General features: G+C 41.1%; 133 protein-coding genes. 56 read left to right on the top strand and 77 right to left on the bottom strand.

All coding sequences use genetic code 11. The annotated features are described in order from the left end of the window. From WC743_RS15015 to WC743_RS15035, 5 genes are all read right to left on the bottom strand, one after another. Positions 1–833 (bottom strand): hypothetical protein (locus tag WC743_RS15015; protein WP_373013052.1); only part of this gene is annotated, 833 nt, incomplete at its 3' end. 28 nt (positions 834–861) lie between these two features. Then, positions 862–2,634, bottom strand: a complete 1,773-nt coding sequence (locus WC743_RS15020; protein ID WP_373013053.1) for a SusD/RagB family nutrient-binding outer membrane lipoprotein — start codon at positions 2,632–2,634, stop codon at positions 862–864. A 6-nt stretch (positions 2,635–2,640) separates the two neighbouring features. Further along, positions 2,641–5,898 carry a SusC/RagA family TonB-linked outer membrane protein gene (locus WC743_RS15025; RefSeq protein ID WP_373013055.1) on the bottom strand — a complete coding sequence of 1,086 codons (3,258 nt, stop codon included), beginning with the start codon at positions 5,896–5,898 and terminating at the stop codon, positions 2,641–2,643. Between the two features lie 467 nt (positions 5,899–6,365). Further along, complete coding sequence (locus WC743_RS15030) at positions 6,366–8,831, bottom strand: glycoside hydrolase N-terminal domain-containing protein (RefSeq protein ID WP_373013057.1); 2,466 nt, start codon at positions 8,829–8,831, stop codon at positions 6,366–6,368. A gap of 255 nt (positions 8,832–9,086) precedes the next feature. Then, on the bottom strand, positions 9,087–11,654 hold the full coding sequence (locus tag WC743_RS15035) for a galactose oxidase (RefSeq protein ID WP_373013059.1): 2,568 nt from the start codon (positions 11,652–11,654) through the stop codon (positions 9,087–9,089). Between the two features lie 578 nt (positions 11,655–12,232). Here WC743_RS15035 and WC743_RS15040 point away from each other — a divergent pair. The 13 genes from WC743_RS15040 (at position 12,233) to WC743_RS15100 (ending at position 30,299) form a co-directional block, all read left to right on the top strand. Beyond that, positions 12,233–14,497 (top strand): GH92 family glycosyl hydrolase, encoded by a 2,265-nt coding sequence (locus tag WC743_RS15040; RefSeq protein ID WP_373013061.1) that lies wholly within the window; start codon positions 12,233–12,235, stop codon positions 14,495–14,497. A 50-nt stretch (positions 14,498–14,547) separates the two neighbouring features. Next, a complete protein-coding gene (locus WC743_RS15045) occupies positions 14,548–16,188 on the top strand; it encodes an RICIN domain-containing protein (RefSeq protein WP_373013063.1) in 1,641 nt (546 codons plus the stop codon). Between the two features lie 43 nt (positions 16,189–16,231). Then, positions 16,232–19,462: a glycoside hydrolase family 2 TIM barrel-domain containing protein gene (locus tag WC743_RS15050; protein ID WP_373013065.1), complete on the top strand. Its 3,231-nt coding sequence runs from the start codon at positions 16,232–16,234 to the stop codon at positions 19,460–19,462. 281 nt (positions 19,463–19,743) lie between these two features. After that, positions 19,744–23,364: a glycoside hydrolase family 2 protein gene (locus WC743_RS15055; protein ID WP_373013066.1), complete on the top strand. Its 3,621-nt coding sequence runs from the start codon at positions 19,744–19,746 to the stop codon at positions 23,362–23,364. After that, positions 23,361–23,495: a hypothetical protein gene (locus tag WC743_RS15060; RefSeq protein WP_373013068.1), complete on the top strand. Its 135-nt coding sequence runs from the start codon at positions 23,361–23,363 to the stop codon at positions 23,493–23,495. Before WC743_RS15055 ends, WC743_RS15060 begins: the two co-directional genes overlap by 4 nt. A gap of 115 nt (positions 23,496–23,610) precedes the next feature. Next, the gene (locus tag WC743_RS15065; protein ID WP_373013070.1) at positions 23,611–23,775 is read left to right on the top strand and encodes a hypothetical protein; all 165 of its coding nucleotides are present in this window, start codon (positions 23,611–23,613) and stop codon (positions 23,773–23,775) included. A gap of 221 nt (positions 23,776–23,996) precedes the next feature. Further along, positions 23,997–24,350, top strand: a complete 354-nt coding sequence (locus tag WC743_RS15070; protein WP_373013072.1) for an S-adenosylmethionine decarboxylase family protein — start codon at positions 23,997–23,999, stop codon at positions 24,348–24,350. A gap of 1 nt (position 24,351) precedes the next feature. After that, positions 24,352–25,668: a DUF4178 domain-containing protein gene (locus WC743_RS15075; protein ID WP_373013073.1), complete on the top strand. Its 1,317-nt coding sequence runs from the start codon at positions 24,352–24,354 to the stop codon at positions 25,666–25,668. Next, on the top strand, positions 25,665–25,841 hold the full coding sequence (locus WC743_RS15080; RefSeq protein ID WP_373013074.1) for a hypothetical protein: 177 nt from the start codon (positions 25,665–25,667) through the stop codon (positions 25,839–25,841). The genes WC743_RS15075 and WC743_RS15080 overlap by 4 nt, the downstream gene beginning before the upstream one ends. Positions 25,842–25,852: 11 nt before the next feature. After that, entirely contained in the window at positions 25,853–26,077 is a 225-nt protein-coding gene (locus WC743_RS15085) for a DUF350 domain-containing protein (RefSeq protein ID WP_373013076.1), read from the top strand. Positions 26,078–26,079: 2 nt separating this feature from the next. Next, positions 26,080–27,588, top strand: coding sequence for a polyamine aminopropyltransferase (locus tag WC743_RS15090; protein ID WP_373013078.1), 1,509 nt, complete (start codon positions 26,080–26,082; stop codon positions 27,586–27,588). Then, positions 27,566–29,248 carry an FAD-dependent oxidoreductase gene (locus tag WC743_RS15095; RefSeq protein WP_373013080.1) on the top strand — a complete coding sequence of 561 codons (1,683 nt, stop codon included), beginning with the start codon at positions 27,566–27,568 and terminating at the stop codon, positions 29,246–29,248. The genes WC743_RS15090 and WC743_RS15095 overlap by 23 nt, the downstream gene beginning before the upstream one ends. Beyond that, positions 29,226–30,299 carry a hypothetical protein gene (locus WC743_RS15100; RefSeq protein ID WP_373013082.1) on the top strand — a complete coding sequence of 358 codons (1,074 nt, stop codon included), beginning with the start codon at positions 29,226–29,228 and terminating at the stop codon, positions 30,297–30,299. Before WC743_RS15095 ends, WC743_RS15100 begins: the two co-directional genes overlap by 23 nt. Positions 30,300–30,565: 266 nt before the next feature. Here the strand turns inward: WC743_RS15100 and WC743_RS15105 are convergent, their stop codons facing one another. Both WC743_RS15105 and WC743_RS15110 read right to left on the bottom strand, forming a co-directional pair. After that, on the bottom strand, positions 30,566–32,533 hold the full coding sequence (locus WC743_RS15105; RefSeq protein ID WP_373013084.1) for an alpha-L-arabinofuranosidase C-terminal domain-containing protein: 1,968 nt from the start codon (positions 32,531–32,533) through the stop codon (positions 30,566–30,568). Between the two features lie 87 nt (positions 32,534–32,620). Further along, positions 32,621–33,793, bottom strand: coding sequence for an aldose epimerase family protein (locus WC743_RS15110; protein ID WP_373013086.1), 1,173 nt, complete (start codon positions 33,791–33,793; stop codon positions 32,621–32,623). Between the two features lie 240 nt (positions 33,794–34,033). On the opposite strand from WC743_RS15110, the gene WC743_RS15115 reads away from it, so the two are divergent. Then, the gene (locus WC743_RS15115) at positions 34,034–34,741 is read left to right on the top strand and encodes an NUDIX domain-containing protein (protein ID WP_373013088.1); all 708 of its coding nucleotides are present in this window, start codon (positions 34,034–34,036) and stop codon (positions 34,739–34,741) included. 67 nt (positions 34,742–34,808) lie between these two features. On the opposite strand, the gene WC743_RS15120 is transcribed toward WC743_RS15115, so the two are convergent. The 17 genes from WC743_RS15120 to WC743_RS15200 all read right to left on the bottom strand — a co-directional run bounded on the left by WC743_RS15120 (position 34,809) and on the right by WC743_RS15200 (position 66,848). Next, positions 34,809–36,515 carry a sodium/solute symporter gene (locus WC743_RS15120; protein ID WP_373013090.1) on the bottom strand — a complete coding sequence of 569 codons (1,707 nt, stop codon included), beginning with the start codon at positions 36,513–36,515 and terminating at the stop codon, positions 34,809–34,811. Positions 36,516–36,596: 81 nt separating this feature from the next. Continuing rightward, the gene (gene araA / locus WC743_RS15125; protein WP_373013092.1) at positions 36,597–38,087 is read right to left on the bottom strand and encodes an L-arabinose isomerase; all 1,491 of its coding nucleotides are present in this window, start codon (positions 38,085–38,087) and stop codon (positions 36,597–36,599) included. 50 nt (positions 38,088–38,137) lie between these two features. Further along, the gene (locus tag WC743_RS15130) at positions 38,138–39,502 is read right to left on the bottom strand and encodes a glycoside hydrolase family 27 protein (protein WP_373013094.1); all 1,365 of its coding nucleotides are present in this window, start codon (positions 39,500–39,502) and stop codon (positions 38,138–38,140) included. Positions 39,503–39,504: 2 nt separating this feature from the next. After that, positions 39,505–40,203, bottom strand: coding sequence for an L-ribulose-5-phosphate 4-epimerase (locus tag WC743_RS15135; protein ID WP_373013096.1), 699 nt, complete (start codon positions 40,201–40,203; stop codon positions 39,505–39,507). Position 40,204: 1 nt separating this feature from the next. Then, the gene (locus tag WC743_RS15140) at positions 40,205–41,908 is read right to left on the bottom strand and encodes a ribulokinase (protein WP_373013098.1); all 1,704 of its coding nucleotides are present in this window, start codon (positions 41,906–41,908) and stop codon (positions 40,205–40,207) included. 340 nt (positions 41,909–42,248) lie between these two features. Further along, positions 42,249–42,902, bottom strand: coding sequence for an HAD family hydrolase (locus tag WC743_RS15145; protein WP_373013100.1), 654 nt, complete (start codon positions 42,900–42,902; stop codon positions 42,249–42,251). A gap of 99 nt (positions 42,903–43,001) precedes the next feature. Continuing rightward, on the bottom strand, positions 43,002–45,194 hold the full coding sequence (locus WC743_RS15150) for a family 43 glycosylhydrolase (protein WP_373013102.1): 2,193 nt from the start codon (positions 45,192–45,194) through the stop codon (positions 43,002–43,004). A 21-nt stretch (positions 45,195–45,215) separates the two neighbouring features. Further along, positions 45,216–46,535 (bottom strand): vanadium-dependent haloperoxidase, encoded by a 1,320-nt coding sequence (locus WC743_RS15155; protein WP_373013104.1) that lies wholly within the window; start codon positions 46,533–46,535, stop codon positions 45,216–45,218. 6 nt (positions 46,536–46,541) lie between these two features. Then, positions 46,542–49,892 (bottom strand): VCBS repeat-containing protein, encoded by a 3,351-nt coding sequence (locus WC743_RS15160; RefSeq protein ID WP_373013105.1) that lies wholly within the window; start codon positions 49,890–49,892, stop codon positions 46,542–46,544. 6 nt (positions 49,893–49,898) lie between these two features. Continuing rightward, positions 49,899–51,719 carry a beta-galactosidase family protein gene (locus WC743_RS15165; protein ID WP_373013107.1) on the bottom strand — a complete coding sequence of 607 codons (1,821 nt, stop codon included), beginning with the start codon at positions 51,717–51,719 and terminating at the stop codon, positions 49,899–49,901. Positions 51,720–51,758: 39 nt separating this feature from the next. Then, positions 51,759–54,188, bottom strand: coding sequence for a sugar-binding domain-containing protein (locus WC743_RS15170; RefSeq protein WP_373013109.1), 2,430 nt, complete (start codon positions 54,186–54,188; stop codon positions 51,759–51,761). Positions 54,189–54,212: 24 nt separating this feature from the next. Next, positions 54,213–55,712 (bottom strand): RICIN domain-containing protein, encoded by a 1,500-nt coding sequence (locus WC743_RS15175; protein ID WP_373013111.1) that lies wholly within the window; start codon positions 55,710–55,712, stop codon positions 54,213–54,215. A gap of 69 nt (positions 55,713–55,781) precedes the next feature. Beyond that, a complete protein-coding gene (locus WC743_RS15180; RefSeq protein ID WP_373013113.1) occupies positions 55,782–57,482 on the bottom strand; it encodes a RagB/SusD family nutrient uptake outer membrane protein in 1,701 nt (566 codons plus the stop codon). A 10-nt stretch (positions 57,483–57,492) separates the two neighbouring features. Continuing rightward, a complete protein-coding gene (locus tag WC743_RS15185) occupies positions 57,493–60,675 on the bottom strand; it encodes a SusC/RagA family TonB-linked outer membrane protein (RefSeq protein ID WP_373013115.1) in 3,183 nt (1,060 codons plus the stop codon). Between the two features lie 381 nt (positions 60,676–61,056). Continuing rightward, positions 61,057–65,109 carry a two-component regulator propeller domain-containing protein gene (locus WC743_RS15190; RefSeq protein WP_373013117.1) on the bottom strand — a complete coding sequence of 1,351 codons (4,053 nt, stop codon included), beginning with the start codon at positions 65,107–65,109 and terminating at the stop codon, positions 61,057–61,059. Between the two features lie 675 nt (positions 65,110–65,784). Beyond that, the gene (locus tag WC743_RS15195; protein ID WP_373013119.1) at positions 65,785–66,216 is read right to left on the bottom strand and encodes a hypothetical protein; all 432 of its coding nucleotides are present in this window, start codon (positions 66,214–66,216) and stop codon (positions 65,785–65,787) included. Positions 66,217–66,566: 350 nt separating this feature from the next. Next, positions 66,567–66,848: an ATP-dependent Clp protease adaptor ClpS gene (locus tag WC743_RS15200; RefSeq protein ID WP_373013120.1), complete on the bottom strand. Its 282-nt coding sequence runs from the start codon at positions 66,846–66,848 to the stop codon at positions 66,567–66,569. Positions 66,849–66,959: 111 nt separating this feature from the next. On the opposite strand from WC743_RS15200, the gene WC743_RS15205 reads away from it, so the two are divergent. Then, positions 66,960–67,820: a hypothetical protein gene (locus WC743_RS15205; RefSeq protein ID WP_373013122.1), complete on the top strand. Its 861-nt coding sequence runs from the start codon at positions 66,960–66,962 to the stop codon at positions 67,818–67,820. Positions 67,821–67,891: 71 nt separating this feature from the next. On the opposite strand, the gene WC743_RS15210 is transcribed toward WC743_RS15205, so the two are convergent. After that, a complete protein-coding gene (locus WC743_RS15210) occupies positions 67,892–70,345 on the bottom strand; it encodes a carboxypeptidase regulatory-like domain-containing protein (RefSeq protein ID WP_373013123.1) in 2,454 nt (817 codons plus the stop codon). A gap of 70 nt (positions 70,346–70,415) precedes the next feature. Continuing rightward, positions 70,416–70,952, bottom strand: coding sequence for a dCTP deaminase (gene dcd, locus WC743_RS15215; RefSeq protein ID WP_373013125.1), 537 nt, complete (start codon positions 70,950–70,952; stop codon positions 70,416–70,418). A gap of 441 nt (positions 70,953–71,393) precedes the next feature. Here dcd and WC743_RS15220 point away from each other — a divergent pair, with 441 nt between their 5' ends. From WC743_RS15220 to WC743_RS15230, 3 genes are read left to right on the top strand one after another with little or no spacing between them, the layout of a single operon-like run. Continuing rightward, positions 71,394–72,032 (top strand): 4'-phosphopantetheinyl transferase superfamily protein, encoded by a 639-nt coding sequence (locus WC743_RS15220; RefSeq protein ID WP_373013127.1) that lies wholly within the window; start codon positions 71,394–71,396, stop codon positions 72,030–72,032. 2 nt (positions 72,033–72,034) lie between these two features. Further along, positions 72,035–72,769: a lipoyl(octanoyl) transferase LipB gene (gene lipB, locus WC743_RS15225; RefSeq protein ID WP_373013129.1), complete on the top strand. Its 735-nt coding sequence runs from the start codon at positions 72,035–72,037 to the stop codon at positions 72,767–72,769. Positions 72,770–72,828: 59 nt separating this feature from the next. Then, positions 72,829–73,458: an SGNH/GDSL hydrolase family protein gene (locus WC743_RS15230; protein ID WP_373013131.1), complete on the top strand. Its 630-nt coding sequence runs from the start codon at positions 72,829–72,831 to the stop codon at positions 73,456–73,458. A 279-nt stretch (positions 73,459–73,737) separates the two neighbouring features. On the opposite strand, the gene WC743_RS15235 is transcribed toward WC743_RS15230, so the two are convergent. After that, on the bottom strand, positions 73,738–75,039 hold the full coding sequence (locus WC743_RS15235) for an aminotransferase class V-fold PLP-dependent enzyme (protein ID WP_373013133.1): 1,302 nt from the start codon (positions 75,037–75,039) through the stop codon (positions 73,738–73,740). Between the two features lie 181 nt (positions 75,040–75,220). Here WC743_RS15235 and WC743_RS15240 point away from each other — a divergent pair, with 181 nt between their 5' ends. From WC743_RS15240 to WC743_RS15250, 3 genes are read left to right on the top strand one after another with little or no spacing between them, the layout of a single operon-like run. Continuing rightward, positions 75,221–76,681, top strand: a complete 1,461-nt coding sequence (locus WC743_RS15240) for an MBOAT family protein (RefSeq protein WP_373013135.1) — start codon at positions 75,221–75,223, stop codon at positions 76,679–76,681. Position 76,682: 1 nt separating this feature from the next. Continuing rightward, on the top strand, positions 76,683–77,627 hold the full coding sequence (locus WC743_RS15245; protein ID WP_373013137.1) for a hypothetical protein: 945 nt from the start codon (positions 76,683–76,685) through the stop codon (positions 77,625–77,627). Between the two features lies 1 nt (position 77,628). Next, positions 77,629–77,991, top strand: coding sequence for a DUF488 domain-containing protein (locus tag WC743_RS15250; protein ID WP_373013139.1), 363 nt, complete (start codon positions 77,629–77,631; stop codon positions 77,989–77,991). Here the strand turns inward: WC743_RS15250 and WC743_RS15255 are convergent. The 9 genes from WC743_RS15255 to WC743_RS15295 all read right to left on the bottom strand — a co-directional run bounded on the left by WC743_RS15255 (position 77,988) and on the right by WC743_RS15295 (position 88,374). Further along, entirely contained in the window at positions 77,988–79,415 is a 1,428-nt protein-coding gene (locus WC743_RS15255) for an L-serine ammonia-lyase (protein WP_373013141.1), read from the bottom strand. The two genes, WC743_RS15250 and WC743_RS15255, sit on opposite strands and share 4 nt — an antisense overlap. A gap of 129 nt (positions 79,416–79,544) precedes the next feature. Then, complete coding sequence (locus WC743_RS15260) at positions 79,545–80,330, bottom strand: mechanosensitive ion channel family protein (RefSeq protein WP_373013143.1); 786 nt, start codon at positions 80,328–80,330, stop codon at positions 79,545–79,547. A 347-nt stretch (positions 80,331–80,677) separates the two neighbouring features. Beyond that, positions 80,678–82,315, bottom strand: coding sequence for a chaperonin GroEL (gene groL, locus WC743_RS15265; protein ID WP_373013302.1), 1,638 nt, complete (start codon positions 82,313–82,315; stop codon positions 80,678–80,680). 125 nt (positions 82,316–82,440) lie between these two features. Further along, positions 82,441–82,734: a co-chaperone GroES gene (groES, locus tag WC743_RS15270; RefSeq protein WP_373013145.1), complete on the bottom strand. Its 294-nt coding sequence runs from the start codon at positions 82,732–82,734 to the stop codon at positions 82,441–82,443. A 237-nt stretch (positions 82,735–82,971) separates the two neighbouring features. Beyond that, the gene (gene secG / locus WC743_RS15275) at positions 82,972–83,322 is read right to left on the bottom strand and encodes a preprotein translocase subunit SecG (protein ID WP_373013147.1); all 351 of its coding nucleotides are present in this window, start codon (positions 83,320–83,322) and stop codon (positions 82,972–82,974) included. An 11-nt stretch (positions 83,323–83,333) separates the two neighbouring features. Next, positions 83,334–84,983, bottom strand: coding sequence for a hypothetical protein (locus WC743_RS15280; RefSeq protein ID WP_373013149.1), 1,650 nt, complete (start codon positions 84,981–84,983; stop codon positions 83,334–83,336). Between the two features lie 21 nt (positions 84,984–85,004). Continuing rightward, positions 85,005–85,532, bottom strand: a complete 528-nt coding sequence (locus tag WC743_RS15285; protein ID WP_373013151.1) for an LptE family protein — start codon at positions 85,530–85,532, stop codon at positions 85,005–85,007. 6 nt (positions 85,533–85,538) lie between these two features. Further along, positions 85,539–86,783 carry a sigma-54 interaction domain-containing protein gene (locus WC743_RS15290; protein WP_373013153.1) on the bottom strand — a complete coding sequence of 415 codons (1,245 nt, stop codon included), beginning with the start codon at positions 86,781–86,783 and terminating at the stop codon, positions 85,539–85,541. Between the two features lie 91 nt (positions 86,784–86,874). After that, positions 86,875–88,374 carry a MiaB/RimO family radical SAM methylthiotransferase gene (locus WC743_RS15295; protein ID WP_373013155.1) on the bottom strand — a complete coding sequence of 500 codons (1,500 nt, stop codon included), beginning with the start codon at positions 88,372–88,374 and terminating at the stop codon, positions 86,875–86,877. 174 nt (positions 88,375–88,548) lie between these two features. Between WC743_RS15295 and WC743_RS15300 the strand changes: the two genes are divergently transcribed. After that, entirely contained in the window at positions 88,549–90,384 is a 1,836-nt protein-coding gene (locus WC743_RS15300) for a hypothetical protein (protein WP_373013157.1), read from the top strand. A gap of 4 nt (positions 90,385–90,388) precedes the next feature. Here WC743_RS15300 and sprA read toward each other — a convergent pair whose 3' ends face one another. The 14 genes from sprA to WC743_RS15370 form a co-directional block, all read right to left on the bottom strand. After that, entirely contained in the window at positions 90,389–97,570 is a 7,182-nt protein-coding gene (gene sprA, locus WC743_RS15305) for a cell surface protein SprA (RefSeq protein WP_373013159.1), read from the bottom strand. A 21-nt stretch (positions 97,571–97,591) separates the two neighbouring features. Further along, entirely contained in the window at positions 97,592–98,176 is a 585-nt protein-coding gene (gene ruvA / locus WC743_RS15310) for a Holliday junction branch migration protein RuvA (protein ID WP_373013161.1), read from the bottom strand. A 2-nt stretch (positions 98,177–98,178) separates the two neighbouring features. Next, positions 98,179–100,485, bottom strand: coding sequence for an NADP-dependent malic enzyme (locus tag WC743_RS15315; protein ID WP_373013163.1), 2,307 nt, complete (start codon positions 100,483–100,485; stop codon positions 98,179–98,181). 120 nt (positions 100,486–100,605) lie between these two features. Continuing rightward, positions 100,606–101,871: a transglycosylase SLT domain-containing protein gene (locus WC743_RS15320; protein ID WP_373013165.1), complete on the bottom strand. Its 1,266-nt coding sequence runs from the start codon at positions 101,869–101,871 to the stop codon at positions 100,606–100,608. A 58-nt stretch (positions 101,872–101,929) separates the two neighbouring features. Continuing rightward, complete coding sequence (gene gatA / locus WC743_RS15325) at positions 101,930–103,357, bottom strand: Asp-tRNA(Asn)/Glu-tRNA(Gln) amidotransferase subunit GatA (RefSeq protein ID WP_373013167.1); 1,428 nt, start codon at positions 103,355–103,357, stop codon at positions 101,930–101,932. 102 nt (positions 103,358–103,459) lie between these two features. Continuing rightward, a complete protein-coding gene (gene tatA, locus WC743_RS15330) occupies positions 103,460–103,645 on the bottom strand; it encodes a twin-arginine translocase TatA/TatE family subunit (protein WP_373013169.1) in 186 nt (61 codons plus the stop codon). 37 nt (positions 103,646–103,682) lie between these two features. Then, positions 103,683–104,144, bottom strand: a complete 462-nt coding sequence (locus WC743_RS15335; protein WP_373013171.1) for a twin-arginine translocase TatA/TatE family subunit — start codon at positions 104,142–104,144, stop codon at positions 103,683–103,685. A 53-nt stretch (positions 104,145–104,197) separates the two neighbouring features. Next, complete coding sequence (locus tag WC743_RS15340) at positions 104,198–105,493, bottom strand: murein hydrolase activator EnvC (protein ID WP_373013173.1); 1,296 nt, start codon at positions 105,491–105,493, stop codon at positions 104,198–104,200. A 19-nt stretch (positions 105,494–105,512) separates the two neighbouring features. Next, entirely contained in the window at positions 105,513–106,307 is a 795-nt protein-coding gene (locus tag WC743_RS15345; protein ID WP_373013175.1) for a DUF4292 domain-containing protein, read from the bottom strand. Then, positions 106,285–108,021: a tetratricopeptide repeat protein gene (locus WC743_RS15350; RefSeq protein ID WP_373013177.1), complete on the bottom strand. Its 1,737-nt coding sequence runs from the start codon at positions 108,019–108,021 to the stop codon at positions 106,285–106,287. Before WC743_RS15350 ends, WC743_RS15345 begins: the two co-directional genes overlap by 23 nt. Before the next feature lie 8 nt (positions 108,022–108,029). Further along, the gene (gene dut / locus WC743_RS15355) at positions 108,030–108,464 is read right to left on the bottom strand and encodes a dUTP diphosphatase (RefSeq protein ID WP_373013179.1); all 435 of its coding nucleotides are present in this window, start codon (positions 108,462–108,464) and stop codon (positions 108,030–108,032) included. Further along, the gene (locus WC743_RS15360) at positions 108,461–109,963 is read right to left on the bottom strand and encodes a lipopolysaccharide biosynthesis protein (RefSeq protein ID WP_373013181.1); all 1,503 of its coding nucleotides are present in this window, start codon (positions 109,961–109,963) and stop codon (positions 108,461–108,463) included. The genes dut and WC743_RS15360 overlap by 4 nt, the downstream gene beginning before the upstream one ends. 20 nt (positions 109,964–109,983) lie before the next feature. After that, positions 109,984–110,262: an acylphosphatase gene (locus WC743_RS15365; RefSeq protein WP_373013183.1), complete on the bottom strand. Its 279-nt coding sequence runs from the start codon at positions 110,260–110,262 to the stop codon at positions 109,984–109,986. A 61-nt stretch (positions 110,263–110,323) separates the two neighbouring features. Next, on the bottom strand, positions 110,324–111,496 hold the full coding sequence (locus WC743_RS15370; protein WP_373013184.1) for an amidohydrolase family protein: 1,173 nt from the start codon (positions 111,494–111,496) through the stop codon (positions 110,324–110,326). Positions 111,497–111,645: 149 nt separating this feature from the next. Here WC743_RS15370 and rlmN point away from each other — a divergent pair, with 149 nt between their 5' ends. Both rlmN and WC743_RS15380 read left to right on the top strand, forming a co-directional pair. Next, on the top strand, positions 111,646–112,719 hold the full coding sequence (gene rlmN, locus WC743_RS15375) for a 23S rRNA (adenine(2503)-C(2))-methyltransferase RlmN (protein WP_373013186.1): 1,074 nt from the start codon (positions 111,646–111,648) through the stop codon (positions 112,717–112,719). 21 nt (positions 112,720–112,740) lie between these two features. Then, positions 112,741–113,436 (top strand): ComF family protein, encoded by a 696-nt coding sequence (locus WC743_RS15380; protein ID WP_373013188.1) that lies wholly within the window; start codon positions 112,741–112,743, stop codon positions 113,434–113,436. A 107-nt stretch (positions 113,437–113,543) separates the two neighbouring features. On the opposite strand, the gene WC743_RS15385 is transcribed toward WC743_RS15380, so the two are convergent. The 3 genes from WC743_RS15385 to WC743_RS15395 form a co-directional block, all read right to left on the bottom strand. Next, positions 113,544–116,672 carry a PAS domain S-box protein gene (locus WC743_RS15385; RefSeq protein ID WP_373013190.1) on the bottom strand — a complete coding sequence of 1,043 codons (3,129 nt, stop codon included), beginning with the start codon at positions 116,670–116,672 and terminating at the stop codon, positions 113,544–113,546. Positions 116,673–116,674: 2 nt separating this feature from the next. Further along, entirely contained in the window at positions 116,675–117,961 is a 1,287-nt protein-coding gene (gene glyA, locus WC743_RS15390) for a serine hydroxymethyltransferase (RefSeq protein WP_373013192.1), read from the bottom strand. Positions 117,962–118,082: 121 nt separating this feature from the next. Next, the gene (locus WC743_RS15395) at positions 118,083–118,859 is read right to left on the bottom strand and encodes a ScpA family protein (protein WP_373013194.1); all 777 of its coding nucleotides are present in this window, start codon (positions 118,857–118,859) and stop codon (positions 118,083–118,085) included. A gap of 101 nt (positions 118,860–118,960) precedes the next feature. Between WC743_RS15395 and dxs the strand changes: the two genes are divergently transcribed. Further along, a complete protein-coding gene (gene dxs / locus WC743_RS15400) occupies positions 118,961–120,889 on the top strand; it encodes a 1-deoxy-D-xylulose-5-phosphate synthase (protein WP_373013196.1) in 1,929 nt (642 codons plus the stop codon). An 85-nt stretch (positions 120,890–120,974) separates the two neighbouring features. Here the strand turns inward: dxs and WC743_RS15405 are convergent, their stop codons facing one another. Beyond that, entirely contained in the window at positions 120,975–123,782 is a 2,808-nt protein-coding gene (locus tag WC743_RS15405; protein WP_373013198.1) for a hypothetical protein, read from the bottom strand. Positions 123,783–123,932: 150 nt separating this feature from the next. Beyond that, complete coding sequence (locus tag WC743_RS15410) at positions 123,933–125,510, bottom strand: M20/M25/M40 family metallo-hydrolase (RefSeq protein WP_373013199.1); 1,578 nt, start codon at positions 125,508–125,510, stop codon at positions 123,933–123,935. A 113-nt stretch (positions 125,511–125,623) separates the two neighbouring features. Here WC743_RS15410 and WC743_RS15415 point away from each other — a divergent pair, with 113 nt between their 5' ends. From WC743_RS15415 to WC743_RS15425, 3 genes are read left to right on the top strand one after another with little or no spacing between them, the layout of a single operon-like run. Further along, positions 125,624–125,836, top strand: a complete 213-nt coding sequence (locus WC743_RS15415; RefSeq protein WP_373013201.1) for a hypothetical protein — start codon at positions 125,624–125,626, stop codon at positions 125,834–125,836. Beyond that, positions 125,829–126,284: a DUF6036 family nucleotidyltransferase gene (locus tag WC743_RS15420; protein WP_373013203.1), complete on the top strand. Its 456-nt coding sequence runs from the start codon at positions 125,829–125,831 to the stop codon at positions 126,282–126,284. Before WC743_RS15415 ends, WC743_RS15420 begins: the two co-directional genes overlap by 8 nt. A gap of 2 nt (positions 126,285–126,286) precedes the next feature. After that, on the top strand, positions 126,287–126,652 hold the full coding sequence (locus WC743_RS15425; RefSeq protein ID WP_373013205.1) for a bleomycin resistance protein: 366 nt from the start codon (positions 126,287–126,289) through the stop codon (positions 126,650–126,652). 76 nt (positions 126,653–126,728) lie between these two features. Here the strand turns inward: WC743_RS15425 and WC743_RS15430 are convergent, their stop codons facing one another. From WC743_RS15430 to WC743_RS15440, 3 genes are all read right to left on the bottom strand, one after another. Beyond that, entirely contained in the window at positions 126,729–127,307 is a 579-nt protein-coding gene (locus WC743_RS15430; protein WP_373013207.1) for a hypothetical protein, read from the bottom strand. A 269-nt stretch (positions 127,308–127,576) separates the two neighbouring features. Further along, positions 127,577–128,269, bottom strand: a complete 693-nt coding sequence (locus WC743_RS15435; protein WP_373013209.1) for a response regulator transcription factor — start codon at positions 128,267–128,269, stop codon at positions 127,577–127,579. 130 nt (positions 128,270–128,399) lie between these two features. Next, a complete protein-coding gene (locus tag WC743_RS15440; protein ID WP_373013211.1) occupies positions 128,400–130,217 on the bottom strand; it encodes a sensor histidine kinase in 1,818 nt (605 codons plus the stop codon). Positions 130,218–130,353: 136 nt separating this feature from the next. Between WC743_RS15440 and WC743_RS15445 the strand changes: the two genes are divergently transcribed. Then, complete coding sequence (locus WC743_RS15445) at positions 130,354–131,265, top strand: T9SS type A sorting domain-containing protein (protein WP_373013213.1); 912 nt, start codon at positions 130,354–130,356, stop codon at positions 131,263–131,265. 132 nt (positions 131,266–131,397) lie between these two features. On the opposite strand, the gene WC743_RS15450 is transcribed toward WC743_RS15445, so the two are convergent. Then, positions 131,398–131,760 carry a DUF3127 domain-containing protein gene (locus WC743_RS15450; protein WP_373013215.1) on the bottom strand — a complete coding sequence of 121 codons (363 nt, stop codon included), beginning with the start codon at positions 131,758–131,760 and terminating at the stop codon, positions 131,398–131,400. Positions 131,761–131,842: 82 nt separating this feature from the next. Here WC743_RS15450 and WC743_RS15455 point away from each other — a divergent pair, with 82 nt between their 5' ends. The 10 genes from WC743_RS15455 to WC743_RS15500 all read left to right on the top strand — a co-directional run bounded on the left by WC743_RS15455 (position 131,843) and on the right by WC743_RS15500 (position 140,269). Further along, positions 131,843–133,021: a class I SAM-dependent RNA methyltransferase gene (locus WC743_RS15455; protein ID WP_373013217.1), complete on the top strand. Its 1,179-nt coding sequence runs from the start codon at positions 131,843–131,845 to the stop codon at positions 133,019–133,021. After that, entirely contained in the window at positions 133,018–133,512 is a 495-nt protein-coding gene (locus WC743_RS15460; protein WP_373013219.1) for a hypothetical protein, read from the top strand. Before WC743_RS15455 ends, WC743_RS15460 begins: the two co-directional genes overlap by 4 nt. A 213-nt stretch (positions 133,513–133,725) precedes the next feature. Beyond that, positions 133,726–133,965: a helix-turn-helix domain-containing protein gene (locus tag WC743_RS15465; RefSeq protein WP_373013221.1), complete on the top strand. Its 240-nt coding sequence runs from the start codon at positions 133,726–133,728 to the stop codon at positions 133,963–133,965. 43 nt (positions 133,966–134,008) lie between these two features. Beyond that, positions 134,009–134,662 (top strand): HD domain-containing protein, encoded by a 654-nt coding sequence (locus WC743_RS15470; RefSeq protein ID WP_373013223.1) that lies wholly within the window; start codon positions 134,009–134,011, stop codon positions 134,660–134,662. 49 nt (positions 134,663–134,711) lie between these two features. Continuing rightward, complete coding sequence (locus WC743_RS15475; protein ID WP_373013225.1) at positions 134,712–136,022, top strand: carbohydrate porin; 1,311 nt, start codon at positions 134,712–134,714, stop codon at positions 136,020–136,022. 70 nt (positions 136,023–136,092) lie between these two features. Beyond that, entirely contained in the window at positions 136,093–136,626 is a 534-nt protein-coding gene (locus WC743_RS15480; protein ID WP_373013227.1) for a YceI family protein, read from the top strand. A 96-nt stretch (positions 136,627–136,722) separates the two neighbouring features. Next, positions 136,723–137,787, top strand: coding sequence for a sensor histidine kinase (locus tag WC743_RS15485; protein ID WP_373013229.1), 1,065 nt, complete (start codon positions 136,723–136,725; stop codon positions 137,785–137,787). A gap of 48 nt (positions 137,788–137,835) precedes the next feature. Beyond that, positions 137,836–138,486 carry a DUF47 domain-containing protein gene (locus WC743_RS15490; RefSeq protein WP_373013231.1) on the top strand — a complete coding sequence of 217 codons (651 nt, stop codon included), beginning with the start codon at positions 137,836–137,838 and terminating at the stop codon, positions 138,484–138,486. Positions 138,487–138,510: 24 nt separating this feature from the next. Continuing rightward, entirely contained in the window at positions 138,511–139,518 is a 1,008-nt protein-coding gene (locus WC743_RS15495) for an anion permease (RefSeq protein ID WP_373013233.1), read from the top strand. A gap of 28 nt (positions 139,519–139,546) precedes the next feature. Continuing rightward, positions 139,547–140,269: a DUF4197 domain-containing protein gene (locus WC743_RS15500; protein ID WP_373013235.1), complete on the top strand. Its 723-nt coding sequence runs from the start codon at positions 139,547–139,549 to the stop codon at positions 140,267–140,269. A 239-nt stretch (positions 140,270–140,508) separates the two neighbouring features. On the opposite strand, the gene WC743_RS15505 is transcribed toward WC743_RS15500, so the two are convergent. Further along, positions 140,509–141,798, bottom strand: a complete 1,290-nt coding sequence (locus WC743_RS15505) for a carboxypeptidase-like regulatory domain-containing protein (RefSeq protein ID WP_373013237.1) — start codon at positions 141,796–141,798, stop codon at positions 140,509–140,511. Further along, entirely contained in the window at positions 141,788–142,360 is a 573-nt protein-coding gene (locus WC743_RS15510; protein ID WP_373013239.1) for an RNA polymerase sigma factor, read from the bottom strand. Before WC743_RS15510 ends, WC743_RS15505 begins: the two co-directional genes overlap by 11 nt. Positions 142,361–142,444: 84 nt before the next feature. On the opposite strand from WC743_RS15510, the gene WC743_RS15515 reads away from it, so the two are divergent. Further along, positions 142,445–144,397 carry a von Willebrand factor type A domain-containing protein gene (locus WC743_RS15515; RefSeq protein ID WP_373013241.1) on the top strand — a complete coding sequence of 651 codons (1,953 nt, stop codon included), beginning with the start codon at positions 142,445–142,447 and terminating at the stop codon, positions 144,395–144,397. Positions 144,398–144,662: 265 nt separating this feature from the next. On the opposite strand, the gene WC743_RS15520 is transcribed toward WC743_RS15515, so the two are convergent. Further along, positions 144,663–145,355 (bottom strand): SMUG2 DNA glycosylase family protein, encoded by a 693-nt coding sequence (locus tag WC743_RS15520; protein WP_373013243.1) that lies wholly within the window; start codon positions 145,353–145,355, stop codon positions 144,663–144,665. 13 nt (positions 145,356–145,368) lie between these two features. Further along, complete coding sequence (locus tag WC743_RS15525; protein WP_373013245.1) at positions 145,369–146,136, bottom strand: zinc-dependent peptidase; 768 nt, start codon at positions 146,134–146,136, stop codon at positions 145,369–145,371. A gap of 31 nt (positions 146,137–146,167) precedes the next feature. On the opposite strand from WC743_RS15525, the gene WC743_RS15530 reads away from it, so the two are divergent. Beyond that, positions 146,168–146,809, top strand: a complete 642-nt coding sequence (locus WC743_RS15530; RefSeq protein ID WP_373013247.1) for a hypothetical protein — start codon at positions 146,168–146,170, stop codon at positions 146,807–146,809. 169 nt (positions 146,810–146,978) lie between these two features. Here WC743_RS15530 and WC743_RS15535 read toward each other — a convergent pair whose 3' ends face one another. Both WC743_RS15535 and pdhA read right to left on the bottom strand, forming a co-directional pair. Next, complete coding sequence (locus WC743_RS15535; protein ID WP_373013249.1) at positions 146,979–148,658, bottom strand: 2-oxo acid dehydrogenase subunit E2; 1,680 nt, start codon at positions 148,656–148,658, stop codon at positions 146,979–146,981. Between the two features lie 45 nt (positions 148,659–148,703). After that, positions 148,704–149,699 carry a pyruvate dehydrogenase (acetyl-transferring) E1 component subunit alpha gene (pdhA, locus tag WC743_RS15540; protein WP_373013251.1) on the bottom strand — a complete coding sequence of 332 codons (996 nt, stop codon included), beginning with the start codon at positions 149,697–149,699 and terminating at the stop codon, positions 148,704–148,706. Between the two features lie 687 nt (positions 149,700–150,386). Here pdhA and WC743_RS15545 point away from each other — a divergent pair. Then, the gene (locus tag WC743_RS15545; protein WP_373013253.1) at positions 150,387–150,965 is read left to right on the top strand and encodes a C40 family peptidase; all 579 of its coding nucleotides are present in this window, start codon (positions 150,387–150,389) and stop codon (positions 150,963–150,965) included. Between the two features lie 181 nt (positions 150,966–151,146). Here the strand turns inward: WC743_RS15545 and WC743_RS15550 are convergent, their stop codons facing one another. Further along, positions 151,147–151,332, bottom strand: coding sequence for a hypothetical protein (locus tag WC743_RS15550; RefSeq protein ID WP_373013255.1), 186 nt, complete (start codon positions 151,330–151,332; stop codon positions 151,147–151,149). 301 nt (positions 151,333–151,633) lie between these two features. On the opposite strand from WC743_RS15550, the gene WC743_RS15555 reads away from it, so the two are divergent. After that, the gene (locus WC743_RS15555; RefSeq protein WP_373013257.1) at positions 151,634–152,086 is read left to right on the top strand and encodes a 3-oxoacyl-ACP synthase; all 453 of its coding nucleotides are present in this window, start codon (positions 151,634–151,636) and stop codon (positions 152,084–152,086) included. 143 nt (positions 152,087–152,229) lie between these two features. After that, positions 152,230–152,628 (top strand): RNA recognition motif domain-containing protein, encoded by a 399-nt coding sequence (locus tag WC743_RS15560; RefSeq protein ID WP_373013259.1) that lies wholly within the window; start codon positions 152,230–152,232, stop codon positions 152,626–152,628. 463 nt (positions 152,629–153,091) lie between these two features. Here WC743_RS15560 and WC743_RS15565 read toward each other — a convergent pair whose 3' ends face one another. After that, a complete protein-coding gene (locus WC743_RS15565) occupies positions 153,092–153,823 on the bottom strand; it encodes a DUF3667 domain-containing protein (protein ID WP_373013261.1) in 732 nt (243 codons plus the stop codon). 149 nt (positions 153,824–153,972) lie between these two features. Between WC743_RS15565 and WC743_RS15570 the strand changes: the two genes are divergently transcribed. From WC743_RS15570 to WC743_RS15585, 4 genes are all read left to right on the top strand, one after another. After that, the gene (locus tag WC743_RS15570) at positions 153,973–154,734 is read left to right on the top strand and encodes a response regulator transcription factor (RefSeq protein ID WP_373013263.1); all 762 of its coding nucleotides are present in this window, start codon (positions 153,973–153,975) and stop codon (positions 154,732–154,734) included. Positions 154,735–155,004: 270 nt separating this feature from the next. Then, positions 155,005–155,568 (top strand): ribosome recycling factor, encoded by a 564-nt coding sequence (frr, locus tag WC743_RS15575; RefSeq protein WP_373013265.1) that lies wholly within the window; start codon positions 155,005–155,007, stop codon positions 155,566–155,568. Between the two features lie 312 nt (positions 155,569–155,880). After that, positions 155,881–156,825: a GNAT family N-acetyltransferase gene (locus WC743_RS15580; protein ID WP_373013267.1), complete on the top strand. Its 945-nt coding sequence runs from the start codon at positions 155,881–155,883 to the stop codon at positions 156,823–156,825. A 221-nt stretch (positions 156,826–157,046) separates the two neighbouring features. Further along, positions 157,047–158,801 (top strand): ABC transporter ATP-binding protein, encoded by a 1,755-nt coding sequence (locus WC743_RS15585; RefSeq protein ID WP_373013269.1) that lies wholly within the window; start codon positions 157,047–157,049, stop codon positions 158,799–158,801. 107 nt (positions 158,802–158,908) lie between these two features. On the opposite strand, the gene pyrH is transcribed toward WC743_RS15585, so the two are convergent. The 8 genes from pyrH to WC743_RS15625 all read right to left on the bottom strand — a co-directional run bounded on the left by pyrH (position 158,909) and on the right by WC743_RS15625 (position 165,575). Continuing rightward, on the bottom strand, positions 158,909–159,613 hold the full coding sequence (gene pyrH, locus WC743_RS15590; protein WP_373013270.1) for a UMP kinase: 705 nt from the start codon (positions 159,611–159,613) through the stop codon (positions 158,909–158,911). A 50-nt stretch (positions 159,614–159,663) separates the two neighbouring features. Next, positions 159,664–160,785: an N-acetylglucosamine-6-phosphate deacetylase gene (gene nagA / locus WC743_RS15595; RefSeq protein ID WP_373013272.1), complete on the bottom strand. Its 1,122-nt coding sequence runs from the start codon at positions 160,783–160,785 to the stop codon at positions 159,664–159,666. 171 nt (positions 160,786–160,956) lie between these two features. Continuing rightward, on the bottom strand, positions 160,957–161,808 hold the full coding sequence (gene tsf, locus WC743_RS15600) for a translation elongation factor Ts (RefSeq protein ID WP_373013274.1): 852 nt from the start codon (positions 161,806–161,808) through the stop codon (positions 160,957–160,959). A 91-nt stretch (positions 161,809–161,899) separates the two neighbouring features. Then, complete coding sequence (gene rpsB / locus WC743_RS15605; RefSeq protein ID WP_373013276.1) at positions 161,900–162,760, bottom strand: 30S ribosomal protein S2; 861 nt, start codon at positions 162,758–162,760, stop codon at positions 161,900–161,902. 19 nt (positions 162,761–162,779) lie between these two features. Then, positions 162,780–163,166: a 30S ribosomal protein S9 gene (rpsI, locus tag WC743_RS15610; protein ID WP_129878188.1), complete on the bottom strand. Its 387-nt coding sequence runs from the start codon at positions 163,164–163,166 to the stop codon at positions 162,780–162,782. Between the two features lie 20 nt (positions 163,167–163,186). After that, positions 163,187–163,624 carry a 50S ribosomal protein L13 gene (gene rplM, locus WC743_RS15615; protein WP_067062091.1) on the bottom strand — a complete coding sequence of 146 codons (438 nt, stop codon included), beginning with the start codon at positions 163,622–163,624 and terminating at the stop codon, positions 163,187–163,189. Between the two features lie 353 nt (positions 163,625–163,977). After that, positions 163,978–164,535: a hypothetical protein gene (locus WC743_RS15620; RefSeq protein WP_373013278.1), complete on the bottom strand. Its 558-nt coding sequence runs from the start codon at positions 164,533–164,535 to the stop codon at positions 163,978–163,980. 20 nt (positions 164,536–164,555) lie between these two features. Beyond that, entirely contained in the window at positions 164,556–165,575 is a 1,020-nt protein-coding gene (locus WC743_RS15625; protein WP_373013280.1) for an aldo/keto reductase, read from the bottom strand. Between the two features lie 117 nt (positions 165,576–165,692). Between WC743_RS15625 and WC743_RS15630 the strand changes: the two genes are divergently transcribed. Next, complete coding sequence (locus WC743_RS15630; RefSeq protein WP_373013282.1) at positions 165,693–166,019, top strand: hypothetical protein; 327 nt, start codon at positions 165,693–165,695, stop codon at positions 166,017–166,019. 57 nt (positions 166,020–166,076) lie between these two features. Then, positions 166,077–167,681, top strand: a complete 1,605-nt coding sequence (locus WC743_RS15635) for a mechanosensitive ion channel family protein (RefSeq protein ID WP_373013284.1) — start codon at positions 166,077–166,079, stop codon at positions 167,679–167,681. Between the two features lie 144 nt (positions 167,682–167,825). Here the strand turns inward: WC743_RS15635 and WC743_RS15640 are convergent, their stop codons facing one another. Beyond that, a complete protein-coding gene (locus WC743_RS15640; protein WP_373013286.1) occupies positions 167,826–168,806 on the bottom strand; it encodes an acyl-ACP desaturase in 981 nt (326 codons plus the stop codon). A 747-nt stretch (positions 168,807–169,553) separates the two neighbouring features. Here WC743_RS15640 and WC743_RS15645 point away from each other — a divergent pair. Genes WC743_RS15645 through WC743_RS15660 form a run of 4 tightly spaced genes read left to right on the top strand, consistent with a single transcriptional unit; the run spans position 169,554 to position 176,449 of the window. Then, entirely contained in the window at positions 169,554–170,900 is a 1,347-nt protein-coding gene (locus WC743_RS15645) for a sensor histidine kinase (RefSeq protein WP_373013288.1), read from the top strand. 15 nt (positions 170,901–170,915) lie between these two features. Next, the gene (locus WC743_RS15650; protein WP_373013290.1) at positions 170,916–173,003 is read left to right on the top strand and encodes a cellulose biosynthesis cyclic di-GMP-binding regulatory protein BcsB; all 2,088 of its coding nucleotides are present in this window, start codon (positions 170,916–170,918) and stop codon (positions 173,001–173,003) included. 42 nt (positions 173,004–173,045) lie between these two features. Then, positions 173,046–174,890 (top strand): glycosyltransferase, encoded by a 1,845-nt coding sequence (locus WC743_RS15655; protein WP_373013292.1) that lies wholly within the window; start codon positions 173,046–173,048, stop codon positions 174,888–174,890. Beyond that, on the top strand, positions 174,887–176,449 hold the full coding sequence (locus WC743_RS15660; protein ID WP_373013294.1) for a hypothetical protein: 1,563 nt from the start codon (positions 174,887–174,889) through the stop codon (positions 176,447–176,449). The genes WC743_RS15655 and WC743_RS15660 overlap by 4 nt, the downstream gene beginning before the upstream one ends. A 269-nt stretch (positions 176,450–176,718) precedes the next feature. Here the strand turns inward: WC743_RS15660 and WC743_RS15665 are convergent, their stop codons facing one another. Next, positions 176,719–176,952, bottom strand: a complete 234-nt coding sequence (locus tag WC743_RS15665; RefSeq protein WP_373013296.1) for a hypothetical protein — start codon at positions 176,950–176,952, stop codon at positions 176,719–176,721. 465 nt (positions 176,953–177,417) lie between these two features. Here WC743_RS15665 and WC743_RS15670 point away from each other — a divergent pair, with 465 nt between their 5' ends. Next, a complete protein-coding gene (locus tag WC743_RS15670) occupies positions 177,418–177,609 on the top strand; it encodes a hypothetical protein (RefSeq protein ID WP_373013298.1) in 192 nt (63 codons plus the stop codon). 50 nt (positions 177,610–177,659) lie between these two features. Beyond that, positions 177,660–178,025: a hypothetical protein gene (locus WC743_RS15675; protein WP_373013300.1), complete on the top strand. Its 366-nt coding sequence runs from the start codon at positions 177,660–177,662 to the stop codon at positions 178,023–178,025. Positions 178,026–178,393: the final 368 nt, after the last annotated feature.

Raw genomic sequence — 178,393 nt, forward strand, 5'->3', positions numbered from 1 at the left:
TGATAAAAACGATCGATATCGCCGGCATAATCGCCCATGTTGGCCTCATACATGGCATCTGTACAGTTTTGAAAACGATAATAAAAACGCTGTGGCGGCGACCATCTGCTTTGCATCCCGACAATGTAAAGATCAAATCCTAAAGCCAATAGATTGGTACGCAGCTGTTTGTACAAAGCTACATTATCATTAGAATTAAGATCCTGGGCGTTGTTGATAATGATCAGATACTTACCATTTACTTTTTGATAATTAGCTTTAGTCATCCAGTAAGACAGGCGCTTAAAATCATTATAAAACCCCAGTAGTTTGGTTGCATTGGTTTCCAGCGTGCCTGTGGCACTTGTAGGGTTAATGCCTAATGTACCGGTACTTAAGTTATAGGAAATAGCAAAATTCATTTTTGATGAATTGGCAGCATTCAAAAAGCTAACAATGGTATTAGAATCCGCCTTAAAATTGTTATTATCCATGGTTGGCGAGCGCAACGAAAATATAAAATAATCAATTTTAGCGGTAGCGGCCTGGTCTACATGCTGGTTCATAATAGCCGGTGCGGGCGTACTTGTAGCTGATGCATTCATTCCTAAAACTGGTATGCCAGTGAAATAAGAATATGGACCCGGGCCACCTGCTACAGGCTTTTGGGGGGTAACGCCATTGAATGAACCAAACTGATAGTAAAAGGCACCTACCAAATAATTTTTAGCTGCCGGTACATCAGGGATGGTATAGTTAATAAATACATCATCAACACTAGGATCATTCTTTTTACATGAGTACAGGCTTGCTGCTATTAAAAACGCAAGGCCGTATATATATTTCATTTTCATGTCTTCTATTTTAAGCTCAGTTAATCAATTAATAAGAATTTATGATTTTTAAATCAGTAGCAACACCAACGCCCTGGGAAACAATACCGGCCTGTGCATCCTGAATAGTATTGCCATACCATCGTTGTACAAAAGATATATCATAGTAAGCTGGTACTTTACTCCAGTCTATTGGTGTATATGCCGGTTCAAAGCTCAACCTTGTAGCCTGCAAGTCCTTACCGCCCAATAATTTTAAACCTGTGGCATAACCCTGTGGGTTATTGGTAATTTCTGACTGCGGATAAATAAAGCGATCCGGAAGATTTTGAAACGGCCCCAAGGGAAGACCAGTACCTGGCGTAAGGTGCGGAGGCAAAACCAGGTTTTGAGTACGGCGCTGTAACAACCAGGCTTCAAAACCACCGTCATCATAATAATTGAGCCATTGCTGTATCCATATTTTTTTAAAGTTATCAGCCGGAATGCTTGTGCTTATAGACGGGCCCAGATCATAATTAAAGCCCTGCCCCGCCGTATTCCATTTAATTCCATTTTGCGCCTCATAAGCGTTTGCTTGAACCTGGCTCAAACCCCAGAAAGCGAAATTGGCGTTAATTCCTGCGTAGTAATACTGATCTGCCGGTTGCGTGCCGCCATAACCCCGTAAAGCTGCTTCGGCTTTCATAAAGCAAACTTCAGCATAAGTCATGATGTAAAATGGGCGGGTTGCCGTGTATAAAACCGGCTGTAGTGTGCTGTAGTTTTGATTTGCTACAGAGGCACCGGCAAAGGGACCGTCATTACCCGTGTGAGTAGCAGTTTGGAAACTCCAGTTTGACAGATATTGAGCAGATTTTGGCTGCCCCAGGTGCGGTATTGGGTAGCTTACAATATAATGTTTTGCATCTAAAGTGCTGGTTAGGGTATCAGTTATTGCAAACGGCTTAACAGCCTTCACAAAATAAGCGCCTAAACGCGGATCTTTATATGAGCGGAAATAAGTAAAAACATAATCGCTCATGGTTGGAATGCTTCCTCCGGAAACAGTATAAGATGTACTTTGTATAACAGACACATTATACTGCGACTGGCTGCCTGATGCCGTACCGTAATTAAATTTCGGGGCATCCGCATCAGAGGTAAGCAAAGCGCTTTCGTTTGCCATTACGTCCTTAATATTTGTTGCCGCCAGATCTGGCAGGTTTTTTTGCACTGTAAGCGCAATACGCAGCCTCAACGAGTTAGCAAATTTTATCCATTTACTCATATCGCCACCGTAAATAGGATCCTGGGTAAACTTATCGCCACCAGTAGTTTTTATAGCCGCGGCATCAGCCTTTAACCGGCTAAGTAAGTCGGTATATATGCTGTTCTCGTCATCATAAGGCACAAAGGAATTGGTTAAATCGCCCATATGCGAGTAAGGGCATGGGCCATAAGTACCAACTAAAAATGCATAAACATAGCATTCCCATATATCTGTTATGGCCATTGTGTTGGCATATGCCGGATTGTTTTTGAACAGTTTTTTTAATTGTGTAGTATTGCCCAGTACGTTAACGTACATCTTGTTCCAGTTGTCATCAGCACCCTGATTATAACGGCCTTGTGCCTGAATCAGGTGGCCGTACTCCCAAAGGTTTTGAATATTGGTAAGTGCAAAACGGTTAAGGGTTGTATAAAACACTCCTGGCAAAACGTTAGCCGGCTCAGTTGAGGCAAATGATGAAGGGTTAGTATTTAATTCAGTGAAATTTTTTGTGCAGGATACTGTTGTCGCAACAAGCAGCACCACCATATATTTTATTAACTTTTTCATAATTTTTTACAATGAAACTTTAAAATCGATACCATACGTTGCATATGGCAATGAGCCACCTTGTTCAAGTCCCTGGCCGTTACCTGAAAAAGCAGCGGATTCAGGATCAATGCCCCTTGGAGTCTTCTGGAAAATAGTCCAGATGTTGCGGCCAACCAGTGATAGGGATGCGCTTTTAAACACAGTTTTTCTTAACATACTGGCCGGAAGTGCATAACCCACTATCACCTGCGATAATTTCACATATGATGCATCAAATGTATAATAACTAGAAAGGTGACTGCTTTGCTGCCAGTAGAGCTGCGGCGAAATATATTTGGTATTTGGCCTCGTTAAATCGGCGATGTAGTTACCATTGGCATCCACCAATAAAGTTTTACCATCCGGCGCAAGCTTTGGATAATAACCAGAGTAGATGGAACCCTTAACACGGCCTGCATCGGGATAGGGCAGGTTAAAATTGTTAGTTATGCCTAATCGTTCATTATCACTTTCGCCCAATACACCATCGCTGTACAGCCATTCCTGACGGCCGCCAAGCGTGGCAGTTGAGTTACCGGAAACATAATAACGGAAACCAGTACCCGAGAACATAGAACCGCCTATGCGGCTTGTTACAAGAAAGTTAAAACTGAAGGTTTTATACCGAAATGTAGAGCCGAGAGAAGTAAGCGCCCGCGGCGAAGCATAACCCAGTATGGGTACGTATACAGTTGGGTGGTTACTGGTATAATATAAAAAACCCGTTGTAGGATTAACCAACGCATGCCCGTCTGACGAATAATCCTGATCCTCTCCACGCAATACACCCAGCGGCTTACCTACCTCGGCATAGTTGCTTGCTGTAACAGCACCGGCAAGTTTTACTTGAGTAATGCCGGGCGCCAGCTCTAATACCTTGTTCCTGTTTACCGAGAAATTCCATATGGCATCCCAACTAAAATTACGGGTTTTGATAGCCGTACCTGTTAAGGTTACTTCCAAACCTTTGTTTTGAACCGAACCGCCATTTATAAACTGGTTATTGAAACCATAGGCAACCGGCGCACTGCCTGATAATAACTGGTTGGTAGTTTTATCTTTATAAACGTCGGCTGTTAAACTTAAACGCTCATTTAAAAAGTGCAATTCAATACCCAACTCAACTGACGTTTTTTGTTCCGGCTTCAGGTTGCTGTTTTTCAGTGTATTAGTATCAAATGTTACATAGCTTACGCCATTTATAGCACCGCCATATAAGAATTGGTTATACAGGTTGTAGGGGCTGGTATCATTCCCCACCCGTGCATAAGAAGCACGTAATTTACCATAGCTTAAAAAACCCCTGGGTATATTTTTCCATAGCTCGGTAAACACAAAGCTACCACCTACCGAAGGATAAAAAAATGACGCGTTTTGCGGAGGCAGTGTGGACGACCAATCGTTACGGGCGGTAAGATCAACGTAAATAAAATCCTTATAACCTACGCTGGCAGTGGCATATAATGATTGTGTTTGTGAACGTATAAATGCTTCGTTGGCCGTGGCATTTGTTCCATTATTGGCAAGGCTTCTTACATCATGCACCAGCAACTGGTTAGTGCCGGCACTGGTATTATAATAATTGGTGTTGCGCAATTCGCCACCAGCGTTAGCAACAATAGAAAAATCACTAATGCGTTTGTTATACATTAATAATCCCTGTGAATTCCAAACGCGGTTATTTTGCTGAAATTCATTATAAGAGCCGTTTAAGTTTGATAATGAACCTTTTTGTATAAAAGTATAACGGTTGCCCCACAGCAGGTTAGCCGCTTCCTGTGCCCTGAACTGTAATCCATCGGCCAGTTTAAAAGTAGCCGTTACACCGCCAATAATAGTATTATGGGTGTCCTGATTGCCGTTTTCATTGATATCCCAGTATGGGTTTTCTATACCACCGCTGCCGCCGCCGTTAAACGCATTTCCTGCGGCATCTTTCCATGGGATAAGGCTGGTTAGGGGTATACTAACTACGGCATTATTAAAGTAATTATAGGGGTTGGCGTTGTCCTCGTTACGATAAGTACGGTTAGTAACATTTTCCTGTATATACTGCACACGGGCTTCAATCTTCATAAACGGCGCAAAGTTTTTACTCCCGTTGAATGTGAAGTTATTTTTGGCTACCAGGTTCTGTTTAGCAATAATATCGGTAGCATCCGTACGGCCGTAAGAAAAACGTATAGATGATTTATCATCAGCCTGGCTTATTGAAATGTTTTGCGATGATGTACCGCCAACCTGAAAAAGCGATTGAAGTGAATTACCCTGCGGCAGATATTGTAATACCTGGCCGCTAACGCTTAAATAAGGCTGACCTAACATAGGCCCGCCATAACTTCGGCCGCCGCCTGAGCCCGACTGTATAACACCCTGCCCCAGTGTGCCAACCAGGTTACCGCTTAACCGTATATTGCCACCCTCGCCATATACATTTTGTATATCCGGGTATTGCAATACGCGTGATGCCATGTAATTACCATTGTATGATATGCCTAAACCGGCATTCTTTTTACCTTTTTTGGTTGTTACCAAAATAGCGCCGTTAGCCGCTTTTGATCCATAGATAGCTGCAGCGTTAGGACCTTTTAACACTTCAATGCTTTCAATATCATCGGGGTTTAAGTCGGCAGCATTGTTACCATAGTCAAGATTGCCTACCTGCCCGTTTGAGTCATTGTTATCAATAGGAATACCATCAACCACCCATAAAGGCTGATTGTTGCCGGTAATAGAGCCCGCACCGCGCAGCTGTACCTTGGTAGAGCCGGTTGGCTGCCCGCTGGTAACCAGTTGCAAACCTGCTACTTTACCATCAAGGAGATCAGTAATATTTGAAGCACGGGCCTCCGTCATTTCATTAACATTAACGCTTTGTACGGAATTTGTAAGCGATGCTTTGGTTCTGTTGATGTTTAAACCGGTAACCACTACTTCGGTCAAATCCTTTGCGGCCGGATCCAATTTTACATCAACGGTTGTTTTTCCAGTGATATCAATTTCCTTGGTTGCAAAGCTGATAAATGAAACTACCAGGGTACTCCCGGTTGCCGCGCCGAGATTAATTGTAAACGTGCCATCCTGACTGGCAGCTGTGCGTGGCGTCGCATTTTTCAGGGCTATTGTCGCACCGGGTAAAGGATTGCCTTTTTCGTCGACAACCTTTCCTTTAATTATGCGGTTCTGCGCGTAACTGTTACAGGCAAACCACATAAAGAATAACAATAATAAAAGTTTCCTCATGTTATAAGTTTAATTGGTTTAAAAAAAATTGGTTACTTTGGTTTTATAATTGATCTCAAATTACGCATCAGCTTATTAATAAATAGTTAATAAAATCTTAATAGCAGCCTTTAAAAAGCCTTTTTATTGGGGATTAAGCATTTTTCACCATTTTATATTTCGCTTTGGCAAAAACTGACAATATTTAATTGAAAAAGGCAAATATTGCCGATATGCTTTATGTTTCTGCTGACCTATGAACCGGTCCTTGTTAACGCTATTGACTTATAATGACAAAATATTAGCTAATTCTTACCGATAATAGCGTACTTAAACAATATTGTAATTATTTGGAACCGGCATTGGCCTTAAATGGTGAAAGACGTTGGGCGCTTTCGCGGAATTTTAAATATCTGTTTGCTATAGCTGCGAGTATCCGGATAAATTAAGTTATACAGTGCATTATTTTTTCAATTTGGTTTGAGAGACTAGTAAATCAACGTGTATACTTTCCCGGGATCTGTGGGCAGATCATAAAGCTGTGTTTCTTTTAGCGTAACCACTTTAAGCCTGGCTTTTTCTGATATAATTGGTTTCGGCGTTTGCTCAATTTTATAAAAAGGGTTGCTGTTATCACCTCGGGCTAAGGGTAATTGGGTGCCGTTCTTAAGCTTTAGGGTGTTCGGAACACGCAAACGGCAATTACCACCCAGCCGGGATTTAATCTGCACTTCTTTTAATTTGCCGTCCTTCCACTGCATATTTACAATTTCAAATCCACCAAGTGCCTTTAAGCCACTAACACTTCCATTTGGCCAGGCATCAGGCAGTGCAGGTAACAGGTTAATGTCACCGTCATGGCTTTGCAGCAGCATCTCGGTTATACCAGCCGTGCAGCCAAAGTTACCGTCTATCTGAAATGGCGGGTGCGCATCAAACATATTAGGATAAGTACCACCACCGTTATTACTCCCCCCTTTATTTAAGCCGGTTGGCGTTAACTGATTTTGAATAAGCTTATAAGCATGATTACCATCCAACAATCTTGCCCATAAGTTTACCTTCCAACCCATTGACCAACCGGTTGATACGTCACTTCTGTATATTAACGAAGTACGCGCGGCATCCAATAATTCGGGCGTACGATAAGGCGAAATTTGATTGCCGGGATACAAACCGAAAAGATGCGAGACATGCCGGTTTTTATCCATCGGGGTATCCAAATCATGCAGCCACTCCTGTAGTTGGCTATACTGGCCAATGTGCATCGGCGGTAAACGCTTCCTGGCCTCAGCTAACTGTTTTGCGAATTCCGGATCAACGTTCAAAACTTTGGCGGCATTTATCACGTTTGAAAAAAGTTCAAAAGCCAGTTGGTTATCCATAGTTATGCCCGCATCAATAGATGCGCCCTGGTAGGCGGCGGGGCCATTTTCAGGCGACAATGAAGGTGAAATAACCAGCCATTTATGCTCTGGTTCTTCTATTAAAAAATCAAGGTAAAATTGTGCGGCCCCTCTCAAAGCAGGGTATACAGATTTTAAATAGGCTGCATCTCCGTTATACAAATACCTGTCCCATAGATGGCGGCTCAACCATGCCCCACCTGACGGCCACATACCTGAATAAACCCCGTCAACCGGGCCTGTAATACGCCACAGATCCGTATTATGATGCGCCACCCAGCCGCCTGCGCCATACATTTTTTTGGCCGTTTCCTGGCCCGTTACCGCCAGTTCTTTTACCATTTGAATTAACGGCTCATGCATTTCGGCCAAATTAGTTTCTTCTGCCGGCCAGTAGTTCATTTCGGTATTAATATTGATGGTATATTTACTTCCCCAGGGTGGTGCTTGTTTATCATTCCAGATTCCCTGCAAATTAGCGGGTTGCCCACCCGGTTGTGATGAGGAGATCAATAAATATCTGCCAAACTGAAAATACAAAGCGGCCAATTGGGGGTCATTCCCAGTCGCAAAATCCCTGATGCGTATGTTGGTAGGTTTTTTAATAGAATCTGTTGTACCCAAATTCAATTTTACCCTGTTAAAATATTTCTGGTAGCCCGCAATATGCGCAGCCAAAAGCTGTGGATAAGTTTTTGACATCGCCTTCTGCAGGAAAGCAGCCGCGCGTTTCCCCTCATTTGCGCTTACATCATTATAATTAACAAAATTTGTGGCGATGGAAATATAAAGGATAACTGAATTGGAACCGCTTACACTTATAGTTGAATCTGACAACAGTATTTTGCCGCCATCGGGCCTTATTTTTATCAGCGATTTAAATCTGATCTTACTTTTTACACCGTCCTTATCGCCGCTAATCCCCGAAAGCACCAACTCATCCTTTCCTTTTATGGTGACTGATGCCCGCTGTGTGCTCGACATGGATGCGGTAAAAGCAATATTCCCTGGTTTATCTGCTGTAAAACGCATCACAATCACCTGGTCAGGTATGGAGGTAAAGGCCTCCCTTTTAAACTTAACACCATTAGCGGTGTAAGTGGTGGTAGTTATCGCACGCTCAATATCCAGCTCTCTGTAATAGTCAGTAACCTGATCATGCCCTGTAAAGGCAAGAAACAAGTTACCTACAGGCTGAAACTGCATGCCATTAATTTTATTGGATTTTATTTTTTCCGTGGCCAAAATCGCGGCCTCTTTATTTTTTCCTTCAAATATTAATCTGCGTACTTCCGGCAAAGCGGCCAGTGCTGTTTCGCTGTCATTACGATTTGGCGCGCCGCTCCATACGGTAGCTTCATTTAATTTGATACATTCCCGGCCTGGGTTGCCATACACCATTGCAGCCAGCCGGCCATTTCCTATTGGCAAGGCCTCTTCCCACACATTGCCTGCGGGTTTGTTATACCATAGCTTTAAGGGGCCAACCTGGGCAAAAGACGACAGGCTAAAACAAAGAACCGTACCAAACAAAAAAACTCTTCTCATAAAAAAAGACGTTAACGGTTTACAAATAAATAATATTAATTGGAATGTACTGTTAAGCCATACCCTGTACTCTTAAATATAAAATCAATAATTGGCGCCGGGTTAGGAAAGTTGCTAACTGATGCTTTTCCATTACAGGTTCGAAACAGATGCAAATAAATTATCAGACACTAATAAATAATTAATAAAGTACTAATTCGTCTCCCTAAAAGAAAAATTGTTTTAAGATGCCTTGCGAATGTACTTACAGACACCTTAAACTAATACCGCGTGAAAATCTTTTTTAAATTCTTCGCCATAGATTATCCTGTATTCCTTTATAAAACTTTCAAAGGTGTTTTTTGCCAGTGAATGCTTGCCTAATGCCGAGAGGGCTTTGCATTTGATGACCATGGCTTCTTCATTAACCGGATCAAAATGGAATATAAAATTGGACAGTTCCACTAAAAACTTAAAATCGTTTGGAGCTTGGGAATTGGCAAAGTGCAGGTAGGTATCAATTATTTCATTTGATGTTTCAGATTTGAATGTATCTAACCATTCATACTCAATATTTGAGAGGAAATTGCCACGCTGAGTGATTTCAGAAAGACATTTTATTTTTTGAATATCCAGTTCTTTCTTATCATTTATAATATTCAGATAATTATGATAATCAACGTAAGTATGCTGGTAATCAATATCAAATTTCCAATAACCAGTATCATTTGATAAGTGACAATGGTCCATTTTATCAAGGAGGGCTTTTAATTTGGCAATATTTACTGAACGATTGTTGCGCGCACTTTTAACTGATTTATCATACCATAATATTTCGTTCAACTTCTCAGAACTCAGCCCCCGCCCCCACCTGATGGTGTACAACAGAATTACCAAAAACAGTTCTTTAATAAGCGGCGTAAAATGCTTAGTAATATCTGCACCCTCTGCATCAAAAACCTGTAAATCGCCAAATAACAGAATAGCATTTTTAAACTCATTGGCATGATTAAACTCAGAGATCTCACTTTTCACAACTTTAACATGTTCCGTAACGGTATTTGATGGATTAGTTGGTTGCAAAGGATTAGTTTCAGCACTTTTTTTCGAAGTGCCTTTTCTTCGGCTTACATAAAATAAAAATAGCAGAGTGATGGCCGCAAACGCCCCTCCTAAATACCAGGCCCTGTTGTTCTTCACCTCATGTGCTATTTCGGGTCCTCCGTATGGCGGGCTCAATAGGGTGTAGATATTAATTTTCGTCTGGTTATTTTCGGAACGCAGCAGTGTTACGGCTATAAACCGTTTGCTAACCGGACAATAATACAGATCGGCAAAGGAGTGCGTGTCATGAAAGAGATAAGGTATAGCGCTACCCACCATTTCATATGAGGGTTTGGTTAACGAGCCTTTAATGAGTTGCAAAGTTGAATTGTATTTATGCTGCGGAAAGATAAGCCCGTAATACGTCTTCGTTTTATCATCAATGACTAAGGAATTGGCAAGCGCAAAATCTTCACCTTTTACCTTTAAGACAAATAGTTTTTTAAAGGCCCCATCCTTAACAGTAAAACGCATCATATCATAAATATTCTGCGGATTAAGAATTTGCAGGCCGCTACTGTTACCGTAACCTCCCAGAATATAAGCAGTATCGCCCTTTGAGGTAGCACCTAACGCCGATAAATAACGCGGCATGAAAAAATCCCCTTTAACGTTAACAGTGTCCCAGGTGGCGGTGTTTAAATGATACCTCTGAATTTTATTTTTATAAACAAGATGCCCATAGCCGCCCAGGAAATAAAGGGACGAATCTACCAAAGAAAAAAACTTGTTTAAATGCCAGTAATCAGTAATAGGGCCGACTTTGAATTTCTTATCCCAATTGTGTGTTTGAAAATTGTATTTAGTTGCAAATTTTTGATCTACAAAAAAACTATATAGCCGATGGTCAAAAGGATTAAAAATCGATTGGTTTCCCTGGTTCAGATCAAGTTTATTATAGCTGGTATTTTTCCATAAAGCCTCTTTAAACGAATAGTTATGCAACGAATCACTGGCAATGACATACAATTGCTCCTGAAGCGGGTCGAAAGCGATGCCGGCCACGCCGTTTACTGTTATGCTTTGCACCGATTGCCAATCGCGATGCATAGCAGTAACCCAAACCGGATTTACTACAGCAGCATCATTCTGGTTAACCACTTCATGAGCGGTCAAACCGCTTTCCTCGCTCAACGGCCAATTATATTTCAATTTACTGTTCTCTTTAATAAGAATATTTCTCAGCTTCATTGGAGGGATATCAGTGGATTGAAACTGTCTGTAATTGTTTGTGCCGAACAATATCTTATAGCAGCTATTTTTTTTTAAATGCAGGCCGCTCTCAACAAACATTGTTTTACCATTGTAAAACAAAATTCGGTCATGGTCAAAATCAAACTTAACGCGTATATTATTCCAACTATTAAATAGTTGATCACGCTCAATATCAAAACTGATTTTTGAAAACCGTTCGCCTATAATTACATTAAAATGTTTAAATTTCGTTTGAGCGTCATAAACTAAATCAATATTGCGTTTATCATCCTCAATAATCCTGACTATATATCCAAAATAGGTTTTCCGGTTAACGATAAAGGAAAGGTCGAACGAAATATCAAAATTATCATTAAAACATAAGGTTTTTCCGGGGCTCAGATCCAGGCCGGTCCTTTTATCCTGATAAACTTCATGACTCGCAAATGCCAACCCATAGGACTGCCCTAAACTATCGTAATTAAATACGATGAATGTAAAAAAAAAGCAAGCAATAGTTTTAAAAATTCGGCGACCCAATTTCATTATGTTTATCATCGACCCTACCCAAACTTATAACGTTAAGTTTTTATTCGGTTCTTTATGCTGTACTGGTTTATAATAGCTGCAAATTATGGATTTATGTTAACCCGATATGCAAATCAAAATTAAGACGATTATTAACATTTTCAATACTTTGCTGTGAATTACATTTTTTATACTTCACAGTAAGATTATTTAAAATACTCACACCTAATTTGTCGCTTCAATAAACGCAAACAAATAAAACAAATGTTATAACGGTTCGCAGTTGCGCTAAAATTTCAAGCGAATTGGTTTAGTCCGGCATTTTGGGGCGTAAAAGAAATCTCCGCGCGGCACCTTGCCTGCTTTACCAGATAATCATAAATAATGGTCAACGAGAAAATTCATAAGGCAGTAAAAAACATTTTTGTCAATCTGATATCTTCAAGACGTTGATTAGAAGAGTTAATTGCTAAAAATATAAATGAGTCACGCTAATTTTACAAATTAGTTGGCTTTATCGTACCGTATTAAGTAGTTATTAATCTTTTGTTAATAATCTGCCGCTACACTTGTAGCAAACCGGATACGAATCAATTATGAATTTCATTTGTCGCAAAAAAGCAAAAGGCAATATTGTATACATTTCTACTTTATTATTAATAAGCGTTGTTAAACTGGTTAATGCACAAAGCAAACCCTCTAATGCTTTAACATCCTATGTTGATCCGTACATTGGTGCTGCCGGCCATGGCCATGTTTTTGTTGGTGCCAGTGTCCCTTTCGGCGGCGTGCAACTGGGGCCTGAGAATTTTTACAAAGGCTGGGACTGGTGTTCAGGGTATAATTATGGCGATAGTGTATTGATCGGTTTTTCGCATACACACTTAAGCGGCACGGGTATCGGCGATCTGTCAGATATATTAATAATGCCCTATACCGGCGGCATTCAATTGGATAAAGGTAAAGAAACGGTCCCAGGCAGTGGTTATGCCTCCCATTATTCGCATAAAAATGAAAAAGTACGGCCGGGTTATTATGCTGTTAAACTTGATGCTTCGGGCATCAGGGTAGAGCTAACTGCTACTGAGCGCGTCGGTTTTCACCAATATCATTTCCCGGTAGGCAAGGAGGGGCATGTTATTATTGATCTTAAAGAAGGTATCAATGATAAAAGTACAGAAACCTACCTTAAACAAACTGATAAATATACACTGGAAGGCTATCGTTTTTCAAAAGGCTGGGCCAAAAATCAATGGCTATTTTTTACAATCAAGTCATCAGAACCGCTAATGCAGTTTGGAGTTTATGATGATAGTAAATTACTGGAAGGCACAACCGGCAAAGGAACTAATATAAAAGGGGTGATCAGTTTTAAAAATGCTCCCACAACGCTTAAGTTAAAAGTTGGCATTTCACCGGTAAGTTGCAAAGGAGCCCTGGCTAATATTAATGCTGAGATTACTGACTGGAATTTTCAGAAAGTAGTGCATGATGCTGACGCAAAATGGAATAAGGAATTGGCAAAAATCGTTATCGCCACAAAAAGCCAAACCAATAAAAGGATATTTTATACCTCGCTGTATCACACCATGATAGATCCGGCTTTATTTAATGACCATAATGGCGACTATCGTGGTGCCGATAAGATTGTTTATACCAAGGCAGCTTTTAATAATTATACAATATTCTCGTTATGGGATACCTATCGCGCCGAGAATCCGCTTTTTACTATAACTCAACCAAAACGAACCAGTGATATGATCAATACCATGCTGGCCATTTATCAGCAGCAGGGTAAACTACCTATCTGGCACCTTATGGGCAATGAAACCGGCACTATGGTTGGTATCAGCAGTTTACAGGTAGTTGCCGAGGCATATTTAAAAGGCATAAAAGGTTTTGAAGCGGCTAAAGCCTATGAAGCGGTAAAGAACACCGCGATGTCTGATTCGCTGGGGGTAATGTATGTAAAAAACTTTCAGCCAATACCTACTGATAAGCAAACCCGCCCTGTAGCCAGGGGCCTGGAATATGCGATTGGCGATGGCAGTATTGCACTGATGGCTAAAGCGATGGGTAAAACAGAAGATTACGAATATTTTAAAAAACGGGGTGAAAATTATAAGTTATATTTTGATCCTACAGATCAGTTTTTTAAAGGCAAACTTTCTGATGGCAATTGGACACCTGGATTTGCCCCGCTTAAAAGTAAAAATAACCTTTATGCAGAGGGTAATGCCTGGCAATACCTTTGGCTGGTGCCCCAGGATGTGCCCGGCCTGATTTCTATTTTAGGGGGCGATAGGGAATTTAATAAACGATTAGACCAATTTTTTAATTTGAAGTATACGGAAGAAGGCGGACTCTCCGATCTGACGGGCTTAATAGGCCAGTATGCCCATGGTAATGAACCGAGCCATCACATTGCATATCTATACACTTATAGTGGCCAGCCCTGGAAAACGGCTGAAAAGGTACGATATATTTTGAAAGATTTTTATTTGGATAACCCTAATGGTATTATTGGTAATGAAGATTGCGGACAAATGTCAGCCTGGTACATATTTTCATCGCTTGGGTTTTATCCTGTGTTCCCGGCATCAGGCACTTATATTATAGGAAGCCCCCTGTTTGATAAGGCCACAATTAACCTGGATAGCGGAAAAAAGTTCACGGTGGAAACCATGAATAACAATGACAAAAACATATACATCCAAAGCATCACCCTGAATGGTAAGCCATATCAAAAAACATATATTGAGCACCGGGATATTATAAATGGCGGTATACTTAAAGTGGTAATGGGCGGTAAACCAAACTATAAATGGGGTACCCTGCAAGTAAACCGGCCACAAATTTAATTACTTAAAATATTTCAATACTTAAATAAGGCTAACAGCATACCGCCAATATGATAACAAATAAGAACAATTCGTTCAGATGGATTAAAGGAATAGCGCTAAGCATTATGATCGCTTTAGGCACCACATCACATGCGCAGACCGTTGATGCGACAACCATGACCAATAAGGTAATGGCCGGTTACCAGGGTTGGTTTCGCACACCGGGCGACAGACCAGAGAACCACGGCTGGTCGCATGTATTTAACGGGCCACCGTCAGCAGCCAAACTGGCTTTTGATACCTGGCCCGATATGAGCGAACTAAGCAAAAGCGAAAAATATCCCGCACCAGGGTTCACTTATCCTGATGGCAGTCAGGCTTATTTATACAGTGCACAGAACCCCAAAACGGTGCTGCGTCATTTACAATGGATGAAGCAATACGGGATAGACGGCGTATGGCTGTCAGAGTTTTGCGGCCACTTCCCCGGCGGTAACCAGGAACGAGATACGACGGCTTTGCTCCAGATAATGCATAATGTAATGAAGGCTGCAAGTACTACCGGCCGAACCTGGGCATTTATGTGGGATATGAGTGGATTTGGCCCGCGTACTCCAAAAGCAGATGTGTATAATATTATCATAAACCAATGGAAAAAAATGGTTGACGAGGGTGTTACTTCCAATTCGCGGTATATGCATCATAATGGTAAACCAGTGCTGTTACTATGGGGTTTTTTCCCCGACCGGCCCGCCTCACAGCCCGAATATATGAACCCTGTGATAGATTTTCTGCTGGCACCCGGAAAGTACCAGGCAACCATAGTAGGCGGGGTTGATAACACCTGGCGGGCCAAAGGCACGCCCCAATTCCAGGCTATGCTGATGCGTATGCAGGGTTTGCAACCATGGAGTGTGGGCCGCCGGATTAAAGATCCGGCGACGGGTTATTCAGTGCAAAATATTGCCGAGTGGGCGGGCGACATAGAAAAGTGCAAGGCCAATAATGTAATGTTTATGCCTGTATTTAATTCGGGCACACATATAGCGGGGCCGCCGCCTATACCGCCGGCCGGGCCAATTGTGCCCCGCCGCATGGGTAACTATTTATGGGAGCAGTTTGTAGCAGCATCGGCAACCGGCACAATTAACAGCGCGTTTATAGCCATGTTCGATGAAATTAATGAAGGGACACAGATCATGAAAATCGAAACCCATCCGCCAACGCAAGCTGCATTCCTGACCTATGACGGTGCCACCAGCGATTTTTATCTGCGCCTGGTAGGCGCAGGGGCCAAGATGTTAAGAGAACATACCCCAATTACGCCAATCATTCCAATTTCACCATTTGATCCATCCCAATCATACCAGATAAAGAGCAGAGGAAGCGGTTTATTAATGGATAATCAGGAAAAAACAAATAAGGAAGGCGAAGCCCATACTGAATGGCAACTCTTATTTGATGGTAAGGGCTATTTCAAAATTAAAAGTAAACTAACAGGTAAAGTACTGAGTGTAAAATCTGCTAATGATTCTGTATTGCAAATTATTGATAGTGATACAGATAACCTGAAATGGCGCCTTGAATGGGACGGCACAGGCTGCTGCCGCATCATTAACAAAACCAACGGTAAGGCTATTAATTCGGCACTGGTACTGGCTAAAGATAGCGCTGCTGAAGATCTGCGCTGGCAAATAATACCGCAATGATCAACGATCTGTAATAGCGAATAATATTAATTTAAATTATCTAATGAATATAAAAAGGCTGTTCATTGCTTCCGCCATCCTTATTTTTTTAATTCCATTTACCAAAAAGTCCGTTGGATTGCCTGTATTTCCGGTATCAAAAGCAGATACCGGAAATTATGACCATGTGGAATGGCAGAATCCGCTGGTTTTTGGTATTAACAAACTTCCACCGCGAAATTCCGCCTGGCCAAATCCGAATTCTGTTTCAGGTTGGAAAAGTGATTATACCCACTCGCCCTGGCTGTTATCGCTCAATGGTAATTGGTCTTTCAACTGGGCGCCTGATCCAGACACACGGCCCAAGAATTTCTACCGATCAGATTTCCAGCCGTCCGGCTGGAAGCAAATTCCTGTACCATCATGTTGGGAGTTACAGGGATATGGCGTGCCGATTTACACCAATTCAAATTATCCTTTTCAACCTAATTTGCCTAAAGTGATGGATACGCCACCAAAAAGTTTTACGTCTTATAAACAGCGTAACCCTGTTGGCTCATATATCAAAAATTTTAGTTTACCTGCGGGGTGGAAAGGTGGGCGTACCATATTGCATTTTGCCGGGGTTAGCTCGGCAATGTATGTATGGGTAAATGGCAATAAGGTAGGTTATAGTGAAGATTCACGATTGCCCGCAGAGTTTGATATCACCAGATTTCTTAAGCCCGCCAATAATGTTTTGGCGGTAGAGGTTTACCGTTGGTCTGACGGATCATACCTGGAAGACCAGGATATGTGGAGATTAAGCGGCATCTTTCGTGACGTGTTTCTTTATCATACACCTGATGTGTCGCTTTGGGATTTTTATGTAGATGCGCCGCTGGATGACAACTATCAGAATGCCGCTGTCAGTCTTCACTATAGTTTGCGGAATTCTGCTGCATCACAAATTTCTGGTCTGCGTATTCGGCTTAGCTTGCGCAGGCCCGATGGTAAAATTATAAATGACGGTCCGCTTTTAGAGGAAACGGTACAACAGGTATCTTCCGGTTTTAACCCCGAGAAAGTAACTGCAGTTGTCAAGATATCCCATCCTATGCTTTGGACGACAGAAACACCGAACGTGTACGATGCGTTGGTGGAATTGATTCAAAACGGTAAAGTAATTGAAACCCGGCGTATAGACATTGGTTTCCGTAAGGTAGAATTAAAGGATAAACAATTTTTTGTTAACGGCCGCTCACTAAAAGTAAAGGGCATTAACCGGCACGAAGCCGACCCCGAAACAGGGTATACGCCTAACCTGCCACAACTCGTGCAAGATCTGAAACTGATAAAGCAGGCAAATTTTAATTTCATCCGTACATCTCACTACCCGAATGATCCGCGCTTTTATGAATTATGTAACAGGTACGGAATTTTTGTAATGGACGAGGCTAACATAGAGACACATGGCTTAAGTTATCAGCGCCGGATATTACCGGGTGATAAACCAGAATGGGAACCGCCTGTAGTTGACCGGATGCGCCGTATGGTGGTGCGGGATAGAAATTACCCGTGTGTTGTAATGTGGTCGTTAGGCAATGAGGCTGGTTACGGTAATGCATTCATGAAAATGCGGGAAGCGGCCCATGCGGCAGACCCGCAACTTAGGCCCATTCATTATGCTGATATGAACCTGGCCGCAGATATGGATAGTCAAACTTACCCTACAACCACCTGGTTGCTGCAGCATGTTGCCGGCAAAGCGGTACGTAAGGGTGAACATGGCGAACTTGGGTCGCCGGAGCAGCATGGGCCTTACCCCTCAGGCAGGGCCTTTGTAACCAATGAGTATGCACATGCACAAGCTAACAGTCTTGGCAACCTACAGGATTATTGGGACATTTTTGAAAAGTATCCTATGCTTTTAGGCGGCTTTATCTGGGAATGGAGCGATCAGGCGCTTTACAAAACCGGCGATGACGGCAAACGTTTTTTTGCCTATGGCGGTGATTTTGGCGATTTTCCTAATGACGGCCGTTTTTGCCTCAAAGGATTGGTTTCTGCTGATAGAATTCCACGCCCGCAGTATTGGGAAGCCAAAAAAGTACTCCAATACATAAGCGTGAAGCCCAAAGATCTGGAAAAAGGGCGCATCAGTATTCAAAATAAATATGGATATACTTCTTTGGATGCATTTGATGCCGACTGGAGGCTGGAAAAGGATGGTGCAATAATTAGCCAGGGAAAATTGGGCGCTTTAAAAATTGAACCGGGTAAAGTGGGTACTGTTTCCATACCCTGGGGCGAAGTTGCATGGGTACCAAACGCGGAATATTTCCTTACCCTGCAGTTTCATTTACGGAAAAGTACGCCTTGGGCTAATGCGGGGCATATCGTAGCTTATGAACAACTGCAGGTACCGCTTAAACCCAAAGCAAAGGCATCATTGAAAATTGTATCATGGACAAAGGAGGGCAATAATTGGATAGCGAAAGCAAACGGTACAGTTATAAGTGTAGACGGCAAGACCGGACTCATCGGATCGTACATGGTTGATGGGAAGGAATATTTGACCAGCCCGGTTTATCCTAATTTTTGGCGTGCGCCCACAGATAATGATATGGGCTGGAAAACCCCCGTGAATATGCAGCCCTGGAAAGAAGCAGGCACCCATGCCCAAATGCAAAAGTTATCACTGGATACTACCGTGGCCGGTATACAGTTAACGGGCAGTTTTCATCTTCCTGTAACCGGTACCGATATGCATATTAGTTACGGCCTTTTACCTGATGGAAAGGCATTAATTAACCTTTGTCTTGATTTGAGTAAAGGTGCGCCCGAAATTCCCCGGATCGGTTTTCAGTTTGCTATTCCGGCCGCCTACAATCAATTGATATGGTATGGCCGGGGGCCACAGGAAAATTATTGGGATCGAAAAACCGGGGCAATGGTAAAAGTGTATCATTCCACAGTTGATAATTGGATAACGCCTTATGTTCGTCCGCAGGAAAATGCCAATCGCTCAGATGTACGATGGATTCAATTTAAGGATACAAACGGCAAAGGGATACAGATTCAATCAGTACAAAAATTATTGGGGGTAAGCGCGTGGCCTTATTCAGAAAATGATCTGGAAACGGCAACACATAATAACTTGTTACCTCACCGGGATTTTGTAACCGTAAATATTGATGGCTGGCAGATGGGGGTAGGTGGTGATATTAGCTGGGGCCTGCCTGTGCATCCTGAGTACAGGATGATAGCCAAAGGCCGGTATGAATATGCCTTTTATATTAAACCAATAAAGTGATGTTAAATTTTTTACGCCATACATTTTGGTAAAGAATGAACATTAGCTGGTCCCCCCGGGATTACCGGATTATGCCGTTGATATGGCTTTGTTTTAAACTTAATGTTATAAGTGCTGCAATATTGATTTTGAAATTGCCTAAAATAAATACCTGTTAATTTTTTATTAATCTTTTATTAGAAGTTCTTATTTAATTGCACTCATTATAAACGTTGCGTAATCATACCGCAAATAATTATCTGATAGCGCTTATTAGTTATCATCAACATTCCTATAAATAAATGAAACAAATGAAATTTGGTTACATAGCCGGTTTAATGATGTTGTTATTGCTAACAAAATCATACGCTCAGAACAATTTTAAACTGAGCGAAAATTTTGATGCTGCCGGTAAGTATGAGAAAACAGGCCGGGGCGAATGTAAGATAGCTAACTCAGTACTCACAACAAAGGAGTCCTATTTAAGCTTCGGCGAGTACAACTGGACTGATTACGAGGTTAAATTTAAAGCAAGGGTACCCCAAACCGCAGATCAGGTACAAATATGTGCGGGATTTCGTGCAGGTAACCGTGATGACCGATATATAGTGATGTTGAAAGGAGGTATACAAAAATCTATATATCTCGCCCGTTTGGGTTATATGGGTATGGACGACTACCTCGCCTTACGACAATTAGATTTTCAGCCCATACCAGGGGCCTGGTATAATTTTAAGATACAGGTAGCCGGGAACCGGATTAGGGTATTTTTAAATAACGAAAGCCTTCCGAGAATTGATATCGCCGATAAATTTACCAACTTTTCCCCGGCCGGTAAAATTACTTTAGGTGGCAGTTGGATCACAAATGAGTTTGACGATCTGTCTATCAAATCCATCAATGCAAACGAATTTTCAGGAACCCGTGTTCAGGAATATGCGGTCGCTGTTAAAAATAAGGATGCGTTGCGCCGGCAACAGCGAAACGCCTATAAGCCAATGGTTGTTAAAAATATCAGAAATGGCCGTAATGTAATATCCTTAAATGGCAAATGGCTATTCTCGCCAGGGTATGAAATAACCGAAGATAACAAAGCGGTAAAGCCTGATGAAAGTGATGAGAATTGGCATGTTATGACAGTGCCAGACTTTTGGAACCCAATAAGGGTTTGGCTGCATGGCGAAAAATATAATACTGGCAGTAAAGGTGTTTCAGATAATTATTTCCAAAAGGAAACAGACCGCTGCGAAGCATATACCTTTGATTACAAAAAGACCAATATAGGCTGGTACCGCCAATGGATCAATCTGCCTGAAGGGGTTACCGGCAAAAATATGCAGCTTTTCTTTGATGCCGTGTCAAAAGTGGCCGAAGTTTACATAAACGGACAAAAGGCCGGCAGCCACATTGGTATGTTCGGCGATTTTCAGGTAAATGCTTCAGGCATGCTTAAGCCGGGGAAAAATTTGGTAACAGTAAAAGTGACGAGGGACTATTTACAGAATATTAAAGACGCAGATAAAATAGCCGGTGTTGCAGTTACGGTAGAAGTAACGCAGAAGATGGTACAGGACCTGGCCCATGGCTTTTTTAATGATGACCCGGCCGGGATATGGCAACCCGTTTCACTTGTGATCACAGATCCTGTACGTATTGAAGACGTATTTATTAAACCAAACCTTACCGGCGCTGATTTTGATATCACCATAAAGAATTATTCAGATAATGCAACCAGTTTTTCGGTAGCTAACAGTATTGCCGGGAATAAGCAAAAAGACATATTATATAAAAATATCCCGCTTAAAGAATTGCGATTACAGCCTGGTGAAGAAAAAGTGTTTACGTACAGCATAGCTGGTCTGAAACCCAGATTATGGTCCCCTGAACATCCAAATTTGTATGATTTTGGATTTAGCCTGATAGCAAATAACAAAGAGATCGACTCCAAAACTATCAGGTCAGGTTTCCGAACTTTTAAGTCAATTGGCGATTACCTGTATTTAAACGGTAAGCGTTACTGGCTGCGTGGAGGTAACCAGACAGCAGCGCCGCTGGCACCAAATGATACTCTGCTGGCTGATAAATTTACTAAGCTGATGAAGGCTGGGAACATTATGGTTACCCGTACCCATACCGTGCCTGCTACCGAAACCTGGATGGACGCTTTTGACGCAAATGGCATTGGCGTAAGCTATGAAGGCACGTGGCCGTGGTTGTTCCTGGAAAGTAGTTTCCCCCGGCAAAAAGTGATTGACCTTTGGAAAGCTGAATTTTATGATCTGCTAAAAAAATATCGTAATCACCCCTCTCTTATTATCTGGACCGTGAATAACGAGATGAAATTTTATGATAATGACCCAGACAGCGCCCGTACCAAAGTAAAAATGAAGATCATTTCAGATGTCGTAAAACAAATGCGGGTTATTGATCCCACACGGCCGATCGTTTTCGATTCTAACTATAAACGGAATGCGAAAAAATTTGGAGCCGACTATCTAAAGACTATTGACGACGGCGATATCGACGATCCGCATGCTTACCTAAACTGGTACGATTACTCGATATTTGATTATTTTAAGGGTGAGTTTCAGCAAAAGAATAAAAATCCCGGCAGGCCAATGATCAGCCAGGAAATGTCAACCGGTTATACAGACGAAACAGGCCATGCTACGCGGTTTTATAATTATGTACATCAAAACCCCCAATCACTTGCGGGTAAATATACCTATGAGTATAATGATCCTAAGTATTTTATGATACCCCAGGCTTTTATTACTAAGGAATTGGCTGAGGCTTTACGCCGTAGTGATGATAAATCTGCCGGAATTATACATTTTGCCCTCATTACCTGGTTTACCAATGTTTATTTACATAATAGCATTAAACCTTTTCCGGTATATTATGATATGCAAAAAGCCCTGCAGCCGGTACTGGTGTCTGCTGAATTATGGGGAAGACACTTTTACGCGGGCACCAAACTGCCGGCCAGGATTTGTATAGTTAATGATAAGGAAGATGGCAGCGCATTACCTGCTTCAGAATTGCAATGGCAACTGATGGGTAAGGACCGGTTAGTTTTAGCAAGCGGCAAAATGCCGGTCGCGCAGGTTGAGCATTACACCCGTCAATGGCTGGAACCACAAATTAATATCCCACAAAACCTTCCCGGCGCTAAAATTGAAGGTAAGTTAATACTAAAATTAATTACCGGAGGTAAAACAGTTTCAGAGAACAGTTATGACATATTACTGGCCAGTAAAACAGGGTTTGATGTGGTAAAGCTTTCCGGTAAAAAAATAGCGGTATTTGATGCGGCTAAGAAGATAATTCCATCGCTTGATTTCTTAGGTATTAAATATACAACATCAGCTACGTTGAACGACGTGCTAAATCAAAAAGCCGACGTCTATGTATTATCAGGGTTGGACTCCTTAACTACAACTGCCAGTGAGATTAAAAATATCAGAACACTGATAACTGGCGGTGGCAGAGTATTGTTATCTGCTTCAGGTAGTATAGCCCATAGCTTGTATCCGGAATATATTAGGAGTTTATTGAAAGAAAATGGAGAGATCACAACAATGGATATTCCTGAGTCGGGTATATTCAATGGCATCGAGCCCCTGGAAACGCGCTACCTTAATAATAATAGGCGTGAAAGCCCGGCTGTGATATCCGGCGCATACCGCATTAATCGTAATTCTAATATAGAAGCTTTGGCATCATTCGTTAAAATACACGGTTATTTATCGGGCGATGTGAATGCGAGGATGAAAAGGCTTGATCAGATAAAAGGATTCCCTATTATTAAAATACAAGATAATGGCCAAGCGCTGTTATCCGAGATTAGATTGGATAAAACGCTGACTGATCCGGTAGCAGGTAAATTATTGGTGAATATGTTGGTGGAATTGTGTAAATGAGCGAATCCCCTATCATATGTGCCTTTTTAGATTTTCAAAAGCCACAAATCAACCAGGCGTCGCTCGGGAAATTCGGCTGGAAAGATGTCAGTGAGGCAATTGGCCACAAGTTCCAGATATATGTACAGTAACTCCCACAAAAAGGCCACCAATAAGTGGCCTTTTTAATGCGTTTAGATGTGGGCCGGTTGAGGAGGCAAAGGTTTATTCAAATTCTTCCTATTTTTATCTTCTCAAACCTATCAAATGTTCCAGATATTCAGAAAATATGTCGCCGGTAAAATTGCACTGACCGAACAACAATTCGATCTGATTCAATCGCTTTGTGTTATTAAAAAGCTGCGCAAGAAACAATACCTGCTGCAGGATGGCGACAACGCAACACTTACAAGTTCCATTATGATATATTAGGTTTATAAATATAGCCTTATTTGTAATGATTTGTAGTTATTCTGTGCATGCTTTTTATATATAATAGAAAGGGCCAGATGCCTCAAACGGATATATTAAGTAAATTACCACGTTTTTTTAAGTGTATCAGTGATAAACTTGCAAACTATAGAATACTAATATTGTAGTTGGTGTCTAATAATCCAATAACTTTTATATTTTTGGTCATAAGAACCTGATTAATGCCTTATCAACCTGGTCTGCATATTTTAGCAGAGTTTTCTGTGACCGATATTTTGAGTTTATCTGCATCGGCACCCTGCAAGTTATTTTTTGACCGGCTGATCGCCGAGTATTCACTCGAAAAAGTTGGAGAGGTTTATCACGATTTTGACGGCGCCGGTTTCACGGGGATGGTTTGCTTAACTGAATCCCATCTTTCTATTCATACCTGGCCGGAATTTAACCTGGCAACATTTGATATCTTCCTGTCTAATTATCAAAAGGATAATTCTGAAAAAGTAAAGGCCATTTATAGCCGGGTATTAAGTTTTTTTGAGGCAACTGAAATTAAAAGAACAGAACTGGTAAGGTAATATGGCATCAATAAACCTAAAATCATTCCCTTATTCAGAAGATGTTGCGTGCCCCAAATGCAAGAACCTGATAACGCTTTATGACCCTGAGGGCAGCGAATACTGCGTGTGCACATTTTGCAATTCTTTTATCCGGTTTATTGCAAACGATACACCCATTATTCAAAAGCAGGCCTCGCCGGTAAAAATTGCCCCGGTCATAAAACTAGGCAGCACCGGTGTTTTAAATAATATAGAGTTTAAGGTAATAGGGTATATTGAAAAAAAGGAACAAGCCAGCCACTATGCATGGCGTGAATACATCATTTACAATTATCAAAAGGGTTACGCGACGTTATCAGAGTTTGACGGACACTGGAACTTTGTTGCAGGTAAAGAGTTTTACCCCGAACTTGACAAGCTAAGCAACCGCACGTGGGATTTTATAGATTATGAAGGGAACGTTTATAACTTGTTTAACAGATATACGGCTGTAACAACAGCGTTAATTGGTGAATTTGACTGGGATATATTAACAGAAAAGGCTCAAACCGCTGAATTTATTGCACCACCGCAAATCATCATTAAAGAACAGGGCAAAGGCGCTGGAGTGGCTGATTTTTACCTGGGCAAGTATATAGAAGCAAAGGAAATTGCCGGGGTGTTTAAAGCTAATATTGAACAATTTCCGCAAAAAATAGGCATAGGTGCAAATGAACCATCTGTGTATGCCAAAAGGTGGTTCCCGGCATACAAACTAACACCTGTATTAATTGTACTGGTGGCAGTAATTGGATTTACAGCATCGTTTATCAATCCCAGGCATCTGGTGATGGACAACGATTACACCATTATAAGTGATTCTACAAAAGTCAACGAATTTAAACCCTTTATTACGCCATCGTTTGAGCTAAATAACTCGTCGTCGGCTTTGGAATTTCTGATAAAATCAAACATTGATAACAATTGGCTGGAAACAACGGTAGTACTGGTGAACGAGAAGGACAACCAAAGCTGGGAGGTAACCGAAAGCATTGAATATTATCATGGCTATGAAGATGGTGAGAGCTGGACAGAAGGCTCACAAGAAGCCGAGGTGCTATTGTCTGGCATTCCAGCGGGCAAATATCATTTAAACATTTATCCGGCATCGGGAGATATCAATAACAAAAATATTCATATTAGCATAGTAGCCAATCCGGTTGTATGGCGCAATGTGCTTGTTACCATTTTATTACTTTTCCTGTATCCGCTGTATACTTGGTTTAGAATGCGCAATTATGAAAAAAAGCGATGGATGAACAGCGATTATTCACCTTATGAAACCGAAGAAGAATGAAAACTATTAAAGCTGCGCGCATTTACCTGTTTTTTGCCTTAATTGTAATTGGTTACTACACTTACAGTGCACTGTTTGGTATAGCTTTTTGGGAAAGCAGCAGTGTCACCCGCAACACGGAATATAACAACAATAGCCGCGTAAGGGGCGTTCACGCATTTTATCACAAATAAATTTTTATTATATGAGCTTACATGAATTAATTAACTACAAATACATTATAGCATCGGTGCTGTATTCGGTAATAGGGATCATCATCCTGCTGGTATCTTATTGGATAGTTGAAAAGATCACACCTGAAAACCTATGGAAGGAAATTGTAGAGAAACATAATGTAGCCCTCGCTATAGTTTGCGCTTCGTTTATGATAGCTGTGGCCATCATCATCAGTTCGGCCATACACGGATAGGGATGAATAAAAAACTGCATGCGCTGCTGCTGATATCGGTTTTTGTAGTGGCTACCTGCGGGCTTATCTATGAACTGATAGCCGGGACACTGGCAAGCTACCTTTTAGGCGATTCGGTAACCCAATTTTCTACCATTATTGGTGTTTACCTGTTCTCTATGGGAATAGGCTCATGGGTGTCCAAATACTTCGAAAAAAATATTATTTCGTGGTTTATCCAGTTAGAAATATTAGTTGGCCTCGTGGGTGGTACCAGTTCTACTATATTATTTTTAGTGTTCGAGAACATCGCATCATTCCGTATTATACTGTACAGCCTGGTTGGTATTACCGGCATTTTGGTTGGTTTAGAAATTCCATTGCTGATGCGTATATTGAAAGACAGGTACGAGTTTAAAGACCTGGTATCAAAAGTATTTACGTTTGATTACATTGGTGCGCTGCTGGCCTCCCTTGTATTTCCGTTGCTGCTAATTCCTTATTTGGGGCTGGTAAAAACTTCCTATATGGTGGGCATCCTTAATGTTGGTGTGGCACTTATTGTTTGCATAAGTTTCAAAAAAGAAATAAAGGCGGCTGTATACCTCCAAACCAGCGCTATCATCAGCATCCTGGCCCTTTTGGTGGGATTTGTTTACGCGGGTGTTATCACCAATTTTTCGGAAAGCCTTACTTATGCCGATACAATCATTTACTCAAAAAGTACACCTTACCAACGCATCATTCTAACCAAAAAAGGCAAGGTATTGCGCCTGTTTTTAAATGGTAACCTGCAGTTTAGCTCTGACGATGAATATCGCTATCACGAAGCATTGGTGCATCCCGGATTACAGGCTTTGCCCAACGCGCGCAATGTACTGGTAATGGGTGGAGGCGATGGGTTAGCTGTACGCGAGATCCTCAAATACCCTAACATACGAAGCATAACCCTGGTGGACCTGGACAAGGGCATGACCGGTCTGTTCAAATCAAACCACATGCTGCTAAACCTCAATAAAGGCTCGCTACTTTCACCTAAAGTAAAAGTAATCAATGCTGATGCGTTTACCTGGCTTCGGCAGGATAAAAAGAAGTTTGATTTTATGGTGATCGACTTTCCTGATCCATCTAATTATTCGGTGGGTAAGCTGTACACCAATTCGTTTTATACGCTGGCCAAAGCCGTACTGGCGCCGGGTGGTATTATGGTAATACAGGCAACATCGCCTTATGTAGCACCAAAATCATTTTGGACCGTTGATACTACGTTAAGGTCAGTAGGCTTGCATACTATTCCGTACCATAACTACGTACCGTCTTTTGGCGAGTGGGGCTATATTATGGCTACAGAAAATCCGGTATATAAAAAGCCGACTGTATTTTTACCAGGTATGCGCTTCGTGACCAAAGAGAGCCTTGACCTGATGTTTTACTTCCCAAAGGATATGGCCAAAGTAAAAACAGAGGTTAACAAGCTAAACAACCAGGTGCTGGTAAAATACTTTGAAGATGAGTGGTCGTCCGTTTTATAAAAGCAGCGAGCTTGTAAACGGCTTAAGCCGCCGTTCTTTCATGCTTAAAGCCGGCTTGATTATGACGGGTATATTCCTGGGCGGCTGCATCCGAAAATTAAATCCCAAAAGTGCTTATAAAAACATTAAAGGCAACATAAAGGGGCCTAATGCAAAGGCAGGGCATATACTGCGTGATAAATTACCATTGCCAACGCCAACCAGTACGAGCTCTGTAAAAACGCTTATTATTGGCAGCGGCATATCCGGCCTTTCAGCAGCGCGCTGGCTAAAAAAACAAGGTTATCATGATTTTGAACTACTGGAGCTGGAAGACCATGTGGGTGGAAACTCACATTCCGGCAAAAACAATGTTTCGGCATATCCATTGGGCGCTCATTATATCACCATCGCCAATAACGAGGACACCCTGCTTACTGGTTTTTTGCAGGACTGCGGCGTAATTACCGGATTTGAAAACGGCTTGCCTGTTTATAACGAATATTATCTCTGTTTTGACCCCGAGGAACGTTTGCTCATTAATGGGCAGTGGCAGGAAGGTATTGTGCCGGATTTTGGTTTGAACGCAGGCGATAAAGCGCAGATTAAAAAGTTTTTCACGCTCATAGATGAGTTAAAAAAATCAAAAGGGAACGATGGTAAATATGCTTTTGATATCCCTATAGATAATAGTAGTGCTGATGACCAATACAGGGCTTTGGACAAAATCACCTTTAAAGAATACCTGCATCAGCAAAAGCTTAGCTCAGTTTACCTTTTATGGTATTTAAACTATTGCTGTAAGGACGATTACGGGCAAGGAATAGATAAGGTATCTGCCTGGGCGGGTATCCATTACTTTGCATCGCGCAGGGGCAAGGCAGCAAACGCCGAGAGCAATGCCGTATTAACCTGGCCGGAAGGCAATGGCTGGTTAACCCGAAAGTTAGCTACCGAAGTGAGCGCACACACACGTAAAGGTAATATGTGTTATAGCATTAACTACAATCAACAAGGAAAAGTAGTAGCGGGGATTTATGATGTAGCCAAAAGTACAACAAGCATCATCGTTGCCGAAAACGTAATTATGGCCACACCCCAGTTTGTAAACCAACGGCTATTTAAAGATACAATAAACCGGCCGGTAGATTATACCAGGTTAAATTATTCACCCTGGTTTATTGCCAATATTACCGTTAACCGTTTGCCGCAGGGAAAGGGTGCAGGCCTGTGTTGGGATAATGTAGCTTATGATACCCCATCGGTAGGATACGTAAATGCGGGGCAGCAAACTGTAAAATTAACTGATGAAAAAAGGGTGTTAACCTGGTACCTGCCCCTTTGCAACCATGAACCCCGGATTGCACGCCTTGCAGCCTACACACGCACTTATGAACAATGGATGGACATCATGATGCCCGAACTAGAGTATATGCACCCTGGGATTGCTGATGCTATTGAAAAAGTAGAATGTTGGGTTTGGGGACATGGAATGATATACCCGGCTGTAAACTATATTTGGGGAGAGAATAGGAAGGCAGCGCAACTGCCCATAAAGAATAACCTGTTCTTTGCACATACCGATCTTAGCGGCATATCTATTTTTGAGGAAGCATTTCACCAGGGCATACGTGCCGCCAACCAGGTCTTAGCGATATATGGAAAACAGCAAAACATATAAACAACCATGGCTCCATTCGCGGGTTATTGACGGGGTGTTTATCCTGTCGCCGCCGTTTGTTGCTTTATTGCTGGTTATCTGTTTTCCTGCACAGTTCCAGACATCATCAACTATCCCGGTTTATTACTGGCTGTTTTTGGTGGTTTTTATTGATGTTGCCCATGTATACAGCACACTGTACCGCACTTACTTTTACCATGATTCTTATAAAAAAAATGCTTTTTTAATAATGGTACCCATTGCATGTTATATAGTTGGTGTATTATTACATAGCTATGATGGGATGCTTTTTTGGCGCGTGCTGGCTTATTTAGCAGTATTCCATTTTATACGGCAGCAGTACGGCTTTATGCGATTATACTCCAGGCATGAGGGTAGCAATTACTGGTTTAGACTGATAGATAAACTGGCTATTTACACCGCAACCATATACCCGCTATTTTACTGGCATTTTGAAGGCAAAAGAAATTTTAGCTGGTTTGTAGAGAACGATATAATTTCTTTTAATTCGCCCGTATTATTGAATATTGGGCTTGCCTTGTACCTGGTCATAATTATAACCTACGTTGTTAAAGAGGCTATATATATGGCAAGGACTGGGGTGTTTAACCGGCCCCGTAATTTACTTATTGGGGGTACATTCCTGTCATGGTATTTTGGTATCGTATATTTTAACGGTGACCTTGCTTTTACCACCCTTAACGTCATTTCGCATGGTATACCTTATATGGCGTTGATATGGATTTTTGAGAAAAACAAACAGGATAAAGGCACCGATAAAGGCAATCTTATTATCAGATACACCTTTAGCAAATACGGTGGCATAGCGTTTTTTGTTTTGCTGCTGTCTTTATTAGCCTATGCAGAAGAAGGTTTGTGGGACGGCATGATCTGGAAGGAGCATGGAAGTGTTTTCACATTATTCTCTGGCCTACCCAAAATAGATAACGAACAAATTTTATCGCTATTGATTCCGCTACTGGCTTTGCCGCAGTCTACCCACTACGTATTAGACGGTTTTATTTGGAAAGTTAAGAAGGCGGCCAACTGAAATAAAAGGCCAGGGCAATAACCGGCAAGACAAATACATGCCTGAATGTAAATTATACGAAATGAAATATTTCGATAATTGAAAAGTGCCTTTCCGGTTTCCTTCCAAATATTACTCTTGATCTATTGAACCTTATATATCCAATTTCCTATTCGATATAAATTTCGAAAGTCATAGGGAGAGCAAGTACATAAAAAGCCCCCTGAACATATAATTCAGGGGGCTTTTACGTTAAAGAATGCCGCTATTTAAACGCTCCGTTTATTTTAAATACCCTTCAGCTTTATCACTTTAAAGGTGTTGGGCTCAACCGTAAGTTTTACGGCTTTACCGCTCACGGCAAGCGTACTATTAACAGGGCTTATGGCCATTGGCTTATCTAATGAATTTACAGCCGTTTTATCTGTATTGCCTAATGAAATTACCCTGGCCTGGTTTCCAATACTCATTCCTTCGATATTAAATACTACCGACTGGCTTTTGGCACCGCTGTTTACAAACTTAATTATCAATTCTTTTTTATTTTTGTCTAAGCAGGCTGTTGCATAACAACCATCCTGGCCGCTAACCATTTCGGTACCTTCTAAAAGCGGTACAACATCAGTACCCTTGTTTAGCGAAAAAAGCTGCTGCACGTAATAATTAGGGGTACCGTATGATCGTAGGTTATCAAACCATATCAAGTCAGGCGTCCACTGCCAGGCATCTATATGGGCAAATAACGGCGCGTATGAAGCCATGGTAACCACATCGGCATTACGTTCAAGCCCGGTCATAAAAGCGGCTTCGGCAATGGCGCATTCCAGGGTATTTTTATTATCGGGGCTACCTGTAGCTACACTTTGAGCCGCATATTCGCCGGCAAATATTTTAGGCCCCTTACGGTCATATTTATCATAGCGCTTTGCATTTTCTAAAAACCATTTAGGTGCATTATAATAATGTTCGTCTAAAATATCCGCATTCAGCTCCCTAAAAGTTTTGTTTAACAAATCAAACTCTTTGCCACTTGCAGAAGGCCCAACGCTCGAAATTATTTTTATATCCGGGTATTTATCTTTTATAGCTTTAGTAAATATCTTCCATCTTTCAATATATTGTTCTCCCCATTGCTCGTTTCCAACACCCAGCATTTTTAAATTAAAAGGCTTTGGATGCCCCAAATCAGCACGGAGTTTTCCCCATTTGGTATTTAAGCCGCCGTTTGCAAATTCAATAAGATCCAGGGCGTCCTGCACATATGGGTCTAACTTATCTAATGCAACCAACTCCCCGGTATTGTACTGGCAAGCCATGCCACAATTCAATATAGGTAAAGGTGATGCACCTATATCTTCGGCGGTTAAAAAGTATTCCATAAACCCTAAACCAAAGGTTTGATAATAATCGGTAGTGAGGCGATGCTTGAATTCGGTATTCCATCTGTTGATAATATTCTCACGCTTATCAATATCACCGATGCTTTTCTTCCACTGATACCGGTTTGCAAGATCGCGGCCTTCTACTATACAACCACCGGGAAAGCGCAGGAAACCTGGCTTAATATCGGCCAGTTTTTGCACCAGGTCTGCACGTAAGCCGCCTGGTCTGTTCTTCCATGTATGGCCCGGAAATAGCGAAACCATATCCATATCAATAGTGCCTTTGCCTTTTAGCCAAACATATAAAGATGCCTTGTTCTCTGTAGCGCTTGCTACAAACTTTACGCTATATTTTTGCCAATTTGCTGCCGAGGGTGTTAACTGCGCTTTACCAATAACCTGGCCTTTAGCGCTGTGCAGCTCAACAACTATTGTAGTATTGTTTTTTGATGGTTTGCGGGCCATAACAGAAAAGCTATATGTTTCGCCTTTTTTAATACCCATACCACGAAACCCTTCGTTAGACAAACCAAAGGATCCAACAGGTGATGTAACGTTTACTGTGATGATGTGAGGGTTTTCGGGCCGGTCGTTGCTCCTGTCCACCACTGTTATTTTACCTGCCCCGCCATTCTTTTGCTGTTGTTGCCAACCCGCCAGTGCTGTACCAAATTCAAATGAGCGGTTTTTAACCAATTCGGCATAAACGCCGCCATCTGCCGCCATATTAATATCTTCAAAAAATATCCCATACATTGTTTGGGATACAGGCGCCTTTATCTGATTAGCGGTTATATTATAAATTTTTGTTTCCTGACAAACAGCCGCAAAACAAACAAATATTAATGCTAACAGTACAACTATCCTTTTCATGCTTAATTTAAAAGTTAATTAATTTTATTTTTAAAAATGGTATTTAATGGCACTACCTTTTGTGCATTATCCCCTTTATAATAACCGCTATTTAGTATTGAATGAATAAGTGGTAACCGTATGATAAGCCTTTTGGGGCGATAACACAGTTGAAGGGAAACCCGGTTGGTTTGGCGAATCAGGAAAATGCTGTGTTTCCAAACATAAAGCCGAGCGATACTTATAAGCAACCCCGCCTTTTCCGTTTTTATCTTCGCCTTTTAGAAAGTTACCGCTGTAAAATTGAATGCCCGGCTCATTCGTAAAAACTTTCATTTGTATCCCTGTTATAGGGCTTAATAAGGTAACAACAGGTTCATCATCCCGGTGCTTGTTCAGCACAAAATTATGATCGTATCCTTTTCCATAACCAAGCTGCCGGTCTTTCATCCCAATGTCTTTCCCTATGGCTTTAGCTGTAGTAAAATCAAAAGCCCCGCCTTTTACTGTTTCTATTTTCCCGGTTGGGATAAGCAAGCTATCAACAGGCGTATAAGCATCTGCATTTATCTGTAGCAGATGATTGGTAATACCCTCTTCACTTGCCGCCCCGTTAAGGTTAAAATAGGCATGGTTTGTAAGGTTAATTACCGTTTCCTTATCAGTGGTTGCGTGGTATGCTATTTCCAGCGAATTATCGTCTTTAAGTGTGTATGAAACAATTATTTTGAGATTGCCGGGATACCCTTCTTCTCCATCTTTAGATAAATAGGTTAACTCCAGCATTTGCCCGTTTGCTTTCGTAACATCCCAAACTTGTTTAAAATACCCATTGGCTCCGCCGTGTAAAGAATTGGGGCCGTCGTTAACATTTACCTGGTATGATTTGCCATTTAAAGTAAACCTGCCTTTTGCAATACGGTTACCATACCGGCCTATTAGTGCACCAAAATAATTTTCTTTCAGTTCCCTGTAGTTCTTTAAATTTTCATAGCCCAAAACTACATCAACAAATTTGCCCTCCTTATCAGGCACAAGCAGGCTTACCAGGCGCCCTCCATAGTTGGTTATAGCAGCCTCAACGCCGTTTTTATTTTTAAGCGTATAAAGCTTAACCTGCTTATTATCAACCTTAGCATTAAAAAACGCACTGTCGGGTATAGCGTTAGGCAGGCTGTTAGCAGACTCTGTAGATTGTTTGTGCTTTGATGTGTTATTGCAGGCCACAGTAAAAAAAATACCGGCGACAAAAAGAGCACCCTTAAGAAATTTCTTGCGCATAATTAGCTACTTAATTAACACTCAGGCTTAAAAGCCCATGTATTGGTTATTTATAATTGGTTTATTTTATTGAAAGAATTAATAGGTTGGTTGCTATTATTAGCCTAAGTTAGTATTATTATTTTTAACTGTATAATAAACAATTAAAAATAATAATACAGTTGTAACCGGGCATATTTGCCCGGTTAGTTAAGTTAAAAAAAATGTTAAATTTGTTTGAAATGAATACCGCACTTATAAATGAATAGATACTACAAGCAAAGCCGTGGTCTTAATGCTGTTGATTGTATAATTTTTGGCTTTGACGGAGAAAACCTAAAAATACTGCTTATAAAACGCGGCTTTGAGCCCGAGAAGGGTAAATGGAGCTTAATGGGAGGATTTGTACAGGAAAACGAAAATCTGGACCAGGCATCAAACCGTATTTTGAAACAGTTAACCGGGCTTGACGGGATGTATCTTGAACAGCTGCATACTTTTAGCGACCCTGCCAGGGACCCAATAGAAAGAACTATTTCTACCGCATATTTTGCGTTGATAGATCTTAACAAATATGAAAAGCAGATAAGCACCGAATATCATGCCGAATGGTTTGCACTTAAACGCTTACCCAAGCTGATATTTGATCAGCAGGAAATGGTTGAAATGGCTAAAAGGCGCCTAAGGTATAAGGCTGCCCTGCACCCCATAATGTTTGAACTGCTGCCATCAAGGTTCACTATCCCTCAATTGCAAAACCTGTACGAAAGTGTTTATAACACTACTATTGATAAAAGGAATTTTAGTAAGAGGGTGCTTGCTACCGGTCTGCTTATAAAACAAGACGAGAAAGATAAGTCGGGATCTAAACGCGGCGCGTTTTACTACCAGCTTAATATGCAAAACTATTATGCAAACTTTCAGTCATTCCTTAACTTTATACCTAACCCAACCCATCTCATTTTTTAATGCTGAGATGGGTTGGTTGTGGTATATTAAATAATTATTCTTGCCTACTTTGCTTTATCAGCATCTGTTACCAAAATTTAACATAAAGCATAGTAAGCAATACTAGTGTTACTATGATGAGCGCAAGTGTTGTGCGATCAACCTTGAACATGCTCTTAGGTATATCAAAAGCTTTAGGATTAACTTTAGGGCCCGCAAAGCTTACAACTACCATTACTAAAACAGTAAAAAAGAATGATAGCCCCATGCATATCAGGAACGGGATTTGCCAGGTGCCTTTGGCATCGCCGGTAGGGAATGCCGTGTACAATAATGTTTCGTGCCCAAATAAAGCCGGTGCAAAATTGTTAAACAATACCGACATGCCAAACCCGGTTAAAATACCCGCAATGGCAGCAGCCCCGGTGGTTCTTTTCCAGAAAAAGCCTAAAATAAATATGGCAAATATACCCGGGCTAATGTAACCGGTATATTTTTGGATGTAAGTAAAACCGCCTTCGCCGCTTATGCCTAAAAGATCTTTCCAGGTAAGCATTATAGAAAACACCAACGCTGCCAGGATAACTATTTTACCAACAATAACCATCTTTTTTTCGCTGGCATCTTTAGCAATGTGTTTCTTATAAATATCTAGGGTGAAAATAGTGCTGATACTGTTAGCTTTCCCGGCAAGTGAGGCTACAATAGCAGCCGTAAGCGCTGCAACAGAAAGCCCTTTAAGCCCGGTAGGCAAAAAGCCCAGTATAGCGGAGTACGCATTATCTGAATTAAAATGCCCGCCCGAATTCATTTCCTGTTGCAGGGCGCCGTTCTTATAAAGCACATAAGCTGCTATACCCGGCAACACAACTATAATAGGCATTGCCAGTTTCATTAAGCCAGCAAACAGGATCCCCGTACGTGCCGTTTTAAGATCGGCGCCTAAAGCCCTTTGGGTAATGTACTGGTTGCAGCCCCAATAGTTTAAATTAACTATCCATTGGCCGGCAAAATACATGGCAATACCCGGTAAGGCCAAATATTTATTGATCTCAGCTTGCGGGGCGCCGGGTTTAGGTTTAGCCATTATCATCTCGAAATGGTCTGGCGCATCTTTAAACATTGCGGTTAAACCGGCCATAGCGTCTTTGCCAAGGCCAAAGTGTTCGCTCACTAAGGTTAAAGCAATGTAAGTGGTAGCAAGGCCGCCAATAACCAAAACCAATACCTGTATAACATCGGTAAAACCAATAACCTTCATGCCGCCAAGCGTAATAAACAAGGCAAAAATGGCCAGTGCTATAATAATCTCATGTAAATAGCCCCCACCAACTAAACTGTTAATAGCAAGCGCACCCAAATAAAGTATAGAGGTAAGGTTTACAAGCACATACAACAACAACCAAAAGATAGCCATAATAAAGCTTACCGTTTCGTTATAACGGTTATGCAGGAATTGTGGCATGGTAAATATCTTGTTTTTAAGATACACCGGTATAAACCATACTGCCACAATAATTAAGGCAATAGCAGCTATCCATTCATATGCCGCCACGGCCAAGCCAACTGCAAAACCTTGCCCGCTGGTACCAATAAATTGTTCGGCAGAAATATTTGAAGCGATTAGCGATGCGCCGATGGCCCACCAGGTTAGAGAGCCTTCGGCAAGAAAAAAGTCCTTACTGTCTGATACCCCTTTAATTTTTTTCCGGCTGTAAACCCAGTAGCCATAACTGGATACCACAATAAAATAGATCACAAAAATAAAGTAATCTATGCCTGTAAACTTGTTCATAATTTGGTTTTAATTAGAGTTAATTGGAGTTATTTAGAGGTATAAAACAGGCAGTCATCCCGCTGCCTGTTTTATACGCTTCTATCTGTAAGCTATTTCGTTCCAGCGTAATTCATTACGAAACTGTTCTATGGTAGTGCCTTTGCCAATACGCATAAATTCAATACCGGCCATATCTGCAAAATCCTGCAGATGTTCGGCTGTTAAATTCTGACTATAAGCTGTATGGTGCGCCCCACCGGCATATATCCATGCAGCGCAGCCGGTTTTCATATCCGGAAGTGGTTTCCAAAGCACCCTTGCAACCGGCAGTTTAGGCAGATCGTTCTGTGGTTCAACGGCCTCTACTTCGTTTATTAAAAGACGGAAACGGTTGCCCATATCAATTAATGACGCGTTAAGTGCATTGCCTGCAGCTACATTAAAAACCAAACGCGCAGGGTCGGCTTTACCGCCAATACCTAAGGGGTGCACCTCTAATGCAGCTTTCCCATCGGCTAATGATGCATCTATCTCCAGCATATGCGAGCCTAAAACTAATTGGTTATCAGGGTCAAAATGGTAAGTGTAGTCCTCCATGAAGGCATTCCCGCCTGCAAGGCCGCTACCCATAACTTTGAAAGCCCGCACCAGCGCGGTAGTTTTCCAGTCGCCTTCGCCGGCAAAACCATAACCATCGGCCATCAGGCGCTGAGCCGCTATACCCGGCAGTTGGATCATCCCGTGCAGGTCCTCAAACGTATCGGTAAAACCTTTAAAACCACCATCCTGCAGAAATTTACGCAGGCCCAATTCAATTTTAGCTGCCTCATAAACTGATGAATAGTTTTCACCACCCTTTTTAAGCGGGGCATCCATGGTGTAGGTTGTTTCATACACATCGGTAAGTGCCGTAACATCGGCCTCACTTATGCTATTTATAACTGCAACCAGATCGCCAACGCCGTAAGTATTCACTGAGAAGCCAAATTTAGATTCAGCCTCTACCTTATCGCCATCAGTTACGGCTACAAAGCGCATATTATCGCCAAAGCGGGCAAATTTTGCGCCTTGCCAATCATACCAGCCAGCAGCGGCGCGCGTCCAGCTTTCAATCTGGCCTAATACCTCTGTATCCTGCCAGTGGCCAACCACTACTTTGCGGTTTTTACGCAGGCGCGATACTATAAACCCAAACTCCCTATCGCCATGCGCGCTTTGGTTAAGGTTCATAAAATCCATATCTATTGAACTCCAGGGGATATCGCGGTTATACTGGGTATGCAGGTGCAGCATTGGTTTTTGCAGTATATTTAAACCCCTTATCCACATTTTAGCCGGAGAAAAAGTATGCATCCAGGTAATTATTCCAATACAGTTTGGTGCTACGTTAGCCTCCTGCAGGGTGGTGTAAATTTCATCTGTTGATTTTACCACAGGCTTATATACCACCCGAACCGGGATGTTACCGGCATTGTTTAACCCTTCGGCAATGTGTTGCGAGTGGATTGCTACCTGCTTAAGGGTTTCCTCGCCATATAAGTTTTGGCTACCGGTAATAAACCATACTTCAAAGGTTTTTAGATCTATCATTGTATAACTGTTGATTTATTGAATTAGAGAATTGGTGATTAAGATTTATACTATTGCGATGATAACCTGAGCAATATTGCGCCATGCAGATTAATAGTTTGGCTATAGCCATTTTTAAACTGGCCAACATCCTGTTTCTGCCACAGGTTGCGCACTTTTACTTTTCCTTTAAGGCCTATGGCTGCAAAATCAATAGCAACTTTTTTATTAACGTCGCCTATGTTAAATAGCGCCGCATAAATATCCTTACTACCCGGGATATGTGAATACCAAACCATTGCACCGTCCTTTTTATAAAGTTGTTTGGGGTTTTCGCCCTGCTGGTTTACTGCTAACACTTCAGCATTTGTGAATAGTTTAAGTTCCAGGTCGCGGTTTTCGGGCAGGTTGCCGCCAATCATAAGGGGCGAGCGGTAAATGCTCCAGAAAGTCATATGTGTGTACTGTTCATCTTCGGTAAAACGGCTGTAACGCTCTTTGCCAACCGGCCCTCGTTTAGAGAGTTTACCTATCTGTATCATATCGCAATCGGGCCAGTGGCCGGGGCCGCCAACGCCTTCCCAGCTTTTGGCATAATCAAACATATGCAGTATTTCTTTCCAGTTATCCCAAAAATCATCGGCCATCCGCCACATATTGGCATACTTGGTAGCATGGGCTGCCTGCGCTATAGGGGTTTCCCCGGGCGAAAGGCTCAATACCATTGGCCTGCCACAGTTGGCTATTGCCTTTTGATAACCTTCAACTTCGGGCGCGCTGTAAGGGCGCGAAAGGTCATCAACTTTTATAAAGTCTACCCCCCAGGAAGCATAAAGCTCCAATATAGAATTAAGGTATTCCTGGGCACCGGGCTTGCTCATGTTTAAACCATACATATGGTTCATCCAGGGGCATTTTGAATTGGTATCTGCAACCATATCTGCTGTAATACCGTTAGTCCCTTTTATCGGGGATTTTGCCCATACTGCCTGGCGCGGAATTCCACGCATAACGTGGATCCCAAACTTTAAACCTTTGCTGTGCACATAGTCTGACAGGGGTTTAAAACCATCTCCATTAAATGCCGAAGGAAATTTATTGGGCTGAGGCATTAACCGGCCCCATTTATCCATTGTAAGCCATGGCACATAAGACCCATCCCCTAACCGCATCTGAAACGGATTGCCAATATTACTCCCCGGAGGGTTGTCATAAGCCCATAAAAAATCAACTACGATATATTCCCAGCCATATGCTTTTAAATTTTGGGCCATATAATCTGTATTGGCCTTCACCTCATCCTCGTGCACTGCCGACCCAAAGCAATTATAGCTGTTCCAGCCCATGGGCGGTGTGGCTGCTATATTATTTTGTGCAGATAAAGTGCCGCCAAAGCAAATGCAAAAAAGCAGCGTAAGTAATTGTGATTTTTTCATTTTTATTGTCCGTAGTATGAATCTGGGCCGTGTTTGCGTTCGAAATGTTTTTTTATAAGGGCATCCTTTAAGCGTGGTGAGTTAGCATTTATCTGTTCGGTAAGGTAGGCCATGTGGGCAATGCTCTCTAAAACTGCACTGTTATAAACGGCTTTATCGGCAGTTTTTCCCCAGGTAAAGGGGGCATGGTTACCAACTAAAACCATTTCAACTTCCTCGTAACTTAAACCCAATTCCTTAAAATGATCAATGATCTGGAAACCTGTTTGATACTCATAATTTCCTTGTATCATTTCATCGCTCATGGGTGGCGCGCATGGCACATCGGCAGTAAGATGATCGGCATGTGTAGTACCAAATATGGGGATGCAGCGTTGTGATTGCGCCCAGGCTGTCGCGAAGGTAGAATGGGTGTGTACTATGCCCCCAATTCTGGGCCAGTGCTTGTATAAAACAGCATGCGTTTGCGTATCTGAAGACGGGCGGTGATCGCCTTCAATTGTTTTGCCATCAAAATCTACTATCACCATTTTATCCGGCGATAATTCATCATAAGGTACGCCGCTTGGCTTTATAGCAAATATGCCCCGTTCCCTATCGGCAGCGCTTACATTACCAAAGGTAAAAAGCACTAATTGCAGTTTTGGCAATTGCATATTAGCTTCAAAAGCTTCCTGTTTCAGTTCTATATATTGGCTCATATTATATGTTTTGTAGTTGGCTTTGAGTTTTTACAGCTGTTTGCTGCGCTATATAGCCGCCAAAGGCCTTGTATTGCTGATAGCGCTTTTGATAAACAGCATGCAGTTGCGGGTTGGGCTCATAGCTCTCTTCAAAACCGCGCCCCATGGCCTGCATAGCTGCTTCAACATTAGGATAAATACCAGCTACCACCGCCGCAAACATGGCTGCACCTAAAGCACAGGTGTGTGTAAACTGGTGAATGCGGATAGGCATGCCCAAAACATCGGCCATCATTTGCATTACAAAAGGCGATTTTTTGGCTACACCGCCAATACCTATGATACCTTTAACCGGGATCCCTTCGCTTATAAAACGTTCTACAATGCTTTTTGCGCCAAAGCAGGTAGCTTCTGCCAAAGCACGAAAAACACGCGGGGCATCGCTACCCAAATTCAAACCATTTATAGCGCCTTTCAGCTCCTGATTGGCATCGGGCGTGCGGCGGCCGTTAAACCAGTCTATAGCCAGTTCATTATCATCATCAACGGGTAACAAAGCGGCTTGCCTGCTTAGTTCAGGGATAATTAACGCTGATAATTCTTCTTTTAAAGCCTCGGCTGTAGCTGCGTCTATCACGTTAGATTGATCGAGCAAATTATTTAAGGGCCATGATATTAAATTTTTAAACCATGCATAAGTATCGCCAAATGCAGACTGCCCTGCTTCCAGGCCGGCCATTCCGGGTATAACCGAACCATTTACCTGCCCGCAAATACCCTTAACCAGTTTACCTTCGATCTCCGCCGATGGTGCAACCAATATATCACAGGTAGAGGTACCCATTACCTTGCTGAGGAAATAAGGTTCTATCTGCCCGCCAACAGCGCCCATGTGCGCATCAAAAGCCCCTGTCCCAATAACAACATCGGTGCTAAGGCCTAATCTATCCGCCCATTCCGGGCTTAAATAGCCTGCGGCTTTATCTGCAGTATAGGTTTCTTTATAAAGTTTTTGAGTGATCCCGGTTAACAGGGGATCGAGCGAGCTAAAGAAGCTATCGGGCGGTAAGCCCCCAAACTCCTCTGCCCAAAGTGCCTTATGCCCCGCAGAGCAGCGCCCACGTTTAATATCTGCTGCGTTAGTACCCCCTGTTAACAGAAAAGGGATCCAATCGCAATGCTCTACCCAGGAGTGCATGGCATCATTAACAGCATCATCAACCCTTAAAACATGTAAAAGCTTTGCCCAAAACCATTCAGACGAGTATATACCGCCAACGTATTTAAGGTAATTTGTATCAAATTTTTCGGCATGCGCATTTATTTCAGCCGCTTCTTTTATAGAGGTGTGATCCTTCCATAAAACAAACATGGCATTAGGATTGGTTTTAAATTGCGGCAAAAGTGCAAGCGGTGTACCTGTGGCATCAACCGCCACCGGGGTAGACCCCGTGGTATCTATTGATATGCCTTTAATAAATTTGGCTATATCTGTACCTCCGGCAATGCTTATACAGTCCTTTATAGTAGTTTCCAGCCCCTCAATGTAATCTAAAGGATGCTGCCTGAATTGGTTTAGTGTAGGATCGCAATATAAGCCATCACGCCAGCGTGGGTAATAAAACACGGATGAAGCAAGTTCTTCGCCGTTTTGGCCATTAACAATTACTGAACGTACAGAATCTGACCCATAGTCGATTCCGAGCAAATAAGCGGTTTCCATAAATTGGTTTATAATTATTGTCGAATTAACACTTATTATTTCTTTTTTCAAATAAATACCTCAAAAATATTTTTCATGCAAGTCACAGATTTGTTACAATTAATTAAAAAAGAGGCCAATATATTACAAAACCAAAAAAATTTCTCAGTTAGCCAATAGCTGATTAAAGAAAAAATATCGGAATTGAATGTTTAAATTACATTAATAAAAGAGAGATACCGTACCCCTGGTATTGGCAGACGCATTAAAACAGTTACAGTATGTTTAATCATACATTGAGCGAAATGAGGCTCCGATGGGGGCCCTTATCACCAGATGCTTTCTTATCACTATGAGCTTGTTAAACTAATAAGCCTTTTAGATAATCGGTTGTATAGTCTGATGAAAAGTTTAAAATATTGGGGAGGTAAGAAAACTCCTCAGCTTGATGCGTTGTGGTTAGTACAACACATCGCATTTGAGCATTTTCGGCCGCCTCGGCCCCTTTTGGCGTATCTTCAAAAACAACGCATTCAGCCGGTGGCACCTGGAGTAATTCGGCAGCCTTCAAAAAAGTTTCGGGATGAGGCTTGCTTACTTTAACATCGTCCGCACTCACAATAGCCGAAAAGTATTTACGTATATTAAGGTTATCTAATACAAAATCGATGTTAAACGGTATAGCGGCAGAAGCAATGGCCATTTGGATGTGATGCCGATAAGCAGTCTCCAAAAATTCTCTCAACCCCGGCAGCAAACGCAGTTTAGGTAAAAAAGCGCTTTGATAACGTCGCTCCTTTTCAAATGAAAGCGCTGTCATCTGTTCATCAGTAAAATGGTTTTCACCGAACATCCGTGTTAATACTTCGCTATTTTTCCCATACATGTTCTGTTTAACCTGCTCATAGCTAAAGTTGCCCCCCAGGTCGTTATTCAGAATATCTTTCCACGCAATGGTATGGTAAGACATATCATCTATCATAGTGCCGTTAAGGTCGAATATAAACGCTTTCATACGCCCAAACTTACAAAGCATAAATACGACATAACCAATTTTTTTAATTTTTATTTATAACTATAAATTGATTTTAGGTTACAGGTTAAGATGCTATTCTTATTTTAATTTCACCGGGCTTATACCTTCATGGGTAGGAATTACCTGTTCAATTGTGCCATCGCCGGCAAACGTAAGCTTATCAATACAAACCTCACGGTTATAACCCGCAGCATTCCCCATGGTAATACCTTTAGGATAAGTAAAGCGGTGATAAACTATATACCACTCATCCTTACCGGGTAATTGTATTACAGAATTATGGCCGGTCCCGTAGATACCTGCCGTTGCGTTCTTTGCTATTACCGTGTTGTTTTGAGGCACCTTAATTGTACCAAGCGGTGAATCTGATGTCCCGTAATGCACCGCATAATCAGGGCTACGGGTATCATTTTCCGACCACATAAAATAGTATACACCCTTGCGATAAATAACATAAGTCCCTTCGTTATAATGCTTATCCGGTGTTAATATTTTAGTGGAATTTTGTTTTAATGATACCATATCGTCATTCAGTTCGGCACCGGCCATATAGCCATTGCCCCAGTACAGATAATTTTTACCCGTTTTAGGGTCGGTAAAAACATCGGCATCAATTTGCTGCCCTCCTTTAACACCCGCCGGGAGGCTATCTATCAGCGGTTTGCCTAAGTCAGCAAAGGGGCCTGTGGGGCTATCTGCCGTAGCTACCCCAATTTTTTGCCCTGCCGCGAAATAGTAAAAGTATTTATAGCTGCCGTTTATCTTCTTTTCTATTATGCATGGAGCCCATGCATTCTTTTTTGACCAGCTTACATCTTTTGGCAGATCAAGTATCACACCCTCGTCTTTCCAATTAACCAGATCGACCGAGGAAAAAGCTTTAAAATAATTGCCAGCCCAACCGTCGAAACCATCACTTGTGGGATACATATAAAACTTACCATCTTTCCCGGCATATAATATTTCAGGATCGGCATAGTAACCTTTAACAATAGGGTTATGGGTTTCACGTGCGTTTACTTCATAAACCTGTGGCTTTTTATCGCCAATGGTTATTGTGTATTTAACTGCGCCTTTAGTAAAATCCCGGGGAGTATTAGGTACAACCTTAATACCGGGAAAAATGTTAAAACCAGGATCAAATCTTCTTAGATCGGTACCCGGATTTACCATAAGCTGCAGCCTGCTGGCAGCCGTATCTAAAACCATATTGTTCGTTTTTATCTGCCGGTTGTTAGCCGATAGCATTACATCGCCGCTATTGGCCCATTGCCTGGTTAAAGCGGCGGCTTCTTTTGCCGTTATGGGCATTACAGTGCCATGCCGAGGATGGAAATCCATGGTAACGTCGTCATCAATAGTTGCAAAATGTTCCAGATCACTACTGCGGGTAAACTGGTATTTACCTTCAGTGTAACGGTCATACATTAATATATAATCGCGGCTGTTGTTAAGCTTAAAAACGCCTGCGCCCTCAACCGGCGATTTTGTTTGCTGTACATATTTATCAATTAATGTGTAACCTCCGGTAAGTTTATCAGACACCGCTATTTTTATCCCCGCCCCGGAGCCTTCCGTTTTAAAAAAAAGATGGTATTTGCCGTCTTTATAAATAATATCACCATCTATACAGGCGCCGTTATCTGGCTTAAAAAACAATTGCTTAGGCACGGTCTCAAGACCCGAAAAATCTTTATTGGCATACGCGTAATATATTTTGTCAGGCTCGTTACCAAAACGCATTGACCAATAGATCATATATTTTTTTACCGTGGGATCATAAATAGTTTGTGGTGCCCATACGCGGTTAACACCTACAAATTCTTTAAATGTTTCGGCAACGTTTACAACGTGCGATTGCCAGTGAATAAGGTCGGTAGATTTTAAAAGCACCATCGCATAATCAGGCCCCCAGCCAAACTTTTCGGTATTCATATCTGTAGCTACCATAAAAAAAGTTTCCCCATCAGCGCCACGAAGAATATGCGGATCGCGAACACCCCCGGTTGAGCTAATGCCTGCCGAATTTAAAACCGGCTTATTATGATTAAGTGCCCTGAAATTATAACCATCATTACTCAACGCGAAGCGAATGGCTTCCCCCGATTTATCTCCGGTAAAATAGGTGAATAAGTAAGCGCTATAAGGGCCGTTAGCAACTGCCTTTTTATCAGGATGCTTAAACGGAGGTTTCGCATTCCCTAAGAAAGGGCACAAAGCAGCAATGGAAATAATTATTAAAAAAAATCTTATCGTTCGCCAGTTATTCATATTCAGATCGGTATTAATGTTTTAATTTTTATTCATTTTTTGAAGTACCCAGCCCCCTACACTGTTACCCTGTACCAAGCCATTTTCAATAGCATCTTTAAAATGTATACCGCCCAAAAACCGTGAGATAGCGGCCTCTTTTGCAGCCTGATTAAAAGATGTGAACTTACGGGGCGGTATGCCGTAATTTATCTCGGTGTTATCGGTATAACTAAAATCAGGGCCAAAATAATGCGTAAGTATGACCGCTGAAGCTGCCGATACTACAGAATGCCCGCTGCTATATTCAGGAAAGGGCGGTGTTTGTAAAAAGGGTTTCCAATGCGGGTCAATATACTTCCTGATGGCTGTTTCGGGCCTAACCCTGTTGGTTTTATATTTATCGGCCCAGCAACTGATAAACCCATCCATAAGTCCTATTGCTACGGTTGTGGTAACCTCAACTGTTTTGGAAAAGCCGGCCTTTGATTGCTTGCAGGCAATACCTGTAATGCCCAGCCAGTGCGCACCGGGCGATATTTTCTTTAGCCCCATTACCATGTGGCCATCATTCTGCACTGCAAAGGGGTTGCAATCCCAAAAATTTGCAATGTCTTTTTCGCCGGCAGTAAGCCCATTTTCGCCCTTAGCATAGTTCAAAAGCAAAAATTTGTAAAAAGCACTGGTTTTTTCAGTGGAAAAAGGCACAGGCGAAACTGAGCGGAATTGAAAAGAAGAATCGAGCGTTAAAGGCCTTAAGGTAAAAAAATATGGCTCTACAGGCGCCATATATGATGGCGGCGTAGGGTCCCAGGTCCCGGCATTGCCTTTAGGGGTATAACGTGGATAACTACTTATCTTCTTATACCCGTCTGCCCGTGCATAAGTCAATATCTGTTTGCTTATAGCAACAGCATAGCTTAACGAACTATCAATAACGGCGTTGGTAAAGCCTATTGCCCTGCATGAATCTAAAAACTGCTGTTCTTCCTTTTTAAGCAAAACACCGGATGGCTGTAATTGCTGGGCCGTTTTATACATGGCTAATACCGCACTAAGCTGGTAGTTACTACCTTTTACTACATAGGTTTTATTTAAAGCCGGATAATTATTTAAAACTTCGTGCATGTTTTTTATATGCAGATCGTTCTCTGAAACTACTTCATAACCAGCCAGGCATGTGTAAGCAAAAAAGCGCGCGGCCAAGGGCGGGTTGGTTACGTCGTGTACCATTATATTGGTCATTTGTGCTATAACCTTGTTAATATCAGGGCCGTGTAATTCGGGCTGCTTAGCCGGGCGACAGCTGCAGATCAGCATAAAAAAGCTAACTAACCACGATATAAAAAAGAGTTTTTTCATTTTAATTTATTGGTAAGCCTTAATGCCTGTGCCGTTAATTCCAAACAAATAAGTACCGTTAATTTCCATTACCGACCTAATGTCCCCTGTTAATTTAAACCCCGACCTTTGCTGCGGGATATAGCTAAACCGCCCTTTACCATCGCCCTTTAACAGTACGCCATAGTTTGCATCGTATTTTCCAAACCTTACGCGGGTATGGTCAATGTTACCGCACATAAGCAGGTCGTTATTGCCATCACCATCATAGTCTAATAAATTTATGGTAAAAACGGGGGCGTACTGAACTTCAGAGGGTAGCGGGACCATAAGTAAGCGGGGTTTCCCTGTGCTGACAAAGCAGGCTGTAGTAAGATAGTTAGCTGTTAAATGCCCGGCATTTTTCATTTCATCGGGTGTAAACACCTGGTTTACGGAAGCATCAGCATAGCTATTATAATCCGGAAAGCGTGACCGCATCATGCTTATTTGGTCAAGCAGTTCATCACGGGTTAAATAAGGATAACTTTTATGCTGAATATAAAAGCAAAGTATAGGGTCAATTGAACCATTGTCGTCAAAATCTTTATAATACATTTCGGCAGGTTCCTGGTCAGTAGCCCGGCACTGCGTATTCAGCCCCATATTTCCGGCTATAATATCGGGATGCCCGTCATGGTTAATATCTGCAACAGTTAAACAGTTCCACCAGCCGGTATAACTTTTACCAAAGTATTTGTTAGTGGCGTTTATCAGCTTCCCGCTTTTGTTTTCAAAAACCATTAATGGCATCCACTCTCCTGCAATTATCAGATCGGGGGTTTTATCACCATTCATGTCAGCCCAGGCGGCACAGCTTACCATTCCTATATGCTTTAATGAGGGGTTAAATACCGCTGTTTTATCGGCAAAGCTACCTTTGCCATCGTTTATCAATATAAAGCTTTCAGGTGCCTGAGGATAATTACCAGGTACTACCCTGCCGCCAACAAAAAGATCAGTAAATCCGTCGCCATTTATATCAGCGGCTTTTACGCAACCTTTGCTGCTCAGCATTTTGGGTAAAGCATTATTGCTTTTTGTAAAATTGCCCCGGCCGTTGTTAATGTAAAGCCTGTCCTGCAACAAAGGGTCGGCGGCGGTATAATCATTATACCCACCCGAACACACATACAGATCGGGTTTACCATCATTATTGGCATCAAAGAATAGAGCAGCGGTGTTGGTACATTTGCTATCTGCTTCAAAAGCGGGTTGCTGCGTTAATTTAAATCCGCCGGCTTTTAGCTGCAGGTACAAATTACCCGCTTTACCGTTATCACCACCCACATAAATATCTTCAAGGCCATCGCCATTTACATCAGCTTTAACCATACAAGGCCCTGAAAACGACAAGGGGTTAACCATAAGCGGCTGGCGTTTAAAATCGTTTACACTGCTTTTAGCACCGGCATATTTAAAAGGTGCGGGCACTTCTTTAAATATACTTTTCAGCGGAGTGGGTTTTACATAATTCACAGGGGCATCCTGTTCATTAAGGGTAAGCAGCCTATTGGCATTTATATTTTTAAGCAGCTGCGTTTTACCGCTTTGCCATATTACCCGCAAAGAATCAGCCTGTGTATCGGTACCCAAACCAAAATGCAATACCGTGGTAACTGTAGACTGATAACCACGTGTAGGCATCTGTTCCAGATATTGCTTTTTACCTTTTGAATAGATCATGAGCTTTGCTCCTATTCCCTGTGTATTCTTATCCGCCCCCGTCAATTTTACCAACAGGTAATGATTTTTACTTTGCGCCTGTGAATTATTTTGGTAAATAAGCGCTTGTTTGTTAATGTTATTCACTACAAGGTCCAGGTCGCCATCATTGTCAAGATCAGCATAAGCTGCACCATTACTATTGGCCGGCTGACTAATACCCCAGGCAGCACTAACGTTATTAAAAGCGGAGTTACCGTTGTTCTTAAAAAAATAGCTTTTAACCTCTGATGAAGGCATTTTTTCTACCAGATTTAACAGATCCTGGCGCATGGCCTGCCTGTTACGCAAATTATCGCCCACATACTTCAGGAAATCCATGTTGGTATAATCGCGGGTATAACCGTTGCTTACAAACATATCTTTCCAACCATCATTATCATAATCTGCAAAAAGCGGCGCCCAGCTCCAGTCGGTATTAGAAACTCCGGCAAGCTGCCCGATTTCGCTGAAGGTATTATCGCCGTTATTTTTTTGCAGCATGTTGCGCATGTATTGGTAATAAAAGCCTACCCTGAGGCTAAGATTAAAAGCCTCAAAATTATCAGCACCAAAAAGCATTTTTTGGCGGCGATTATCCTCAGGCAGCATATCAAGTGAATAAATATCAGGCAGCAGGTCATTATTAAAGTCAGCGATATCGTTTCCCATTGATGAAAAAGATGTGTGGCCCATCTGCCGCTGCAATTCATCTATAAACTTGCCTTTGCCATTATTGATATATAACCTATCGGGTATATTATAATCGTTAGATATGTAGATATCGGGGTTCCCATCGCCGTTAATATCGGCAATGCCCGCGGCCAGGCCATAAGATAATGAGGTATTAATAATACCCGCGGCAGATGTTACATCAATAAAAGAACCGTTGTTGTTTTTAAAAAGCCTAATGCCTGCTTCAGGGTCAGTTTTGCTCATCAAATCGGCAACCGATACTTCATCCAGGGTATTCTCGCGTTTAGGATTATGGTTAACCAATAACAGATCCAGATCGCCATCTTTATCATAATCGAAAAAATAGCCCTGTGTGCTAAACGAAGAAAAATTAAGTCCATAGTTAGCCGCCATCTCTTTAAATGAAGGTACCCCATTACTATCATTGCCCTGGTTTATGAATAACTGATTACCCCTTTTTTCGGCCCTAAGCTTACCGGAATAACATACATAAATATCTAATTTACCATCGCCGTTCACATCAGCAATACTAACACCGGTTTTCCATGGGCCGGGCCGGCCGGCAACACCGGCAGCAGCGGTAACTTCTGCAAACTGCAGGCTTCCCTTGTTCAGGTAAAGCTTATTATCAGTCATATTACCGGTAAAGTACAGATCCTGCAGCCCGTCACCATTAAGGTCGCCTACGGCTACACCACCACCATTGTAAAAATATTCATACATCAGCACATTGGTGTTTAACCCTTCGGTTAATGTATTATTAAAATCAACGTGGGTCTTTTCTGCCGGCAGTAAAGTAAAAAGCGTGTTTTCTGATTCGCCGTCATTGGTTGATGGGGTTGTTTTACAGCTCCATAATAAAGCAATGCAAGTTATAGCCAATGTTAACTGTCTTAACAATAGCGGCCTTGCTAACCCACCCGGGAACCTTGTAACCATACTATGTTATTGCAATTTATCCAGGATAGGTTTATCCAATCCGGTTAATTCTTTTATTCCGGGCTTTATCAGCTCCAACACTACCACTTCGTTTGTTTTTTTAAGCCACTCCTGTGGCACATAAACTGTTTGCTGGGGGCCTACGCTCCAATAACGGCCAAGGTTGTGGCCATTAACCCATACGACACCTTTTCCCCATTTGCTCATATCCAAATAGGTATCCCCTATTTCTTTTAATGCAAACCTGCCTTTCATTAAAACAGGCGACAAGCCAGTGGCATTGTTGCTGTTAACCTTAATAGCGTTAATATTATTCATAGGTAAGCTATACATTTTCCAGTTGCTGATCTCCTTTTTATTAAAGCTCACCTCGCCGGTTATGCCTTTTTTGTTTTGCAGCAAATACTTACCAAAATTTATACGCCCTAAATTTTCAACCAATATATCAACCGTTACGTTGCCTTGAGGCAGGTTAAGAGCAAGGCTATCCTGCTTTAACCGCCTGTCTAATATACCAACAGTTTTGCCATTCAGCATAATCACAGCATAATCGCGTAAGCCGTTTATTTTCAACATTCCATTTTCGCCCCCTTTAAGCACGGTACGATATAAAACAAAGCCATAATCTTGCGAGAGCTCTTCAAAAGTTAATGGCCTGCTGTTAACTTTTGGTGCAGGTAATACATTTAATAAACTAATGCTTTGCGTTAATTTGACAGAGGGGATATGGATAGCTTTTTTTGATGCCGGCACGGGTGGTAATTTTTGCCCAGTGGGCATGTTTTTTTGTATTACCTCTCTAAATGCCATGTATTTAGGTGTTGAATTACCTGCTTCATCAAGCGGGGCATCGTAATCATAACTGCTTATCTGGGGTTCAAAGGGGTCTTTATCATTATAATTGGCCCCATTCATAAAACCGCGGGTAGTACCGCCATGAAACATATACATATTTATAGAAATGCCTGCCGCCAAAACAGAATCAAGCCGGCCTACGTACTGCTCAGCAGGCACGGTGTGGTGTTTAGTGCCCCACCAGTCAAACCAGGCCGGATACCATTCCGCAATAAAGAAGGGGCCTTTGCCATTATTGTTTTCTTTAACCAGCCTTTTAACTTTGCTTACCTTGTCAACGCCGTTAATTGCAGCTAATAAGCCTGGCAGGTGGCCATCTTTTATGGCATCTTCGGGGTCGCACGTATATAACAAGCCATCAAAACCGGCATCAATGAACATTTTACGGTTAAGAGCAAGGTAATCTTTATCGTTGCCGTATGAGCCATATTCATTCTCTATCTGCACCATTAAAATATTGCCGCCATGGTTAATTTGCAGCGGCGCCAATTGCTTACCTACTTCATTTATATATTCCCGGTATTCTTTGATGTATTGTGGTTCTTTGCTCCTAACCTCTAAACCTTTTTCATTTTGCAGCCAGTAAGGGTAACCGCCAAACTCCCACTCGGCACAAACATATGGGCTCGGTCTTAAAATTACCCACAAGCCTTCGTCGCGTGCATCATTTACAAAGGCCGCAATATCATTATTGCCGGTAAAATCATATACCCCTTTTTGAGGTTCGTGCACGTTCCAAAAAACATAAGTACCTATGGTATTAAGTCCCATTGCTTTAGCCATTTTCATTCGCTGGCGCCAGGCCTCGCGCGGCACACGGGTATAATGCATTTCGCCGGCTATTATCTGCAGCGGTTTCCCGTCGAGCAAAAAGGTGCTATCGCCTAAGGCAAAGGTGTGGTTATTATTTTGCGCCTTAAGTTTACCGCCTGATAGTAAAATAAATAAGATGAGTATTTTAAAAAGTTTCATAAAGTTTAGAATGTAGGAGGTTATTGTTTTGTAAACTGCCTATTTTACTGTTAAAACAATCGTTTTTGTTGTAAGCCCCGGTGAGCTTAGCTGCACGGTAACTTTACCCGGTTTACCACTTGTTTGTATGTAAGCCAATAAACGCCCGTGCACAGCTGCCCTTACCGGCGACTGATAACTTTCGTGGCTGCTTGTGCTGCCACTTTCCAGGCCTAATAGTTTAGCGGCACCGGTAATAGACACTTTAACCAGGTTATTTGCATCAAAAACAGGGTTACCGTTTTTATCAGTTATTTGTATTTCTACCTGGCTAAGCCCTTTTGTGTTCTTGCCAAACATGGTAACGTCGGCCGACGCCTGGATATTTGATGCCCCGGTATTGGTTTTGATAGTATAGCTACCAGCCTCAATACCGTTATTATATCCCTTCACTGTTAACTCGCCCGGCTCATAGGCAACCTCCCATGAGGGTATATTGCTGCTTGCTGCACTGCGCGACAGCTTACCAAGTGATTTACCGTTTAAAAAGAGTTCTGCTTCCTGACAGTTTGTAAAACAATCAACCCGCATTTTACTGTTTGCCGGCCAATTCCAAACCGGCTGGACAGATTTATGGCTCCAAATACCTCTATCCTCGGCTATTTTAAGCTCCCTTGCGCCTATGTAAACCATAGGTTTACCGGCCCAAATACTTTGCCTGTAGAAATATTCGGGCTTTTTAAAGCCTGCAAGATCTAACAGCCCTGCACCGTTGCTGCGTTGCGGCCATTTACCAGCCTCTCCCAAATAATCAATCCCGGTCCACAAATACTGGGCTGATATGTATTCGTTGCTATCAACGGCGGCCCAGGCCTGGCGCTGCATACCGTTTTCACTACCATAAATAATACGGTTGGGGTATTTTTTATGATCTTCGGGATATCTGTATTCCTGGTAATTATAACCTACTACATCAAGCTCCTCGGGGAACCCTACTTCGTTAGACATTACCACACCTGCCAATGCTGCTGTAACAGGGCGTGTTTTATCAACAGCCTTAACAGCTTTAGCTAATTGCCTGGCAATAACAGTAAGTTGACTGGCGGCAGGATGATCAGGCAGGTAACCTTTACCATATATCTGCGGGTTTCTGCCTGTATTTAATATTTCATGCGTATAGGGGTCATTAGGATAATCAATTTCGTTGCCAATACTCCACATAATAATAGATGGGTGGTTACGTGTCCGCATTACCATATCAGTTACATCGCGCGTGGCCCATTCCTTAAAATATTGATGGTACCCGTTTTTTGAAGGAGTACCCACATTCCAGCCTTTAACCCATTTATTTTTCCCTTGTTCCCACTCATCAAAAGCTTCGTCTATCACTAAAAAGCCCATACGGTCGCTCAGGTCATATAAATAATCGGCATGCGGGTTATGGCTAAGGCGCAAGGAATTTACCCCAGCCTCTTTTAGTATTTTAAGGCGGCGCACCCATACTTCAGGGGGTACAGCAACACCTAATGCACCGGCATCATCATGTATACAAACCCCTTTAAGCTTGGCGCTTTTCCCATTTAAAAAGAAACCCTTATCCTTATCAAAAGCAATGCTGCGAATGCCCACCTGCTGGTTAACTACGTCAATTTGCTTACCATTGCGGCTTAGCTGTACCTGTAATTTATACAGAGAGGGGTTTTCTACATCCCACAAGCGGGGTGAGTTTATTTGCTTCTCAAACTCTGTTTGCTGACTGCCCGGCTTTACACTAAACTGCTTTTGCAAGGAAGCAGCAATTTTACCGGTATAGTCAATAAGGTTTACTTTTACACCTATTAGAGCTGTATTTTTAGTGCTATTGGTAATGTTAACCTTTACATTTATTTCCGCTTTTTCTGCGGATACCTTTGGCGATGAGAAAGCAACATCCCACAAACCAACATGTACGGGATCTTTAACAACAAGGTACACGTTACGATAAATACCAGAACCGGTATACCACCTTGAATCAGCAAATTCGCTATGGTCAGCCTTTACCGTTATGGTGTTTTTACCTTTATAGTTTAAATACGGCGAAAGTTCATATTGAAAAGCAATAAATCCATTTGGCCGTTTGCCTAAATAATGTCCATTAATCCAAACCTCGCTATTTTTGTAAACACCATCGAAATAAATAAAAACCTGCTTATGCTGCCAGGCGGCATCAGCAATAAATGTTTTTTTATACCAGCCTATGCCACCTGGTAAATAACCAGTGGCACTGGCCCATTCCTCACTAAAAGGCCCTTCTATACTCCAGTCATGAGGCAGATCAACAGTTTGCCATTGGGCATTATCGCTTCCCTTTTCCGCGCCTGGGATATCACCCTTGTGAAAACTCCAGGCCTGGTTAAACAATACAGGCCTGGCTAAATTTTGTGCCTGTAAAAAAACCGGGAATAAAAGACCTGCTAGCAAGTAAAGATAATGGTAAGGTGTTTTTTTCATAAGTTATTATTTATTGTAGTATCACTATTGTTGAACAATTTGCCACTGTTGGTTAGCATCGCTATTTAATGGCCACTGAATAATAGAAGCACCTTGTGTGGTTACTGCTCCATTTACATCAAGCACCTGGCTACTATTGCGGTTGGTAACCTTGTACAATCCTGTTTTAATAGTATTAAGCTGCCATTGCTGGCTGTTGCCGCCGCTCCATTGCTGCTGTATAACACCCGCTCCGTTAGCTGTTGAAGCCATATTTATATCAAGCGCAAGACCACTGTTACGATTGGTAATTTTATAGTAACCGCCACCATTATCTGTTATTAGCCACTGTTGATTATTGCCTCCGTTTTGAGGCCATTGAATAATACCCTCGCCATTTAGGGTTGAAGAACCGTTAACATCAAGCGCCAGGCCGCTATTAAGATTAATAAAACGGTAAAAGGCCGAAGGGTAAAAAACATCAGTACCGCCTGTACCCACACCCCAGCCATACTGAAGCCTGCTAAGGCCAGCCACGTTGGTATTTGTTACACTAAGGCTGGTGCCCGTCCCGTTTAGCTGCTGCATACTGTAGCTGTCGCCATTACGGATACCAGGCCAGTAAACACTGCCCATGCCATAGGCACGAACCTGGTTAGTTAAACCCTGCATATAAGCAATTTCCTGATCGGCAGCTATTGCTCCGGTGTAATTTTTCGCGGTAGTCATGGGCACTCCAAACTCTGTTAAAACAGCGCGGTTACTGTAGCTGCCTATATTTGCTTTAAACCGGTTCTCCCAATCGGCAGCAGTTATATTTTTTCCGTTACTAAAAAAAGTATAGTCATGTATGGCTAAAAGGCAATTAGAAAACCTGCTATCAGCCCCAACACCTGTAATATCCTGTGAGTAAGAGGTACCGCTTATAAGTATGCGCCCTTGCTGCACAGATGGATACTTGCTTAACCATTGCGCGCATATTGTTGTCCAATCGGTTAAAGAATAACCATGTGGTTCATTAAATATCTCGAAATAAACACGAGAGTTGTTTCCATATTTATTGACGATGGTTTGCCACATTGACCAAAACTCCGAAACATTGTCAATTTTCCCGTCCAAAGACGATTTGGCTTCCCAATAGCCCAATATCACATTCATTTTTTTACTTATCGCTTTGTCTATAACCCCGGTGTAGGCATTCCACCATAGTTGCGATACTGTGGAATAATTAACAGGCAACCTCAGCGTATTGGCACCGGTGTTTGCCTGGATGCCCGACAGAACAGCATCGGCCTTTGCAGATATTGTTGCGTAACTATCTGACGATGCAAGGCCGCTTAAAACTAATATACCATCGCTAAAATTATCGCCATCAGCCGCCCAGTTTATCCCCTTTAGCGCACTTGCAGGATCGGGTGTGCCGGTTGCAACTTCGGGTTCCTTTACTGGATCAGGGCCGGCGGGCTTGTTCACATTTGTGGTTTCTTTTTTACAGCCAGTATATAATAAACATAACGCAGCGAATACAAGAAATACTTTTTTCATGATAAGAGTTTAATTAATAAAAAAAGGGGGTGATGGCAATCCCACCGGCCCCCTAAATCTCAACTCTTATTAGTATCCTGCGTTTTGTTGCAACTGACCACCAGATGTTTGTATCTCTGTTCTTGGTATAGGCAACCAGTAATGTTTAGCAGAAAAAGCACGACCGTCTAAAGCTACTTTTGGCGTATATGAAAAACTACCATCAGCATTTTTGGTTATGATAACCCCGCCTGCGGGTTTATTCTCAGTAACATCAGCTATTTTCCATCTGCGTACATCATAGAAACGATGCTCTTCAAAAGCAAGTTCTACACGGCGTTCATAACGTACCGCGTCACGCATTTGTGATTGGCTTAAGCCGGAAGGAAGCGCCGGCATATTCACAGTAGGGCGCGCCCTTATCATATTTATAGCAGTACGGGCTGACAGCGTTGCACCTGCAGGCATTACATCGGGCCCGTAGGCTTCGTTGGCAGCTTCAGCAAAGTTTAACAATACTTCTGCATAGCGTAAATATATCCATGGCTGGAAACCTGCATTACCCCATGGGTTTTGCAACGGATAAGCATCATTCATAAACTTTTTAAGGTAGTATCCGGTTTTGGTTGTATTCCAGTTACTATCGCCATCCCTGCTGTCTTTACCACCTGGTATAAACGCTTCAATAGTACGCTCACGATAAGGAGCCCCGTTATATAAAACGGTAGCTGCAAAACGCGGGTCGCGGTTAACATAAGGGCGTGCCGGGTTATAACCCGAGGTTGGATCAGTAATGGGTTTTCCATTATCCATCTCATAATCATCAACCAGATTTTGTAAAGGTGTGTTACCGGCCCAACCGCCATATCCGTTTGGCCCGTTTGCAATTTCAAGATGCACGTGGTTGGCATTTTTGGTGTACAAACGTTCAAAGATGGCCTCGTTTGTTTGATTGGTTAAAAACAAATTACCATATCCGCCGGTGTAAATACCATACTTGTTAAGGCTAATAACCTCCTGCGCTGCTGAAACCGCATTTGCCCATGTGCCCGCATTATACAAAGGGCTGGCAGCATAAAGTGTTAACCTTGATTTTAAAGCCAAAGCTGCACCCTTTGTTGCACGGCCTAAAAGCCAGCTGGCATCGTTATCCATCGGTAATTTGGTAGCGGCATCAGTAAGTTCGCTAACTGCATAATCTATACTCTCTTTAATTGTAGCCCGTTTAAAAAGTGCAGGGTCTTGCAAATCGTCTTCTAAATTAACAACCTTATCACCCATTAAAACTACGCCGCCATAATTCCTTATCAGGTCTTGATATCTAAAGGCCCTTATAAATTTAAGTTCGCCTTCGAGATGTGTTTTATGAGCTGCGCTGAACGGCAGTTTAGATAAAATGCTTAACGCGTAATTACATTCTCTTATACTGCGGTAGCTTCTGCCCCATAATACGCCCGCGCCCCCAAGATTCTCGGGTGCTAACTGGCCTCTTTGAACCAACCAGGTGGCATCATCGTTATTATAGATAGACTCGTCGGTAACAGAGCTCCACATGCTGTACTCAAAACCACGGCCAAAGCCCGGGTTTGTGCCTTCGCCTTCTTTATCCTGCAGTTTGGCACCTATATAACGGTTGGTTACATAAGCCTCAAAAACCGCAGTATCACTCTCTATAGCTGATGTGGCAATCCTATCAGTAGGCTGCACATTCAAAAAGTCCTTTTTGCACGCAGTTATACACATTACGCCAAGTATGGCTGTATATAATTGCTTCCTATATTGTAATTTCATTTTGTTAATTTTAAAATTTAACGTTAACGCCCAAGTTGATAATTCGTTGCTGAGGGTAGAACTGCCCGCTTCCGCTGGTTCCCTCCGGGTCATAGTCTTTAACCTTTGTTATGGTAAACAAGTTAAATGCGCTTGCATAAAGCCTTAAACCTGATAACTTAAGCTTTGACAAAAATTGGCTATCGAAATTATAACCTAGCTGAACGTTTTTCAACCTTAAAAATGAAGCATCATTAAGCCAAAACGTATTATTATACTGGCCGCCGCTTATTGCACTTGAAGCACGATCTGTTACAAGCGGATAGGTACCATTAGGGTTTGAAGGGCTGTAGCGATTATCTGCCCAACTAGTGTAAAAATTGCCTATTGTTCCTGTTTCTGGTAATACATACTGGCTAACCTGAGCCTGGCCTGCAAACAAAACAGACAGGTCAAAATTCTTATAAGCAGCGTTTAAAGTAAACCCATAAGTAATTTGTGGTATGTTACCGTATTTAGTCCGGGTTTGGTCATCAGCGGTTATCTGTCCGTCATTGTTATAATCCTCATATTTAAGATCACCTACTTTTGCACCGGATACATGCGGATAACCATCTAATTCTTGCTGGCTGCGAAATATACCTATCGCGTTATAAAGCTGGTAGGTATTTAATGGCCTACCGGTTTGGCGCTGATAACTCAAAGCACCGGCAGCCTCATCAATAAATATTATTTTGCTTTTTGCGTAAGTGAAGTTACCACTAACACCCCAGCTAAAGTCTTTACCGCTGTTGTTATAACCAAGCGTTCCTTCAAAACCTTCGCTGTTTACTTTACCTATATTTTCTGAGGGCACCAACGGATCAGATCCAAAAGGGTTAACTATACCTGATGAACCAGGCAGTGAAGCATTTCTGGAAGCTAAGATATCAGACCTTTTTTGTTGGAAATATATGGCCTCTAAAGTAAAGTTGCGCAAAAATACCGCGTTGATACCTATATCCAGTTTTTTAGCAACTTCCCAGGTGATATTAGAGTTGGCAAGTTTTACAAGATTAACATTTGGCTGAATAACATTTGCATTGTCTTGAGGGCTGTATGCTACAAAGCCATTGTTTACTAAAACATAGTTGTCAAAATATTGGAAACCATTTACGTTATCGTTACCCAATGAACCATATGAAGCCCTGATCTTTAAATCGTCAAAGAATTTCACTTTGTCCTTAAACCAGCCTTCTTTAGAAATACGGTAGGCAACTGACGCAGAAGGGAAATAGCCCCACTGTTTGCCGCTTGGGAATATTGAGCTACCGTCTGCGCGTAACTGGCCTTCAAAAATGTATTTTTCATCGTAATTGTAACCAACACGGCTTATTATGCTTCGGCGGGTATAGTTTGTACTATAGCCAGAGTTTAAATAGTCGGTTGCGGCATTACCACCCTGAGACAATTCAGGAAGACTTGATGAAAGGTAATTGTAACGCGTAGCATCAAAATAATCTAAATGATTTTTACTTTGCTCATAACCTACAAACGATTCGATATTATGTAAACCAAACTTTCTGTTAAAGTTTAATTTAATGTTTGAAGTAATAAGCGATTGGTTGTTCTGAGATTGAAACAGCACAGCCTTTTGATTATTACCACCAACTATACTGCTGTTATAATTATCGTCTGACTGACTATAGCTATACAATACATACGGCTTAGAAAAGTTTTTGTTAAATGCGTTTGATTTATCTACAGAAAAGAAACCATCAATAGATAAACCCTCTATACCCGGGATAAGGTAACTGCCCCTTAGTATACCATTGTAAACCTGGGTTGGGTTATTTACAGTACCGCCAATATCTGTTACCTGTACGGCAGGGTTATTAAACTCAATACCTGTAGAAGGTAAACCATTAGGATAAAAAGCTGCAACCGTAGGGTTAGCCCTATATATTGATCTGAATATATTACCTGCACCTACCGTTGGGAATACCCTATTTTCTTCTCTGCCTGATACAGACAAGCCAACCTTAAATCTTTTGGTAACGTTAGCATCAATATTTGAGCGGAAATTGTACTGTTTATACTTGGTAGCACCATTTTTGTAGATCCCGTCCTGGTATAATGTACCTAACGATACAAAGTATTTTACATCGTCGTTACCACCATTTACTGACAGGCTTTGCTGATTTTGCAGTGCAGTGCCTTTAAGCGTTGTACTTATCCAGTCGGTATTTGGATAATTTATCGGATCAGACCCATCCTTGAATTTTTGGAGCTGCTCATTAGAATATATCTGGTTTAAGCCGCCTCCCTGGTTTGAATTATAAGCTATCTCGTTTCTTAACTGTGCGTAAAGTGCCGCATCAGCCATTTGCGGTAAGCGCGTAGGCGAACTAAAGCCCTGGTTAAAGCTGTAGTTAACAGTTGGCTTGCCGGTTTTACCTTTCTTAGTGGTTACCAGTATTACGCCATTTGCTGCCCTGTTACCATAAATAGCTGCCGATGCATCTTTCAATACCGACAGGCTTTCTATATCGTTAGGGTCAAGTCGTTCAAGCCCTCCAATTTGGCCTGGCACACCATCTACTACAATTAGTACGTTATTACTACCTGTAGTAGCAAGGCCACGCACGGTTATGTTAGAGCCATCATACCCAGGCTCACCGCTTCTGTTGTTAATAACCACCCCAGAAAAACGGCCGGCAAGAGAATTTGAAACATTGGGCTGCGGGCTTTTTACCAGCTCGGCACCTTTTACCTGCGACACTGACCCTGCAAGTGTGGCTTTCTTTTGAGTACCGTAACCTACTACTACTACCTCATTTAAGGATCTTTCGTCGGCAGTTAATTGAACACTTACGTTGCTTTTGCCGGTAATCACCACTTCATGAGGGAGGTAACCAATAAAAGTGAACACAAATACAGCATTTGGGTTAGCTACTGTAATAGTGTACTTGCCATTAACATCAGATACTACGCCCTGGGTTGTGCCCTTAACCGAAATAGTGACTCCCGGTAACGGACTTCCTTTTTCGTCAGTTACGGTTCCGGAAACTGTAACATCGACTTGTTTTAACTCACTTAAGGTAGGGGTAAATTTCAATGCTGAGGCCAGAGACGCCATAGGTACACATAACGGAATAATACCCGTAAGTAAAATACCTAATGCTTTCCTGGTTCTCCGGTGCGGTGAAAACTCATTGAGTAATTTTTTTTTCATGTTTAAAGTTTATTAATTGGTTAATTTCTGTTAATGATACGTCAAGGTAGCTGGCTCAATATTGCTGTAAAGCTTGTTGAGTAACTAAATGGTCCATGAAAAAATTAAACAGAATTGGTTTATGAGTGCTAAGTTGAAGTAAAAAAGCTTTGTTTAAGGGTGGTTAATCCTCATAAAATGGGGGGCAAAAAGGTAATTTTACCTATAATCTTATCTATAAATAAGAAAAGGCCGCTTAATTATGCGTCACCTAAAGAAATAACTGCAAGTTTAAAAAAATCAACTACTGTTAGCAGGCGCTTAAATTGTATGCAGGCTTTACACCTGATCAAATTCAGTAAGACATAGGTTAAACAACCAGCCAATTATGACCGGCATTGATTACCTTACTGTAATCTTCCGGGCTGCTTTATAATCGTTATTAACAGTTTCGGCAGAGAACACCTTCCTATACTTTTTCATGTATTGCGATGGGTTCATGTTAAAAAGTTTCCTGAATTGCTCCCTGAAGTATTTGATATCATTGATACCCACAAGATAGGATGTTTCAAAAATATTGTGATTAGTATGGATCAGTATCTCGGCCGCCTTTCTTAACCTGATAAACCTGATAAATCCATTAGCCGACAACCCCGAGATAGATTTTATTTTTTTATAAAGGCTTGAATGGGATATACTAAGTTCATTGGCCAATGTTTGTATATTAAAATCGGTGTCGGTTAGGTGAAGCTCTACAATACGCATGCAATTATCCAAAAACTCTTTATACTCCAGCGGTATTTTGTGGGTGTTTTTATTAAGTGTGATTTCGTTATAAAAATATTTTTGCAGGTTGTTTTTGTTTTTAAGGATACCAGCCACCCTTGCTTTTAGTATTTCTTTATCAAATGGCTTATCTATGTAATCATCGGCACCGCCCTCTAAACCCCTCAACTTTACTTCGGTAGATGAGCTTGAGGTTAATAATATTATTGGGGTGTGGCTAATGTTTATATCTTCTCTTACCATTGCACATAAGTCAATACCGCTCATATTGTCCATTACCACGTCACTTATTACCATATCCGGCAAAAGTTCCCTAATCTTTAGCAAACCTTCTTCGGCGCTGCTAGCCTCATGTATGTTATAATCGGCTTTAAATATCATTTTCAGGTATTCCCTAAAATCGCGGTTGTCATCAATCAATAAAATCGACTTTAATTCGGCATGCATTTCCTCTTCTCCGGCATCCGTATCCAATAGGTCATCAACAAAGGTGTCTGAAGCGGCTTCCTCTATCAGTTCATGCAACAGCACCGAACCTTCTTCGGTATCCTCATATATAATTTCGGGATTAAAATGATGCAATCCTTTTAATAAGCCCACTTTAAAAAGTGTACCCTCTCCGCTTTTACTGGTATAAGTAATGCTACCAAAATGGTCTTCAACAAAACGCTTTACCAAGAAAAGCCCTATACCAAAACCACCCTTTGATGAGTTATTCATGGTTTCTTCCTGAAAGAAACGGGTGTAAAGCCTATCGCCGGTTCCTTGTTTTATACCACAGCCATTATCCTGCACACTCATAGTTACCGATGATTCATCCTCATATACCGCCATTTTTATATTGCCACCAAAAGGTGTAAACTTAATTGCGTTTGATAACAGGTTAAACAGTACAATTTCCATTTTTTCCCTGTCTGCATATAGTTCGATATACTCTTCTTTGCACAAAAACTCGAATGTTATCTGCTTGGCCTTAGCCTGATGTATAAAACATAAATAAACCTCATTGGCCAGATCAACCATATTTAGTCTGGATATTTTTAACTTGCCGGTGCTTGAATCGGCCTTATGGAACAATAACAACTGATCTACCAGGCTTAACAGCCGCTTTGCATTACGGTAAACAATATTAAGGCTGGTAGTTTCATTTGAATTTTGAACATTTAACAGCTCTTTTACCGGGTTAATTATAAGCGTTAGCGGCGTGCGGAATTCATGCGATATATTGGTAAAAAACGATAGCTTTTTTTGGTTCAGTTCTTTCTCTTTTTCGCCTTCTAAATGCGCTAATCTTATTTCATATCTTAATTTGGCCTGGCGCTCTTTGTATAAAATATAACTGTAAATTATGCTGCAGATAATTAGCAGGTACGCGGCATAAGCCCACCATGTTAAATACCAGGGCGGTGTAATAATTATGACAAGCATTTTACCACTTTTATTCCAAACACCATCGTTATTAGATGCTTTTACCCTAAAAACATACCTGCCGGGATCTAAGTTGGTATAAGTAGCTTTGCGTTGCTGGCCTACAAAGTTCCATTTCTTATCAAAACCTTCCAGCATAAAAGCGTACTCGTTTTTGGCAGATAAGGTATAGTTAAGCGCAACAAATTCCAGCGAAAAAACATTTTGGTTATAATTTAAAGTTACCTGCCGGGCTACATTTAAATTTTCATTTAAGGGCCCGTTTGCTGAAGGTGCAATTGCCTTGTTGAACACCTGGAAGTTGGTAATTGCAATAGGCGGGGCTTCTTTATTATAATTAATTAAAACAGGGTCAAATGAAACTATACCCTGGCTTCCGGCCAAATATATTTTACCCTGATAGTTGTAAATGGCAGAATTGGCATAAAGCCCATCGGCTTCATCAAAATTCTTAACCACGCCGGTAAGGGGGTTAAGCATAGACATTCCCTTTTCGGTAGTTATCCATAAGTTCCCGGCCCTGTCTTCAACAAGAGCATTAAATACGTTGTTGCTGAACCCGTTCGTTCTTGAATAAACAATAAAAGAATCGCTGTTTCTGTCGTAACGGTTTAAGCCATCCGGTGTACATATCCAAATATTCTGCCGCGAATCCATAAAGATCTTCTCAATAGAATTATTACTTATCCCTTTTGAGGTGCCACTTTTTACTGTATATGACTTGAAATGCCCCGTACGTGGGTCAAAACGGTTAACGCCCCCTCCGCTGGTACCTATCCATATGGTGTTATCAGCATCTTTTAAAAGGCAGTTAAGGTGGTTATTACTAATGCTGTATTTATTGCTATTACTAAAATAATGTGAATAGGTATTTAATTTACTGTTGTATATTTTAAACCCGGCATCAGATGCCAGACCATAAATACCCGGACTAATTTCCAATATATCCCTAAAAACGTCTTCATTATACAAAGCGCCAAGCTGTGAGTGGTGATAGTGATGCTTAAAAATGCTGTTTTGTTCGTCAAATTCATCAAACCCAAATTCAGTCATTATCCATATCTTACCATAACTATCCTGATATAACCGGCTTATGTCATCATTGCCAAGGCTATTTGCATCGCTTGAGTGGCGATAGATTATACTATTGTGTGTTTTTAAGTTGTATTTAACAAGCCCTTTGCTGGTGCCCAACCACGCTATCTCATTTTTTATTAAGACACTTCTTACTGTGGCTTTTAGATCGGCAAAGCCTAAAAACGAAAATTTGATCTGATTAAAATCAAGTTTGGCAACTCCATCCCTGGCACATAACCATATAATGCCTTGTGCATCCTTGTAGATGTTACCATTAGGATCATTTTTGAAGCCGGTTATTGGGGTCCAGTTATTAGTTTGAGTATTTACCCAATAAAAGCTCTCAGCCCCGCCAACAAGTAAAGTATGCCTGTCAACTGCAATCAGATTAAAAACAGCTTTATTATCAACATCAACCCGGTTAAATGATGTAAACTCTTCCTTTTTAGGATCAAACTTGTAAAGGCCTTTCCAGTATGCACCTATCCAAAGCACGCCATCTTCGTCTTTACAAAGGGCCCATATATCATTTGGGTTTTTTTGCCCGGGTATTTGTACCTGTTTATAATTAGTAAAACGTTTTGTGATAATGTTGAACTTGTTTAAACCGCTTCCCCAGTTACCCAGCCAAAGGTTTTCGCCATCCTCTACAATAGCGTTTACAGATTTACCTTTCATTGCGAAAGCATTGCCGGCAATAGGCTTGTAAACTTCAAAACTGTTAGTTTTAAAGTTATACTTGTTAAAACCATCGTCAGTACCTACCCATATATTACCACGCGCATCTCTTAGTAACGACCATATTTTATCATTACTTAACGATGCCTTCTGATTATCTTTATGACAAAACCTGGTGAATTTTTCGGTTAAAGGATCAAACAGGTTCAACCCATCCATTGTGCCTATCCATAACCTCCCTTTTTTATCTGTAACTATGGCGTTTATAAAATTATTGGATATAGAATTGCTATCAAGCTGATTATTCTGAAATGTTTTAAAATTATACCCGTCAAATTTGCATAAGCCGTTCTCGGTACCAACCCACATAAAGCCATATTTGTCTTTTATAGCCGTAGTTGTGTTTCTGGAAGGCAGCCCCTGGTTTATGGTATAAGTAACCAAAGCAAAATCTTTGCGAAGGTCTGTAGCCTTAATACCAGCCATGCTATTTTGAGCTTGCAAAGGCGCATTAAAAAAAACAATAAACAAACACACAAAATACCACCTCATACCAAACAATTGCCTTTTAAATATACCTCTACACGCAAGTGATACTTCCTTTGTAGCATTTATATAACTTTTCCTGATAGTAATTATTAACAACATAGTATTGTTATAAATTATTAGTTCCACATCTTTCACTACAACTTAATTGCATCTGTGGGTTAAGTCTTAAACTTGAAAACAGTATGGCCGTAAAACACCGGCTTTTAAAGCATTTCAAATCTTATCCTACAGCTCAATTACAGCTATACTGATATTAATTCAGTAAAAAATTTAACAGTTGGTTTAAATTGCAAAAAACTAATATAACATAATATTATTAACTGTTAAAAAAACAATTAATAATATTTACATAAATTTAGTTACCGCGTATAAAAAATACTGTCCCTTATTTTAACCACTAAAGTTAAACTTAAACAGGTGGAGGGCCTGATTTGGAACTCATAGTCTTCCTTTACATTTTTTGCCGGCAGGGTGATAGTGGTATCCTTAACCCAACGACAGCCATGTATAAAAGCCTTGGCACCGGACGTAAAGACGGCTTAAAGGAGAAATAGACAGGGGCTACTCAACAAACGCACTACTTCTCAAATTATATTAGGCAATGAATGATAATTATGGTACTAAAATGGTTGAAACCCATATTTGATTAGCCTGTTTAGTAGCTGAATTATGGTAAATTTGTTTTGATTCCCGGCTATAAACATTTATGGTAATTTTCTGAGGCTCAACTAAAGGCGTTACCTTGAGATTCAAATTATAGTCTCTTTGATATTTGAAGTTATATGTACCCGTAGTAGCTTCAATATCAACCTCGGTTAAATTACCGGCAGTGCCATAGGAGATATGACATTTTTTTTCACATTCAACGGTTAACCTTCCTTCTCCAAATTCTTTATCCGGGTTTACTGCATTCTTTTTACATCCGGTTGCTGATAAAAGCACGATGATTATCAAAACTATATTTCCAAATAAAAATTTCTTAGCTGTTTTGAAATTAAATGTATTTGAAATTATTTCTCCAAATTTAAGGTGTAGATTTCTCATGGTTTTAACTTTTAATAATCAAAACTATATCTTTTAAAGTGTAGATATTTCAAATAACCCAATTGTGTATAATGCATTGAGAAAATAAAGGAAAATTGCCCCGGATGTGTGCAATTAATTGAAATACATTCATGAAAATCTTGCTGATTACGACAATTTACAGAGAGCAACTATAACCATATGCCCGGGGAGATGGCATGGTTCCGGTGCCGCGATAGTGCAGGGAAATTAGCAAATGAAAAATGAAAGCACAGTTATTTTACAGACGAGAGAATAGTAAGGAATTGTTATGAAGATAGCTGTACTATGCTAAGTAATGCGCGGTTTTGTTTAACAATACCAATACTTAACTACTCCACAGTTACCGTTAACCCCTCTTGCTGAAGAATCTTACGATAAACCTCCATCTCGGTGAATGAACCTTCCAATACGGCGCATTTACCTTCGTTATGCACCTTCCATGCTATTTTTTCGGCTTGAGATTCGGTATAATCCAGATATTTCATCATGCAGTGTATCACATGATCAAAGCTGTTATGGTCATCATTCCATAATATAAGGCGGTGCATTTCTTTAAGACCGGCCAGTATCTCTTCAAGAGTGAGTGTCTCTTCCTGTACTTCAGTTGGCATATGTAATGACAAATTTACTTAAAATCAGTAATAAAAGTGTTAAAATGATGTTTAAACGATTTAAAATGACATATACCAACTTTTACTGTCACAAACCCCCACTTAAAAAAAATGAAACACCGTACTATTATGCTGTTTTCAGCATTAACCCTGGTTACCAGCGCAGTTAAAGCACAAACATCAAAAGCTCCCGGCAATATGCAGCCGCCACCCGCCAACGTCGTAATAGATGGTAATTTGAATGAATGGGGCGACAGCCTGCGATATCTTAACGAAGAAAAAAAGATCCCTTACACCCTCGCCAACGATCAGGAAAATCTGTATGTGGCTATCCGTATTAACGACAGGATGGAGCAGGCCCGTATCATAAACGCGGGTATCACATTAAGTATTGATCCTAAAGGGAAAAAGAAGGAAACATTTGCCATGACTTTCCCCTTGAGTGCCCCCGGCAGTAAACCGCAGTTTGGTTTTAGTAAGGATGATAACGGAGAAGTAAGCCAGCAAGATAGGGATGAACTTGCACGCGAGCGGCTTACCACACTCAGAAACATTAAAGTAACCGGCTTTAAGGATATTGAATATGATATGATCACCACATCAAACACCTATGGCATTAAGGCGGCTATAAATTATGATGCTGATGGCAACCTGGTTTACGAGGCGGCTATCCCCTTAAAGTTTTTTCATGCCGATAGCCCTTCAAAAAGCGAATGGGCATTTAACTTTAAAATTAACGGCATGCAAAAAGCTGTTATTACCGGCCAGGGCGGCGACGCACAAGGCGGGGGCATGGGTGGTGGCCGTGGCGGAAGAGGCGGCGGCGGTGGAATGAGTGGCGGCGGTGGTCGTGGCGGAAGAGGTGGCCGTAGTGGAGGTGGTATGCGTGGAGGTGGCAACACCAGCAATGCCGACCGCAGCGAGCTATTCAAATCGGTTGATTTTTGGGAGAAATTTTACTTAGCGAAATAAGGTAAGTTGAAAGTGAAAAGTTTAAAGTAAAGTTTCACCGTTTTCAACTTTTCACTTTCAACCTTAAACTTTTACTCTACTTTATATCTTAAAACCTGCCTGCCTATGTTACCGTCGGTGTCAATACCTTCAATCACCACGCGGTAATTACCTTTAGTGCCTGCATTAAAATATTCAAATGATGCTTTACCGCCGTTGCCTGTAAGCACATCCGGTTTCCAGAAGATAGTACTGCGCAGATCTGCCAATTGTTTGTTTACACCAGATTTATCATACTGTGGCGAATAAAAAGTACGGGCTTTTAAATATCCTTTAGGGTAAAGCACTTTTATACCACGGCCGGTAACCGGTCCGGTATATTCGTTGTCACCACCGCGTTTGGTGGTAATAATTATTACCCCGCTTCCACCCCTACCGCCATAAATCCCCAGTGAACCTATGTTACGCAGCACCTCTATCGCTTGTATATCAATAAAGTTTATTGAGTTTAAAAAACTGGGCTCAACATACACCCCATCAATAATCACCTGCATAGGCCGGTTATATGAACGTGTAGAATAAGGCACTCCATTACGAAAAGTAACGCCCAGCAACCTGCCCTGCAAACAATCAGCTATACGGATGCAGGCGAAGTTCTGCAGATCACGAGCTAACAAAACCTGGTCGGCATTACCTGGGCCATTCAGGTTTGATGAGTATTTAAGCGCCTGTTTCTTCTCGCGGATAATTACCTCTCTTAACGGAATAACATGATTGCCAACACCATATCGCATTTGCGCCTGGTATAGTTCTTTACTGCTTTGCACGTAAACAGATAGATCGGCACTTACACTTATCTCATAATCAGCCGCATTTTTCCCTGCTGCATTTGCCGGCGCAATAGAATCAAGCTTAATAACCACGTCTTTCTTATTTTTATCGGTACGGGCCTGCACAATAAAACGCACACTATCTTCAAATGTCAAATTTGTAAAGGCAAACCGGCCGCGCGCGTCTGTAACGGTATCTTTCGTATAATCAATATCGTCAAAATCAATCAGCTTAACCTTTCCATTGGCAACCGGCTTACCTGATGGATTGGTAACAGTACCTGATACCTGCAAGGAGCTTTCGCGCTGATAAACGTTTGGCGTAAATCTGTCATTCAATATTTCTTTCCACTCAAAACGGCGATAGCCCTGTGTAAGCATTAGTATATCCAGATCAGCCCGGGTTTTATCGTTAACGTTGTTGAAATAATAAGCAGGCTGCTCTACATATCCCTTAAGATCGGCTGTAAGCAGCAGGCTTGCCATAATATTATTCTCATTCGCTTCATTCAATGGTACCTTAGTTTCATCAGTTACCGAAACCGAGAAATTTCCCATAGCAGGCTTACCATTACTATTGGCATCCACATTAATTTTTACCTTTTGCCTTGGCGTGTAAGTTTGCCGGTCGGCACTTAGGTCCAGCTTTAACTTTTCGGGATGCTGTACAAATACCAGGCGTTCGTTCAAGGGCTCACCACCCGTCGAAAATAAAGTAAACTGCACTATCCCCGCAGGGAATTTACTTTTTGGTATGGTAACATTACCCGGTTTTATTTGATCGCTATAATAAACCTTACCCTGGCTTTGGGCCACTAACAGCACATTGGCCGCACCCTGATTAAGCAGATTTTTACTTGCCGATATTTTTACCTGTAAGTTTTGTGCACCGGCATCTGTTATACTTAAAACATAGCCTTTATCCAGCACTTTAGGCAGGGTTACGGTATTAGTTGAACCATCGGCATTGGTAATTTTAGCTGTGTAAGTATTCCCATAAACAGGTATAATATCAAACACGCCCATCCCTAAATGAGTGCTGTTAATCTGTGCTACCTGCTTGCCTGTGTTATCGTTAATCACCCCTTTAATATCTGTACCAGAGCCATTAACACCAACGGCTTTAAACGCTACCTTGGTTGCAACTCCCCCTACAAGGTTGCCGCTTTCCGGAAAGAACTGTACATCAGCCTTGCCTGAAGTATTTACAGATACACTTTTATTTGTCGTTATTTTATCTGCTGATTTTGCATTGCTGCTTAAAGTATTATTGATGATGCTGATAGCCTTATCAAAGAAATATTCACTGCCGGCATTACGCATGTAATTGGTATAGGCCCGTATGCGATAACCGCCCTGGTACAGGGTATCAGGCAGGGCAAAATCGCCGGCGGCAACACCATCTTTTAAAGGGAGTTTAAGAGATTGTTTGATGGAATCGCGCCCATCAATCAGCTCCACATTTAAAACACCGCTTATTGTAGTTAGCTTGTTTTGGCTGCCGCCCGTTACATATGCTTTAAACCAGATATCATCGCCGGCAGCATAGTAGGGTTTATCAAGGTGCAGGTACGCCTTTTCTATAGGCCGCTCGTTACCCCATTTATCCAGTTGCTGAATAATTTTACTGATAGGATCGTCATAAAAACTAAACCCTAACAGGCCTGTAATGCCTAAAGCAGTAATCAACCCAAAAAAGAAACGTTTATATGCCATAATTGATGTAAAGATACACAGTATTACAACGCTAATTGCCTGCATTCCTTATACATACAACCGCCGAGACTTAGAATTTGTTCTTCCACATCATGCTCTCAACCGGGCGTGTGGTTTTATTATTATACTTGGCGTTATTTTTAGTATTGTAAAGGGTTTCTATCTCGCCTTCAACGGCAAAGTATATAAGCTGGCCAATAGGCATACCGGCATAGATCTTCACAGGCTGCGCGCATGAAATTTCCAGTGTCCAGGTGTTGCAAAAGCCTACATCGCCTTTACCTGCTGTAGCATGAATATCTATCCCCAAACGGCCTGTGCTTGATTTTCCTTCTAAAAAAGGCACGTGCTGGTGGGTTTCGGTATACTCAACAGTTACACCCAGGTATAAGGTGTTGGGCTGCAATACAAATCCTTCTTTCGGTATTTCAAAGCTAATTATCTCGTTATGAAGCTTGGCATCCAGCACGCGGTCTTTATAAGTAGCCAGGTGCTTGCTCAAATGCACATCGTATGAGTTTGTGCCCAGGCATTCGCGGTTAAAGGGTTCAATAATAATAGTGCCTTTATCTATCTCTTCAAGAATGCGTTTGTCTGATAATATCATAGCTTAAATTATGGGAGGCCTAAATTATCATTAATTAAGCTAATTGCCAATACAATGTTGTACACAACAGTTAACAACATTACATAAAAAACCGCCCGTTACTTACGTAACGGACGGCCAAAATTAAACCACCTAAAGGGTAGTTATCCATCCATTCACATTCTCACCGTTTTTGGATGTTTCCTTACGGGCTTGCTATGCCTTAATGTCTTTTACTACAGGTGCCTTTTCGGCTATTCGCTGTTTCATGCAGCTTTCTGTTAATGCTACGGCTATTAATATGGCAGCGGCTATGTATATTTTTTTCATGGTATTAATTGTGATGCCCGGTTATTAGCTATATGACGTAACTTTCCGTTGAAATGCTACAATAAAAAAACAACTTGTTAATATTATATTTACCTGATATTACTTTGTGAACCTTTTTGCAATTTTACCCTCATGGCAATAGCGTACCGACAACAGGTGGATGATGATACAGAGTTTGCGCTTTGGAAGATAGAGGAAACCGCGGATGAGCTTTACAAACAGCTTAAATTAGATGATACCGAAAAAGCCTTTACCAAGCAGTTAAGCAAGAGCAAACGTTACCTGCACTGGTTAGGCACACGTGTATTATTGCGTAAAATGCTGCGTACCGAAGAATATATTGATTGCAAGGTTGATGCACATGGCAAGCCTTATTTGGTTAGTTTACCCTATCATATCTCGCTTAGTCACTCGTTTGATTACGCCGCTGTAATGATTAGTAAAAGCAGCGCTGTAGGTATTGATATTGAACAGGTGAAGCAAAAGGTAGAGCGTATTGCCGGAAAATTTATGCGCCCCGAGGAACTGGCCTTTATAGATCAGCAGCAGAAAATTGACCAGCTTTATGTTTGCTGGTGCGCCAAAGAGGCGGTTTACAAATGCTACGGGCAAAAAGAGGTTTCATTTGCTCATAATATATTTTTGCAACCCTTTAACTACCAACAGCAAGGCACGGTACAGGCTACATTAGATAAGGATACGATAAACTTTAGCTACCAGGTAAACTACCTGAAGTATGAAGATTACATGATAGGATACGTGAAGGCATAACAATGAAAAACAAACAGGTTATTTTACAAGATTGGGGGCTAACAGACTATAAAGTTGCCTGGGATAAACAGGAAGCCATTTTTGCCGATACCGTTAGGCTTAAGACTGAGATACGTAACCGCCAAGTAGCTGTTTTAGCCGGCGCAGATGAGCCAGCAGAAGAAACGCCAACACCTAATTACCTTATTTTTTGCGAGCACCCTCATGTTTACACTTTAGGCAAAAGTGGTAAACCCGAACATTTACTTTTAGATGAAGCCGGACTGAAAGAAAAAGAAGCTGTGTATTACACCATTAATCGTGGTGGAGATATTACCTATCATGGCCCAGGGCAAATTGTAAGCTACCCTATACTTGACCTTGATAATTTTTTTACCGACATACATTTATACCTACGCACACTTGAAGAAGCCATTATTTTAACACTGGCAGATTACGGCATAAAGGCCGGTCGTTATCCCGGTTATACGGGTGTTTGGCTGGATGCCGACAATGAAAAAGCCCGCAAAATATGCGCAATGGGTGTTCGTTGCAGCCGTTGGGTAACTATGCATGGCCTGGCATTTAATGTAAATACTGATCTTAACTATTTCAAGAATATTGTTCCCTGCGGGATAGATGATAAAGCAGTAACCTCCATGCAGCAGGAACTGGGCCGCGAGGTAGATATTAATGAAGTTAAAAAAATCCTGACACGCCACATTTCCGTACTTTTTGGTATGGAGATAAGTGGATGAAATTATTGGCAATACCTGCACTAACAGCTGCCCTTATTTGCGGCAGTGACAATTATAATATGGATTTAACCCAAACCAACAGATCGCCTTACACCTACCTTGCCCTTGGTGATAGTTATAGTATAGGCGAATCGGTTCCAGCGGCGGGGTCTTTTCCGTACCAATTAACAGCAGAATTAATCAAGGCAAAGCACCCGGTTAGTCGACCCGAAATTATAGCTACTACCGGCTGGACCACTGATGAGCTTATCGACGCCATAAACAACAGCGATTTAAAAGACAAGAAATACGACATAGTAACCCTGCTTATTGGTGTGAACAATCAGTATCGTGGCTATAATCAGGAAACTTACCGTACCGAATTTATCCGGCTGCTAAATACTGCCATAGCTTATGCAAACGGCAATAAAAAAAATGTGTTTGTGCTATCTATCCCTGATTGGGGCGTTACCCCTTATGCCGATGGCCGCGACCGCAGCCAAATAGGCCGGGAAATTGATCAGTTTAACGCTATTAATAAACAAGAAAGCCAAAAGGCAGGTGTGGCTTATGTGGATATTACCCCAATATCAAAACAAGCAGCCAATGATGCTTCTTTAAATGCGGAGGACGGTTTACATCCTTCTGCAAAAATGTACGGCCTGTGGGTAAAGGAGTTGTTACCTGTGGTGGAAGCGCAAATTAAATAGCAGCTTAGCTTATTTAACTCGCCATTACGAGAATAAGCAGCAACGCATGCGGCAAGGCTCACTTAATGAAGAGCGGTAGGCTGACGAAAAACCGGAGCCGATGGGTAAAGGCCTTGTGTTGGGAAGGATTTTTTCGTCTTGATTTTTTGTTACTTTTTCATCAAGGAAAAAGTAATAGGCCTCCGCGGCTATGAGCGGGCTAACGTTCATTAAAGCACAACAACAACCTATCGGGAGATTGCTACGCTTCTCGCAATGACATGTTTTCTATACTATATCCTACTTCTTCCCAGCCGCTATTTCACCTAACGCTTTTACCAACTTATCCAGATCGGCCAAACGGGTGTAAACATGTGGTGTTATCCGCACGCAGCTAATGTTTTCCCAAACAATAGCAGTTGTATGGATCTTGTATTTACCAAACAAGGCTGCATCCAGCTCCTGAGGTGTCATACCATCTACAGAAACCCCGCATATAGCACAGGAATATTCTGATTTTAGCGAGGTATGTATTTTCACTTTGGGTATTTGCTGGGCTTTTTGCGCCCAGTAGTTTTTAAGATAACGAATGCGCTCTTCTTTGCGTTTGCTGCCAATTGCCTCATGAAAGTTAATGGCCTCGCCTATGGCCTGCTCTATCGGGAAGCTGCGGGTGCCTAATGTTTCAAACTTGCGAATGTCGGCACTGCGGGGTTCGGAGTTACAGGTTAATGGCCAAATCTTTTCAATATGATCCTTCCTGATCCACATCATACCGCTGCCAACAGGAGCCGACAAGAATTTATGTAAACTGGTGCCAAAATAATCGCAATGCAAATCGGGTATTTTAAAATCAAGCAAGCCGAATGAATGTGCGCCATCAACCACTACCTCAACGCCTTTGGCATGCGCCATATCGCATATTTTACGCACCGGCATTATCTGCCCCACCCAGTTAATTACGTGCGTAACATGCAGTATTTTAGTTTTTGGGGTTATAGCCTGCTCATATGCCTTTACTATTTCGGCATCATTCTCTATCGGGAAATTAAAGCTGATCTGTTTATAAACTATGCCATCACGCATACCCCGTTGTTTCCAGGCTTGTATCATATTAGGATAATCCTGTTTAGTGCCAATTACCTCGTCGCCCCGTTGCAGATCAAGCCCATAAATAACCGTATTGAGCGCTTCGGTAGCATTGCGGTTAATCGCTATTTCATCCGGCAGGCAACCGGCCAAGTTTGCCAGTTTATCGCGCAGCGGCTCGCGCCCCTGGTCAAGTATACGCCACATAAAGTATGATGGGCCTTCGTTTGCTAACTGGTTATACCTATCTAACGCCTGTTGTACCACCAGCGGCGATGGTGATACCCCGCCGTTATTTAATATCGTTATTTGCGTACTAACCGCATACGCCCGTTGTATCACCGTCCAAAAATCTTCGTCCTGCGCTAATTGGGCGGCGCTCAAATGCGCCTTACCTTTTAACGCCCTGCTCCACTCTTCGGCATGTGCATAGTTAAACATATTGGCAGCGCTAAAAGCACCGGCCAGCGATGCGGCTTGTTTTATGAAAAGGCGTCGGTTGTTAAGGCTCATGAGGTGAATTTAAGCTTTTGAGGTGAAAATAGCAACGGTGACCGCTGAGATGACTATTCTATATATCCCTGTTCCAATAAAAGAATGATCTTGCGCTTCCTTTAAAATAATTTTGGCAATTGGCAGGCTTTGCAGATATTAGCGGGGATACTATTAACAACTTACCCGGGCAATTTGCTATATGCTTTTTAACTCCCTTAATTTTGCCTTATTTGTTCCGGTTGTTTTTGTGTTTTATTGGTTTGTAACCAATAAAAGTTTAACGCTGCAAAATATATTACTGCTGGTGTCTAGCTATTTTTTTTATGCCTGCTGGGATTACCGCTTTCTGTTTCTGCTCATCTTCTCTACTTTTTTAGACTTTTATACAGGCCGTAAAATATACACAGCTAAGCGCCCCTCCAATAAACGGTTTTGGTTATGGCTAAGCGTGGGCATAAACCTGGGCTTTTTGGGTGTGTTTAAATATTATAATTTTTTTGCCGGCTCGTTTACCGAGCTGCTATCGCAATTTGGCGTCCGTGCCAGTTTCACTACCATTAATGTAATATTGCCCGTGGGTATATCATTCTATACCTTTCACGGATTAAGTTACGTGTTTGATATTTACCACAAGCGAATAATACCTGTAAAAAACTTTATAGACTATTCTGTTTTTGTGAGCTTTTTCCCATTGCTGGTTGCCGGCCCTATTGAACGGGCCACCCATCTATTGCCGCAAATTCAGCAAAGGCGCACGTTTGATTATACCAAAGCGGTTAACGGATTAAAACAGATCTTATGGGGGCTATTTAAAAAAATAGTGATTGCCGATAACTGCGCCGAGTTTGCAAACATGATATTTAATAACTACCCGCATTACCCCGGCAGTACACTGGTATTAGGGGCCCTGTTCTTCACATTTCAAATCTATTGCGATTTTTCGGGATACTCTGATATTGCATTGGGCGTAGCAAGGTTGTTTGGCATAGAATTACTCAGGAATTTTGCTTACCCATACTTCTCTCGTGATATTGCCGAGTTTTGGCGTCGGTGGCATATCTCACTCTCATCGTGGTTTAAAGATTATTTGTACATCCCGCTGGGCGGCAGCAGGGGCAACACCTGGAGCCGTATCCGCAATACATTTATTATTTTTTTGGTAAGTGGTTTCTGGCATGGGGCTAACTGGACTTTCCTGGCATGGGGCGCCTTGAACGCCATCTATTTTATCCCCCTGCTTTTATCTAACCGAAACAGGACACATATAGAGATTGTTGCCAAAGGCAAATTATTGCCCACGTTAAAAGATGGGTTAAATATCCTGGTCACTTTTGCACTAACGGTTTTTGCCTGGATCTTCTTCCGGTCAGACAGTATTACTGCTGCATTCCATTACATTAAAGGAATATTTTCCCGGTCGTTATTTGTTTTACCTACCGGCGATTCACTTGCAGGAGGGACAAGTAATGTGGTTACCATTATTTTATTGACTGTAATTTTTATTGTGATAGAGTGGCTGGGGCGCGAACAGCAATTTGCCATAGCTGCAACGGGCAAAGTTTGGTTAAAACCATTTAGATGGGTGTTTTATTTAACAATAGTCATTTCGATATTTTATTTCTCTGGCATTCAGCAGCAATTTGTTTATTTCCAGTTTTAATATGAAAAAGTTTATCACCGGTATTTGTTTGTTTGCTCTTGTAGTGGTGGTAACTGCCTACATATGCAATCGTAACTATTACCCTGCTAAAGCAAAGGGCAATGATGGTTATTTGGGTGTTATTGTTGATAAACACAACTTCGCCGATAAAACTAAATCGCCGCGTATTATTTTCTGTGGAGGATCAAACATAGCGTTTGGCATCGACAGTAAAAGAATCGCGGATAGCACGGGTATCCCGGTGGTCAACTTAGGCTTGCATGGCAGCCTTGGGTTAGATTATATGATAAATGAAGTTAAGCATGTTGCCCGCCCATCAGACATTATAATTATCTCACCCGAATACAAATTATCTGTAGAGGGCGACCATCGCATGAAAAAAGAAGCTCAAAGGATATTCCCACAAGCCGGCTCATATTTCTCCCCAAATTTTCGCCAGTTCATGAATGATTTTTTTATTGAGGACCTGCAGAAAAACTTCTCTGTAACGTTAGCCAAACTTTTTAACCGTAAGCCAAAAGGCTTCCCTGCTAATGTAGTTTATTCGCGCACATCATTCAACGAGTATGGTGATGTAGTAAGGAATTTTGATAAAAACCCGTCGCATAAGTTTTTAAAGAACTATGATATGACGTATGCATACTTTCCCGGGATGGAGTTATTAAACAGCTTTAAAACCTACGCAAATGAGAATAATATCCGTGTGTATTTCCTTTACCCCTGTTTTCCTGAATCGTTGTATAAGCAAAAACTTAGTGTGATAAATGCTTTTAACCGCGACTTTGAAAGCGACCTGAAAATTAAATTATTGAATAAACCTGCAGATGCCGTTTTCCCGGATAGCTTATTTTATGATACTGAATACCACCTGATACCAAAGGGCAGGGAGTTACGAACCGATAAGATCATTAAATTGTTCCGTGATGCTTATCTTTATAATAATTAGCATGGGAACAGTTAAAGTAAAACGGATATACAAACCTTTTGATGAGCAGGATGGTATGCGCATACTGATTGATCGTTTATGGCCACGCGGTGTAAAAAAAGAAACGGCCCGCCTTGATGAATGGATGAAAGAGATCGCTCCCTCTACTGAATTAAGAAAGTGGTTTAATCATGAGACGCCAAACTGGGATGAGTTCCGATTAAAATACAGGCTCGAATTAACGCAAAATGATGCCGTAAAAAATTTGCTGAATTTTATAAAACACCATAAAACAGTTACCCTGCTATACGCCGCACATGATGAGCAACATAATCATGCATTAGTTTTACAAGAATTTATGGGAGAGCTACTTAAAAACACCTAACACTCCGGCAAGCTGATTGGAATGTTGATGGCCAACCCACCGTCAGAAGTTTCTTTGTATTTGGAGTTCATATCCTGGGCGGTTTGCCACATGGTTTTTACAACAGCATCAAGGCTAACTTTAGCTTTATCAGGATTACTTTGCAGGGCCAGCTGGCTTGCGGTTATAGCTTTAATAGCGCCCATAGTATTACGTTCAATGCATGGCACCTGTACTAAACCTCCTATTGGGTCACAGGTCATGCCTAAGTGGTGCTCCATGGCAATTTCTGCCGCCATAAGCACCTGGCGCTGGCTACCGCCCAAAACTTCGGTAAGTGCAGCCGCAGCCATTGCTGATGATACACCTATCTCTGCCTGGCAGCCACCCATAGCTGCTGATATGGTAGCCCCTTTTTTAAATATGCTTCCCACCTCTGATGCTGTGAACAGAAACTGGATGATCTTTTGCTCATCAAATCCATCGCAAAAACTAATAAAATATTGCAATACTGCCGGGATCACTCCTGCGGCACCATTGGTTGGGGCCGTTACCACCCTGCCAAAAGAGGCATTCTCTTCGTTAACCGCCAGTGCGAAACAGCTTACCCAATCTAAAATATTTTGGAAGCTATTGCCGGTTTGGCGCATTGCCATTACCCACTCGGTATAATTACTGTATGTACGGCCACCTATTAACCTACGGTTTAAGGCACAGGCACGGCGGGCAACGTTAAGTCCGCCGGGTAAGTAGCCTGCAGTTTGGGTACCACGATACATACATTCCTGCATTACTTTAAAGATGTTTAGCACATCATCCCGGGTTTGTTGTTCAGAGCGCCAGGCCAGCTCGTTCTCCATCACTACCTCAGATATTTTGAGGCCGGTTTTTATACACCAGTGCAGCAGGTCGCCGGCAGTATCAATGGGGAATGGCAGGTCAACCTCTGTCTTATGCTGCGTTTGCTCCCCTTCTTTTACAACGAAACCACCACCTATTGAATAGAACGTTCCGGATACAGCCGTACCGTTGCTTAAAAATGCCTGGAAGGTTACCGCATTTGGGTGAAAAGGCAGGCTCTCGGTAAACAAAAATAGCATGTCATCATCAGCATGAAAACTAACTTGCTGCTTGCCGCCTAAAAGTAATTTATGGTCGGTATTTATCCGGGCAATTTTGGTATCGATCTGGTCTACTGCAAACGTAACAGGGTCATCGCCGCTAAGGCCAAGTAATATGGCTATATCTGTTCCGTGCCCCTTACCTGTTTTTGCAAGCGAGCCATAAAGTAAGATCTTTACCTCTACAACCATCTCCAGCACCTGCTTATGCTCTAATAGCTGCACAAATTGCTGTGCTGCACGCCAAGGGCCAAGCGTATGTGAACTGGATGGGCCAATGCCTATCTTAAACATATCAAAAACAGAAATTTGCTCTCGTTGCATCGGGTTAAAATTACGGATAGTATTGTATATAAAGCAATATGATTTGCACTCAGGAACGGGGATCATGAACCAGAAAATAGCGTAAAACCAGCCTTGTTTATTTGACCCTTACGGTATGGTTTTTAATATTTATGTCCCCGGTAATTTTACGCCTGCGGCATGCAGGTCTTTAATTATTTTTTCCTGAAGATCTATTTTGGCTGACAGAAAGTTAGGGGGCTGTACCCAAACATTTACCGTAAAACGGATACCATCCAGTTCTAATGCTACTACGCCTACACGGGCAGCGGGCGATTTTAAAATATTAGGAGTTGTAATGATAGCTTTGTTAATTATCTCTTTTACCTGGTCAACATTTACAACGTAACCGAGTTTTAGTTCAAAATCAAGGCGGCGTTTACCTTCGCGGGTTACGTTTACTATAACCTCGTTAAAAAGTTTTCCGTTGGGGATAATGACCGTTTTGTTATCGGCAGTAATTAATACGGTATAAAATATTTGTATAGATGTTACCTTACCATCCTGTCCCTGGGCAATAATACTATCATCTATCTCAAAAGGTTTAAGCAAAAGAATAAGTACGCCTCCAGCAAAATTCTGAAAGGTACCTGACAAAGCCAAACCTGCTGCCACACTAAAAGCGCCAATTATTGTAGTGAATATAGTTAGCTGGAACCCAATAATGTTCATTACCACTATAATCAGCAGAACGTATAAACTGGTAATTGTAAGACTTAGAAAGAAGGGTTGTAATGAAGAATGGACATTCCGTTTGCTCATCCTGTCGCGCAAACGCGAGCGTAAAAACCGGATGAACCAGATACCAACAAAAAATAGTATTAACCCTAAAAGATATTGTGGCCCTTTATCAACCACCCAAACGTGAAATTTATCGTAGAATTCTTTTGGCTCCATAAACTGACCAAAATTAACGCTTTTTATTAACTATATAAGGTTACAAACAGCTCGGGGCCTTTAAATAATAACCATTCCACCAGGCGGCTATGTATATGTGTCCTTTTATTTCTAACATGCTTCATGCCCGTGATTAATCAAACGCTGTGCCTAACCTTAACAATTAATGTAATGTTATTGCAATTACTTAAATCACTCAGGCCAATTTTACTTCGTGTTAAATGATTGTTAAGTCTTATCAAGACACTAATTGTTGTAACCGAAAAAGAATTTTAAAAACAAAACCCTCTGTACACTTTTGTATACAGAGGGTTTGTTTATATATTGACGTGAGTCAGATATGATTATTACATCATACCGCCCATGCCGCCGCCGCCCATTGGTGGCATGCCGCCTTTATCATCATCAGGCTCGTCTGCTAATACACATTCTGTAGTTAACAACATTGCCGCGATTGAAGCTGCATTTTCTAATGCTACACGACCTACTTTAGTAGGATCAATAACACCTGCACCAATCAGGTTTTCATATTTATCGGTACGGGCGTTGTAACCAAAGTCGCCTGTGCCTTCTTTAACTTTTTGTACAACTATTGAACCTTCAATACCTGCGTTATCGCAAATTTGACGTAATGGCTCTTCAATAGCACGACGTATGATCTGGATACCAGTGTTCTCATCTTCGTTAGCACCTTTAAGATTTGTTAAGGCAGCTACCGCACGGATGAAGGCAACGCCACCACCAGCAACAATGCCTTCTTCAACAGCCGCACGGGTTGCATGTAAAGCATCATCAACACGGTCTTTCTTTTCTTTCATTTCAACTTCAGAAGCTGCACCAATATAAAGTACAGCAACACCGCCAGATAATTTGGCTAAACGTTCCTGAAGTTTTTCTTTATCGTAATCAGATGTAGTAGTTTCAATCTGCGCACGGATCTCACCAACTCTGCCTTTAATTAAATCAGCATCACCTGCACCATTAACTAAAGTAGTATTGTCTTTATCGATAGTGATTTTTTCGGCCTGGCCTAACATTGAAAGATCAGCGCTTTCCAGTTTGTAACCTCTTTCTTCAGATATTACAGTACCACCGGTTAACACCGCGATATCTTCTAACATTGCTTTACGGCGATCACCAAAGCCAGGTGCCTTAACAGCAGCAACTTTCAGTGAGCCACGGATCTTGTTAACTACTAATGTAGCTAATGCTTCACCGTCTAAATCTTCAGCAATAATTAACAAAGGTTTACCTGTTTGTACTTGTTTCTCAAGGATAGGAAGTAATTCCTTCATTGAAGAGATCTTTTTATCGTAGATAAGGATGTATGGGTTTTCTAACTCAACTTCCATTTTATCAGAATTGGTAACAAAGTACGGAGAAAGGTAACCACGGTCAAACTGCATACCTTCTACAGTTTTAACTTCAGTTTCGGTACCTTTTGCTTCTTCAACAGTGATAACGCCTGATGTACCAACCTTAGCCATAGCTTCGGCTATTAACGCACCAATAACTTCATCGTTATTAGCAGAAATAGCAGCTACCTGCTTAATTTTGTTGTTGTCTTCTCCAACTGTTTGTGACTGTGCTTTTAGGTCTTTAACAACTTCGGCAACAGCTTTATCAATACCACGTTTCAAATCCATTGGGTTAGCGCCGGCTGCAACGTTTTTAATACCTGCTGTAACAATTGCCTGTGCTAAAACGGTAGCAGTAGTAGTACCATCACCTGCAATATCAGCAGTTTTTGATGCAACTTCTTTAACCATTTGGGCACCCATGTTTTCAATAGGGTCTTTCAGTTCAATTTCTTTAGCTACGGTTACACCATCTTTAGTAACTGCAGGTGAACCAAACTTTTTATCGATAATTACGTGACGGCCTTTTGGACCTAATGTTACTTTAACCGCGTTAGCTAAAATATCAACACCGCGCTTTAAAGCGTCACGTGCTTCAACATTATATTTAACTTGTTTTGCCATGATTTAATTTTGATTTATTGAATTAGTGACTTAGTGATTAGCCTAAATCGCTATTCGGTAGTTTTTATTTTTAAGTTTTAAAATGGTTTTCGGGAAATCAATAATTCAATCCCTCACTAATTCACTAATTATAATACCGCGTAGATATCAGATTCACGCATGATCAAATATTCTTTACCATCAATAGTAATTTCAGTACCGGCATATTTACCGTATAATACTGCATCACCAACTTTGCTGGTCATTGGTATAAGCGTGCCAGATACATCAGCAAACTTACCCGGGCCTACAGCCACTATAGTTCCTTTTTGTGGTTTCTCCTGTGCTGTTTCAGGGATGTAAATTCCAGAAGCAGTTTTTGTTTCGGCAGCTGCGGCTTCAACAACCACTCTGTCTGCAAGAGGTTTAATGTTTAATGACATAGTAATCTATTTTGAATTTATAATTTTAAGTTTTCGTGTTTGCTTTTACATCAATTATGCCAAGCGGTTAAATTTTTCGCAATTGGCATGTTTACTGTTTTATTGTCACCTTTTAGCTATTGCTTAACAACCTCCAAATCTTAACTTAATCTGCGGGTGTCATCGTGTCAGGTAAGCTATATCAGCAAAAAAGGCCCTGGAAAACTCCAAAGCCTTTTAAATATAATTCGCTAAAATTTATTTTTTAGGTGTGTTTTGAGCCGGTGCCGCAGGTACGCTTAGCGGTGCCGTTGATGGTGTTGCAGTTGGTTTAGAAGCCTTTTTAATTTGCTCCATTAATTGCGGATCATCAGATTTTTGAGCGCCGCCTTTAAGCGTTACGTTCATAATAAGCGATAACACCATAATGCCGATAGCTAATACCCAGGTTCCTTTTTCTAAGAAATCGCCTGTTTTTTGTACGCCCATTAATTGTGACGAACCTGAAAAATTTGATGCTAAACCACCCCCTTTAGGGTTTTGAATTAGTACAATTAATCCTAAAAGGACACATGCAATAATGGTGATAATTAATAATACTAAATACATTTTCTTTTATATCAATTTGTTTTCTTTTCTAACTGTTCAATCTGGGATGCAAAGTAAAGCTTTTTTTCTGGAAATTTCAATATCAATTTTTTATAAGTGGCTATGGCTTTATGATATAACATCTGGTCGATATAAATGCGTGCCAGTGTCTCTGTTACTAATGCATCCTGATCTTCGGAGCTTTTCTTAGCTTTATTCTCATTGTCAAGCCTGTCTGCAGCGGGTGGGCGTATCTGCGGTTCGTTATGAATGAACCGCTCAATTATAATATCCTCTTTTTTGTTATGATCAAACTCAACTCCCTTAGCCTCATCATTGCCTTCTATTCCGCTTACTGATGTAAGGCTGAAAATATTTTCATAATACTGCTGCTGTAATTCATCGGGTGCAACACGCTTAACCGGTTTTACAGTTTCTGTATTATTAAATGTATTAAGCGCAGAACCTTCAGTTACTGTTTGCGGTGCAACAGGGCTTACAGCATATGGCTGCAAACTGCCAGCGTGTTCCTTACGGGTTTTATCTAACCACCACATAAAGCTGTACGGCATGGTCTCGTCGTTATAACGCGATAATGTATCGTGGCTTTCTTTTACAGGTTCCGTATCCTCTTGTGTTTCTGTTGATGCCGGCCGCGGAAAATTATCAGTATTGCGCAACTCATCCAGCTTTTTATCAAACGTTAAATAATCCGCGCTTACAATATTGCCCAGTATCAGTTTTTCTTCGTCAATGGCTATGTCCCTGTCAGTAACCCCGGCTAATTTTGGCAAAGGCCTTTCATCTTCATCCTCTTCATCTGCCGGATAATCCTCCTCATTTGCATAATTATTTTGCCCTTCGTTTTGTACAGTATTTGATTTTTCTTCCGCTTCGTGCAATACGTTTACGGTCGGCTCAAAACCTATATCATCAATACTTACTATCTCGTCGTATATTTCATCCTCAATATCCTGCCTAAAATATTCCTTCTCTTCACGATAACCGTTATCTGCGCTCAGGTTGGTAAATGTAGCAGGCTCCTGGGCTTGTGGTGTCTGGGCCTCTTCCTTCTCCTCTGCTAATTCCTCTGTATAAGAATCAAATGGCTCAGGGGTAATGGCCTGGGGCACTTCTGCCGGCTCCTTAACAGTGCTTTCGTCTGTATTATGTGAATTATAAAGCTCAGGTATTATCGTATCAATATCCTGGATCTCATCCTGTGGCTCTTCATCTATAGCTGTCGCTGATTCAGTTTCGCGCGGAACTACGATCGTTTCAGGCTCCTGGCTTACATTAGCTTCAGGCTCTGTAAATGGCGAGGTGGCTTCCTGCTGCTGATCTGCAACATCAGTATGGGTATCTTCCTCCGTAACCTGAACGTTGAAATAATTACCTGCTCCGGAAGCCTTATCACTGATGATCTTATCAGGAGCAACTATATGAAAGCTATCCGGGCCATGTAAAAGTTTGTACAGTGTACTTGTTTTAAAATAAACCGCAGCATTTGTTACATCGTGCTTATCAGTCGCGCGTTCAAGTAATACCCGCAACAGGCCACTCTGCGGATGGTCATTCACCATCTGTTCCAGGTTAGTTACATATAACTGGCCTGTATCTGCCGGGTTTGCCAGCAGTCTCCATAAAATTTCCTTATGCCTGTTATCTAAGTATTGATCCACTTTATTATAAACTATAAATGCTTACCAATAGGCAAAGGCACGGTTAAAAATATCATCGGTTAATTGCTTGTTAATATCCCTTATCAGTGCTGGTTCCTGTGTTGATAAGTCTCCGGTAAACTCCTTGTATTTTGTGAAAGATTCATCAAAACTAAGTTTTTTATCCTTTTCGTAAACATATTTTACCTGAACAGTAATTGTTAAACGGCTTGCACCGGCAATTGGCGCAACATTTGGGTTAGTTGCCTGGATAGATGCGGGGGCTATACTATAGCCCGTTATAGCACCAGACATGGTTGCGTTTGCCCCCTCGTTACGCACAATGCTTATACCTGTTTGGGTACGTATACGATCTTTAAGCGCTTCGGTAAATTGCTGGCTCAAAGTAGAAACAACAAGCGGCGCATTGTTTTCAAAAAATTGTATATCTATAGTTTTTAGGTCGGCCGGAATAGATGCTCCGCTTTGTGTTAGTTTGTAAGAGCATGATGCGAAAAGCATAACCACCGTACCCATCATCACTATATTTAAGAAAAGCCTTTTGCCCATGTTTCGTTATAAATCTAATTCTTTTATTTTACGATATAAAGTTCTTTCTGATATTCCAAGTTCATTAGCCGCCAGCTTGCGTTTGCCTTTATGCTTTTTAAGTGCCTTACGTATCAAATCTGATTCTTTATCTACCAGCGATAATGATTCTTCTACTTCCTCGGCCTCGTGCGTAATGTTATAATCAGTATTGTTATTATTGCTGCTGTTATTGTTAACGGGTTGCTGCAGGGTAAATTGTGTTTCGTTATTGTTAACCGGCAATTCAATATCCCTGTATAATTTGGTTAATGTTTGCGCATGGTTTGGGTAGTTTGTGCTTACCCCGCCTTGTTCAATAATATCGGCCACCAGCTTTTTCAGCTCAACCATATCGCGCTTCATATCAAACAGCACCTTATATAAAATATCCCTTTCAGAAAAATCTTCTTTTTGATGATCTAAACGCATTGGCAGGTTCCTGCTGCTTGCTTCATGCGGTATATAGGTTAATAACGTAGGCGCGGTTATTATGCGGTCTCGTTCCAGAACGGCTAATTGCTCGGCCATGTTTTTTAACTGGCGAACATTACCCGGCCATGAGTAGTTTATTAAAACCTGTTGTGCCTCATCATCCAACTGGATAGGCGGGGTACGGTATTTATCGGTAAAATCTGATGTAAATTTTCTAAACAATAGAAAAATATCTTCTTTCCTGTCGCGCAATGGTGGTATCCTTAGCGGAACAGTGTTTAAACGATAATAAAGATCTTCTCTAAACCTACCCGCTTTAACCGCGTCATAAACATCAACGTTGGTTGCGGCAATAACACGCACGTTGGTTTTTTCTACTTTAGATGAACCCACCCTTATATACTGGCCAGATTCTAATACCCTTAATAAACGGGCCTGTGTACCCAATGGCATTTCGGCAATCTCATCTAAAAAGATAGTACCCCCATTTACTGTTTCAAAGTAACCTTTACGCTCGCCAATGGCGCCGGTATAAGCACCTTTTTCGTGGCCAAAAAGCTCCGAATCAATAGTACCCTCGGGTATAGCACCACAGTTAACCGCAATGAAAGGCCCATGCTTACGCGGGCTCATCTGGTGAATAATGTGCGAAAACACCTCTTTACCGCTACCACTTTCGCCGGTAATTAATACCGAAATATCTGTGGGCGATACCTGGTTGGCAATATTTATAGCTCTGTTCAACAATGGTGAATTACCGATGATGCCAAAGCGTTGTTTAATTTCTTGAATATCCATAAACCCCCCAGCCCCCTGAAGGGGGAGCTTTTTTTATTTTTTATTTATATAACCCCATTAACCACCCTAATATTTAGGACGTAACTCCCCTTCAGGGGGTTTGGGGGATAATTCCCCCTATCAATGTTGCCGACGTAGTTCTTTCAACCAAAACATTTACGTACTGGCCCGGTTTGTAATGCTCACTTACCGGGAATATCACCATGGCGTTTTGATCGCTACGGCCGCAATAATCATTGTTTGATTTTTTAGAGAACCCTTCTATCAGCACTTTTTCTACTTTACCAATACGTGCCTGCATCCGGTAAAAAGAATACTCCTGTTGTTTAGCCACAATTTGTGCTAAACGCTTTTGTTTTATCTCCTCCGGGATGTCATCCGCATAACGTTTTGCTGCCAAAGTCCCCGGCCTTTCGCTGTACTTAAACATATAGGCAAAATCATACTTAACATAATCCATCATACTTACCGTATCGTTATGTTCTTCCTCTGTTTCGGTACAAAAACCGGTTATCACATCTGTAGATATAGCACACTCAGGTATTATCCTGCGGATGGCATCTATCCTGTTCATGTACCACTCGCGGTCATAAGTGCGGTTCATAATATCAAGCACACGGCTATTACCTGATTGTACCGGCAAGTGTATGTAGTTACAAATGTTATCGTATTTGGCAATGGTGTATAAAACCTCATCGGTAATATCCTTAGGGTGCGATGTTGAGAAACGTACACGCAACTCCGGACTAACATGTGCAACCATTTCCAACAAGCTGGCAAAGTTTACTACAGCCTCACCTAAATCCTCTCCATGGGAGAGGACTTCCAGATTGTCCTGCTCATTAGAACCCTCTCCTTTGGAGAGGGCAGGGAGAGGCTTTGTCCATTTGTATGAGTCCACATTCTGGCCAAGCAAAGTAACTTCCCGGTACCCGCGGTTAAACAGATCGGTACATTCTACAACAACTGAATAGGCATCCCTGCTGCGTTCACGGCCACGTGTAAACGGTACCACGCAAAACGAACACATGTTATCGCAGCCACGCATAATAGATACAAAGGCGTTAATACCATTGCTATTTAAACGCACCGGACTAATATCGGCATAGGTTTCTTCGCGGCTTAATAATACGTTTACCGCACGTTGGCCACCATCAACCTGTTCTATTAAGTTTGGCAGGTCGCGGTAAGCATCAGGGCCTACTACAACATCTACCAGTTTCTCTTCTTCTAAAAATTTAGCTTTTAAACGCTCGGCCATGCAGCCCAATACGCCAACCACCATACCGGGGTTTTTAAGTTTAGCACCGGCAAATTCTTTCAGCCGGTTACGTACGCGTACTTCGGCATTCTCGCGGATAGAACAGGTGTTAATGAATACTACATCGGCATTGTTAAAATCTGATGTGGTTTCAAAACCTTGTTCTGATAAAATAGAGGCCACAATTTCGCTATCGCTAAAATTCATAGCGCAGCCATAGCTTTCAATATAAAGCTTGCGCCCATTGTTTTTACCAATAACCGGCTCTAATACTAAAGCCTCGCCCTGCCTGCTCTCGTCGTGCACTTTATCCTGAATAAGCAAATCCATCGTTATTAAAAAATTGAACCGCAAAAATACATAATTTTTATATATTGGATGACAGTTTGTCAGCGTTTTAACAAAATGAATGTTTTGTTGTTAAGGTAAACGAGCAGATAATAACAGGCGAAAAAGGTTATCGGAAAAATTTCAAAGAAGAAAACAGTATACAGTATAAAATAAATGGCGTTAAAGTTTCTAAAGAACAAGTGGCAAAGAATTTCATCCATCGTTTTATTAGTATTGGTTGTACTGGTACTGATACCTGCAGCGCTTATTAACAGGTATTGGTCGCCCATATTGGCAGATAAGGTTAAAAGCGAGCTCCTTATTAATACAGATAGCTTATACAAAGTTGACTTTACTAATGCGGAACTTCATATTCTGCAAGGTAAAATTGTTATTTATGATATTAAGCTAAGGCCTGATACAGCTGTATACAACCGAAAAAAGAAACAGGGACTTGCACCAAATAACTTGTATGAACTGCAAGTAAAAAAACTGGTGCTCTCTCATATGCATCCATTTACGCTCTACTTTAAAAACAAGCTAAATATTGGCCGGATTACCTTAAGTGCCCCCAACCTGCAAGTAAGCTTTCATATAAATCATACCAAAGACACCGTTGTAAAAGACAGCCGCACTGTATGGCAAAAGATCTCTAAAAGCCTTAAGCTGATACATGTGAATGAGATATACCTTAACGATGTTAAATTTAAATACAAAGATTATTCGGGCGAAAAATTAGCGGTATCTGAATTAAAGGAGATGAACATGAAAGCTACCGACCTTCTTATAGATTCGGCGACACAAACAGACCGTTCCCGTTTACTGTATTGCAGCGACATTACTACCGAGTTATATAACTATACCGGCAAATCGGCCAATGGGCTTTACACTTATACTGTTAAACAGGTTAAGCTATCTACCAAAACATCCAAGTTAAATATCCAGGGGCTGGTACTGCTGCCCGTTAAGCCAACTAAATTTTTTGACAACAGCAAAGCCGACCGGTTTTCTCTCCGGCTGGATTCATTGCAAGTAAACAATTTTGATTTTTTTACCTATCACAAATACCATAGCTTTAATGCTTCAAACCTGTTACTAAGCAACGGTACACTATCTGTATATAGTAATCCTCATGGCCTCAAAAAGGAAACCGACAGGGTAATTACTTTTCCGCATGTTGCCATCAAGAAAATAAAAACGGCTTTTAATATAGACACCATAACCGTTAAGCGGATAAATGTTCTCTATAACGAATTCAGTAAAAAGTCTAACAAAACAGGCACAATAAGCTTTAACAATACTACAGGCAAGTTTATTAATGTCACCAACAATATAGATTCTCTTAAAAAACATAGCATTACAACCGTTAGCTTAACTACCTTGTTTATGGAGAGGGGCCGGCTTAACCTATCTTTTGTTTTTAACCTTACTGATGCAGGAAATAACTATAGTTATAAGGGCCACCTTGGTAATTTTGACCTGCCAAGAATAAACCAGGCAACCATGCCGCTGGCAATGGTCAAGATCACCTCGGGCAAAGTAAAAAGTTTAGATTTTGATTTGCATGCCTCCAATAAAATTACAAAGGGCCGGGTAAGCCTATTATATAATGATCTTAATGTTAACCTGCTTCGCCCTGATACCGAAAATGGCTACTCTAAAAAAACACTGGCATCTATGTATGCCAATTCATTGGTAATTAGTCACAACAACCCTGATAAACCGGGCGAAACGCCACGTTCATCATCTGTGTTTTTCATCCGCCCATCCAACTCTCCTTTTTTTAAAACCATATGGAAGGCATTGCTAAGCGGCATTAAGCCTTGTGCCGGCCTGGGTGTAGTTAAAGAGCAGGAAATAAAAGCCAAAATGAGTGCCCATGAGAAAAAGACACAGCAACAGGGTGTTAAAAAAACCGAGCGCAAACGCAAGCGTGCTGAAAGAAAGCTGAACAGGCAAAATAAGAAAGTAGAAAAACAGCGGAAAAAACTGGCTGAGCCAAATAATTGAGCTATTACTGCAGCAACAGCTTTAAGTTAATACCAAAATTAGTAAATGCCGTATTAAACGTTTGGGATGTATATGGGCGGGTAATATTACTGTCGTAAAAAAGATTGAGGTTAAACCGCTGGTTAATGACATAATCAATTGATGGGCGCAGGGTAATATTTTGTGCGCCCGATGATATTTCAGCGGCTTCTATATCGGCGCGATAGATGAGTGTTTTATTATCACGCACAGCTACATCCAGCTTAAAGTTTACATCATTATTTGTTTTGGCCCCTGTACCAAACAACCCAAATGGCATCCTGAAATTTTTAGGCCGGTAGCCAAAGCCAAACACCAAAATATTCTCGTCCTGCTGTGCCAGCTGACTGTTCAGCAAGCTCAGGCTTAATGAGCGTGTTTTCCGATATTCAAAATTGGCGGTCATGCTGTTTTTAAAACGGACATCGGCACCAAACAGCGGCACAAACTGCTCAAAGATACTTACCTGCGAGAACTGGTAAAACGGCAGGAAATCATTATTCGCATCCCTTGAACTCACCCTACCACCGGTTTCCTCATATTGTAGCAAAGTAGTATAGCTATTTACGTTGTATGACGAACGGTACCCATGCTTAATATCAAATGAATCAAACAGATCATTAATGATCGGCAGTTTGCTCAGTCCGTTATAAGTGATCTGCCAGTTAGGGATGGGGATATTTGGAAACTGATTCAGGCTTGATGAACTTGCACTTTTACCTGTATACGCCGCCAGAAAAGCCGGAACCAGCACGTTTTGCGCGTTGGGCCCATATCCATCTGCATAACCATTAACAGGGGGGCCGGAATTTGGATTGCTTTGACCCAGTTTTTGAGATATAACCTGCCTGTTAACCAGAAACTGCTGAAAAACGCTCGATGTATTATTAATCCCTGAGTTTTTAGAGAAGGCTGTAGCGATTGACAAAATGGATACGCTATAAGTACCCGATGTAACCGGACTTAAATTTTCAATGCTATTGGTTGTAGCCAGGTATTTAAAATTGGTTTGATAGTTCCTGTCCTGCATCTTAAACGCAATCAATTCAATCCGAAGATCTTTTATAGGTTCAATTATACTTCGCAGGCGGATATCTTCATTAAAGGTTTTTACATACAACTGGTTTTGCAATGTATCGGTTGTTATCCACCCGTTGGCAATGGCTTTACTCCTCAAATCTGCCTGGCTGCCTAACAAGAAACCAATGCCCGGCGCATCATAAGTCAAATCCTGCCCAAACAAGTTTGATTGTGGTAAATAACCCGGTAAAAACGTACCCTCGGTACGCGTATAAGTTCCGCTTATGTTTTTAATACCGGTTAAAATACCCAGCAGGAACTTCCCTGCACCACCCTGATCTGTGTTGTTGTTTTTACGTAGTGCTGCAAACTTGTTGTATAAGCTAATAAAGTTTAAAGTAGGGTTCAGCTGTATGCTGCGCGAATTTTGGATACTGTTACCAACATTATAATCGGGATTGTTAATGGCAAATTCTGGTTGGGTTTGCCAGTTAAAGTGGGTGCTATAGCGGGCAATAAGTGCTGTCCAGTCCAGTCCCGGTATTTTATTTATCGGGGTGGTATAATTAAAGTTAATAGTGTGGTTGTAATTGGTAGTACGCCCCAGCCTTTTCAGGTTCTCCCATAAGGTATCGCGCTTTAAGCCGTTAATACGGCCGGCGGGCTCATCAACTACCGATAGATTTGTAGCATCAATATCCATCTGTAACGATTTGGATAAATTCCAGCCAATGCCATAAACACGGGTAATATTAAAGTTTTTGTTGAAGCTGGTTGGTATAGGGATAAAGTTATTCGGGTCGTTATTTCTTAGCGTATTCTCTGAATAAAAACGATCAAAGTTGATACTGAAATTTAACCTTGTTGGCAATATGCTAAAGTTAAAATCGCGCGCCAGTGCCAGCATGTTGCTTTTTATTACTTTTTCAAATGGCGTGTAATACCTGGGCTGATTGGTATAGTTATAGGCCAGCGCCGCGCGGTATGTTTTCGAGAAATCGTTCTCTACAATAAAATCATGATGCTGGTATTCGGTGTAAGCATAGGTGGCACTAAAGTTTTCTACATCCCAAACATGGTTTGGTGCTGTGGGGTTTGTCCGCTCCTTATGTACGTTGGTAAAATTGATGCTTTTCCGAACTGTATAATCAACCGTTACGTTTTTAATAGAGTCTCGCGCTTTGGTTGTTGGCGCCGCTGCCAATGATTTCTTCAGCTCCACATCAGGCGACCCCGGATCATACTGCGGAGTACTTTTTTGGGTTGAATAATTTACATAAGCCGGTATACGTATCCCACTTTTTTCCGGGAAAAACTTACCCAGTTCCAAACTACCCGATACATCGATCACCTGGTTATCGCTGCGGCTGCGATCACTCACCCTTGAATCAATAGTGCCAAAACCAATGGTGCTTTTGCTACCCGCCACGGTAATGTTACCAAAGTCGGCCAGTGCGGCATCAAACCGCGCGGTAGCTGCCCAGCCGCCACGCTGATCAAAGTCTGTTAAGCGCAGTTCATCAAACCAAACTACCCCTGTTTTATCAAGGCCGTCATCGCCCGGCAAGGTTGGCTTGTATGGGTTACGTACCCCCAGCATAATAGCGCGCAAGCGGCTCAAATCCGGCTGGCCTTTAATAGTCACTTTATTGCGCCCGTCTGTGTAGGTAAACGGCACGGTAAATGGCCACGGTTGCCCGTTAAGTTTGGCATTATTACGGGCCAGCTTTGCATCGGTTAATATAGAAAGCTCCAGGTTTAGTTCATTAATGGCAGGCCATATCGCATCAGGGTCGCGGGTGCCCGGTTGGGTAATGGCCAGTGGCACCTCGTATTCGTAATAGTTATCCTGATAGTCAACACCCAAACGTACAAAAGCACTCAGGTCGTTGTCTTTTAACTGGTCGCCTTCGGCGTGAATAAACATCTGGATCCTTTTGTATGACCGCAAGTCATTATAAAAAGTACGGAACGCCGCCCTTGAATAACCATCGCGCAGTTGGGTCACGTTCAGCGATAATGATTGTTCGTTAAGCTTAGTATCTGTTTGCAGGTTATTGTAATTTCTCTGGCGATTAATGCCCGGTGGCACCACGTAAGGTATTGGGGTACGGTTACCGTTCTCCTCAATATTTACGGCCTGCACATCAAGTGTTGAGTTATCAATTACCGGGCTGGTAATAGCAGGGTCGGCAATAACATTTAACGGGTTATTTTCGGCATTGAACGTACGCCATTCGCCACGTACCAGTTGCAGGGTAGCAAAACGCAAAATTGATGTATCGGCAAAGTTGGTCATGAACATCCGCATGAAACGGATGGCTTTAAAATCCTGAATGTTGCCTACTTTTCCCTGATAATCGTTAATTGGTATCCTAAACTGATACCAGGTAACGGCTTGTGTTGTACCGTTAGCCAGTTTAACCTGCGAGGTAACTTTATCGCTGATAAAGTTTTGGCCAATTACCATATCCTGCGGCCGAACGGATACTTTATATTGAAAGTATTCGTCGGTTTGGCTCATATTGTTATCCCTGTTAATATCCTCACCATCGGGCAATGAGGTTGATGCCGATGTTTGCAAGCCAAGTTCGGCTTGCGACTGCTCGGCTGTTTTAGAGTTTCCATCGGTACCGTTATAGCGGCTGTAACGATCAAGAATGCCCGCACGCGCGGCGTCAAGATCAGGGCCCTGATAGTACTGATAATCATCAGATGAAGGGTCGGTAGTTAAAGCACTCGCAGCCGAGGGACTCAATACCGCTTTGGCCTGTGCTACAAAACTGGAAAACTTTGTGCTTTCATCCGCGTCATTCAAACCGTCTAAACCTACATCCTGCAACTTGCGTGCGTCGGGGTTGTTATCAAAAGCGTTAATAACCGGTTGCAGTTTAGACACCCTGCCCCAAACTGTTTCGTCGGTTTTATCGGTACTGCCATCAACAGGTAAGCTGTTCTCCAGGCTTTTTCTGCCATCCTTCAGGATATCTTCTGATATACTGCCCAGGTTAAAATACAGGTCGCCACCTGCCGATGTTGGCTTGTAAATAAACGGATCCATCATCCAAAACTCAATGTAGCCTACGTTTAACGATTCAAAGTCATTGGTCTCCAGCTTGCGGAAAATCCCCCCCCAGCGGTTACGCGGGTTTTGTAATGTACCATCGCTATTTACGCCTACTGTGGTATAGTTATACGGGCCACGTACAGTTGGGTAAAAGGCAAGGCTTAAAGTTGGCAAACTTAAAGGCTGCCCGGTAACAGATTGCTTATAAGGAAAAACCTCCTGCTCAATAACCTGCCTTACATAGTGGTTGGATAGCTCGCTTCTGTTTACCGGTATACTGCCCGAATTGGTGTAAAATATAGGGTCGATATTGTAATAGGCTAAACGGGCGCGGTTAAAGCCATAGGTCAGCTGATTAATATCCTGCGCTTCGGCAAACATTTGTGGGGTACCTGCAATTTGCCAGTTAATAGAACTTTTTATGTCGATGATGGAACGGCTGTTCTCAAAATCGTCCAGATAGGATGTTCCATTTTTTGACCCTGCAAAGTTTAACGCTCCGGGGCTGCCGGGCATTAGTTTGGCAAATTCACCGCTAAAATTTACGGTTGATGGCGCTTTGGTATTAATGAACGGGATCTTATCTACCAGTTTTGTTAAAAAGCGTGATTCTGAACTGTAATTGGCATCAAAACCCCATATAGTGTTTGAGATAGACTCTTCGCCAACAATTTCGTTTTGGGTGATGGGCTGCTCGGTTAAGTGCATAATGGTAGCACCTAAAGCCAGCTTAGGGTTTACCCTATAATCAAACCTCGACCCAAATAATGATTTTTGCTGAACACCAAACAGTTCATTATTCTCTAATTTAATATTTATTGGCTGGCCAGATGAAAGTAAAGCCTGGTTAAGCATCCGGATACGGCCCGCGCTGTAATCAATAGTATAGTCTGTTCCCTCCTGCAGTTTCAAGGTACCCGCAGTAACCACTACAGAACCCTGAGGGATGTTAACCGCGTTAAGCTGATACTCTGACCCACCCTGCGAGCTGTAGGTTCCTTTTATCATGAAGCGGTTAAGCTTAGGAAAGAATTGCTGGGCTATGGTTTTGGTAGAGTCATACAACGGTTGGTAAACATAACGGTTCACCAGGTCCTGCTCACTTGCTGTAAATTGCTTGGCAAGGTCGCTGCCAAAAGGCTCCAGCACCGGAAACACTATCCGCCCGTTTTGTGAATCAATAGTTATGCCTTCCAAAAAGTCAAAATAACCATCGGGCTGCTTGGCGTTCTGCTGATCGAGGTTATCTACTCCTGTTAATTGCAGCCATCGTTTACCCTTGGTGTTCTGCCCCTCATCCATGATAGTTTTCTCAATGCCCGATTTATCATCCAAACGGCTAATGTTCAGTTTAAAGTTTGTTGGGCTTATCTGGAAGGCTCCTGTTGAGTAGATGTTTTTCATCATCAGGTCCCAGGTTGGTAAATTGGTTTTTAGCAGTTCGTTTTTTAATAATTTTACAAACAACGATTTTGGCGTAGCCGCATCAACCGCCACATCACTTGAAAACTCACCCACCTGGTATTGCACCCCGTTGTAGGAGTACTGATAAGCAACGGCCAGTACCTCGTCATTATTTAAAGGATAATTAAGGGAGATATAACCCAGCTGAGGCGATAAGGTATACTCCTTACCTAAAACCAGCTTACGTGCGTAAGTTAGCTTTGAATAGTTATCTGTACTGCCCGTGGTACGGAAGTAATTCGCGATATCGTTTGAGTTAGTAACATGGGCATTGGGCGGTAAATTTTGCAGTAATGAGTTAGACTGCTGCACAAAGCCCGGCCCCTGGAAGCCCGCCGGCAACCCGCTGTAAGCCGGCCCACCCTGAATTAAAGTAGTGTTGTAAGGTTTATTTTCACCCAAATCCAAAAAGGCAACAATATCGCGCGAATCGGTAGTAACGTTGGTACGGTTGGTTGTCCAAACTTCAATTTTTGTAATATTAACGTTTGAGCTTATGATAGGCACATTAGCCAGTGCCCTGTTATAATTGTTTCTGAAATATTGCGACAGGAAGTAGTGTTTATTAGACTCATAATCTGCCGGTGTTAAATTAATTGTGCCTTGCTGCGCCTGATTAGTGATTGTAATATTTTTTGCCTGTGAGCGCTGTTGCGAAAATATACTGGTGATATCCAGCTTGCCAAACTTTAGCTTGGTTTTTACCCCAAACAATGCCTGGCTGCCGCTTATAAGCGTAGTATTTAAAGGCAAGCTTACCGTACCTGCTTCTATTTTTTGGATGATCTCATCAGGGTGGCCTGTATAATCCAGCTTTATCTGGTTCTCAAACTGGAACTGTGCTTCGGTATTGTAATTGGTGGTAATTTTTAATTTATCGCCAATATTACCGGTAACATTCAGTTGTATCCGCTGGTCAAAATTAAAATTGAACTGCTTACGCTGGCGGGTATTAAATAATGGGTTTTCATTACTATTTATCTGCCCTGCCATAATTACTTCTGCAGATCCTTGCGGCCTTATATCAATTACCGAGCTGCCAAAGATCTGTTCAAAGGTTTTGCTTCGTACCTTAAATTGCGGAATAAACCCTTCCTGCTGCGAGTCATATGCATAATTATCTGCCAGTTGTTTAAAATACTCGCGTTTAACCCCCTTTTGCTGCAGCTCGAGATACTGCATAAAAGTAAGGTACTGTGGCGCGCGATATAGCAGGTTACCCACCCTCTCGTACAAAATGTACATATTGGTTAGCGGGTCATATTCAATTGTACGGATCAGCCCGGGAGGGTCGAATGAAAAAACGCCTTCGCGCAGTAACTGATTTTTTGTTTTTGATAATTTTGGTGCCGCTTTTAATGGCGGCAATGTGTCTCTTGGAGAAACAGTTTTTGCAGTTGTTGTGCTTGTGGGCTGTGTTGTTGATGCCGGCTTGTTCCCGGTAAGCGGTATATTAGGCGGATTAGTATTACTTGTATTTGGAATTGTTGAACCCGGCCTGTTTGGAACCGGCGTACCGGTGGCAGGTTGCTGTTGTGCATAAGCTTCCCCCAGCCCGCAAAACGCAGAAATTAGAAAAACACCTATAATATATTTATAAGTAGTGTGTGTGATCAAGGGGCAAAAAATTGAAAGTAATTATAAGCTTTTTAAAGCAAACTTAATCAATTGTTCAACCGTTAAAACATCACTATTTTTTCTCATTTCTTGGTCAAGTACTTTCTCAGCTGTATTGCGTACAAACCCCAGCATAACAAGCGCTGAAAGGGCCTCGTCTTTAACTGTAGCAGACGCAGGCATAACGGTAAGTGTATCCGGTCCTTCCTTGCGCAATTTGTCCTGCAGCTCCAGTATGATCCGCTGGGCTGATTTTGGCCCAATGCCCTTTATGCGCTGTATAAGTGATACGTTCCCCTGTACAATAGCAGCCTGGATCTCGGCGGGTGTTATAGATGATAACATCATGCGCCCGGTATTGGGGCCAATGCCTGATATGGATATAAGATGCTGAAAAAGCCTGCGCTCACCTTCACTGGCAAAGCCATAAAGGGTATGTGCATCTTCTTTTACATGCAGCCATATAAAAAGCTTACAGCGTTCACCTTCAGTAATTTGCGAATAGGTATTTAGAGATATATTGATATGGTAACCTACACCTCCGGCATCTATAACAACATGCGCAGGACTTTTAAAAGCTAACTTGCCATCTATATAATCGTACATAATTATTTAGATTTACGTCCTTTTAATTTTGCAGCTTCGGCATGGCCTTTGGCCTGCGCATCAACTACTGCAATAGTAACCATGTTCACAATTTCTCTTACCGAACTGCCTAACTGTAATACGTGTACCGGTTTCTTTAGTCCAAGTAAGATTGGACCAACAGCCTCGGCCCCGCCAATTTCCTGCAGTAATTTGTAAGCTATATTACCAGCTTCTAACGTTGGAAATATCAGTGTATTTGCCGGTTTTCCGTTTAATGTAGAGAACTCAAAATTATCAGCCAGTAGTTCGGAGTTTAATGCAAAGTTGGCCTGCATCTCACCGTCAACTACCATGGCAGGATATTTTTCATGCAGAATGCGCACGGTTTCCCTTGTTTTTTCAGGTATCTCGCCATCGTTTGATCCAAAATTGGAGTATGACAATACAGCCACGCGCGGTTTAACATTGAACTGCGATACAGAGCGTTCAACCAGAACGGTAATATCAACCAGTTCCTGTATAGTTGGGTTAACGTTAACCGTTGTGTCAGCAAAAAATACCGGCCCTTTTTCTGTGATCATCAGGTACATCCCGGCAACACGGTTAACACCTTCTTCGGTACCAATAATTTGCAGGGCAGGCTTTATTGTATCCACATAGTTTTTGGTTAAGCCGGATATCAATGCATCGGCCTGGCCAAACTGTACCATACATGCGCCATAATAGTTACGATCTGCAATGAGCTTTTTAGCTTCAAACATGGTAATACCTCTGCGCTGACGATTTTTGAACAAAAACTCGGCAAATTCTTTTGAGCGCTCACAATCATCACGGGTATCAATCATCTCCACATCACCAAGGTCAAGCTCATTTTCTTTAATGATCCGTTTTATTTTCTCAATATTACCCAGCAGGATAGGAATGGCGATGCCTTCGTCTTTAACAATTTGGGCGGCCCTTAAAATTTTATAGGTATCTGCTTCGGCAAACACTATGCGTTTAGGTTCTTGTTTAGCTTTATTAGTTATATCGCGCAGTAATTTATTATTGTTACCTAAGCGGGATAATAATTCTTCATGATAAGCATCCCAATCTGTAATGGCCTTGCGCGCAACACCAGATTCAATTGCCGCCCTTGCCACAGCCGATGATACCTCGGTAATTAACCGCTGATCCATTGGTTTAGGGATGATATAATCGCGGCCAAATTTAAGATTGGTAATATTATATGCTAAGTTAACTGCTTCCGGAACCGGCTTTTTTGCCATCTCGGCAATGGCCTTTACCGCAGCTATCTTCATTTCTTCGTTAATGGCGGTTGCCCTAACATCCAATGCCCCACGGAAAATGTACGGGAAACCTAATACGTTGTTCACCTGGTTAGGAAAATCAGAACGGCCGGTTGCCATAATGATATCTTTACGGGCGGCTATTGCCAGGTCATAAGAAATCTCAGGCTCGGGGTTGGCCATGGCAAACACTATAGGATTCTTTGCCATGCTCACCAGCATTGCCGGTGTTACCACGTTACCTGCTGATAAACCAACAAAAACATCGGCATTCTTCATAGCGTCTGCCAGGGAAGTAATGTCCTTACGTTGAGTGGCAAATTGCAGGCGCATCTCATCAAGGTCGGCACGCTCTGGTGTAAGTAAGCCATTAATGTCAAACATTACCAGGTTTTCTTTTTTAACCCCTAACGACAAATACATTTTTGTGCAGGATACAGCTGCCGCACCGGCACCGTTCACTACCAATTTTATCTTGTCCAGCTTTTTGCCCTGTATTTCGCAGGCATTCATCAGGGCAGCGCCTGATATAATGGCCGTACCATGCTGATCATCATGCATTACAGGGATCTTCATTTCGGCTTTTAACCTGGTCTCTATCTCGAAACAGGTTGGTGCAGATATATCTTCGAGGTTAATACCGCCAAAAGTTGGCTCAAGGGCTTTAACTATGTTTACAAATTCATCAACCGTTTTGGCATTGATCTCCAGGTCAAAAACATCAATATCAGCATAGATCTTAAACAGCAGGCCTTTACCTTCCATAACCGGCTTACTTGCCTCGGGGCCAATGTTACCCAAGCCCAATACCGCGGTACCATTACTAATAACAGCCACCAGGTTACCCTTTGCTGTATATTTATATACATCGTCTACATTTTCTGCAATGCGCAGGCATGGCTCGGCCACACCTGGTGAGTAAGCTAACGTTAGATCGCGCTGAGAATTAGTTGGTTTTGTAGGTACTACCTGTATTTTGCCCGGGCGGCCTTTTGAGTGGTAATTTAAGGCGTCCTGTTTACGATTGGTTTTGTTCATCTTATCAAATTCAAGCCCTCAAAATTACAATTACCTTTTTGAACTTGCTAACCTTACTAATAATAAAAGCCCGGCCATGAAATATATCAAAGCCGGGCTTCTATTTATTGGTTATTTATCTTATCCCCTGGTGATCTTAATTGTTAAGCCGGGTTGCAAGTGTACAGTTTTACTGCTGCCAAATTCTATGTTCAGCTTCATCAGTTCATCTACATTTATACCGTACTTAGTAGCAATACCGGTAAATGTATCGCCTTTTTGGGTTGTGTGGTAAGGTGGTAAAACACGCGACGGCGCTCCTGAAGCGGCTGTACTAGTTGATGTTGCTGTAGTAGCTGCAGCCTGAGCCGGCACTTGTGCTGGTTGCACTGATGCTGTATAAACAGGCTGGATATGTACAACAGGCACCGGGCCATCGGGGTTATTTAAAACCTGGGTTAAAGCAGCAGATCTTTCCTTTTGGATTATTTGCGGGATTATGATTTTACGTGGTGCGGCGGCTGTGCCATTTACCATTAGTTGTTTATAGGCGGGATTTAAGATGCTGATATCCTTAAGGGTAATGCCCAGCACCTGTGCTACTTTGCTTAACGGCACAAACTTATTTACCGATACAGTATCGGTAGTTGTTGCGATGGTACAAGCATAAGGCATTATATTATGTCTTTGAGAATAATTTAATACATAACTAACTGCAATGTAAGCAGGTACATAACCACGGGTTTCGGCAGGCAGGTATTGGCGGATAGACCAAAAATCATTTGCTCCGGCTTTTTCCATGGCATGCTCTACATTGCTTTTACCGCAGTTGTATGATGCAATGGCTAATAACCAATCGCCAAATTGCTGATAGGCATCCTTTAAATAGGCTGCGGCTGCCTGGCTGGATTGTACAGGGTCGCGGCGCTCATCAACGTAATCATTCATTTTAAGGCCGTAAACCTTTGCCGTTTCTGACATAAACTGCCACAAACCAGATGCGCCTACTCTTGAAACCGCATTTGGGTTAAGTGCCGATTCAACTATAGAAAGATATTTGATCTCATCGGGAATACCCGCATCACGAAAAGCTTTTTCGTAAATAGGAAAGTAATATTTTGTAAGCCCCATAATGCGGCTCATCTCATCGCGGCGGCCCATATAATTATCAATGTAGCTTTGTACATATTCGTTATAATCTAAAGGCACATCCTTCTTGATAGAATCTAACCTGCGCTTAAAAATAACGTTCTGATAGATGGATACCGGCACCTGGCTCACAGGCAACAACACCGTAGTATCGGCAATATTAACCGGTGAATTTAAATTCAGAAATTTGTTGTTTGAATTGGCCTTAACTACTTGTACTAATAAAACACAAATAATAAAAGTAAACAGTCTCTTCATACTTTACAGCTAAAAAAATAAATCGAGGCTATAGATTATTTACTAATATATTAATTTCTTATAGCTTCAGGAAATATTCTGAAAAATTTAACAGTTCTTGTTCGGAAAAGGCTTTAGATAATAATTGTAAACCTAACGGCAACCCCTTGTTATTATTGCCCGCAGGTAACGATATTGCCGGCAAACCTGCCAGCGATGCCTGTACTGTAAAAATATCGTGCAAGTAATTGACTACCGGGTCCTTCTCTATTTTCCCTATGCTAAATGCCGCCTCCGGCGCTGTAGGGGTTAAAATAAAATCGAAATCTTCCAGTATGGCGTTAGTTTTATTTCTGATCAGGCGGCGTACTTTTTGGGCCTTTGCATAATAAGCATCATAATAACCGGCGCTTAATACAAATGTGCCCAGCATTATGCGGCGCTTAACCTCTGTACCAAACCCTTCTGACCGGGATAGTTTATAGGTTGATACCAGATCTGTAGCGTTTGGGCTGCGGTAACCATAGTGCACACCATCATACCGGGCCAGGTTTGATGAAGCCTCTGCCATGGCCAGTATGTAATATGTTGGGACCAGGTATTCAAGGTATTCAAATGATATTGGTTTTACTGTATGCCCATCGGCCCTTAGTTTATCAATATAAGTAATAAGCGCGTTCTTTACTTCTGCATCCACACCCGGGCTGGATATGGCTTCCTGTAAATAGGCTATTTTCATTTTGCCGGACGACGGAGTCGTTTCCTCTGAATAACGGGGCACAGGCTTGCGCGATAATGTGCTATCAAACTCATCATGCCCTGCCATTACCTCCAACAGAAGCGCAGCATCGGCAACAGAATTGGTTAATGTGCCCACCTGGTCAAATGACGAAGCATAAGAAATAATACCATGCCGTGATATGCGCCCGTAAGATGGTTTAAAGCCAACAATCCCGCAAAATGCAGCGGGCTGGCGTACAGAACCACCGGTATCGGTACCAATTGCGGCGTGGCACATGCCTGCCTGTACAGCTACTGCCGAGCCTCCCGAAGAACCACCGGATACACGGGTTTCATCAGCATAGTTTTTTACCGGGCCGAAATAAGAGTTTTCATTAGCGGCGCCCATTGCAAATTCATCGCAGTTACAGCGGCCAATAATAATGGCATCTTCTGCCAGCAAGCGTTCAACTATTGTAGCTGAATATATAGAGGTAAAATTTTCAAGTATTTTTGATGATGCCGAAACCTTATGGTCTTTATAGCAGATATTATCTTTTATAGCGATAACCATACCGGCAAGTTTACCGGCAGTTCCCTGTTTTAGTTTAACATCAACACCCTTTGCACTGTTGAGGGCTTCCTGCTCAAACACCTCGTTAAATACGTTTAAACGTGTGTTTGCTTTAATTTGCTGCAAATATCCTTTTACCAGGCTTTCGGCTGTAACTTCCCCACTTTGCAGTCCGCTCTTAATTTCATTATAAGAGGAGTAATTTATAGACATGCGCTAAAAATAAAAAAACTTATCCGTTGAAGCATAAATATTTCAACAGATAAGTTATAAGTTTAAACAGCTATTAATAGCCGGGTATCGAATATATCGAGATTAAACTTTTGGTTTATCTTCTGCAGACGTTGTGCTTGCAGTATTGGCCTCGCCATTCTGCGCGTCTTTAAATTCTTTTACACCTCTGCCTAAACCTTTCATTAGTTCAGGAATTTTTTTACCGCCGAACATAATTAATATTGCAACGATGATCAGAATAATTTCTGGTGCGCCTAATCCACCCATGATAATTTAAATTTATGTTATGTTAATATTTTTGTGACTACTTATATTTTTCTTCAATTGTTTTTTCAACCGGCTCTTCGGCTTTATCTGCTTCAGCACTTGCTTCATGCTGGCCGGTAACTGGGTGCTTCAACTCAGCACTTTCGTGGCTGTATGTTTCCGGTGCTTCAGGGTTACTCAATTCCGTTTCTTCAATAGCATCTGTTGCCGCATGGCCTTCAAAAGCGGGCAATGTGCCTGTAACAGGCTCGTATGATTGCACTTTTTCTTCCTCGGCAGTTACTGCTATTTCTGTTTTCTTTTCTTCGTAATTGTTTATCTGGTTGTTTATCTCTCGCTTAACATCTTCAGATGCATCCTTAAAATCACGAATACCTTTACCCAGCCCACGTGCCAGTTCAGGCAGTTTTTCGCCGCCAAACAGCATCAAAGCGGCAAATACGATCAGTATCATTTCGCCGCCACCTATATTCAAAAATAAAAAAACAGAACTTAACATCTGATATTAATTAAAGTTACAAATATATACAATTACAACGCTATAAAGTTCTACTAATTGTCTGCCAGCCAAAGCTTAGGATTTACAACTGTTTTACCTTGATATAACGCGAATATTACTTCGGCCTCACCGCTTGACGGATCAGTAGCAACTGTGCCAATAGCCTGCTTGGTACTCACTTTTTGCCCTTTAGCCACATTAACAGCTTTTAGGTTTGAGTAAGCTGTAAAATACTCACCATGTTTTATAATTACAAGGTATGTACCGCTTACATCCATCACCTTCACTACTTCACCTTCAAATACAGCCCTTACAGATGCGCCTGTAGGCGTTCTTATTTCATAACCGGGATTATCATTACGGATGCCCTCGCTATCGGTATAAGTACCAAAACCATGCACTAACTGCCCGTTTGCAACCGGCCATGGTAAACGGCCGCGGTTACCTAAAAAGTCGTTAGATAGTTTAGCTGCCTCGGGCGTTGCGTTTAGCACCTCACTGTTTGATGATGTTTTGGTTATGGCTTTTTTAGTTGGGGCAACTACCTCCCGGTTCTCTGCTTTGGCTTTTGCTGCCGCCGCTTTTGCTGCTGCCGCCGCCTTTGCTTCGGCCTCGCGCCGTGCATCTTCTATTTCTTTACGGATAGCATTAGTAATTTCTCTTGTAGTTTTCGCTATCTTTTTTTGTATATCCTTTTGCTGCTTCTTAAGTTCGCCCTGGTGTTTTGACAGGTCGACAATAACTTTTACCTGGTTATTTTTCTCTTTACCGAGGGTTTCTTTTTCCTTTTCCTGCTCGGTTAGCAAATTACTTTTTTGCTTCTTATCCTTATCCAGTTCAACAATCTTAACGTTCAGATCTTTTTGTGTGCCCTGTATATAACCTGCCTGGCGTTCACGGTAAGTACCAAATTGCTGCAGATATTTTAAGCGCCTGTAGGCCTGGTTAAAATCTTTCCCGGCAAAAATGAACATCAGCTTGTTATAAGCGCTTTGGTTACGGTAGGCAAAAAGCACCATACCCGCGTATTCCTTTTTAAGTTGGTCTAACTGGCTTTGTAAAGTACGTACGGTGTTACTGCTCTGAGAGATCTGATTATCTAAATTCCTTACCTCTGCATTAATATTGGTTATCTTTTCTTCGCGCAGGTTTATTTGCGCCTTTAATATATTTAGCTGTTTTAATGAAACTTTTTTGCTGCTTGCGGTTTCCTGATACTCCTGGTTAAGTTGTTCCAGTTCATCTGTTAGTTTATCGCGCCTGCGCTTTAACTCCGAACTGCTCTGCGCAAGCACGCTTGTAGCTGCAAATACAAAGATAAAAAGGAAGGCTGTTCTAAAAAATTTCATTCACCAAAAATATAATTTTTTAATTAGCAGCCTCGTAACTTTTTGGTATACTGAACGGATATTCGAGCGGAAGGTCAAATTCTGCCTTGGTATAACGCAAATTGGCCTGTATTTTATTATTACCCGCGGTAGATAATATATCAACCTGTGACGGTATTACCCTGTTGCTGGCCTGTATAAATACATTGTTGGCAACCTGTAATGTTTGGCGCGCCGCTGTATTTGATAAATTTGTTTGGGTAACTTTTAAATCGGCACCTAAAAGCAACTTATAAATGAGGCCTTGTAAATTACCCGTTATGGCAGTGTTATTACCCTCAGGCAAAAATGTAGCATTCTCATTAAGCAATTCGCCAATGGCATTACCTACTAACAAAGACTGTATTGTTTGAAAATTCACCTGCTTGCTTGCATACCCATATATATAACTAAAAGGCTTTTTAAGGTAGATGCTTTGCAGGCGGTTTATCACTATTAAACTATCAGGAGTTATTTGCGCACGTGCAATTTCAATACCGGCAATAGCGGTAATAGAGATCCAGATCTTTTGATCGCGGTTAATACGGATGTTCAGGGTAACATCATTATCGTTACCGTTTACATCCAGCTTAGCTTTAGCTCTGCCCGAAAAGGTATTAAAAGTTACCTGTTTTGATCTGATGGCTGCCAGCCTGCTGTTTATATCATTTGCTTTAGCAATAGCTGCGGTATCAGCAGCAGGGCGTTTTATTACCACCAGTTTTTTTGATGAACAGCCAGCCGCTATTATCAGCAGGCATACAAAGGCTATTTTATTCAATATATTTCTTTTCATTTATCTTTCGATCTAAAACCGGCGAAGCGGCACCTTGTGTTTTTGCTTTTATCCATTGCTGAACGGCTGCATCCACGTTCCCCAGTAAATACATAATATCACCGTAATGCTCGGTTTTTACCGAACTGGCACTTTTATCATGTATGAGCGATTTTTCTATCCATAGTTTAGCCTCCGAATAATTTTTTTGCTTAAAAAGTATCCAGGCGTAAGTATCCTCAAAGGATGCGGTGTTAACCTGCAGCTCGTTGCTACGCTTTGACATTTGCGCCGCCTTTACCAGTTGCTCGTTCCTTAACGACAAATAATACGCATAATTGTTGAGCGTAAATGCATTATCCGGATTATACGTTAATGCCTTATCATAAGCCGCATCAGATTTTTTGTTATCACTCAAAGCGTGGTAACAATCGCCAAGGGCAGAGTATGTTTGAGATAACAAGTCTTTATCCTGCGCCTCTAACGATGTTGCATTTTGGAAATAGCTTACCGCTTTATTAAAATCTTTTTTTTGCTGCCAGGCAATCCCCACTAAATAGTTCATCCAGGCTTGGTTAGGGAAATATGATAATGCGTTCTCGCCATCTTTAATGGCGCCATCATAATCATTTTCGCCAAGTTCTATCCTTACCAGTTGTTCGTGTACAATGTAAGCCTGACTATTTAATTCTATCGATTTTTTGTAGGCCTCTTTAGCTTCTTTAAGTTTTTCATTCTGTAGCAGCATATCGCCATATATGGCAAATGCTTTATTGCTGCCTGGGTGTGTTGCAGCTATTATTTTGCTTAGTGCCAGCGCGCTTGCTTTGGCGTTAGCCTCCGGAAACTTGGGAATATAGCCTAAAATGATCCTTATTTTTTGTTCGACATCAATATCCGGGATGGCAAAAGCAATTTCAAGTTCATGAAAGCTTGCTTCATAATTCTTTTTTTCGCGATAAATATCTGCCAGGGCTAAATGCAGTGTGCCGTTATTAGGGCTCAGCTTTTTAGCTCTTTCCAGTACCGCGGTGGCCTTGTCGTTTAAATTATTTGAATTATACACCTCGGCCAGCATCAAGTAATACTTTAGCTGACCAGGGTCGGTAGCTATAGCTTTCTCTAAAGCGGCGGCGGCTTTGTTTATGTTACCCTGTTTCAGATAAACTTTTTGGCGGTTAACCAGTAAATCATCACTCGGGCCAGCCAGCTCTTCTACCTTATCGTATAATTTTAAAGCCTCATCATACTTTTTCTGAATGGTAAACGCGTTTGCTTTGTCGTAATAATAATCGGGTTTATCGGGGTTTATTCTTATCAGCTCGTTAAAAACGTTCTCCAGCTTGCCTATATCGTTTGATTTTTCGTAGCTATCGGCCAAAGCTATCCAATACCATTCGTTATTAGGGTTAACCGTTACGGCACGCTCCAGCAACACACGAGATGATTTTTGATTGTTTTGCATCTTCTCCAGGTTAGCCAACTCAAACATGGAGGCATCGTTAGCCGGGTCTATCTGTAAAACCCGGTTAAAAAACTCTGATGCCAGTTTGTAGTTATCAACCGTTTTTTCGCGCAGGGCCGAAAAAAATAATTGCTTTACCAGGCCACTATCAGCATATGTAAGCGGTTTGCCTGCAATTATTATTGCAGTGTTATCCCTGCCGGGCTTGTCTTGCGCAAAGCCGGCAACAGATAATCCTAAACCTAAAATTATTAATGCTGTTAGTTTCATGTCAACTCCTATCCTACACCTGTATGTCCATAACCACCCACACCGCGGGTTGTTTCATTCAAAGTATCAACTTCCTGCCATTGTACCTGCTCATGCCGGGCCACAACCATTTGTGCTATCCTATCACCTGTATTAATCTCAAAATCTTCTGCAGACAGGTTTACCAGCAGCACTTTTATCTCGCCGCGGTAATCTGCATCAATAGTACCGGGAGAGTTTACAATGCTTATACCGTGCTTGTATGCCAATCCGCTGCGCGGGCGTATCTGTGCCTCATAGCCTTCAGGTAATTCAATATGAAGGCCGGTTGGTATCAGCTTACGCTCAAGAGGCTTAAGGGTTACCGGTGCTTCCAGGTCGGCACGCATATCCATACCTGCGGCATGCATGGTTTCATAAGCCGGCAGGGTGTTCTTTGATCGGTTTATAACTTTTATGTTCATCTGCTAAATATAGCTTTTAGTTCTTTTTGTTCGTTATAAAATGCTCCTAAGGCAAATAAAATGAGCAGGCCGTTCCCAATAAATATGTTTCTTTTAAACACACTGAATGATAAATAAACGAGCACAGCCGAGATAATGATATAAGTTAGGTTCTTTTTTAAATTATATGGTATAGGATAGTTCTTTTGCCCCCATACATATGATAATATCATCATACTGGAATAAGCAATTAACGAGATCCATGCTGACGCGATATAACCATAAGAAGGTATGAAAATTACGTTAAGCACAATAGTTACAAGTGCACCTGCACCTGATATATAAAGACCGTATTTTGTTTGATCGGTAAGTTTATACCATACCGAAAGATTCATGTAAATACCAAGGCTTACATAACCAAACAACAGCACTGGTATTACCTTAATACCTGACCAGTACACAGCTGCCTGCGCAGCATCTTTACCCTTTATAAAATATTTAAGCAGTTCAATATTGGCCACTAACGACACAAATATCATACATACGGCTATTACAAAATAATTCATAATACGAGCGTAAGTTTGAGTGGCATTTTTATTTTTGGCGTGACTGAAAAAGAACGGTTCTGCACCCAGCCTGAATGCATTCACAAATATGCTGAGGAAGATAGATATTTTGGCACAGGCTGTATATATACCTACCTGTGTAGCACTATCATTTACAGGCAACAGCTTACCTAAGAGTATTTTATCAAGGTTTTCATTTATTAGGTATGAAAAATTAGCTATAAGCACCGGCCAACTATAAATAAGCATTTCCAAAAACAAAGCCTTACTAAACGTTGGGCGAAGTTTTAAAAGTTCAGGCATTAGCATAAATAAAGTAATAATACTGGTAATTAAGTTTGACATAAACACATAGCCAAGCCACCCTTGTTTATACCAGCTACTTATCCAGCCTGTGTATGGCAGGTTATGCTTAATAACAAAAGGCAAACCATATATAAAAAACAGGTTAAGGCTTACAAATATTACTACGTTTAAAAACTTAATGAGGCTGTAACGACCGGGGCGCCCATCTGCACGTATTTTGGCAAAAGGGATTACACACAAGGCATCAACAATTAAAATACCTATAAAATATTTAGTGTATAAAATGTACTCTGCAAAAGGTGTGCTCGAGTCAATCCTTATCCAACCGGTAATAAAGTGGGCAAATGGAAAAGTGAGCAAAAAAAATATAACAGATATAGTTAATACTGCCCCAAACGAATTGTTATAGATCAATTGTTTATCATCGGGCCGTTTATTAAGGTACCTGAAAAAGGTGGTTTCCATCCCAAATGCCAACAAGGCATTAAGCATTGAAGCATAACTATATAAGTTACCAAATACACCGTATACCTTAGCCGAATATGCCCGGGTATAAACTGGGGTAAGAAAGAAACTTAGCACCCTGCCTGCTATGGTACTTATACCATAAATAGCTGTTTGCCCTGCGAATTTTTTAGCGGTTGACAATTAAGGGAGACTTAAATGAATTATAAACTCTTTTTTACAACCTCAAAATTACGATAGTTTTTTAATTCGCCCTCATGGCTCTCTACCGAGGTAACTACGGCATGCTCGGCCCCTTCATGGCACCACTCTAAAAACATTTCGAGGAAGGTATCGTCGGCTTCGGCAGCTATAAAAACATCACCGTTAGGTTCATTCTTAACAAAGCCTTTAACACCAAGCTGGTCGGCAACGGCTTTGGCGCCTGCCCTAAAAAAAACGCCCTGTACTTTACCTTTTACAGTAATATCTAAATGCTTCATTTTTTGAGTTGAATGTGTTTAATGCAAATTAACTTAATCCAACTCAATAAACCCAATCCAACTAAATCAACTTCTTAACTTTGGTTTCGGGAGTAAGTTTTAACCCGTCAAGGCCGGTTATTAAGTTTAGCCCGGGGGTCTTGCCGGTTTCTATGGTACCTTTTTCACTTTCGATCCCTAAAAATTCGGCACCATTCCGGGTGCCCCATTCTAATAAAGTGTTAAAGCTTAACGACGGGAATTTTTGCTGGATAGTTTGCATTTCGCTTAAAATGCTCAGGCTTTTGTTTGATGCCAGGCTATCGGTACCTAAAGTAATGTTAAGGCCCTGGTTTACAAAAAGCTCAATTTTAGGCAGTTTATTTTCTATATAAACATTTGCATTGGGGCAAAAGCACCAGTTTATCTTACGATCAAACCGCTTAATGAAATAGATGTCCTTTAAATTAGTACAGGTATTATGCACCATCAATATTTTTTGCCTGCTGCTGAGCAGCGGAATTATTGATTGTAAGGAATTACGTGCCTGCGGCCTAAAATAATCTATATTGATACCAAAATGCTTGTACATATCAATAAAGCCGCCTAATTTGTAACGATACAATTTATTTTCATCCTCGCATTCCTGATTGTGGATACTTAGCAGATTGCTTTGATCGTCGCTGTGGCGTTTTATTAACTTAAACAGCTCTTTTGAAACCGAATATGGCGCATGTGCGGTTATTGAGGTAGATTGCGGCCTGAATTCATCGGCCAGTTGCACCGCTTTACCAAAAAGTTTTTCGGCGCTTTCAGGCAAAAATCCAAATATCTCAACAAAAGTGTGGTAGTAAAGCTTGCTTTTTTCTTTTAAAGCAATTGTAATATTACTGTTAGCGGTATCGCCAATAGCAACAATACCATTGTCATGCATTTCCTGGTCGGCCTTTTGGGCCGCGTCTGAGATCTCGCTTGCATCAGCATTTCTAAAAGCCTGTATATCTTTTATAAAGCTGATCAATCCACCGCCGGGTGTTATTTTGCCTTTAAGATGTGATAATTCTGTATGGCAGTGGGTGTTTATAAATCCGGGGGTTATTATCCCGCTTAAAGTTTCTATCGGTAAATTTTGATGGTCGGGGCTGGGGGCCTCTGAAACAGAAATGATCTTTCCGGAATCATTTACAGTAACTATTCCATTTTTTATAGGATCGGCACAAACAGGGAAAACGTAATCGGCTTTAAAACTTTTCATTAATAAATAAACTTAGCATCTTCAAATAAATCCCTTAAATCCGGCTTATAAAGCAAAAATAACAATTAACCATTAGTTATTGTTTTTATGTTATAAACATATGACTTTAAAAAGTGAACGAATTTTTTAAATTTAAGTACTTTTGCATTGTGAATAACAAAAAAGGTAAAATAGATATTAGAAGCCTAAGCTTAGATGCTTTGCAACAGCACTTTATCGCAATGGACGAAAAGAGCTTTCGCGCAAAACAAGTTTACGAGTGGCTTTGGAAAAAATCGTGTTTATCCTTTGATGAAATGAGCAATATTTCAAAAGAACTCCGTACTAAGCTTAATGAAAATTTCAGCATCAATAATGTTAAAATCAATACATCACAGGTTAGTGCTGATAAAACTATAAAAAATTCTTTTATATTACACGATACTCACCTAATTGAGGGCGTTTTAATTCCAACTTCTGATAGAATGACCGCTTGTGTGTCATCACAAGTGGGTTGTAGCCTCACATGTAAATTTTGTGCTACAGGATATATGGAGCGCAAACGAAACCTTAATCCGGATGAAATTTACGATCAGGTGGTATTAATTGATAAGCAGGCGCGCGAAAACTATGGCATCCCGCTTTCAAATATTGTATATATGGGCATGGGCGAACCATTGCTTAATTATGCCAATGTTTTAAAATCAATAGAAAGAATTACTGCCGAGGATGGGTTGAACATGTCCGCAAAACGCATTACCGTATCTACAGCGGGTATTGCTAAAATGATACGTAAGCTGGGCGATGATCAGGTAAAGTTTAACCTTGCCCTCTCATTACATGCCGCTAACGACGAGAAACGCAATACCATAATGCCTATAAATGAGCAAAACTCATTAAAGGCCCTCGCCGAAGCTTTAAAATACTACTACGCTAAAACCAAGAACCCGGTAACCTACGAGTATATTATTTTTGATGGTGTTAATGATACCCTGCAAGATGCCATTGAACTGGCCCGTTTTTGCAAGCACCTACCCTGCAAGGTTAATATTATTGAATATAACCCTATATCTTTTGCCAGTTTTATTAATGCCGGTGAAGATAAGGTAGAGGCTTTTGCCGATTACTTGCGCAGCCAGGGCATTAATACCAATTTGCGCCGTAGCCGTGGTAAAGATATTGACGCCGCCTGCGGGCAATTAGCTATCAACGAAAAAGAAAAAGAAGCTACAGCCGAAATATAATTTTCTGCTTAAATTACAGGCATGCAATTACGCACGTACCTGAAAGATTTTGTTTCGCTGATATTCCCTGAACTTTGTGTGGCTTGCCGCGCCGGCTTAATGGCAAATGAAGACTTGCTTTGTACCGATTGCCTGTATAACTTGCCGCTTACTAATTTTCACCTACAGCCTGATAATATTGTTGCCCGCCAGTTTTGGGGTAAATTACCTATTAAAGGCGCCTACTCCCTTTATTATTTCAACAAGGGCGGCAATATTCAAAATATGATGCATCAGTTTAAGTATAATGGCATGCATAGCATTGGTAATATGCTGGGAAATATTGCAGGGAAACAGCTTTTACAAAATGAGGTATTTAATTCTGCTGAAATAATTATACCCGTTCCATTGCACAAAAAACGATTAAAGGAGCGCGGCTATAATCAAAGTGCCAGTTTTGCAGATGGATTGGCGCAAAAAATAAGCGCTAAAGTTGATATTGATAATTTGGTGCGGAGTGTTGCTACCAAAACGCAAACCCATAAATCGCGGTTTGCCAGGTTTGAAAACATGCAGGAGGTATTTGCAGTTGCCCGCCCGGCAGACTTAATTAATAAACATGTTTTATTGGTTGATGATATTGTAACAACCGGCTCAACACTTGAGGCCTGCGGCATTGAACTGCTTAAAGTGCCCGGCTTAAAACTAAGCATAGCTACAATTGCATATGCGGAATAAAACCAGGATTAAGCGGATTTTTCAGATTAAGAGATGTGATTTGCATGAATTCCAGGCTTAACAACTCAGGTAACAAAGCGGCAACCACCCACCGTTCACTCAATTGACTACTGCTTCTGATACCGGCTTAGCTTATCGTAAAGTGTCTTAGGATCAAAGGGCTTTAAGATATAATCATTCATACCGGCTGTTTCTATTTGATCCATTTGATTGCTTAGCATTGACGCGGTTAATGCTATGATAGGTAATTTCTGAAAATACGAGTCGTTTTTGCTGCGGATAACCCCTGTTGCTTCCAGCCCGCCCATTAATGGCATGTGTATATCCATTAAAACCACATCAAAGTTTTTGTGCAGCTCTAATTTATCAATCGCTTCAATACCATTTTCAGCAAAATCAGTACTTGCACCCCATTTTTTTAATACTTTGTTTATTAATAACCTGTTTATTTGATTATCATCAACTACCAGTACATTAATATTTAATCCTGTTTCCACCCTATTTGTATCATTAACTGTATGGTCCTTTATTTTATTAAAGGTAATTGTAAACCAAAAGGTTGAACCCTGCCCTAACACACTATCCACATTTATACGCGAATCATGCAGCTCTATCAGGCGTTTACTTATTGCTAAACCCAGGCCTGTACCACCATAATTACGGGTTGTATCGGCCTCGGCCTGCTTAAAAGATTCAAATATGGTATTTAATTTGTTTTTAGCAATCCCAATTCCGGTGTCTGATACGGCAAAACGGATCCTAACACTGTTTTCATTATCTTCAATTACCTTGAGATCTATGTTCACCCCGCCATTTGAAGTAAACTTAACAGAATTGCTCACCAAATTTAGCAAAATCTGTGTAAGCCTTGCACGGTCGCCAGCTATTAATGCAGGTACGGCTTCATCAATGCTCTCTTTCAGATAAATGTTATTTGCTACAGCTTTATATTGCATTGATGCCCTGATGCTGTTAACCATGTCCCGCAGATCAACCTTTGCTTTTTCCAGCTCAATGTTACCTGTTTCTATTTTTGTAAAATCAAGTACATCGTTTATCAGCGACATCAGGTTCTCTGCAGAGAACTTAAGAATACTCAGGTTTTCTTTTTGTGACGGCAGCGGACTATCATCCAGTAACAGGTGCGACATGCCAATAACCGCGTTAAGCGGGGTGCGTATTTCATGGCTCATTACGCCAATGAACATGTCTTTGGCCCGGCTTAATTGCAAGGCCTCCTCTTTGGCGGCAATCAGTTCCATCTCGGCCTTTTTCTTAGCTGTGATATCAATAATTACTTCAATGTATTTATCAACCTTGCCATTATCGGCCATAATAACCGAATTGATAACCGAGATCCATAACGGCTGGCCATCCTTTCTGTATATCAACAAATCAACCTCAAATGATTGCATTTGTTGCGAAAGCTCACGGGTTTTAGTGATGATAGCTACATCTGTAAGTTCTCCCTTTAAAGAATCACCCAGGTGTTTGTCCTTTACATCATCTAAACTATAACCGGTAATTTTTTCAAATGCGCTGTTTACCCATTCTACCTTACCTTCACTATCATTGATAACTACCCCGCTTGTTGTACTGCTGGCCACCAATGACAGCTTGGTAAGCTGCTCCTCAGATTTTTTCCGGTTGGTTATATCAACCATTACACCTATTTGGCGTTCTACGTTGCCTACCTCATTAAACAGCGGGCTATTTGAAATAAATACCCATACTACTGAACCGTTCTTTTTATAAATTTTTATTTCAATCTCATACGGTTTGTTTTCTTTTACAGCTTTTACAGCTTTCTCAAAAACTTCACGACTGGTTTCTTCACCTACTAATTTTGTACCAATGGTATGCCCTTTCAGCTCTTCTAACGAATAACCGATAATGCTTTCCATGCTTTCGTTCATCCATATTATTTTTCCCACTGCATCGCGTATCATAATACCACTTGGTGATTTACGCGCGGCAAATGACAATATCTCCACGTCATGCTCCGCCTTCTTGCGGGCGGTTATATCTATAATAATGCGAATAAACTTTTCTATCCCCCCGTTTCCGGCATATATAACAGAGTTGGTTACCGATATCCAAATAGGCTTGCCTTCTTTAGTGTTCATGGACAGCTCCACCTCATATGACAGGTTTTTCTCCCTTGCTTCAATCAATGCTTTCTCCGCAGCAGCATCCACGGGCTTGCCTTTTAGTATCTCGCCCAAAAACTTTCCTTCGGCATCAGCAAGGTCATAACCTGTAATTACATTAAAGGCATCGTTTGTCCATATAACTTTATCCCCGGCATCGCTTATTACAACACCATTTTTTATTTTACTTGCCACGAGTGATAACTGTTCGGTTTCGAGGATCAATTTTTTCTGAAAGTTGATATCCCGCCCGCTGGCGTACCATTTACCACCTTTATTAATGGCGGTCCAGCTCACCCATTTAACTTCTTTATCTTTTGTAAGAGTTTGTGTTTCAAGCTCAATAGGCTTTTTCGACGCCAGGGCATGTTCAATCAGCGGCACAAATTGTTCGCGGTTTTTACCGGCCACAAAATCCCATAACGATAAGCCAATAACCTGCTCAGGTGTAAAACCCAGTATGGCGGTAACCGCGTCATTGATCAGCTCAATATTTGATCCTTCGTTGGCAATAAAGTGGATCTCTGATGAGCTGTTGAACAGGTTATAAAACTCCTTATGAATAACCAGGCTTTTCTCCAGTTCCTTTTTTTGCCTGCGCAAAATAAGGTGCGACATTACCTCGTTAGCTAAAATTTGCATAGCGTCGCGCTGGTCATTATTTAAATGCTTAACTTTTTGGTCAATAACACATAGGGTACCTATCCGGTAGCCGTCCGGATCAATAAGGGGGGTGCTGGCATAAAACCGTAGGCCAAAGTCGCCTTTAACCATTTCGTGATCGCGGAATTTATTATCTTTTGATGCATCCGGAATTTCAACCAAATGATCCTGAAGGATGGTGTATTGGCAAAAGGTATCTTCAACAGGTACCTGCTCAACATCTAAACCCACCTTTGCTTTAACCCATTGCCGGGTATCATCAATAAATGATATAAAAGCAATAGGCGCCTGGCATATATAGGATGCCAGGCGCGTTATAGCATCATACTCCTTCTCTGGTAAGGTATCCATGATACCGTATGAGCTAAGTGCAGCTAATCTGTCTTGTTCATTTCCTTGAAGGGTGCGCTGCTGCTCAATCATTTTTAATCTAAATGTTTATCCCTGTATAGCGGATAATCATACATCAACTTGTGTATCCTTTTACGTATCTTCTTTAATGATGTTTCGTTTTCGGGATCAATTAAAACCGCGTCAATTAACTCAACAATAGTATCCATATGCTTTTCTTTTAAACCGCGGGTAGTGATGGCAGCAGTACCAACCCTTATCCCCGAAGTAACAAATGGCGATTTATCGTCATAAGGGACCATGTTTTTGTTAACCGTGATATCAGCAATAACCAAAGCGTTCTCGGCAGCTTTACCTGTAATGTTTTTATTACGCAGGTCTATTAATATCAAATGGTTATCAGTACCGCCTGATACAATGTTATAACCACGGCTAATAAACGCTTCTGCCATTGCAGCGGCATTCAGCTTAACCTGCAAAATGTATTTCATGTAGCTATCAGACAAGGCTTCGCCAAAAGCTATCGCTTTTGCCGCAATAATATGCTCTAACGGGCCACCTTGTGTACCGGGGAACACAGCCATATCTAATAAAGCCGACATCATTTTTATTTCGCCCTTAGGCGTTTTTAAACCAAACGGGTTCTCAAAATCTTTCCCTAACAAAATAAGGCCGCCACGCGGGCCGCGCAATGTTTTATGGGTTGTAGTAGTAACAATATGGCAATGTGGTAGTGGGTCTGTTAACAAACCGCGGGCAATTAAACCTGCCGGGTGAGAAATATCTGCTAATACCAATGCGCCAACTTTATCGGCAACACGGCGAATGAATTCATAATCCCAATCACGTGAATAAGCTGATGCCCCGCAGATGATCAGTTTTGGGTTTTGCTCAAGGGCAACTCTTTCAAGCTGCTCATAATCAATTAAACCGGTTTCTCTTACAACACCGTAAAAATGCGGCTCATATAGTTTACCTGAAAAGTTAACCGGCGAACCATGTGTAAGGTGCCCGCCATGCGATAGATCAAACCCTAATATTTTATCGCCGGGTTGTAAGCAGGCCAGCATTACTGCCGCGTTTGCCTGTGCGCCCGAGTGTGGCTGCACGTTTGCCCATTCGGCATTAAAAAGCTGTTTGGCACGCTCAATTGCGATGGTTTCAATTTCATCAACTACTTCGCAACCACCGTAATAACGCTTGCCGGGCAAGCCTTCGGCGTATTTGTTGGTTGCAACTGAACCTGCCGCCTCCATAACCTGCTTGCTAACAAAGTTTTCAGATGCAATTAGCTCTATGCCTTCTTCCTGGCGTTGCTGCTCTTCATCTAACAGCTTGAATATTAGTTTATCTCTTTTCATTGTTGTATGTAAAACGCCGCTAATTTAGATATTAGATACGAGATGTGAGATATGAGATCGAAAAACGCTACTTGTTTTATAGTGTAAATAGCTTCTGGCCTTATATCTCACCTCTAAATTCTCAAATCTTTTCTTTTGACGCTATCCAAAAATTATTAAAGCCCAGGCCTATAGTTATATCTATTAACTCCTGCTGCAGCATCTCCAATACGGCCAAAAAATTATACACAAAGTGCACCTTGTTTTCTGAATTGCCGGCAATGTTCTTAAAATCGAGCTTACTGTTTATCTGCAGCAGATCGTTAATGGCTGCTTTTTGCTTTTCAATGGTATAAGGGTATTGTGTTACCGTATGCGTTACTTCTTCGGTACGGGTTAAAAACTGGCGCATAACCTTATTATACACCATCATTAGCTTATACAGGTTTATCTCGGAGAGCTCCTCGCCTGGTACAACTACTTTTTCTACCTGCTCCAGGTCGGTTTTTATATTACCGCGTTTTTCCTGTTTAAAGCGTTCATCCTCATAAGGGCGCAGATCTTCACACAATTCCTTGAATTTTTTATACTCTATAAGCTTGCGGATCAACCCTTCTTTGGTATCCAGTTCATTTTCATCTTCGTCACCGGTATTGTATCGCGGCAGCAGCATTTTAGCTTTTATGCGCATAAGGGTTGCTGCCACAAATATGAATTCGCTGGCCAACTCCATATTCAGCACTGTCATCTGGTGAATGTAATTCAGAAAATCGTTTGTGATGCGGGCAATGGGTATATCATGAATATCAAGTTCATCGCGCTCTATAAAAAAAAGCAACAGATCAAACGGCCCTTCAAACTGTGGTAACCTTATGGCGAAAGCATCATCGGTCATATCCAAAATTACGGCTAAATTCACTTAAAAAAAATATCTATTGTTAATTACAAAACAATATTTACCTTTAATATATTCCATTAAATAGCTTAGTTTTGTAAGTTAAAATACTCTAAAGAAAATAAATGCAGGTACCCGCCGGTGATCTATTAAAGCACATTAACTATCCCTCTGATTTAAAGAAACTTAAAGAAGATGAGCTTGAACAGGTATGCAAAGAATTACGCCAGTATATTATTGATGTAGTATCAGTAAATGGCGGCCATTTTGCAGCAAGCCTGGGCGTTGTAGAGCTTACTGTTGCTTTACAATATGTATTAAATACCCCTTATGACCAGTTAGTATGGGACGTTGGCCACCAGGCTTACGGCCATAAAATACTAACCGGCCGCCGCGATGAGTTCCACACCAACCGGTTGCACGGAGGTATAAGTGGTTTCCCAAAACGCTCTGAAAGCATCTATGATACTTTTGGCGTAGGGCACTCTTCTACCTCAATATCGGCCGCTTTAGGTATGGCTGTCGCATCACAATATAAGGGCGAAACAGACAGGCAGCACGTTGCCGTTATTGGTGACGGTTCTATGACGGCCGGGATGGCTTTTGAAGCGCTGAACCATGCAGGCATTGAAAATTCAAACCTGCTGGTGATACTGAATGATAATAATATGGCCATTGACCCTAACGTTGGGGCCTTAAAGGAATATTTAACAGATATTACTACCTCAAAGCCTTATAACAGGTTTAGGGATGATATTGCAGGTGTGCTTACCAAGCTTTCTTCTATTGGCCCTGATGCTTTTAAAATGGCGCAGAAGATTGAGAAAAGCATAAAAGGCACACTGCTAAAAAGAAGCAACTTTTTTGAAGCGCTTAAATTCAGGTACTTTGGCCCGGTTGACGGGCATGATGTTAAGCACCTGGTTAAGCTGATCCGCGATTTGCGTGACATCCCCGGGCCAAAGCTTTTGCATTGTGTTACCATAAAAGGTAAAGGCTATTCACTTGCAGAAAAGGACCAAACCAAGTGGCATGCCCCCGGCTTATTTGACAAAATAACCGGCGAGATCAAAAAAACCAAACATGATAAGCCACAGCCGCCTAAATATCAGGATGTTTTTGGCCATACTATAATTGAACTTGCCGAGGTAAATCCTAAAATAATGGGCATTACCCCGGCCATGCCATCAGGCTGCTCATTAAACCTGATGATGAAGGCTATGCCAAACCGCGCGTTTGACGTAGGTATTGCCGAGCAGCACGCGGTAACATTTAGCGCAGGTATGGCTACACAGGGCTTAATACCCTTTTGTAACATATACTCCAGTTTTATGCAGCGGGCGTATGACCAGGTGATACATGATGTGGCCATACAAAAACTAAATGTTGTTTTTTGTTTAGACAGAGCTGGCATTGCCGGCGCCGATGGGCCAACACACCACGGTGCCTATGACCTGGCCTATATGCGCTGTATCCCTAACATGACGGTATCGGCACCAATGAACGAGGAAGAATTACGCAACCTGATGTATACTGCCCAGCAGGACAACATGGGCCCGTTTGTAATACGCTACCCCCGTGGTAATGGTGTTATGGTAGATTGGCAGCGCCCAATGAAAGCCATACCTGTTGGTAAAGGCCGCAAGATTTGCGATGGCGAGGAAGTGGCTATATTATCTATTGGCACTATTGGCAATGAGGTAATCAAAGCAACCGCCGAGCTAAATACCGAGGGCTTTTATCCTGCACATTACGACCTTCGTTTTGTAAAACCGCTTGATGAAGCATTGTTGCATGAGGTTTTCCAAAAATTCAGCAATGTAATAACTGTTGAAGACGGCTGCCTTGAAGGTGGTATGGGAACTGCAGTTTTAGAATTTATGGCCGATAATAAATACCAGGCCAACGTTACCCGCCTGGGCATACCAGACCATGTTATTGAGCACGGCGAACAACCCGAGCTGTGGGCAGAGTGCGGCTACGATGCTAAAGGAATTGCCACAACAGTTAAGGATTTAGATATTAAATGCAATAAACATACTATAGCCTCATAGAGGCTTAGGTCGATATTATGCTAAAAAACCCTTTCTGCGCAGTACGCAGAAAGGGTTTTGTTTTTTAAGTCTTTTTTGGAGCCTATTATTTTTTTACGATGATAGCCCCTCTTTTGGCACCTACACTGCCCCCCAAATCTGCACCTTCTATTATAAAAGTATACTTACCGGGGTTATCGGCGGTATAAAAGCTGATAGTTGCTTTACCATCTTTATCAGTAATGATGTTTGGTTCCCAATGTATGGTTGAGCGGATATCCGTCATATCAGGTGTACTGTTAGCCGAATATTTAGGGGCATAAAATAGTTTAGGCACAGTAAAAGGCATTGGCCTGTAAACGTAGGTGCCCACGGCTTTTTTAACAAACGGCCCATGCCCGCTGCGGGTGGTTACTTCAATAAATGCATGATCTGAGGGATTTGCCATTGGGTCGAGAAAACGGGTTGTATAGTACATCGCGTTTCTTGTGGTCGTCATAACTTCTATTCCCTTAATTTCTTCGGCGTCGTAATAATCAAAATACTGTTTAAAATACTCATATAACGATATCCCCTCCGGGCGGAAAAATTCCGTATCCAGGCCATCTATAATAAGGTGCACTGCCAAAAAGCCAACATGATAATACAACTGTCCCGTTTTATCAGCTCTATAGCCAAATCCTTTAACCCTCTTTTCGAGCAGATCACCGAGTGTGGCCCTGCCTGCTTTTTGAAGTTCCTCTTCATCAATAACTACATCGGCCTCTCCGGGTCCGTTCAGGTTTTTAGAACCCTTAACAATCCTTTTACTTTTAATAACCACCTCCTTAAGTACACGCCCGGTTGTAATTTTTTCCAGGTTCTCTTTTAGTACTGCCTGTTTTTTTAAAGTAATTAATTTATTAGTATCAATATTCAAATACCAGGGCGTTACGCGCTCATTGGCAACAGTAAATACCGGTGGCTTAAATTCATCCATCTCAATACCCACATTAAAGCTTTTACCTTTTTTATTTTTGGCCTGTACGAAATACACCGCTGTATCTGCCGGGAAAATCCCTTTAAACGTAAAAGCCCCCTGCTCATTAGTTAAGGTATCGGTTACCAGCATGGGTTTTCTTGAAAAGATAGTTACTCCCGATTTTGGCACAGGCTTATTAAAAGCATTAGTAACACGGCCTTTTATTAAATACTCACGCTCGGCAGCATAGGTGGCGGGTTTTGCCGGAGAAAAGGCATCATCCCAGTTGTAGCCCACCCATCCCTGCGCTAATAACAGCTGATCCAGATCTTGCCACTTCTTGTCAGTAGCCGTACTGTGATAGTAATAGCCAGGATCTTCCACAATGCCCTTTAAATCGGCAGTTAGCAGCATATGGGTAACAATTGAGCTGCTGGCCATGCTATCGGCTTTAACCTGCCCGTCATCGGTTACAGCAAGCGAGAAACTGCCTTGTACCGGTGCCCCGTTTGCATCTGCTACAGTAACATTCAATGCAACGTTTTCCCTTTGCTTATATTCTGCCTTATCACTAATAACCTGTATCTTCAGATCGTCCTCATGGTCAATATAGATCATACGTTCGTTAAGCGCCTTTTTATCGGCCCCAATCAGCGTAAAACGCACGATTCCGCTGGGAAATACTTTTTTGCTGATCACAAACCTGGAAACTCCTTTGTTAAAGTGGACCAATGCCCCGTAACAAACCATACCACGCGAATGCCCCATTAAATAATACCCCGAACCCGGAACTGCAATATCCGGAGTGGCATTAATTGTTACTTCAAGAGAATCGCTTTTAAACGGATTGTTAACTTTTAGGGTAATGCCCGATCCTTTGACCAGGGGTAACGGAAAGGTTTTAAATGACCCATCCGGAAGCTTTATTTTAGCCGAATACACCTCGCCTGCCCGCGGCAGCATATTAAACGTACCAATACCTTTATGTGTTGAATTGAATTCAGCCACCTCCTGCTGTTTGCTGTTGTAAACCTTCCCGGCCACATTAGCGCCATACCCATCTTCATTAATGGCCTTGAAAGCTATGTAGGCAGGCAGGCCTGCAACAAGGCTGCCGCCTTCGGGCATAAATTGCAGATCGACGTGCTCAGGGCGATTGAGGATCAAAGGCATTAATAATTTCCTGTTACCCTCGCCTTTACGAATATCCTGTACGCTTAGTGACAATTTTTTAAAGTTGGCCTTTTCAGGCAGATCAAAGTTTACAGCTACCACTCCATCCATATCTGTATCTATATTACTTTTTAGCCAGGTTCTATTTCCGTCTGTAAGCCTTAGCTGCATTTCGCGCAGGGCAACAGGGACCATATCAAACCGGTTAAACCGCAAATTGAGTTGTACTTTGTCTTTACCCTCATTCTTTACAGTACGGGCATTGTAATTTATCAGCCAGTCGTTATTAGTGGCGTTACCTATGTAAAAATGTTTTTTAAATATATAATTCTCACCAAAGTTGCGCATCCAGTTGGTATACGCTCTTAATATATATCCTCCCTGGGGCATATCCCTGTCATCAAGTGTTATGTTACCAAATGTTATACCGTGGTAAACAGGCAGCATTGTCCGCTTCATAACCCTGTTGCTGTCATTGGCTATTTCAATATATAAAATACCACTTTTTTCAGCAGCATTCAGATAGGGTGTTTCAAGTAAATAGGCTTTAAATCTGAGCGTATCCCCGGCTGTATAGGCAGGCTTATCGGTTTGCACGTACAATTTTTCAATTGCCTGCTTGGCATTAAAAGTATTTGCGGTTGAAATTATTTGTTTGATAGCTGCCCTGGGTAATTCTTGTGCCAGTGCAGTGGCTATCGCGACGCTCCATAATAACACAATGCTTGTTAAATACCTGAATAACTTAATATTGCTGTATTGAAAACTAAATGTTACCATGGGTAGTGATGAGTTTTAAACCACTTTAAATAAAGGTAGTAGTATCAGGCGCATTAAACAAAGTCTTTCCCACAAAAAAAGCGATTGGCATGTGCCAATCGCTTTTTCTTCAAAATCCAACAATCTAAAACTGTCAATCTCTGGTATTAGTTACCTTGCTGGTGTTGCCGGCGGCGGCGTAGGCAATGGTTTACGAGGGATCATTTCCTGGCGCTCTGATGTGTTGTAAACAAACGATGCAATAATTGTAGCTGCTTGTTTAAGGTCATCTTCGCTCAGGCGGTCATATGTATCCTGGTTGCTGTGGTGGGTACGGGTATTATAGTCCATACCATCCTGTATAAACTGGAAGCCCGGTATGCCTACCGCATCAAACGACTGGTGATCTGTACCACCTGTGTTGCTGATGGTTACTGCACCTGCGCCCAGGTCTTTAAATGGCGCTAACCATGCCTTAAATAGTGGCCCGGCTGCAGAATCTCCCTGTAAATAAATACCGCGGATTTTTCCTGTACCGTTATCTAAATTATAATAAGCATCTAATTTAGCCTGCTCAGGTTTTAACTGCATGGTACGTGGGTCGCCAAAATGCGCTGCTACGTAACCACGTGAACCAAATAAGCCCTGTTCTTCGCTGCTCCATAAAGCAATGCGGATAGTGCGTTTTGGTTTAAAGCCTGTTGCTTTTAAAATACGCATAGCCTCCATCATTACCGCGCTACCTGCAGCATTATCTGTTGCGCCGGTTGCACCGTGCCATGAATCAAGGTGGCCGCCTATCATAATTACCTGGTCCTTTAATTTTTTATCAGTACCCGGTATTTCGGCCACTACGTTATAACCCTGCAGATCAGAAGTAAAGAACTCGGTTTTAATGTCTGCTTCCATTGTTACCTTTTGGCCGCCTTTAATTAATCTTAAAATGCGCAGGTAATCTTCGCCGCTGGTTTCCAGCTCTGGCGCTACTGTTTTTGCAGTATCAGCATATGATGCACCGTTTGTGGTGAACACAGTACCATCAGTACCACGTCCCTGGCTTAATACTAAGCCAACTTTTTCTTCCAATAAAAATTTGTTAATAACAGTACGCATAGCCATTGCTTTTCTGCGGGCTGCAAACTGAGGGCTGTTAGCATCAAAAGCCCTGCGCTGGGCACCGCCACGTGGTGCAGCTGTCGCGGCTTCCATTTTATCTAATTCTTCATCAGTATAACGGGCAGCATCGGCTTTAAATGTTCTGCTTAAGCTGGCCTGGGTATCAAATATTACTATTTTACCTTGCAGCTTTCCTTTGTACTGAGCCAGATCTGTAGTGGTATCTGCCTTAACCAATACCACGTCTCCTTTAATTAGTCCGTTAGTACCCGGTGTCCAGGCTTTAGGGATAGCTATAATGGCATGGTAGTAAGGTACTGTAACGGCGGCATAGTTTTTTTGAACTTCCCAACCTTTACCAAATTTACCCCAGGGCTCCAGTTTTGAATTTACTAGTCCCCATGATTTTAGTTGGCCAACAGCCCAGTCCTGTGCACGTTTCAAGCCCGGAGAACCGGACAAACGCGGACCAGCAACATCGGTTAAGTAGAAAGCGGTTTCCATCACTTTGGAGTGGTTTAACCCTTCCTCACGAATTTTTTGCACTGCAGCCTGGTCAACAGTTTCCTGCGCAAAAGCAGTACCTGCTATACCTGTAAGTGCTAAACAGGTGTAAAGTAGTTTTAATTTCATATCAGTTAGTTAGTTTAATCAATAACAAACTTATCTAAATTATCTATCATTACTTTAGGCCGGATTTAACAAAGTTGTTACAAGTAATATATATTTTGAGGTATATTTGAATTATGAGCGAATACCGTTTAGATAGAACTGCTTTTAAAGCCCAAACGGCTAAAGAAGCATCAAACCATACGGCCTATTATAAAACTTTAACCTGGCAGGAGAGGCTTAAAGTTGCTAATTACCTAAATAGCATCGCCTATAATTATCCGGAGAACGCCCCGCCAAAAATGGATCGTACCGTATTTAGCTGCAGAAGCCGGAATAATAATGGGTGATATTTTTAAAGAAGATTTCAGAGATTTTATAAATGCGTTAAACATTAATAATGTTCGATATATACTGGTTGGTGGCTATTCGGTAATATTACATGGCCATCCCAGAACCACAGGTGATATGGATATCTGGGTGGACCGAACATCAGAAAACTATAAAAGAATAAGCAGTGCATTTTTATTTTTTGGGATGCCTGTTTTTGACATGACCGAATATCGTTTTTTGAATGATTTTAATATCGACGTGTTTACCTTTGGCAGGCCGCCTACAGCAATAGATGTTATGGTAAATGTGTTAGGCCTGAATTTTGACGAGTGTTTTGGTAAAGCCGTTTATTTTGAGGAAGATGGCTTACAAATAAGGACAATTCATATCAACGATCTTATAAGTGCAAAAAAGGCGTCCGGGCGATCAAAGGACCTGGATGATTTAGAAAACCTAAACGGATAACCATGTTGCAAAAAGCTGTACCTATGTTAGCCTCTTTAAACGAAGAGCTGACTGTTAAGTTCTACACAGAAAAGCTGGGCTTTACCTTCCATTCCAGTTGGGATGGATACCTCATTTTTAGCCGGGATAACATCAGCATACATCATTGGCCCTGCAAGGACCCGGAGATCCCTAAAGCTACAGGCTGTTATATAAACGTTACCGAAGTTGATAAACTATATGCAGAACTAAAAGCTAAAGGCATAATACATCCAAATGGCGATTTGAAGGATATGCCCTGGAAAATGAGGCAATTCAGCATTTTAGATAATGATGGTAATATTATCCATTTTGGGGAAGATATTTCAGGGGAAGAAAATGAAGACTGATCGCAGACAAGCCTGCATCTATATTTAATGTAAGTAGCTGATCTCTTTAAACTGATCAGCTACTTAACATTTCGGGCTACCTTATATCACTTTTCACCTTAGCAGCAGTACTTTGGCCAGGCAGATAGATCTGGAAGCCGAAAGATAAATTAAGGTTATTTTGATAACCCTGGCTGCCAAAGCCGGCTAAGCCATTATATTTTAATAAAGCCTCCAGCCCTATGCTGGGAGTTACAAAGTAAGCGAAACCCGGCCCTACGCTAAAGTTTAAGCCGTTTGTGTTGCCGCCGCCATCACTTACATTTACACCACCTATACCCAATGTTGCTTCGCCAAAGAGCCTTCCGTGGCGTAATATTTCTACATCAGACCCTGTATAATAGCGGCCTAAACCTCCCACTCCATAACTTACAGTGGTGCTTGAATTTTTTGCTGTTTGTATCCCTAAATTTGCATACGCGCCCAATGCAACATTATCTACTATAAACCATGCGGCTTTAGGGGTGATATCAAGGCTAAATATGTGCGGGTCATTTAAGCCCAGATTAATATTTGAAAGATTTCCTCCAACAAGTACATTGCCCTGCTGGATCTGTGCATTTGCCAATTGCCAGGTTGCAAAAATGCTAATGAATAAAAAAGTAAATTTTTTCATAGTGATTTTTTTTGATTGTGAATTATTTTTCCGAATTCAATCAATCACCATGCCAATACTTTTTTACCCTTCGTTAATTATCATAATAATAATGAAATTAATTTAAATTAAAATTACAGTATTTTACTTTAACAATTATTTCCATTGAAAAGACAAATACTCTTATGGCATCAAAATATAGCGAAAAGCAATGTTGCGAAAGCTATTGAAACCAAACAGCAAAATTGCCATCAGATCTTTTTCTATGGCAGCATTAGCTTCTATGGGAGTTAATTAATCAGCAGCTTATAGCCCCTGCCATGCACGTTAATGATCTCAACAGATGGGTCATCCTTTAGATATTTACGGATCTTACTTAAAAAAACATCCATACTGCGCCCGTTAAAGTAGTTGTCATCATGCCAAATGTTTAATAAGGCTTCTTCGCGGGTAAGTACTTCGTTCTTTTTCAGGCATAGCAGGCGCAGCAGTTCCGCTTCCTTAGTTGATAGCTTTTGGAGTAGTGTACCCTGACTAATTATTTGTGAGGTATAATCAAAATTATAACTGCCCAATTTAAATTGCGAAGGATTATCGTCGCCTTTCTTATCAGGGTTATCTGTTCTCTTTAATAACGCGTTTATCCGCAGTAGCAATTCTTCAATGCGGAATGGCTTGGTAATATAGTCATCGCCGCCTAAATTAAAAGCCTGGGTCTTATCTTCTATCATTGACTTTGCAGTAGCGAAGATAATAGGCACGCGGGGGTTTATTTTTCTTACTTCTTTACCCAATGTAAAACCATCTTTTTTGGGCATCATCACGTCAAGTATCAGCAGGTCAAATATTTGTTTGGTAAAAGCACGCAGGCCTTCCTCTCCATCTTTGCATAAAACCACATCAAACTTGCCTTTTAACTGCAGGTAGTCCTGTAATAGCAAGCCAAGGTTCGGGTCATCTTCAACGAGTAATATTTTTTTCATGATGTGTTTAGTCCGAAATCCCGGTAAGGCCGGAAGTTCGATGGTTTTATGGTTTATATTATTCGAAAGCTAAATATAAGATCAGTTCTCCGGCTCCGGGACTTATTCGACTCCGGGAACCATCAACTTGTTACGCAACCGGAAACTTTAACTCGAATTCCGATCCTTTTTCCTTTTCTGATTTCACGCTGATGGTGCCGTCCAAACGCTTTACAATAGTATTTACATAACTTAAGCCCAGGCCAAAACCCTTAACATCATGCAGGTTACCGGTTGGTATGCGATAAAACTGTTCAAATATTTTAGCCTGTTGGTCGCGGTTCATCCCTATGCCCTTGTCGGCAACTTTAATACAAACGTGTCCATTCCTGTTTATTGTGCTGATGGTAATATCGGGCGCATCATTACTGTATTTTATGGCGTTATCAATAAGGTTATACAGTACATTACTAAAATGCAGCTCATCGCCAATTATTACGGACTGCTCCGCATCCAGGTACAGCGTGGTAACCGCGTTGCATTTTTGCAGCTTCAGGTTCATGCTATCCAGCACAATGGTAATCATTTCGTTTACATCAACAGGTTTCTTCTCCAGTTTAAAATCGTCTTTCTCTATCCGGGCAATGTTCAGCACTCGCTCAATATGGCTGCCTAAGCGAACGTTCTCCTCGTAAATAACATTGGCAAGGCGGGCTACCCGTGTTGTATCCCCGGCAATTTCCTGATCCTTTAAAGCCTCACTGGCTATCATGATGGTTGATACCGGAGTTTTAAACTCATGAGTCATGTTATTGATGAAATCGATCTTCATTTCAGAGATCTTCTTTTGCTTCAAGATGGAAAAAATGGTGTACCCAAAGCAAGATATCAGTACAAATAACAGGCCGCCGGTGGTACCAATAGTAGCTGTCATGTTTCCTAATATAAAGGAGCTCTTTTGCGGGAACGAGATCTTGATAATGCCGGGATCATTAACCAGCTCGTTATTAAAAATGGCCTTCTGGTAAGTATTTGCAGCACTAAAATCTGGCTTGCGGCCAGTCATATCCATTGCACTTGAGAATATTAACGAATCGTTGTTAACGGTAGACACCTCGTAGCTAAAGGGTGAAGATATCCCACGGTTATGCAGCTCGAACCGGAGTAACGAATCTATCCAGTAACTGTTCAGGCGCTTCTTTAACGGTTCACTTGTTTTGCCGTATTCAATAGCAAGGTTCTCTAATATGCTCGATTTCTTTTTATCCTGCGGTACATTCTCCAAAGAATCTACCTCAAGTATTTTCTTTATCTGCTTCAGCTGCCGCTCTTTTTGCAGCTTTAATTGCTGCTGCTGCCAGGCCGGGTTAATATTTATCTCAGATATCAGCTGCTTACCAAACTGCGGATCGATATAGGTATACCTGATAGTATCATATTTAGATAGCTTCTTTTTTACAGGCAGAGGCGGTGTTTTTACAATCTCAGGTATAAAACGGCCATGTACATCGCCAAATTCATCAGTAAATTCCTCTATCCGGATACGCAGGTTAAGCGAGCCCTTTTTGGCTAAAGCAGCCTGTTCATCATCAAGCTTTTTATGCATTATCATGCGCTTTAAGCTATCGCGAAGTATGGCCAGCTTACGCTCGCGTTTGGTTTGGCGTTTTTTGGAAATTATTGAATCATCAAAGCTGGTAGCGGTACCGTTAATACTTATCCGCGTTTTTCTTTCAATATTACCATTACTCTGGAAGGTGAACTTTTTAGATTTTGCGTTTAAAAAGTTAATGGCATCTTGCTTGGTTACTTTGGTTACAACCGCATTTAATGCTTCGTTAACCGTATTGCTAAACAAATCAGACTGCATTAAGTACGACTGGCGCAAAAAGTATAATTGCATAATTACAACGCCCAAAAGCGCAAACCCCATTAGGCCAATTAAAATACCGATACTCTTTTTCTTCATGCAGTCACAAAAATATTTTAATTTAAACTTATTACCCCTGCATTTAACAATTTTTAACAATTCAGAAAGCTACATTTAACAACTTGATTAATAACCGTTTCCTAAATTTGTAGCTGTAAACTTAAATTATCATAAAATGAAAAAGCTTTTATTAAAACCCAGCCTTGAAGTGGTGTTTTCCATTAGCCTAATGGCTATATTAGGATTACCGCCTTTGGTAATGGCTCAAACACAAAAAGATTTTGAAATAAAAATAGTAAATGGCGATACAACTGTTAACGGAAAGAACATTAAAAAGCTGAACGAACAGGAGCGAAAGGATGCCATGGCCGAGCTGGGCAACATGCGCGGCACATTTGAAATAGAAACCAATGGCGATGCACAAAGCAATATCACCATTAAAAGAAACAACAAGCGTAATGGCAAAACAAATGTAATTGTTGAAAGGAGGATAAAAAAGGGCGACCAGCTTACTCCTGAATTTTTTGAAATGAACCCGGGGGATAGCTCCAGCAAAAAATTCAATCTTAAATTAAACAGATTAAAAAAGATAGACACGTCTTTCGCCTTTAACTATCAGCTTGATGATGAACACCCCGTTAAAGTTGAAATGAACAGGGATTTTAGGTTTGACGGATCAAACATCCGCCCAATGAGGATGAGGTTCAATAATCGCAACACACAAAATTTCAACTATGTAAATACAGATAACGACGGGATAAGCACCCGCATCAGTTTCAGGGTAACTGATGCCATGAATAATAAAGTAAAGGCAAGTGGCGGAACAGATAAAACCTACCTAACCCTCAACGACCTTAACCTTAGCCCGGAATTTTCAACCGGAAAGATCATGCTGAGCTTTAATCTGCCTGCTAAATCACCGGCTGATGTTAAACTGACCGACAGCCAGGGTAAAATATTATTTACAGATAAAGCGGTTGCCGGTAGTTTCAGCAAAAAAGTGAGCCTGCCGCTTAATGGTGTCTATTATTTGAATGTTAAACAAGGCACTGCTTCGGTAACAAAGAAAATAGTTAAGGAAGATTAATTTGCAGTAGGCAGTTTGCGGTTTGCAAAAAACCGGCTAATCCCTCTACAAAAAAGAAGGCCTTTCAACATGAAAGGCCTTCTTTTTTGTATGTGTAAACTGCAAACTGCCTACTGGCAACTGCTAATTGAATTAAAACGGCAAATCGTCATCATCTGGTGTTGAACTGATATCAGCCGGTGCTGCGTATTCAGGGGCAGAAGCTGCGCCTGCAGCACCAAGGGCGTTAACTTTCCATAATTGCAGAGAGTTAAAATAGGTTTTTTTACCTGTTTTATCAGTCCACGGGCGGCCTCTTAAATTAAAGAAAACCTCTATGTCGTCGCCAACTTTAACATTATCAAGCAGATTGCAACGATCTTGTATCGCTTCAAACTTCAAATACTCCGGATACTGAGGGTTCTCAATATATTCAAGTATTAATTCTCTCTTTTTTAATGACTCGGTAACCTGTTGTGTTGCCGATACTTCATATACCTTACCTTTAACTTCCATAGCTTCAGAAATATTTAAAATGTAAAGTTAATAGTATCAATTTAAAATGGGCGCATTTAATTCATAAATTCGCAGAAATATTATGCAAGTTTTCCACACCGAGAGTAAAATCATCATTACCTGCAATAAAAGGCTTTCGCCTTACCTGCAACAAGAAGTTGAAGCATTGGGCTTTAAACCAACACGCGTTTTCCAAACGGGGGTTGAATTGGTAGGTACCATTACCGATACCATAGCATTAAACCTTAACCTGCGCTGCGCAAGCCAGGTGCTTTATTTGCTAAAAAGCTTTGACGCCGAAAACCCAAATGAACTTTATGACCAATTGGTACAGATAGAATGGGAGCAGCTGATAGATTTCTCCGGATATTTCTCGGTAACCTCTAATGTGAATAACGAGCATATATTAACCCCATTATTTGCAAATGTTAAGGTTAAAGATGCTATTGTAGACAGGATAAAAGCGCAAAAAGGTATCAGGCCTAATTCTGGTGCGGAAGCTAATAAGGCGGTGATCCGCCTTTACTGGCAGGATGAAAAGGCCGATATTTTTATTGATACATCCGGCGAAACACTGGCAAAACACAGCTACCGTAAAATACCGGGCAAAGCCCCAATGCTGGAGGCTTTGGCAACATCAACCATAATGGCTACCCAGTGGGACAGGAACAGTACTTTCATAAACCCCATGTGCGGATCTGGCACCCTTGCTATTGAAGCAGCGCTGCTGGCTACCGATAAACACCCCGGCCTGTTTAGAATGAACTATGGCTTTATGCATATTATGGGTTATGATGAGCAGGTATTTTTTGTTGAACGCCGTAAATTAAAAGATAAAGCCAAAAAAGCGGTCGACTTTAAAATTATAGCAACAGATATATCTGAAGATGCTGTTGATATTGCCCGTAAAAATGCAAATACAGCCGGTGTAGAACATTTAATAGATTTTTACGTTTGTGATTTTGCGGATACAGAAGTGCCTGCCGAGCCGGGCATTGTAATGTTTAACCCCGAATATGGTGAACGTTTAGGCGTGCATACCAAATTGGAAATAACTTACGCGCGCATTGGCGATTATTTAAAGAAACAATGCCTGGGTTATAGGGGATATGTTTTTACCGGCAACCCCGACCTGGCAAAGAAAATAGGCTTGCGCCCGTCACGCAGAATTGAATTTTATAATGGCAAATTAGATTGCCGCTTATTTGAATACGAATTATACGAAGGTACTAAACGCGAACCCAGAGAAATAGAAAAATGAAAAAACTGATCATAATTGCCCAGTTACTAACCTCAACTGTTTATTGTAAAGCCCAACAAGATCTGGCGTTCCCGTTTCAGGGTGGCGGCCCAATCATGACCAGGTTTTTTAAGGATAGCCTATTGGTTAGTCCGGATATTATTGAGAAAAAGGCTACAGGTATGGCGGTATTTAAATTTACAGCTGATGTTAGCGGTAACATTTCAAAAATTGTGATCTATTATGCTGATGATTACCTGCTTACCCTGCCGGTTATTGAGGCGCTTAAAAAATCAACCAAAAAATGGATCATCCCTAACAAGGAAAAATTCCATGACTTTATAATTCCGGTCTCTATCAACTTTAACAAGCCAACTACCGGTGTAGCCGAGGTTCAAAAAGCTGCTTATGCTTTTTACAAGGCGCGTAAACCAATTGTGGCAAAAGACCAGATCCCTCTGAACGCGGCAACCCTGTTACCCACCGTGGTTGTGCAGTATGATATAAAGTAATTTATATTCTAACATATGGAACTTATACACCATCGCCCGGCTCCAGCCCGGGTGGCCATGTACTATAAGGCTCCTGCCTGCTTCAATGACCATATTTATTATCTGAGTTAAGGCGCTGCATAAAATGCATTTGGCAAAAAAATCGACTTAAAAACAAAAAAATCAAATCCAAAGCCCTATTAATTTCGTTAATGTAATATCAATTTGATATTAATGAAGAATTTGTTGAATCTCAGGATTAAAGCAGTTGCAGCCAACATTCGTAACAAACGTGAGAAATTAAATTACACTCAGGAGTACCTGGCCGTTAAGCTGGGCATTTCTCAGAATGCCTATAGTAAAATAGAATTGGGTTATACTAAAATAACCATAGAACGCCTGTTCCAGATTTCCGAAATATTAGAAACCGACCCGATTGAACTGATCAATACAGAAAAAGCTGAAGCTGCTTAATAATTATTAGCTCGGCTTTGTTTTGTGTAATATATTTGCACCTATGGTAACATTAAGCAATGCAGATATTATTGAGCAAACCGCAAACTTTGTACAAAATACCTTAAAAGATGCAGAAGGAGGCCATGATTGGTGGCATATTCAACGTGTTTGGACCAATGCCAGGCTCATAGCTCAAACAGAAAACTGCGATACCCTTATCGTAGAACTTGCCGCATTGCTCCATGACATTGCCGATAGTAAATTCCATAATGGCGATGAAGAAATAGGCCCCGCCACTGCAGGCAAATTCCTTAAAAGTATCAACATTGAAGAGGACATTATTATACATGTGCAGCAGATCATCAGACATATGTCTTTTAAGGCAAGCTTTGATAAAGTAACCTTCCACTCAAAAGAATTAGCCATTGTACAGGATGCCGACCGGTTGGATGCTATTGGCGCCATTGGTATTGCACGTGCATTTACTTACGGGGGTTTTAAAGACCGGGAAATTTACAATCCCAACATCCCTCCTAATTTAAATATGACTAAGGAGGAGTATAAAAATACCTCGGCACCAACCATTAACCATTTTTACGAAAAACTACTATTGCTTAAAGATAAAATGAATACAACTACCGGTAAAAAGCTGGCGCAGCAAAGGCACAGCTTTATGGAAAGCTACCTTGAACAGTTTTATTCAGAAGTGCAATAATTCAAATTTTTCCTACGTTTCCTCAAGTAACCCCCAAGCCCCTTATAACATGAATAAACGTTTATTTTCATTTGCCTTACTAATAGGTTTTACAAAAATTGCCACCGCGCAGGATACACTAAAACAACAACGCTTTAATTTTCATTTCCAGCAAACAGTAATTACCCAATTTAAACCCGCCTTTAGCGCCAATTATACCGGCGACAACAGTTTACAAACAGCCAAAGAAACCCAAACATCATTAACCACCACTTTTTTTGGCGGCGCCCGTTTATGGAAAGGCGCTTCGGCCTTTTTTAACCCGGAAATGTCTGGCGGTGCGGGTTTAAGCAAAACATTAGGCATAGCCGGTTTCCCAAATGGCGAAACCTTTAGAGTTGGCGGTGCCGAACCTAAAATTTATATAGCCCGCCTGTACTTTACCCAAAATTTTGAATGGGGTAATGATAAAGACACCCTTAGTGACGATGCTAACCAACTGGCCGGCCTGGCGAGTAAACGCTACTTAAGGTTCACGGTTGGTAAATTTGGCATGGCCGATTTTTTTGACGGGAACGAATTTAGTCATGACGCGCGTTCGCAGTTCATGAACTGGTCGCTGATGGATAATGCCGCATGGGATTATCCTGCCAATACCCGTGGTTATGTAATGGGCGCTATGGCAGAACTTGGCCAGCCGGATTGGGCTTTGCGGTTTGCTGCTACCATGACAACAACATCTGCAAACGGCGCTATCTGGGATGAGCGCATTACGCATGCCAATACCCTAACGCTTGAATATGAAAAACGCTTTACCCTTAACGGCCAAAAAGGAACGGTAAGGGTTTTAGGGTTTAGCAATAACGGTAAAATGGGTAATTATAATCAGGCAATTGCTTTAAACCCTGTTGCCCCGGTGGTAGATACCAACCTGGTTTATGGTAAGCATAAATACGGCTTTGCTATAAGTGCCGACCAATATCTCTCAAAAAACTTTGGCGTATTTGCTAAAGTAAGTTACAATGATGGCCATACCCAAACCTGGGCATTTACCGAAATTGACCGTTCATTAAGCCTGGGTGCCGTACTCAAAGGCGGTGAATGGAAACGTGACGATGACGAACTGGGACTGGCATTTGTGGCTAATGGTATCTCCGGCCCTCACCGCGATTACCTGGCTGCGGGCGGGTATGGCTTTATAATTGGCGATGGCAAACTAAACTATTCGCATGAGCTGATTGCGGAGCTCTATTATAAAGTAAATGCCTATCAGAAAAAGCTGTGGCTTACGCCCGATTATCAGTTTATAGCCAATCCGGCGTACAATAAAGATCGCGGCCCGGTTAATGTATTTTCATTAAGGGCGCATGTGGAGTTTTAGGGTTCATAGTAACAATGTAAAAATCCATCAATATTAAACCCTCTGTATTAAATAAAGTCATATTTGAAATATGAAAAAAATCTGCATAGCACTACTGATACTCATAGCAAGTAATACTGCCTTCGCGCAGTTAAAAAATAATATTACCAAATCAAAAATCACTTTTGAGATAAAGAATCTTGGTATAAAAACCGGTGGAAGTATTGGCAGCATGCAGGCCGACGTGAATTTTGATCCGGCTAAGTTAGATGTAAGCAAGATTGAAGCCGTGGCCGATATTACAACCATCAATACTGATAATAATACGCGTGACGGGCATTTAAAGGGTGAGGATTATTTTGATGTGGCCAAATACCCTAAGATCACCATGTCGTCAGTTTCGTTTAAGAAAAAAGGCGGCAATGATTATGTTGGCCAGTTTAACATCACCATAAAAGATAAAACCAAACTGGTTGACCTGCCGTTCACTTACACCAATGCAGGCAGCACGGCCCTGTTAAAAGGCAGCTTTAAAATTAACCGCCGCGATTTTGGTATTGGGGGTGGCAGTTTAACCCTTGCCAATGAGGCCACTATTTTTGTTGAAGCCGAAACTACCAGGTAAGCTTGCCATACTATAAAACATAATTTAATAATCATAATATAACATATTAATGCCCATTCAGTTGGGCATTAATTATTTTAAACAGTAAATTAGCGCATGAATTTGCGTGTACTGGTTTTCATTAATTCCGTTGCTGTAGCCATTAGTCTTTCGGCAGTAAACTATTACTTTCAGCACAAGTGGTATGACATGATGATCACTTTTTTAGTGACCCTAATTAGCAGCTACATTGTTTTCTACTACCTGATAGAAAAATACATCTATTCAAAAATAAAACTCATATACAAACTTATACATAACCTTAAGCTGGGCCGTGACCTGCGCGATGCCCTGGGCGAACATGTAAGTGCCGACCCTATAAATGATGTTGAACAGGAAGTTAAAGAATGGGCAAGGCTGAAAAAAATAGAGGTTGACGACCTGAAAAAACAGGAAAAATTTCGCCGCGACTTTTTGTCTAATATATCGCATGAGTTTAAAACCCCTCTGTTTGCTATACAGGGTTATATTGAAGCCTTACAGGACGATGAATTTGAAGACAAGGAACTGGCCAAACAATTTTTAGACAAGGCATCAAAAAACGTTGACAGGCTCAGCTACCTGATACAGGACCTGGACGAGATATCAAAACTGGAGACGGGTGAGATCCCTATTAATTACTCTAAGTTTAAAATAAATGATTTGGTAAAAGAAGTGTTTGAGTCGCTTGAGCTAAAGGCAGAGCAGCACAATATTAAACAGATATTTAAACAAAAATATGATGACGGCATTTTTGTAAATGCCGACAGGGAAAAGATAAGACAGGTATTGGTTAACCTGATAGATAATTCATTTAAATATGGCAATGAAGGCGGCAGCACATCAGTAAGCATATTCACCTTGCATGAACAGGTATTGGTTGAAGTTACTGATGATGGTATTGGCATTGAAGAAAAAAACCTGCCCCGGTTGTTCGAGCGTTTTTTCCGTACGGATACCAGCAGATCCCGCCAAATTGGTGGCTCAGGTTTAGGGCTGGCCATTGTAAAACATATTATAGAGGCCCATCAGCAAACCATTAATGTTCGCAGCACCGAAGGCTTAGGCTCCACCTTTGGGTTCACATTGCAAAAAGCAAAGCAAACTTTACCATTTCCAAACATCCCGGCACTAAAAAGTTAACATTAACTTAACATTGCAAACGTACCTTTACCGAAAATTTCTCACATAATGTCACTTAACAGTATTTTCCAATATTTTGTACCCAAGGACAAAAAAACATTTTTCCCTTTATTTGAACAGGCGGCAAGTAATGTTGTTAGTATGGCCACCATTTTAGTAGAGGCAGTTAACTCGGTTAATCCGGCTACCCGCGAAGAATTGTTCAGGCAGATTGATAAATTGGAAAACAAAGGTGATGAGCTTACCCACCAGATATATTTGGAGCTTGGTAAAAACTTTATTACCCCGTTTGATCGTGAAGACATACACTCATTAGCTACTGCTATTGATGATGTTGCCGATTATATACATGGTGCGGCAAACCGTATGCTGCTTTACAGGATAGACGATTTTAATGAGCATATCCGCAAATTATCTGAACTGATATTACAGGCAGGTACTGATCTGGAGAAAGCAGTAAGAGAGCTGAAGGATTTGCGTAATGTACGTGCCATTGCTGATTCATGCATCAGAATAAACAGCGTGGAAAACCAGGCCGATTATGTTTTTGACCGTGCAGTTGCCGATCTTTTCTTATATGAAACAGATGCCATTCGCCTGATAAAATATAAAGAGATATTAGCAGCATTAGAAACCGCTACAGATATGTGCGAAGATGCAGCTAATGTAATGGAATCAATATTAGTTAAAAACGCCTAACCGCAGAAACTTATCATTTATTAGATGGTTACCACCTTACTTGTTTTTGTAGTTGCCCTGGCACTTATTTTTGATTACACAAACGGCTTTCATGATGCGGCCAACTCCATAGCTACAATAGTATCTACTAAAGTATTAACACCTTTCCAGGCAGTATTAATGGCTGCTATATTTAATTTTGCGGCATACTTTTTTATAAAGGACCATAAAGTTGCCAATACCGTTGCCAAAATAGTTCATGAAGAATTTATAACCCTGCATGTAATACTGGCCGGTTTAATTGCCGCCATTACCTGGAACTTAACAACATGGTGGTTTGGTATCCCTTCCAGCTCATCACACACCTTAATTGGCGGCTTTGCAGGTGCAGGGATTACCAATGCAATTCTTTTAGGTGCCCATGGTTTTAGCGCTGTTAATGCGCATTACATACTTACTATTATCGCTTACATTGTATTGGCGCCATTTATAGGTTTATTTATGGCCTATTTTATAACCATACTAATACTTCACCTTTGCAAAAGGGCCAAGCCTGTATCTGCAGAGCGTTGGTTTAAACGGTTACAATTAGTATCGGCTGCGGCATTGAGCTTTGCACACGGTACAAATGACGCGCAAAAAGTTATGGGTATTTTATATGTGGCCCTGGTTGCATCTAAGATCATTAACAGCGGCGCGCCAATGCCTGAGTGGATCCCGCTGGCTTGTTATTCGGCTATATCATTAGGTACCATGTCTGGCGGTTGGAAGATCGTTAAAACCATGGGATCAAAGATCACCAAGATCACCCCTCTTGAGGGTGTAGCAGCCGAAACTGCCGGTGCTATTACCCTGTTCATTACTGAGCGCTTAGCTATACCTGTTTCAACCACACATACTATCACAGGTTCAATTATTGGTGTAGGGCTTACAAAACGTGTATCGGCAGTACGCTGGGGGGTTACTATTAACCTGGTTTGGGCATGGATAATTACCATCCCTATGTCGGCTTTAATTGCCGGCCTGGTATTTATGCTGGTACGCCACTGGTAATGTTATCTTTGCAGCAAATATTAGCCATATGAAAAAATTCTTATTATTTATTCCGTTCATCTTTCTCATTTTCTCGGGCTGTGATACGCTTAGCCAGGTAGCAAAAACAGCATCGGCACAAACCACGAACCCATCTACATCAGAGATTGGAAATGGCCTGAAACAAGCGCTTGAACTGGGCACAACTAAAAGCTCTGATCAGCTATCAACCGTTAATGGCTTTTTTAGTAATGCGGCAGTAAAAATACTTTTCCCTCCCGAGGCACAAAAAGTTGAGAAAACCTTACGTAGCATAGGCTTAGGCAAACTGGCCGACAATGTGATATTATCACTTAACCGCGCCGCCGAAGATGCCGCAGGTAAAGCAAAACCTATATTTATTAGTGCCATTAAGCAAATGACCCTACAGGATGTTACCAATATCCTTTTGGGCAGCCAGGATGCCGCTACGCAGTATTTTAAACGTACAACAACATCGCAATTAGCAGAAAGCTTTAAACCTGTTGTACAAACCAGCCTTAATAAAGTAGGCGCTACAAAATATTATAGTGACGCTGCTGCTGCATACAATAAAGTGCCTTTTGCAAGCAAAGTAAACCCTGATATAAGCGATTACGTTACTCAAAAAGCAATTAGTGGTTTATTTGTAGAGATAGCCCAGGAAGAACTGAATATCCGCCAGAATTTAGGGGCACGTACCACACCGTTATTGCAAAAAGTATTCTCTTTTTACGATAAGAATAAGAAGTAATTTTATTTAAGATACTATGAATTAAAAAGCGGTGAGCCTAAAGCTCATCGCTTTTTAATTCATACGATAAGGAATAAATTCCGAGAGAATCTCGGAGGAGAAATAACTTATGCCGCCCGCCGTCATGCTGAATTTATTTCAGCATCCCTCCTGCAATTTCGCGAATATACAATCGGTATGTCCTGAGAGATCCCGAAATAAATTCGGGATGACGGTTTGATTAAGCTTAGCTTCAGCCCTTATTTTTGTTTATGAAAATCAACCTTCACCTTAATAACTTCTGATTTGTTATTGGTGTTACCAAACCAACCCGGGCCATTTTTGATCAGGTCAATCGCTTTTTCATCTGCAGATGCATTAAGGCTCTTTAGTATTTTGATCTCACTTATCTGCCCATATTGGTTAATGGTAAACTGAAGTTTTACACTACCCTCCGCGCCATCTGTTATTATGCTATTTGCCTTAAGATACTTTTTGAAACTCCCCCAGCCTTGTTTAGGACGCGCCTTGTATTGGGGTATATCACGGTCGGTGTTATTATAGCCAACTACAACAACTTCGCTCAATGCTTTATCATCAGTGCTTAAAGCGATATTTAAGGAGTCTTTGCCTTTTAAATTTATCTGTTCGGTTTTATAGCCTAAAGACGCTACCGATACTGTTTTATCTTTAGCACCACTTAAAATAAATTTACCGTTCGCATCTGTTTGGGTGGCGGCGGTTGTACCTAATACCCTTATGTTAACACCGGGGATAGGCAAACCATCATTCTTGCCAATAACAACGCCTGATATTACAACAGGGTGCTTAAGCGCATTATAATTAGGGTTTACCTGCACACCTTTAACCTTGCTTTCTAAAGTAACCTGGTATTTTTTACCGGTATCAATAGCTACTTTGGTATCAGCGGTCAGCAATTCTTTGCTTTTTCCCGACATTAAACCAGTCATTACTGTCTCGCTTAAATCAGCAGTATCCTTAACTTCTTTTAACCGATCTGGTGCAGCCGCAATTACTTTACTTTCACTTGCAGGCTCCGCTGTTACCCGGTTACGTTTTAATTTTGGTTTAACAGCCGCAATTGGCCTTGCTTTTTTTGCATCATATAATTCGGGTTGCTTCAACACTAAAGACTCGGGCTCTGATTTTTCTTTTTCAGCGGGCTCTACCGGTAATGGCTCCCGCATTATTGTTTTATCGGCCTGGGCAACTAAAGTTTTTTGTGGTGCCGCATTATATTTGTACCATAGGCCACCCATACCTGCAACAATTAAAATTGATGCCGCTACCCCCCAATACCAAAAAGGAATAATGCGTGCCTCTTTCTTGTTTACCCGTTGCTGTAAACGTTTGTTTAGTTCATTAAGGTTTGCCTGCTGATTTGGCCCGGCCGCTTCAAACCCCTCCAATGCATCCATCAAAAACGGATCGTCCTGTGCTTCGCGCTCCAGGCGGTGCATAGCGGTGCTATCAAGCTCCCCGTTAAGGTACTTCCTTATCTGCGATATGTTTGTCCGTTTATTGTTCACCGTTTCTCTCCAGGCAAATTTTCAGGTTGCGCTTTCCGTTCTGTATATAGCTTTTCACTTCATTAAGCGTAAAGCCGGTTAGTTCAGCTATATCTTTATAACACTTCTCATCAAGGTAAAATAAAGTTACGCTTTGTTTTTGTGCCGGTATTAATTTTTCCATGCAACGTTCAAGTGCCTGCATGGTCTCTTCCCTGCTATCAGTATCAGGATGCAAAATTGGTGTAAATTCCATAAACTCATCCAATACAACTATATCCATTTTCTTGCCAGCGCGTAGCTGCATTAAACAATGGTTGCGGCTAAGCACATATAACCACGCCCTAAACTGTTTAATATCATGCTGCTTAACCTTGGTTACCAGTTCTTCAAATATCCCCATCACGGCATCCTTAGCCAGCTCCTCGTCCTTTAGGTACTTTAGGCATACGCCATAAACAAGGCCCATGTACCGCTCATACAGTTTACCCAGTATGGCCACATCGCCATTTGTACGATAGCTGTTTACCAGCTCATCATCTGCAAGGTCTTCGGGTTTAACTGATCGGGTAAAAAATCTCATTAGGTGCGTACCGCAAAATAATTTTTTAAAATGGTTTATGGAAATACTATCTGCGCTGCATCATGTAATAAAACCTTAAAAATTATGGAAAAGCTTTTATTAATGATTGTAATGCTTGCCGCCCTAACCGGGTTTAAAACTGGCAACAGCCGTATTATCAGCGGTACTGTTTTCTCCAATGATGATAAACAACCAATACCGGGCGTAAATATTACGGTTGATGGTACAAGCATCGGCACACAAACAAATATCACCGGCGCCTATCAAATAACCGTACCCGACGGTGCAACGAGTTTAACGTTCCGCTTTATTGGCTTTAACGAGCAAAGGGTAAATATTGGTAGTAAGGATAAACTGGATGTTTATTTACAACCATCAAACAGGCAGTTGACCGAAGTTGTAGTTACGGGTTATGCAGCACAACATAAAAAAGAGCTGACAGGAAGTGTTAGCAGGTTAAATCAACCGGCCATACCACAACAGCTTGCAGGTGTTCAGACTAATGCCGGTAATCCGGGGAGTTCGACAAACATTCAGCTAAGAGGTATTTCTACACTTCAGGATAAAAGGTTTATGGTTGAAGATAATACCGAAAGCTATAAAGGCATTGCCGAAAATGAATTTAGCAGTGTTAAAACAAATCCGTTGTCAACTTTCTCTACAGATGTTGACGCGGCATCATACAGCAACGTAAGGCGCTTTATAAATAACGGACAATTGCCACCTGCCGACGCGGTAAGGATTGAGGAAATGATCAATTACTTTAATTACAACCTTGCCGGCCCAACCAATAACGAACCGGTAGCCATACATACCGAACTGTCATTTGCACCATGGAATCCAAAACATCGTTTATTGCGCATTGGTTTAAAAGCTAAAACAATAGCTACCGAAAAGCTACCGGCATCAAACCTGGTGTTTTTGATAGATGTATCCGGGTCTATGAATTCGGCAAATAAGCTGCCTCTTGTAAAATCTTCGCTTAAAATGCTGGTTGACCAATTAAGGCCACAGGATAAAGTAGCGCTGGTGGTGTATGCAGGTGCCGCAGGTGTTGTATTACCAGCTACCGCAGGCAACAAAAAAGAAACTATTAATAACGCTATAGACAATTTAGAAGCGGGCGGCTCAACCGCTGGTGGTGCAGGTATAAAGCTTGCTTACCAGATAGCTGCCGAAAACCTGATAAAGGGCGGAAATAACCGTATAGTGCTGGCTACCGATGGCGATTTTAATGTAGGTGCATCAAGCGATGATGACATGGAGAAATTGATAGAAAAGAAACGCGAAAGCGGTATTTTTCTGTCGGTGTTAGGTTATGGAATGGGGAACTATAAGGATAGCAAAATGGAAACCCTTGCCGATAAAGGCAATGGTAACTATGCCTACATTGATAATATTACCGAGGCCCGCAAAACATTTGTAAATGAATTTGGCGGCACCTTGTTCACTGTTGCTAAAGATGTAAAGCTGCAGATAGAATTTAACCCTGCCAAAGTACAAGCTTATCGGTTGCTGGGTTATGAGAACCGGATGTTGAACAAAGAAGATTTTAACAACGATAAAAAAGATGCCGGCGATATGGGCAGCGGCCACACTGTTACTGCCTTTTATGAAATTGTACCTGCCGGCATTAAGGATGATTATATGGTTAGTGTTGATGCGCTTAAATACCAAAAAAATGATAGCAAGCCGGTAGCTACATCAGGATCAGCAGAAATGATGACCATTAAATTCAGATACAAAGAACCCGTTTCATCAAAAAGCAAACTAAGCCAGGTTACGGTTATGGATACCCCTAAAGATTTTAACGCCACAACAGCCGATTTTAAATTTGCATCGGCTGTTGCAGAATTTGGTATGCTGCTGCGCGATTCAAAATTCAAACAGCACTCCACCTACAAACATGCTATTGCCACAGCCCGTGCAGGCAAGGGCAACGATGTTGAAGGTTACCGGTCTGAGTTTATACGCCTGGCAGAAAGCGCAAGACTGATGAGCAAAACCGCCCTTGCGAAAATTGAAGAGGAGGAATAACTATGTCATGGTGAGCCTGTCGAACCATTGGCGGACTATCCCCGCACGTCCTTCGACAGGCTCAGGATGACCCTTAATATATTAACTATCAATAACATGTCATTGCGAGCGATAGCGTGGCAATCTCGTCGAATGCTGAGCGTTTATGCATTAGCTACGAGATTATTAATGAGTTTGATTTTTCTTTATGGAATTAATGAGCTCCCTACGGTCGGTTGTCCACGTCGTTCCTCCTTACAGCAATGACACTTTTTACAAATTCCTATTAAACCTCACTAAATGCCTGCAGGTACTTGTCAATATAGGCCTGCTTTGATTTGGATTTGTATTGCATTATAAACCGTGGATGCTCCAGCGCTACTATCTTATTGAAAAATCCATGTTCATCGTTCAGCTTTTTAATAAACTTTTCGTTCTGGCCTGTACCAAAACAAAAACAAGTATCGGTGTAAACGCCTAAGGCTATTTGCTTTTGTATATTATCAATAATAAAAGGCGTTACTGTGGTGCAAAGCGCCTTGCTATCGTAATAGTTGTAATTCTTCTCTTTACCTTTTATATCAATAGTAGTAAAGCCAAGCGGACTAAGAGAATTAATATAGATCTTTTTGTAAAATGCCTCTACCCCGCCATAAGCGTTTATCACCTCATATACATATACCGACGACGGTTCATGCGCAATTTTGCCTTCATAGTTGATGTGACATTCAGACTGTAACCGCTTAGGATCTGTAAAGGGGATACCGGTTAACCCACCACCAAACCTGCCGGGATTAATGCCCAGGATAATGTGCCGTTTGTTTTCGTCGCTGTAATACTTGCGGTAAAACTCCTCGGAGATCCGCATGGCCTGTTCCTCTTCTTTAAACGGGTTCATGATACGGATGCCAGCCGGCAGCTCGGGTCCGGTATATTCCAGTTGCTTGTTGAAATTGATTACTTTATCGGCGAAGGTCATAAGGGTTGTGAGATTAAGCCATCGGCTTTTGTCCAAAAATTTTACTTAGCATTTCGTACAGTTCCGGGTGTTTGGTTTGGAACTGATCAGGCTTTTCAAAGAAGTATTCAGATACTACCGCGAAAAATTCGGCTTCGTTAGTGGTGGCATATAGGTCAATGTCGGAGTGGCCGGCTTCAATTTTATGTATCTCCTGATGCATCATTTTCACCCAGGGGGCAGTATACTCATGCGTCAGAAAGCCTTCAGGTATACCGTCTGTAGCGCCATCGACTTTGTCAAGCAGATGTACAAATTCATGAATACCTGTATTTTCTTTGCCGGAGTTTTTGGAAAAACCTTTTACCAGCGCATTGCGCGATAGTATCATCTGCCCGTTCATATAACCACTGCCTACCATCCCCATAATGTTACGGTCTTCACCACCTTCAAACTGAAATTCACTGTCAAAAGTATCAGGGTATAAAAGTACATTGGTAACATTGCGGTATGTCCAGTCCTTAAAGCCAAAAATGGGTATCACCGCGCTTGATGCCACCATAATACGGTCGGCATCGTCAATCTCTAAACCTACGCCTTCAATGCGTACATCTTTCAAAAAGGCTTGTATCTTTTGCTCAAATACCATTTTATCCGCATCATTTAGGTTAGTATAGTAACCGATATGCTGGGTAAGCAACGGTCTTAATAAAGGTGTAGGCCACTGTACTGCCGGTTTCTTCTCCCGATTAAAGAAGTAAATGAAAACAAGTACAATAATAGCGAATGCAAGTATTAACATGGCAGTTTAATAACTATATTGTGGATTATAAATGAATAATTATACTTACAACAATAAGCAAATAGAATTAATAAAGTACATTATTAATAATCCTCCAATTAAAATATGGTATAATTTCCTATCATACGTTTTTGAGTATGACTCTCAATATATTGGTATTTATTGCACATCTCGAAGGGCTGCAAGTATAAATGAATCTGACGAAGCAATAATTGCAACTGTAGATTTAACACACGGGAATTTTGTCCCGACTGGATATGAGCAGATATGCGAACACAAACCGATAATCGAAGCACATATTGTTAGATCTTTCCTTTATTTCACGACCTATACTCGTTATTCTTCTTCTGAAATGTTTTTTAGACGCTTAAAATATTGGATTAAAAGGATATTCATACTCAAGACTGAACCAGTTGAAGAACTAACTGTTAAAACTGTTGGCGAACATCAAGAAATATCATGTAGTCCTGACTCACCGGAAGCAAAGTTAGCTAATAATGAAAACGCGAATCTGATTGATAAAGGTTTACTTTTAAAGATAGGCGACGTTTATTTACCCGCGTATATTAATTGGAATAGTTATGGATTCCCCATTTTTGATAATAAGTATTTTTATACAAAGGATGAATTAAGTGAGGATCTTAAAATAGTTAAGCTGATTAAGATTATTTAAAATTTGACCCTGTAGCGTAGCCTGTGGTGTTAACTTACGGCAGTTGGAACCTTCCCCTACACGTTACAGGGATCGCGGGCGATGCTATTTAAACAAAAGACGAATAGCGGTGAGTAAACCCATCGCTATTCGTCTTTTGTTCTTTATCTTTTCGTACTTCTCCCGAAAACTATATCATCATCCTTACCGGTTCTTCCAGTAATGATTTTAATGTTTGCAGGAATGCAGCACCAGTTGCGCCATCAACCACACGGTGATCGCAGCTTAGGGTTACTTTCATAACATTGCCCGGTACTACAGCGCCATTTTTAACAACCGGCACTTGTGCTATACCGCTAACGGCCAAAATACAAGCGTTTGGTGTGTTAATAATAGCAGTGAACTCATCAACACCAAACATACCTAAGTTTGATATGGTGAAGGTTGAGCCCTCCATTTCTGCTGGTTGTAATTTTTTAGCTTTTGCTTTACCGGCAAATTCTTTTACTTCGGTAGAGATATGGCTTAGTGATTTGCCATCAGCAAACTTAATTACCGGTACCAATAAACCTTCATCAACCGCTACGGCAACACCAATGTGCACATGCTCGTTGGTGCGGATCTTATCGCCAAGGAATGATGAGTTAATAGCAGGGTGTTGTTTTAAGGCAACCGCGCAAGCTTTTAATACAAAATCATTAAATGATATTTTAACCGGTGCAACCTCGTTCATTTTGTTACGGGCAGCAATTGCCTGGTCCATATCTATTGACATGGTAACGTAGAAGTGAGGTGCGGTAAACAGGCTTTCAGATAACCTACGGCTGATAGCTTTACGCATTTGCGTAACATTTCTTTCCGTAAATTTCTCTTCGCCTGTATAAGTTGGCAATACAACCGGTGCTTTTTCAGCAGGAGCAGCAGCTGTTCCTTCTTGAGGTTTAGCGGTTTCTGCAGGTTTTGCAGATGGTGTAAAGCTTTCTATATCTTTTTTGATGATGCGGCCGCCATCAGCGCTGCCTTTTACATCATTTAAGTTAATGCCTTTATCTTTAGCAATTTTACGTGCTAACGGCGATGCTTTAACGCGGCTGTCATCTTCGGTTGAACCGGTAGCAACAGCGGTTGGCGCAGCGTCAGACGTTGCAGCAGGTGCAGTTTCTTTTGCTTCAGCAGCAGGAGTTTCTTCCGCTGTACCATCAGCTCCGTCAGCATTATCTAACAGTGGCTGTATATCAGTACCTTCTTTACCCACAATGGCTATAATGCCATTAACTTGGGCAGCTTCGCCTTCTTTAACGCCTATGTATAAAAGTGTACCTTCTTCATAACCCACAACTTCCATGGTAGCCTTATCAGTTGCCACATCAGCTAATGCATCATCAGATTTTACTTTATCGCCAACTTTAAAGTACCATTTTTCAATGGTGCCTTCAGTCATGGTATCGCTAAGCAATGGCATACGGATAACCGCGGCCGGGATGCTTGAAAGATCAACTTTAGGTTTTGCAGCAGCCGGTGCAGCTGCAGGTTTTTTATCTTCGGCCGGTGCCGGTTTTTCTTCAGCGACTGGTTTTTCTTCAGTTTTTGCAGGGGCAGCAGCTCCTTCTAAAGCGGCTTTATAGTCTTCGCCCTCTTTACCTAAAATGGCAATAACGGCATCAACCGGAACAGCGTTACCTTCTTCAACACCTATATAAAGTACGGTGCCGTCCTGGTACGATTCAAAATCCATAGTGGCTTTATCAGTTTCTATCTCGGCCAAAACATCGCCCGATTTTACCTTGTCGCCAACTTTTTTATGCCATTTAGCCAATACCCCTTCGGTCATGGTATCGCTCATTTTAGGCATTTTAACTACTTCAGCCATACAATAATGTGATGAATTTTGTTAATATTTATAAATATAGGAATATTAGTCGCGTATGTAAGGATAATCCTTTTGTACATATACATCAGTATAAAGTTCTGACGCATCCGGCCACGGAGATTCTTCAGCGAATTTCACTGACTCATCAACCTGTGCTTTTATCTTGGCTTCAATTTCTTCAAACCATTTGTCATCAGCATAACCTTCTTTTTGTATAGTTAGCTTTACTGTTTCAATAGGATCTTTTGCTTTATAGCTTTCCAGCTCCTCTTTGGTACGATACTTTTGCGGATCGCTCATTGAGTGGCCTTTATAGCGGTAGGTACGCATCTCCAAAAAGGTTGGGCCTTCGCCGCGGCGTGCGCGTGCTATAGCTTCGTCCATTGCGTTATGCACTGCCACAGGATCCATACCATCAACAGGTGATGAAGGGATACCGTAAGGCAATCCTAATTTATAAATATCAGTTTGTATAGTGGTACGCTCTACAGATGTACCCATGGCGTAGCCATTGTTCTCGCAAACAAATATTACAGGCAGTTTCCAAAGCGCTGCCATATTAAAGGTTTCTGTTAAGGCACCCTGGCGTACGGCACCATCACCCATGTAGGCAATGTTCACATTGTCTGTCCCTTTATACTGCTCGGCAAAGGCTATACCTGCACCCATAGGTATCTGGCCGCCTACAATACCATGCCCGCCATAAAAATGGTTTTCCTTGTCAAACATGTGCATAGAACCACCCTTGCCTTTTGAGCAACCGGTTGCTTTACCATACAATTCGGCCATTACAGCATTTGGAGTTGTGCCTTTGGCTAAAGCATGTGCATGGTCACGATAAGCGGTGATCATACTGTCTTCATGCCTCATAACAGACATAGCACCGGCTAACACCGCTTCCTGCCCAATATAAAGGTGACAAAATCCGCGGATCTTTTGCTGACCATATAACTGACCAGCTTTTTCTTCAAACTTCCGCATTAAAAGCATAGACTCATACCACATCAGGTAGGTCTCTTTATTTATTTCGATTGAACTCATTTATTAAAAACAATTCTAAGAGAAAGTGCAAATCTAATTATATCCTGCAAATAACCGAAACTGCAACGAATTTGTTGTAAAGAATTATTTAATAAGAATTCAGGGCTTTTTTGCCACTAAAGCCTGATTTTCTGAAAAGCGAAATTTCATTTGGATACTTGACAAATTGTGTTGGTTATATGGTTGTAAAAAGCCCCCGATACGCAATTTTCTTTTTAAAAAAATACTTCAAAAAAGTATAATTATCGCCTGGCAATATTACATAAATTGAAATATAACGCTTATAAACCAATTGGTTTATTATTTAACCCAACCGGGATTCAGATTATTTAACCCAACCGGGATTCAGATAAAGTATGGTCAAGACAAGAACGATAAATAAACACTCTGCTCAATTTTAATGTTTATCCCAGCAGAAAATCACCTGGTAAAATTCGTCTGGATTTACGCCCCACCCATAGTCCTACGAAAAATAAATTCACCTGTTGAAAATTTTGCACAATAAATTCACTTATGCGATAGTTTTAGTTAACAATGGTTAATATTATTAAGCTTACAGAACATGAAAAAAATTTCATGTTTAATTTGGAGGTTTCAATATAATATATAGATTTGTATTCAACAATAGACACACTGTCCAATTTAATATACACTTGTTGTCCTAATTACAACAATTAAAGAGATTAAATGAAGAAAATCACACTTGCTATTGCATTGTTCCTGAGCGTTTTAGCTGCAAAGGCACAAACAAAAACTATTCCAACTCCAGCGGCCGAAAGCACGGAGCAAGAGAGTTTAGCAAAAGATTACTTATCACAGATAATGGGTGTTGCAATGTCTGCGACATCAAACATGAAACTTTTTCATTTTGTATACGATTGGATAGGCACCCCTTACCGTTTTGGCGGTAGCTCAAGAAAAGGGATTGACTGTTCTGCATTCACCAAGCAATTATACAGCGAAGTGTTTAATACTACTATCCGCCGCAGCTCGCGTGATATTTTTAGCATGGTTAGCCCTGTTAGTAAGGATGACTTGAAAGAAGGCGACCTGGTTTTCTTTAAAATACACAGCCGCAGCATATCACACGTTGGAATTTACTTAGGTAACAACAGGTTTGCGCATGCATCTTCAAAAGGTGTTGCCATATCAAGCCTTGATGATGCTTATTACAGCCGCTTTTTTTACAAAGGGGGCCGCATGCTGGAATCATTTAAAAATGAGCTTTCCGCATCTTCCGAAACGGACGAAGAACCATCGAACTAACTACAAACCTAAATTAATATATAAAACCTCTCATGCTCATGAGAGGTTTTTTTATGCTTATTGCTATTTCATCAATATTTAATTGGTGAAATAGACAGTACATAAACGGGCCAATTAAATTATATAAAACAAGATGGTTATGCTATGTTTTATACAAAGTGGAAATGCCCGTACAGATAAATTAAGCTTCGTCTTTAGTATCGCGTACCAGGCTGATGCCGGTAAAAAAGAAGATAATAGATATCAATCCTACTACTATTAATGTGGTAGCCGCACCCGTATGCTGAATGATCTGCACACCTGTGTAAATTAATCCTATAATACCTAACACGGTAAGTATAGCTCCGAAAGTACGTTTTAAGTTCATATTGTATTAATAAGTTATTGTTGTTAAATGGTTTACACATTAACCAATATAGCACGGCTTTGTTTTATTGATTACCCGCCTAAGAAAAAACTATCATTTTCTGGTAAATTTTGGCAGTGAGATATAACGTTAGGCAATTAATTACGTTAATATATATGTAAGTGCAAAACACTTACATTGTGATAAGGTTTAGGTTGAAAGTCCCCGGGCAGCGAGTGCCTGGGGCTTTTATTTTTTAGTCTGTTTGCACATCATCCCCCTTTTTTACTCATATTCGTTCTTTTGGAATTGAAATTTAAGCATGAGTGATATAAAAGAAAAGCTGTACCAGTTATGCATAGCCTATGTACAAAGCCGTATGAAGGCATCAGAAGAAGCAATTGCCGAGGCACAGCAGGCGGCTAATAATGACACCAAAAGCAGCGCCGGCGACAAGTACGAAACCGGCCGTGAAATGGCCCAGCAGGAAACCAACCGGAACTTAGCACAGTTAAACGAGGCCAATAAGTTAATGGTAGTACTTAACCAGTTAAGCATTAAAAGCACATCTCAGAGAGCCGAACCCGGCAGCCTTGTAATAACCAACAACGGCAATTTTTACATTTCAATAAGTGCAGGAATTTTAGAATTAGACGGCAAAAGCTACTTCGCGGTATCGCCGGCATCCCCAATTGGTATAAAACTAAAAGGAATGCGGGCGGGCGATGAATTTATTTTAAATGGAAAAAATTATCAAATACAGTCAATTCAGTAAAAATCGGTGTGCTATTTGTGTGAAAATTAAAAATAAACGGTATAGTTTAATAAATTAATGTACAAGTGATTAATATCTATTCTATATTTGATGTAAACAATAAAAAAAATGCCAGGCATTTGGCATACTAAACTAATTTTTTGATGAACATATTCGTAGGAAGCCTTCCTTACTCTTTAGAGGAAGCAGATTTGAAAGAGCTTTTTGAAGCTTATGGTGAAGTAACCACCGTTAAAATTATTATGGACAGAGAGTCTGGCAGAAGCAAAGGCTTTGGATTTGTTGAAATGTCAGATGACGAAGCTGCTCAAAAAGCAATTTCTGGCTTAAACGGATCAGAAGTTAGCGGCCGTTCAATAGCTGTTAGTCAGGCTGAGGACAAAAAACCTGGCGATCGCAGAAGCAGCGGTGGCGGTGGTGGTTACGGAGGCGGCAACCGCGGTGGCGGTGGCGGCGGCTATTCAAGAGACAGCAGAGGTGGCGGCGGTGGCGGCTACTCAAAAGATAACAACAGAGGCGGCGGCGGCGGAAGTCGCTGGTAATCTGTTACCAGGCTTAAATCAAAACACCGGTCACCACGGTGTTTTGATTTAGTTTTGTTTATACGCTCTCAAATAGCTTGTCAGCGTGTTTTTCTATATGCAATAATTAAAATTGCTAAATCTCTTCCTATAGGTATTCTTCTACCTGTCACTGTATATCATTATATTTCTTTTAATCTCATAACTGAAGGCATAGGCTGTGCTTATCAATAGCTACCCATACTATGGATCAGTCCAAAAGTTCAGGGATAAGATACTTAAGCATATAATTTAGCAAGCCTAAGAAGAAATAGTATCTCTTACTCCTCTTAAAATAGTTTTAAAAGCGTTGACCTTAGCGTTGAAGATTCTGCGGAAGCATTGGTGCTCCTGTTGGCGAAGAAATTTAAGATAGATTCGTTCGCCCGCTGGCTAACCTCTCTGTCCGGATATCAGTGTTTACTTCACTTTCTGGTTTTTGTATTTAGTGTTTTATAAAAACGTCAATAAAAAGACCCAAAAGTGTTGCCGAAATAAAAAATGTAAGCATTCCTAATACATATGAAATAAGTGCTTTTAGATAATTTACCACTTTCTTTTGATTAAAAAATTGCCCGATTGCCCAAGTACAATATGTTAAACCTATCATCCCTGAAATTTTCATTAAATTCAGTTTTGTTAATCCTTCAAAAAGTGCAAAAACAGAAAATATCAGCATTCCCATTCCCATCACAAAACATAATAGAATTAATATTTCAAAAAAATTATAATCATACTTTCTGTAAAAAAGCTTAGCCCAAAAGGCAATATATACCCCCATTATAATATTTGCATAACCATAATGGTTTTGAACCCAATTGAAAATTAGGGTTGTTGCAGATTGTTTTGTGCCATTAAAATTAACATACCCTTCTTCAATATGAAATAAATTATTTATCACTGTATATATCAATGAGGTTATTATGATAAATATTATTGGTTTTACAAGCCTGCTTCTGTCCTCTGTGATAAATTCCCTTACATTTTGACCAGGCCTGATCAACAATTCTTTTATGGTATAAAATATGCCCTTTTCAAAATGTAAAATATGCCACATTTCGTGTAATAAATAGTGTTTGTCAACTCTTTTAATTTGTACAGGTTGACCACAATTGCCACAAAAATTGTTGTCGACTGTATTATCGCAGTTTTTGCAATTCATCGTATTAGTAAGCATAAAGGTTATAAATTATTAGGATAGGAGGCCTTATTTACCATTACCGATTTTTTAATGAAAATCAAACAAAAGTTATTTACTCAAAAGTCAATACAAAAATATTTTCAAAGACTACACTATAGTGTAAATTTACTCTCAGTATCGTGCAAATGAAAAATCACATTAATTCAAGCCTGCTTACCAAGAATAACTTAGGGAAAATATCAGAAGAGGACCGTTTTGAACAGAAAGATTATCTGGAGGCCGTAAAATCGTTTGCGAGATTAACGTACGAAAGCGTGTACATAATTAACTATGAAAATATGTCTTTTGAGTACGTTTCAGAAAATCCGTTATTTCTATGTGGATATTCACCCGAAGAAGTGCTGAATTTAGGCTATGAGTTTTATTTTAAAAATGTTCCTGAAAGTGATTTGGAAATGTTAAACCTGATAAATGAAGCAGGATTTGATTTCTTTAAAAGGTTGCCAGGTGATGAGAAAAAGAAGTATAGCATAAGTTATGATTTCCATTTGGTGAATAAAAATGGCAAGCATATTCTTATTAATCATAAACTTACTCCATTGTTTCTAACAAGTGATAAAAAGATGTGGAAAGCAATGTGCATCGTTTCTATTTCGCATCATAAAAATGCCGGCAATATTTGTATATACAAACAAGGCTCTGATGAAATATGGAAACTGGATCTAAGCAACAATGTTTGGCGTAAATCAGAGAAACCAAAACTCACGAAAAGGGAAATAGAAATACTGCACCTATACGCACAAGGGTTAACGATCAACCAAATTGCGGAAAAGATATTTGTTGCTCCTGATACAGTTAAGTACTACAGAAGGCGAATTTTTGAGCGTTTGGAGGTAAGTAATATAATAGAGGCGCTTTCTTATGCCGTTAACAGTAAGATTATTTGATCATATCTCTCACGATTTTTGGGTATATGCCTGATTTCCATGGCAATAACAGGTCTTTTGTTATTGATCCGAAATGCTACATTATTTAAAGGGATAGCTCCGCATGGTGTGGTAAAATTCAATCGCAACAAAACATAGCGGCATCTAATAGGTTGTATTACAAAATTATAAGCTAACAATTGACGCTTAAAGTAAAAAAGTCTAATCTATCCTCACAGATGTTGAAGGCCTTTCATACTTTTTATTATTTTTGTCAAAAATCCAGATACAATGAGCGAACTCATTAAGAAACAAGTGAATGATGCAAAAGCTTTAATGGACAAAGCAATTGCCCACGCAGATAGCGAATTAAATAAGATCCGTGCAGGCAAGGCAAGTCCAAGCATGTTGGATGATATTATGGTAGATTATTACGGCTCACCTACACCTTTAAGCCAGGTAGGTAGCGTTAATACACCAGATGCCCGTACCATTGTGGTGCAACCCTGGGAAAAATCATTACTTGCACCAATTGAAAAAGCTATTAAAGAAGCTAACCTTGGTATTAACCCTCAAAACGATGGTATAATTATCCGTATTAATGTACCACCTTTAACAGAAGAGCGCCGTCGCGAATTGGCGAAAAAGGCTAAGGCAGAGGCCGAAACCGGTAAAATAGCCGTTCGTAACATTCGTAAGGATGCGAACGAGAAGATCAAAAAATTAAAAACCGAAGGCGTTTCTGAAGATGAAATTAAAGTTGGCGAAGCCGAAGTGCAAAAACTTACTGATGCATACATCATAAAAGTTGATCAGCTTTCAGATGCTAAGGAAAAAGATATTATGACTGTTTAAGCAATTAAACAACGCTTAAGTTTAAAAGAGGGATGGCCGCAAGGTGCATCCCTCTTTTTATTGATCAATAAGGGACAAAAAAAATCTTTGTGATTATAACCCTTTTACTTATAAGAAAGACACAAAATATTGTGTCTCTACGGTTATATCTGCTTTGTGTACTTTGTGAAAAATCTTTGTGACCTTTGTGGTTAATACCCCTACCCATTTGAGATTAAATATCATCTAACTAACATAAATCAATAAAACTGTTTGAAAATTAAAAATCAATTTATAATATTGCGTAATTGATTACGTAATTGACATTACATTATGGAGTTTTATAATAAAGTAGGTAAAATGGCGCTGGGCAGCAGGCTGCGCAGATTAAGTGAGCTGGTTACAGACCAGGCAGGCAAGGTTTATGAACTATATAATATTGATATGAACCCTAAGTGGTTCCCGGTGTTTTATGCGCTGGCGGCAGGTGAGGACAAATCAATTATGCAAATAGCACAGGAGATAAGTCATTCGCACCCATCAGTTAGCACCATTGTAAAAGAGATGGTAAAACATGGGGTAGCGCAAGAGATCCCTAATAAAGCAGATGGGCGTAAAAACTATATCAGGCTAACAGACAAAGGCAGGGAGATAAATGAGCGGATACAGGTACAGTATACGGATGTGAATTCGGCTATTGAAAATGCGTTGAACGAAACGCAATACAATATTTGGAAGGCCATTGAAGAATGGGAGTTTCTGCTGGAACAAAAAAGCTTACTCAACCGGGTGAAGGATGAAAAGAAACAACGCGAAAGTACTGATGTGGAGATAATAAATTATGAACCAAAATACCAAACCGCTTTTAAGCAACTGAATGAAGAGTGGATCACCACCTGGTTCAAAATGGAAGAAGCGGACTATAAATCATTAGACCATCCGGATGAATATATTTTAAATAAAGGCGGCCACATCCTCATCGCTTTATACAACAACGAACCGGTTGGCACCTGCGCACTTATTAAAATGGATAACAATATGTATGAGCTGGCTAAAATGGCTGTATCGCCAAAGGCGAAAGGCAAAGGCATTGGTTATCTGCTGGGCAAAGCCAGTATAGCTAAGGCTAAACAAATGGGAGCAACTAAATTGTACCTGGAGAGCAACACCATTCTTAAACCGGCAATAACGCTGTACCATAAGTTAGGGTTTAAAAAGGTTACCGGCATCCCTTCGCCGTATGAGCGGTGTAATATTCAAATGGAACTGAATATATAAAAATAAACTTCAAGGGGCCATGCAGAAAACTACAAGGCCCACAGAGATCGTGACGGCTTAAATTACCACCCCATATTTATTTTTTTATGGGCTCTGTGATTATCATAACATAAAGGCTTTGTGCCCTTTGTGGTTAAAACACCTGTTATCAATAACCCTATTGTCAAATTAAAGGGAATGAGCTGCTTAGCCATTCCCTTTTTTTATTTTTGTGGCCGAACATGAAAATACTTTTGTCATATCTAACCAAACATCGCTGGGTTGTTGTCCTGGCGTTGTTTTTAGCCGGAATGAATATAGGCTTCTCTTTGCTTGACCCTTATATTACTGGTCGCATTGTAGATAATTTTATCGAAAAATACAAAACGCTTTCACATGACGAGTACATGTATGGCGTGTTAAAACTGGTAGGGCTTGCTATCGGGGTGGCGATGGTATCGCGTATAGCCAAAAATTTCCAGGATTATTTTACCAATATCATCACCCAAAAAGTAGGTGCAGAAATGTATGCCGATGGATTAAAGCACTCGCTTGAACTCCCCTACCAGGTGTTTGAAGATCAGCGCAGCGGCGAAACCTTAGGCATACTGCAAAAGGTACGTTTAGATTGCGAAAAGTTCATTACCTCGTTCATCAGCATATTGTTTGTGAGCTTGATAGGTATGGTTTTCGTGATTGTTTACTCGGCCACAGTGAGTTACCAGGTAACCCTGGTTTACTTTGCAGCCATACCGGTTATCACATTTGTGAGTATGGCCATGAGCCGCAAAATTAAGCGCATCCAAAAAAGCATTGTATCAGAAACTACAGCGCTTGCAGGTTCAACTACAGAATCATTAAGAAACATTGAGCTGATAAAAAGTTTGGGGTTGGCAAAGCAGGAAATAAAACGCTTAAATACTACCACCTACAAGATCCTTGATCTGGAGCTAAAGAAAGTAAAATATGTACGCAGCATGAGCTTTGTGCAGGGCACAACCGTAAACTTTGTACGCAGTGTTATGGTGGTTGTTTTATTACTGCTGATATTTAAAGAAACAATTTCTCCCGGGCAATATTTTAGCTTTTTGTTTTACTCTTTCTTTTTGTTTAACCCGTTACAGGAACTGGGTAATGTAATACTAAGCTGGCGCGAGGCCGAAGTTTCTTTAGGGAACTTCAAGAATATTTTGAATATCCCGATAGATAAAAAGCCCGAGAAACCGGTATTATTAGAAAAGGTAAATATGTTAACCTTTAGCGACGTAAGCTTTAAGCACTTAACCGCTAACCGTAACGCCCTAAATAACATCAGCTTTGAAACTTATAGCGGACAAACCATTGCCTTCGTAGGTCCGTCAGGGTCGGGCAAAACCACATTGGTTAAATTACTGGTTGGTTTATATCAGCCATTACAGGGCGATATTTTATATAACAATACCCTGAGCAAAGAGATCGATCTTGATCAGCTGCGCGAAAAAATAGGTTTTGTAACACAGGATACGCAATTATTCTCGGGCACTATCCGCGAGAACCTGCTGTTTGTTCGGCCTGACGCTACAGATGAGGATTGCATGAACGTATTGCAGCGTGCCGCTTGCCAAACCCTGCTTGCCCGTGCCGATAAAGGTTTAGATACCGTAATTGGCGAAGGCGGCGTAAAGGTATCAGGCGGCGAAAAACAACGCCTATCTATAGCCCGTGCATTACTGCGCAAACCGGATATTTTGGTGTTTGACGAGGCAACCTCTTCACTTGATTCCATAACCGAAGAAGAGATCACTGATACTATTCGTGATGTATCTGTACTGAATGATCATATCACCATATTGATAGCGCACAGGTTATCAACTATTATGCATGCCGACAGGATATTTGTATTGGAGAAAGGCAACATTGTAGAATCAGGCAAACACCATGATCTGATAGACCAAAAAGGCCTATACTATGCTATGTGGAGGCAACAAATTGGCGAGAAGCATACGGTAGATGCATAACACTATTACTGTCATTGCCACGTCGATACGCTCCTCGCAATGACAATTCTTAATTAACCAAAAAGCCCTGCTGAAAGTATTTCAGCAGGGCTTTTATGTCGTATAACTTATTTTACCAGCGTACCGATAGGTTCGCCCTGAGCAATTTTCATGAAGTTGCCGGGCTTGTTCATATCAAATACTATAATAGGCAGTTTATTTTCCTGGCATAGCGTGATGGCAGTCATATCCATCACATTTAAGCCCTTGTCATATACTTCCTGAAAGGAGATCTCGTCATAACGGGTAGCAGCCGGGTCCTTCTCCGGGTCGGCGGTATAAATACCATCAACACGGGTTCCCTTTAATACCACATCGGCTTTTATTTCAATAGCACGTAATGATGCCGCGGTATCAGTTGTAAAATATGGGTTACCGGTACCGGCGCCAAATATTACAATTTTACCAACCTCTAAATGGTGCATAGCACGGCGGCGGATGTAAGGCTCACAGATCTGCTCCATTTTAATGGCCGATTGCAGGCGGGTTTCCACCCCAATGCTTTCTAACGCGTTTTGCAAAGCCATACAGTTAATAACAGTGGCCAGCATGCCCATATAGTCGGCTTGTGCACGTTCCATACCAGATTTCTCGGCACTCAGGCCCCTGAAAATATTACCTCCGCCAACAACGATGGCTATTTCCATGCCGGCATCTTTCACATTTTTAATGTCATGCGCGTACTGCAAAACCTGGTTGTTATCAATGCCGTATTGCCTTTGTCCCATCAGGGATTCGCCGCTAAGCTTCAGTAAAATTCTTTTGTATTTCATGTATAAGGAAGATTTGCCAAAAATAGCTAATAATTGGCATTGTTAAAATTTTATGTAGTCCTCGTTAAAAAATTCCCCGCAAGTATGGTTTGCTGCACTTCAAAGGCACTATTAAATACTACCAGATCGGCATCAAAGCCTGCTTTAATTTGCCCCTTGTTAACTTTTTTGGCTAACTGTGCCGGGTATAATGTTGCCATGTTTACGGCTTCGGCTAATTCAATACCTACCCGCTCAACACAATTTTGTACTGCTTTTAGCATGGTAAGGCATGAGCCAGACAACGTACCATCGGGCATTACATATCTGTCGCCAGTAAACTGGTGCTGATAGGTGCCTACAGTTGCAGCGGTAACGGCATCGGTAATTAAAAAGAGTTTATCGCCCAGTTCGCGTTTAGCCAAGCGGATCATCGCAAAATCAACATGGATGCCATCAGCCACAATACTGGTGTAAGGCTTTTCCTCGAATATAGCCGGGATATACCCCGGTTCGCGGTGATGCATTTGCGGCATAGCGTTAAACAAATGCGTAACTGCCGGTATTGGCTTATTTAAAAACGCTTTACCCTGCTCATACGTAGCATTGCTATGGCCCGACGACAGAATAATACCCTGCCCATGCAGATAATCTATCACTTCCTGATCCTGCAGCTCGGGCGCTATGGTCATCATGCTGATAACACCGTCTGCCTGCTCAACCCAGCTTTTCACTTCGGCAAGGGTGGCCTTCTTTATGTATTTATCAGGATGCGCGCCTTTTTTAGCCGGATTAAGGTATGGGCCTTCCAGATGTAAGCCCCAAAAGTTCCCTCTCGCTTTTGAGCGGTATTCTTTAGCCGCTGCTATGCCTGTCTCAACAATTTCATTTGTGTTTGTGCCGATGGTGGCAAAAAAGCCTATGGTTCCCTGGTTTAGCAGGTCATCTTCCATCCGTTGCAGGGCTGCAACTTCGGGTGTGCCGGCAAATAGTTTGCCGCCGCTTCCATATATCTGCAGATCGATAAAACCCGGTGCAAGGTAAGCACCGTGAAGGTCTTTCTTTTCAGCATCCGCAGGGATAGCTGTATCGTCAATAATTGTTTTGATATGGCTGCCATCAATTAAAACGGCTTTGCCTTCGGTGATGGTACCGTTAGAAATAAGTTTAAGATTATGAAGTGCTGTTATCATATTTTAAACATTAAAGATTTTCAACGTACAGACACAATGATTGTGCCCTTAAAACTATCCGGCAAATAGACGCAAAATATCGCGGCTCTATTGCATTAACACTGCCCTGCAAATTAAAAATAGAAAGGGCAAAAAAAATCCCCCTCGTTAATAACGAGGGGGATAAAATATTTAAGCTCCTAAAGCTACCCGCTTAAATGCGGTAACGGTTAGGCCTTTATCAACCGTATCTAAAAACTGTGCAACAGATTTAGAAGAGTCTTTAACAAACTCCTGGTTAAGTAAAGTTGAATCTTTGTAGAATTTGTTCAGTTTACCGGCAGCGATTTTTTCAACCATTGCTTCTGGTTTACCTTCAGCACGGATCTGCTCTTTGGCAATTTCTGTTTCGCGCTCAATAGTAGTAGCGTCAACACCATCTTTGTCAATTGCAACAGGGTTCATGGCAGCAATTTGCATTGCAACGTCTTTACCTGCTTCGTCAGCACCGGCAACAGCTTTGCTTAAACCAACTAACACACCTAAACGGTAGTTACCATGTATGTAAGCAACAACTTTTTCGCCTTCAACTATCTCGTATTTAGATACGCCGATCTTTTCGCCAATTTTACCAGTTTTGTCAATGATAGCATCACCAATTTTAACACGGCTGTTTTCAACGTCGATCTCTAAGTTGTAAAGCTCTTCGATGCTTGCAGGTTTGCTTTGAACTGCAGCGTTTGCAATTTCATTAGCGAAAGCAACAAACTCGGCATTTTTAGCTACGAAATCAGTTTCGCAGTTAAGCTCAATAACAACACCGCGTTTGTAATCTTCAGAAGTACGTGCTATAACAACACCTTCGTTTGATTCGCGATCCTGGCGGCTTGCAGCAACCTTAGCGCCTTTTTTTCTTAAAAAATCAATAGCAGCTTCAAAGTCACCGTTGGTTTCTGTTAATGCTTTTTTGCAATCCATCATGCCCGCACCAGTTTGCTGGCGCAGTTTGTTTACATCTGATGCAGATATTTGTACTGTAGACATTTTTTTAGTTTTAAAAGTTGTAGATGTTACAAAGGTTGCAGATGTTACAAAGGATAACCCTTACAACTTCTGCAACCCTTACAACTAAATATTATTCTTCTGTTGAATCAGCAGCAGGAGCTTCTGTTTCAGCTTCAGCTGTTACATCTGCAGTCCTTTTTCTTTTGCCTTCGCCTGCAGAACGGTCTGGTGTTACTGCTTCAGGGGCATCAGCTTTTGCTTTAGCAGCAGCTGCTTCTTTCTCAGTTTCATCTTCTTTTTCGCGTTTGCGCTCATCTAAACCTTCTTCGATAGCTTTGATGATGATACCGGTGATCAATGAAATTGATTTGGTAGCATCGTCATTCGCCGGGATAGGGAAATCGATGTTTGAAGGATCAGAGTTTGTATCAACCATTGCAAATGTTGGTATGTTAAGCTTTAAAGCTTCAGATACCGCGATGTGCTCTTTCTTAACGTCGATCAGGAACAATGCAGCAGGTAAACGGTTAAGATCCGCAATACCACCTAACAAAGTTTCTAATTTGATACGCTCACGCTGTATCATCAATCTTTCTTTTTTAGAAAGGTTGCTGTAAGTACCGTCTTTAGTCAATTTATCGATGTTAGACATCTTTTTGATTGATTTACGTACGGTAGCAAAGTTGGTTAACATACCACCTAACCAACGCTCGGTGATATAAGGCATGTTTACGCTTTTTGCATATTCAGCTACGATATCTTTCGCTTGTTTCTTTGTTGCTACGAATAATACTTTACGACCTGATTTTACAATTTGTTTTATAGCTGCAGCAGCTTCTTCAACCTTTGATAAGGTTTTGTTTAAATCTATAATGTGGATACCGTTACGCTCCATGAAAATGTACTGTGACATTTTCGGGTCCCATTTGCGGGTAAGGTGACCAAAGTGTACACCTGCATCCAGTAAATCCTGATATGTTGTTCTTGCCATTGTTTGTGTCCTCCTTAAATTATCGTTTACTGAATTGGAATTTCTTACGTGCTTTCTTGCGACCTGGTTTCTTACGCTCAACCATACGGTCATCACGTGTCATTAAACCTTTAGCGCGCAGTGACGGTTTCTTTTCCGGGTCCAGTTCAACAATAGCTTTCGCGATAGCTAAACGAACAGCTTCTGCTTGTCCTTTTACACCACCACCTGCAACGTTTACTTTTACATCAAATTTACCTGCAGAACCTGAAACTTCAGTTGACTGCATAACGATGTATTGTAATGGTAAGGTAGGGAAGTACTCTTTGTAATCTTTACCGTTAACGGTAATGGTGCCTGTGCCATCATTTAAGTAGATGCGGGCAACTGCTGTTTTTCTTCTGCCTGAAGTGTTAGTTGTTGGCATTTTTCTTTTCTCCTTTTTAATTAAATGGTTGTTGGATTTTGAGCTGCATGAGGATGCTCTGCACCTGCGTAAACATGCAGGTTACCATAAATAGCACGGCCTAAACGATTTTTAGGTAACATACCACGTACGGCTTTTTCAATCACACGCTCAGGATGCTTTGCCATTAACTCTTTTGGAGAAATGAAACGCTGACCACCCGGGTAACCGGTGTAAGAAACATATTGCTTTTCGCTGAATTTGTTTCCGGTCAGTTTAACCTTGTCTGCATTGATAACAATTACATTATCTCCGCAGTCTACGTGTGGGGTGAACCCTGGCTTGTGCTTACCTCTGATCATCATTGCGATCTTAGTACACAAGCGCCCCAAAATCTCATTGTTTGCATCAACAACAACCCATTCTTTATTAACGGTTTTCTTGTTGGCTGAGACAGTTTTGTAACTTAACGTATTCACTTGCTTTAAATTAAATTTATTAAACGTATACTTTACCCCGTAATTACGGGACTGCAAAGATAGGCTTAATTGTTTAATCTACAAATGGTTTTTAGTTTTTATTGGATGAGTTTATTGGGCAGGTTACGAGAGTGCGGATTGGGTTGCCCGGATTACCTATCACATAGTTGACTCACCCGGTCTTTGCTTCGCCCGACCACCCTCTCTACACTGCGTGTAAAGAGGGTTAAAAGAAACCCCTCACCCTTGCTGCCTTACCATGTCATTACGAAATGCATGCATTCCTGTATCCTCGCTTTTCGCTTATACTGTGCAGACCTTAGCCACACGGATGGTATCCGCTACAATCGGATTCATCTATCGTACTTCTTATTAGCTATTGATTCAAAAATCTGTTTATTATCAGGATATCTGACACCCAAAAGTATATCTTCCCGACTCGGTCCAAATGTCTGCTTTCCTATGTTATAACTAATTAGACCTTCTCCTTTTTGAGTTAGGTATATAAGTTGCGGATAGTTAACCCGATTAATTATATATGTTCTAAATTTTATAAAAACGCCCTTTTTTAAACGGGTTTTCTTAATAACACCTGTATTAATGTCTTTCTCGTCATATGCACTATCCGCTTCTATTGTTGATTCAACCTGATAAATCTCTAATTTAGTTTTCCCTGGGCGCGTCCATCGACTTATTTGATTTACACCAATCTTCCACTTAAAAAACTTAAACTCTGACAGCTTCATATTAGCATATCTGTCAAAAATCTTCAAATTGCGCTTACCTACCTCATCAATGGAAACACCATGCTCGTTATTTAAAATAAACCTGTCATTTTTCAGATCCCTTTTTAACATAAGTGTATCGGTGTCGTTTAACCAAAGGCTTATTATTAGAAATAGCAATTTCATGGATTTATATTTAGTTTGATCTACCTCTTCTCCACCCTATCATAAAATCCGCCGAATGAATTATTCTTTACGGCATCTTCATTAAAGAAATCACCGGGGAAACCTAATTCAAACTTACTGGCGTCATCAAGCTTTTGGATCTGTTCCGGGCTTAGTACTACATCAATAGTCTTCAGGTTATCTTTTAGCTGGTCTACCCTGGTGGCGCCAACAATGGGGATACAACTAAAACCCTTGCTCATTGTCCACTGCAGGGCAACATGGCTTTCAGATACGCCGAGTTCCTGCGCTACTTCCATCACCACACGGGTTATTTTTTCTGCACGCTCATTAAGGCGGTTGCTTTCTGGTTTTATTCGGCCTCTATCACCTTTCAGGTATTTACCGGTTAGCGCGCCACCCGCAAGCGGAGCCCAGGGAGTAACCGTCATCCCAAAGTGTTTAGCCATCGGGATCAGGTCGCGTTCCGGTGTTCGGGCCAGCAGGCTATATTCTACCTGCAGGGCTATGAACTGGCTCCAGCCCATTAGTTCGGCAAGGGTGTTGCCTTTAGCTACTACCCAGGCCGGGGTATCGCTTATGGCTGCATAGGTGACCTTGCCTTGTTTTATCAGATCATCCATAGCGCGCATTACTTCATCAATCGGGGTAATGTCATCCCAAATGTGTAAATATAATATGTCAATAAAATCGGTCTTTAATCGCTTAAGGCTTTCCTCTACGCTACGCATCATGTTTTTGCGGTTATTGCCGCTCGCATTGGGGTTAGTGATATTATCCTTTAAGCTGTATTTGGTAGCGAGTACAAAATAGTCGCGGTCATGGTTGCTCACATAATCGCCTATGATTTTTTCACTGTTGCCCAGTTTGTACACATTAGCGGTATCAAGGAAGTTACCGCCGGCATTGGCATAGGCATCCATTATTTCAAAACTTGTTGCCGCATCGGCTCCCCAGCCACCGTCAGTGCCAAAGCCCATTGTACCCAGGCAAAGTTCAGATACTTTAAGGCCCGACCGGCCCAGTAATTTATATTTCATAGTAATGATGTTTTATAAGGAACGCCTGCGGCAAACTCCTGTTTTATGGATGCAAATAAAAATGCCCTGTAAACAATAACCACAGGCGATTGTAAATATATATCAAATAGCATAACCATGAAAATTATCACCCTGCATAAACCCGTTAATCAGAATGAGCTTTTTGAGCATCTGCAAAAAAGACTTAACCCTATTTTTAAGGAGCAAAAGCAAAGCAACATCAATTTTATAATAAGCAATACACCCGATGGTATCGAAATTACACAACCCGAATTATATGAGGGGGTCTTATTCAACATCTCGGTACAGGGCCCGCAGCTGCACATTACCCGGAATGAGCACTATGTGGATGATATAAATTCAATAACCGTCGAATCAATATTAAACAGTCTTTTTGATGATATATCTGATGGTTTAGGTACCGATCTGGTGCAGGAAGGATAACACTTTTGCTATTTATACTTTATAATATAATTTTTAGCTTTAGCATAAAAACCTGCTATGCCAAAATTATACCTGCTATGCCTTTATTTATGTGTATCTGTATTTACGGCTAAAGCTCAAAAGCCGGGAAACGGTTATCCTGTTATTATTAATAAAGATACCCTATTTAAATTTTATACCAGCCAGGGGTTGTTTACACCCGCCGAACGCGCCCAGATAGTAACCAAACGTATAAACGATTTAATAAGCCGGTTTGATTTTGTTGCCGATTCATTAAAGCTTACAAATGATAGCTCGCTATCTGTTATTACCTATAAATCTGAAATAGTTTTCGCGGTTAATGAGCAGGACAGCAAGTTCTCAGAACTGAGCCGCAAAGCACTTGCCGAGAATTATTATTCGCTTTTAAAACAGCGCCTTAAAACAGCTACCGAAACTTATAACCTTAAAGAACTGGCCATACAGGTTGGCGAAGCCATATTGGTGTTTGCCTTGCTTATAGTTTTAATATGGCTGGTGAACCGTGCTTTTAAATGGCTGGGCGCACGTATTGTTAATAGCTGGGCCCGCCGGGTTGATGCCCTTGCACAAAAAGGGGCGCCGGCAAATTATGTTAACCGGCTATTGCCTTTTATAAACACGCTGCTGCGTGTTATAAAGCTTGCTGTAATTATACTGCTTGTTTATCTTTCATTACCGGTACTGTTTTACATTTTCCCGTGGACTAAACCCATTGCTACACAACTTTTGGGTTATGTTATTGATCCGCTTAAAAGTATCGCGCTTGCTTTTTTAAGGTACATACCTAATTTGCTTACGGTACTGGTAATTTACATAGTTACCCGGTATATAGTTAAGCTGATAGGGTTTATTGCCATGGAAATAAAGAATGGGTCGTTTACTATCAGTAATTTTTACCCGGACTGGGCAATACCAACCTATAATATTATTAGGGTGATACTTTACGCGTTTATGTTTGTGGTGATATTCCCTTATCTGCCGGGTTCGCAAACCAAGGTTTTTCAGGGGGTGACGGTGTTTTTGGGGGTACTGTTCTCGTTTGGTTCATCATCGGCCATATCAAACATGGTAGCGGGTATTGTACTTACCTATATGCGCCCCTTTAAAGTTGGCGACCGTGTGAAACTGGGTGATGTAACAGGCGATGTTATTGAAAAGAATTTACTGATAACCCGAGTAAGGACAATTAAGAATGAAGATATTACTATCCCAAATTCATCTATATTGAGCGGGCATGCGGTTAATTATACATCATCAGCTAAAACACTCGGTTTGATCTTACATAGCACTGTAACTATTGGATATGATATGCCCTGGCAAACTATACACCAATTACTTACCGACGCAGCCCTGGCTACAGAAGGTATACAGGCCGACCCTAGACCTTTTGTTTTACAAACCGAGCTAAATGATTTTAATGTAGGCTACCAAATAAATGCCTACACCAACATGCCTAAAAAAATGGCTGTTATTTACTCTGAACTGCACCAAAACATTCAGGATAAATTTAATAAGGCAGGTGTAGAGATCATGTCGCCGCATTTCACTTCGCTGCGGGATGGCAATGGAATACAGATCCCTGATAATTATAAACCTAAAGATTATAAAAGCCCCGGGTTTAACGTAAACAAAGAGGGGTAAATTTCCCTGCAGTGTACGAGAGAAATTACTTAGGGAGGCGGCCGGAGGCCTTATAATAATTGCCACCCGGCTGGAGCCGAGCGGCTTTAATTCAAAGTTTGCACAGTTGCGGCTGGAGCCGGGCGGCTTTAATTCAAATTTTATTTATCCGTTTATCCAGCTGAACTTGTATTCCAGCATTGGGTTTTTCATCCTTTCGGCAACGCGGAGTAAACGGTTAGGCAGGTTCATGATATAATCACGGGCCTTTTCGCCATTCTCTTCCAGGTCGGTAACGCTTTCAATATGCCAGTCTTCAATTAATTCCCTTAGTATATCTACATAATCAATTGCAGTATAAATACCCAAACGCTCGGCAGCATCAGTAAAGTGACCGAAGGTCTGGCCTATTTTTAAACCTACTTCGCGCAGGAAGTGGGCCGGCATCACAATTTTTTTACGCATCATATCCTCAAAAGCCAGCATAGCTTCGTTAGGGTCTACTTCAAATATTTTTTCGATAAAGTATTTATATGCTTTAGCATGGCGGGCCTCATCACCGGCAATTACGCCGCACATTTTTGATAACAGGGTATCGCCATCTTTTTTGGCTTGCGAAGCTACACGGCGGTGAGATACATTTGTTGCCAGTTCCTGAAACGATGTATAAATAAAGTTACGATACGGATCATGGCCGGTGCCTATATCAAAACCATCAGCAATTAAGTACTGGGTTGATACCTCCATCATCCGCATATCAACACGGCCAGACAGGTACAGGTACTTATTAAGCAAATCGCCGTGGCGATTCTCTTCGGCTGTCCAGTGGCGGGTCCATTTCATCCAGCCGCCTTCTTCATTATCAGACACACCCTCAACCATGGTTAACCATGATTCATAGGTAGGCAAAGCCTCTTCGGTAATTGTATCACCTATTAATACAGCCATCAGGTCATATGATAAACCTTTAGCACTTTCCTGCAATTCTTTTATCTCGCTGAAAAAAGTACTTCTTGAAGCATCGGGCAAAAAATCTGAAGGCTGCCAAATGGTGTCAATGGGTTTCAGGTATTCGTTCATCTTTTCGAGCATGAACTTCTCAATATGCCCCATTACTTCCTTGCGCTTTTCTTCAAAAAATCTCATACAAACTAATTAGTGAGCAAAGTTAACGATTTTAATGTTAATATAATTTTGATGCATATTAATCATAGCATCTTTTATCAATCTACTAAATTAGTAATTGATGGGGGCTGTTAAAAATAAAAAAAATAGTATTGTACTCCAATAACATTTATAGGACATACGTCATTTAAATTCATGCAGCCTTTAATGTAAGGGTCACGGCGGCCGGCACCTATTGTATTATCATCCGCCGTGTTATTAATACATAATATCAGGCTCACCGGTTTTAATAATTTGCAATTTATATTTAAACAAAAGTGTGGCAAATTAGTTTCAATGATAACCTATCACAGGCTTTCCTCCGTATAAGTATATTGTTCCAAAACTTCATCAATATGAGTAAATACTTTCTCAAACGGAATGTGGGCTGTGCCGTGATAGTTAAAAGCTATGATGTGCTTCTCATTTTTAAACCTAAATTTACTAATTAACTTAAAATCACTTGTTTAATGGCCTTCCCGCTTTAAATATGGTTATTGCCGGTTTGCTTAAATTTCGAAATACTGTAATATTATTAAAGCTTTTACCCCTTTAAGTGCCCACTGCCTTTTACTTAAGGGGATTGGTTGGCTTTTTGCAACAGTACAATGCATACGTATAATTAAAGTTATATTTAGCAGCTTTAAATATTATTGATCCGAAGCTTATTTTTTCATTTATAGTACAGCGTTTATAGACCTATCCCTTTTTAATTTAAGTAGCCAGCTAATGTTTGTTCAGATCTCCAAGGAAGAATACCAAAAAGAAATATCAAAAAAAGCATGGTATCAAACAAATAATATTATTTGGACTATCATATTTCTATACCCAATATTCAGCATTGTTGATTTTATTTATGCCAACAACATTTGGCTGCAATTTTTTATCGTAAGAATTATTACCGTACTTATTATTTTAGGCTTATATAACCTTTTCCAAACACGTAAGTACAATTACCGTTTACTGCTTCACATTTGTTTCTTCCTGCTTTCTGTAACATCGGCCATGTTGTGTAATCTTGTGAACATTCAAGAGGCAAACATATTTTATTTGATATACGCTGCTGTATTATTGTTCTTTAACCTCCAGGTTTTTTGGGAACCTATTAACTCCATTATACAAACGCTGCTTGCTATACTATTACTGGCCATTTTTTATAATGCTTTAAGTGAATATTCTTTAGATTTGGTTGTTAGTAACGGCGGGCAATTCTTTTTCATTATTTCTTTTATATCGTGCTTAATTCCTAATGCACGTTATAAGGTAATTGCACGTGAGATCCGTTCACAAATATTAATTGAAAAATCAAACGATCAGCTAAAAGGCCAAAACCGCGATATCAACGAAAAAAATAACATCATTGACAGGCAGTATGAGCAACTGCGTAAGCTTGACGATCAAAAAAACAACTTTATTAATATTGCAGGCCATGATCTTAAAAACCTTATTGGCCAGATAATAATGAGCAATAACATGCTTAAGGAGGAAGATTACCGCCTAAGCGCCGATCAGAAAGAATACGCCGGTTTTATTTCAGAATCTGCCGAGAAGATGCAGTACATGCTTAATAAGCTGATGGATGTTAAAGAGATCGAATCGCCTGAGATGAAATTCAACATGGAGATCTTTGATATTAACCAGGAAGTACTGCATGTTTATAAAGGCCTTGTTGAAACCGCCCATATGAAGAACATTCACCTGGAGGATAATATTCTGAAACTACCGCTTAACGTAAGGCTTGATCGTGTATTTGCTGGCCAGGTGTTTCAAAACTTACTATCAAACGCTATAAAGTTTTCACAAACAAATAATAACATTAGAGTTGTTACCTCCCTGCAACGCCAAAAATTTGTTTTCGAGATAATTGACGAAGGTGTAGCTATTGGGCAGGAAGAGCTTGATATGATGTTCAATAAACTAAAAACATTAAACGATGCATCGGGCAATATTGAGAGCCGGTTGGGCTTAGGCCTTTCCATTGCTAAACTGATGACAAAAGAACTTGGCGGCGATTTAATTTACCGCAGCGACGATAACGGCAACTACTTTAGGGTAGAATTTTACGTAATAAACTAACATTTACCAAACCTGATGAAGAGATTATTTACCTTTTTAGCTTTCATACTTTTTAGCTCCGCTTTGTTTGCACAATCGCAAGCTATTGTATCATTTAAAGCAATGGGCCACACTGATGACGAGCCAATATTCGGAATGAGCGGGGCCACCTCATTTTATTATAAAATAACCCCTCAATATGAGGTAAATGGCAGTAAGCTGGTAATATTTTTTGAACCTTCGCAGGCAATAATCAAAGAAAAATCGTTCATCAACTTGTTTATAGGCACAAAGCCGGTTTATAGCGGCCGGCTTACAAAAGATTCTATCCAAAGAATTGCTATTAACCTAACCCGGGCTGATATATCTCCTGATAACTTTTTAAAAATACAGGTTAAAACCCTGCTAACTATTACTGATGATAAGTGCCGCGACCTGGATAACCCGGCCATGTGGTTAAAAATCAAGAACTTTTCATATGTATCATTAGTTAAAAGCAATAAAAACTTCTTTAATAATGTAAACATCAGCAATTGCTTTGATACAAAATCAGCTATTGCTTATCCCTCAAACCCAACCCTGCATGATCTTAAAGCGGTAGCATGGGCTTATGCACGGTTAAAGAAAACATCAGTGAAAAACATTGGTGTATATGAAGCAACAAACCTGCCGGATAGTGTTAGAAACTATATAATGGTAGGTAAACTATCCTCAATACCGGGTAATAAGCGCCCGCTAATAAAAGTAACGGCACAAAACAACCAGGGTTTATTTTACCTGCACAAATCTGTTAGTGCAATAATGGATACTATAACCAGTATTGTTGATATGAAGGGCCGCTTTTTGCCTGTTAAAACTGTTACGCGGGAGCTTGTACCTACCGAGATCCTGTTTGTATCGGGTGGAGACGATGCCGGTTACGATAAAGCCATCACCGCTTTAGGTAACATGAATATTCTTAACTCAACCTTTGGCGATTATTTATTGGTAAACAAAGCTCAAAACACTTTCTTTAAAACTATTGATGAGAACCGTTCAAAATTATCGCTTAAGCAAATTGGCGGCGTTAGTGATTTCTTATCGGGTATTGGTTCATTAAAAAGCGCCTTTAACTTTAAAAACAGCGATTTTAGCTTTACACCTAAAGAAGTTGAAATAAGAATTATAGCTAACTACAGCAGCTTAAACCCCGGCGACCGCGGTTTCTTTAACCTATATCTTAACGGGTTATTGTTAAGCAGCCAGAAACTTGATGCTTCGGGCAAATTAAATACCTCCATTACCATTAACCGGTATCAGCATCATAAATACAACACACTTGAAGCCGAATTCAGATTTTATCCAAGCAGCGGTAACTGCGCAAATAGCTTCACCAATTTCTTTTCAGAAATAGATGTAGATAAATCATACCTGGAATCAAAAAACCCATTCATAACAAGCGATTTAAGTTTTTACCAATATCCCGAAGCATTTAACGGTGGTACAACACGTATAATAGTGTCTAAAAAATCTGCTAAATATGCTGCCGGTGCACTTGGCGAAATCATTTACGAACTAAACAATAATATTAATGCCAACAACTTTCCTGAATTTATGTATTCAGACCAGGTGGAGGCGCCGGAATTAAAGAAACATAACATAATAGCCTTATTAACAAAAGAAGATCCTTTACTGAATGAATTTCCGGATGCGCCAATAAAATTCAACCGTAATTTCAGGCTCTATAATACCGATAACAACACGGTTGTATATTCCCTGTCTGATACCACATCTAACGGTTTGGCACAAATATTTTACGGGCGGAGCAATAATGCGACTTTAGTTTTAACCGCCACGGGCAAGCACCTTGCAGATGCATTTTTGTCGGCCTCAAAATCTATTACCGAGCAGCTTTCAACACTGTCAAGTAATGTTTGTATATCTGATGCTAACAACAATAAATACCTGTTCAACATCAACAAATCAAGCGAAAACCTGGAGTATATTGATACCAAAAGCTCACTTACCCGGTTTTGGGACAACTATAACCTTTACATATTACTGGGTATATTGGTGTTAATATTACTATCATTTTTATACATACGCTCAAAAGTTCAGAAATCACAGGAGCTGTTTAATGATTAAGCTGCTTAATACCTTGCGTTTAGATATCTTATTAATTTTTTCATGAGCATGTCCATACCTGAGTTACTGATTAATGACGGGTTTATTACAACAAAGGACCGGGAAGAGATTGAGGCGTTCTCAGCAACATCGGGCATATCATTTGTAAAAATTGCTTTAACCCTCGGCTACGTGTCACGTAAAAATTATGAGCGGTCATTATCAAACGTGGGGTACACTTTTGCAGCTGTAAGGGATATGGAATTTGATACGCAGGTATTAAGTAAGATAGACCTGCAATTTGCATATGAACGGGTAGCTATGCCGCTCCGGATAGAAAACAACAAGGTTATCATCTTAATGGCCAACCCTGATGACCCTTTGTTTTTAGATTTTATAAAGTTTACTTATGAGCTTGAACCTGAAATTATTATAGCCTCAGACCTTGAAATTGTTTGGCTTAGTAATAAACTTTTAGGTGAAAAATATGTAAAATCTGCCGTATTTGAACTTTTAAAGCGCGACCCGGATAGTTCGGCAGTAGTTACTTTCTCTTCACCGCAGCTTATATCCTTATTTGTATTAATTGCGCTGGTTACCATTGGGCTGGTTTTAAGTTTTAAAAACACTTCAATTATTATTAACGTAATACTAAGTTCCTTTTTCTTAATTGCCATTATTTTTAAGCTGTTCCTGGCGCTGGTAGGCTCCAGGTTTGAGCTGCACCAGGCTGTAACCAAAGATGAGCTTAAACTTTTAACCGAAGACGATTTACCAACCTATACCATATTACTGCCTGTTTATAAAGAAGACAAGCTGATAAAAAAGCTGATATGGAACTTGCAGGCTATTGATTACCCCAGGTTTAAGCTGGATATTAAACTGCTTATTGAGGAAGACGACGATAAAACTTTAAACGCGGTTAAGAACCTGGATTTCCCGGCGGTTTTTGAGGTTATTGTGGTGCCATTCCATATGCCTAAAACCAAACCCAAAGCGTGTAACTATGGGCTGCATTTTGCAAGAGGTAAGTATTTAACCATTTATGATGCCGAAGATATCCCGGATACGGATCAGCTAAAAAAAGTGGTTTCGTTATTTGCTAAGCTGCCTGATGAGTACATATGCATCCAAAGCGCTTTAAATTACTTTAACCGTAACGAGAACTTTCTTACCCGTATGTTTACGCTTGAGTATTCGTACTGGTTTGATTATATGCTGCCCGGGCTGGATACCCTCGATATTCCTATCCCGTTAGGGGGTACCAGTAATCACTTTAAGCTAAATGAACTGGTTGAACTGGGCGCATGGGATCCGTTCAACGTAACCGAAGATGCCGACTTAGGCGTGCGTGCCTATGCTAAAGGCCACAAAATAGCCATCATTAACTCTACTACTTACGAAGAGGCCAACAACGAACCTTTTAACTGGATCCGTCAGCGTTCCAGATGGATCAAAGGTTACATGCAAACCTACCTGGTACACATGCGCGACCCGGTTGCCCTTTGGAAAAGAATTGGCTGGAAAGGCTTCCTGGGCTTTGGTTTCTTTATTGGTGCAACGCCCGTAACCTTTTTGGTGTACCCGCTGCTGCTTGCTTTCTTTATCTGTTATATTGTATTTGACCTGTCAACCATCCGCACACTGTTTCCAGACTGGGTACTGTTCATGTCTATTTTTAACCTAATGGTTGGCAATATATTAATGATATATGTAAACATGATGGCGGTATTTAAAAGGCGGTATTATGAATTGATATTATTTGCCGTGGCAAACCCTATTTACTGGTTAATGCACTCAATTGCCGCATATAAAGGCTTATACCAGCTCATTGTAAAACCCTTTTACTGGGAAAAAACAAACCATGGCTTAAGTAAAGTTAACAATCCTACAAACGTTGTTAAATGATGATCTCAAAATCGGCATACCTGTTCATATTAAGTTTAATACTGGTTATTTATTACGTAGTATGCGGTGTATATTTAAATAAGCTGGGGTATTATAACCACGAGTCGCTATTTTATATCGAGAAAGCAAAGATCATGTTTGAGGGGGTGGGCAACCGTTTAAAAATAATGGGGCTAACCTCTCCTATGATACCTTTTTACGCCACACTCATATTTACCCCTGTGAGTGTTACACTGGCACCTGTACTGGCATCGGCAATTGGTACCGGGGTATTGTTTTATATAATTGCCGGCGCACTTATTAAAAGGCTTACTAATGATTTTTATATGTGGCTGTTATTGGCCATATTCCTGTTTCATCCGGGCATGCTTTATGCCGCATGCTCAGGCAAAAGCATTTACCTCGTACTTATTTTCTTTTTCCTGTTCTTTTTAAATCTGTTTAAATTTTACCGGTCAAACACAACGTTCCACATATCCATTGCAAGCATCTGTTTAGTAACACTCATATTTTGCGATTATAAATTCATATGGCTTACCCTGTTTTTTTTACCGCTGGTATTATCCATTACCATCCACAGTTTAAATTTAGGCGAGCAGGAATCCATTTTCAGGCTGTTTCAAAGCTTTAACAGCCCATCGTTAAGGCGTAAGCTTATTAACAAAACATTCGCGTTGTATATTATCCTTTTTGCACTGCCGTTGGTAGCCGTGTTGTGTTATAAGCTATTAAATTTAACCCATGCCAATGATTTAAACTACTTTAACGAAAGCCCTTATGCCACCTGGAATGTTTTAATTGATAAGCTAAGCTTTGATGAACAAACCACAGGCAGGATATATCGCATTCCAGAAATTTCCATACTGATCTCGGCACGTGTATTACTGTTTTGTCCAATGATATTTGTAGCGGTATATCTGTTAAGGGAAAGCACTTATCAAATACTTACCATACTTACCCCCTTTGCTTTCATAGAGTTTTTACACGTTAAATACGATAAGGTTTTTGTGGCCTACCAGTATTACCTCATATTTATTATTCTGGCTGTTTTATGCGTAATTATAAAATCGCATACGGTTAAAAATCAAAAAGCATTTAAAATAATGCTGGCCATAATGGTGCTTGTACAAATTTACTTTGGTGGTTATTATTTAAAAACATCGTCAATTGCCGAAGAAAAGAATTTTGTGAACGTACTTTTTAACCGCACCGACGACCCCACCCAAGAGGACAATGCCGATGTTGCCAATTACTTAAGCAGCCTGCCAGATGATGCACACATACTTATAGATGATGCCACAGCATACCCCATTGTAGCCTTTACGCATGATATACGGCCTTTAATACTGCCTTACGGGAACAGTTTTTTAAGCGCCCTGGAGTCGCCCGATAAATATGCCGACTATATAGTTATAGCCACCGCAAAGAATGCACTAACCGGCTATACCCAACTCAACAATAAATACATTATCAGCATTAAAAAAACCATTCCCCAACTAATTTTCCGCAAGGTATTTGAAACCACCGACTGGATGGTGTACCGGGTAGTAGGTAATTAACAGGCTTTATTTAGGAAATATCATTGTTGTACCGATAGCTGAAGGCTTCCTCACACCAATAAGTAAAGGTGCTGTTGTGGGTGCTATCAACTGATAGTCCCGCTATACGCTCATACGCCTGCAGGCCTTATGCCCGATGGGGCCTGTATCCGCTGCTATCGGGTTTAAAGGTGAGTGGACAACCGGCTTCGCAATCCGTGCGGAGTTACGGCTTTAACCTTACTTAGAAATAGTTATACTATAGCTAAACTCAGAACAGCGCAGAATAATTAATCGTGAGCACTGTTGCCCAGTTCGCTCACATCAGTTTTTAACTTTTTTGCTTGTTTTTCCTTTTTCTTCAAGTAATCTTGTGCGTGTTCTTTAAGCTCGGCTGCATCTGCTTCTATATCTGCCTTGCGTTTAATATACAAGTAAGTAATTGCCCCTGCAAAAATTGCCCCCAGTGCTAAACCGGCTATTAATATATTGCTATTGTCCTCTTTGTGAAATGGATTTTTCATTCTGTTTTTTATAAACTAACAAGCTGTTCGCGGTTTAGTTCTTGTTTTCTTTAAAATTAGTCCAGATGTTGTCCGTCCGTTCTCCTGTCCGGCATAATTGTGGACATGCTGCGGACAAGTAAACCACCATACCCACCATGTCATTGCGAGGAGCGCAGCGACGTGGCAATCTCGTAGGACGTTCGGTAAGCGTCTATCCTTCCCTCCCCCACGCGTCATTGCGAGGTACGAAGCAATCCCCGACAAGCAGGTTACGCCTTGCATCAGTCCACAAGCGAGGACGCTTGCGGGAGCGGGGTTATTCTCAGCGCGGTATTTACAAGTGAAAGCGAAGCAATGACATATAGAGGGAAGTTAAGAATACTTATCCTATTTCTGTAAAAATATGTATAGTCGATTGGTAATTGACAGCCATGAACTTTATATATAAATTAGATTTATTAATTCACAATTAAAACTTATATTATGGAAAACGAAGAAGCAGAAGATTCAAAAAAGGACAGCCCGTTTTTAGAAACTGAAAAATTGGAAGAAGATTTGGCAGCTAGTTGCACTTATGGGGGAACATCTTACCCTGGGGGGGCTAAAATTTGCTACAATCATTACAGTTATACCTGTGGAACCAACGGTTGGTATAAAAATGGGGCTACCTGTTAAAGTATTTGAGGCCTTTATGACGGCCTCAAATTTTGTTTACGATCATTAGAATGAATTTAAAAGAACTTACAAAAAGCTACATTGAAGCCTGGCGAACCCATTCCGTCGCTGAATCAAATTATTTATTAATCTCGGGGGAAGTCGATTCTAATATAAACATGCCATCGGTTGCAATTATTGAACAGTACAAAGCAATCGGTTTCATTGATCTAGGCCTCGAGTATGAAAGACGTAAGCAAGCATTAAGTGACGCGCTGACTGAACTTAATAACATAAAAAGGTATCTTGTAGATGTTCTAAAATACATTAATCACAATCCATACATTATGGCTTTAAACAGTGATGAAAAATATATTATTACTCCATTTCAAATTGCTGGAGGCTATGATATTAAATTTGAGAAATACGACGGATAAACAAATTAACTGCTTTTACCTACCGCTCCCGCAAGCGTCCTGCTTGTGGCTTTAAGCAACTCAAAATTGTAAAGTCCTAACATTTCTCGTGCCTCAAATCCCCCCTACTTCATCAGCATAATATAACCTCTGCAAATAACAAAAGTGGTGGCACAATATTGTCAGTAGCTGATTTATCAACTACCTGGTTATAAGCTGTTTATTTATGTTCACGGGTGTTCACGGCCGTGAACGTGAACACTTAAGGGGGGATCAGATGTGCAGGCAGGTGAATGTGCAGATAGGCGGATCAGGAAAAAAGTATTTTAAACAAAGAAACCCCTCATCTTTTGGATGAAGGGTTTAACTTTAAGATTGGGCACCGACCT

The organism is Mucilaginibacter sp., from assembly GCF_041660805.1.
In the GTDB taxonomy this organism is placed as follows: Bacteria; Bacteroidota; Bacteroidia; order Sphingobacteriales; family Sphingobacteriaceae; genus Mucilaginibacter.

Excerpts from the sequence above, each read along its gene's own strand:
- WC743_RS15020 (WP_373013053.1), bottom strand. The coding sequence starts at position 2,634 with ATGAAAAAGTTAATAAAATATATGGTGGTGCTGCTTGTTGCGACAACA.
- WC743_RS15025 (WP_373013055.1), bottom strand. The coding sequence starts at position 5,898 with ATGAGGAAACTTTTATTATTGTTATTCTTTATGTGGTTTGCCTGTAAC.
- WC743_RS15030 (WP_373013057.1), bottom strand. The coding sequence starts at position 8,831 with ATGAGAAGAGTTTTTTTGTTTGGTACGGTTCTTTGTTTTAGCCTGTCG.
- WC743_RS15035 (WP_373013059.1), bottom strand. The coding sequence starts at position 11,654 with ATGAAATTGGGTCGCCGAATTTTTAAAACTATTGCTTGCTTTTTTTTT.
- WC743_RS15040 (WP_373013061.1), top strand. The coding sequence starts at position 12,233 with ATGAATTTCATTTGTCGCAAAAAAGCAAAAGGCAATATTGTATACATT.
- WC743_RS15045 (WP_373013063.1), top strand. The coding sequence starts at position 14,548 with ATGATAACAAATAAGAACAATTCGTTCAGATGGATTAAAGGAATAGCG.
- WC743_RS15050 (WP_373013065.1), top strand. The coding sequence starts at position 16,232 with ATGAATATAAAAAGGCTGTTCATTGCTTCCGCCATCCTTATTTTTTTA.
- WC743_RS15055 (WP_373013066.1), top strand. The coding sequence starts at position 19,744 with ATGAAACAAATGAAATTTGGTTACATAGCCGGTTTAATGATGTTGTTA.
- WC743_RS15060 (WP_373013068.1), top strand. The coding sequence starts at position 23,361 with ATGAGCGAATCCCCTATCATATGTGCCTTTTTAGATTTTCAAAAGCCA.
- WC743_RS15065 (WP_373013070.1), top strand. The coding sequence starts at position 23,611 with ATGTTCCAGATATTCAGAAAATATGTCGCCGGTAAAATTGCACTGACC.
- WC743_RS15070 (WP_373013072.1), top strand. The coding sequence starts at position 23,997 with ATGCCTTATCAACCTGGTCTGCATATTTTAGCAGAGTTTTCTGTGACC.
- WC743_RS15075 (WP_373013073.1), top strand. The coding sequence starts at position 24,352 with ATGGCATCAATAAACCTAAAATCATTCCCTTATTCAGAAGATGTTGCG.
- WC743_RS15080 (WP_373013074.1), top strand. The coding sequence starts at position 25,665 with ATGAAAACTATTAAAGCTGCGCGCATTTACCTGTTTTTTGCCTTAATT.
- WC743_RS15085 (WP_373013076.1), top strand. The coding sequence starts at position 25,853 with ATGAGCTTACATGAATTAATTAACTACAAATACATTATAGCATCGGTG.
- WC743_RS15090 (WP_373013078.1), top strand. The coding sequence starts at position 26,080 with ATGAATAAAAAACTGCATGCGCTGCTGCTGATATCGGTTTTTGTAGTG.
- WC743_RS15095 (WP_373013080.1), top strand. The coding sequence starts at position 27,566 with ATGAGTGGTCGTCCGTTTTATAAAAGCAGCGAGCTTGTAAACGGCTTA.
- WC743_RS15100 (WP_373013082.1), top strand. The coding sequence starts at position 29,226 with ATGGAAAACAGCAAAACATATAAACAACCATGGCTCCATTCGCGGGTT.
- WC743_RS15105 (WP_373013084.1), bottom strand. The coding sequence starts at position 32,533 with ATGAAAAGGATAGTTGTACTGTTAGCATTAATATTTGTTTGTTTTGCG.
- WC743_RS15110 (WP_373013086.1), bottom strand. The coding sequence starts at position 33,793 with ATGCGCAAGAAATTTCTTAAGGGTGCTCTTTTTGTCGCCGGTATTTTT.
- WC743_RS15115 (WP_373013088.1), top strand. The coding sequence starts at position 34,034 with ATGAATAGATACTACAAGCAAAGCCGTGGTCTTAATGCTGTTGATTGT.
- WC743_RS15120 (WP_373013090.1), bottom strand. The coding sequence starts at position 36,515 with ATGAACAAGTTTACAGGCATAGATTACTTTATTTTTGTGATCTATTTT.
- araA (WP_373013092.1), bottom strand. The coding sequence starts at position 38,087 with ATGATAGATCTAAAAACCTTTGAAGTATGGTTTATTACCGGTAGCCAA.
- WC743_RS15130 (WP_373013094.1), bottom strand. The coding sequence starts at position 39,502 with ATGAAAAAATCACAATTACTTACGCTGCTTTTTTGCATTTGCTTTGGC.
- WC743_RS15135 (WP_373013096.1), bottom strand. The coding sequence starts at position 40,203 with ATGAGCCAATATATAGAACTGAAACAGGAAGCTTTTGAAGCTAATATG.
- WC743_RS15140 (WP_373013098.1), bottom strand. The coding sequence starts at position 41,908 with ATGGAAACCGCTTATTTGCTCGGAATCGACTATGGGTCAGATTCTGTA.
- WC743_RS15145 (WP_373013100.1), bottom strand. The coding sequence starts at position 42,902 with ATGAAAGCGTTTATATTCGACCTTAACGGCACTATGATAGATGATATG.
- WC743_RS15150 (WP_373013102.1), bottom strand. The coding sequence starts at position 45,194 with ATGAATAACTGGCGAACGATAAGATTTTTTTTAATAATTATTTCCATT.
- WC743_RS15155 (WP_373013104.1), bottom strand. The coding sequence starts at position 46,535 with ATGAAAAAACTCTTTTTTATATCGTGGTTAGTTAGCTTTTTTATGCTG.
- WC743_RS15160 (WP_373013105.1), bottom strand. The coding sequence starts at position 49,892 with ATGGTTACAAGGTTCCCGGGTGGGTTAGCAAGGCCGCTATTGTTAAGA.
- WC743_RS15165 (WP_373013107.1), bottom strand. The coding sequence starts at position 51,719 with ATGAAACTTTTTAAAATACTCATCTTATTTATTTTACTATCAGGCGGT.
- WC743_RS15170 (WP_373013109.1), bottom strand. The coding sequence starts at position 54,188 with ATGAAAAAAACACCTTACCATTATCTTTACTTGCTAGCAGGTCTTTTA.
- WC743_RS15175 (WP_373013111.1), bottom strand. The coding sequence starts at position 55,712 with ATGAAAAAAGTATTTCTTGTATTCGCTGCGTTATGTTTATTATATACT.
- WC743_RS15180 (WP_373013113.1), bottom strand. The coding sequence starts at position 57,482 with ATGAAATTACAATATAGGAAGCAATTATATACAGCCATACTTGGCGTA.
- WC743_RS15185 (WP_373013115.1), bottom strand. The coding sequence starts at position 60,675 with ATGAAAAAAAAATTACTCAATGAGTTTTCACCGCACCGGAGAACCAGG.
- WC743_RS15190 (WP_373013117.1), bottom strand. The coding sequence starts at position 65,109 with ATGGCTGGTATTAAGGCTACAGACCTTCGCAAAGATTTTGCTTTGGTT.
- WC743_RS15195 (WP_373013119.1), bottom strand. The coding sequence starts at position 66,216 with ATGAGAAATCTACACCTTAAATTTGGAGAAATAATTTCAAATACATTT.
- WC743_RS15200 (WP_373013120.1), bottom strand. The coding sequence starts at position 66,848 with ATGCCAACTGAAGTACAGGAAGAGACACTCACTCTTGAAGAGATACTG.
- WC743_RS15205 (WP_373013122.1), top strand. The coding sequence starts at position 66,960 with ATGAAACACCGTACTATTATGCTGTTTTCAGCATTAACCCTGGTTACC.
- WC743_RS15210 (WP_373013123.1), bottom strand. The coding sequence starts at position 70,345 with ATGGCATATAAACGTTTCTTTTTTGGGTTGATTACTGCTTTAGGCATT.
- dcd (WP_373013125.1), bottom strand. The coding sequence starts at position 70,952 with ATGATATTATCAGACAAACGCATTCTTGAAGAGATAGATAAAGGCACT.
- WC743_RS15220 (WP_373013127.1), top strand. The coding sequence starts at position 71,394 with ATGGCAATAGCGTACCGACAACAGGTGGATGATGATACAGAGTTTGCG.
- lipB (WP_373013129.1), top strand. The coding sequence starts at position 72,035 with ATGAAAAACAAACAGGTTATTTTACAAGATTGGGGGCTAACAGACTAT.
- WC743_RS15230 (WP_373013131.1), top strand. The coding sequence starts at position 72,829 with ATGGATTTAACCCAAACCAACAGATCGCCTTACACCTACCTTGCCCTT.
- WC743_RS15235 (WP_373013133.1), bottom strand. The coding sequence starts at position 75,039 with ATGAGCCTTAACAACCGACGCCTTTTCATAAAACAAGCCGCATCGCTG.
- WC743_RS15240 (WP_373013135.1), top strand. The coding sequence starts at position 75,221 with ATGCTTTTTAACTCCCTTAATTTTGCCTTATTTGTTCCGGTTGTTTTT.
- WC743_RS15245 (WP_373013137.1), top strand. The coding sequence starts at position 76,683 with ATGAAAAAGTTTATCACCGGTATTTGTTTGTTTGCTCTTGTAGTGGTG.
- WC743_RS15250 (WP_373013139.1), top strand. The coding sequence starts at position 77,629 with ATGGGAACAGTTAAAGTAAAACGGATATACAAACCTTTTGATGAGCAG.
- WC743_RS15255 (WP_373013141.1), bottom strand. The coding sequence starts at position 79,415 with ATGCAACGAGAGCAAATTTCTGTTTTTGATATGTTTAAGATAGGCATT.
- WC743_RS15260 (WP_373013143.1), bottom strand. The coding sequence starts at position 80,330 with ATGGAGCCAAAAGAATTCTACGATAAATTTCACGTTTGGGTGGTTGAT.
- groES (WP_373013145.1), bottom strand. The coding sequence starts at position 82,734 with ATGTCATTAAACATTAAACCTCTTGCAGACAGAGTGGTTGTTGAAGCC.
- secG (WP_373013147.1), bottom strand. The coding sequence starts at position 83,322 with ATGTATTTAGTATTATTAATTATCACCATTATTGCATGTGTCCTTTTA.
- WC743_RS15285 (WP_373013151.1), bottom strand. The coding sequence starts at position 85,532 with ATGGGCAAAAGGCTTTTCTTAAATATAGTGATGATGGGTACGGTGGTT.
- WC743_RS15290 (WP_373013153.1), bottom strand. The coding sequence starts at position 86,783 with ATGGATATTCAAGAAATTAAACAACGCTTTGGCATCATCGGTAATTCA.
- WC743_RS15295 (WP_373013155.1), bottom strand. The coding sequence starts at position 88,374 with ATGGATTTGCTTATTCAGGATAAAGTGCACGACGAGAGCAGGCAGGGC.
- WC743_RS15300 (WP_373013157.1), top strand. The coding sequence starts at position 88,549 with ATGGCGTTAAAGTTTCTAAAGAACAAGTGGCAAAGAATTTCATCCATC.
- ruvA (WP_373013161.1), bottom strand. The coding sequence starts at position 98,176 with ATGTACGATTATATAGATGGCAAGTTAGCTTTTAAAAGTCCTGCGCAT.
- WC743_RS15315 (WP_373013163.1), bottom strand. The coding sequence starts at position 100,485 with ATGAACAAAACCAATCGTAAACAGGACGCCTTAAATTACCACTCAAAA.
- WC743_RS15320 (WP_373013165.1), bottom strand. The coding sequence starts at position 101,871 with ATGAAGAGACTGTTTACTTTTATTATTTGTGTTTTATTAGTACAAGTA.
- gatA (WP_373013167.1), bottom strand. The coding sequence starts at position 103,357 with ATGTCTATAAATTACTCCTCTTATAATGAAATTAAGAGCGGACTGCAA.
- tatA (WP_373013169.1), bottom strand. The coding sequence starts at position 103,645 with ATGGGTGGATTAGGCGCACCAGAAATTATTCTGATCATCGTTGCAATA.
- WC743_RS15335 (WP_373013171.1), bottom strand. The coding sequence starts at position 104,144 with ATGTTAAGTTCTGTTTTTTTATTTTTGAATATAGGTGGCGGCGAAATG.
- WC743_RS15340 (WP_373013173.1), bottom strand. The coding sequence starts at position 105,493 with ATGAAATTTTTTAGAACAGCCTTCCTTTTTATCTTTGTATTTGCAGCT.
- WC743_RS15345 (WP_373013175.1), bottom strand. The coding sequence starts at position 106,307 with ATGAAAAGAAATATATTGAATAAAATAGCCTTTGTATGCCTGCTGATA.
- WC743_RS15350 (WP_373013177.1), bottom strand. The coding sequence starts at position 108,021 with ATGAAACTAACAGCATTAATAATTTTAGGTTTAGGATTATCTGTTGCC.
- dut (WP_373013179.1), bottom strand. The coding sequence starts at position 108,464 with ATGAACATAAAAGTTATAAACCGATCAAAGAACACCCTGCCGGCTTAT.
- WC743_RS15365 (WP_373013183.1), bottom strand. The coding sequence starts at position 110,262 with ATGAAGCATTTAGATATTACTGTAAAAGGTAAAGTACAGGGCGTTTTT.
- WC743_RS15370 (WP_373013184.1), bottom strand. The coding sequence starts at position 111,496 with ATGAAAAGTTTTAAAGCCGATTACGTTTTCCCTGTTTGTGCCGATCCT.
- WC743_RS15380 (WP_373013188.1), top strand. The coding sequence starts at position 112,741 with ATGCAATTACGCACGTACCTGAAAGATTTTGTTTCGCTGATATTCCCT.
- WC743_RS15385 (WP_373013190.1), bottom strand. The coding sequence starts at position 116,672 with ATGATTGAGCAGCAGCGCACCCTTCAAGGAAATGAACAAGACAGATTA.
- glyA (WP_373013192.1), bottom strand. The coding sequence starts at position 117,961 with ATGAAAAGAGATAAACTAATATTCAAGCTGTTAGATGAAGAGCAGCAA.
- dxs (WP_373013196.1), top strand. The coding sequence starts at position 118,961 with ATGCAGGTACCCGCCGGTGATCTATTAAAGCACATTAACTATCCCTCT.
- WC743_RS15405 (WP_373013198.1), bottom strand. The coding sequence starts at position 123,782 with ATGGTAACATTTAGTTTTCAATACAGCAATATTAAGTTATTCAGGTAT.
- WC743_RS15410 (WP_373013199.1), bottom strand. The coding sequence starts at position 125,510 with ATGAAATTAAAACTACTTTACACCTGTTTAGCACTTACAGGTATAGCA.
- WC743_RS15415 (WP_373013201.1), top strand. The coding sequence starts at position 125,624 with ATGAGCGAATACCGTTTAGATAGAACTGCTTTTAAAGCCCAAACGGCT.
- WC743_RS15420 (WP_373013203.1), top strand. The coding sequence starts at position 125,829 with ATGGGTGATATTTTTAAAGAAGATTTCAGAGATTTTATAAATGCGTTA.
- WC743_RS15425 (WP_373013205.1), top strand. The coding sequence starts at position 126,287 with ATGTTGCAAAAAGCTGTACCTATGTTAGCCTCTTTAAACGAAGAGCTG.
- WC743_RS15430 (WP_373013207.1), bottom strand. The coding sequence starts at position 127,307 with ATGAAAAAATTTACTTTTTTATTCATTAGCATTTTTGCAACCTGGCAA.
- WC743_RS15435 (WP_373013209.1), bottom strand. The coding sequence starts at position 128,269 with ATGAAAAAAATATTACTCGTTGAAGATGACCCGAACCTTGGCTTGCTA.
- WC743_RS15440 (WP_373013211.1), bottom strand. The coding sequence starts at position 130,217 with ATGAAGAAAAAGAGTATCGGTATTTTAATTGGCCTAATGGGGTTTGCG.
- WC743_RS15445 (WP_373013213.1), top strand. The coding sequence starts at position 130,354 with ATGAAAAAGCTTTTATTAAAACCCAGCCTTGAAGTGGTGTTTTCCATT.
- WC743_RS15450 (WP_373013215.1), bottom strand. The coding sequence starts at position 131,760 with ATGGAAGTTAAAGGTAAGGTATATGAAGTATCGGCAACACAACAGGTT.
- WC743_RS15455 (WP_373013217.1), top strand. The coding sequence starts at position 131,843 with ATGCAAGTTTTCCACACCGAGAGTAAAATCATCATTACCTGCAATAAA.
- WC743_RS15460 (WP_373013219.1), top strand. The coding sequence starts at position 133,018 with ATGAAAAAACTGATCATAATTGCCCAGTTACTAACCTCAACTGTTTAT.
- WC743_RS15465 (WP_373013221.1), top strand. The coding sequence starts at position 133,726 with ATGAAGAATTTGTTGAATCTCAGGATTAAAGCAGTTGCAGCCAACATT.
- WC743_RS15470 (WP_373013223.1), top strand. The coding sequence starts at position 134,009 with ATGGTAACATTAAGCAATGCAGATATTATTGAGCAAACCGCAAACTTT.
- WC743_RS15475 (WP_373013225.1), top strand. The coding sequence starts at position 134,712 with ATGAATAAACGTTTATTTTCATTTGCCTTACTAATAGGTTTTACAAAA.
- WC743_RS15480 (WP_373013227.1), top strand. The coding sequence starts at position 136,093 with ATGAAAAAAATCTGCATAGCACTACTGATACTCATAGCAAGTAATACT.
- WC743_RS15485 (WP_373013229.1), top strand. The coding sequence starts at position 136,723 with ATGAATTTGCGTGTACTGGTTTTCATTAATTCCGTTGCTGTAGCCATT.
- WC743_RS15490 (WP_373013231.1), top strand. The coding sequence starts at position 137,836 with ATGTCACTTAACAGTATTTTCCAATATTTTGTACCCAAGGACAAAAAA.
- WC743_RS15495 (WP_373013233.1), top strand. The coding sequence starts at position 138,511 with ATGGTTACCACCTTACTTGTTTTTGTAGTTGCCCTGGCACTTATTTTT.
- WC743_RS15500 (WP_373013235.1), top strand. The coding sequence starts at position 139,547 with ATGAAAAAATTCTTATTATTTATTCCGTTCATCTTTCTCATTTTCTCG.
- WC743_RS15510 (WP_373013239.1), bottom strand. The coding sequence starts at position 142,360 with ATGAGATTTTTTACCCGATCAGTTAAACCCGAAGACCTTGCAGATGAT.
- WC743_RS15515 (WP_373013241.1), top strand. The coding sequence starts at position 142,445 with ATGGAAAAGCTTTTATTAATGATTGTAATGCTTGCCGCCCTAACCGGG.
- WC743_RS15520 (WP_373013243.1), bottom strand. The coding sequence starts at position 145,355 with ATGACCTTCGCCGATAAAGTAATCAATTTCAACAAGCAACTGGAATAT.
- WC743_RS15525 (WP_373013245.1), bottom strand. The coding sequence starts at position 146,136 with ATGTTAATACTTGCATTCGCTATTATTGTACTTGTTTTCATTTACTTC.
- WC743_RS15530 (WP_373013247.1), top strand. The coding sequence starts at position 146,168 with ATGAATAATTATACTTACAACAATAAGCAAATAGAATTAATAAAGTAC.
- WC743_RS15535 (WP_373013249.1), bottom strand. The coding sequence starts at position 148,658 with ATGGCTGAAGTAGTTAAAATGCCTAAAATGAGCGATACCATGACCGAA.
- pdhA (WP_373013251.1), bottom strand. The coding sequence starts at position 149,699 with ATGAGTTCAATCGAAATAAATAAAGAGACCTACCTGATGTGGTATGAG.
- WC743_RS15545 (WP_373013253.1), top strand. The coding sequence starts at position 150,387 with ATGAAGAAAATCACACTTGCTATTGCATTGTTCCTGAGCGTTTTAGCT.
- WC743_RS15550 (WP_373013255.1), bottom strand. The coding sequence starts at position 151,332 with ATGAACTTAAAACGTACTTTCGGAGCTATACTTACCGTGTTAGGTATT.
- WC743_RS15555 (WP_373013257.1), top strand. The coding sequence starts at position 151,634 with ATGAGTGATATAAAAGAAAAGCTGTACCAGTTATGCATAGCCTATGTA.
- WC743_RS15560 (WP_373013259.1), top strand. The coding sequence starts at position 152,230 with ATGAACATATTCGTAGGAAGCCTTCCTTACTCTTTAGAGGAAGCAGAT.
- WC743_RS15565 (WP_373013261.1), bottom strand. The coding sequence starts at position 153,823 with ATGCTTACTAATACGATGAATTGCAAAAACTGCGATAATACAGTCGAC.
- WC743_RS15570 (WP_373013263.1), top strand. The coding sequence starts at position 153,973 with ATGAAAAATCACATTAATTCAAGCCTGCTTACCAAGAATAACTTAGGG.
- frr (WP_373013265.1), top strand. The coding sequence starts at position 155,005 with ATGAGCGAACTCATTAAGAAACAAGTGAATGATGCAAAAGCTTTAATG.
- WC743_RS15580 (WP_373013267.1), top strand. The coding sequence starts at position 155,881 with ATGGAGTTTTATAATAAAGTAGGTAAAATGGCGCTGGGCAGCAGGCTG.
- WC743_RS15585 (WP_373013269.1), top strand. The coding sequence starts at position 157,047 with ATGAAAATACTTTTGTCATATCTAACCAAACATCGCTGGGTTGTTGTC.
- pyrH (WP_373013270.1), bottom strand. The coding sequence starts at position 159,613 with ATGAAATACAAAAGAATTTTACTGAAGCTTAGCGGCGAATCCCTGATG.
- nagA (WP_373013272.1), bottom strand. The coding sequence starts at position 160,785 with ATGATAACAGCACTTCATAATCTTAAACTTATTTCTAACGGTACCATC.
- tsf (WP_373013274.1), bottom strand. The coding sequence starts at position 161,808 with ATGTCTACAGTACAAATATCTGCATCAGATGTAAACAAACTGCGCCAG.
- rpsB (WP_373013276.1), bottom strand. The coding sequence starts at position 162,760 with ATGGCAAGAACAACATATCAGGATTTACTGGATGCAGGTGTACACTTT.
- rpsI (WP_129878188.1), bottom strand. The coding sequence starts at position 163,166 with ATGCCAACAACTAACACTTCAGGCAGAAGAAAAACAGCAGTTGCCCGC.
- WC743_RS15620 (WP_373013278.1), bottom strand. The coding sequence starts at position 164,535 with ATGAAATTGCTATTTCTAATAATAAGCCTTTGGTTAAACGACACCGAT.
- WC743_RS15625 (WP_373013280.1), bottom strand. The coding sequence starts at position 165,575 with ATGAAATATAAATTACTGGGCCGGTCGGGCCTTAAAGTATCTGAACTT.
- WC743_RS15630 (WP_373013282.1), top strand. The coding sequence starts at position 165,693 with ATGAAAATTATCACCCTGCATAAACCCGTTAATCAGAATGAGCTTTTT.
- WC743_RS15635 (WP_373013284.1), top strand. The coding sequence starts at position 166,077 with ATGCCAAAATTATACCTGCTATGCCTTTATTTATGTGTATCTGTATTT.
- WC743_RS15640 (WP_373013286.1), bottom strand. The coding sequence starts at position 168,806 with ATGAGATTTTTTGAAGAAAAGCGCAAGGAAGTAATGGGGCATATTGAG.
- WC743_RS15645 (WP_373013288.1), top strand. The coding sequence starts at position 169,554 with ATGTTTGTTCAGATCTCCAAGGAAGAATACCAAAAAGAAATATCAAAA.
- WC743_RS15650 (WP_373013290.1), top strand. The coding sequence starts at position 170,916 with ATGAAGAGATTATTTACCTTTTTAGCTTTCATACTTTTTAGCTCCGCT.
- WC743_RS15655 (WP_373013292.1), top strand. The coding sequence starts at position 173,046 with ATGAGCATGTCCATACCTGAGTTACTGATTAATGACGGGTTTATTACA.
- WC743_RS15660 (WP_373013294.1), top strand. The coding sequence starts at position 174,887 with ATGATGATCTCAAAATCGGCATACCTGTTCATATTAAGTTTAATACTG.
- WC743_RS15665 (WP_373013296.1), bottom strand. The coding sequence starts at position 176,952 with ATGAAAAATCCATTTCACAAAGAGGACAATAGCAATATATTAATAGCC.
- WC743_RS15670 (WP_373013298.1), top strand. The coding sequence starts at position 177,418 with ATGGAAAACGAAGAAGCAGAAGATTCAAAAAAGGACAGCCCGTTTTTA.
- WC743_RS15675 (WP_373013300.1), top strand. The coding sequence starts at position 177,660 with ATGAATTTAAAAGAACTTACAAAAAGCTACATTGAAGCCTGGCGAACC.